This window comes from Flavobacterium piscis (genome assembly GCF_031457575.1).
Taxonomy (GTDB): Bacteria; Bacteroidota; Bacteroidia; order Flavobacteriales; family Flavobacteriaceae; genus Flavobacterium; species Flavobacterium piscis_A.
Map to the genome: position 1 here is coordinate 346,029 of NZ_JAVDWQ010000001.1, position 230,686 is coordinate 576,714.

Here is a 230,686-nt window from a genome sequence, read left to right on the forward strand (position 1 = left end):
GGCCGCAGGTTTTATTTCGGTTCCGGAAAGTATGTTTTTCGGATTTATTACGGCCCTAGTTTCCAATTCGGTAGTAAATTGCAAATTCTCAAAGAGATTCGACGATACTCTGGATGTTTTTGCCTGTCATGGTGTTGGCGGAATTATGGGAATGATCCTGACTGCTATTTTTGCTCATGGCGAAGATGCAAGTTTATTGCACGGTGGCTGGAACGTTTTTGCACATCACATGATGGCATTGGTTCTGGTTTCTGTCTTTACTTTCTTCGGAGCTTACCTTTTATTCAAAGTAACCAACTTTATCATTCCGTTACGCGTTTCGGAAGAGAATGAACACATCGGACTGGATTTATCGCAGCACGATGAAACCATTGATCCAAAATCAAAACCCATAACCGAAGCACATTACGGTTAAAATATATTTGATGGGTTCGCCACGAATTACACTAATTTTCACTATTTTTTTTTCGACAATACCGTTTAAATTAATTTAGGAAAATTCACGTAATTCGTGGCAAAAAACTTTAAATATAATTGCACTATTTTCATTCGTTAATATTCCTTAATTTTGCTGAAAATTTTTGTAAAAGTGGGAAGTAAAAATAAACTAAAAAGATTCAGGGAAAACGAAACATTTCAAAACGTTTTTCAACCAACAAGAGAAGAAGTTACAGGCGATTTATTTCCGCTTAGAGGAAAATGGAATGCCGATTTCTTTAAAAATGACAATCCATTAGTTTTAGAATTAGGCTGCGGAAAAGGAGAATATTCAGTTGGATTAGCAGAAAGATATCCCAATAAAAATTTTATCGGAATAGATATTAAAGGTGCCCGTTTCTGGAGAGGAGCCAAAACTGCTGTTGAAACCGGTTTGCATAATGTTGCTTTTGTCCGAACTCAAATTGAGTTGATCAGCCACATTTTTGCAGAAAATGAAGTAGATGAAATCTGGATTACTTTTCCGGATCCACAAATTAAATACAAGAGAACAAAACACAGAATGACCAATTCGGAGTTTTTAAAATTGTATAAAAAAATCCTCAAAAAAGAGGGTGTTGTCAACCTGAAAACCGATAGTGAATTCATGCACGGTTATACCTTAGGATTGCTTCACGGTGAAGGCCACGAAGTTTTATATGCCAACCATAATGTATATAAAAACGAAGGAAGCCCGGAAGAAGTTACTGCTTTTCAAACCTTTTATGAAAAACAATATTTAGAAATTAATAAGGCAATTACGTATATTCGTTTTAAAATTAAAGATTAATTTAGTTTTAAAACCTCTTTTTTAAATCGAATCACACAACTGAATGGCATTACTTACTCCATTACTTTCAGGTTTTATTGCCGCAATCATTGGGATTATTCCTCCGGGTCTGATCAACATGACCGCAGCCAAAATAAATTTGAAAGAAGGAAAAAAAAATGCAATGTGGTTTGTTATTGGTGCCGTTTTGGTCATTTTTTTTCAGGTTTATGTAGCTGTTTTATTTGCACAGGTTATTAATAAAAGACCGGATGTGGTTACATTGCTGAGAGAAGTGGGTTTTGGCATCTTTTCGGCTTTAACTATTTACTTTTTATTTATAGCTAAAGGACCGAAAGCTAAAAAGTCGAAAATTAAAAAGAAGAGCAAAAAAAGCCGTTTTTTTTTAGGCATGTTGTTATCGGGATTAAACTTTTTTCCCATTCCATATTATGTAGTGGTAAGTGTTACATTAGCTTCCTATCATCTTTTTGTATTTGAAAGTAACATCATTTTTACTTTTGTACTGGGTTCCGTTTTAGGCTCTTTTGCCGTTTTATACAGCTACATAGCCTTTTTTGGAAGCATCGAAAAGAAAACTGATTATATGATGCGTAATATGAATACTATCATTGGAAGCATTACAGGATTAGTTGCCCTGGTTACTCTTTTTAATATTTTAAATTATTATTTCGGGTAAAACATATATACAGGTTTAAAGGATTAAAAGATTTCTTAACATTGAGTTGGAAAAAAGATTTTAAAGTAATCTTTTTTGTGGATGAAATAATATAATTTTCACGCAGATTGACTGATTAAGCAGATGAAAAATCACTTTAATCCTTTAATATGTGTCAAAAAACTAATCTATGGCTGAAGATAATTTTTTTGAAAGAGTCTACATAATCGCAAGACAAATTCCATACGGGAAAGTAACTTCTTATGGCGCAATTGCAAAAGCTTTGGGTACTGCAAGATCGGCCAGAATGGTGGGCTGGGCTATGAATGCTTCTCACAATATGGAAGACATACCGGCACACAGAGTCGTTAACAGAAAAGGTCTTCTGACCGGAAAACTTCATTTTGACGGAACCAACCTAATGCAGCAACTTTTAGAAAGTGAAGGTGTGAAAGTTGTCAATAATCAAATTATAGATTTTGAAAAGCACTTTTGGCAACCTGAAATTTACACTCATTAAAAATTCTAAATTGTGAATTCTTCTATCGGTTAAACAATAACTTATACCGATTTACAAATCAATAAATACAATTTAAAAACGTTAAAGTCCGAACATAATCTGTTATCTTTGCAGTCTGAAATCGATTTAAATAAATTATAATTTAAACAGAGTTCTTTTATACAGATAATAGCACATTAAAATGAAATTAGACAGAAAAGAAATTCTTAAGGCATTAGAAACAATAACTATAGCCGGAGAAGGAAAAAATATGGTTGAAAGTGGCGCAGTCGCTAATGTAATTACTTTTGGGGATGAAGTAGTGGTAGATTTAGTACTTCATACTCCTGCTATGCATATCAAAAAAAGAGCTGAAGATGATATCAAAAAAACAATTCATGAATTGGTATCCCCTGATGCAAAAATAAAAGTAAATATAAAAGTAGAAACTCCTGAGAAAAACGAAATTAAAGGTCGTGCTATCCCGGGAATTAAAAACATTATTGCTGTTGCTTCAGGTAAAGGAGGTGTTGGAAAATCAACCGTAACAGCAAATTTGGCTGTAACTTTGGCAAAAATGGGATTCGCCGTTGGTGTTTTGGATGCTGATATCTACGGTCCGTCAATGCCAATTATGTTTGACGTTGAAAATGAAAAGCCAATATCAATCACAGTTGACGGAAAGTCAAAGATGAGACCTGTTGAAAGTTATGAAATCAAAATACTTTCTATAGGATTCTTTACCGCGCCAAGCCAGGCTGTAATCTGGAGAGGGCCAATGGCAGCAAAAGCTTTAAATCAAATGATTTTTGATGCAGATTGGGGAGAACTGGATTTCATGCTAATTGATTTACCTCCCGGAACGGGAGATATTCATCTTTCTATCATGCAATCATTGCCTATTACAGGAGCAGTTGTGGTAAGTACACCACAGGCAGTAGCTTTGGCTGACGCCAAAAAAGGAGTAGCAATGTTTATGCAGGACAATATTAATGTTCCTGTTTTAGGTATTATAGAAAACATGGCGTATTTTACACCTGAAGAATTGCCTGAAAACAAATATTATATTTTTGGACAGGAAGGAGCTAAAAATCTGGCAGAAGATTTAAATGTTCCATTTTTAGGAGAAGTACCAATTGTACAATCTATTCGTGAAGCAGGAGATTATGGTCGCCCGGCGGCTCTGCAAACCGCTTCAACAATTGAAAAAGTTTTTGAGGAAATTACACGAAATGTCGTTCAGGAAGTAGTGAACAGAAATGATAGTTTACCCGCTACAGAAGCTATTAAAATAACAACTATGGCAGGTTGCTCAGCAGTTAAAAAAAATTAGATAATTGAGATGAAAATTAGATAGTTGAGATAATTAGATAATGAGCAAAAATTTATCTAATTGACACATTCTCTAATTGTCTAATTCTATAATTAACACAATTAATTATTATGACAACAGAAGAAATAAAAACCAACGTATTATTGGCACTTGAAGAAATCAGACCTTTTTTGAATTCTGATGGCGGCGATATTACATTGATTTCAATAGAAGATGACAAACATGTTAAAGTGCGTCTTGAGGGAGCATGCATTAGTTGCAGCGTAAATCAGATGACTTTAAAAGCAGGTGTTGAAACAACTATAAAGAAATTTGCTCCGCAAATTGAAACTGTGGTAAATATCCTGTAACCTGAATATCTTGGTATTAATAAGAATAATAGTCCTTAAAGCGATTATTTTTAATAAAACGGGAAAATAGCCAAATAATAACCTTCTTTTTTACGATTATGACAAAAAAAAGATTAAATATTTAAGAGTCTGAGTGACTTAATTAACATAGATTTAACTTAAATTTACGGTCAAACCCTAAATCTTAAATTTATGAATCATTTTTACAAATTATTATTTTTATTGCTTTTCACTATTGTAAGCTATGGCCAGAAAGCCAGTGAAACTTATTCAGTTGATAAAGCCTGGCTAAATGAATCTGAAGAGTGGTCTGATTTTACTTATCAGGGTAAAATTATTGTCTCAAAAACCGTGGAAGAAGGAGGGTTAAGGATTGCGAATTATGATTTTTTATACGATTTTTGTGAAGGTCGTGCAAAATTTGTAAATAAGGCAACATATAGTACAGCTGAATTTTCCCATCCCAGAAAAATTTCTTCGACTACTGACAAACAAGGTATTGCGAATGTAACATATGAAGGAATGCTTATTTTTCAATCTGATAAAGATTATTACTCAGTAATTGCCGTAATAACCATCTTAGAGAAAAATGATAAACTTCTTGGATTAAAAATGCATTTAAAAGACAAAAAAAGAGAATACGCATTTAGCTTTAAACCAAATAGTTAATTCAAAATGAATTTGATCACGTTTATCAGATTCTAAAAAAATTCCAATAAACTTAAAATGGATGTATTAATAAAAATTAAAGATCGAGAGGGAGTTATACACGAATTACAAGCTCCGACTGATATGGCAATGAATATAATGGAGTTGTGCAAAGCATACGAACTTCCTGTTGAAGGTACTTGTGGCGGAATGGCCATGTGTGCTTCTTGTCAGTGTTACGTTCTGAATGATGTTGCTTTGCCTGAAATGGGAGATGATGAAGAAGCCATGCTTTCTGAAGCATTTTATGTTAAATCTAACAGCCGCTTAGGTTGTCAGATACCAATTACTACAGAATTAGAAGGGCTGGAATTAGAACTGGCTCCTGAATATTAAAATAAAAAAAAAAGCGTAAATCAAAAATTCACGCTTTTTTTATGACCCTAAATTAAGAAGCCTGTTTAAAATTTAAACAGGCTCTGAAAAATATTAATTCCTGATCCAATCATCAGGATCAAAAGGCTCAAATTCTCTTTCAGAAAAGGCCTCAGTCAAAACTCCTGATGAACACAGCCAGGTTATAGTTTCTGCTAGCGTGCTTCCGATTTTGTAAATACTTTCGCTGTGTCCTGACAGAATAAAATACTCCTTTTTAAAAAGAATAATTTCATCACCATCATAAGTATCACCAATTCTAACAGCATCCAAAACCTCTTCTTTGGTTAAAATATCTTTTCCTTCATCCCAAAACCAATATTCAGATATTCTCCTCTTCCACTCTGCTATTGTTACTATGATTGTTTCAGGAAGATATATCCTCACATAGGTTCCGCCCAGAATACCACTCCCATATGTTAAGACATACTCTTTATAATCTTCATCAAATACAATATTCAACGTTTTCTCACACGCCAGGATTTCCTCCTTTTCCGCAAGGAATAAATCTGTTTTATTTGTATTATAATTTGGGATTATTTTATAATTATCGAAATTCATTTACTTTTTTAGTTCTAAATTACATCCATTTTTCAATAAAAAAAAACCGTAATCACGATTCGCAATTACGGTTTTCATTATAACAATTTTTCTTTAACCTCAGGTTACACCAAACCAGCTGCAATCAAATATTCAGCAATCTGAATCGTATTGGTCGCTGCTCCTTTTCTTAAGTTATCAGCAACAATCCACATGTTTAAAGTATTTGGCTGACTTTCATCACGACGGATTCTTCCAACAAAAACATCATTTTTACCTTCTGCATAAAGTGGCATTGGATACGTAAAAGTATCTAAATTATCCTGAACCACTACTCCATCAGTATTATGCAAAATTTCCCGAACTTCATTCACATCAAAATCATTTGTAAACTCAACATTTACCGCTTCACTGTGACCACCTACAACAGGTACACGAACTGCTGTTGCTGTTACTCTTATAGTATTATCTCCGAGAATTTTTTGAGTTTCGCGAACTAATTTCATTTCTTCTTTCGTGTATCCGTTCTCTTCAAAACTATCACAATGTGGAATTGCGTTTCTGTGAATTGGATATTTATAAGCCATTTCTCCCTGAATTCCAGCGTATTCATTTTCTAATTGCCTAACCGCTTTTACACCTGTTCCCGTAATAGACTGGTAAGTAGAAACAATAATTCTTTTGATATTGTATTTTTTGTGCAAAGGAGCCAGTGTTAATACCATTTGAATAGTAGAACAGTTTGGATTTGCAATAATTTTATCTTCTCTGGTTAAGGTATCAGCGTTTATTTCCGGTACAATCAATTTTTTGGAAGGATCCATTCTCCATGCAGAAGAATTATCAATAACTGTTGTTCCGGCAGCAGCAAATTTTGGGGCCCACTCTAATGAAGTATCACCACCTGCTGAAAAAACAGCAATATCAGCTTTCATATCTACAGCTGTCTGCAAACCAACCACTTTATATTTTTGACCTTTATATTCTATTTCTTTTCCCACTGATTTCTCAGATGCAACCGGGATTAATTCTGTAACCGGAAAATTTCTTTCTGCTAAAACTTTTAACATTATTTCGCCAACCATACCGGTGGCGCCTACAACCGCTATTCTCATTTTTATATTTTTTGTTATGAATATTTTATTTTATGGTACAAAAGTAACTATAATAAAAAGTAAAACAATTCGATTCACAAAAAATAACAAAATGTTACAAATTAAACAAATTAGAAAAACCGTTCTATTTGAACGGTTTAATTAGACAATAGTGTAGCGGAATTATTTTTTTAATAAATCTCTTATCTGTATAAGTAATTCTTCCTGGGTTGGTCCTGCGGGTGGTGGTGGTGGTGGTGGTGGTGGAACGTCTTTCTTTTTAAGGTTGTTAATTCCTTTAATGATCAGGAATAAAACAAAAGCCACAATTATAAAGTTAATTACTGCCGAAAGAAACAGTCCGTATTTTACTCCGCCAAAAGCCGTGAGGTCTTCGATGGTAGACAATTGCGCTGCATCTAATGCTGGTTTTAGTAACAATGGTGTAATTACATTTTCAATTAACGAGCTTACAATTTTACCAAAAGCAGCTCCAATTATAACTCCGACAGCCAAATCGACCACGTTGCCTTTCATTGCAAATTCCTTAAATTCTGAAAGCATCCCCATAATTTTGTTTCTTTAAGTTACTAATAATTGATATCTAAAATACATAATTTTGTCGAAAGTTATTTATTCCTATCTAAAAAACACACGTTTTACCCGTTGCGAAATACTGGTCAGAATTTCATAGGGAATGGTTTTTAATGCTTTGGCCATTTCCATAACTGTTGGGCTTTCGCCGAAAACAATGACAGAATCTCCTTCTTTACAATCGATTTCCGTCACATTTACCATCAACATATCCATACAAACGCTTCCTACAATGGGTGCTTTTTGATTTTTAATCACAACATACCCAACTTCGTTCCCCCATAATCTTGAAATTCCATCAGCATACCCTATTGGAATCGTGGCTATTTTGGTTGGTTTATCAGCCATAAAACGGCGTCCGTAACCTACGCTGTCACCGGCAGGTATAGTTCTAACTTGGGAAATGATGGATTTTAGTGTACCAACGTTTTCCAAATATTTTTGTTCTGAAGGGTCGTTAGAAACACCATATAAACCAATACCTAATCGCACCATATTATATTGTGCGTTTGGGAAATTGCTAATTCCGGAAGTATTCAGAATATGACGAATAGGATTGATATTTAATTCTTCCATTAATTTAGAGGATAACTTTTCAAATAACTCAATCTGCGAAAGAGCAAAATCATAATGTTGCATATCATCACTTGTAGCCATATGCGACAAAATACTTTGAATACGAACGGATGCATTATCTTTTAAGGCTAAAATCAATTCATCAATTGTATTTTCTTCAAAACCTAAACGATGCATTCCGGTATCCAGTTTAATATGAATTGGAAAGTTTTTCAGGTTTTTTTCCCTGGCAATTTTTAAAAATGCATTTAATCCTTTTATACTATAAATTTCAGGTTCTAACTGATGTTGAATAATGGATGGAAAACTTGTCGATTCAGGATTTAAAACCATTATAGGTAATTTAATCCCTCCATTTTTAAGTGAAATCCCTTCATCGGCAAAAGCTACGCCCAGATAATCCACCTTATGATGCTCCAGTAGTTTGGCTATTTCCAAACCACCGTTTCCATAACCAAAAGCCTTTACCATCACCATTATTTTAATATCCGGAGCTAGCTTTGATTTAAAGAAACTCAAATTATGACTAATAGAATTGAGGTTAATTTCTAAAATCGTTTCATGCGTTTTCTCTTCAAGCAGTGATACAATTTCTTCAAATCTAAAAGATCGGGCACCTTTTATTAAAATAGTTTCATTAGCAAAATCAAGGCTTTCAAAATTAGAAATAAATTCAGCTGTGTTTTGAAAAGTGATACAGTTAGAAAATTTAGCTGCAAAAGAGGATATTGTTGTACCAATACCTATTACACGATTGACTTTATTGTCTAAAATTAACTGCGCTACCTTAGAATACAACTCCTCATTGGAAAATCCACTCTGAAAAATATCCGATAAAATAACCGTTTTAGCAGCATTCTTTTTTTGACTTTCCAAAAAATCCAATGCAATTTTTAAAGACTGAAAATCAGAGCTGTAACTATCGTCAATAATACTGCAATTGTTGATTCCGTTTTTAACCTCCAATCGCATCTCCACAGGATACAATAATTGCATTCTGTTTTGAATCGTTTCTGTGTCATATTCAAGATAGAGCAAAACCAATAAACAGGAAATAGCATTTTCTATGGAAGCATTATCCCTAAACGGAATTTCCAAATCAAGAATTTCGTTTTTGTATTGAAATTGAATGCTAGTTGTTTCTTCTTGATTTTCTTTTTTCAGGATAAAGACATCAGCCGTCTCATCTGTAAAACTCCACGAAAAAAGGATTCTGGAATGTAATAAATATTCTGCAGAAAATTGAGACAAACAAGAATCTACAAGGGGAGCTTTTTGATAGATTATTACCTTGCTTTCTTTGAATAACAGTAGTTTTTCATCTATCTTCTGAATTAAATTTAAAAAACCTTCATCATGGGCTGACCCAATATTCGTTAAAACTCCAATGTCAGGCTGGATGATTTTTTCGAGTTTGTCCATCTCGTTAACCGTCGAAATTCCGGCTTCAAAAATGCCTAAATTATGTTTTTCATTAATTCCAATTACAGAAAGGGGAACACCAACCTGAGAGTTATAACTTTTTGGGCTTCTGATAATATTATAATCCGGACTAAGCAAAAAATTCAGCCATTCTTTTACTATCGTCTTACCATTACTTCCCGTTAAACCGATAACCGGAAAATGAAAAAGACTACGGTAATAAGCAGCAAAATCCTGCAGTGCATGTAATGTACTTTTTACGATTAAGAAATTGGCTTTCCCACTGCAACTCTCAGGAATATATTCGACAGCAAAATTTCGAACCCCTTTCTCTATAAGTTCCAAAATAAATAAATGAGCATCATTGTTAACACCCGACAAAGCAAAAAACAAGGTTTGTGAACCGTTTTGCAATGAACGGCTGTCAATTGAAATATGATCAATTAAAACATCAGCATCTAAGCCATTCCATTCTGCGTCAAGAACTGTAATAAGTTTTTTTAGGTTTATGCTCATTGAAAAAGTTTCTTTTGTCAAATTTAAAACATTAAAGATAGAAAAGAGTTGTGATTTTCTTAAAAAATAAATCGGTTAGAACATCGTATTTATATTTCATTTATATTTGTTGAACACCTCAAATTTTACTGTTTTGAAAAGAATTCTCCCTTTATTTTCTTATATATTGCATCCTATTTTTATATCGATGTATGCGACTTTATTTTATCTTTTTTACAAACAAGACATGTTTACCAATCAGGAAAAATATTATGTATTATTTCAAATCCTGATTATTACTGTTATTGTCCCAATATTGTTTTTCTTATTGCTTCGTTCTACTGGAAATGTAAAATCAGTCATGGTACATGAAACTTCTCAACGAATTATACCTTTAATTTTACAATGTTTTTTATTTATTCTATTAGTAAAAAGAAGCATTGTCATCACCCGTTACCCTGAACTTCATTTCTTTTTTCTGGGAGGTTTGTTCAGTACTATTATAGCCTTGATCTATTCACTTTTTAAGATAAAAGCCAGTTTGCATATGATGGCCATTAGTGGTTTTGTCGTTTTTGTCATTGGCCTGAACATGCACTTACAACTGCATAATCCGTATTGGCCGGCCTTTTTGGTTTTACTTACCGGAATTGTAGCTTCTTCGCGCTTAGAAATGAATGCACACACCAATAAAGAATTACTAATAGGATTAGTAATAGGGACACTTCCGCAAGTTTTGTTTCTGTTTTTGTGGCTATAAGATGTAAAAAATGAGGCCTATATTCATACTTCTCATATCAATACTTTCGCCTTGCTGGGTTTTGGCAGACTTAAACAATGGACTTAAACCGTAATAAGCATAAATGTTCCAGGTATTGAAGCCACTGGAAAGATAAAGTCCGTACTGAAAATTATTGAAATCCTGATTATTCTTTATTATATAGGTATCTTCCCTATCTTTCAAAACTGATTTGTCTGAGAATACATAACTGAATTTTACTCCTCCATATATCCTCCAAAACTTATGGCTTTCATAAGTCGAATTTCGCCATCTGAACTCTATGGGAAGATCTACCAAATATTGCCTGAATTTATTCGATGCGAATTCATTGTATGAGTTAACGCCATAGGTATGTGTACCATCCTGTTGATTAATAATAGTCAGGTTCTGATAATAATTTTTATAACTTAAACCAAGACCAGTAGCAATAGCAACTGTTCTTTCCTTATTAACAGGCATATCACGCAAAAAACCAAAAGACAATCCCGCGGAAAATCTATCTTGTTTTAAACCGTCAGGGCTTTGAACCAAAAGATTATAGGTAACTGCAATATAAAACTGATCTTCTCGATACAAAGAGTCAATTTTAACCACAGGTTTTATTTCAGGTTTTGCTTCAGGTTTCGTTTCATCCTGCGAAAAAACACTAAAAAATGATACTAAAAATAAACAACTAAAAATAAATCGCATATCAGGTTTTGGTTTTAAAGGGATTTCAAATAAACGTTTTTTTTAAGATTGTTTATTACACTTACAAATATAATATAATGATACTTTAAGAATCGATTATTATACAATTATTCTGAATTTCGCTAATAACAAAAACTTTTATTGATTTTTTTCTAATAAAAAGGATTAGAATCTTACTTTTTTTATTTACTCTTTTATACCTTTGTCTTGTATGAAAAAAAGAAAACTTATAACAAGTATTTCTCTGGCGCTGATGGTATTGTTCTCCATACTGTTTCAGTCAGTTCACAGTTATGAGCATATCATAAAACAACTTTCAGAAAAACAGTGTTATCACGATTATAGTGATGTAAATAGTGAAATTACGCATCAGCATAATGATTACGATTCTTGTTTTGTATGCCTTTTCGCATTTGGAAGTTATATTGCTCCTGAAAAATTCTGTTTTGAAATTTATTCCTCAAATCAGCAAGTACCTTATTTCTTTCATTATTCTGAAAATACTGTTTCGTTTTCAGGAAGTTTATATTCATTACGAGGCCCTCCTCCAGCTGTAATTTCATAAATTCGATATATTCGAATAATCTTAGAATTGAATTCAAAATCCGAAATCTTCTATCTTCTATCTGACTCTTCAGAACCAAACTTATTTTCGTTTTGATTTCAAACATAACTGGAAAATCAAATTAATTATAGCATCATTTTCAATGAAAAATATTATCACAGCCCTTATTTTAGGGTTTTCGGGCTTTCTTTCTGCTCAAAATTCTGTTTCAGGAACCATAATTAATTCTGAGAACCAGCCTTTACCAGGTGTCTCTGTTTATGCACCTGAATTACACAAAGGCACAACAACAGACGAAAACGGAAAATACGAATTGACTAATCTTCCAAGCGGAAGTTTACGTATTGCTTTTACTTTTATTGGATATACAACACAAAATAAAACTATCCCTAAATTAGTAAAGGAAAACACTTTAGATATTACTCTTTCGGAATCTGTTTTTGAAATGGATGAAGTAATCGTAGCAACTGCTTTCAATAAATTACAATCACAAAACGTAATGAAGGTGGAGCATGAAAGTATCAAAACATTACAACAAAAAGGAACTTCAACCTTAATAGAAGGCTTGGCTACTATTCCCGGAGTTTCGCAGATTTCAACCGGAACTTCTATCGGAAAACCTGTTATTAGAGGATTGAGTGGCAATCGTGTTTTGGTATATTCACAAGGTGTCCGAATCGAAAATCAGCAATTTGGGGACGAGCATGGTTTAGGCTTAAATGATGCCGGAATAGAAAGCGTAGAAATCATCAAAGGTCCCGCTTCTTTATTATATGGCTCTGATGCTTTGGGTGGCGTTTTGTATTTTAATCCTGAAAAATTTGCTGATGCGAATGCGTTTAAGGCCAACTTCAGTCAAAAATATTTTACGAATACCCAAGGAAGCAACTCATCAATTGGGTTAAAAACGTCTACAGATAATTGGAAGTTTTTAGCACGTGGAAGTTTTAACACACATTCAGATTATAAAATTGCCGATGGTGATCGTGTAACAAATTCCCGCTATAACGAAACCGATTTTAAAACCGGAATTGGATACAGCAACGCTACTTTTTCAAGTGTGTTCAGATACAATTATAATAAATTGGATATCGGAATTCCGGAAGATGGAATTGCAGCACAATCTTCAAGCAAAGACACACAATTTCCGAGACAAGGCATTTTCAACCATTTATTGAGTTTAAACAATGTGATCTTTTTTGAAAATTCAAAATTAGATGTTGATTTGGGCTACATTGCCAATGATCGTAGCGAATTTGAAGACAGCAACGATGCTGCTCTTAGAATGAAATTGAAAACTTTTAATTATAATACAAAATATCATTTTCCGAAATTTGGTAAAATTGAAACCATCATTGGAATTCAGGGGATGCATCAAACGAATAAAAATTCTGGCGAAGAGTACTTGATTCCGAATGCCACTACCAACGATTTTGGAGTTTTTGGAACTGCCAATTACGAATGGAACTCTAACGTTTTACAAGCAGGATTACGTTTTGATAACCGAAACGTTACCTCTGAAGCGCACGGAATTCAAGGTGAAGAAGGTTATTTTCAGGCTTTAGACAAATCATTCGACAGCTTTAATGCTTCTTTGGGATATAAAACTAAATTGGCTGAACCTCTGACACTCCGACTAAATATAGCGACAGGTTTTAGAGCTCCAAATTTAGCCGAATTAACTTCAAACGGTGTTCATGAAGGAACGAATCGCTATGAAATTGGAAACAGCGATTTAAAAACTGAGCAAAATGTTCAGACCGATTTGAATTTAGAATACAAAAACTCGCACTTTGAGTTTTTCATAAACGGATTTTACAATCATATAAATAATTACATCTATACTTCACCAACTGGAGAAACTTTAGACGACAATGATGTTTTTGCTTATGTTCAGGATAATGCTCAATTATACGGTGGGGAAGCTGGGTTGCATTTTCATCCGCACCCATTGGACTGGCTACATTTTGAAACGAGTTTTGAAACTGTTACAGGTAAAAAAGATAACAAAGATTATTTACCCCTGATTCCTGCCAACAATTGGAATAATACCATTAGAACCGAATTCAAAATTAAAAACTGGCTGGAAGAAGGTTTTGTAACTTTAAATGTTTCTTCCACTTTTGACCAGAAAAATATTAGTGGGTTCGAAACGGCTTCAAAAGGTTATACTTTGGTCAATTTAGGTTTTGGAGGAACTGTAAAATTAGGAAAAACTGCTTTTGATGTCAACCTGAACGGAAACAATCTATTTGATAAAGAATACATCGCGCACCTTTCAAGATTAAAAACAGACGGGATTCCGAATATTGGTCGTAATATCGTTCTGGGAGTGAATTTTAATCTGTAATATTTTCTAACCATATAAGCCATATAAGTAAATTTAAGCTAAGCCTAAACTAAAATGGACTTAATTGCCTATATGGTTTAAACAATTTTTTACAACAATTTTTTATGTTTTTGTTATAAACGCAAAAATAAACTATGAAAAAATCAATTCTTATAATGGCTATAATTACTGCAGGAATTTCATTTGGTCAAAGCAAAATTCAGTACCCGAAAACTACAAAAGGAGAAACTGTTGATGTATATTTCGACACCAAAATAAATGATCCGTATCGCTGGCTCGAAGACGACAAATCAGCTGAAACCGAGGCTTGGGTAAAAGCTCAAAATGAAGTTACTTATGGTTATTTAAATCAAATTCCGTTTCGTGATGCATTGAAACAACGAATGGAAAAATTATGGAATTACGAAAAAATAAGTGCCCCTTTTACCGAAGGAAAATTTACCTATTATACTAAAAATAACGGACTTCAGAACCAATCTGTAATTTACCGAAAAGGTAAAAACGGAAATGATGAAGTTTTTTTAGATCCTAATACTTTTTCTAAAGACGGAACTACTTCACTTGGAGGCATGGATTTTTCTAAAAACGGATCTAAAGCAGCTTATGCAATCTCTGAAGGCGGAAGCGACTGGAGAAAAGTCATTATAATTGATGTATTGTCTAAAAAAGTTTTAGAAGATACTTTAATTGATGTGAAATTCAGTGGTGTTTCATGGCATGGTAATGAAGGATTTTATTATTCCAGCTATGATAAGCCAAAAGGAAGCGAGCTGTCAGCTAAAACAGATCAGCACAAATTGTATTTCCATAAATTAGGAACTTCTCAAAAAGAAGACAAGGTTATTTTTGGATTAGATCAAAAACGCAGATATGTTGGTGGATATGTTACTGAAGACAACCATTATTTAGTGATTACAGCTGCCAATTCCACTTATGGAAACGAGTTGTATATTAAGGACCTGACAAAGCCAAACAGCCCTATAATTACTATTGTCGACAATTTTAACAGCGACAACTCTATTATCGAAAACGAAGGAAGCAAATTGTTTATTGAAACTGATTTGAATGCACCAAACAAACGCGTAGTAACTGTTGATGTAAGCAATCCGAAACCAGAAAACTGGGAAGACTTTATTCCGGAAACACAAAATATTTTATCACCATCAACTGGTGGGGGATACTTTTTTGCCAACTACACAAAAGATGCCGTCTCATTAGTAGAGCAATATGATTATAACGGAAAATTAATTCGTGAAATAAAACTTCCTGCAGTAGGTACAGCCGCAGGTTTTGGCGGTAAAAAGGAAGAAAAGATTTTGTACTACAGCTTTACCAATTACACAACTCCCGGGTCTATATTTTCATTTGAACCGAAATCCGGAAAATCAGATATTTATCAAAAACCAAAAGTAGATTTCAAAAGTGACGATTACGAATCGAAACAAGTTTTTTATACTTCAAAAGACGGAACCAAAATTCCGATGATTATTACCTATAAAAAAGGGACAAAATTAGACGGGAAAAATCCAACAATTCTTTACGGTTACGGAGGATTCAATGTTAGTCTGACACCTGGTTTTAGTATTGCAAATGCAGTTTGGATGGAAAACGGCGGAGTTTATGCTGTTGCCAATTTAAGAGGAGGTGGCGAGTACGGAAAAAAATGGCATGATGCAGGAACTAAATTGCAAAAACAAAATGTATTCGATGATTTCATCGCTGCAGCAGAATATCTGATTGCTCAAAAATATACTTCATCAGATTTTTTAGCCATCCGCGGAGGTTCTAATGGAGGTTTATTAGTGGGCGCCACTATGACACAGCGCCCTGATCTGATGAAAGTAGCATTGCCAGCCGTTGGCGTTATGGATATGCTGCGTTACCATACTTTTACAGCCGGTGCAGGCTGGGCTTACGATTACGGAACAGCTCAGGATAATAAAGAAATGTTCGAATATCTTAAAGGATATTCTCCGGTACAAAATGTAAAAAAAGGAGTTCAATACCCTGCAACGATGGTAACTACAGGAGATCATGATGATCGTGTTGTACCAGCACACAGTTTTAAATTTGCATCAGAATTACAGGAAAAACAAACAGGAGATAATCCGGTTTTGATTCGGATTGATGTAAAAGCAGGACACGGAGCAGGAAAATCAGTTGCGGCAACGATTCAGGAAAACGTAGATATTCAGGCGTTCACGCTTTACAATATGGGATTTAAAGCTTTGCCTAAAAAGTAGTACTTTAAACACTTCATTTTTTTCAAACCACGAATTCACGAATTACCTTCAACTAATTTGTGAGTTCGTGGTTTTGTTTTTAAAAACAGCCAAATAATTTGTTTCACGCAGATTCCGCAGATTTAGGCAGATTTTTTTTATCTAAATCTGCTAAAATCTTTTTTAAATCTGCGTGAAAAATAATTCGTGAATTAGCTACTGACTTTTTTTCAATAAACCTTAAATTTGAATATCTAAAAGAATAAACAATGAAAATCATCAAATGGGGAATCATAGGCTGTGGAAATGTAACTGAAGTTAAAAGCGGACCAGCGTTTCAAAAAGCGCCTAACTCTGCTTTAGTGGCCGTCATGCGAAGGAATGCAGCACTTGCTGAAGATTACGCCAAACGCCATAATGTTCCTAAATGGTATTCAAATGCAATTGACCTGATTAATGACCCTGAAGTTGATGCCGTTTATATTGCAACACCTCCATCATCACACAAGGAATATACAATTTTATGCGCCAAAGCAGGAAAACCGGTTTATGTTGAAAAACCAATGGCATTGACATTTGAAGAATGCAATGAAATGATCAGTGTTTGCAAAGAGCATAATGTTCCGTTATTTGTTGCTTATTACAGAAGAAGTTTACCCCGTTTTCTAAAAATAAAGGAGGTAATTGATGAGAATAAAATTGGAGCTATAAGACATGTAAACTGCGTTTTATACCATCCTTTTGAAGAACGCTACGATGACGAAATCAATCTTCCCTGGACGGTTTTGCCGCACATTTCAGGAGGTGGGATTTTTGTCGATTTAGCCTGCCACACTTTAGATTTCCTTGATTTTGCTTTAGGACCAATTCAATCTGTCCGCGGGCATGCAACTTCTCAATTAAAAGCGTATCCCGCCGAAGATTCAGTTTCAATGTCCTTTTTATTCGAAAACGGAATTCACGGTACTGGCTTATGGAATTTTGCCAGTTTTGAGCGTTACGATAATACGGAAATTGTAGGTGATAAAGGCAAAATCTCCTTTTCAACCTTCGGCAACGATCCAATTAAAATTGAATACGCAAATGGAGATAAGGAAACCATCACCATCGAAAATCCGCTACACATTCAGCAGCCTTTTATTGAAACCGTTATGGAAGAGCTTTTAGGCAAAGAAGGATTTTCACCTTCAAAAGGAACTTCGGCAGCAAGAACAACGTGGGTTATTGATGAAGTTTTAAAGGAATTTAGAAATTCAAAATAAGCATAATTAAAATAAGGAGCTGTTCCTGCTGTCCGCTGTATCTTTTATGCCGAACCCCGGCATAAAAGGATATCGTTCCCATCAGGGCTATGGCTTCAGTTTTCATAAGAACAAAAAAAGAGGATACTCGTTATAGAATATCCTCTTTCGTTTTTTAAGACTAAACTTCTTTAGAATTATAGACTGTATCGTAATCCAAAAGTCAAACCTACACCGCTAATTCCAACATAGGAACTAATATCGTCAGTAGCTTTTGTATCATCAAAACCATCTGGATTAGTTACTTTACTATTAGAACTTGTAGTTAATTTATCTACATAATTAGTATGATTCGCAGAATATGAAGCCGCTCTGAAGTTTGTTGTAGTATTCAATTTATCTTCACCATTTTCAGTATAAACTTCAGTTTCTTTACTTTTTCCGTGAACTGTAAAATTACGGTATTCTAATTCCGCATAAACTGAAATACGTGTTCCTAATTTATAAGATGTGCCTAAAGCGGCCATAAAACCAATAGTTGGGTTAGGTTTTACAACATCTTCAGAATACGTTTTTGCCATTACGCCTGCTGCAGTAGAATACTCGCGATTAGTCTCAATAGTCAAATCTCCATGAATAGGAACAATAACTCCTACTTTTGTATAAGGTTCAAAACCTTTATTTTCTCCCAAAAACAACACTAATGAAGGTGATAAATCCCAAGCCCTAATTTTTCCTACAGCATCTCCAGTCACAAAAATATTTGCTGGCGAAGTAGCAACTAAACGATTGGTAGTTTCAACCATTAATTTATCAGCACTAGAATAATAGTTAATCCCCATTTCAACTCCTAAACGAGTTGAAAAACGATAACCTGCAGTTAATCCGGTCCGAAAACCTTCTCCAAATGAACCATGATTTGTTTCTCTCGAAATTAAAGTAGTTCCATCAGCTGCGTAAACATCCGTATTAGGCAACTGACCATTTACAATTGGAAATTCTGTTGCAGCTGTCTGAATAAAGTATGATCCTCCTAATTTAAAATACCAGCTTTCAGGCTTATCTGCACTATCTGTTTGCGCTATTGTCACCATAGAGCAAATCATAAATCCGATTAAAAATAAATGCTTTTTCATAATTTTCTTTATTAATTGAGTACAAACTTATAATAATTAAACTTTCTTTTATTACAACATTTCCACCCTGTCAATCATTATTATTGATTTGAAAAACAATAATATCAGAAATTACTATGCACGCATATTTTTAACTGAAAAAACAAATTATCAATTAAATTTTAACTGTTAATTTTTAGTTGAGTTTGAAGTTAATCTGCATCTTTTCCAATTCCTGCAGCAATTCATTAGATATCTTTACTTTTAGCCTTCGGCTTGGCATAGTCAGTTTTGTAACTACCTTTATTTCTTCAACCTCTGTTACTTCTTTTATTTTGGTATCTTCAAGGGCTATTTCTGCATCATCATTTTCATCTGTAAAAACAGCATCTTCGGTTTCCTCAAATTCATTTGTCGTTTCAACCTCTACCAATCGTTTTATTTTCTCTAGCTCCATTATTTCAAAAGTCACGGAATTTTCTCCTTTATTGTCATTAAATAAATGACTCAGCTTATGAATAAACTCGGTTTGCAGATCTTTAATATTCAATAAAAGAACCAGCTTTTTAGCAAAGGTTTCCAAAACATCCTGCAATTGTTTTACCTCAACAAACTGCATTCTTGGTTCTGATTTTTTGCCAGTATCATGATTCACCCAACCATCTTTTATTAAGACTTTCAGGAAAGCAAAATTATTTTGAATTAAGAAATGACGAAACTTTAGATATTCTTCGCCAAAAATCCTGAACTCATAACTCTCATCATAACCTTCTAAATTAAACATTGCCCAGCCCTTTCCATTTTTAGCTACACGATGCTGAACATTATTAATGATTCCGGCAAAAGTCAGGTTTTTACCCACATATAATTCCATACTTTTTAAAGCTTCCAATCTGGCATTGCAGAAATATTTCATCTCAAATCTAAAATCATCCAAAGGATGTCCCGAAATATAAATACCCACAACTTCTTTTTCCTTGGCAAGCTTTTCCATCGTACTCCAGTCTTCACATGGAGGAACTATAGGCTCTGCAATTTGTACTTCACTGGTTTCTCCAAACAAACTTACCTGTGATGAATTTTCATTTTCCTGGAATTTAGACCCGTAACGTATTGCTTTTTCGTAAAACGTAATTCCGTCACCATCATCATGAAAATATTGTGCCCTTGTAGTTCCTTCAAAGGAGTCAAAACCACCAGCCAAAGCTAAGTTTTCAATTGCCTTTTTATTGGCTGCACGCAAATCGATACGTTTCGCCAAATCAAAGATCGATTTGTATCTTGCCTCTTTTCTGCACTCCACAATAGTCGCTACAGCTCCTGAACCTACTCCTTTGATGGCTCCCATTCCAAAACGAACAGCATAATCATCATTTACGGTAAACTTATAAAAGGATTCATTGACACAAGGTCCTAAAACCTGTAAACCCATTCGTTTACACTCTTCCATAAAAAAGGAAACCTGTTTGATGTCATTCATATTATTCGAAAGAACCGCCGCCATATATTCTGCCGGATAATGTGCTTTTAAATAAGCCGTCTGATACGCAATCCAGGCATAACAAGTCGAGTGTGATTTGTTGAAGGCGTAACTCGCAAAAGCTTCCCAGTCTTTCCAGATTTTCTCCAAAATTTTTGCATCATGTCCTTTTTCTGCAGCTTGCTCGACAAATTTAGGCTTCATTTTATCCAGAACGTCTTTTTGCTTTTTACCCATCGCTTTACGCAAAACGTCTGCCTCACCTTTTGTAAAACCAGCCAATGACTGTGACAAAAGCATTACCTGCTCCTGGTAAACTGTAATTCCGTAGGTTTCTCCCAAATATTCTTCACAGGCATCTAAATCGTATTTGATTTCCTCTTCGCCATTTTTTCTTCGAACGAAAGACGGGATATATTCTAATGGTCCCGGACGATACAAGGCATTCATCGCAATTAAATCCCCAAAAACTGTCGGTTTCAGATCCTTCATGTATTTCTGCATTCCGGGTGACTCATATTGGAAAATCCCCACCGTTTCTCCTCTTTGAAAAAGTGCATAAGTTTCAGGATCATCAATTGGAAAAGTATCCGGATCCAGCTCAATTCCGGTTCTGTATTTTACCAGTTTAACGGTATCTTTTATCAACGTAAGGGTCTTCAGACCCAGAAAGTCCATTTTTAGCAATCCTGCACTTTCTGCAACCGAGTTATCAAACTGTGTTACATATAAATCAGAATCTTTTGCGGTGGTAACAGGAACGAAATTCGTAATATCTGATGGCGTAATAATTACCCCACAGGCGTGAATTCCGGTATTTCGCATCGATCCCTCCAGGATTTTCGCCTGTTGAATGGTTTCGCCGGCCAAATCATCTTCATTGGCAATCGCGATTAATTCTTTTACATTATCAAATTCATCAGAACGAAGTGCTTTTTTAATATCCTCTTCGCTTTCAGAAATAAACCGAGCCAAGTTCCATTTAGACGGCATCATTCCCGGAATCAGTTTTGCAATTCTATCCGCTTCAAATAACGGTAAATCCAGTACACGAGCAGTATCACGAATCGCTGATTTGGTTGCCATTTTACCATACGTAATAATTTGCGCAACCTGATTTTTACCGTATTTATTGATTACGTAATCCATTACACGACCACGGCCTTCATCATCAAAATCGATATCAATATCGGGCATCGACACACGGTCCGGATTTAGGAAACGCTCAAAAAGCAAATCGTATTTAATCGGGTCGATATTGGTAATTCCTAAGCAATAGGCTACCGCAGATCCTGCTGCAGATCCACGTCCAGGCCCTACTGAAACGTCCATATTCCTGGCTTCGGCAATGAAATCCTGTACAATCAAAAAGTAACCGGGATATCCGGAATTCGAAATCGTCAACAACTCAAAATCCAGACGTTCCTGAATTGACTCTGTAATCTCGCCATATCTTTTTTTCGCTCCAACCATTGTTAGGTGGCGCAGGTATTTATTTTCTCCTCTTACACCGCCATCCGCTTCATCTTCAGGAACTATAAACTCCTCTGGAATATCAAATTTAGGAAGCAATACATCTCGGTAAAGTGAGTAAATCTCAACTTTATCGACAATTTCCTGAATATTGATTATCGCTTCAGGCAAATCAGAAAAGAGTTTTTTCATCTCTTCCTCCGACTTGAAATAATATTCCTGATTCGGTAATCCGTAACGATATCCGCGGCCACGGCCAATTGGTGTTGCCTGTTTTTCACCATCCTTTACACACAGCAAAATGTCGTGTGCATTGGCATCTTCTTTATTTAAATAATAGGTGTTATTGGTCGCAATTAATTTGACATTGTGCTTTTGCGAAAACTCAATCAGGGTTTTGTTAACACGATTTTCATCTTCTTGATTGTGACGCATGACTTCCAGATAAAAGTCATCACCAAATTGTTCTTTCCACCAAATTAAAGCTTCTTCGGCCTGGTTTTCACCAACGTTCAGGATTTTACTCTGGATTTCTCCGTATAAATTCCCAGACAAAACCATAATGTCTCCCTTGTATTGCTCGATAATTTTTCGATCAATTCTCGGAACATAATAAAACCCGTCTGTAAAGGCGATCGACGACATTTTGGCAAGATTGTGATAACCTTTTTTGTTCTTGGCCAATAATACAATCTGATTTCCATTGTCTTTTTTACTTTTATCCAAATGATTGTCACAAACATTAAATTCGCAACCAACAATTGGTTTCATTTCAGTTTCGGTTGGTTCTTCACCACTTTCTGCCAAAGCTTTATTTTTTGCTGAAGCTGCCTTGTTGTGGTTCATCACCGCACTCACAAAGTGAAAAGCACCCATCATATTTCCAGTATCAGTCATAGCTACGGCAGGCATTCCATTTTTGGCTGTAGCTGTGACAATATTACCAATTCCTATAGTCGATTGTAAAACTGAAAATTGCGTATGATTATGTAAATGTGCATATTTCGCCGCTTTAAAATCTTCTCTGTCAGAGTCCGAAACCGTAGTTTGTTTGTCGTCAGATTGTAAAGCTTTGATTTGCTCTCTGATTTTGTCAGAAGCTGCTTTTAAGTTGATGTGTTTTAAACCAATTAACGGAAATTCCTGCGGATTTCTATTTTGAAATTCTTTAAAATAATCCTTCGGAACATCCAGTTCTTCTTTGGTAAAAACCTCTCTTCTAATTAATTCTAAAAAACAACGCGTAGTTGCCTCAACGTCGGCAGTAGCGTTGTGCGCTTCCGCGAAAGGTTTATTAAAAAGATAACTGTGTAATTCGGTTAAGGTTGGCAATTTGTATCTTCCCCCACGACCTCCCGGAAGTTGTAATAATGAAGCGGTAACTTCTGTACAGGTATCCAGAACCGGCATTGAACTCATAGGTGAGTCTACTCCCATTCTATGGAATTCAGCTCCCATAATATTAACGTCGAAACCTAAATTCTGACCCACAATAAATTTGGTTTTGCTTAACGCAATATTGAATTTCTCCAAAACTTCAGCCAGCGAAATTCCATCGGCTTCAGCCAGTTCAGTCGAAATTCCGTGAATACGTTCGGCGTCATACGGAATATTAAATCCGTCCGGTTTCACCAAATAATCCTGATGCTCGATAAGCTGTCCCATTTCGTCATGCAGCTGCCATGCGATCTGAATACAGCGAGGCCAGTTATCAGAATCGGTAATTGGAGCGTCCCAGCGTTTTGGTAATCCGGTTGTTTCGGTATCGAATATTAAGTACATAGCTATAAATGAGGTGATTGCAGTTTTATAAAAATACAAAAATAGAACTTCAAAATTAGTTTATTTTTAAGCGAAATGGAAAGGGAAGTTATTAACATTCATTTGCAGGAATCAAATAATACAAAATGATAAAAACTTAATTCTATTTTAATTAACTTCGTTAAAACAAAGTACTGAAAATGAGACTAACACAACTCTTATTAGCTATCATTATGATAACAGCAAGCCATACCGCTACAGCACAAGCAATATCAAGAGAACAAATAAAAGCAGAAAAAACATTTATCAGTCATGCTGATGAAGCTTTGGAGATTATGAAACAGGAAGCGCTGCGTATGAATATAAAAGGTGTTGGACTGGTTTCTTATATTCCCGGTAATGAAACCCAATCCTGGACATCAAAAATGATTGTGGCAGGAGCCACGGGCAATGAAGGTTATAATTTTATTGCCATTGCCTATTCTAAAGCAAGTGAAATGGCTGAAACATTGCAAAATAGTGGAAGTAAAGTCAGACCTGTAAAAGTTGGGGAATTTGACTACATCGGTGGAATCATAAAAAAAATTGATTCCGGATATCTTATATCCACATTTTCAGGAGCTTCCGGCGAAGATGATTTAGCAGTTGCTAACAAAGCAATGGATTGGTTTATAACCAAATTTAAACAGGATTAATGCTTCACTTTGTCAACAAATAATCATGAAAATTTATGTAATAATTTAATCCTGGGGCAGCAATTTTATTTACTAAATTGGTTATTTTCAATATCCACAAGTAACTATTCCTGCATCAGACAACACTAAATTTTATTCTAAATCTGAATTTTTGAATTTTGAATATGGAATATTAAACTAAACAATTAACACAAATAGCGAAGTATTTAGTAAAATAATTGCATCTAACCAAACCACTATGGAAAAAAATATCCCAGATAATTCAAGACGTAAATTTATATCTACTGTTAGTATTACCACACTAGGTTTACCCCTACTTTCATCATTTGTAGACTTTGATGAATTATTAATTGGTAAAAAGAAAAAACTTGGCGTAGCACTAGTAGGTTTGGGCAAATATGCTACAGAGCAATTAGCACCTGCATTGTTGCAAACCAAGGATTGCTATTTGGCAGCAGTTGTTACAGGAACTCCATCAAAAATTCCTTACTGGAAAGAAAAATATAATATTGCAGACAAAAATATTTACAATTACGACAATTTTGATGGCATAAAAAATAATCCTGATATTGACATTGTATACATTGTATTACCAAATTCAATGCATGCCGAATATACCATAAGAGCAGCCCAGGCTGGCAAGCATGTTATTTGCGAAAAGCCAATGGCAGTATCTGTTGCAGAATGTGATGAGATGATTGCAGCGTGTAAAAAAGCGGGTAAATCACTATCCATAGGCTATCGTTTGCATTTTGATCCTTATCATCTGGAAATGGTAAAAATGGGAACACAAAAAAAATATGGCGAAATAAAAAAAATGAATGCTGCCTTTGCGTTTGAAGCCCCTAAGAAAAACTGGTGGCGACTGGATAAAAAATATGCTGGCGGAGGTCCATTGATGGATTTAGGCATCTATTGTTTACAAGGCATAATTTACACTACCGGAATGCTTCCAGTTGCAGTAACCGCTCAAAGCCCTCCTGTAAGTGACAAAGAAGTTTTTATAGACGTCGAGGAAACATTAACCTGGCAAATGGAAATGCCAAACGGAGCAATTGCGGAATGCAGAACAAGTTATTCAGGCGAATATCAAAACATATTAAGGGCCGAAGCCGAAAAAGGCTGGTTTGAGTTAAGTCCGGCCTTTAGCTATGATGGTATTAAAGGCACAACTTCTGATGGCAAAACACTAAATTTTTCAAAGTTTTCACAACAGGCAAAACAAATGGACGGCATTGCAATATCAATTAAAAACAACCAGGAAAGTATTGTGCCGGGAGAAATGGGACGTAGGGATATGAAAATAATTGAAGCAATTTACAAGGCAATGAATACAGGAAAAAGAGTAACAATTGAATGGTAATTAAATAGATAAATTGTCCTGATCAAAATGGAATACTTTTGGCTAAAACATTCCAAATTCATTTTAAAGTTTTGCCGTAAAAGTGAAATTCCCGAAAAGCTTTTTCTTTCTTATTCTCTATAGAAAAAACCTAAACTTCCAAAAATAACTCTTCAGAATTAATTACAACCTACGGGGTTCATCCCGGATATTAAATTAAAAAAATCAAAATATTTGCTTTTTGGATGTCGTAGTATTTCCTAAAAAAATATCTTTTGACCAGCATTTTTTTATTTCAAATAAACCAAAATTACTTTTCAAAAATGAAATAAGAAATTCAAAATAAACTTCATATTTGTTACTTTTTCAATTAAAAATGTTATATTTTTTACAGCAAAACCTGTTATTTTATAGCACAATAGCAATAAATTTGCAAATTATTAAAAACATCAGTAAAATAATAATTGCTGTTTGATTGAAAAAAAATTATTGTCTTTTGTAACTATTGTTCCTTGTATAAATAAAGTTGCAATAGTTTACTAACCCAAAACACAAATGTTTGGGTATCGTATAAAACGAAATATAGCAATTGACAACAATATAACTTTTTTTACTTTTGAACTTCGATTAAAATTACAAGCAAGTTTCTTTAGTTATACAATTACAATTAAAAAAATAAAAAATGAGTAAGACATTATTTGACAAAGTATGGGATTCACATGTAGTGCGTAAAATTGAAGATGGACCAGATGTGTTTTTTATTGACCGCCATTTCATTCACGAAGTTACGAGTCCTGTTGCTTTTTTAGGATTAAAAGCCAGAGGCGTTTCGGTTTTATACCCAGAACGTACTTTTGCAACTGCAGATCACAATACACCAACCATAAACCAACATTTACCAGTTGAAGATGCTTTATCTGCAAACCAGCTTAAAGCGCTAGAAGATAATGCTGCCGAATACGGAATTTCGCACTGGGGATTAGGTCATATTAAAAACGGAATTGTACACGTAGTTGGTCCTGAAAACGGAATTACTTTGCCAGGCGCTACTATTGTTTGTGGAGACTCTCACACGTCTACTCATGGTGCTTTTGGAGCTATAGCTTTTGGTATCGGAACTTCTGAGGTGGAGATGGTTTTATCTACACAGTGTATCATGCAGCCGAAACCAAAGAAAATGCGTATCAACGTAAATGGTGAATTAAGCAAAGGTGTTGGTCCTAAAGATGTTGCCCTTTACATTATTGCTCAATTGACAACTTCCGGAGGAACTGGTTATTTTGTTGAATACGCCGGAGATGTTTTTGAAAACATGACCATGGAAGGTCGTATGACGGTTTGTAACCTAAGTATCGAAATGGGTGCCCGTGGTGGAATGATTGCTCCTGATCAAAAAACTTTTGATTTCCTTGAAGGAAGATTATTTGCTCCAAAAGGTGAAGCCTGGACCAAAGCAGTTGAATACTGGAAAACTTTAAAAACCGATGCTGATGCTGTTTTTGATGCTGAATTAAACATCAAGGCTTCAGATATTGAACCAATGATTACTTATGGTACAAATCCTGGAATGGGAATTGGTATCACAAAACATATTCCAAACGCCAATCAGGTTGAAGGTGGTGAGGAAACGTATAAAAAATCTTTAGCTTACATGGGCTTCCATGAAGATGATGTAATGATTGGAAAACCAATTGATTATGTCTTCTTAGGAAGTTGTACAAACGGACGTATCGAAGATTTTAGGGCTTTTACTGAAATTGTTAAGGGAAGAAAAAAAGCAGATAATGTTACCGCTTGGTTAGTTCCGGGATCTCACGTTGTTGAAGCTCAGATTAAAGAAGAAGGTTTATTGGATATTTTAACCGAAGCTGGTTTCGTATTACGTCAGCCGGGTTGTTCTGCTTGTTTAGCAATGAACGATGATAAAGTTCCAGCCGGAAAATATGCCGTAAGTACGTCAAACAGAAATTTCGAAGGTCGTCAGGGCCCGGGTTCAAGAACGCTTTTAGCAAGTCCGATTATGGCTGCTGCAGCTGCTGTTACCGGAAAATTGACAGATCCAAGGGAATTATTTTAGATTGGAGATTTTAGATTTTAGATTCTTGCTGCAAGTAATCTTCATCTAAACTTCTTCAAATAAAATTAATCAACATTATTTAATACAAAACATTTTTAGATTCTAAGTTTAAGTTTTCAAAAGAAAATCTAAAATCTAAAATCTAAAATCTAAAATTTCAAAAATGGCATACGATAAATTTAATATACTTACGAGCAGTGCAGTGCCGCTGCCAATTGAGAACGTAGATACAGATCAAATCATACCGGCACGTTTCTTAAAAGCTACAAAACGTGAAGGTTTTGGAGATAATCTTTTCAGAGACTGGAGATACAACGGAGATGACACTCCAAAAGCTGATTTCGTTTTAAACGATGTAACTTACAGCGGAAAAATTTTAGTTGGAGGAAAAAATTTCGGCTCAGGATCTTCAAGAGAGCACGCTGCATGGGCGGTGTACGATTACGGCTTCAGAGCTGTAGTTTCAAGTTTTTTTGCAGATATATTTAAAGGAAACTGTTTGAATATTGGTGTTTTGCCAGTTCAAATCAGCCCTGAATTTGCTGAAACTATTTTTAAGGCAATCGAAGCTGATCCTAAAACTGAATTGGAAATCAACCTTCCAAACCAAACAATTACTTTATTGGCAACTGGTCAGCAAGAATCTTTTGCTATTAACGGATACAAAAAGAACAATATGATTAATGGCTTTGATGACATTGATTATTTGCAAAATATTAAGGAAGATATTGTGACTTTCGCCGATAAACTTCCTTACTAAAAGAAATCTTGTTCAATCTATTAGACCCGACAGCTTTCAAGAACCTGTCGGGTCTTTCTAAATTAAATGACGGGGTAATATAAAAACCAACTATAATTTCACTTTTAAAGAAATATAGAAAATCAATATGGAAAAAAGAAAAATTGAAATAATGGATACGACCCTCCGTGATGGTGAACAAACCTCCGGAGTATCTTTTTCTGCTGCAGAAAAACTGACCATTGCACAATTATTGTTGGAAGAATTAAATATTGACAGAATCGAAATTGCTTCGGCTCGGGTAAGTGAAGGAGAATTTCAGGCTGTAAAAGGCATCACATCCTGGGCAACCGAAAAAGGATATATTAATCGTATTGAAGTACTTTCGTTTGTAGACGGTGGTGTTTCAATAGAATGGATGAAAAACGCAGGCGCCAAAGTACAGAATTTGTTGACCAAAGGCTCAATGAATCACTTAACGCATCAATTAAAAAAGACACCCGAACAACACTTTTCTGAAATTGCACAAATCATCGCTTTAGCAAAAGATAACGATATTGAAACCAATGTTTACCTGGAAGACTGGAGCAACGGAATGCGAAATTCACCAGAGTATGTTTTCCAATTTTTAGATTTTTTAGCCACTCAGCCTGTAAAAAGAATTTTGCTTCCTGATACACTAGGGGTTTTAATTCCGACAAAAACTTTCGAGTTTATTTCGAAAATTACTGCAAAATATCCACAAATTCATTTCGATTTCCATGCCCATAACGATTACGATTTGAGTGTTGCCAATGTAATGGAAGCTGTCAAGGCCGGCATCAAGGGGCTTCATGTAACGGTAAACGGAATGGGAGAACGTGCCGGAAATGCTCCACTTGAAAGTACCGTAGCCGTGATAAATGATTATCTGCCAGAGGTAAGCATCAACATAAAAGAAACCTCTTTATATTCAGTAAGTAAATTAGTTGAGACTTTTACAGGATACAGAATCCCCGCCAACAAACCAATTGTAGGCGATAATGTTTTCACTCAAACTGCCGGAATCCACGCTGACGGAGACAATAAAAACAATTTATATTTTAATGATTTACTCCCGGAACGCTTTGGAAGAAAACGAAAATATGCCTTAGGTAAAACCTCAGGAAAAGCGAATATCGAAAAAAATCTTCAGGAATTAGGTTTAAAATTAAATCAGGAAGATTTGAAATTGGTTACCCAAAGAATCATCGAATTAGGCGATAAAAAAGAAACAGTTACCAAGGAAGATTTGCCATACATTATTTCAGATGTTTTGGACAGTCATACTTACGAAGATAAAATCACCATTGAATCTTATATATTAGTGCACTCAAAAGGAATGCGTCCGTCAACAACTTTGCTATTAAAAATTGATGGAGAAATCATCGAAGAAAATGCTCAGGGCGACGGTCAGTTTGATGCTTTTATGAATGCTTTATCTAAAATATATAAAAGCAAAAAATTAACGCTCCCAAAATTAATTGATTACGCAGTTCGAATTCCTCCGGGAAGCAGCTCGGATGCATTGTGCGAAACTATTATCACCTGGGTAAACAACGGAAAAGAATTCAAAACAAGAGGATTGGATTCAGATCAAACAGTTGCGGCGATTATCGCCACTCAAAAAATGCTGAATGTAATTACTCAATAAAGGGACAAAGGTTCAGAGCGACAAAGGCACAAAGGTTTTTAATCTTTGTCATTGTTTAACCTTTGCAACTCTGAACCTTTGTTGCTTTGAACCTAAAAAATAAATAATTAACATAAAATCAAACAAATGAAATTTAACATAGCCCTTTTAGCCGGAGACGGAATCGGACCAGAAGTAATTAATGAAGCCGTAAAAGTATCTGATGCTATTGCAAAAAAATTCAATCACGAAATAACCTGGACACCAGCTCTAACCGGAGCTTGCGCTATTGATGCAGTTGGAGTTCCTTATCCTGATGAAACGCACGAAGTTTGCATGAAAGCTGATGCTGTATTATTTGGTGCAATTGGTCATCCAAAATACGATAATGATCCAAGTGCGCCAGTTCGTCCTGAGCAGGGATTATTATTGATGCGTAAAAAATTAGGATTGTTCGCTAACGTACGCCCAACTTTTACTTTCCCTTCATTAATTGACAACTCTCCTTTAAAAAGAGAAAGAATCGAAGGAACCGATTTGGTTTTCTTAAGAGAATTAACAGGTGGAATCTATTTTGGAGAAAAAGGAAGAAGAGATAATGGAGAAACTGCTTTTGACAATTGCGTTTACACAAGAGCAGAGGTACAGCGTTTAGCTAAAAAAGGCTTTGAATTAGCCATGACACGTTCTAAAAAATTGTGTTGCGTTGATAAAGCAAACGTTTTGGAAACTTCTCGTTTATGGAGAGAAACAGTTCAGGCAATGGAAAAAGACTATCCTGAAGTTACCGTTTCTTATGAATTTGTTGATGCTGTTGCTATGCGTTTGGTGCAATGGCCAAACTCTTACGATGTCTTAATTACAGAAAACTTATTTGGAGATATCTTAACTGATGAGGCTTCTGTAATTTCAGGTTCAATGGGATTGATGCCATCGGCTTCTGTTGGAGAACATACTTCTTTATACGAACCAATCCACGGATCATATCCTCAGGCAACCGGGTTAAATATTGCCAATCCGTTAGCAACTATTTTATCTGCAGCCATGATGTTCGAAGATGCTTTTGGTTTAAAAGACGAAGCCGAAGCGATTAGAGCAGTTGTAAACAAATCATTAGAACAAGGAATTGTTACTGAAGATTTAGCAGCAAAAGGATCTAAAGCCTACAAAACCAGCGAAGTTGGTGACTGGCTTGTTGCGAATCTATAATTAGTTAATTTTGTTTCAAGTTTCAGGGCATTCAAAAACTTCAAACTTGAAACAAATAAAACCTGAAACAAAATTTACCGCATAAAAAAAGGGATCAACTTTCGTTGATCCCTTTTATATATTTAGAAAAAAATATTAATATCCTCCTCTGTTACCACCACGGTCATTACCACCACGGCTGTTTCCTCCACCATAACCACCGCGTGAATCTCCACCACGACTGTTATTGTTGAAGCTTCTTCTTTCGCCTTCTGGTTTCGGTTCAGATTTATTAACCACAATTGCACGTCCTTGAACAGTAGCTCCGTTCAATTCATCAATCGCTTTTTGAGCTTCATCATCGTTTGTCATTTCAACAAAACCAAATCCTTTACTTCTTCCAGTAAATTTATCAGTAATGATCTTAACTGAATCTACTGCTCCGTAAGCCTCGAAAGACTCTCTTAAATCTGCTTCCTCAATACTGAATGGAAGGCTTCCAACAAAAATGTTCATATGTACTTATTTATAATAATGTAGCAAATGTAGTCTTATTTTTCTGTAATCTACTATATATTAGTTTATTTATGTTTTTATTTTGATTTAAAAAGATAAAAATCAATAAAATCAAACTATTGTTAATTAAAAACTTAACATTAATACTCTAAGTTAGGAGAAACCGGAATTTTATAAAAAACACCTTCCGCAAAATTCATTCCGGGTTTCTCAATATTTTCCTCATCTGCATTTAATGCATTGAACTTAAATGTTCCGGAAATAGTCTGAGCTTCAATATTATAGTCGGTAATTATAATTTGCCCATTTCCTCTCTTTACTCCTGTTGTAAATTCTGCTAATTGTGCAGGGAAAGTATTAGAATATGATGCAGTTGCCAGATTATCAACACCTAGAATATAAGTTTTTTGAGACGGTGAAGGTATTTTAAAAGTCACTTTTTCATAACCTAACGAACCTTCAATAATAAAATTTCCATTTGTTTCTATACGGGCTTTATAATTTTGAGCTCTCCAAAAAACATTATCTTTCAAGGTTTGAAATGCAGGATTATTAAATTTCACGTCTTCTGTGCATGACATAAGCAGACAAGTAGCAATTAATAAGAATAAGTGTTTTTTCATAAAGTAATGAATTTGAATCAAAAGTACCGCATTTGAGCTAAAAATTAATATTGAGAAGGAAAAACAGTTAAAAACGGTAAAAATGCATATCGATGATTTTTAATATCATTTGGAACGCATAATTCATAAAAAAATTATATCTTTGCGCCCTTAATTAACAGAGGTCGAGTACCTCAAAATTTAATCATAAGATTATGTCAGTAAAAATTAGATTACAAAGACACGGTAAAAAACAAAAACCTTTTTACTGGGTTGTAGCTGCAGATGCACGCTCAAAAAGAGATGGTAAATACTTAGAGAAAATCGGTACTTACAATCCAAACACAAACCCTGCAACTATCGAATTAAACATTGATAGTGCTGTAAAATGGTTGCACAATGGTGCTCAGCCAACAGATACTGCAAGAGCAATCCTTTCATACAAAGGGGCTTTATTGAAACACCATCTTGATGGAGGTATTCGTAAAGGAGCTTTAACTCAAGAACAAGCTGATGCTAAATTAGCTGCCTGGTTAGATGCTAAAGCTGGAAAAGTTGACGCTAAAAAAGACGGTTTAACAAAAGCGCAAGCTGATGCTAGAGCAAAATCTTTTAAAGCAGAACAAGAAGTTAATGCTAAACGTTTAGCTGCTGCAGCTCAGGCTGAAGCTGATGCTATCGCTGCTGCAACTCCTGCAGTTGAAGAAGAAGTTGCTGAAGTTGAAGCGGAAGCTCCTACTGAAGAGGCTCCTGCTGCTGAAGAAAATAACGAAACAACTGAGGCATAATTTTAGTTAGCGATAATGCGTAAAGAAGAATGTTTTTATTTAGGTAAAATCGCTAAAAAATTTAGTTTCAAAGGTGAGGTCCTGGCTTATTTAGACACAGACGAACCTGAGTTATACGAAAATCTGGAATCAGTGTTTATTGAATGCAATAAACACCTGGTTCCTTTTTTTATTGAAAAAAGTTCATTGCACAAAAACGACTTTCTAAGAATCCGTTTTGAAGACATGAATAGTGAAGAAGATGCAGATGCCATTATGGGAAACGCTATTTATCTTCCTTTAAGTATGTTGCCAAAACTTTCCGGCAACAAATTTTATTTCCACGAAGTTATTGGTTTCGAAATTGAAGACCAGCGTTTAGGCGTATTTGGAAAAATTGCTGCTGTTAATGACACTACTGCACAACCTCTTTTTGAAGTTTTAAATGGCGAAGTCGAAATGTTGATTCCAATGATCGACCATTTTCTGGTAAAAATTGATCGTGAAAACAAAAAAGTTATCATGAACCTGCCTGAAGGATTGGTAGAAATGTATTTGTAGAAAGTATTCAGCCTTTCAGTCACAGTTTTCAGTTGCCCACTTTTCTTAAATCTTTATTTTAAATCTTTTAGCAATGTCTAAATTCACTTTCAAGCAATTCTCTGTTCAACAAGACAAAACCGCTATGAAAGTAGGAACTGATGGTGTTTTATTAGGTGCCTGGGCACCAATACATCATAATCCTTTTAGCGTATTGGACATGGGTGCGGGAACCGGAATTATTGCTTTGATGCTTGCCCAAAGAACGAATGCGGAACAAATCGATGCTTTAGAAATTGATGAAGAAGCTTATGAACAAGCGGTTGAAAATTTTGAAAATTCTCCCTGGGGAGATCGTTTATTTTGTTTTCATGCCGGTTTAGACGAATTTATTGATGAACCGGAAGACGAATACGATTTAATTGTTTCCAACCCTCCTTTTTATTCCGAAGATTATAAAACCGAAAACGGACAACGCGATTTAGCACGATTTCAGGATGCCATGCCTTTTGATAAATTGATTGAAGCTGCTGATTTATTACTTTCAGAAAATGGAATATTTGCTGTTATTATTCCTTTTAAAGAAGAAGAAAACTTCATTGCTTTAGCTAAAGAATCTGAATTATACCCTTTAAAAATCACTCGTGTAAAAGGAAATTTGACTTCTCCTGTTAAACGTAGTTTATTGGCTTTAAGCCGAAATCAAATTCAGAAAATTGAAACTGATGAATTAACTATCGAAATCGACAGACATATTTATACTTCTGAATATATAGAATTAACAAAGGATTTTTATTTGAAGATGTAAAAAACATCTTTGTCAAAGTTGAGTAACTTTGACAAAGATTTATTATTTTCCGTTTTTAGCAAAAAGAATCGCTCTTTCAAGCACCTCATCTTTACCTTGCTGAATACCTAAAATAGTTGGCTTTACTTCAATGTCTGGAACAATGCCAATGCGTTGGGTTTCTTTTTTATTGGGGTAAAAAACACCAAAACCTGTAAATATTGTATTATATCCTTTTATAATTTCATACTTGCAGACTCCCCCATCAGCACCAGCTGTCTGACTGCCAACAATTGTAGCATTTGGTGCAGCTTGTAAACACATTACCAAATGTTCTCCGTGACTTTGAGTAAACTCATTTTCTAAAATAATCACTTTTCCTTTATAGTATTCTGGATTTGTTTTTCCGGTTTTTTGATCTTCTCTCCAAATATATCTCCCTGGATACATTAAATCTGCATCAATAAATTTGGCATACGCTTTATTTTCCGGATATAGATATTCTGCAAGAGCCTCCTCAATATTTGGTTCTTGAGGATAATGTCTGGCATCATAAATAATGGCTGTTGTGTTTTTAAATTGTTCCATTACAGCAGGAAGTTCTTTTTCATTAATGGATTCAACGTCGATATATCCAATGTTGTTTTCTAGAAGTTTCCAATTCTCTTTATCAGGAAATTGAATTTTCAAATTCTGATATTTATATCTCTTAATTGTTTTGTTGGAAACCTTATTTTCACGACTAAATTCAATCTCCATTGATTCTGCTTTTCCATTAAAAACGGTCCAATAAATATTTTTTAAAATTGCAGGTTTGTTTGATCCTTCTACATATTTCAGCTTTTCATTCATTAAATCTTCAACCGTTTTCCCATCCACTTTTGAAATCACATCTCCAATTCTAATATCATCACTTTTAGACAGCGAATCATTTTTAAACTTGACAACAACAGCTTTATTATCAATAAATGCAACATCAAAAGAGACAAATTTATCGCCAAAATAATCATATAACTTAAATGATGAAGTAGAAGAATGGGTGTCATCTAATTTTATTGAAATTTCACGCATTGCTAAAACAAAATCCATCTCAGATTCAGCAGTTATAAATTTTGGCAGCATTTGTATTAAAACAGCATCCCAGTTTTCATCCATTTTATATTTATATGGAAAAAAATATTCTATTTGATTCCAATAACGAAAAAGAGCCAAAAGACGCAAATTCTTATCCGTCCATTTAAAATCAGGATATTTAATTTCATTCTGAACTTTTATATAAGGATCTGAGGTATAGTAAAATTGTTTTCCCTGAATTCGGTTTTCTTCAATAAACTTTAATTTTTTTGAAAGTGATTTAGAAAACAATTCATTTTTGGAAAACCATGACAAATCGAAGTTTTTATCAAAATATTGCTTTTTCTCTGCTTCTTTTATAGCTTCATATTTTTTAATTTCTCCCAAAGAAGCTATCCAGTTTTCAATAATTAAAGAAAATTCTTCTGCTGATTGCGCCTGTTCTACTTTTGGTAAAATCTCAAACAATTGTTCGTCCCAATTTTTACTTCCGTCAGCAACATTTGGATGATAATATTTAAGGAATCCCCAAACTTTGGCAGTAGCAGCCAATTTTTGAGTTTCGGTTATTGGTTTTGAATATGAGTATTGAAATAATAAAACAAAAATAATTAATAAAGTTTTTTTCATTACAGTTGATAATTTTTAGTTATTGGAAGTTAAATGTAATAAAAAAATTAACAAACAACTCCTTACATGACTGAATTGGTTTTTTATCTTAATTAAATATCGTTGTCTTGATATGAATTCTGTAAGTTGGAAGCAATAGGCAACCTTATTAAATAATATAACAATTATGTTTTGTTTTGTTATATTTTTATTGCGTAAATTTGTTTTGTAAAACTACTAAAAATGAAACCAGACCTATTTCAAGCTCCCGATTATTATAACCTTGACGATTTATTGACCGAAGAACACAAGTTAGTTCGCGAGTCGGCTCGTGCATGGGTTAAAAGAGAAGTTTCTCCTATTATTGAAGAATATGCCCAAAAGGCAGAATTTCCAAAGCAAATTATAAAAGGGCTCGGAGAAATTGGCGGTTTTGGCCCCTATATTCCTGTAGAATATGGAGGTGCGGGATTAGATCAAATTTCGTATGGATTAATTATGCAGGAAATTGAAAGAGGTGATTCCGGTGTTCGTTCCACCTCATCAGTTCAATCTTCTCTGGTAATGTATCCTATTTGGAAATACGGAAACGAAGAACAACGAATGAAATATTTACCAAAACTGGCTACAGGAGAATTCATAGGCTGTTTTGGTTTAACAGAACCCGATCACGGATCAGATCCAGGAAGTATGATTACCAATTTTAAAGATATGGGCGATCATTATCTTTTAAATGGTGCCAAAATGTGGATTTCTAACGCACCGTTTGCCGATATTGCAGTGGTTTGGGCAAAAAATGAAGAAGGAAGAATTCATGGACTAATTATAGAACGCGGAATGAAAGGTTTTACAACTCCTGAAACTCATAATAAATGGTCCCTTCGTGCGTCATCTACCGGTGAATTGATTTTTGATAATGTAAAGGTTCCTAAAGAAAATTTATTACCCAATAAATCCGGATTGGGAGCGCCGCTTGGTTGTCTCGATTCCGCCCGATACGGAATTGCCTGGGGAGCCATTGGTGCTGCTATGGACTGTTACGATACGGCTTTGCGATATGCAAAAGAAAGAATCCAGTTTGGAAAACCAATTGGAGGAACTCAGCTGCAGCAGAAAAAATTAGCAGAAATGATTACCGAAATCACAAAGGCACAATTGCTAACCTGGCGTTTAGGCGTTTTGCGAAATGAAGGAAAAGCTACAACCTCCCAGATTTCTATGGCAAAAAGAAACAATGTAGACATGGCCATTCATATTGCCCGTGAAGCCAGACAAATGTTAGGCGGAATGGGAATTACCGGTGAATATTCGATTATGCGCCACATGATGAACCTGGAAAGCGTTATTACATATGAAGGCACACACGACATTCATTTATTGATAACCGGTATGGATGTAACCGGTATTTCAGCATTCAAATAAAAACATTCTATTAAAATATATTGAAAATCAATACTAAAAGCTTCTTCTAACCGGGAAGCTTTTTTATATTTACAAAAAAATACCACATTATGAATATTGAAACTATCAACAATAGCATTCAACCTCAAAAAAACAAGCTTTTAAGCCATTCCTTGTATAACAAGATCCAAAGTATTGATGATTTACAGAGCTTTTTAGAAATTCATGTTTTTGCTGTTTGGGACTTTATGTCTTTACTAAAAGCTTTACAAGCGAAATTAACCTGTACCACAACACCTTGGTTTGCTACCAAAAATCCTGAAACGCGATATTTGATAAACGAAATTGTTTTAGCTGAAGAAACAGATTTAACTATTGACGGAAGAAGACAAAGCCATTACGAAATGTACCTTGAAGCGATGGAAGATTGTGGTGCCGATATTAGTTACATCAATAAATTTTTATCCGAAGTGAATTCGCTTCACAACATTTTTGTCGCTATCAAACAAAGTTCATTACATCCTAATATCAAAGCTTTTTTAGACTTTACTTTCAGAGTTATCGAAGAAGGAAAACCGCACGAAATTGCTGCTGCATTTACATTTGGAAGAGAAGATTTAATTCCAGCCATGTTTACCGAAATCCTTACAAACTTTCAAAAGAACCTGCCTGAAACCAATTTAAGTAAATTGCTTTATTATTTTGAAAGACATATTGAATTGGATGCTGACGAACACGGTCCTATGGCAATGCAAATGATTACAGAATTATGTGAAGGCGATGCACAAAAATGGTCGGATGTTGAAGAAATTTCAATTCTGGCCCTGGAAAAACGTATTGCCCTTTGGGATGCAATTGAAGAAGAAATTCTGATGAAAACAGAAATGGTGTAAAACCAAAAACCAACTCTGCAATAACATCTATTAGAGTTTTTTTACTTTAAGTTAGTTTTTCATATCTTTGATATCACCTGATTGTAAACTACATACAAATGAATATTGTAGATTTCAACCCGACCGAACAGCTAAAACCTTTCGTAAAGACTTACAGGATTATAGAAAGCAAAGACGCAGTGATAAATCGTGTTTTGCCTAATACTTCTATTGCGATTGCCTTTCGTTGTAAGGGTGATGTAAATTATATTCAAGGCAATCATCACGAAAAATTACCTGTTTTTGCAATTTCAGGTATTCGTAAATCAGTGCGTTTAATTAATTATTCGACAGATACGGCAACTATCGTTGTTCTATTTAAAGAAGCCGGAGCTAAAGCCTTTTTTAAAGAACCTCTTTACGAATTATTTGAAGAGAGTGTTTCGCTGGATAATTTTATTCCACAATATAAAATTGCCATTATAGAAGAGCTTTTGGCAGAATCAAAAACCAATAGTCAAAAAATTGCCATTGTAGAACAATTTCTTTTATCGAGATTATACGATTATAAACCCGATAAATTAATCTCGGCTGCTATTGCCATAATCCATTCTAAAAAAGGCCTCATCAAAATAAAAGAACTTGCCAGCAACCTTTTTATAAGTCAGGATGCTTTCGAGAAAAGATTCAGAAAAACAATTGGATCATCACCAAAGCAGTTTTGCTGTCTCGTTAGAATAAAATCGATTATCGATCAAAAAGAGCAAAACCAAAACCTCATCGATCTTGCGTTTGATGCCGGATATTTTGACCAGCCTCATTTTAATAAAGACTTCAAATTGTTTACAGGACAAACTCCGTCCGAATTTTTCAAATCCCCATCCTTTTGGTAATCAATGATTTTTTACAATGATTTCGTTTCTGTAATTCTGAATTTTACATCAACAAAAAACAAGAATTATGAAGGCAAATCTTTTAAGCGGAATCGTCTGTTTAGCATTGTTTAGCTATGAAACATACTCACAAACAGAAACCAAAAAATCAGAAACTATGAAACAAGTTTTTATCGATAAATTTATTGTTCCCGAAAAATCAAAACAAGAATTCTTAGAAAGAGTTAGCATCAACAGAAATTTCATCAAACACTTAAACGGTTTTTTAAAAGATGACGCCTACGAACGTACTGATGACCAGGGAAACTTAATTTATATTACAATTGCCGTTTGGGAAAATGAAGCCCTTTTAAAAAAGGCAAAAGAAACCGTAAATACTCAATATATAAAAGAAGGGTTTGACATTACCGCTATGTTTACCAGATTAAACATTACTTTAGAAAGAAATATCTACAAACAAGTCGAAAGGCCGTAATTGAAAAACATCCGTAATTTTGTCATGGTAAGTTCTTCACGGCTCAAATCCAAAAACACATTAAAACTCTGATGAGAGATATATGGTGTAAAAACCAAAACTCCTTTTTAACGTAACTATTTGTTTGGAATAATTCCAAAACTTCATTGATAAACAAAGTAGTCGCATTAGCCAAAGGAGAAAAAAAAATGTAGTGGTACTTTCAATTCCGGATTATGCCTATACGCCTTATGGGAATAACTTATTTCAAATTAGTTTTACAGGATTAGGAGGCTACTTGTATAAAATTATAATTTAATTGCAGTAAAAAAACCTAGTATAAAAATTACTTTTTACCATTTATGCCTTTAATTACCAGAATAAATTCAGATATTTCTTTTAAAACAAAGCATTAAATCCAGATAGACTATATTTGCCAATTGTCGGAAAATTATGGAACCAGAAAAAGTTATTTCATGTACATTAAGTAAGGTTTCAGAAGAGGAAACAAATCATACTGCAGAATTAATTCTTGTAAACAAAAACCTAACTTTACAAATTCAGGACAACGAAAAACGTACTGCCGAACTGGTAGTTGCTAATACTGAAATTGCTTTACAGAATAAGGAAAAAGAAAAACGCGAAGCCGAATTAGTTATTGCTAATACTGAACTTGATTTTCAGAACCAAGAGAAAGAAAAACGAGCTGCAGAATTGGTTATCGCTAATACTGAACTTGCTTTTCAGAATAAGGAAAAAGAAAAACGCGAAGCCGAATTAATCATCGCTAATACTGAACTTGCTTTTCAGAACCAAGAAAAAGAAAAACGAGCTGCAGAATTGGTTATCGCCAATAAAGAACTTGAATTTCAGAATAAGGAAAAAGAAAAACGGGCAGCAGAACTTCTTATTGCCAATAACGAACTGATTTTTCAAAATAATGAAAAAGAAAAACGGGCAAATGAATTAGTTCTTGCTTATAAAGAATTGGAAGCTTTTACATATATATCAAATCATCATCTGCAAGAACCTCTTCGAAAAATTCACTTTTTTTCAGATCGAATTCTCACAGATGAACATCAAAATTTATCCGAAAAAGGGCAATATTATTTCGAACGAATTGGCGTTTCGGCCTCTCATATGCAAACCCTGATAAATGATTTATTAACCTATTCGCGGACAAATGTAGCCGAAAGAAAATTTGAAAATACAAATCTTAATAGCATCATTATTAAAGTATTGGAAGATTTAGAAGATGATATTAAACTAAAAAATGCAGTTATTGAAGTATCCGGACTTTGTAAAGCACATGTAATTCCGTCTCAATTTCACCAGCTAATATGCAATCTGATCAGTAATTCACTTAAATTTTCCAGACCAGAAAAAACACCTCATATCACTATACAAAGCCATTATACGAAGCCCGATACTAATACTCTTTCTTCAACAAATGATTATTGTCATATTATCATTAGCGACAACGGTATTGGATTCGATCCTCAGTTTGAAAATCGGATTTTTGAAATTTTTCAGCAGCTTCACAGCAGAACAGATTATAAAGGAACGGGAATTGGTCTTGCGATTGTAAAAAAAAATCTAGAAAATCACAATGGAATTATTACGGCTTCAGGTAAAGAGAACCAGGGAGCAAAATTTGATATCTATATTCCGGTAGAGAATAATTAAAAAACAAGAAATTCTTTTTATTATTCAATATCATTTTCTTCAGAGAAGCGATCACGACCAAATATACGCAATGTAGTACCACCATAAAAAGGTTTTATATTTTTTTGAAAGTTTCACAGACTCGCTCAGGGATAAGTCACCAGTAAGACATAGCAGGTTCAAGTGATATATAACTTGGCCCCCATAAATGATTTACGATCACGAAAGGTTCGGTATCTGTCAAATCTATTTTTACTTCTGGAATATAAAGGCCCTTCTTTAATACCAGCATTAGCCTTAAAACCCTGAATGCCTAATAACGGCAAGGGCACCCACATTTAAACAATACACAAGATTCAGCCATAGCTTTGCTTTCACTATTAATAACAAAGACAGAAGGTGGCTAGGAGCATTTTTGAAAACAATATAGGTACAGGTATAAAAAAGAAAAACCTGTAAGTTTATAACTTTCAGGTTTTTAACAATTTAAGATAGCTTTAGCAAAACTAATGCTTATTTTAGCAGAGAGGAAGGGACTGGTATCACTACAAAAATACGATTCAGCAAAATAAAAGAGTAGATGTCAAAAATTAAAAAATCCTATATAAATCAAGCTTTACAAAGATTTTTTATATTTATTTAGTTTGACCTAACTTGTTCCAATTTGTCCTTCACCGTACAAATACCATACAGATTCTATATATTTGTATTGCACAATTACCCACATTATGGCAACAGTCAACTTTTTATATCGTTCCACAAAAGACAAAAGCGCCTTAACAATCCGATTATTATTTAGACATAACAACATGGACTTTGTTATTGGATCAAAAACAAAACTTATTGTAACAAATGAGTATTGGAATAAGCTTCACAATAAGAATACTAAAGATGCTGAACTGAAAACACAACAGGTTAAAACAAATAATGAACTCAACAAAATAGAGAATTACATTCTTCAACATTTTGATAAAACAAAAACTGATTCAGTAAATAAAAGTTGGCTTGAAAACCTTTTAAACAACTATTACAATCCACCAAAAAAAGGAGATGGTTTGCCTATCGAGCTGATACAATATATTGATTTCTATATTAATTATAGAGAGCATGAGATGAAACAAACTTCTATACAAAAATTCAAAGTAATTAAACACAAATTAGAAGAGCTTGAAACATTAAGAAGAAAACCTATCTTAATTAAAGACGTAGACGACAGTTTCAAAAAAGAGTTCGTCAATTTCTATAAATCACATAATTACGCACAAAATACAATCCAAAGAGAATTAACGTTTGTAAAAACAGTGTGCAGACATGCAAGATTTTTAGGACTTGAGACAAGCCCTCAATTAGATAGCCTAAGGTTAGACAAAGCGAAAGTTGAAAAATTATACTTAAATTTTGACGAATTACATAGTATCGAAAATATAAATGAAGAACTATCAGCTAGCCTGCAAAATGCACGAGATTGGTTAATTATAAGCTGTTACACAGGACAAAGAGTTTCAGATTTTATGAAATTTAATGAAAATCAAATTCGCATTGAAAATGGTAAAAGCTTAATAGAATTTACTCAAAAGAAAACAGGTAAAATAATGACCGTTCCTCTACACAAAAAAGTATTAGATATACTTGCAAAAAGAGGAGGCAAATTCCCCTATTCCATTTCAGACCAAAGATATAATGAGTTCATAAAAACAGTCTGCGAAAAAGCCAAAATCAACCAATTAGTACATGGTGGTAAGCAAACAGAAACCGCACCTAAAAGTAAGATTTTCAGGAAAGAAATAAAAATGTATAAGAAATATGAACTTGTAACATCTCACATTGGAAGAAGATCATTTGCTACTAACTTTTACGGAATTATACCAACTTCCCTTTTAATTTCAGCAACAGGACATTCCACAGAAGTAATGTTCCTAAACTACATAGGAAAGACTGACACACAAAAAGCAAAACAACTTGCGGATTATTTTTAGAAATGAAAAACAACATTTTAAAAGAGGAATATTTCAAATTAATAGATCATTATTATGATGTGTTACTATACACTGAAAGCCCTCAAGCGGAACAATTAGACCTTATTATTGAATTAGTTAAATCGAAGTCAATTTCACTATACTCTCTTAGTAAGTCGGAGAACTTACATTGGAATTTTTGCAGTTTTCGAACCTATAGTAATACCTATATTGATAGATTAAATAAGTATTTAGATGTTAATGATGATACAGGTAAAAATGAAGAAGATTTTGCAAAAGATGAGTTACGATTTCTTCACTTTCTTTTAAACAGTGAGTATACCATGTTTATTGATGACTCAATTTCGCAAAAAGTAAAAGAACAAACAGATAAAAAAATACAGTTTTTAACATCTAAGATAAGTACAGAGAAAATAACACCAAAGAAAAAAGCAATTGACATTTTCACTAGTAATGAAGCTGAAGAACTTTTTAATCATTATGTAAAAGAAACCGAAAACACTCCGCATATTCTTGCCGAAATGAGCTTTATTTACAGAAGGATGTATAAAGACGGCTACATTAATGAATATGTGCGACCAGAAATGTTTAAAAAAGAAATTAACAAACCACCCTTTAATATTTTTATTGAGCATCCATTAAAAAGTTTGGAAAAAGTAGATCAAATAAGCAGATCAAACATCTATAAAAATTTAAAAACCCAGACGGTAAATAAAATTTAGACTCCGTTGAGTAAACTCAACAAACTTGTTGAGTTCAAAAAATATCGATTCATAGAATTTTGCTTAAAATACTTAAAGTAAAAAGATATGAATACTAATTCTATTATAGTACACAACATTGATGTACTGCAATTCGAAGAATTGCTTAAGTCAACTGTTAAAGAACAGTTTGACAATTTCAAAAAGAGTTCTCCACAAAACAATGAAGAAGAACTACTAACAAGAGAAGAAACTTATAAACTTCTCAAAATTGACAGCTCCACCTTATGGGCATGGACTAAAAAAGGCAAAATCAAAGCCTATGGAATTGCTAACAGAAGGTACTACAAAAGAAGTGAAATTTTGGAGTGTTTGATTTTGTTAAAGAATTAGAAATTTTTTCAAATCAACAACATTTAAGTTTTTGTTTTTTTCATACTTCACATTAAAAGTATGAAATCATTCAGATTAATTTGTATTCAGGTTAATCTGAATGATTATTAAGTTTTTATTTATAAACAATTAAATTAAGCATTATGTTAGAAAAATTAGGGTACGGATGGATTGACCCAGAAACATGTATTGAAAGAGATAATACTCATACCGAAGAAGAAAATGAAAGAGATGATGAAGAGTTGTATGACTACGAGGACGACAATGATGATAGAATTGTAGAAGTGAAGTTATATGATTTATCATTAACTCATGATGAAAATTTTGAAGATGAAGAAACAATGAAACATATATTATTACCTATTAATAGAGATGGTTTTATGGGAAATTCATTTACACCACTTACCAATGCAGGTTCCAAAATAGTAATGGATTCCAAGAAATTTGTAGCGAACTCAGAAAATATTATGGATTTTATGGTGCTGGATTATGATACTATGTTTGGATTAAGACTCCTAACTTTTCAAAGATATAACAGTACTTTTTTTAGTTGTGATGAACGAATTTTTTTTGAAACTTTATTAATTAAGTTTCATAGTTATGGTTTTAAATCCTTTTATATTTCTTATCCAACTGTGCAAAAAGAATTAGGAATTAAAAAAGATAGACTTATAACAATATCAAAGAAATTTCACAATCTAGGAATAGCTACGACAGAAATAAAGAAAAGCTTCATAAATGGAAGAGCATCTCAAATTACATATTATAATATTGATGCTTATAGGATTATAGAGCTTCTTCCTAACATTTATAACAATAAATATTTACCACAAATCACAAATGAAATGGAGGAATATTTAAGACCTGTATTAAGCAGAAAAATTAATACCGGAGTAGATGAGATAGTGAGAAGCACATGGTGAAAACGCAGGAGTAATACCAAATAAAATCCATTGACGGGAATCCTTCAATAAGAATATTACTTAATTGGATAATTAAAAATAAACAAACATATTATGAAAAGACTATAATAATAAAACTGTTATCTTTTATTGGAGGAATTCCGCTAATGGAAATCAAAAAACTTCTTCTCAAGCTAATCTCAAAAAAGAGGTTAGCTTTTTTTATGCTCAAAAAAATTTACTAATAATTTAAAACAACTTAATTATGGAATTAAAGAAAAGTCAAAGAAGTAAGGCTAAAATTAAAATGGCTTTACAAGCTCCGTCAGGAAGTGGAAAATCTATGAGTGCTTTACTTATAGCACAAGGGCTAACCAAAGGAGATTTTAGCAAGGTTGCTGTAATAGATACTGAGGCAGGTTCAAGCAATCTTTATGCTCATTTGGGAAGTTATAATGTTCTGAACTTAGAAACACCACATTCACCTGAACGATATATTGAGGCAATAGATGTGTGCATTAAATCAGGAATGGAAGTGATAATCGTAGACAGCATAAGCCATTGCTGGGACTTTCTACTTGATTATCATGGTTCACTTACCGGGAATAGCTTCACTAATTGGAATAAGATTACTCCAAGACAAAAAGCATTTGTCGATAAAATACTCCAAAGTGATGTTCATATCATTTGTACTATGAGGGTTAAACAAGACTATGTATTGAGTGAAAAAAACGGTAAAATGGTTCCTGAAAAGGTAGGCTTAAAAGCTATACAACGCGATGAGATAAGCTATGAATTTACGATTGTTTTTGATATTGATTATAAACATTTTGCAACTGCATCAAAAGATAGAACAAACCTGTTTGAAGGGAAACCGCAGTTTATAATAAACTCTTCTACAGGTAAAAAGATTCTTGATTGGTGCAATAGCACAATGACAAAAGGAGAACTTCAGATTAAAGTTACTGAATGCAACAACATTAAAGAGCTTACGGAATTGTATAATAAGAATTTTGACTTAGCTAAGACTATTGAGCAAGATTTTGTCAACAAACAAAAACTACTGAATGAATTAACTTCTAATGTAAATAAAAACGGAAATGGAACTACAAACAATTAACCAAAATCTCGCAGTACCAGCAAGGGAAGATATAGTTACTATTAATCCCAATAGATTGTATTCTGCAAATGGTTTAACAAACCAAGCACGAGAAATTCTAAATACTGAATTAACGCCAAATCCTCCTTCTGCTGGTTTAGCGAGAATATCTGAAACCCCTAAAAACATCACTCCCTTTATTACAGCTAATAGTGAAGATGTTAGCTTGTCATATTTAAAAGAAAAATGCGTTATTCCTGTATTTACAAAGGATAATGAAATCACAATTTCACACACTGACTTTATTGAAACTGCATTTAAGGCAATTCACAAGATGTTTCCTAATGAAACTTTTGATGAACCGGAAATTAGAGTTAGTCATCAGATTAAAGGCAGAGTTCCAGAAGCGATTCATAAGAATGTAAATGATTTACAAGATCATGAAAAGACACAGTATTATGAAAGAATGGGGTTTGTTATTAGGATTCCGAGTATTACTGAAAACATCAATGGTCATAAGTTGGCATTAACAATTGGCGGAGTAAGAAGCTATAATTTAGAAAATCTTTATAACAAGAAAACTTATGAGAAATTTAAATTTTTCATCGGCTTTCAGAATATGGTCTGCTGTAACCTTTGTATTTCTACAGATGGCTTTCAAAGTGAAATGAGGGTGATGAGCTATTTGGACTTAGAAGAAAAGATGATGCAAATAATTCAAAGTTACAATGCTAATCAGCACTTGAATGAATTGAAAAACTTGTTGGACTATACTTTGACTGAAAGAGATTTTGCTCAAATTATAGGTAAAGGAAGATTGTATAATTATTTGCCTAAAAAAGAAAAATCGTTTTTACCAGAACTACTTCTTAATGATGGTCATTTATCTACAGTAGCTAAAGATTACTATCAAGACGAAAGTTTTTGTAGAAATTCTGATGGCGATATAAGTATGTGGGAGTTTTACAATTTACTTACAGGAAGTAACAAAGCTTCCTATCTGGATACATTCCTTGATAGAGGAGTTAATGCCTTTCAATTTTCGGAAGGCATCTCAAAAGCAATCAATGGTGATGATTCTTACCGCTGGTTTTTGAGTTGAGATGAACCCAACTCCTATTAGGAGTTGGGTTTTATTTTTACAATTAATGAATCTAATTTTAAATCAATTTCTTTCATCCTTATTTTGTCTTTATAAACTTCGTGAGCTTCTTTTGATAAATTTGATAATTCTAAGTGTGTTTTATTTAATTTATCATACTTGGGAATGAACAATTGAGGCCTTATTTTAAAAGACCTAGAATCAGAAGAATTTAGAATAAATTTCTTAGATATAGGTGCGTTAAGTATCGCACAAATAAAATGGGCTTCATCTAAAGTTATGAAGTTTCCTTTTTCATCTTGGCTTATAGAAACGGCATGTTTTTGAAATTTGGGTGTTTTGATTTCATTCCATGGTGTTTTGATTGAACTGATCACTACAGCTTGCCATTTGGTATTGTCCCTAAATGCAACATAGTTTTCAGCAAAAGTATAATCTCCAGTTCTAGCTAGAGCATAAAACTCATTATTATTTTTTTCTCCAATTATTTTATCATTATAATTTGTTTGTTGAAGTATAACTTGTTTAAATTTATTAAAATATTCAGCAAGAAGTTTTGATTTTTTACTTAATTCCTTAATTGGAATTGGACTACGCGTATTTGAAGGTTCATAAGGAAATGGAACAATTAATTTCGACTCTTTTAGATGAAATCGTTCAATATCCACTCCTTTTATTAATGGATGTAAATATTTTTTTTCAAGAATGAAAGTTTCTCTTGGAATTTTATATTTTGACTTTTTGATTTGTGAGTTTTTTACAAAAACTTTATCAGTGAAAGTTGGCATATCTGTATCAACCTTTAACAAATATAATTCTTGTGGATAAAACTCAATCCCTTGTCTCCCTGTGTAAGAGGACATTCCAGATATTGCACTAAATTTTTCTAGTTCAAAAAGATCTTGAGCATACGAGAAAATTGTATGTTTTGGATTCGGTTGACCAGCAATGATGTTTTTTATAGTAAACGCATTTTTAACTTTTTCAAAATCATTAATATTAGAGTAACTATCTAAATTTTCATTACTCTTTTTGATATAATATTTCAAAGGAATACCTGAAGAATAATTAGTTGGTTTTTGTGATAAAAAGTATGTAAGGAACTTATGTTGCACAGGCTTAAATGGATGCCCAGACATAGTCCAATCAAAAAATTCTTGAAAATACATTCGAGTATTATCATCAAGATAAAAATCTCTGAATCCTTCATATGTTTGTTGGAAAATCAAAGATTGAGGCATTAAAAAAGCAAGAATACCATTGTTTTTTAACCAATTCTTGGCTGCAACATTTGAGATAAGAGCGCAAACATTTAAATTAATTCCACCAGTCATTCCATCCCCAGAGAAAAGATGTCTTTCTACACATATTGTTTTGATTCTTTCCCTATATCCTTCAGGTAAACTTCTCCAGTCTATCCACGGAGGATTACCCACAATGAGATCAAACTTTCCTAAATTTGCAGTTGTTAAGAAATTTGTAACAATTCTAGCCCAAATTCCGTTCCAGTCATTTTTTTCCAGCTCTACAAATTGCTCAGCTAAATAATTAATTTTTGAGATAATTGTTGCTGTTTTTTCTTTATCAGATACTAGAGCAAGAATCTTATTTGTTATTGATTCTACATCAAGATTGTGAATATCATTCTCAATGCTTGTCATCGTTTGAGAGAAGGCTATAGAATCGCTAACAGCGCTAATTGGCAAATCTATTTCAATATACCCTTTTATTGTTTGTATTTTATAGCTAACACATTCAATACTTTCAATTAAAGTATTTGCAGGAACATATGATGAATCTCCTAAATAAACTGGGATTTCAAAATTATCTGTATCATCAATTAATGGGGAAATATTGATAAAATAATTAATCCTTGCTGTTAAAACGGCTAATGGGTTTAAATCAATTCCTTTAACACGATTTAATACAGCGTATAATTTTTCTTTTTTCGAAAGTTCAGAAGATTCTTCAAGAACTTTTTTGATAAGAACAGTTAAAAAAGTTCCAGAACCTGCACATGGGTCAATTGCTGTCCAATCTTTTGTGGTATCAAGTTTTTTTATAGCTTCTATAATCAAATTATCAGCTAACCAAGGAGGAGTGTAGAATTCACCTAAACTATGTCTGACTTTATCAGGAATAATTTTCATAAATAAATCTTTGAAAAGGTCACTAACATTCTCACCATTTTCAAATAAAGCTTTATCTTCATAATTTGTAAGTATTATGAAGATTTCTTGAATTAATTTACCTAATTCGTTATTCCATTGTTCATTAGTACTATACCATGCAAAAAAATCACCTTCCAATAAATTTCCTATTCCAAGTCCTCTGAAAATTGCTCCATCTTCAAGCGAGTTCATTTGTAATCTTAAAACGTCAAAATTCGCTGAAGATAATTCATTGAAATCTATAAGACTTTTATTGAACCTGATCTTAGATATTACTTTATATGCTATTATTTTCACTATAATTGCATATGATGTTTGAAGAGCATAAAGTGCAAGATATTCTTCTTCATTGTTTTCAAGACGTGCTGAAACAACTTTTGCCAAAGAATCTCTTCTTTCTTCAATAGCTACTTGCTTTGATTTATCATTATGAGCAAGCCGAAATAATTCTTTCCACTCATTGAAAAGCATTAAAGATCTTCCAGTTGGCTTATTTTTTAATGTGGAGTAAAGGCAAAGCACAAGTCTCTTGGATAAACTATCTTTGTCATCACAAAAGTCTTTTATTAAATTTTCTGGTGTTAACGCGGTTTTCTCAAGTAATACTATACTTTTAATAATTTTATCTAAGTGTTGCCCATTAATATTCTCATATGCACTTTCTATGAAATGACCGGACTCGATATTAACAAATTTGCATTGCGTTCCATCTGTAATAAAACCCCAATAATCATTTGAATGTTTTGTACTTAATCCTAATAGATAATCTTTTAATTGATTTGAAGCTTTCTCCTTGTCTTTAATTAATTTTAATTTGGATGTATGTTTAAATTCGATTACAAGTGCTCCAATTTTACTATCAATACGACCTTTTGAAATATGTCTTTCTGTATTAATCGATTTTTCTTTTTCCGGGTAATATTTTAAGCCTAATACGTCTTTTATAAAAGAAAAAAGCTCTAACTCAAATATTGTAACAATACTAGCTTCATTTTCCGCTTTTTTTGACGCATTAGAAATTTCATTACTTAAATCAGATAGTTCTGCTTTATAATCATCAGTTTTTATGATGAATTCAAATTGTTGTAGTCTAAGTTTATCTCTATTTTTTTTTGTCATTCTCGTATTTTCAATAAAAACCCAAATATACAATTATCGACGTGTGTGTCTGCAAGAAAACAGCTCTTTTGCAAACTAAAACTTCGGCTTGAATGTTGGGGTTTGCAAATGTACTGTTTAGTGCGTTGGCTGTTCATTATTCTGCTCTACTTTTCAGTCTTTATTCGAAAATTGTTTACTTTACCGTAGTATAATTGGTGATAATTTTGCTATTGACTTGTAGCGGATTAATATTCACTATTTTGGTAGAGATTAAATCGACAATTTAAACGATACTGTTTGTTGATAATGATGCTAACTTGTTATAAGTGTGATAAAATAACAAAGCCCCCAAATCAGGGCAGATCTGTGGAACTAATACCACACTAAGTTATATTCAAATATATTAATTTCTACCAACGCTTCTTTAATTTGAATGTTACATAATTTTTTTAATTAGGAGTTGGTATTTTTTAAATGAAATACCTGTAATCATATTCAACCTTATCCCTATTTTCGATTAATTTGCCGATTTTCGCAATTTTATTAGAAGAATCAATAGTTGCGGGCATTTGTGAATACATATTTAAGGAGTTCCAATTCATTTTGGTAAGTCCTAATATTTCATTAGCGATCTGTTCCAAACTTCCTACTCCATAATGCTTTATTATTCTTAATGGTTTAGGGATGTATCTTCCTCCAGGATAAAAATTGTAGCTAGAATTTTTTACAGATGGAATTACTCCGTGTGCATAAAGTAATGCTTCTTTTTCATTTAAAAGAATACATGTCCCTCTTGAGACAGAATAGCCATCTATTTTCGTTTCACGATTGTATATTTTACTTGAAACATATCTAATATTATCTTCAAAATTAATTTCAATTAAATCGACATTTTCAATTTTTTTATTATCGTGTAAACTATCTAAAATGCCTTGTTTTTCGTCTTCTGTATAAAAAGTTCTTTTATGAATTACAACTCTTTTTGGCACTTCATTCATTGATTCATAAAATAAATTAATTACATTTTTTCCGAACTCATAAGCATCATCATAGCTTAAGTGTGGTTTCTTTTTAATCCATTCTATTTTGTCGTTAACTTTTGATAATTTATACTTTAAGCCTTCTCCATTTGAACTATAAATGTGGCTACAGCCTAATATAATATGCCCTTTGTCTTCTTTTTTACTTTCTACACTATAACCTATACCGGCAAAAGCAGTTTTGTTGTCAGTATTATCAATTACCCAAGGAGTTCTAAATGACTTAACGAAATAGGACAGAGAAAGCCACCAATTTATTTGGCACTCTAAATTTTTATCAAGCATTGTTTTTTCTCTGATAAGTTGAGAGGTTACCTTCTTTTCTGTACAAAAAGCTTTAATGTAATCATGTAAGTCAAATGATTCAACATCATCATTGTAGTGAACAAAATTGTCCCATCTTTTGGGAATAAAAATCACTATGGTTTTTTGACCTCCTATAGAACATAACCTGTTGATTTTGTCGCATATATTATTTTTTATTTCATGAATTATTTCTTTAGAATCTCTACTGATTGGTTCATTTGTCATCTCCCAGTTGGATGATGATGTAGTTGGTATATTAAGACTAAGTCCATAAGTATTATGAAATCCTTTGTAATCAATAACATATTGATCTTTAAGATTTACATTTTTAATTTCTTGATTCTGTTTATTTAAAAATGTATAAAAATTCTCTGAGTCTTGTTTTGGACAAACAATACTCAAATTAATAGTTGTATTTTTTAGACTGCTTAAACCTTTATCAAAAGGACTATGATTGACAAGTCCTCTCATTGGATGAGTCTCTTTTACAACTTTATCGCCATTTTGACTAGAAAATAACAAGTTAGTTTCCTTAAATTGAATACCCTTTAATTTTATCAAATTTATAGGGACATTGTGTTCATTAGTATAATTGTTATTTAAGTCATTAATATTAGTGAAAATAGGGTTTTTAGAAATTTTGAATACAAATCCAGTACCCGAGTTCAGGGGGAGTTCGTAAGATGTAGTTTCGAATAATTTTTTTCTCCAAATATTAATGTAATCATTAAACTTGTCATTGTAAATTCTGTGAAAGAATTCCATTCCAACTTGCTGTTTAATATCATTGGAAACATTGTCGTCTGTCAATTGAAAATCAGGATTTAGAGATAAGTAAGATTGTTCTTGAATTTTTACAAGATCAATCTTTATTGCATTATATATTTTTTGATTATGAACTGTTTTATAACTTGAGTCATCCCAGATTTTGCTTTTGAAATCGGTTTTTAAATTGTATGTTTTTGAAAACAGCTTACATAAGGATGAAAGCAGTAAAAATTTTATATTGTGATTATATAATCTAATATCCGTAAGAGGTTTTCTCTGTATATCTCCTTTAATTATATCTGCGAACTTTTCATATACGCCATTAGCAGTACCAAAAGCCCAAATATCCTTTTCAAAAGGAATTGCTGATGTTTCATAGTCATTTAACGTCCTTTCTTTTATTAACTCCCATGGGTTTTTGTCAAAAGTGGCGTTGAAAACAAATATTTCTTTTGGAAATGTGATAGGAAATAGGTTGCTTTTTAATAGTTTGTTTATTCTTTCTGGGTTAAGTGTAAATGGAGTCGTTGGATTCTTATTGACGATGCTCTTTTTTAAATCTCTAAATTCTTCTTTTAGATTATCATCATCTTCAATAACGTGCTTGGTTAGATTCAACATTGTATTATCAAATCCCTCTGTAGAAACATAGAAAGCATTTCTGCCTTTATTTTTTACAAATGATAAAAGTTCTTTAACTTGTTCAGAAGGATTATTGCCATAACCACACCAAAATAAAATTCCGGCACCAGGTTTTGAGTAGGCTTCTTTTAAAGACTGCATTAAAGAATTATCTCTACCACTATATCCAATGACAATAAGATTTTTATCTGTCAAATATTCTAGTAATTTATTTCTTAAAGTTTCATCCTGACTTTGCAATTCTTCGGATGTGTTTTTTAGGTCTCCATATTTGAAATCTCCATGAAGTTTAATTATAAGTAATTCGTTTTTTGATTGATTTCTTTGGTTGATTCTATTTACAGTTTGTAAAGAAATATCAATTCCTTGTACACTTCCCCCAATACAAGCTACATTTAGTAAATCATCAAAATTGGTAGTCCAAACAGAATCTAACATACCTTGTTTTACCAGTAAAGGGATTGCTCTATATCCAATAGAAGGTTTTTTATTAGCACATATTTTTTGAAAATATTGACGCCTATTTTCATCAATGGGAAAACATTTCCTAGCATAATATGAATATTCTTCTATGTTATCCTTTTCTGGATTATTACCCTGATTATCTAACCATTTTTGGATTACATCCTGTGTCTTTGGATTTCTATAGTTTTCAATCCAATCTTGTGTATTTGGATTGTTGCTTTTATAAATAATTTTTTTCCACTCCCAAATACAATCATAAGCAGATTGAATATCTGAAGTGATTGAACAACCAGCACCTACAAGCATAGAATATGTGTTGTCCTTACTAATAGATACTGATCTTAGAAATTCATCAAATTTTAGATGGTTTATCATTCTTTTTTGGTTTTTAGGGATAGTTTGCTTTTTGGATTTGAGAGACAATATAAGATAATTTTTATAATATTTTTTATAAAAAAAATGAATGACTCTTCAAGTTCAAGAACCTAATCCTTGTTAAAACTCATTTCGCCACTTTTTCAAGCTCAAAAATAATAATGATGGTTCGAATTGTAAACTAGCGAAAAAGATAAGCACAGAATTAAAAGCATCTAGTATTACGGAAAAAAAAATTATTTTTTTTATTCGACATATAATGACATTCTTAATTTTTCATTGCTTGTTTTTGAGAGCGTAATCCTCTGTATTCTGCATCGCCACCTTAAAAAACCAATTCGAAACCCCCACCCATAGTTGATACGGAACAAATTTTACCGGCAGAATATGATAAACACAAGTTGATAGCTGTGTTTCTAAAAGTGGTAAAAGTCTTTGTCAAAAAAATGTTTAACTCAAAAAAACAAAAGAAAAATGGTAAGAATTATTGGTTACAAAAAAAGAGAAACAGAGGAAGGAAAAGAATTCTTTGTATTAGAAATTCAAGGTGGTGTATCAATGGAAAAAAGCAAAACAACAGGCAAATTCTATGTGACAGCCAACAAGGCGACAATATCTTCTACATTCGACGAAGCCACTTGCAATGCATTAATTGGCACAGAATTAGAAGGTCGAGTAGAGAAAGTGGCAAGCGACCCTTATGAATACACAATAAGAGAAACTGGCGAAGTAATTACTTTATCCCACAGATTTGAATATGTGGAGGAAGAAAACGCAGTAGCTTCAAAAGTTGAAATGAGTAAAACCTCATTCAGAGATGTTATGAAAAACGGCTATGATGAAGAGAATACCTTCTCTAAAAATGGCGAATTAATACATTAACCAAACAAGTGTTTAAAGTTTACGTCATTCTATGTGAATTACTATAGCTTTAAACACTTATTATTTTTTTTACATTATGGAAAATATAATAGCGGAAATAAATGTTTCCTACTCGACAAATAGCAGAGTAAAACAAAAGATAACATCGTCACTAACAGCTTTTGAAGTCTTACAGTCTTCTTGGAATAGTGAAATTTTAGAATTGCAAGAGGAATTCAAGGTATTATTATTAAATAGAGCTAATGAAGTTCTTGGATTATATAATATGTCCAAAGGTGGTTTATCTTCGACAATTGTAGATTTAAGATTGTTATTCGGAGTTGCTTTAAAAGCTAATGCTTCGAGTATCATAATTTGTCATAATCATCCAAGTGGTAAGTTGGTTCCAAGTGAAGCTGATAAAGAGATTACAAGAAGGATAAAAGAATCCTGTAAGCTACTTGATATCCACTTTTTTGACCACATTATTATCTCTCATTTGGGATACTTTAGCTTTGCGGAAAACAATGTCAATTAAAAAGATAAGAGAGTATGATAGTCTTAATTTACGCTTATTACGACTCTTCAGAAAATGTAAAAGATTCAACCAATATAATTAATAGCCATTTCTTATTTTGTTAATGTTTAAATCTTTGAGAATATAGTATTTTTGAAGCTTAAGGCTTTTATGATGATTAATAGTAGTAGTAATTCTTTTAGTTTAAATGTTGAACAATTTGATTATTTCAAGTTAGATAGTCAATTTTCTATTTTTAATATTAGTCAAAATATGGTTGTCTTCTTTAACTCAGAAAATAACCATATTATTGACGATTACATACAACTTCATTCTGATAATTTAATTCAAAGATTTAAAGAAATAGGTTTAAGCTTTGTTTATAAATTAAATACTGAAGATTCTTTAGATTTAGAGAACGTCATTAAATATTATACTCCATTTATTTCTGAAATTGAGAGACAACAATTCAAATTCTCAAATGATTGTGTTTTACCAGCAAGTGAAATAATTATTGATTATCTGGGTTATAGTGGAAACATAAAAAGAGGTTTTTTGTTTTTCGATAATAATTCCGCTTATATTGTTGAATTTGATGAAACCACTATTAAAGGCAATTCCGAAGAATTTTTCAATGGTTTATTTCAATTCATAGAAGAGAAGAGTAAAGAAGAGTATGATGATTTCCCTTGCAATCCATTCAACCCTTATGAAGACCTTGATGATGAAGCAAAACAGAATATTAAGGAAATACAAAGTAAATTAACAGCTTTAAAACAAAGTGGTCAGTTACTCTATGTTTTACCAATACTAAAACAAATACTGAATAGCGAAGCAAATAGTTTAACTAAAAGCAACCTAATAGTTGATGAAGATTACAGAATACTTTTGCCTAAGTTTAATAATCTTGAAATTCAATTAAGCCATTTAACCAAAGCTGTTTATGTTTTGTTTTATAATAATCCTCACGGTATTAATATAAAGGAACTTCATATTTACAGAAAAGCGTTGCTGAATTTATACTCTAACATTTCTTATCAGTTAGATTATAATAAAATTCAGCAAAGTATAGATGATTTAATAGAACCGGAAAGCAAAGCAATATATACTCATATTTCAAGGATTAAATCTGCCTTTTGTAAACAGATGGATTATGAGTTTGCTAAAAACTATATAGTGGCTGGAAGTGTCTTTGGTACTGATTTTAAGTATATCTCAATTCTCAAAGAATCGCATTTTCAAGATTTACACTATGACAATTCTTTGTCTGCTGGTGTTACGAGACCATTTACAGATGTTGATTCTTCAGGAATATTTGATCCAAATGAGTTTGAAGATTAGGTTTGCAAATTTGCAACACTTATAGGTTAACTTAATATGCTTTTACATTTGCTTGAAGTTAATCAATGCTAAAATGATACAGTTTTTATTTAATGGAATTCAGAACCTAAAGAGTTCAATAACTTCAATACCTAATGCTTTTGCCACAATCTCTAATGTAGAAAGTCTTGCATTTGCCCCGCCAGCTTCCAATCTTGACATATTACTTTTTTCAAAGTTGCATTTAGCAGCTAAATCTTGTTGAGATAAATTCTTCTCAATCCGGATTTGCTGAATTCGTTTGCCAACTTTTTTTTGTAATAAATCTTCCAAATTTAGATTATCTTATATGATAACAAAATTTGCCCTATTTTTGGCTTAGTTGGTTATCGTATAGGATAACTTGCCGTTTGTTCAATTTTTAAATTTTTTACATATGACTAATGTACTTGTCTTCATTATACAACTAATTGGCGTAGCTTTCTTCATGATTTTGTTATCATCTCCTTTACTGTTTATAGTTATAAGATTTAAAAAAAAGAAATATGGAAACAATTATAAAGAAAAGGGCGAAGACTATTTTATAACTTATTTAATTATATCTTTTTGTTTCATTATATGGGGATACGGAAAAACAATTATGATTCCTATATTACTGACATTGGTTCCTATATTTTTATTTTTTGTGCACACCTATTTTAAGAAAAAGCAACAAATAATTAATGCAGGCTTATTTAACCTCAATTACTATATTTTAAGAGGTAGAAAAGACCCACATCACGCTAGTGAGATGCCTCAATTCACTATTGCAGACTATGATAAGGAAATGAGGGCTAAAAATAGAATAAAGTCCGTTTCAGAATGTCACTATAATAGTTTTATTAAAAAGTTTTCTGTCCTAAAAGGAGATTTGATTTATGAATCAAAAAAATATTATGACAGCAATGGAGAATGTACTGAAGAGTATTTCGCGGGGAATTTTGGACAACATTCACATTATGTTTATGAGAATGATGATCTTGGATTATTTAAAAGAGTACTATCATATACAAAAGAAAAATCACTTAAGAGTACAACTTCTTATTCTTACAGTGGATCAGGAAACCTAATCGAATTAAGTGAATTTGATAAAGTTTCAAATCTTAAACGTAAAGAAATTTATAAGTATTCCGGCAAGGATGAACTGCTTGAAGAGATTGTTTTTGATGAAAATTTAGATGTGATCAACCAAATAATAAATCAATATAATCATAAAGGTCAGAAAATTAAAACTGAGGAAATTAGGAATGAAGAGGTGTCTTATAGCATTACTTATAGTTATGATTCAAATTCTAATTTGATAGAAAAAAATCAAAATTCTTATTATAGTCATTCAATTCAAAATTATAAATACAATTCCAATTCCAAATTAGTAGAGGAAGTAGAACGTTATTTTAATGAAGAATACATAAGTGAAACACTCGTGAATTATGATAATGATGGTAATAAAATAAAATATTATGAATGTTATAATAACTACTCCGGCGATAAAATAACTGCTAAAATGGAAACGTATTTATATGACAAAAACAAAAATATTAGAGAAATAACCTATACTCAGTGGCTTCAAAACTATTCCTTTTTCATAAATCATGCTGAAGAAATGAAGTCTATTAATTCCGGAAATATACTACGTGATTTAAAAGGAAATATCAGGAAATGTATAGTTCCAAAATCAAACTTCACTAAAACAATTCAATACTTTGATGAAGATGGGTTTGAAACTGAAATTAAGCGATACGACTCAAATAATGTTTTTTTAAATAGTGAAAAATTTGACAAAGTAGAAAAAAAAGAAATTCATTATGATTCAATAAAAACGTATGATGAAAAGAGAAATTTAATTAAAGAAGTTGGATATGGAGTGTCAAACAATGAAAGACTTATTGTTGAGAGAATAATAGAGTATCATGATGCTATCGAAACAAAAAACTAATTTTCTGAAATTTTTAATAAAAATAAAATCATTTAATGGTAAATAAAATACCGCTAATTATAAAAGCCTTTTCAGAGATGAATATCTCAATGTTAGAAATTCTATTAGATGACACTAAAACATATCAAGATGCTACAAAGGAAACTTTCCTTGAAAAATTAAATGAAACTTTTGAGAAATTTAAAAAATCGAAAGACATCCAATTATCTCCTTTTGCTGGTATCTGTAAGTCTAAGACCTGTAAAAACAAAGGTTGTGCAGGAATGTCATTTGTTGGGAATATTTCAAATATATCACTTGATTTAATTTTTGATGAGTCAGAAAATGACTTCAAGGATATTTATCAATGTAGTAATTTCAAAATACACGATAAAAGTGTAAAGCCAAGCAAGGAATTTAGAGTTGACATTAAGGAAGATGAAAAGGTGCGCTTCAATCCCCAACCAGAAAGACAAGAGATTTTTCAAAAATGTACAATAGCGTTTGATGAAATTATTAAGTCAAATACTGATGTACTAACAAAAGAGAAGCTTCTTAAATGGATAGATGATTATTACTGGTTAAGAGAAGAGTTAAAAAACAACACTTATTTTTTACCATTTATTTATAGGTCAATAGACAATTTTAGAGATTTATACAACGACCTTAATAATGTTGGAAAACACGTTCCTTTTGAAATTAAATCTTTTGATGCCCTAATTGATTTTCAAAAGGTTGATTTTACCCATGACTCAGAACTATTGAATTGGTTGGTTAACTATGAAAACCTAAGAAATGATTTATCTACACTTCATCCTTTTGATGAAGGTGATATTGTGAAAATGAATTATTTGAGAATTCATAATCAACCCAAGATAAGAATTGACTTAAGTGAATTCAATAATATCATTCAATTTAAAACTATTTATGATAGTTATAGAAAACATTCCTAATTAATAATTTCAATCCTTAAACCAAAAACATAATGAAAACAATTAAACAATTTTTAGTTGCAATGATTGCAACAATTGCATTAACTGCAAGCTCTTGCTCAAATGATAATTCAGATGAAAAATCACCTGATTCAATAGGTGAAACAGAATGGATATTTGACCTTGCGGGATCTGAATTTATCTTGTACTTTTCAAAAGAAACTAACCAATGCCATATTAGTCAAGAAGGCGGCAATTTAATTGGGGCATATAGTTACTCGAAGTCAAGTGGATTAATGTCATTTCCCAAATCAGCTCAGAATACAACAACAGGACTTTTTAAAACTAATACAAATTATAGTATAACTGTAAGTGGTAATAAATTGACTGTTCCTGTTAATGGTAAAAATATGATTTTTACAAAAATTGTGGACTAACAAATTCCTTTGTAATATTTTATAATAAATATACTTTAACCAGCAATACAGAAATCGTACAAATTACAAAACAAGAAAACCGTAATCACTTATTTATAAGCTGATTACGGTTTTTATTTGCAGAGAGGAAGGGATTCGAACCCTCGATATGTTGCCATATACACGCTTTCCAAGCGTGCGCCTTCAGCCACTCGGCCACCTCTCTATTTTGGTTTGCAAATAACATGAAAAAAAATGAGTTAGAAAAACTATTTTAAAGAATCCTTTCTCATAATCTGTTATTTTATAGAAATAAACCTTAATTAGAGTGAAATTTCACCCCTAAGTGCCGTTTCAAAAATAGTTTTAAATTCTGTTTGCGGGATATTGTGTCCCAGCAAATACATCAATTTTGTTATTGCCGCTTCGGTGGTAATATCTTTTCCTGAAATAACGCCTAAAGATTTTAAAACAGTACTGGTTTCATACTGCCCCATATTAACACTCCCGCCTGAGCATTGTGTTACATTCACAATATGTAATCCCGAATCAATTGCTTTTTTAATTAAATTTAAAAACCAATCTTCTGTTGGTGCATTTCCGGCACCGTAGGTTTCCAAAACAATTCCTTTTAAATCTTTGATTCCCAATATAGATCCTAAAACCGTTTCACTCATCCCCGGAAACATTTTAATAATGGCTACGTTATGATCCAGTTTTTTATGAACAATCAATTTTGCATCTGTTTTGACAGGAAGGAATAAATGCCTGTTTAATTTTAGATGTACACCTGATTCTACCAGTTCCGGATAATTGGGTGCTGTAAAAGCCTTAAAGTGTTCTGCATTTACCTTTGAAGTCCGGTTTCCGCGGTATAGTTTATATTCGAAATACAGGCAAACTTCGTTGATGACCGGCTTTCCATTTTCCTGAAGGGAGGCAATCTGAATTGCTGTTATCAGGTTTTCTTTGGCATCAGTACGCAAATCACCAATGGGCAATTGAGAACCTGTAAACACAACCGGTTTGGTTAAATTCTCCAGCATAAAACTCAATGCCGAGGCAGAATATGACATCGTATCTGAACCGTGAAGTACAACAAATCCGTCAAAAAAACTATAATTATCCTCGATAATAGCGGCTATTTTAGCCCACTTTTCAGGATTCATGTTCGAAGAATCTATCGGATTCTCAAAAGAAACCGTTTCGATTTCACAATCCAATTGTTTTATTTCCGGGATATTTTTCAGCAATTTGCCAAAATCAAAAGCCTTGAGTGCTCCTGTTTCAAAATCTTTACTCATTCCGATGGTTCCACCAGTATAAATTAAGAGTATTTTAGCTTTAGATGACATTTTGGTATCTTAATTTACTTACTACAGGGTTTGCATACATGGCCAAAAACCCTTGTCTGGCAACACCATTATCGGTTCCGATTCGCATTTCTAAACGACGCTCAAAAAGTAATTTCTCATTTTCTTTATATAAATGAGCATATTGAGTAGTTTCATTTAGGATGTCATAGGCAATAAAATTAGTTGGCCATAACTGGTAATTCTGCAAAATAGAATCATCAATTGCTTGTGCCAAAGCCTGAATCTGCTTGTTTGAATTATCGTTTTCAGCCACAATCTGGTCAATTTCAGTATCTAAAACGTCTCCTACCGAAATGTGTATTCTTTTTTTAGTTCCCATGATTCCACTCAAAATGGTCATGAAATCTTCGTTTTTATCCTTCACATAGACTTCATTATTTGCTTCCGCCATTAATTGTGGCATTTTCAAAACATCCGTAGGATCATATTCATATGAAATAGAAACTGGAACTATTTTTATTTTTTTGAAATAATCCATCAAATTGGCTTCGTCAGAACCCATTCCAATCATTTTTAAAACGCCCGGATTAGTTTCGTCATTTCCGTCTTTTGTGCGGCCTTCTCTTTGTGCAATCCAAACCGAACGGTTTTCCCGAAGCAGTAATTGCCCCATATATTCAGCCAGTAATTTAGAACTTTGCAGCATTTCTCTTGGCGTAAGGCCTCTTAAAACCAAAAAGTTTCGGTTGAGTTTTGCCAGTGTGCTCAGGAATGCTTTTTTAACTAAATTATCTCCAATTGCAGATGCTGTCATGACCAAGCTATGTTCGAACAAGCAAACATTTAGCAAAGTCGTATCCAAAAGAATATCCCTGTGATTGGAAATAAATAAATAGGAAGTGTTTTTGTTTAATTTTTCAAAACCTGAAGTGGTAAGACCTTCCGAACTTTTTTCGAGTACTTTTTGAATTGTCTGATAGATAAAATTGCATTGAAAATCACGAATAGAGTGTGTTTTCTTCAATTGTTCTTTCCAAACATGATCTTCTAATTCCGGAAAAGTAAAATTCATCATGGTTTTCATCATCGGATGATTGACAACACCATGAAGTGCTTCATTTACTTCGGAATCATAAAATGGTCGAATAGCGTCAAATTTCTGCATTAAATATCAATTTAGGTGGGCAAAAGAACAAAAAAAAAATCAAAATATGGTTATTCGAGAGTTAAATCCCAAAAACTGTTTTTGAATTTTGTGTTGTTACTTCACCAATTTCAGCTTCTGAAAGGTCGTAAATTTCAGCCAGTTTTGCAATTACATTTACTAAATAACTGCTCTCATTTCGTTTTCCCCTGTATGGAATTGGTGCCAGATAAGGCGAATCTGTCTCCAGAACAATGTTTTTCAAATCGATTTGACTTAAAAATTGGTCGATTTTCCCGTTTTTAAAAGTCACTACACCTCCAATTCCGAGCTTCATATTATATGATATTGCCTGAAGCGCCTGTTCATAAGATCCGGTAAAACAGTGAAAAATCCCAAATAAATCAGCTGATTTTTCTTCTTCCAGGATTTCAAAAATTTCATCAAAAGCTTCCCGGCAGTGAATTACGATTGGGAGTTTATATTGTTTTGCTAATTGAATTTGTCTTCTAAAAGCAATTTGCTGCTCTTCCAGATGTGTCTTATCCCAGTATAGGTCGATCCCAATTTCTCCAATAGCATAAAACTTTCGTTTTGACAGTTCGGTTTCTACATGCTGCAGCTCGTCCAGATAATTCTCTTTCACGTAAGTGGGATGCAGCCCCATCATTAGAAATACATTGTCAGGATAATTTTGCTCCAAATCGTACATAGATTGTGTCGCGGCGGCATCAATTGCTGGAATAAAAAAACGTTTTACTCCTGCATTTATGGCTCTTTGTATCATTTCATCACGATCCTGATCAAATTCTTCAGAATATAAATGCGTGTGCGTATCGGTGATAATGTATGTTGAATTCAATTGTTTATTTTTTAAAGTTGTCAAAATTACGACAATATTAAAAGAATACCAATTGCGTATAATGGTACGCAGATTTAACGGATTCACTTTCGTGAAAACGCTGATAAAAACGGATTTTTAACAAAAGTTTCGCGCAATTTTGTCATCCTGACGAAGGAAGGATCCCCGCAAGAAGCTCGACAAAGATTGGCGATTATGCATGTGTAGAATGGATTAAAATCCATCCCTACAATATCTTTTGTTCCTACGGAACGTTATCGGAAAACTTTGCCGTAATAATATTAAGCACTGCTATTTGCCTGTTTCAATAAACACCAAAGCACGATCTAAAACCTCGTCTTTCCCCTCCTGAATACCTTTTATGGTTGGCTTCACTTCAATATCGGGAACAATGCCTATTCTTTGGGTTTCTTTTCTATCAGGATAATAAACTCCTATTCCTGTATATCTTGTGTGGAATCCTTTAAAATCGATGTCTATTGCATTTCCATCTGTTCCTGCTGTCTGACTACCAATAATTGTGGTGTTGCCTGCTGTTTGAAAACACATTGCCGTCCATTCTGCCTGACTCATTGACTTTTCATTTAGCAATACTATCACTTTTCCTTTATAATGATCTTTGTTTTCAAATCCAGCTTTTCTTCCTTCTGTCGTCCAAAAATATCTACCTGGATAATTTAGATAAGGCATCGTGTAAGTACAAAATTCTTTTGCATTCGGATTTAAAAAATTTGAGATTGCCTCAAAAGTTTGATTTGGATAATTTCTCAAATCAAAAACAATTGCTTTTGTTGATTTTAAAGCTTCAACCATATCCGGAATGTGTTTTTCTTTTATTACACCCATGTCGACATAACCAACATTATTCTCTAAAAGTTTAAATTTTTCCTTTTTTTTAATAGCTCCCTTTTTAAACTCATTTCTGTGTGAATCATGATAATCGTGCCAAAACATTGATTTTACGTCGTACTTCCCGTCTTTTAGAAATTCTACAGGAACATTTTCACAATCACTTATCAAAATTCGTTTTACAGCCTTATCTAAATAGGCAGCCTCATTTGAAGCACTGATTACGCCTCGATTTTCTGATATTAATTCTTTTATTGTTTTGTCTTTTATTTTAGTAATGACATCTCCCAGTTTAATATTATCTGCTTCAGCGAGACTATCGGCCAAAATCTCTGTAACAATTAATTTATCATCAATTATTTTACCGGTAGCAGGAAAATAAGTAAATACATTTGCTTCAGCTTCAGCGAGAGAAGGATATATTGCAAATTCAACATGACTGTCGTTGAGTTTTGTTGACAATTTTCGCATGACTTTGTAAAAATCCCTTTCACTTTTAGCATCAAGAACAAGCGGTAATATTTCTTCTAAACTCAAATCCCATTTTTGATCCATTATATATTTGTATGGAAAATAATACTCAATGGCATTCCAATAAGCAAACAACATTACTATTCTTGAACTTTTATTAGTATAATCAAGATTGAAGTAATTTTTCAATTTTTTAAAAGCATCAAAATCCATCCCAAATTCTTCATTGCTCAGAAATCTGTTGCCTTCTATAAATTTCAATTTCTTCGAAAGCTTTTTCGAAAACAGTTTTGTATTATTAAACCAACTTAAATCGAAATTCTCATCAAAGAGTTCAACATCTTTTGGAATTACAATTGGCGCAATTTCTTTTACCGGCCCAAGTTCATCAATCCAATTTTCTAAGATCAAAGAAAACTCTTCTTTGGTTTGCGCTTTTTCAATTTTTGGTAAAACATCAATAAGCTGCTGATCCCAATTAAATTCGCCATTAGCTACTTTGGGATGATAATATTTTAGAAATCCCCATACTTTACAGGTGACGGTTAGTTTTTCAGTTTCGGTAATTTTGGTATTTCCTAATACAGTTTGCGAAAGTACAAGAAGTAGTAACAGGGTAATTTTTTTCATGCAAGATAATTTTCGATTGGAAGGTTAGACAATTCGAATATAAATATTAAAATTAAATCCAGATTATTTTTTTATAAAAAAAAAGAGACAATTGTTAAATTGTCCCTTTTTGGTAATTTTATAATTCTATATACTAAAAGCACTTTAATCTAACTCTTTTAATAGTTTCTTAACCTTATCATAGTTCTCAAAATCCGAAGGAATTGTCAATAAAATTTCTTTACAGGCTCTGTACTCTTTTTGCTTTAACTTGGATAAGGCAAGATTCCAGATTGCTTTATTTTTATAAACAGAAGTTCCTGATTTTAGTTCACTAAATACGGTTTCAGCTTTTACAAACTGATTTTCTTCCAATAAAGCGATTCCATAAAAATATTGAATTTCTGGTGTTTTATTTTCTTTCAAAATGGTTTCAAAAAGCGGAATTGCCGTTTTGTAATTTTTGCTGTTAAAAGCAATTTCAGCTTTCTTTAATTCTTCTTCAATATTCCCTCTTTCCATAAAATAAACTTGTTCGGGCTGATTGTAATCTGCAAAATCCGGATTTGAATTTTGATTAAAAAAGAACAATCCAAATAATAATGCTATCGAAGCCGCTGCAGCATAGTACCATGGTTTGAGTGAAATTACCTTCGTGTTTTCTTTTTTATTGAAATGGGCATTTGAAATACGTATCAGGTTTTCCCTGAATGCTTCACGCTCTTTTTCTATCCCAAATTTATTCTCTAATTGAAAATGTATTTCTTTGAAAGTTCTGAATTCTGAAGCTAATATTTCATCATTCAATAACTGGCTTTCAAAAACAGTACGTTCCTCAACTGTCATTTCGTTCTGAAGATATTGATCAAATTGTATGTATTTTTCCTCGTTCATGACTAGTTAGTTTTTTAGCGATTTAAAGTTTTTCGATTCCTGAATCCACTGTGTTAATTGCCCAATGCACAACGATTTCTTTTTACGGACATAGCCATACGTAACATTTAGTTTTTCGGCTACTTCTTCCATCGATTTAATTACAAAACTCAACTTTAACAACTCTTGGCATTTATCACCTAATTTTTTAAACATGGCATCAAAAAGCTGCTGTTTTTCATCAAATATTTGGGCTTGTTCAGCCAATTCGTGAGCAGATTCATTTATAGATGCTGCATCTTCATTAATTGTTACCCCTTTATTGGATGTTTTTTTCAATTCATTGAGCCATTTTCTTTTGCACAACAAAAAAAAGTAAGCATCAAACGGGCAAGTGAGCTTCAGAGTATTCGCTTTAGCCTGATTAAAAAGCAACATCATAACTTCCTGAATTACGTCCTGTGCCTGTTCCTTATCGCCGGAATTATTCATTATAAAAAAAACTATCCTGGGAACAAACTTTTTATAAATAGTCTGAATAACTGCAGAATCATTATTCGCAAGTCCTTCGATATATATTTGGTCGGGGTGAATTGTACTATTTGCCATATTAAAAATTATATACGAATGTAAAAAAAAGAATCTATAATAAATTCCGTCAGAAAGGGTAACAATTATAAAACCAAATTGATATAAGGAAACAATAATCTTTTTAAGAATTTAAAATTACAATAAAATGGAAAGTTATCAATTTACCACCGAAAAAGATTTTGCCAAATTTCAAAAAACACTTTCTGCCAAAATTCGTAACGGATTTGTAATTATAGAGCAAAATGACAAATTGCCTTACGTAGTTTTATCCCGAAAGAAAAAACAAATAGATCCTTCCTTTCATCTTGCCATGGTTTTTGCAACACTCGGCCTTTGGTCAATCATCTGGTTCTATCAGTTTATTACTTCGCATCATAAAAAAGATATCCTGATGGCGGTAGATGAAGACGGAAATGTTTTTGAAGAAAAATGTCTGTCCAGATAAATAAAAAAACAGGGAAACAATTTCTCCACATTCTACATCTGTTACTATAATCTTTAAAACCAGGAAATCATGAAAACTATTAAAACTTTTATATTTTGTTTTGCGGCAGCTTCAATATGTAGTTGCGACAATGATAACGACCCTGCCAATAATGTATGTGACACTACGTATGTTTCTACATTAATTACAAATGCATATTCAACAGCAAATGGATATGACGACCTTACAACAATGGATTTGGAGACACATGAATACACACTTCAAATTAATGCTGATGGGGAAATTTGCAGTATTGGTTACCAAAATCCGGGCACCTACACAGGAGGTTATACGATGACAGTAACCAACATAACCACAAATACAAGTTATACAGGAGTGCATACTTTTTCGCAAACTGTACTGGATTATCAATCCATTACACCCGTTATAGTAAGCACGGGAGATATTATTAATGTAAAAAGAACCATCCTTCCCGGCTATACCTTGCTAAACCAAACTATTGGGCGTATACTTCGAAAATCAGACTACACAAATGTACCTTATCCTGTTACTCAGGGAAATGTAGTCTTTTTAAGTTCGGACTTTCATGGTGCCGGAGGACCTGTTCCAGATTTCGCTCAACCTTATATTGCCTTGGGTTTTAAAGTAAATTAAAATTGATGGGTAACAAATCATTCAAACAATTGATATAAGAATATAAAAAAGATTAAAAAATAAAATTTTAAAAATAAGGGTAACAATATCAAACCCGAATTGATATAAGAATATAAAAATTAAAATTAACAACCGGAATCTGAAAACCAACTGATAACAATCAGCTCAGATTTATAAAAATTTAGAAATCATGAATACAAATTTTAAAAAAATCGGATTATTATTTTTAGCATTAGCTACATTTGCAAGTTGTGATGATGACAATGACGGAGACAACAAAATTATGCCGCCATCGGCATCAGAGTTTACAGCGATAAGAGACAATGCCTTAGCTGGAAAAACACAACATTTTACAGCAACAGCAGGAGATGGAATGATTACGTTAACATCTGCAAAAGGAGTAAAAATCAACATCAACGGAAACTGTCTTACTAAAGCAGGAAATGCCGTAACAGGAGCTATTGATGTTGAATATGTAGAACTTTTTGACAAAGGCGATATGTTGGTTACCAACAAACCAACCATGGGTTTAATGCCTGACGGAAAGAAAAATTTATTAATTTCCGGAGGTGAATTTTTCATCAAAGCAACACAGGGCGGACAGGAATTAGCCACTACATGTACGATAAATTTAGTGGTTCCTACTAATTTAACCGGAGGTTTAGACAATGAAATGACTTTATGGATTGGAAACATTGACGAGGATGATAACTTAGTTTGGAGAGAAGCCAAAGGTGATGGAGACGGAGCAGGTGGAAAAGGCGGCGTTCAGGGTGAAGCAAACAATTATTATGTAACTTTTGGAAACTTCGGATGGACAAATGTTGATAAATTTTACAGTGATCCAAGACCCAGAACCACAATTTTGGTTGATGCTCCTGAAGGTTACGATAATAATAACTGTGCCATTTACCTGTCTTATGATGGCGAAGGACAAAACGCACTTGCAAAATTAGACACTTATACGACTGAAGGATTATTTAGTGAGCATTACGGACAAATTCCAATTGGTCTGGCCTGTCACATCATTTTCGCCACAGAAGATAACGGCAATTGGCGTTACGCAATAAAAGGAGTAACTATAACAGCCAACGCAGTCTACACCTTTACACTTGCCGAAACAACAGTCGGCACTGAAGCTCAACTGGTAGCCGCAATCAATGCTATTCAGTAACTTACAAAATAAATTTTAAGAAAAAGTGATGATTTGCTCATCGCTTTTTTTTACATTTAATCTGTTTTAAATTATTTCTGATAATTTTTATACCATTTAAACTTAAAATTCACAGTAAAGAAGATTTAATTTTTTTCTTTCTTCAAAAAAGAAAAATACAGCATAGTTGGCTACGGTTTCTTTTTATTTTGAAGAAGAAAGGAAAAAAGGTTGTTTTATTGCAGTAAATTCTAAGTTTAAATGGTATTATAAGCTAATCCTGCTGTCTGCTGTATCTTTTTCCGGCTAAAGAAGCCAGAAAAAGGATGCCGCTCCCATCAGGGCTAAAAAACCTCTCTAGTTATGAAACCACCACTACTATCTGTTTTATTTGCTCTGTTTTCAATTGTCTCCTTCTCGCAAACAAAAGTAAAAGACACCATAACCCGAAGAGCCAATATCAGTTATAACCAAAAAGGAAATACGGTAATTTTTAAACCTGAAACCCCGCCTCTAATTCCGATTGCCGGTGCCCCAAAACCAAGCTATTCCTACTTATGGGAAATGGGAGACGGTCATTACAGTAAACAGGCAGAACCAAAACACGTTTACAAAAACAAAGGCAATTATACCACCCGATTAGCCGTTACCAACAATTATGACAACGGAAAACCACCTGCTACCCGACCAAAAAAAGTAGCCATAAACGAAATCGCAGATGATCCATATCAGGATATTGCCTCTATTGCAGACCAAAACGGATTCGCAATTCAAAAAAACTGTGACCCCATTCCGGAACAGGAGATGGTAGTTGTGGTGAGTTATCAAAATCTGGAAAATTATGTTACCAACGGAAAATTGTATCTTTTTTACAACGAAAAACAGTTCAAAAACAATAATTTCGAACTGGTCGATTTTAGAACATATGCAGGTGAGCGCGAAGTAAAAGAAAATACAATTGCTTCTGTAAATGATTTGGATGATTCAAAATCGTATGTAGCTTCCTCTGAAAACACTTTTAAAACCAGAAAATACAAGAACACGACTACCGAAGAAGATCTGGAAGCAAGCTTGCTTGACGCTAACAAAACCTACCATAATGTTTCTATCCTTGAATTTGACGACGCCAATCCAACAGAAACGCGAAATGTTTTTTACACCTTCAAAACAACACCTGAAATGATCAAAGATACCAGCGCAACTGTTACAATGCGAGGTATTTTTGTTCCGAACCGAAGTTTTAAAAACCATAAAATAAAAAACCTCGAAATGGAAATCGTAACCTCTCACGACCCAAACAAAATGGGGTCTAACGGAAGCCTTATTAATTACAGACTGGTTCGGTTTAAAAGGGTGAAATTCAAAACCCGTTTTCAAAACAACGGTGAAGGCCCTGCGAGAAAAATTCGTTTAGAAACGGATATCCCCGATATGTTTGACAAAAAAACATTCCAGATTGAAGGCATGTATCCTGAATGTCCAATTTGTCCAAAAGACGAAGAACCAACTGTCAGCTGTCTGGATACCATTATCAAACAAAAACAGATTATTTTTACCTTTAAGAATATATATCTGCCGGGTACTGAACAAAAAAATGTACAGGAAAAAGACAGCACAAAAGGTTTTGTACGCTATTCGATGAAATTCAGCGAAGACTTCCATAAAGTAAAAACCAAAAGCAGAACTGCTATTATCTTTGATAAAAACGAACCCATAATTACCAATTACGCCACTACCCGATTTTTACCTGGAATTTCGATTGGTGCCAAAGCGGGCTATAACATTTATCCGGATTTAGATAATTCGACCAGTTATTTTGTCGGCGCTACTATTTCACCTTTCAAGTCCTATCGTTTTTACTGGCAGGCAGAATGGGTAAATGCTTTGAATAAATATGACAGCAATGTTACTGTTGTCGATGAAATAAACACCAATGCAAACGGAACGAGGCAATTGACACGTACAACGACAGCAACTGAGAACAAAAATGTAAATTGGGAAGTTCCGCTTTTGATTCGGTATAATATTAACAATTATATTGGAATCGGAGCCGGAATTCAGGCCAACATCAATGTTTTATCAGAGCAGACTCAGGATATAAAAACAGAAACTTTTGAAGGCGAAAAAGAAAATTTCTTAATCGACACAAAAACAACAAATAATACAGTTCGAAACTCTTTTGCAGATTTTAAAGCAGGGCTTTTATTTGATTTAACAGCTGGTTTTGCGAGAATAGGCCCCAGTTTGGGAGCTCGCTATGTTATGAATTTTGAGCACAATTTTAATTATATCCAGCTTTATGGAATCTGGAAGTTTTAGTTTATGGCACAGAGATTCACAGAGGCAGCACAGAGATTCGCAAAGTTATTTTTAATTCTTTGTGTGTCTTTGCGAAAACTTAGTGAATCTCTGTGAAATAAAAATACGAAACAATAATATGAACTTACATTACTTATATGGTTTAATCTTTCTTTTTATAAACCTGAATGTTCTTGGGCAGAATCAGGAAGATCAAATATATAATGCCATTGATGTTTTTGTCGCTCGTCCTTCCGCGAAAGCACTACAGAAACTTTCCAAAACAGAAACTGATTTCTGGAAAAATCCACAATCGAAAACCAAAGACGAATTACTCGCCATTGTGGTTTTAAACTGCAATAAGGCCTATTATGAAAATCAATTAGGGCAATCTCAAAAAGCGCTTTCGAGTTATGAAAAAGCCTGGCAAATCTATCAAAAACACAAACTTAAAGATTATGATATTATCGAATATTGCCTGAAACCCTTAGGGAATTTATATACCGTTTTAGGCGATTATGATAGTGCCGAAAATACGATAAAGCAGTATTTTTTTATAGTCAACACAACCAAAAATTATCCCGAAGACCAGAAACAAAAATTTGCAGCAATTCTTAATTTATCAAATGTTTATCAGAGTTCCGGTAAAATATCCATGGCTACGCAGTTATTAGAAAACACTTTAAAAACAGAGAAATTATCGAATTCACAGAAAGGAACTTTATGGAACAATCTTGGGAATAGTTATCTGCTAAGTTCCACAGGAAATTTAATGAGACCAGAGCTTTATCAAAAAACCGAAAATGCTTTTCAATTAGCTGTAAAATATCTGAAAAACGAAAAAGGACAATCTGAAACTTTATCTAATTCTTATAGAAATTTAGCAACTCTTAACCGTCAGCGAGAAAAATTTGAAATTGCAAATTCGTATTTAGAAAAAGCGGAAAAACTATTTCTGGAAAATCAAAATCAACAGCCCAGAAAAGTTGCAAAATTGTATTATGAAAAAGCCTTATTGCTTTTTGATGAACAAAAATATGATGAAAGTGAGAAGCAGATTACAGCTGTTTTTAAAATTTTAATTCCGAATTATAACTCAAAAAATAATTTTCCGAATCAAAATCAATTGTATGGAGAAACGGTTTTAATAGATGCACTCGATTTACAGGCAGAAATTTTACTATACAAACAGCCCAAAAAAGCTTTAAAAACTTTTGAACTTTCCTTTTACATCGAAGATTTATTAATGAATGCTTTGGTGTATGAAAATTCCAAAATTATTACCCAAATTCGAACTCGTAACAGAACTGAAAAATGCCTTTCGATTTATAATCGTTTGTACAAAAAAGAAAATAAAATTCAATATTTAGAAAAAGCTTTTCAATTGTCAGAAAGAACGAAATCAGGTATTTTAAAAAGTTATCGTTCGAATATTAAAACAGCTTCCGCGGAAGAAAAATCACTTTTACAGCAACTTCAAAATTTAAATAACACGATTTTAAAAGAACAGCAAAAAGGGAATCAGGCTAACATTTCAAACATTAATTCAGCAATCAAAAAACAAAATGAACTTACGATTTCTCTGAAGCAAATACAATTGAAAAATGCTGATTATATTCCTGAAAGCTGTGATTTAAAAGTTTTATTTTCTAAATTAGAAAAAGACAAAGCGATCATGGTTCATTATTTTATGGGCTCTGAAAATTTGTTTTATTTCACTCTACAAAATAACCGAATTAGTTTAAATCATATCGATACAGATCATAGAGCAATGATTGAAGTTGTTCGTTTTGTAGATTATTTTAATACTGCAGCTGCGATTACTAATGATATTTCCGGATATAATCACTCCGGGAAAAAAGTGCATGATTTATTAAAATTGCCTCAAAATACTATATATAAAAACCTCATCATCATTCCTGATGGTATTTTGAACTTCTTACCTTTTGAAGCTTTGATTACACAAGAATCTTCTACAACAAATTTTGCAAAAATGCATTATTTATTGAATAACTTTAAAATTGGGTATAACACTTCAGCCAGTTTTTACCTGAATTCAAAACCAATTTCAAATATTGATAAAACCGTTTTGGGACTTTTTCCGGTTTTCGAAAAAACAAGTTATGAATTGAGTTATTCGAAAAAAGAACTGGAATCAATTCGAAATAATTTTAAGGGAAAATATTTAGAAAATTCAGAAGCCAGCTTTTCCAATTTCAAAAATAATATTTCAAATTATTCGATTTTACATCTGAGCACACACGCCTCTTCCGGAGATATTGAAACTCCTGCGAGTATCAAATTTTATGATCAGGAAATATTGTATTCTGAATTGTATACTCTCAATATAAATCCGGATTTAGTGGTTTTAAGTGCCTGTGAAACCGGAATTGGCAAGCTCTACAAAGCCGAAGGTGCCATGAGCATTGCAAGAGGTTTTCAGTTTGCAGGAGCACAAAATTTATTATTCTCTTTATGGAAAGTAAACGATTATACGACTTCGGTTTTTATGTCTGACTTCTATAAAAATGTCAAAAACAACCAAACCTATTTTGAAGCCAATGCCAATGCTAAAATTTCTTTCTTGAATAACCCTGAAATTTCAAACGATAAAAAATCACCTTATTATTGGAGTTCTTTTGTGTATTATGGTTCTATTTCCCCTGAAGAAAACACAACAAATTATATCCTTTATATCATTAGCTTTTTGGGTGCAATTGGTTTATTTTTGATTTTCAATCGCAATCAAAAATGGAAAATCTTCACTTGGTCCTCAAAAAAGAAAAGTATAAAAAGATAAAATTTAAAATCATCAAAACCCAGCATTTATTGATAAAGGCAAAAATCAATGGTGTTTCCGGAAATTTCATTCTGGATACTGGCGCATCAAATTCCTGCGTAGGTTTTGAAAGCATTGAGCGATTTGAATTAACATCCAAAAATTCCAAAACCAAAGCTGCCGGTGCAGGCGGAACCGGAATGAAAACACAAATTTCGAAACACAATTCCCTGCAAATTGGTTCCTGGAAAAACAATGATTTTGGTTTAGTTATTTTTGACCTTTCGCATGTCAATGAAGCTTTATTACAATACAAGGCAAAATCTGTTCACGGTATTATTGGTGCGGATGTTTTGATGGAAGGAAAAGGAATTATTGATTATTATAATCATTATTTGTATTTATTGTAATCACAACGCGAACCCTAAAAAACAACAAACCTTCTTTATAACTGAAAGAAGGCTTTATTGTTTGCTTATTTTCTTAATTTTTTCTTAGAATGAGACTCTTTAGCATCCTTTCCCAATGCCCACAAAATCCCACCTGTAAGATGCTCAAGATATAAAGGATCGACATAATCTTTACTATCATGTCCTAAAGCGGTATAAAACACTCTGGCACCTTCAAATTCATGACACCATGCCAAAGGGAGGTAATCACCAAAAACACGCCCTGGATAAACTTCCTTTTCGGTATCATTTACGGTTCGTAAATCGGCGGCTAAAAGTACCTGAATATTTGGATTGAATTCATTCATATAGTAGCATTCGTCCTCTTTTCTCCATATTTCAGGCAGCATCGATGTAGAAGGGTGGTTTTTATTAATTACTTTTATTTCGAAAGACTGAAAAGCAGGATGGCTTTTAAATTTTCCTCCTATCATTGTTGCATACCAAGGCCAGGATTTTGCAGAATCAGAGGCACTATGAATTCCTACGAAAGATCCGCCGGCATGAATATAATCCACAAGTGCTTGTTTTTGTTGTTCCGTATCAAAAATCTCATTACAGGTATTTGAGAAAATAAGACAGCTGTACTTTGCTAAATTGTCGGTAGTCATTACTGCCGGATCATCTGAAACATCAACAATCAGGTTGTTTATTTCACCTATTTTCTTTATGGCTTCTACACTGACAGCAATATTTTGATGAACATAACCTTTACCATTTTTAGTGTAAACCAAAATTCGTTTTTTGGCTGGCGGATTTGCAAAAACAGCACCTAAGCCAAAAATAACAGCGAGCAATATTAATTTTATTTTCATTATTCTTTTATTCATTATTCGAATATAAAAAGAAAATCCCAAACTCCTTGAATTTAGGATTTGGGATTTTAAATTGAAATATTTTTAAAACTATAGCTCCAAGGCTCTTTTAGCATCTCCGTTCATCAATAATTCTACAGGATTTTCCAAAGCTTCTTTAACCGCTACTAAGAAACCAACTGACTCACGACCATCGATAATTCTGTGATCGTACGAAAGTGCTACGTACATCATTGGGTGAATTTCAACTTTACCGTTTACAGCAATTGGACGCTCAATAATATTGTGCATTCCTAAGATTCCAGACTGAGGAGGGTTGATAATTGGTGTAGATAACATAGATCCGAAAACACCACCATTTGTAATTGTGAATGTTCCACCAGTCATATCGTCAACTGTAATTTGTCCGTCACGTGCTCTTAAAGCCAATCTTTTAATCTCAGCTTCTACTCCACGGAAAGTTAAGTTTTCAGCATTACGAACTACAGGAACCATCAATCCTTTTGGTCCTGAAACCGCGATTGAAATATCTGCGAAATCGTAAGCTATTTTGTAATCACCGTCCATCATGGAGTTCACATCCGGATATAATTCTAAAGCTCTTGTAACTGCTTTTGTGAAGAAAGACATATATCCTAAACCAAGACCACCGTGTTTCGCTTTAAATGCATCTTTGTACTCATTACGAATCTGGTTGATTGGCGTCATGTTTACTTCATTGAAAGTAGTCAACATCGCAGTTTCATTTTTAGCAGCTACTAATCTTTCAGCTACTTTACGACGTAACATCGATAATTTTGTACGCTCAGAACCACGGTTTCCTCCAGTTGGTGTTCCCATTGAAGGTACTGCATTTACAGCATCATCTTTTGTAATTCTTCCACCTTTTCCAGTTCCTGAAACTGTTGCTGGTGCTATGTTTTTTTCGTCTAATATCTTTCTTGCTGCCGGAGAAGGAGTTCCGGAAGCATAACTTGTTGCTGCAGCTGGTGCCACTTTTGGAGCTTCTGCTTTAACTTCAGCCTTTGGAGTCTCTGCTTTCGGTGCTTCTTTAACTTCAGCTTTTGGAGCCTCAGCTGCCGGAGCGTCTCCTGCAGGTTTTGCTGCGCCTGTATCAATTAAACAAACTACTGCTCCTACTGCTACTGCGTCACCTTCTTCTGCTTTTAGTGTAATAGTTCCACTTGCTTCTGCAGGTAATTCAAGAGTTGCTTTGTCTGAATCAACCTCAGCAATTGCCTGGTCTTTTTCTACATAATCTCCGTCTTTTACTAACCAAGTTGCAATTTCTACTTCTTTTATTGATTCCCCTGGTGATGGGACTTTCATTTCTAAAATCATGTTCTGTTATTTTAAATTATGAATTTTATATTTTAAATTGTTCCGTAAAGAACTTTCTTATTCTTGTTTTTCTAGCCCTGATGGAAGCGATATCCTTTTTCTGGCTTCTTTAGGCCGGGAAAAGATTTAGCGGACAGCAGGAATCAGCTCCTTATTATCTGAATAAATCTTTATCAAAAACCATTCTGATTGCATCTGCGTGACGACGTTTTGCACGGGTGTAACTTCCTGATGCCGGAGCTGCATACGCTTTTAATGAAGCTAATCTCCATTTTACAAGGTCAAAGTTCATTAACATAAAGCTGTATGCCCCCATGTTTTTAGGCTCTTCCTGTGCCCAGACATAATCATCAGCGTTTGGATATTGTGCGATAATCTCTTTTAATTGCTCAACAGGCAAAGGGAACAATTGCTCGATACGAACAACCGCAACGTCTTTTCGACCATTGTTTTCTCTTTCTGCGGTAATATCGTAGTAGAATTTACCTGTAACGAAAACTAATGTTTTTACTCCTTTTTTATCAACTGTATTGTCATCGATCGTTTCCTGGAAACTTCCATTTACTAAGTCTTCAACCGGAGACACACATCTTGGGTCACGCAATAAACTCTTTGGGGAGAATACCACTAATGGTTTACGGAAATCTGTTTTCATTTGTCTTCTCAACAAGTGAAAGAAGTTGGCTGGCGTTGTACAATCGGCTACATACATATTGTGTCTTGCGCAAAGTTGTAAATAACGCTCCATTCTTGCAGATGAGTGTTCAGCTCCCTGACCTTCGTATCCGTGTGGCAGTAATAAAACAATACCGTTTTGGTTGTTCCATTTGTCTTCTCCACAAGAAATATACTGGTCGATCATAATTTGGGCTCCGTTTGAAAAATCTCCAAATTGCGCTTCCCAAATAGTTAAGGCTTTTGGATTTGCCAAAGCATAACCGTAATCAAATCCTAAAACTCCATATTCTGATAAAAGGGAATTGAAAACTCCAAATTTTCCCTTTTTGTTTTCTATAGCGTCAAGTAAAATGACTTCTTCTTCAGAATCTTCGACTTTAACTACAGCATGACGATGTGAGAATGTACCACGCTCAACATCCTGGCCTGAAATCCTAATATCAAATCCTTCCGTTAAAAGAGAACCATAAGCTAATGCTTCTGCTGTCCCCCAGTCTAATGTATTATTATCATATCCTGCTTTTCTGTCGGATACAATTTTGGTAATTTTATTGATGAACTTTTTATCTGATGGTAAAGTTGAGATTGTTTTTATAATAGAATCCAGCTCTTCTTTTGGGAAAGAAGTATCTACTTTTTTCAACATCGCATCATCAGAAACCTGCTGGAAACCACTCCACTCATTCTGCATGAACGGTGTTATGATAGTCAAATCTTTTTTCCGTGAAGCTTCTAAATTCTCCTCCATGTCTGATTTGTACTCTTTCTCTAAAGCATTTACATAAGTTGCATCAATTACACCATCAGACAATAATTTCTCTGCATAAATATCTCTTGGATTCTTATGTTTTGCAATGATTTTATATAAAACAGGTTGTGTAAAACGAGGCTCATCACCTTCATTATGACCATACTTTCTGTATCCTAATAAATCAATAAACACGTCACGCCCGAACTGCATTCTGTAGTCTAATGCAAAAGATACTGCATGTACAACAGCCTCAGCATCATCAGCATTTACGTGCAATACTGGTGAAAGCGTTACTTTGGCAACATCTGTACAATACGTAGATGAACGTGCATCTAAATAATTTGTGGTGAAACCAACCTGATTGTTGATTACAATATGAATAGTACCTCCGGTTTTATAACCGTCTAATTGTGCCATTTGGATGATCTCGTACAAAATACCCTGACCTGCAATTGCAGCATCGCCATGAACGGCGATTGGTAATACTTTTGAGAAATCATTAGGATAATATTTATCTTGTTTTGCTCTTGTAATTCCTTCAATAACAGCTCCAACTGTCTCTAAGTGCGAAGGATTTGGCGCTAAATTGATATTGATATTTTTTCCTGTTCTTGTTTTTTTATCAGCAGTAAGACCTAAGTGATATTTTACGTCACCATCAAAATATTCCTGATCGTAATCTTTACCGTCAAATTCTCCAAAAATATCCTGAGTCGATTTTCCGAAAATGTTGGCCAGAACGTTCAAACGTCCACGGTGGGCCATTCCCATTACAAATTGCTCCACTCCTTGTTCGGCAGCTTTTTCAATCAAAGCATCCAAAGCCGGAATAATAGTTTCTCCACCTTCTAATGAAAAACGTTTTTGACCTACATATTTGGTATGCAAAAAGTTCTCGAAAGAAACGGCCTGGTTTAATTTATTAAGAATCGTTTGTTTTTCTTCTGTAGAAAAATTAGGCTGATTAACATTTACTGCTAATTTATCCTGAATCCATTTTACAACACCAGGGTTTCTGATGTACATATACTCAATACCAATATGCTGACAATAAATTGCTTTAAGACGTGTAATGATATCCTGCAAGGTACAAGGCGGAACACCAATAACCTGTGCAGCATCAAAAACTGTCGAAAGATCAGCTGTTGTTAAGCCGAAGTTTTCAATATCAAGAGTTGGTGATGACGTTCTGCGATCACGCACCGGATTGGTTTTAGTAAACAAATGACCACGCGAACGGTAGCCATCAATTAATTTCAATACGTTAAATTCTTTTTGTAATTTTTCAGAAACCTTAGTGTAATCTGTATTGTCGCTAGTTACGTATTCAACGATTTGCTGAACTGGATTTTCGTCATTATAAGTTGTCATTCCAAAGTCGAAACCCTGAAAAAAACTTCTCCAGCTTGGCTCAACGCTATCCGGATTTACTAAATATTGATCATATAACTGTGCGAAAAACTCTGTATGCGCTGCATTTAAAAATGAAAACCTATCCATAATATGTGTGAATATACTTTTTGTTAAATAGAATGGCAAAAGTACAACAATCGATATTATTTAAATGGTTTTTTTACGTACTTTTACGTAAAAATTTGTTAAAAATAGCCTAAACTATGAAGAAAATTCATTTTTCAATCGTTTTCAAATCATTTTTTGTGATTTTGATCTGCCTGTTTTCAAATGTTATGAATGCACAGGATGAAAATAATGTAATCGATAACAATACTCAATTTTGGGACAAAGTGCAATTTGGAGGCGGATTGGGTCTTGGATTTGGCTCAGGATATACTGATATTTCTGTAATGCCTAGTGCCATTTATAATGTGAATGAAATTGTAGCTGTTGGTTTGGGATTACAATTTGGATATTTATCCTCAAAAAACTATTATAACTCGTATGTTTACGGAGGGAGTATTTTGGGATTAGTAAATCCAATTCCGGAAATTCAATTATCTGCCGAACTGGAACAGGTAAGAGTTAACACCGATTATAAAGCAAATAATAGCAGACCTTCTTTTTCAGATGATTATTGGAATACCGCATTGTTTCTGGGAGCCGGATACAGAACCGGAAATGTAACGATTGGTGGTCGTTATGATATTTTATTTAATGATAAAAGAAGCCTTTACGGATCTGCGTTTATGCCTTTTGTGAGGGTTTATTTTTGATTTTTAGCTGTTAAGGTTCTGAGATACTGAGCACCTGAGTTATTAATTAATAGAAAAAACGTTCCTCAATGAAAAAATATTTTGCCATCCTTGGATTTCTATTTGGATTTTCTTCATGTCAGCAGAAAGAAACAAATGATTTTGAAAATAAAAAACAAGCAGAAATTGATGCAAATCTAAAAGTAATTAACTCCTTACGATCTGAAGGTGATAAACTTACTGTTTCCAGAGAAGTTTATCATTGGATATATTTTAAAAATGTAAGCGAAAAAAACAATTATCTTAAAGAAGTTCTTAAACAAGGATTTGTACTGGTAAGTTCAAATAAAATTGAAGACAAACTACCATACCAATTACAGATTAAAAGAATTGATAAAGTTGATGAAAGTAGTGTCAATAAATATGTTATTTATTTATGGGAAAAGGCAATTGAATATAATGGAGATTATGATGGCTGGGAAACAAGTATCGAAAAATCTTAGAACCTCAGAACCTTAGCAACTCAGAACTTTTACTTGTAGTAATTTCGAAACCAAACCTTCTGCCATTCTCTTTTTAGGATTAAAAAAGAAACTTCTTCTGCCAGAACTACCAAATCAGAACCGTCCAGTTTTTTGATTTCCTTTTCAGACACATCTATTATATAAAGGAGATTCAAATATTCAGCAAATTTGTACTGAATCATTCGGTAGACTTTTTCGTGCAACTGAATTTTCAATTCATCAGGCGAAATACTCAATGGAAAATCAATTCCTTCGTTTGCCAAATTAAAATCCTTGTTGATTTGTTCGATTAATTTAAGGTACAAAGATTCCTTTTGGACTTCTTCAAATAACAAATCACTATTTAATGGAGTAACATACATATTTTTATTAATTTCAATGGCAATTGCAAAAATTAAATTCAAATTTCAAAAATTAACTCAACTGAAATTGAGGTTGATTTTTGAGATTGAAATTGATATTGATTTTTTTAAACTTTTCTTCCCATCAAATTCTCTCCGAATTTTTTAAGAATATTTTTCTTTTCGGTATTAATGTCCATTTTTTCCAAAGTTTCAAAAGCTTTAAAAGTATACATTTCTATTGCTTCCTGCGTTGCTTTTGAAGCTCCTGATTCATTAAAAATAGTTTTGGCTGTTTCTATTTTAACTGTGTTGTCTTCTAATTGCGAACCAAATAATTTCTGCAATTCAGTTCTTTTTTCATTCGTAGAAAATTCAAGGGCTTTTAAATATAAATAGGTTCTCTTATTTTCGATAATATCGCCCCCAACCTGTTTTCCGAAAGTTTCCGGATTTCCAAAAGCATCTAAATAATCATCTTGTAATTGAAAAGCAAGACCCAAATTCAATCCGAAATCATAAATTAAATTCGCTTCATTTTCAGAAGCTTTAGCTACAATGGCACCCATTTTCATGGCAGCAGCAACCAGAACAGCTGTTTTGTATTCGATCATTTTGAGATACTCCGGAATTGTAACGTCATTTCTTTCTTCAAAATCAACATCCCATTGCTGCCCTTCGCAAACCTCAAGAGCTGTTTTGCTAAACAGTTTCGCCAAGTCCCTAAAAACACCAGGCTCATATTGTTCAAAATACTGATAAGCCAGAATCAGCATGGCATCTCCGGAAAGAATTCCGGTATTGATATTCCATTTTTCATGAACTGTTACTTTCCCTCTTCGCAAAGGCGCATCGTCCATGATATCATCGTGTACCAGAGAAAAATTATGAAAAACCTCGACCGCCATGGCTGCAGGAAGTGCCATTTTATAATCGGTATCAAAAACCTCTGACGCCATCAAAGTCAATACAGGACGCATTCGTTTTCCGCCAAGACCTAAAATATACTCAATGGGTTCGTAAAGAGTAACTGGTTCTTTATTTATTGTCTGGTTTTTTAAATAACTGATAAAAAATTCCTGGTATTGGCTAATATGGTGCATAAAATAAAATCTGATTAACGTGCTTCAAAGATACAATTCAAATATGAATTATCCTTTTCTAATTTAAATTGCAATAACCTGTATAAAAAGATCCTTCAAGATTCTGCAAAATCAACGAAATGAAAAATTATTGAAAAAACATGGAAACTTTTTTGGTGTTTCGAGTTTCCTGTTTATATTTGCATCGCTAAACGGAAACTTAAAACACCAAAAAAGTTTCCGAAAGTAATTCGAGTAATTTAATAAACTCAACAAAACCAAATATTTATGAAAACTACATGGACCTTAGATTCTAGCCAATCAGATGTTTTAATTAAAATGAGACATTCGATAATCGCATATTTAGGAGGAACTGCACATAAATTTGGTGGTTTTGTAAATATCGAAAACAATGAAATTGCAGATGCATCTGTTGAATTTTCTTTAGACATCAATAATAAAAATGACAGTTTTCAACAAATTGATACCTATTTACAACTTCAGGATTTATTTGATGTAAACGAGCATCCAATTATTAGTTTCAAATCGACTTCGTTTCAAAAAGTAAATAATAATATCAACTTTTTTAAAGGTGATTTAACCATTAAAGATGTAACTAAAGTCGTAGAACTTGAGGCAGAATTTATTGGGGTGAATACCTATAATGGAGACAGAAAAGTGGCTTTTGAAATTAAGGGAGATATAAAACGCCAGGATTTTGGATTGGATTATCATTCTTATAATCAAAATGGAGGATTGGCGCTTGGAAAAAATATTAAGCTTATTGCCAATCTTGAATTCAGCATATAAGTCATATTATGAATAAATTAATGTAAAATTATTACAAAAACAAAGGAAACTATTTTTTAAATACAGTTTCCGATTTATCTTTGTAAGGGCAATTTAAATTAAAAATGAAAGAGAAAATCATAGCAAAAGCAAGCGATTTATTTTTAAAACTCGGTTTTAAAAGTGTTACGATGGATGATATTGCAGGTGAAATGTGTATTTCAAAAAAAACGATTTATAAATATTTCTGTAACAAGGAGGTGCTAATCGAGGAAAGCACTTCGATGGTTCATAGACAAGTGCATGAAGTAATTGACACTATCGTTGCTAAAAATTATAATGCTATTCATGAAAATTTTGAAATTAGGGAAATGTTTCGCAATATGTTTAAAAATGCAACAGATACTTCGCCTCTTTACCAGTTAAAAAAGCATTATCCGGAAATCTATAAAAACATGATGACTCATGAAATAGAGCAGTGCACTCATTATTTTAGGGATAATATTTTAAAAGGAATTCGCGAAAATTTATATAGATCTGATTTGAATATAGCTGTCTATGTAAAATTTTACTACACCTTGATTTTTCACATTAATGAAACTACTATCTCAGAGAAAGAAGCACAGGAGATAGAATTAGAAGCTTTAGAATATCACACCCGGGCAATGGCTACAGCAGAAGGTATAAAAGAATTAGAAAAACAGCTAAAAAATTTACACACTAATCATCAATCCATTAAATCAACATGATCCTAAATCATAATTAAAAAAAGAAGAAAGGCAATATTTTTCAATTAATAAAACAAATATTAACTCTATATGAAAAGAATAATTCTTATATTTTTGTGTACAATTGGCATCTCAGTCAACGCACAAGTGACAACTTTAACGCTAAAAGATGCTGTTACATATGCGCTTCAAAATAAAGCGGAAGCAAAGAAAGCTAAATTAGAAGTTGAAAATAGTGAATATCAAATTCAGGAAGTTCGCTCCCGTGCATTACCTCAAATTTCAGCTAATGGAAATTTGACCCACAATCCAATCATCCAAACTACGGTAATTGATGGAGCAGGATTTGGTCAGCCAGGAACAACAATTCAGGCCGCTTTTGGTCAAAAATGGACTTCTGGAGCTGGAATTTCTTTAAGTCAGGCTTTATTTGACCAATCTGTATTTACAGGTTTAAAAGCTGCAAAATCAACCCGTCAGTTTTATCAAATCAACGATCAGTTAACTGAAGAACAGGTAATAGAAAGAGTCGCAAATAACTACTATCAGGTATATGTTCAGCGCCAGAAATTAATTTTACTGGACAGTAATTATGTTAATACTACTAAAGTTCGTGATATTATTAAAGGGCAATTTGATAACGGATTGGCTAAAAAAATTGATTTGGACAGAGTAAGTGTTAAAATGTCAAACATTAGTACTCAACGTCAACAAATCTTAAATGCTGTTCAGTTACAGGAAAATGCTTTGAAGTTTTACATTGGAATGCCTATGGAAACTCAAATCGAGATTCCACAATCAGAATTTGAAGTTACTCCGGCTGCCTTAAGCGAAACTCCTAATGTTACAAACAGAACTGAGTATTTGCTTTTGAAAAAACAGGAAGAACTATTAGTCTTTCAGAAAAAATCGGTTGAAGCAGAATACTATCCTACCCTGTCATTGTCCGCAGGATACAATTATATAGGCCAGGGTCCTGAAATGCCACTTTTTGCAAAACCTTCAGATGGTGTATATTGGTCGGATTATTCATCAATTGCATTGAATTTAAGAGTCCCAATTTTTACAGGATTCGGGACCCGTGCCCGGGTAAGGCAAACTGATGTAAAAATCAGAACCCTTCAGGAAGACATCAAAGATACCCAGCTTTCACTTGATTTGGAGTATAAAAATGCAACAACTCAAATTCAGAATAGTTTAATTACAATTGAGAATCAAAAAGAGAATATGACCTTGGCAGGAGAAATTCTGAATAATACCAAAAATAATTATTTACAAGGACTTGCTTCTTTAACTGATTTATTGGATGCCGAAAATGCATCTATCGAAGCACAGAACAATTACACATCAGCAATACTGGATTACAAATTAGCAGAAGTAGCATTAATCAAATCAAAAGGCGAACTTAAATCACTTATTAAATAACTAACAAAATGAAAAAAATTATTATAACCATTCTAGTCATAGTTGGCGCATTAGCCCTAATTGGGTACGTTTTAACCAATAATAAAAAAGAAAACGAAGCTAAAACTGATATTGTTGCTGAAAAAAATGCAGCGGTTTCTGTAAAAATAACCCCAGTAAAAACAGAAGAAGTTTCATTGGATTTTGTAGCTAACGGAAATTTCCAGCCTATTCAGGAATTAACTTTCTCTGCTGAAAAATCAGGAAAAGTAATCAGCGTTTTAGTGAAAGAAGGAGACTACGTAAGAGTGGGTCAAACTTTATTGACAATGAGAGGTGACGCAATTAATGTAAGTGCACAACAAGCACAAGCTGCTTACCAAAATGCGAAATCTGATTATAGCCGATACGAAAATGCATTTAAAACTGGCGGTGTTACAAAACAACAATTAGATCAGGCAAAATTAGCCTTAACTAATGCCGAATCCAGCCTTACACAAGCAAATATTAATGTTGGGGATACTAAAGTAAAAGCACCTATCAATGGTTTTATTAATAAAAAATATGTTGAACCGGGATCTATTTTAGCCGGAATGCCAGCAACTGCATTGTTTGATATTGTAAATGTTTCTAAATTAAAATTAGCGGTAACGGTAAACGAAACACAGGTCGCCAGTTTAAAAAAAGGAAATAATGTAAATATAACAGCCAGTGTGTATCCTGATAAAACTTTTTCTGGAAAAATAACTTTTATAGCTTCAAAAGCTGATGAATCTTTAAACTTCCCTGTTGAAATTGAAATCGCAAATAACCTGAATAATGATTTGAAAGCAGGTATGTATGGAACTGCAAATTTTGCATCCAACCAACAAAAACAAACCCTGATGGTTGTACCTAGAAATGCATTCGTAGGAAGTGTGAGCAGCAACGAAATTTTTGTAGCTGAAAATGGTATTGCTAAATTAAGAAAAGTAACAGCTGGAAGAATTTTAGGTGATAAAGTTGAAATTATCAATGGGTTATCTGACGGTGAAACTGTAATTGTTACAGGTCAAATCAACTTACAGGACGGTAACGCAGTAGAAATTATTAAATAAAAAGTAATTAGTAAAGAGTACTTAGTCCTTAGAATTAGTCAGACTAAATATCTACTAAGGACTAAAAACTAAGGACTTAATAAAATTTAAAGAATATATGAAATTAGCCGAAATATCCATAAAACGTCCGTCGTTAGTAATTGTATTGTTTACAATCCTGACACTTGGCGGACTGTTCAGCTACAGCCAGTTGGGCTACGAACTGATCCCAAAATTTGAAACTAATGTTATTACGGTTTCAACTGTTTATCCAGGAGCTTCTCCAAGTGAGATAGAAAATACCGTAACAAAGAAAATAGAAGATGCAATCGCATCTTTGGAGAATATCAAAAAAATTGACTCTAAATCGTATGAGAGTCTTTCTATCGTATCGATTACTTTGACATCAACTGCCAATGTAGATATTTCGATGAACGATGCACAGCGTAAAATTAATGCTATTTTAAGTGATCTTCCAGATGATGCAGATCCACCGTCATTGACCAAATTCTCTTTGAGTGATTTACCAATCATGACACTTGGTGCTAATGGTAAAATGGACGAAGCAGCATTTTACGATTTGATAGATAAAAAAATCGCTCCAGTTTTATCTCGTGTACAAGGTGTAGCACAGGTAAATATTATTGGTGGTGAAGAGCGTGAAATTCAGGTAAATCTTGACGCTGTAAAAATGCAGGGTTACGGGCTTTCTGTTCCGCAGGTACAGCAAACTATCCTAACTTCAAATTTGGATTTTCCAACAGGAAACATACAAACCCGCGATCAAAAAATACTAATTCGTTTAGCAGGTAAATATAAAAATGTTGAAGAATTAAGAAATTTAGTAGTTTCCTCACAAAATGGAATTCAGGTTCGCTTGGGAGATATTGCAGACGTTCAGGATACTCAAAAAATAGCTGAGAAAATTGCTCGTGTAGATCAAAAAAGTGCTATTGTACTTCAAATTGTAAAACAATCTGATGCCAATGCGGTTGCAGTAAGTGAGCAGCTATTAAAAGCAATTGAAACTTTAGAAACGGATTATAAATCGTCTCAATTAAAATTAGAAGTTGCAAAAGATAGTACAGTTTTTACCTTAGAAGCTGCAGATTCTGTAGTTCACGATTTATTAATTGCAGTAATTCTGGTAGCTCTTGTAATGTTATTTTTCTTGCACAGTATTAGAAACTCATTGATCGTAATGGTATCGATTCCTGCATCTTTGATTGCCACTTTTATCGGAATTTATTTAATGGGATATACCCTGAATTTGATGAGTTTACTGGGATTATCACTTGTTGTGGGTATTCTGGTGGATGATGCGATTGTGGTACTTGAGAATATTTACCGACATATGGAAATGGGTAAGAGCCGTATTCGTGCGTCTTATGATGGTACGGCTGAGATTGGAGGAACCGTAACTTCTATTACTTTAGTAATTGTAGTTGTATTCCTTCCGATTGCAATGAGTACCGGACTAGTATCAAACATTATTACACAATTCTGTGTTACGGTAATTATATCAACATTGTTCTCTTTATTGGCTTCGTTTACTATTATTCCATGGTTGTCATCACGTTTTGGAAAATTAGAGCATATTGAAGGTAAAAACATTTTTGGAAGAGTTATTCTTGGTTTTGAAAGTTATTTAACTCGTTTTACTGACTGGGTTTCTAATTTATTAAACTGGTGTCTGGATCATTATATTAAAACTATTCTTATTGTATTAGTGCTTTTTTTTGGATCTATTTTCTCTTTACTTGGAGGAGGTTTTATTGGAGGTGAATTCTTTGCAGCGTCTGATAGTGGTGAATTCCTAGTGCAGATTGAAATGCCAAAAGATGCTTCATTAGAACAAACCAACTTTATGACTCAAAAAGCCGAAGCATTTTTAAAAGGCGAGGAATATGTGTTTAGTCAAATTACAACTGTAGGACAAACAAGTGAAGGTCTTGGAGCTTCTCAGGCAACAGCTTACAAAGCAGAGATTGACGTTAAAATGATTGAGCAAAAAGATCGTACGGACGATGCATCTGTTTATGCTGCAAAAACCAAACGTAAACTAGAGAAAATTCTGGTTGGTGCTAAGGTTAAAACAGTCCCGGTTGGTCTTTTAGGAACAGCAGAAGATGCTACTTTAGGATTAATTGTAACAGGTCCAAATGTAGAAAGTGCTATGAAATTTGCAAAATTAGCTGAAGCTGAATTACGCAAGATTCCTGGAACTACAGAGATCAAATTAACGGTTGAAGACGGAAATCCGGAGATTAATGTTCAGGTTGACAGAGATAAAATGGCGGCTTTAGGTCTGTCTTTACAAACTGTGGGTTTAACCATGCAGACAGCTTATAGTGGAAACACCGATGGTAAATTTAGAGCAGGAGAATACGAATATGATATTAACATTAAATACAATGCTTTTGATAGAAAAAACATTACTGATGTTAGTAATTTAATCTTTATCAATAGTGCAGGACAGCAAATTAAATTAAACCAGTTTGCAACAATAGCTGAAGGTTCAGGACCAAGTAAACTGGAGCGTAGGGATAAAACAGCTTCTGTTACTGTACAAGGTCAAAACGTTGGGGTTCCGGCGGGAACGATTGTTACGCAATGGCAGGAAAAACTGGACAAATTAGAAAAACCAACTGGTGTAAATTATATCTGGGGTGGCGATCAGGAAAACCAAAGTGAAGGTTTTGGTACTTTAGGAATTGCTTTATTAGCTGCGATTATTTTAGTTTACCTTGTAATGGTTGGACTTTATGATAGCTTTGTTCACCCGTTTGTAGTATTGTTTGCGATTCCGCTTTCATTTATTGGGGTGTTATTAGCATTGGCATTAACGAACAACACGTTAAATATCTTTACCATTTTAGGGGTAATCATGTTGATTGGTCTGGTGTGTAAGAATGCGATCATGCTTGTCGATTATACCAATCAAAGAAGAGCCGCAGGAGAATCTATCAGAAAAGCACTGATTCAGGCGAATCACGCACGTTTACGTCCTATTTTGATGACTACTATTGCGATGGTATTTGGTATGTTCCCAATTGCATTGGCATCCGGAGCGGGAGCAGAATGGAAAAATGGATTGGCATGGGTAATTATTGGAGGATTAATTTCTTCATTATTCCTTACTTTAATTGTAGTTCCGGTTATTTATGATATTATGGAGAAAATCATTCGTAAATTCTCTAAAGGAGAAAAAATCGACTATGAAGCTGAAATGGTTGCTGATTATGAGCATGCCGAATTAAGTGAAGACGGTTTTAATCCAAAACATACCCATTAATTGTTGATTTAATTTTAGATTGAAAAAACCTGTTCATTAATTTGAGCAGGTTTTTTTTATTAAAATGCTATTCTGGTAAAATCTTTTTATTTTTTATTTAGAATAAATAAGAATAATTTGTTTTGTGTTATTTCAACACCTAAATTTACGCAATCAAAAACAATTCTAAATAAGATGAAAATAAGATTTACAATACCACTAGGTTTATTCTTTATTTTGCTAGCAAGTACAAATGTCTGGGCTCAGGAGAAAGCCACTATTAAAGGACAGATAACCTTGAACGATAACGAATCTCCAGATGGAATTTCAATCGCTTTAAAAGGAACCAGATGGGGAACAATAACAGACGCTAACGGAAACTATAAAATAAAAAATGTTAAACCTGGTACTTACACTATTAAGGTATCTGCTGTAGGTTACATAAGTTCAGAGAAAAAAACAACAGTTACTGAAGGTCAGGAAATAACACAAAACTTCAACTTAATTTCAAATTCAGAAGAGCTAACAGAAGTTGTAATCAATAGCGGCAGAACAAATCATTTCGCCCGTAAAGAAACAAGACAAGTATCGAGATTACCTCTTAAAAATCTTGAAAATCCACAATCCTACACTACTATTACAGGAGAATTATTAAAAGAACAAGTTGTGACTAATTTTGATGATGCTTTGAAAAATGCATCTGGTATCACACCTCTTTGGGCTGCTACAGGGCGTGCTGGAGATGGAGCAGCTTATTATTCTCTCAGAGGATTTCCTGTTCAACCTACTATGGTTAATGGTTTACCTGGATTAACAAATGGAAGTTTAGATCCTGCCAATATTGATAAAATAGAAATCATTAGAGGTCCATCCGGAACTTTATTTGGAAGCAGCTTAATCTCTTATGGAGGTTTAATAAATACGACTACAAAAAAACCTTATAAAACTTTTGGAGGAGATATTAATTATACTGTAGGAAGCTACGGTTTAAACCGTGTAACTGTAGACTTGAATACACCTTTGAATGATAAAAAAAGTTTAAATTTCAGAGTTAACTCAGCATACAACAAACAAGAAAGTTTTCAGGACGCAGGCTTTAAGGAATCCTTTTTTATTGCCCCTTCTTTATCTTACGAAGTAAATGAGAAATTATCCTTTTTAGTTAATACTGAATTTATGAGCAGCGAATCTACAAACCCAACTATGCTGTTTTTAGACAGAGGTGCTCCTTTAAGAGTTCATAATATTGATGAATTAAATTATGACAACAAACGTTCTTACACTAGTAACGAACTGACTATGAAAACGCCTTCTTATAACATTCAGACACAAATGAATTATAAACTTTCTGATCAATGGAGTTCTCAGACCATTTTCTCTACAAGTTCTGCAAGATCTAAAGGAAACTATGCCTATTTATATGAAGGCACTAGTAATAAGGCTTTTGCCTCAATTACAGAGGGAATTGTCCTGGCTCGTTTTTTTACTGATCAGGACAATCAAAATATAACAACAGACATTCAACAAAATTTTAACGGTGATTTTAATATTGGAAGTATAAGAAACAGAATTGTTGTTGGTTTTGATTATTTCAAAAGGACTGCTACTGATCGTAGTACTGGATATTTTGGAAATGGTTATATCTATATTGGAAATGATTTAGCCTCTTTTAATGCACTTTTCGGACCTACGAATGGCGATACCGGAGATTTAACAAAAGCTGGATCTGATGCAATCATTGGAAATAGTCCAAGAAACGATAATAGAACAAAACAAGAAACATACAGTGCTTATGCATCGAATGTAATCAACTTTACACCTGCATTATCCGCCATGTTAAGTTTGCGTGTTGACCGCTTTATGAATGCTAAAAATGATGGTTACAACCAAACAGCTTTTTCTCCAAAATTTGGGCTAGTGTATCAGCCAATCTTGGATAAAGTTTCTTTTTTTGCAAATTACATGAATGGATTTGTTAACGTTGCACCAGGTCAAAACCGTCAGGCTACAATTGTAACTCCTTTGGTACTTAATCCTGAACATGCAGATCAGTTTGAAGTAGGTACTAAATTGAATCTTTTTAAAGATAAACTTTATGCTACTTTTAGCTACTATGATATTAAAGTTACTGATCAGGTATATGTTGTAGAAACCCCTTACATAGATCCAGCAGATCCAGATGCCGAACTACCAAATAACCAGACTACCTATCAGGATGGAGGTCAGAAAAACAAAGGTTTTGAAGCAGAATTTGTTGCAAACCCAATAAATGGTTTAAACATTGTTTTGGGTTACAGTTATAATGATGCAGTTTTAACAAAAGGAGATCCTGACTTTGTAAACCGCAGATCGGAAAATGCAGGACCTAGAAACCTGGCAAACCTTTGGGCCAGTTATAAATTTACAAACGGTTTCTTAAGAGGCTTTGGTTTAGGGTTTGGAGGAAATTATGTTGGCGATAACATGATCATGAACAGAAATGTTGCAGGGACGTTTACAATTCCTGAATACACTGTAATAAACTCCTCTGTTTTTTATAGTGCCGCGAAATTCACTATTACTCTTAAACTAAATAATATTGCGAATAAAGAAATTTACGATGGCTGGTCTACTATACATCCTAAAGATCCAAGAGCAATAGCAGCAAGTTTTACTTATAAATTTTAGATAATAATAATCAATGACACCCTTTCTGGATTACCGGAAGGGTGTTTATAATTCTAAAACCATGATAACTATAGCAACCATTATCGTTTTTTTAGCTTTTTACACTTTATACTACACATCAAAAAGAGCTGTATTATCCTATGATTCAGGTTTTGAAAAATGGATGCGGAAAAATCCAAAACAAACCAAAATTACAGGATTAATTTTACTTTTATCTGCCTATTTATTTTGGCTTTTTACACAATCCTTGTGTTGTGGCACCCTTATGTTTTTTATTCAGCTCATGACAATTGGAAGTCTGATTATCATTTTAATGCCACTAAAAAAAGTTAGCCGTAAAGTTATTTTATTACTTTTTATAATTGTGGCTCTCTTAGAATTTTATTACAACTAATTATCCTAAACTATGCCGGCAAATCCAAAATACTTAACTCAATCCAAATGGCATCGCTTTGCCAAAATAACAGCGGCCATTCTAGGGGGTTATTTTGTTTCAATCACTTTCCATTTGGCTTTAGCTTCCTGGTTTAATCGGGCAAATATTCTTATCACAATGGCTTTTAGTGGATTCATCCTTTGGGTAGCGCTTATGATCATTGCATTTTTGGCAAAAAGCGGATTAAAAATATGGGGAATATATTTATTCCTTACTTTACTTTTTTCTCTTTTAATATATTTGGGGCAAACCTATAATCCAATTGCACAATAAAACTATGAGTAATCGCAATTATAATATTTATTTTCATACTCATACTGTTAGCGGAATTGTCATCAGTGTAGTTCTTTTTGTGATTTTTTTCGCAGGGTCTTTTTCGTTTTTCAGAGATGAAATTATCAATTGGGAAAGAAATGAATCAACCAATGTTACTAAGGAAATACAGCTGGATTACAATACCGCTTTAAACACACTTGATAAGCAATATATTTTGCATGGAAGAAATATTACTATTTCTAAACCAGGCAATGAAAGAAGAGTTTCTATTTATTTAGAAGGTACGAAAGATACTCTGGCTCCAGCCAAACAAAAGGAAGGTCAGTTTTTTTATCTGGATACTAAAAACTTCCAATCTTTCACTTATGAAGAATCTTATTCTCTAGGAGAGTTTTTATACAGGTTGCATTTTTTAGCGCAAATTCCATATCCGGTAGGCTATTATCTTTCGGGATTTATAGCTTTATTTTTTTTGTTTGCAATTATAACAGGCGTTCTGTTACATTGGAAAAAAATTGTTTCAAATTTTTATGTTTTTCGTCCAAGGGAAAAACTCAAAACATTATGGACTGATGCACATACGTCATTAGGAATGATTGGCTTACCTTTTCAATTTGTTTATGCTGTAACTGGTGCCTTTTTTATGATTAAACTGTTAATTGTGGCCCCGGCAGTAATGACACTTTACAAAGGTGATCAAAGCAAAATGTACAACGAATTAGAATATACTGATCCTGACTATAAATTTGAAAACAAGTTATTAACTGCTAATTACAGCATTAATAAAATAGTTGCTAAAGCAAAAAGTAACTGGACCGATTTTAAAATTAACCGTGTTTTCATTCAAAATTATGGCGATGCCAATATGCATGTCTTAGTTGAAGGAGAATTATTAAGTCAAAAGAAATTTACTGGTATAGGCAAAGTAGTGTATCGCATTTCTGACGGAAAAGAGATTGCAAAGAAAAATCCTATTACACAAAACAATTATTTAGATATTGTAAAAAATGTTTTATATCGTGTACATTTTGGCGATTATGGAGGATATGCCTTAAAAATAGTAAGTTTTGTTCTGGGAATTATAACTTGTTTTGTGATTATCTCCGGTGTAATGATTTGGTTAATTGCCAGGGATAAGAAAAACATAGCTCAAAAGAAACGCCGTTTTAATGAAGCAGTAGTTCGTATTTATTTGGCAATCTGCTTAAGTATGTATCCAATTACAGCACTTGCTTTTATAGGAGCTAAACTTTTTTACCCGTTAAGTAAGTCTAATCTATTTATCCTATACTTTGGGGGATGGCTATTATTGACAATCTTTTTTGTTATTAGAAAAAATAACGCTTATACCAATAAATGGTGTTTAATTTCCGGAAGTATTTTAGGCTTTTTAATCCCTATTGTAAACGGGATTGTTAGTGGAAATTGGTTCTGGAATTCATTTATGCAAAATCAAATTCAGATTTTCTTTATAGATGTTTTTTGGATTGTTTTAGCTTCTATTTCACTTTATGTCGCCTTTTCTTTAAAACCAAAAGAGAGCTAAACAAAAAAAGGAGAAAATTTTAATAAAATTTTCTCCTTTTTAATTAACTAGGTAATCATCTTAATTTCTATTTGCCACAATTTTTTCTTCTAAATTCTTAACAGAATTAATTCTGCTTTTAGAATAATCTACCTGACAAATATTATTTTCATTAAAGAAAATCCATTTTCCGGTTTTTAGCCCGTCTGAATATTCTGCAATAGCTTTTTTATTTCCACTTTCATCATACGATACCCAAACACCATCCAATTTACCTTCTTTAAAAAAACCTTCTTGTTGTACTTTGCCATTTTCATAATAGTAAGTTGCTCTTACTTTATTGCCAACCGCTTCTAATTGAGGTTTTGTCTCTTGTGCAACTAAAATTCCAGAGAACAATATTGCAACTAAAATTACACACTTTTTCATATCTTTAGGTATTAATGTTATCAAATCTTTATCAAATATAAATAATTGTTTACATTAAAAAAACTTTTACTTAACAATTTGGTAACATTGAATAAAAACTTAACATTGGAAATCAGACTATAACAAAAAAACCAATGCTCAGGCATTGGTTTTACTGGTATTTTTAAAAATATCTTAAATTACGATAACGTTGTAAATTTGAAAGAATTATTTCAATAAGGCATCTAATTGTGCCTGAAGTTCCGGAGAAGATGGTCTTGATGCATCGGACTCTAAAATATTTCCGTTTGGATCAATCAATATAAATCTCGGGATTCCGGTAACACCATAACTCGTTACAAATTCAGATTCCCAATCCTTATCCGCAAATAACTGGATTCCACCTAAACTTTTATCGGCAACAAATTTTTGCCATTTTTCATGATCTTTTTCCTTGTCTATCGAAATACTTACAAATTCGATATTTTTACCGTGATATTTCTCTTCAATTTTTTGTAAAAATGGGATTTCAGCTCTGCAGGGTCCGCACCAGGTTGCCCAAAGATCAATATAAACATGTTTCCCTTTTAAATCAGAAAGTTTTGTTTTCCCTCCTTTATAATTTTCATAATTAAAATCCGGGGAAGGTTTTCCTTTAAGCTTGTTTGCTTTTGCAGAACTTTCATACATCTGAAATGCATATTGATTAAACTGTTCAAATGAATTTTTCAAAGCCATTTTGAATTCCGGATCATAATCCCCTTTATCAATACTTTCAATATCTGATTTTTTCTTTGCTTCTAATAAAGCAGCAAATTCTGCAGCTTCTTTAGAAAAAGCCTCGTTTTGAAATTTTTCATCTCTTAAAGCGTGCTGAGCCAAAAAGTTGCTTTCATTAACACCTTTACCTTTATAAACTATAGTTTCATCAAATTCTTTGGCATTCATTGTTAAATTAATTTCAGAGTTTGGTTTTAAATACAAACCAGAAACTTCAATTCCGTCTGAAAATTGATAAAATCCTTTTGGTGCTTCAAAAGTAGCAATAAAAATTTCCTTTTTATTTATTGGAATAACTTGCATAAAATTATTTGCTCCACGGATAACTAACGTATCGCTGTTTCTATTTGCAATTTTAGCAGTAAATTTTATTTGATTCTTTGTTTGAGCATGAATGCTAAAAACACTAAGGACAATTAAAGCTAAAAGAAAAACTTTTTTCATAATCAACATTATTTTATTTTGAGTAGATCAAATCTAAAGAAATTCTATGTGAGAAATTTACCTGTTAACAAAATATTTTATTTTAATACTCATCAACTTATACACTTTACTATATTAATTTGAATTTTGTGTTTACTTTTGCAGTCTAAAATTTTGATCAATGTATAGAAGTCATAATTGTGGCGAATTAAATGCCTCAAATATTAATACCGAAGTTACACTAGCAGGTTGGGTCCAGAAATCTCGCGATAAAGGGTTTATGAATTGGGTTGATTTGCGCGACCGTTACGGAATTACGCAGCTTATTTTCGACGAAAGCCGTACCGATAAAACTGTTTTTGAATTAGCCAAAACTCTTGGAAGAGAATTTGTAATTCAGGTAAAAGGAACTGTAATTGAGCGTGAAGCCAAAAACAAAAACATTCCAACCGGTGAAATCGAAATTTTAGTTTCTGAATTAACGATTTTAAATGCAGCTTTAACACCTCCATTTACAATTGAAGATGAAACTGACGGTGGTGAAGATATCAGAATGAAATACCGTTATTTAGATATCAGAAGAAATCCTGTAAAAAACAGTTTGCTGTTCCGTCATAAAGTAGCCATGGAAGTTCGTAAATATCTGTCTGATTTGGATTTCTGCGAAGTTGAAACGCCATACTTAATCAAATCGACTCCGGAAGGAGCGAGAGATTTTGTCGTACCAAGCCGAATGAACGAAGGGCAATTTTATGCTTTGCCACAATCTCCACAAACTTTCAAACAATTATTGATGGTAGGCGGAATGGATAAATATTTTCAAATTGTAAAATGTTTCCGTGACGAAGATTTACGTGCAGACCGTCAGCCTGAATTTACACAAATCGACTGTGAAATGGCATTTGTAGAACAGGAAGATATTCTGAATGTTTTTGAAGGACTGACAAGACATTTATTAAAAGAAATTAAAGGTATTGAAGTAGATAAATTCCCTAGAATTACCTACGATTATGCCATGAAAACATACGGAAATGACAAACCGGACATTCGTTTTGGAATGAAATTTGGCGAGTTAAATGAATTTGCAAAACACAAAGATTTTCCGGTTTTCAATACTGCAGAATTAGTTGTCGGAATTGCTGTTCCCGGCGCAGGAAATTATACCCGTAAAGAAATCGACGGATTGATTGACTGGGTAAAACGCCCTCAGGTTGGCGCATCAGGAATGGTGTATGCAAAATGCAATGAAGACGGAACTTTCAAATCATCTGTAGATAAATTTTACGATCAGGACGATTTAGGTCAATGGGCAAAAATTACAGGCGCAAAACCCGGCGATATGATTTTTGTACTTTCCGGTCCTGCAAATAAAACACGCGCGCAGCTTTCTGCACTTCGTATGGAATTAGCAACTCGTTTAGGATTACGTAATCCCGAAGTATTTGCTCCATTATGGGTTGTAGATTTTCCTTTGTTGGAATTAGACGAAGAAAGCGGCCGTTATCATGCCATGCATCATCCTTTTACGTCTCCAAAACCGGAAGATATGGCTTTGTTAGAAACAGAACCAGGAAAAGTGCGTGCAAATGCCTATGATATGGTTTTAAACGGAAATGAAATTGGTGGAGGATCTATTCGTATTCATGATAAAGCAACACAGCAATTAATGTTTAAATATTTAGGCTTTACTGAAGAAGAAGCAAAAGCACAATTTGGATTCTTAATGGACGCTTTTCAGTTTGGGGCACCACCTCACGGTGGATTGGCTTTTGGCTTGGATAGATTAGTAGCTATTTTAGGCGGTCAGGAAACCATCAGGGATTTTATTGCTTTCCCTAAAAACAATTCAGGACGCGACGTTATGATTGATGCACCGGCAGCAATAGATGATTCGCAACTGAAAGAATTATCCATTATGTTGGATTTGAAATAAAAATTTTAAAATTAAAACACTAAGCAGCAGCAATTAATTTAGTTGCTGTTTTTTTTATCAAATCCTAAAATTAAAAATCAGCCCCTAAATAAGTAGTCTGTTTATTACAACAAAATCACCAAAATAAATACTTTAGGCACAATAAATGATTCTCAATTAAAGAACTTACAGACTAAATTTGATGCAATTAAAATAGCGAAAACACTGTAAATCAATAATTTTTGCAAAAAATTAAGAGCTTATTGTTTTTTGTATGAATTTATATATTACATTTGCTTCATTATAAATTATTATTACAATTACAATGCGTACAGGTACAGTAAAATTTTTCAATGAGTCTAAAGGTTATGGATTCATTACAGACGAAGAAACAGGAAAAGATATCTTCGTTCACGCTTCAGGAATTAACGCGGAAGAATTACGCGAAGGTGACCGAGTAAGCTACGAAGAAGAAGAAGGAAGAAAAGGGAAAGTTGCTGCTAAAGTAGCAGTTATCTAAGAAAAATATAGCAATTTATTTTTTTTGCCTCTGAATGGTTTTAAAAACGTTTCGATTTATTTCGAAGCGTTTTTTTTTTGTTTTCTTGTTAAAAAAATGTAAAACTCTGAGCTTTTATTTATAATCAATAAAAATTACACTTAAACATCATTCCACACTATACTTAAATCATTTTTTAGCTTGTGATTTACAGAGTTGAAAGCTATCTTTGTGGCTTATTTTTTAAGTAAAAACCCCAAGTTTATGCAATCTGATCAATACAGTTATCTTCCTATTTTAATGCAGCTGATTTTGGCCGTTGGTTTTGTGGTAGGAACTATCATTATTTCCGGAAAATTAGGTCCGAAAAGAACCTCGGAGACAAAAGATAAAAACTTCGAATGCGGTATCGAATCTGTTGGTAATGCCCGTATTCCATTTTCAGTAAAATATTTCCTTGTAGCTATTTTATTTGTATTGTTCGATGTAGAGGTGATTTTCCTTTATCCATGGGCGGTAAACTTTAAAGAATTAGGTGTCGAAGGAATGTTGAAAATGATTATTTTCATGTCTCTTCTTTTGGTTGGTTTTTTCTACATCATCAAAAAGAAAGCATTAGACTGGGAATAAAGAAATTTAGATTTCAGATTATAGATTTTAGATTGATTTAATTTAAAATTTTAGATTTGAAAAATAAATTTCTCAATATAATATTGATTTTTAAAATATTGATTTCGATTTTCAGGATTTGCAAAATCTAAAATCAGAAATCTAAAATCTAAAATAAAATGAGCGATTCAAATGTAAATATGGTTGCCCCTCCTGAAGGTGTTGTTGGTGAAGGTTTTTTCGCCACAAAACTAAATGATGTAGTAGGTATGGCACGCGCGAATTCTCTTTGGCCATTGCCTTTCGCAACATCTTGTTGTGGAATCGAATTTATGGCAACAATGGCTTCACATTACGATTTAGCACGATTTGGTTCTGAACGTGTGAGTTTTTCACCCCGTCAGGCGGATATGTTAATGGTAATGGGAACTATTTCTAAAAAAATGGCCCCTATCTTACGTCAGGTTTATGAGCAGATGGCTGAACCTCGTTGGGTAATTGCAGTTGGAGCCTGTGCTTCATCTGGTGGAATCTTTGATACTTACTCTGTTTTGCAGGGAATAGACAAAGTAATTCCGGTTGACGTTTATGTACCGGGATGCCCTCCAAGACCAGAACAAATTGTTGATGGCGTAATGAAATTACAAGAATTGGTGAGAAGTGAGTCTGTGAGAAGAAGAAGCTCTCCGGAATACCAAGAATTATTAGCTTCCTATAATATTTCATAAGATGGCTTTAGAAAACACACTTATTCAGGATAAACTTGTAGAAACATTTAATGAAAGCGTTTTTAACTTTCAACAGGAAAGAGATATTTTTTCATTAGAAACTTCTGCTGACAAAATCACGGCATTAATTCTTTTTCTGAAAAATGACACCGATTTACGTTTTCACTTTTTAACAGATTTATGCGCAATTCATTATCCGGATAATGAGTCAGAGCGTCAGTTTGCAATAGTCTATCATTTGCACAACTGGTATGATAACAAACGTATCAAAATCAAAGTATTTCTTAATGGCGAAAAACCGGAGATAAAAACAATTTCAAACATATTCTTAAGCTCCAACTGGATGGAAAGAGAAACATACGATTTCTTTGGTGTGAACTTTATTGGTCACCCGCAATTGAAACGTATTTTGAATATGGACGAGATGATTTCTTTTCCTATGCGAAAAGAATTTCCAATGGAAGACAGCGGAAGAACAGATAAAGACGACAGATTCTTTGGAAGAACAACAATTAATGCATAATTAACAATTTTTAATTGATAATTATTACGTAATATAAAAACAAAAATTAATAGTTAATTGGAAAATATCAATTATCAATTATCAATTTTTAATTAAAGATGTCAGAACTATTATTATCACCAGAGCATCGTTATGCTAAAATAATTAAGGAGAAACTAAACGAAGACGGAAGTGAACTTTCTGTACTGAATTTAGGCCCTACACACCCGGCGACTCACGGTATTTTTCAAAATATCCTGTTGATGGATGGAGAAAGAATTTTGGAAGCTGAACCGACTATCGGTTACATCCACAGAGCTTTCGAAAAAATTGCCGAAAATCGTCCTTTTTACCAAATTACACCTCTTACAGACCGTATGAACTATTGCTCCTCTCCTATCAACAACATGGGATGGTGGATGACTTTAGAGAAATTATTAGGAGTTGAAGTTCCAAAAAGAGCGCAATATTTAAGAGTTATTGTAATGGAATTGGCCCGTATTACAGATCACTTGATTTGTAATTCCATTTTAGGTGTTGATACTGGTGCTTATACCGGTTTCTTGTACGTTTTTCAATTTAGGGAAAAAATTTACGAAATCTACGAAGAAATTTGTGGTGCCCGTTTGACAACCAATATGGGAAGAATTGGTGGTTTTGAAAGAGACTGGTCCCTGGAAGCTTTCAAAAAACTAGATAAATTCCTTGAAGAATTTCCAGTTGCCTGGAAAGAATTCGAAAGCCTGTTCGAAAGAAACAGGATTTTTATTGACAGAACGGTAAATGTTGGGGCTATTACTGCTGAACAGGCTATGGCATACGGATTTACAGGTCCAAATTTACGTGCTGCCGGGGTCGATTATGATGTTCGTGTGGCACAGCCATATTCCTCTTACGAAGATTTTGATTTTATTGTTCCTGTTGGAAAATCAGGTGACACTTACGATCGTTTCTGCGTTCGTAATGCCGAAGTTTGGGAAAGTTTAAGTATTATACGTCAGGCATTGGATAAAATGCCGGCAGGAAACGAATATCATGCAGAAGTCCCGGATTATTACCTTCCTCCAAAAGAAGATGTGTACACTTCAATGGAATCATTGATTTATCACTTTAAGATTGTAATGGGAGAAGTTCCTGTACCTGTTGCAGAAATTTATCACCCTGTTGAAGGAGGAAATGGAGAATTAGGATTTTATTTAGTCACTGACGGAAGCAGAACACCATACAGATTACATTTCAGAAGACCTTGTTTTATTTATTACCAGGCTTATCCTGAAATGATCAAAGGCGCATTATTATCTGATGCAATTGTTATTCTATCAAGTTTAAATGTAATTGCCGGAGAATTAGACGCATAAAAAAGATTGCAGAGTTTAGATTTTAGAATTCAGATTAAAAAAACTAAAACTCATATTAAGAATTGTAGAATTCAGATTGAAAATCTAAAAACTAAAAAAAGATTGCAGAATGTAGGTTTCAGAATACAGATTGAAAAATCTAAAGTCAGAAATCTAAAATCTAAAATAAAAATGGAACATAAACATTACAAACAAGAAATAAACATGACTGAAGCATTGATGAACCGCATCAATGAATTGATTAGTCATTATCCTGAAGACAAAAGAAAATCAGCATTATTACCTGTTTTGCATGAGGTGCAGGATGCGCATGATAACTGGTTGAGTATTGAATTACAGGATAAAGTTGCTGAAATTTTGCACATCAAACCAATTGAGGTGTACGAAGTGGTTACATTTTATACCATGTACAACCAAAAACCAATTGGAAAATACATGTTCGAATTTTGCCAGACTTCTTGTTGTTGTTTAAATGGTGCCGAAAATTTAATGGATTACACTTCTGAAAAATTGGGCATTAAAATGGGCGAAACAACTCCGGACGGAATGTTTACCATTGCCGGTGTAGAATGTTTAGGTGCCTGCGGATACGCTCCGATGATGCAGTTGGGTGATTTCTACAAAGAAAAATTGACAGAAGACAAAATCGATCAGTTAATCGCTGATTGCAGAGAGGATAAAATAATATTACACGATAAATAAGATGTCCAAAAAAATATTATTAGATAAAATCAATATTCCAGGTATTAAAACCTATGAAGTATATCGCCAAAACGGGGGTTATGCATCTGTGGAAAAAGCTTTAAAAACCTTAACACCTGACGAAGTTGTTGAAGAAGTAAAAAAATCAGGTATTCGTGGCCGTGGTGGAGCTGGTTTCCCGGCAGGAATGAAATGGAGTTTTATTGATAAAAAATCAGGAAAACCAAGACATTTAGTTTGCAACGCTGACGAATCTGAGCCAGGAACATTTAAAGATCGTTATTTGATGGAATTTATTCCTCATTTATTGATTGAAGGAATGATTACATCCAGTTTTGCCTTGGGTGCTAACCTATCCTATATCTACATTCGTGGAGAATATATGTGGGTTTTCAAAATTTTAGAAAGAGCCATCGCCGAAGCTAAAGCTGCTGGTTGGTTAGGAAAAAATATATTAGGTAGCGGTTACGATTTGGATTTATATGTTCACTGTGGAGCTGGCGCCTACATTTGTGGAGAAGAAACTGCTCTTATTGAATCACTGGAAGGTAAAAGAGGAAATCCTCGTATAAAACCACCTTTCCCCGCTGTTTCAGGACTTTGGGCAAATCCTACTGTGGTAAACAATGTGGAGACCATCGCTGCTGTGCCATGGATTATCAATAATTCCGGTGATGAGTATGCTAAAATTGGAATTGGTCGTTCTACGGGAACTAAATTAATTTCGGCTTCAGGACATATTAAAAATCCAGGAGTTTATGAAATTGAATTAGGTTTAAGTGTTGACGAATTCATGAATTCTGATGAATATTTAGGTGGAATGTCTTCAAGCAGACCTTTAAAAGCTTTAGTACCGGGAGGATCTTCAGTGCCTATTTTACCAGCTGAATTAATTTTTAAAACCGCAAATGGTGAAGACCGATTAATGTCTTACGAATCTTTAAGTGATGGTGGTTTTGCTACCGGATCTATGTTAGGTTCAGGAGGATTTATAGTTTACAACGACACATCGTGTATCGTAAGAAATACATGGAATTTTGCTCGTTTTTATCACCACGAATCTTGCGGACAATGTACACCTTGCCGCGAAGGAACAGGCTGGTTAGAAAAAATATTATATCGTATTGAAAACGGCCAGGGCCGTGAAGAGGATATCGAATTATTATGGAGTATTCAAAGTAAAATCGAAGGAAACACGATTTGTCCGCTTGGCGATGCGGCTTCGTGGCCGGTCGCAGCAGCTATCCGTCATTTCAGAGATGAGTTTGAATACCACGTTCGTTTCCCTGAAAAAATAAAACACAGGGATCATTTTGTTGCTGAACCATTTTCACAAGTGAAACATTTGGTAGGCGGCAAGATAATCGTATAAATAAAATTATAAAAAGAAGTTACAAAGTAAATAGTATTAAAAGGACAGCAAATCTTTTGAATATCTAAACTTTCGACATTCAAATCATTAAGAGAGATGAAAGTAACCATAGACGGTCAAAGTATTGACGTAGAACCAGGAACTACCATCCTGCAGGCTGCACGTATGATTGGAGGAGATTTAGTTCCGCCAGCCATGTGTTATTACTCAAAATTAAAAGGGAGCGGCGGAAAATGTCGTTGTTGTTTAGTTGAAGTTGCTAAAGGAAGTGAAGCTGACCCAAGACCAATGCCAAAACTAATGGCATCTTGTGTAACAGGCTGTATGGATGGAATGGAAGTAAACAGCAAGTCTTCTGACAGGGTTACCGAAGCCCGTAAATCTGTAACGGAATTTTTATTGATCAATCACCCATTGGACTGTCCGGTTTGTGACCAGGCCGGAGAATGTGATCTACAAAATTTAAGTTTCGAACACGGAAATCCAAAATCACGTTTTATCGAAGAAAAAAGAACATTTGAACCAGAAGATATTGGTCCGAATATTCAACTGCATATGAACCGTTGTATTTTATGCCAAAGATGTGTACAAGTTGCAGATCAATTGACAGACAACAGGGTTCACGGAGTATTAGATCGTGGTGACCATGCTAATATTTCAACAGGAATCTCAAAAGCTATCGACAATGAGTTTTCAGGAAACATGATTGATGTTTGCCCTGTTGGAGCGTTAACTGACAAAACTTTCCGTTTCAAATCGAGAGTTTGGTTCAATAAACCTTACAATGCACACAGAGAATGTACAACTCCCGGATGTTGCGGTAAAACAACTGTTTGGATGTTTGGTGGAGAAATCCAACGTGTGACCGGTCGTAAAGATGAGTACCATGAAGTAGAGGAATTCATCTGTAACTCTTGTCGTTTTGATCACAAAAATGTGAATGACTGGGTTATTGAAGGACCAAGAGAATTTGAAAAAGATTCTGTTATCAACCAAAATAACTACACTCAAAAATTAGAGAAAGTAGAAATCGCTACAGAAAAGAACATCCTTTTAGGGAGAGATGAAGACCGTAAAAAAATCAGTATGGCTGAAATTCCATTAAACACTAACAGCCAAAATTCTTAAATATGGACAGTACCTTTATTATAGAAAAAAGTGTTGTGATTGTTGTGGTTTTTGCCGTAACAATGATAATGGCGATGTATTCTACCTGGGCTGAACGTAAAGTTGCGGCATTTCTTCAGGATCGTGTGGGACCAAACCGTGCGGGTTGGGGTGGTTTATTACAGCCTCTTGCCGATGGATTGAAATTATTTTCGAAAGAAGAATTTTTTCCGAATACACCTAACAAATTCTTATTTGTCGTTGGTCCTGCAATTGCCATGAGTACGGCTTTAATGACCAGTGCTGTGATTCCTTGGGGAGACAGATTGCATTTATTTGGAAGGGATATTTTGTTGCAGGCTACAGATATCAACATCGGATTATTGTATTTCTTCGGAGTTGTTTCTGTTGGTATTTACGGAATCATGATTGGCGGATGGGCTTCGAACAACAAGTTCTCGTTGATGGGAGCGGTTCGTGCAGCATCTCAGATGGTTTCTTACGAAATCGCTATGGGATTATCTATAATTGCCTTATTGATGATGACCGGAACTTTGAGCTTGAAAGAAATCTCTGTACAACAAGCAGGAATGAACTGGAATGTTTTTTACCAGCCGTTATCGTTCCTGATTTTCCTGATTTGTGCTTTTGCAGAAACGAACAGAACACCTTTTGACTTGGCAGAATGTGAGTCGGAGTTGATTGGTGGATATCATACTGAATATTCCTCCATGAAAATGGGATTCTATTTATTTGCTGAATACGCGAATATGTTTATCTCGGCGACTATCATTTCTGTCTTGTTTTTTGGAGGATATAATTATCCGGGAATGGAGTGGATGGTGGAGAATGTTGGTGTAAATACGGCTAATATATTAGGAATTGTAGTTCTATTTATAAAAATATGTTTTTTCATATTCTTTTATATGTGGGTTCGCTGGACAATTCCGAGATTTAGATATGACCAATTGATGCATTTGGGATGGAAAATTTTGATTCCGCTTTCGATTCTTAATATCATCGTTACCGGTATTGTTATTTTGAGACACGATATCGCGATATATTTTGGATTTTAAAGTGTTGTTTTACAGTATATTAAATACATCTACTTAAATAAAAAATAAAGGTATCACAAAATGTGATACCTCTAATTCAAAAACATGATAAACAGAGTTGCAATTGTCCCTGATGAAATTATCACTAATAAAATTTATTTTATTAGAAATCAAAAAGTAATGTTAGATAAAGATTTAGCAGAACTTTTTGAAGTTATTCCATTAAGACTAAGACAACAAGTTAAAAGAAATATTAATAAATTTCCTGAGCATTTTATGTTCAGGCTTTCAGAAATTGAAGTTGAAATGATGATTGCTGAAAAGGCTATTCCATCAATACAAAGCCTGGGAGGTTCATTGCCTTATGTTTTTACAGAACATGGCGTTTTACAATTAGCAAATGTTTTGAAAAGCGAAAGAGCTACTCAAATGAGTATCAAAATTATTGAAGTATTTGTAAATCTAAGAAACTTTCTAACTGATAATCTAAATTTAAAATTAGAAGTTGATATGATTAAGAAAAAATTAATCAATCACGATAAAAATATTGAATTGGTCTTTACTTATCTTGATGAGTTGATGGACAAGCAAGAGAATAAAATTGAAAGAACAAAAATTGGTTATAAAAAATAAATTCATTAATACCAAAATGCCCTAGCCCTGATAGAAGCGGTATCCTTTTTTGGCTATTTTTGCCAAAAAAGATACAAGCGGATAGCAGGATTAAGCTTCAAAATAAAAATTAAAAGAATGTCAATAGAAACTATATCATTATCGGGTAGAAAAAAGTTGGTCTCAAACAAAGAGATGACTTTTTTGGAGCGATTGTATCTTGTGGCGATTGTAAAAGGTTTATTCATTACCATCAAACACTTTTTCAGAAAAAAAGCTACTATTCATTATCCGGAACAAGTGCGTGAAATGAGTCCGGTGTATCGTGGTCAACACCAGTTGAAACGTGATGAGCAGGGCCGTGAGAACTGTACTGCCTGTGGATTGTGTGCTTTATCATGCCCTGCAGAAGCAATCACGATGAAGGCAGCTGAGCGTAAAGCGGATGAAAAACATTTGTACAGAGAAGAAAAATACGCTTCGATTTATGAAATCAATATGTTGCGTTGTATTTTCTGTGGTCTTTGTGAAGAAGCCTGTCCGAAAGACGCCATTTATTTGACAACTTCAAAAGTGTTGGTTCCTTCAAGTTATGAAAGAGAAGATTTCATTTTTGGAAAAGACAGATTAGTGATGCCTCTTGACGTGGCGATCAAAAATGCTCAACTTAACAACGCTAACTAAATGATACATATTCCTGATTTTGCACAAGCAACTACAGTACAAATTATTTTTTGTTTCCTGGCGTTTATTACGGTTGCGACCGCTTTTTTAACCATTTTTAGCAGAAATCCAATTCACAGTGCCATTTATTTGGTGATTTGTTTCTTTTCGATTGCAGGTCATTATTTATTACTGAATGCTCAGTTTTTGGCTATCGTACATATTATCGTCTACTCGGGAGCGATTATGATTCTGTTCCTGTTTACGATTATGTTAATGAATCTTAACGAACGCCATCAGGTACACAGACCGAGAATTACACGTTTGGGTGCGATTGTTTCTTTCTGTTTGATTTGTATTGTATTGATTACTATTTTCATCAACTCCAAACCAATTGTTGGAGAATACGATTCTACCGGAGAAGATTTCCAATCGATTCAGGTTTTGGGTAAAATATTATTGAACGAATATATGGTTCCGTTTGAATTTGCATCAATCCTGCTTTTGGTAGCAATGATTGGAACTGTATTATTGTCTAAAAAAGAAAAATTAAATAAATAATGGGTAATATATTAAATCAAATAGGTATTGAAAATTACATCTTTTTAAGTGTTGTACTTTTCTGTATTGGTGTTTTTGGTGTATTGTACAGACGAAATGCAATTATTGTTTTTATGTCTATCGAAATCATGCTGAATGCAGTAAACCTTTTATTTGTTGCTTTTTCGACTTATCATCAGGATGCACAGGGACAGGTTTTTGTGTTCTTCTCGATGGCAGTTGCTGCGGCTGAAGTTGCAGTTGGATTGGCTATCTTAGTTTCGATCTTTAGAAATTTAGGTTCGATTAGTATCGATAATTTAAAAAATTTAAAAGGATAAATGGAAATGGATACCAATTTAGCTTTAGTTTTAGTATTAGCTCCTTTTTTAGGGTTTTTAATCAATGTTTTCTTTGGGAAAAGCTTAGGAAAAACAGTTTCCGGAATTATCGGGACTGCTTCTGTAGTAGTTTCTTTTATTGTTACGCTTTTCTTTTTCAATCAGATTACCCAAACTGAAAAAACCATTCAAATTACCTTATTTGACTGGATTCAGATTAGTAATCTAAAAATCAATCTTGGATTTTTATTAGATCAATTATCATTGCTTTGGTTGCTTTTTGTAACCGGTATTGGTTCTTTGATTCATATATATTCTATCAGTTATATGCATGATGACGAAAATATGCACAAGTTCTTTTCGTACCTGAACTTATTCGTTTTCTTTATGATTACCCTTGTAATTGGAAGTAACTTATTAGTATTGTTTATTGGTTGGGAAGGTGTTGGACTTTGTTCGTACTTATTAATTGGATTCTGGTATAAAAACCAGGATTACAATGATGCAGCGAAAAAAGCGTTCATCATGAACAGAATAGGGGATTTAGGTCTTTTAATCGGAATGTTTATTTTGGGTTCGATGTTCTCGACTTTAGATTATGCAACTTTACAAACGGCTATTGCCGGAGCAACTGACTTAAATATTCCGTTGCTTTCATTAGCTGCATTATGTTTATTTATTGGTGCTTGTGGAAAATCAGCACAGATTCCATTATACACCTGGTTACCAGATGCGATGGCCGGACCAACTCCTGTTTCTGCATTGATTCACGCGGCAACAATGGTTACTGCAGGTATTTTTATGGTAACAAGATTGAACTTTGTTTTTGATTTAGCTCCGGATGTTCAGACTATCATTGCGATTGTTGGAGGTGTAACTTCACTAGTTGCTGCAACAATTGGTTTGGTTCAGACGGATATTAAAAAAGTTTTGGCCTACTCTACCGTTTCTCAGTTAGGTTTAATGTTTTTAGCCTTAGGGTTCGGAGCTTATGAAGTAGCTGTTTTTCACGTAATTACTCATGCTTTCTTCAAAGCTTGTTTATTCTTAGGATCAGGATCTGTAATTCACGGATTGCATGGCGAGCAGGATATGCGTAAAATGGGTGGTTTGCGCAAAGCAATGCCCATCACTTTCTGGACGATGCTGGTTTCATCATTAGCCATTTCAGGAGTTCCGTTTTTCTCAGGTTTCTTTTCTAAAGATGAAATTTTATTGACGGCTTTTCACCACAGTATACCATTATACGTTGTGGGTTCGATTGCTTCTGTTATGACAGCATTTTATATGTTCAGATTGATGTTCCTGACTTTCTTTAAAGACTTTAGAGGAACTGACGAACAAAAACATCATTTACATGAAAGTGACGGTTTGATTACTTTTCCATTAATGATTTTAGCTCTTTTAGCTACTTTTGGAGGATTAATTAGCTTACCTGGAAATAGCTGGTTAAACGAATATTTGGCTCCTCTTTTCACGAAAGTGGCAGGAGAAGAACACCATTTAGGCACAACTGAATATATTCTGATGGGAGTTGCGGTTGTTGGAGGATTATTAGGAATCCTAATCGCTTACTTTAAATATTTCAAACAGGATAATGTTCCTGAAGCTGATGAAAACATAACAGGCTTAACCAAAGTTTTATATAACAAATATTATGTAGATGAAGCTTATGATGCACTATTTGTAGCTCCAGTAAACTTCTTATCAAAATTCTTTAGGGACTATATTGAAACAGGTTTATCAGCACTTGTTTTCGGATTAGGAAAAGTAACCAATGAAATAGGTTTTCAGGGTAAAAAATTACAGAACGGAAGTGTTGGAGTATATCTTTTTGCTTTTGTTTTGGGTCTTTGCGCCATTGTTTCCTATATATTTTTAGCTCAATAATTTTATAACTATGAACGTTTCCCTTATATTAATTATTCTTTTAATTGGTGCATTTGTCACTTATTTTGCTGGCGATAAACTGGCATCAAAAGTAGCTTTGTTCTTTAGTTTGGCAGCTTTGGGCTGTTCGGTTGTACTGTTAAACCATTTTAATGCCGGCGAAAATATCAGTTTAATCAACGCGTGGATTACGCAGCCTAAAATTTCATTGGTGCTAAATGCTGATGGTTTGGCAATGGCTATGCTTTTATTAACGGTAGCGCTTACGCCAATTATTATATTTTCTTCTTTCGGAAATGAATATAAAAATGCTAAAGGTTTTTATGCTTTGATTTTATTTATGGCTTTTGCAATGACAGGAACTTTCCTGGCAGCAGATGGTCTTTTATATTATATTTTTTGGGAATTGGCATTAATTCCAATTTACTTCATTGCCCTTATTTGGGGTAATGGCGATGCTGAAGAACGCAGAAAAGCAGTTGTTAAATTTTTTATCTACACACTTGCAGGATCGTTATTCATGTTAGTGGCTTTTATTTATTTGTATCAAAAAGCCGGAAGCTTCCTGATTGAAGATTTATACAAATTAAATTTATCACAAACGGAGCAGATCTGGATATTCCTGGCTTTCTTTTTAGCGTATGCCATTAAAATTCCGATTATTCCTTTCCACACGTGGCAAGCCAATGTATACCAAAAAGCACCAACTGTTGGAACCATGCTTTTATCCGGAATCATGCTAAAAATGGGGTTGTACAGCGTTATTCGTTGGCAGTTACCGATTGCACCTCTTGCTGCTAAAGAATTAATGAATATTATCATCGCTTTAGGAATTGCCGGAGTAATTTATGGTTCGATTGTAGCCTTAAGACAAAAAGATGTAAAGAAATTATTAGCGTATTCTTCACTAGCACATGTTGGATTAATTGCTGCAGGAACTTATACCTTGACTCTGGACGGATTACGCGGGGCAGTTTTACAAATGATTGCACACGGTTTTGTCGTAGTTGGATTGTTCCTTGCTGCCGAAATCATTTTCAGAAGATTTGCTACAAGAGATATTATTGAGTTGGGCGGTATTCGTATTCAGTCACCTAAATTCACTTCGATGTTTTTAATTCTGGTTTTAGCTTCTGTTGCGTTGCCGGGTACTTTTAACTTCGTAGGTGAGTTTACAGTTTTGTATAGCCTTTCCCAAATTAATGTCTGGTTTGCTGTTTTAGGTGGAACCACTATTATTTTAGGGGCATATTATATGCTTAAAATGTTTCAGAATGTAATGTTGGGTGAAGCTAATGCTAAAACTTTTGCTGATGTTACTCTTAACGAAGGAATTTCATTGGTTGCAATAATTGCGGTTTTACTCTTTTTCGGATTTTACCCAAAACCTATTACAGATTTAATTACACCAAGTTTAGAAACTATTTTAAATATTATTGAAAAGAAGTACGGTGCATGTTAAAAACGATTTTTAACTTTAGTTCTGCCAGATTTTAAACGTTAAGTTCATTACAAAAGAAGAATAAAAAAATATTTTAAATAAAATAAATTAGGGCATCATTAGTTTTGGATTTCCTAAATCAAAAAAACAAAAATGAATACATTAATAGCTATAACAGGATTGGGTATTTTCTGCCTATTGTTTGAAATTCTTAATTTAAGAAAAGCCATTGTTCCAATTACCATTATTGGTTTATTGGGTGTTTTGGCGCTTAATTATTACGAATTTGGATCAACAGAAAGTTATTACAATAATATGATTACAGTAAGTAAATTCTCTACTACGTTTTCATCATTATTCATTGTATTGACCATTTTTCTGGTAGCCCTAAGCCATAATTTTTATGAAAATCACCAAAACAAAATTTCAGATTTTGTTGCTATAAAAATATTTTTATTAGCCGGAGCAGTTGCTATGGTTTCTTTTGGAAACCTCGCCATGTTTTTCTTAGGTATCGAAATACTATCTATTTCCTTATATATTCTGGCAGCCAGTGAGCGTTTGAATTTAAAAAGTAACGAAGCAGGTATGAAATATTTTTTGATGGGTTCATTCGCATCTGGAATTATCCTATTTGGAATTTGTTTGATTTACGGAGCAATGGGAAGTTTTGATGTAGTTGAAATCAGCGAATATTCCTTATCTGCCGAATTGCCAATCTGGTTTCCAATCGGAATGATCTTAGTAATTATAGGAATGTTGTTCAAAGTAGCAGCAGTCCCTTTTCACTTTTGGGCTCCGGATGTTTACGAAGGTTCCCCAGCTCTGACAACTGCTTTAATGAGTACTTTGGCAAAAGTGGTGGCAATTGCAACTCTTTTCAAATTAATTTCGGGTTTAAACTTAATTTCATCTTTAGAAAATCAGGATCATTTACATACTTTCGAGAACATTATTGTGATTATTTCAATTGCTTCTATGACCGTTGGAAACATCATGGCACTACGTCAGGTAAATGTAAAACGTATGTTAGCTTTCTCAGGAATCTCTCATGCAGGATTTATGTTGATGACTCTATTAACTGTAGCAACTTCAGCAGGAGTACTACTCTATTATACAGCCGCTTATGCTTTGGCAGGAATTGCTGCTTTTAGTGTTATTTTATATGTATGTAAAAATAATCAGAATGATGAAGATATTACCAACTTTCACGGTTTAGGAAAAACAAATCCGTTATTGGCAGTCATCCTTACTGCTTCGCTTCTATCAATGGCAGGTATCCCGATTTTCTCAGGCTTTTTTGCAAAATTATTTCTGTTTAATCAAACGATTCAGGCTGGTCATATTGCTTTAGTAATTGTAGCCGTTATTAATTCCATTATTAGTGTTGGATATTATTTCAAACTGATATTGGCAATGTATTCCAAAGAACCAAATCAGGAGCGTACCGGAAAACCTTTTCTTATTTACACTGTTGCCATCATTTCAATTGCTTTAAATATTACTTTAGGTTTATTCCCATCATTAGTTTTAGATTTATTGAATTAAAATTTCAATCTTCATAAATACAAATCCATCAAGAGTTTCTTTTGATGGATTTTTTATTTTATCTCAATCATTTCCAGATGAAAAAATGATGTTAAAAAATTTACTCAAACCAGTACACTTCAAAAAAACTACCTATATTTGAGTACAATTAAATGTATTAAAAATATGAACTTCAATTCGAAAAATCCATTTTTAAGCAACAAGCGTTTTTCATCAAATGCTGTTTCAAAAGCTCAAGAAGTGCATCAGGCACAAATTATTGATTACAATCAGGAAATGACTATATCCGGGACTATTAATAAAACAGCTATTTTATTTTTAATCCTATGCGGATCTGCAATGATAACATGGTGGATGGCATTTAACGCAATGAATGTTATGCTGCCAACAATTGGAGGCGCCATTGTGGGACTTATATTAGTTGTAATCTCTGCTTTCAAACCTCAGGCTTCTCCATATTTAGCACCTGGTTATGCCTTATTTGAAGGTCTTTTTATTGGTGGAATTTCTGCCATTTTTGAGGCCATGTATCCTGGAATTGTAATAAATGCAGTTGGGGCGACTTTGGTTACTTTTTTAGTTTGCCTTGGTTTATATAAATTTAAAATTGTAAAAGTTACAGAGCAATTTAGATCAGTAGTTATTGCAGCTACATTAGCGATTGCAACATATTATTTAATTTCGTGGGTAGTTTCTATGTTTACAAGCTTTACCCCTGTACATCACGGAAATTCAATGATGAGTATTGGTATTAGTGTTTTTGTAATTATTATTGCAGCATTAAACTTATTTTTAGATTTCGACCAAATTGAAAAAGGTGCCCAGCAAAGAATGCCAAAATTCATGGAATGGTATGGTGCAATGGGATTAATGGTAACATTAGTTTGGTTATACATCGAATTCCTGAGATTGTTATCAAAATTGTATAGCAAGGATTAATTTCTTTCACAATACTAAAAGCCTTTTTGAAATTTCAAAAAGGCTTTTTTTATGTTGCTTTTTCAAAAGCTATAAAATGCGACAATTCCCCTTTTAAGTTAAAAACAGGGAAACCATGAATCGTGCAATCATAGGTTTCACCATTTTTTTTATAATTTAGAACTGTCTTTTCAAAAGGAATTTGTTTCTCAATTGCTGTTCTGATTTCTTTCAAAACTACAGTGGAAGTTCCCGGTCCCTGAAATATTTTTGGGAATTTTCCAATAACTTCTTTTTCTGTATAACCTGTCATTTTCGAAATTCCTCCAGAAGCAAAAATTATTTTTTGTTCCAAATTTGTAATTAAAATAACTTCATTCTTCAAACGTTCATTAATATTCAAATCAATTTCATTCCACTTGAACTGACCTGAAATACGTTTGATTTTTTTTACATCCGAAGAAAATGTTTTTAATTCATTTATCGATTCATAATAAAAATCCCAACAAAGGATTGGAACAGAATTACAACTCAAATTTGAATCAAATTCAGCAAAAGATTCGCCATAATAATTTATAGGATTCATAAGAATTATTTTGTTCAAAGTTAGTAAGAAATTAATAAACAAAATTTAGAATTTCAGGATTTAACGCTTGTACAATCTTATCAAAAGGCAAATTTTAACTGAACAACAACCGCTTTTTTCTCTTCTGTATTCAAATTATTTAAAGAAATCCCTAATAATCGAACAGAATCTTTCATACGTTCCTGATATAATAACTCTTCAACGGTTTCAAGAATCAAACTCTTATCGGAAATAAAATATGGCAGTGTTTTACTTCTGGTCTGCTGCGTAAAATCACTGTATTTGATTTTTAGCGTGACCGTTTTTCCTGAAATTTTATATTTTTTCAAACGCCTTTCTAATGAAACGGCGATTTTTTCAAGTTGTTCCAGCATAAAAATTTCCGAAGTAAGATTAACATCAAAAGTGTGCTCTGATGCTACTGATTTAGTATTTCGGGAAGGCTTTACTTCACTGTTATGAATCGCCCTGACTACATGAAAATAAAATTTTCCAGATTTACCAAAATGTTTTTCCAGAAACTCGATCGATTTGGTTTTTAAATCAGCTCCGGTAAAAATTCCTAACTGATACATTTTTTCGGTAGTAACTTTTCCAACACCATAAAACTTTCGAATTGGTAATTCTTCCAGAAAAGGAATTACCTCATCAGGATTAACCGTTTTTTGACCGTTTGGTTTGTTGTAATCACTGGCAATTTTAGCCACAAATTTATTGACAGAAATTCCGGCTGAGGCAGTAATACCCACTTCATTCAAAATTCGTAACCTGATTTCCTGTGCCAGCAATGAAGCACTTGGATTTCCTTTTTTATTTTGAGTAACATCAAGATAAGCTTCATCAAGCGAGAGAGGCTCTACCATATCCGTATATTCATAAAATATTTTATGAATTTTCGAGGAAATCTCTTTATAGCGATCAAAACGAGGACGAACAAAAATAATTTCGGGACAATATTTTTTAGCCAAAACGCCGCTTATGGCACTTCGAACCCCAAATTTACGGGCTTCATAACTTGCCGCCGAAACAACACCACGATTTTCTGATCCACCAACTGCAATAGGTTTTCCTCGCAAGGCAGGATTATCCATCTGCTCAACCGAAGCATAAAAAGCATCCATGTCTATATGGATTATTTTTCGATAAGTTGGTGAATCTGACATGTTACAAATTTAAATCTAAAAAAATATATCGGTATAAAAAAAGGACTTAGTTTTTTTGATTAAACCAAGTCCTTTTTACTTTTATTTATTTTAAAATTACTCCTCAAACAACTCCATCAACTCCAACGCCCGTTTGATAGATTTTACATTATCAAAAGTCAATAACAAACGTAATCCGTTTACGGTTTGCTTTTCTTTCATTTTACAAAGACTACTTTGTTTTTGAACAAATTGTAAAACATTTCTAAATTTAGAAGATTGATAATAATCAGATTGTTGATCAGATACAAAATAGCCAATCATTTTTCCTTGTTTCATGACCAGTTTTTCGATTCCAACCCGGGTTGCAATCCATTTGATTCGGATACTGTTGAGTAATGAAGTTGCTTGTTTAGGCAAAGGCCCAAAACGGTCGATCAGTTTTCTTTCGTATTCCTGTAAACCTGCTTCATCTTTTATAGTGCCTAATTCATTATATAAAACCAAACGTTCCGAAACATTATTGATGTACTCATCCGGGAATAACAATTCAAAATCAGCATCGATTTGAATGTCTTTTACGTATTCTTTAGTATCGATATTATTCTCTTCCGGATACAAATCTTTGAATTCATTTTCTTTTAATTCTTCGATGGCTTCATTCATGATTTTTTGGTAGGTATCAAACCCAATTTCATTGATAAAACCGCTTTGTTCTCCTCCTAATAAATCTCCCGCACCACGAATTTCAAGATCTTTCATAGCAATGTTGAAACCGCTTCCGAGTTCGCTGAATTGTTCCAGTGCCTGAATACGTTTTCTGGCGTCTTCGGTCATGGATGAATACGGCGGACAGATGAAGTAACAGAATGCTTTTTTATTGCTACGCCCAACACGGCCCCGCATTTGATGCAGATCTGACAATCCAAAATTATTGGCATTGTTGATGAAAATGGTGTTCGCATTAGGTACATCTAATCCGCTTTCGATGATTGTCGTTGCTACCAAAACATCAAAATCCCCGTTCATGAAACCTAACATCAATTCTTCGAGTTTGGCGCCTTCCATTTGTCCATGACCTATTCCAACTCTGGCATTGGGCACCAAACGCTGAATCATTCCGGCCACTTCTTTTATATTTTCTATTCGGTTATTGATAAAGAAAACTTGTCCGTTACGCTGAATTTCATATGAAATGGCATCACGAATAATCTCTTCATTAAAACTAACCACGTTTGTTTCTATTGGATATCTGTTTGGCGGAGGCGTCGTAATTACAGACAAATCGCGTGCAGCCATTAACGAAAACTGAAGCGTTCTCGGAATTGGCGTTGCCGTTAAGGTCAGTGTATCAACATTGGCGGCAATCGTTTTTAATTTATCTTTTACGTTTACACCAAACTTTTGTTCCTCATCAACAATCAATAAACCAAGGTCTTTAAAAACTACATTTTTGTTTACTAATTGATGCGTTCCGATGACAATGTCAAGTTTTCCTTCGGCTAAATCTTTTAAGGTTTGTGTTTTTTGTTTGGCTGTTCTAAATCGGTTTAAATACCCGACAGAAACCGGCATATCTTTTAATCTTTCGGTAAAAGTTCTGTAATGCTGGTACGCCAAAATTGTTGTCGGAACTAAAATCGCTACTTGTTTGCTATTGTCTACGGCTTTAAAAGCAGCACGAATGGCAACTTCCGTTTTTCCGAAACCAACGTCACCACAAACCAAACGATCCATTGGGCGATCGCTTTCCATATCAGCTTTTACTTCCTGTGTCGATTTAGTTTGATCCGGCGTATCTTCATAAATAAACGAGCTTTCTAATTCGTTTTGGAGATAACTGTCCGGAGCAAATTGAAATCCTTTTTCTAAACGGCGTTTTGCATACAACTGAATTAAATTGAACGCAATATGCTTGACACGCGCTTTGGTTTTTTGTTTTAAAATTTTCCAGGCGTTCGATCCTAATTTATAAATTTTCGGAGGTGTTCCGTCTTTTCCGTTGTATTTGGAGATTTTATGAAGCGAATGAATGCTTACATAAACGATATCATTATCGGCATAAACCAGTTTTATAGCTTCCTGTGTTTTGCCTTCGACCTGAATTTTCTGCAATCCGCCAAACTTTCCAATTCCGTGATCGATATGCGTAACATAATCACCCACAGAAAGTGCCGTTAATTCCTTAAGCGTAATATTTTGCTTTTTAGAATAGCCATTTTTGATGTTGAATTTATGATATCGCTCAAAAATCTGATGATCGGTATAAGCCGTTATTTGATTTTCTTCATCAATAAAACCTTGATACAAAGGCAATACAATTGTATGATATTGTTTTCGGATATTTTCTGAATTGGCTTCGTCTAAACTTTCAAAAATATCATGAAACCGTTTTGCCTGCGCTTCATTCGAACAGAACAAATAATTCTTGTATCCGTTAAAATGATTGTCGCTCAAATTATTCAGCAGCAAATCGAATTGTTTATTGAAAGAGGGTTGAGGCTGAATATGAAAATCGAACTTTTTGGTCGTTTTAAATATTGGTTTTGAAGTCCATTCGACAATTGAAAAATCTAAAGCACGTTTGATAAATGAACTCTGATTTAAAAATAATTGTTCAGGCGTGGCATGTTTTATTTCTCCTGAAAGTTTATCAAAAGCTTCTTCGGCTCTTGCGAATTGTTTATCTAACTGACTAAAAAGCCCATCTGTATTTTGAATAAAAAGAACGGTTTTCTCTGATATATAATCTAAGAAACTTTCGCGGTTTTCCTGAAAAATCTTGTTTTCGACATTCGGGATGATCGTGATTTTTTTATGAGTCTCGACAGATAACTGAGTTTCTACATCAAAACTTCTAATGCTGTCTACCTCATTGCCGAAAAACTCAATTCGGTACGGATGATCGTTTGAAAATGAAAACACATCGACAATTCCTCCACGAACAGAAAATTCACCGGGTTCTGTAATAAAATCAACTCTTTTAAATTCGTATTCAAATAAAACTTCATTGATAAAATCAATTGAAATTTTGTCATTTAAAGAGACCTTCAAAGTGTTTTTATCTAATTGCTGGCGTGTCACAACTTTTTCAAAAAGTGCTTCCGGATATGTAACAATTATAGCTGGTTTTTTTCTGGAATTTATTCTATTTAAAACCTCCGCGCGAAGCAAAACATTAGCGTTATCGGTTTCATCAACTTGATACGGACGACGAAACGAAGCCGGATAAAACAAAACATCCTGCTCGCCTATCATCTGTTCCAAATCGTTCAAATAATAAGCTGCTTCTTCTTTATTGTCTAAGACAACTAAAAAAGGTAATTCGGTTTTCCTGAAAACAGCACGCAGCACAAATGAAACTGCAGAACCCAGCAAGCCACTGAAATGCATCTTTATTTCGTTCTGCTCTAGTAATTGTGTAGCAATTTGCTGCGTTTTAGGCAAATTGTCATAGGTAGTATATAAGGCGTTTTTACTCAATTTTTGGTAAATTTTGATCTGTATTTCGTGCCGGCATTGGAGCCAAATTTGTATTTGGAATCGCACGCGTAGTATCTAACATTCTTAGGAAATCAGCTTCTCCTTCTTCTTTTGGAATTTTGCTTTTCTCAACAAGTATATCCATTTGTCTTTCTAATGAAACTAATTCTTTGTTAATCTCACCAATTAAAAAAGTCACTTTTTCATCAGGAATTTTATGCAAGTGAATAAACAAATCCATCATTTTTACTTTGGTAATCAAAATAGAAATTCTGCTTTTTATCTGAGGCTGATTGAATTGTGCCGGAATATTATTATTCAGAGCCGTTGCTTTTTTGGCAATTGCAGAAGATTTTTTTTGGAATGCTCCAATAGTTTTTCTGGGTTTTTGATCTAATTCTTTTAAAAAATCGCGCCACTCTTTCCAGGTACTTACATTTTGCTCAGAAACTTCATTGATCGGTTCATCAATAAACGACCATCCTTTATTTATATTATTAAAAATGATTTCTTTCTTTTTGGCTTCTTTTTCGTTTTCAGCCCGGCGTTTTTCATTTTCATCCTGACATGAATTCAGCACAAAAACTAAAAGTAGAAAAAGAGATATTTTATATTTCATCTGGTACAACATTAGGCGACAAAGTTACAAGTAAATTTACAATTATGAATTTTGATTTACAACCATTTTGATTAAGTTTAAGAAAGCTTTTTGAAAACGAATTAGGCAAGAAATAATATTATATTTTATTAAATCCATAATTTAACATTCTGAAAAACATCTTTATTTACGAATATATTATATTTGTTCTTTAAATACAATTCTAATGAATCCAAAAATACTAATCATTGGGGCTTGCGGTCAAATTGGAACGGAACTGACTCAAAAACTGCGTAAGCTATACGGAACAGAAAATGTTATTGCTTCTGATATTAGAAAATTAAATACTGATGTGGTCAATTCAGGTCCATTTGAAGTGGTTAATGCATTGGATTTTAACCAAATTGAACATCTTGTTGAAATACATCAAATTACAGATGTTTATTTAATGGCGGCACTTTTATCGGCTACTGCAGAAAAGAATCCTGCCTTCGCCTGGGATTTGAATATGAACTCCTTATTCCACGTTTTAAATCTGGCAAAAGCAAAAAAAATAAAAAAGATTTTCTGGCCGTCGAGTATTGCTGTTTTTGGACCTACTACGCCAAAAGAAAACACCCCTCAATATACCATTATGGAGCCTTCTACGGTTTATGGAATCAGTAAGCAAGCGGGCGAAAGATGGTGCGAATATTACCATAATATTTACGGAGTTGATGTTCGAAGTATCCGTTATCCTGGTTTAATCAGCTGGTCGACTCCTCCGGGGGGCGGAACCACAGATTATGCTGTTGATATTTTCTATAAGGCTATTGCAAATAAAAAATACGAATGCTTTTTATCATCAGAAACTAAAATGCCAATGATGTATATGGATGATGCGATTGAAGCCACCATCAATATAATGAAAGCCCCTGTTGAACAAATCAAAATCCATTCTTCGTATAATTTGGCTGCAATTAGTTTTACACCAACTGAAATTGCTGCTGAAATTAAAAAGCATATTCCTGATTTTGAAATTACTTACAATCCTGATTTCCGTCAGAAAATTGCAGACAGCTGGCCCGCAAGTATCGATGATGCTGACGCCAGAAAAGACTGGGGATGGAAACATACTTTTGATTTAGAAACGATGACAAAGGATATGCTGGAGCATTTGGGGTAAATCAGAAATAAATAAAAAAAACTCGTTTAAGATTCATTCCTGAAAATAAAACGAGTTTTTTTATCCTAATGTGAAAGTTATTTCACTTCAAAAACATTATTGGCAGCTTTTACATCCGCCATTAATCCGCTTGGATCTATGGTGATTTTTTTGATTGCCGTTTTATTTTTATCCAGTGTGAAACTGTAATTTGACTGCGCCCATGCCCAATCTTCCAAAACAGTTCTTTTTACATTTGGATTTGGATTTGGCTTGATGAAATTCATCATTCGTAACGGAATATAAAAGTTTTCAGAAGTTCCGTCCGTATAGTCTACTTTTAAATCGATTGGCATTGGCATTCTGCCGATTCTTTCTAAAGTTACCGTTGTTTTTTGTGAATTATCCGTCACATCCCTGATTCCGTAATCAATTGTATTGGTGGTTTGTGCCCAGTCTGTCAAATACCAATCCAGTTCAGCACCCGAAACCCTTTCTGCTGATCGTTTGATATCATTTGGCGTTGGATGTTTGAATTTAAAATCGTTAAAATATCTTTTTAAAGCGGCATCAACATTTTCTTTACCAATTACATATTCTAATTGCGACAAAAAGATGCTCCCTTTTACATAAGAAGAAATGCTGTACGGCCTGTTTTCATCATAACGATCTCCGTGTGTTGTTTGTGCCTGTTCTTTTCCTGATTGAACTAATTGATAATAGGCCGCATAATTTCCTTTAAAAGGATTGGCAACTTTCTTATCTCCAGCCAGTTCATTCAATGCTATATCTTCAATGTAAGTAGTAAAACCCTCGTCCATCCATGGATGTTTTGATTCATTTGAAGCCAGAATATGCTGAAACCAGGAATGGCCTAACTCATGTGTAGCTGTTCCTAAAATACCTTCGAGTGTTCCATTTCCTAACATCAAAGTACACATGGCATATTCCATCCCTCCATCTCCACCTTGAATAAATGAGTATTGTTTATATGGATATTGACCCACTTTCTGGTTATAAAAATCCATAACCTTGACCATCAAAGGCTGTAATTGTTTCCAATTCTCAGTCGTTTTGGGATTGTTTTTGTAAAAGAAATGCAAATCAACATCATTTGGCCCTTTTATAATATCATGAGTATATTCTTTGTCCGCAGCCCAGGTAAAATCGTGTACATTTGGCGCTATAAAATGCCATGTCAAAGTTTTGGTTTTCTTTGGATAAGCTACTGTTACGCCTGCATCCTGATACCCGTGTCCAATTTGGTTTTTATCCTGCAAATACCCGGAACCACCAATCGTATAGTCTTTGTCTATGGTAATTTTTACATCAAAATTTCCCCAAACTCCGTGAAATTCCCTTGCAATGTATGGATCTGCGTGCCATCCTTCAAAATCAAATTCGGCTAATTTCGGATACCATTGCGACATTGATAATTCTACACCTTCTGAATTATTTCTTCCAGCCCTGCGAATCTGAACCGGAACCTGACCATCAAAATCCATGGTAAAAGTTGATTTAGAATTCGGCAAAATTGGTTTGGCCAAAGTTACTTCTAAAATAGTTCCGGAAGTTCTGGTTTGTGCCGTTGCACCATCTTGCTGGAAATTAGTTATTTTTAAAAACCCTGTTTCATTTGGTTTTAAAGTTTCAATACGGCTTTGTTTAAATTCTTTACCATCAGTACCTTTTACTTTAGTAACCATTCTTCCGTCTGGATCTTTTATAAAATGAAGACGGGCGTCCATTTCGCTTCCCGGCTGGAAAGCATTAAAAAACAAATGATAATATACTTTTTTTAAAGTGTCAGAAGAGTTATTGGAGTAAACCAGTTCTTGTTTTCCTTTATATTGGTAGTTTTTTACATCCATCCACACTTCCATTTTATAATCGGCATGTTGTTGCCAATAAGAAGTATTTTGTGCAAAAGCAGTATGTAAACCAAAACTCAAAAAAGAAAGTAGTATAATTTTTTTCATTTGAATTAACTGTGGTATTTAAAAATTACAAGTTTACAAAAGTGACTCTTGTGAACTTGTAATTACATTATTTAGGTTTACTTTTATTTTTTAGACATTTTTTCTGCCATCAATAAAGCATTGTACGCATTCACCATTTTGGCCGTTCTTGATGATTCAGCAGACGAAACCGCTACAGGCTCCTGACCCGGACCTGGATTTTCGCCCAACACCAACATAGAAGGAAGTAACACACCCGAATCCATTAAAATACGTTTTACTTGTTTTGCCTTTAATTTTGGATAATAAGAACGAATCAATGTAGCAACTCCTGCAGCATTTGGCGATGCCATTGAAGTTCCCTGCAGATATTTATATTTATTATTGGGAACCGTTGCGTAAATTTCTTCACCGGGAGCAAAAACATCTACATTTATTTTTCCGAAGTTTGAAAATTCAGCCACAACATTTTCCCCGTAAACTTTATTGATAGCTCCGATCGTAATTAGATTATCCGCAAATTCTTTGATATTGTCTTCAGAATCGTTTGGATAATTAATGTTATTTGTTTCATCAATATTGTAACCATCATTTCCTGCAGCATGTACGATTAAAACATCTTTTTTGCCAGCATATTTTATAGCTTCATATACCCATTTTTTTTGTGGAGAAAAACTTTTTCCGAAACTTCCATTAATAACTTTAGCACCATTGTCAACTGCATAACGAATTGCCAAAGCGATATCCTTATCATATTCATCACCATCAGGAACCGCCCTAACCGTTAAAATCTCAACATTGTTGGCAACACCGTCTCCTCCTAAATTATTATTGCGAATTTGTGCAATAATTCCGGCTACGTGGGTTCCGTGTAATGCTTTCTCTTTATCAGGCCCAAAAACTATATTGTTACCATATTTAGTATCCTTAATATCTTCCGGGTTATCACCAACTATTTTCCTTCCGTCAAAATCCTTATTTAAATTATAATTGAACTGGTCGTAAACATAATCCCTGTATTCATTAAGTCCTTCTTCATAATCAGAGCCTGCGTTCGTTAAAACCTGAGTCATAACCTTTTTACTTGAAAGTATAAACTGGTCTGGTGAATTAATCGCTTTAAGATCCTCTAAAGTATATTTATCTTTCTTTAATAAATCTTTTATTGTCTTATTTGCATTCAAATAAAAATCTACATTTGCTTTATCTTCCAGCAATTTTTTATATTTCTCATCATATTGCAATAATGCACGTTTATATTCAGGAGAACCATCATCGCCCTTTTTAACGATACGGGTCATTTCAAGGTTTTCGTGAACGGCATCACCAAGAAAATTCCAACCATGAATGTCATCAATAAAACCATTTTTATCATCATCGATTCCGTTGCCAGGAATTTCTTTTGGATTGGTCCAGATCATTCCTTTTAAATCTTCGTGCTCGATATCAACACCAGAATCTACAATTCCGACAATTACTTTTTTACCTGTTTTTCCTTGTAGTAATTCGGCGTATGCCTTATCCACACTCATTCCGGGAATAGAATCTTTGACTAAGTCAAGATGGCTCCATCTTTTTAATTCAGTATCTGTAAGCGGTACTTTTTTGACTACTGATAAAGGAGCAGCTATAAATTCTTTTTGAGTTGAAACTTGCGCCTGCATAGTGGCACCAAAGCCTGCTAAAACAAGTAATGCAATAGCAGATAAATTGAGAGGTTTTATATGACTCATGTATAGTTTAATAAATGTTGAAAATAATTCGACTAAATTATGATTTTTTGTTATAAAAAACTAACTGTTAACAATGTGTTATGAATTGTATACCTCAAAGTTGTATCACCTAACAGTATTATCTACTGGAAATATATCATTATTAATGACGTATAATTTGTATCATTGCAGACTCAAACACTTATTGAATTTATGAAAACAAAACTACTTTTGATGCTGTTACTGGCAAATTTTTCTATTTATGCGCAATACACAAATATCCCGGATGTTAATTTTGAAAAAAAATTAATTTCTTTAGGGATCGATACGGGAACTCCAGATGGACAAGTATTAACTTCAAACATCTCAAGCATATCTATATTGAATATTAATAATAGCTCAATTGCTGATTTGACAGGAATAGAAAATTTTACTGCTCTTGAAAATTTATACGCTACAAAAAATCAATTATCAATTGCTGATTTTTCATCAAATCTTCTACTAAACTATGTAGATTGTAGTAGAAATCTATTAACAAGTCTAAATGTTTCAAAAAACACCAAATTAACAGATCTAAATGTTGGTTTTAATAGCTTAACAGAAATAGATCTTAAATCAAATGTTCTTTTGAAAGGGATTGATTTTCAGAGAAACAAATTAACAAACATAGATCTTACAAAAAACACAAAAATGACTAATATAAATGCGTTAGTCAATCAGTTAACAGACTTAGAATTATCTGCAAATACACTTTTATCCAGTTTATCAGTTAGTTCAAATAAATTAACCTCTTTAGATATTAACAATAATATCGAATTGACATATTTAAATTGTGGCAATAATTTATTAACAGGTATAAATGTTTCAAAAAACGTAAATTTGATTGATTTTTATTGTCATTACAATCAAATCACAAATTTGGACATTAAAAAAAATATTCTTATAAAAGGTTTTATGTGCCATGGTAATAAACTTTCGAGTATTGATGTCTCAAATAACCCAGAACTAGAAATGTTAGATTGTTTAGAAAACCAACTAACTAGTCTTGATATCTCTAAAAATCCAAAAATAACAGAATTGGCTTGTGAAGAAAATCAGTTAATCTACCTAAATTTAAAAAATGGAAACAACGTAAATTTAGATCTCACTTATTCAAACTTTTCAAAAAACCCAAATTTAACTTGTATTGAAGTTGATGATGTAGCTTATTCTAATGCAAACTGGAATAACTTAAAAGACGCTACAGCAACTTACGCGTCAACATGCTCTAAATTAGACATAGAAGATTCTGTTTTTGATAAAGTAGTACTCTACCCAAACCCTACAAAATACGAAGTTACTATTAGCAATATTGCATTAGAAAAAGCAACAGTCTATAATGCATTAGGACAATTGGTGAAATCTTTTACATTAAACTCAGGCAATATGAATAACACCATCAGCTTATCCGGTTTGCCAAAAGGAGTATATTATGTATCTTTAATCAATCAGGAAGCCGCTTCTGTTAAAAAAGTTATAGTGGAATAACTATAATTCTATTGGAATTAAAAATCCCATTTTCAAAATAATGAAAATGGGATTTTTTTTTATGCTTTAAATTTTGTCTAAAGAATCTCTTCGCAACTAAAAACTTCTTTCAACCGAACCCCTTTTTCTGTATTTTCAACCGTTATAATTTGATTGTGGGCATCATGTTCCAAAAACAAATAGTAATTATTAGTAGCTGCAGCATTTAAGAATTTCTCTTTTTCATCTAATGTTAAAAGCGGTCTTGTGTCATAACCCATAATGTAAGGCAATGGAATATGACCGGCAGTCGCCAGCAAATCGGCACAAAAAACTATCGTTTTACCTTTATACTGTATGTGCGGAATCATCTGTTTTTCGGTATGGCCATCGGCAAAGAAAATCCCGAAACCTAGTTCCGACTGTGATAAAAAATCGCTTCCGGGTCTTTTTATAAAATTTAGCTGTCCGCTTTCCTGCATGGGCAAAATATTCTCAGTCAAAAAAGAAGCTTTTTCGCGCTTATTAGGCTTCGTTGCCCATTCCCAATGGTTATCATTTGTCCAGAATCTAGCATTTTTAAATGCCGGTTCATAACCTGTTTTATCTAAGTTCCATTGTACACTTCCGCCACAATGATCAAAATGCAGATGCGTCATGAAAACATCAGTAATATCATCCCGATGAAAACCAAATTTTGCAAGAGAACCGTCTAAAGAATGCGAACCCCAAAGAGAATAATAACCAAAAAACTTTTCTGATTGTTTATTACCCATACCGGTATCGATCAAAATCAGGCGATTTCCATCTTCAATAAGTAAACAACGTGCAGCTATATCAATTAAATTATTAGCATCGGCCGGGTTAGTTTTATTCCAAATAGTTTTGGGAACCACACCAAACATGGCGCCACCATCAAGTTTAAAATTACCAGATTCTATAGAGTAAAGTTTCATAAGTTTAATTTGAATATTAAACAAAGCTAGGGAATCCAACTCTATTGCCAAAAATTCAATATAAAAATCGAAAAATAATTATTTCAATATAATATATGTGCTCCCAACCAGTTCTTGTTTATCGAAGAAATTGACAAAATAGATTCCTTTTTGGAATTCATTCCCATCAGAATTTAAAATTCCATAAACATTTACGGCATTTCCCTGAAAATCAATTGCAACAATAAAACTATAAACCAAGGCTTTATTATTACCAAATTCAATCAGTTTATCTTCACCTAAAACTGTATTTTTTTGATCTAAAACCTGAACATAAAAAACTTTTTTTCCTGTTTTGGCTACAGAATTTCCTGAAATAGTAAAACTCACTTTAAGTTTATCTGTATTTTTAGCTTTATCTGTTTCCAATTCTTCTCCTGATTTCTTTTCCCGAAGCGCTATGACCTTAAAATTATTCAACTCTAATTTCGAAGCCGATTTTAAAGTTGACTCAAGCTTCTTTTGATGTGAAACTAAAGTATCATTTTTAACTTTTTGCTGATACATAACCTCATTTTGATTTTCAATTTTGGTTAGTAAACTTTTATTTTGAGACCTTAATTTATTAATTTCCTGAATTTTTGTATCTAAGGAAAGTTTTAAATCTGAAAGCTGCTTTCTATAAACGTTAATTTCTGAAGAAGTAGGTGTTTTTGATGCATTAATAATATCAATCAGTCTTTCAACATTTTTCTTTTCAAGTTCCAATTCCTGAGACAGATATGTTTTTTCAAGAAGAACTGTATCGTAAGCCGACTTCAATACATTTAAAGAATCCAAAATATTTTTTTTTGAAAGTGATTCTAAATTATCTGAATTATTGAAAGTAGTTTTTTGTAATGGACCAGAATTCCCTCTTAAATCATTTGATTCCGAACTAAAAATATAAACAGAGGTTCCTATTCCAGAAATAAACAGAACTGCTAAAAGAGCTCCAAGCCATTTATTTTGAGATTGTTTTTTCATAATTATTCCCAATTTTGCGCAAAAATACTAATAATTTGTTATATTATATTAGGTACAAATACGTATTTTTAACTTATTTATTAAGTTTTACACTACGAACAACAATATTAGATAGTTAGTAATTGAAATTTTGGATTTAATTAAAAATAACAACCCCGGCACAGAGCCACCAAGATATTGTAGGGCTATTTTTCTATTCCGAAGCAGGACACTTAGGGGGGAACTAAAATCCTAAGAGATTAAAAAATCTGATTACACATATTAAAAATAACTTTTATCTATTTTAACATTTGTTATAATAATGTGAAGCGTTATGGAAAAAGGTTTTTAAGTCGTATCTTTGCAGATAATTTAGACATAATCTATACAATAATGATAAAGGTTTCTGATACAGCAAAAAAGAAAATCATTGACTTAATGAAGGATGATGGTTTTGACGCCGCTCATGACTACGTACGCGTAGGTGTAAAAAGTGGCGGATGCTCTGGTTTGTCATATGATTTAAAATTTGATAAAACCAAAGGCGACGATGATAAGATATTTATAGACAACGACATAACAATTGCAGTAGAAAAAAAATCATTTCTATATTTAGCCGGAACAATTCTGGAGTTTTCAGGAGGATTAAACGGAAAAGGATTTGTTTTTAATAACCCAAATGCAAGCAGAACCTGTGGTTGTGGAGAATCATTCTCTCTTTGAAATAATTAAATGATTGCAAAATTTAAAGATTTAAAAATTACAGAATTGATTTTATTTAAATCCTTCAATTTTTAAATCTTTCAATAAAAAAAATAATGAGCAAATACACAGAAGACGATTTAAAAATCGAACTCGAAACTAAAGAATACGAATACGGATTTTATACTGATATAGAATCGGAGACGTTTCCTATTGGCTTAAACGAAGATATCGTGAGAGCTATCTCCCTTAAAAAAGATGAGCCTCAATGGATGACCGACTGGCGTATTGAAGCTTTTCGTGCATGGAAAGAAATGATTGAACCGGAATGGGCAAATGTGCATTACACAAAACCCGATTTTCAGGCAATTTCTTATTATTCAGCTCCAAAACAAGTAGACCCAAACAAAACTTTAGACGATGTAGATCCGGAACTTTTAGAAATGTACAAAAAGTTAGGCATCTCTGTTGATGAGCAAAAAATGATGAACAATGTCGCTATGGATATTGTAGTCGATTCTGTTTCTGTAGCTACAACTTTCAAAAAAACATTGGGAGAAAAAGGGATTATTTTCTGTCCGATTTCAGAAGCTATCAAAGAGCATCCGGAATTGGTCCGTAAGTATTTAGGAACTGTTGTCCCTCAAAAAGACAACTTCTATGCAGCATTAAACTCAGCAGTTTTCTCAGACGGAAGTTTCTGTTATATTCCAAAAGGCGTTCGATGCCCAATGGAACTTTCAACTTATTTCAGAATTAATCAAGCAGGAACAGGGCAATTCGAGAGAACTCTTGTGATTGCTGATGCAGGAAGTTATGTTTCTTATCTTGAAGGCTGTACGGCTCCAAGCCGTGATGAAAACCAATTACACGCCGCTGTAGTTGAACTAATCGCTTTGGATGATGCTGAAATTAAATATTCAACCGTTCAAAACTGGTTTCCCGGAAACAAAGAAGGAAAAGGCGGGGTTTATAATTTTGTAACCAAAAGAGGTTTATGCGAAACAAACGCTAAAATTTCATGGACACAGGTTGAAACGGGTTCAGCTGTAACCTGGAAATATCCTTCTTGTATATTAAAAGGAGACAATTCGGTTGGAGAATTTTATTCTATTGCCGTTACCAATAATTACCAACAAGCAGATACGGGAACTAAAATGATTCATTTAGGAAAAAACACTAAATCGACTATTATTTCTAAAGGTATTTCGGCTGGTAAATCACAAAACAGTTACCGTGGATTAGTGCAAATTAGCCCAAGAGCGGAAAATGCAAGAAACTTTTCGCAATGTGATTCTCTTTTAATGGGAAATAATTGCGGGGCACATACTTTCCCTTATATCGAAAGTAAAAATCCATCGGCTAAAATAGAACACGAAGCAACTACAAGTAAAATTGGAGAAGATCAGGTCTTTTATTGCAACCAGAGGGGTATTCCAACAGAAAAAGCGATTGCCTTAATTGTAAACGGTTTCAGTAAAGATGTATTGAATAAACTTCCAATGGAATTTGCCGTGGAAGCTCAAAAATTATTGGAGATTTCTTTAGAAGGGTCTGTAGGTTAATAAAACGAAGTATTATGGATCTCATCTTAAAAAATGTAAAGAAAAAAGATTTTCCGGTTTTTCAATCACTGGCTAAATCTCTTGGTTTTGAAATTATTGAAGAAAATGAAAAACCATATAATCCTGAATTCGTAAAAGAGATTTTAAATGCTGAACAAAGCATAAAAGACGGAAAAGGAGTTAAAATAAAAACAGAAGATTTGTGGAAGTAATTTATTCTGAAAAGCTCAAAAAGACAGAGAGTTTTGGAAAAAATCTGGCAATAAAGCAATTATGAATAAAATTACTGCTTTGATTGAAGATATACAACTTCATCCTTTTGAAGGAATCGGAAAACCTGAGCCTTTAAAATATGAATTGTCCGGAAAATGGTCCAGAAGAATAAATCAAGAACATCGCATAATCTATAAAGTTACTGAAGAAGACACAATCGAGATATTAGATATTCTTTCATTAAAAGGACATTACGAATAAGCATTAATGGAAAATAAAAAAGTAATCATTTTAGGTTCTTCCAGAAAAAATGGAAACACAACAAAGATTGTGAACGAAATTTCTAAAGAACACGAAATAGACGTAATTAATCTGAGTGATTATACTATTTCCTATTATGATTACGAAAGCAAAAACAAAGAAGACGATTTTTTGCCTTTAATAAGAGGAATTCTCGAAAAGTACGACACTTTAATTTTTGCAACTCCTATTTATTGGTATAATATGAGTGGAATTATGAAGGTTTTCTTTGATCGTTTTTCGGATTTGATCCGAATTGAAAAAGAAACCGGACGAAAACTCAGAGGAAAGAAAATTGGTGTGATATCAAATTCACACGACAATGAAATTGAAGAAAGTTTTTACATTCCCTTCAAAAAATCAGCCGATTATTTAGGCATGGAGTATTTAGGACATGTGCATTTTAATGCCGACATCTTAAACCAAACAACAAAAATAGAACTGACATTTATATAAAATAAAAAAACAATGTTATCAATAAAAAACCTTCACGCCTCAATTGGTGATAAAGAAATCCTTAAAGGAATAAATATAGAAGTTAAAGCTGGTGAAGTACACGCCATTATGGGACCAAACGGCTCTGGAAAAAGTACCCTTTCGGCTGTAATTGCCGGAAACGAAAACTACGAAGTTACCGACGGAGGTGTTTTTCTTGAGGGAGAAGATCTTGCTGATCTGGCTCCGGAAGAAAGAGCACACAAAGGAGTTTTCCTCTCTTTTCAATACCCTGTAGAAATTCCCGGAGTTAGTGTAACCAACTTCATGAAAACTGCCATCAACGAGACTCGTAAAGCAAACGGTCAGGCCGAAATGCCAGCGAACGAAATGTTAAAAGTAATTCGTGAGAAATCTGAATTATTAGAAATTGATCGTAAATTTTTATCCCGTTCTTTAAACGAAGGTTTTTCCGGTGGTGAGAAAAAAAGAAACGAAATTTTTCAAATGGCAATGTTAGAGCCAAAATTAGCCATTCTTGACGAAACCGATTCTGGTCTTGATATTGATGCGCTAAGAATCGTGGCTAACGGCGTCAACAAATTGAAAAGCGAAAAAAACGCAATTATCGTAATTACACACTATCAACGTTTGCTGGATTACATCGTTCCGGATTTCGTTCATGTCCTTTACAACGGAAGAATCGTAAAATCAGGCGGAAAAGAATTGGCTTACGAATTAGAAGAAAAAGGATACGACTGGATTAAAGCAGAAAACTAGTTTACAGTTACAGTTTACAGTTTACAAAACTTATAACTTATAACTCATAACTTATAACTACAGAAATGGATTTAAAAGAAAAATTAGTATCGTCTTTTATGGCTTTTGAAGAGCGTGTCGATGTACATTCAGATTTACATGACATTCGCACAAATGCCTTAAAAAACTTCGAAAATAAAGGTTTCCCTACCAAAAAAGAAGAAGCCTGGAAATATACATCGCTAAATGCTATATTAAAAAATGACTTTACGGTATTTCCAAAAAAGGAAAATGCAATTGAATTTAGCCACGTAAAAAAATACTTTTTACACGAAATCGACACTTATAAATTAGTGTTTATTGATGGTGTTTTCAGTTCACATCTCTCTTCTACAACACACGATGGAATAGATGTTTGCTTAATGTCATCGGCATTGACCAAACCAAAATATAAAATGGTTATTGATACATATTTCAATCAAATTGCCAGTAAAGACGAAAGTTTGACTTCGTTGAATACCGCTTTTGCAAGTGAAGGAGCTTTTATCAATATCCCAAAAAGCAAGGTAGCTGATAAACCTATTGAGATCATGTATTTCTCTACAGGAAACGAAGCTGCACTAATGGTTCAGCCTAGAAACCTGATTATTGTGGGCGAAAATTCACATGTTCAAATTATCGAACGTCACCAAAGTTTGAACGAAAATCCAGTTTTGACCAATTCGGTTACGGAGATTTTTGCTCAAAAACGTGCTATTGTAGATCATTATAAGATTCAAAATGACAATAACGAAGCCAACTTAATTGATAACACTTATGTTTCGCAACAACAAGAAAGTCATGTTTATGTTCATACTTTTTCGTTTGGAGGAAACCTAACGCGTAACAATTTGAACTTTTACCACTTCGGTGAAAGATTGACAAGTACACTAAACGGAATCACGATTATTGGTGAAAAACAACACGTTGACCATTATACCCTGGTAAACCATGCAACACCAAATTGTGAAAGTTTTCAGGATTATAAAGGAATTTTCGCTGATCGTTCAACGGGGGTTTTCAACGGAAAAGTTTTGGTAGAAAAAGAAGCTCAAAAAACAAATGCTTTCCAAAAAAGCAACAATATTTTATTGAGTGATAAAGCAACTATCAATGCAAAACCACAATTGGAAATTTTTGCCGATGATGTAAAATGTTCACACGGATGTACAGTTGGACAATTAGATGAAACAGCAATGTTTTACATGCAATCCCGTGGAATTCCTAAAAAAGAAGCAAAAGCTTTATTGATGTATGCCTTTTCGAATGCTGTTATCGAAAGCATTAAAATACCGGAATTAAAACAACGTATTACTAAAATCATCGCTATGAAATTAGGTGTGAATTTAGGATTTGATTTGTAAAATTCTACTTCTTGGAAAACATAAAACCGACATGCTTTTGAAGTTTGTCGGTTTTTTTATGATACTCCATTTAATCTTTTCCTTTTCAATCAAAAAATTCATTTTATTACAATTCAAAACGTTTTCCTTGTTCAGGAAAAATAAATTTCACTCCCAAATCGTTTTGTTTTTTTAGCTGTTCCTTTATTTTTAAAATATTTTTTGTTGGCGGTTTCAAATGTGTAACTACAATTTTAAAGTTATTTAAAGATCCTTTTCCTGATAATTCTTCCAATACATGAAGTTCTTTCATCAAATAATTTGGGGTCAGATGTCCGAATAAAAATTGATCCGGCTGCTCATTTGGAAATGAAACTTCTATAAAGATTCCTTTTAATTGTTTGCTTTCTATCAATGGAGAAATTGCTGTCCATAAATCATGCAAATTATTACTTTTTTCTACAACATCTGGGCCAGTATCACCAAGATACAAGACGTAATCATCATTATTTTTAATCAAAAAAGCAGTACTCTCATATGGATTCACATGACTTAACGGAAAAGCTTTCAAAGTCATTGTAGTATTTGCAATTGGTATTTCTTCAGTAAGATTTAGGGTTTGAAAATGATATTTTTTTAACGGAAAACCAACACCCTGATCTCCAAAATTAGCCCAGGTCTGGTCATTAAAATAGTGGTTTTGCATCATCTCCATGCACTTTTCAATTGCATAAACTGTTTTTGAAGAATCGGCTGGTGAATTTATTATTAAACCTGAAACATGGTCTAAATGGGCGTGCGAAATCAAATATCCTTTAATGTATTTTCGCAATACTTCACTGGCTGGAATTTTGAATACTTTGTTTTCAATAGCTTTTTCAATTCCGGCATTAATAGTTCCGGCATCCAGACAAATAAAATCTTTTGTACCTGTTGGTCCCAACAAATAAGCCGAAAGATTTTTTTCATCAATACCTCCTTTTACACCCAAAGGGACAACCTGAAAAACTGATTTTTGTTGTTTTTGCGCCAATGTATTGATTGAAATCAAAAACAAACAAATCACAAACCTTTTTACAGTTAACATCTTTTTAGATTTTTATAACTACAAATTTCATTAATTAAGATGGATTAATTGTCCTTTATCTATGAAAATCCTATTTAATAATCTTAAATTTACTTTGGATTCCTTTAATGAAATTCATTTTGAAACAATATCTTTACATTAAAATATCACAATTTCAACTAAAAAAGTTAAAATGACAACAATAGCATCTCAGTTTGGAATAAATGAAGCTCTGGAAAAATTGGGCATTAAATTTATAAATGAAGGAACCTCAACAGGTTTAAAAAACTTTTCATCAGGAGAAATTTTAGACAGCTACTCCCCAGTTGACGGAAAATTAATTGCCTCTGTAAAAACATCAACACTTGAAGACTATGAAAAAGTGATGCAGGCAGCAACTGAGGCTTTTAAAAAATTTCGCCTGATACCAGCGCCACAACGTGGAGAAATCGTACGTCAGTTTGGAGAAAAGTTGCGTCTAAATAAAGAAGCTCTCGGAAAACTGGTTTCTTATGAAATGGGGAAATCTTTGCAGGAAGGCTACGGAGAAGTACAGGAAATGATTGACATTTGTGATTTTGCTGTTGGTTTATCACGTCAACTGCATGGGTTAACCATGCACTCAGAAAGGCCGGGTCACCGTATGTATGAGCAATATCATTCTTTAGGAGTGGTAGGAATTATTTCTGCATTTAATTTCCCTGTTGCTGTTTGGTCATGGAATACTGCTTTAGCATGGATTGCAGGAGATGTTTGTGTTTGGAAACCTTCAGAAAAAACACCTCTGTGCGGAATTGCCTGTCAAAACATAATTGCTCAGGTTATTAAAGAAAATAATTTACCGGAAGGAATTTCATGCCTGATAAACGGTGATTATACTATTGGTGAGTTAATGACTGCTGATACCCGAATCCCATTGATCTCAGCAACCGGTTCAACCCGAATGGGTAAAATAGTAGCCCAGGCTGTTGCAGGCCGTTTAGGAAAATCATTATTAGAGTTAGGAGGAAACAATGCTATTATTGTTACTCCGGATGCTGATATAAAAATGACCGTAATAGGAGCTGTTTTTGGTGCCGTGGGAACTGCCGGACAACGTTGTACATCAACCAGAAGATTGATTATTCACGAAAGTATTTATGATAAGGTAAAAGAGGCTTTGGCTACAGCTTACAAACAATTACGAATCGGAAATCCGCTTGATGAAAATAATCATGTTGGTCCGCTAATTGATATTCATGCTGTGGAAATGTATGCGAAAGCCTTGAATAATGTAGTGACAGAAGGCGGTAAAATTGTAGTGGAAGGCGGTGTATTATCCGGGGAAGGCTATGAAAGTGGCTGCTATGTGAAACCTGCTATTGCTGAAGCACAAAATTCATTTGAAATTGTACAACATGAAACCTTTGCGCCAGTTTTATATCTAATTAAATATTCTGGTGAAGTAGACAACGCAATTGAAATTCAAAATGGTGTAGCACAAGGGTTATCATCAGCCATTATGACAAATAATTTACGCGAAGCAGAAAGATTTTTATCTGTAACAGGTTCTGATTGTGGAATTGCGAATGTAAATATTGGAACTTCCGGAGCAGAAATTGGAGGTGCTTTTGGTGGAGAAAAAGAAACAGGAGGTGGAAGGGAATCCGGTTCTGATGCCTGGAAAATTTATATGAGACGCCAGACCAATACAATTAATTATACTACAAGTCTGCCATTAGCCCAAGGCATAAAATTTGATTTATAAGACAATTCAATATATCCTAAATACAAAAGGCTTCCAAAATTGGAAGCCTCTTTACTTTTGATTGAATGTTAGGCAGTAAAGATTATTTTTTAATGATAATTTTAGTAGTAACACCTTTCTCGGTATAAACTTTTACCAGATAATTGCCATTGGCAAGATTACTCATGTCTGCAACATTATTATCTCCTTGTTGAGTGTGTATTAATGAACCTGTCAAATTATATACTTCAACTTTTTGAATTGTTTGGTCTGAGTCAATATTCAATTCACTTAAAACCGGGTTTGGATATAGTGTCATTTGTGCCGTCTTAACTGGCTCCTCTACTTCCATGTTTGCAGACTTGCGTGCAGTAGAGTTAAATGATGTACTTATGTAATACAGATTTGCAACAGAATCTTTTGTTATCGTATTTACTCCTGCCGGAAGTGATACGGTAACAATTCCTGCTGATGCAGTATAGGAAGTATTATTAACTTTTATAGCTCCTGTAAAATTAGAATCAAATACTAAAGTTAAAGTCGAAGCGCTCGCTGTTGTATACTTAATTGATGTACTTGACTCAATTTTCAAACGGGCTGTTAATGTTAAGCCTGCATATGTAACTGAACCGGCAGAAGAATTCATATTTCCTGTAATGGCGTAAAATGAACTAGTTTTTCCGGAAAGGGTAAAATTATGAATTTGATTGCCCGTTGATGTCCCTGTTGTAACCGTTATTGTTCCTGATCCAGTTGCAACTGTACCTGTTCCTGTTGTAGTAATTGAATAAGATAAAGTAGCTGTTGGTAAACCCGTGATAGTGATAGTTTTAGCGGTACTATTTTTTACAAAACTAATTCCTGAAGCAGGTAATCCCGTTACTGTAGCATCTGTTGCAGATCCTCCCCAAGTGAAAACTATCGAACTAATTGCAGTACCGCTTGTTACTGTTTGGTTATTATTAGTTGTTGAAGTAAGAGTTTGAGGACTTAATGGTGTAACTGTTATTGTTCCAGACCCTGTCGCTGCTGTTCCAGTTCCGACAGTAGCAATGGAATAAGATAAAGTAGCTGTTGGAGTTCCGCTGATGGTAATTGTTTTAGCCGTAGAATTTTTTACAAAAGTAATTCCAGATGCCGGCAGTCCCGTTACTGTAGCATCTGTTGCATTCCCTCCCCAAGTGAAAACTATCGAGCTAATTGCAGTACCAGCGACAATTGTTTGATTATTGTTAGTAGTAGATATAAGTGTTTGATTGCTTACAGGTGGATTTGTTTCACCTTGTACAGAAACTAATGTGGTATTATAATTGGTAAGAGCAGATTTTAATGCTGTAATCACCAGAGATGACTTATCGTCAACTGCATTATTAAAAGTCCATTGTAAATCGCCTCCCGAAACACGTCCCGCATATTGTGTCACTTTTGCTTTTGCAGCAGCTGGCTGATCTATTACTAAATTTTTAACGTATAATGCCGCATTGGTATCAAAATTATTATACATATTTCCACCTGACTTAGATTTAACATTGCTACTAACAGTTTCTCCTCTTGTAGTGGCTACATACGCATCAAAATCGGTTGTTGAACTAATTTTTCCTGAAATATTATATAAGGGATTAGTATCTCCATAAGCCACAAAACGCATAGAATTTGTACCGTTTGAAGCTTCAAAAGTATTATTAAAAGCTTTAATTGAGCCTCCGGCTTCACCAGAAAAAGTGCCCATTGTACCTGCATTATTTACCTGATTCGTTTCATCCCAGATGTCTGTTCCCTGTAATGATGTTACCATTGGATTTTTACTGTTTCGGTAATAATTTCCTTCAATAAATAAAGAAGATCCTAAAGTAGAACCTGATCCATATTTTGAAACACCATCAAAATAGTTATTATAAATGTGAGCCGAATAATAACGAACACGTGGATGTCGAGAGTCAGAATGATCAAACCAGTTATGATGATAGGTAATATATAAACCCGTTGTTGTTCCTTCACTTAAGCCTAAAAGGCTTGCTTTTCCGCTATCCCAAAAGTGATTATACGAAAAAGTCACATATGTAGATCCTTTATTATCCATTGCACCATCGCCTTTTATCTGATCAGCATCACTACCGACATTGCCATAGAATAAATCACAATTATGAACCCACACGTGATCATTTTTATCTTGCAGTCCAACATTATCACCAGCAGTGCTGTTACAATTCATTAATCCGAGATTATTTATTTCAATATTAGATGCGGATTTAAGACGTATGCCCATTCCGTTTACAACTGCATCCGTACCAACACCTTCTAATGTTATATAACTGGAAGCATTATTAGAATTTTCAATAACAATATCACCTCCCTCCATCACAGTCATATCCGTAATATTTCCAATCAAACGAATAATAAACGGGCGTGTATCCTTTCCTTTTTTGATACCATATAAAATATTTTGTAAACCTACACAAGGATTTGCGCTGGCACCTGTAATATTCATCGAAATTGTATTCTTTGTGTTTTGTGTAATGTAAAGAATTACAGCATTGTCTTTGGGAGTTCCATCGGCTTTATATCCCCCAGGTACACGACCGCCATCGAATGCAAAACCGTTCCGATCCTGAGCTAAAACGGTTAAAGTATTTGTTACTGATCCAGTTCCTTCAGTCCCGGAAATTACCGGCTTTATTTTAACTGTGTAAGTTCCTGCCTTTAATCCCGGAATATCAGCACGATAGTAAGAACCATAACTACGAATTAATTGTGTGTCGATTTTTTGATCTGTATAACCGTTTCCGGTATAATACACATTATAGGTTTGAGCATTGCTAAGAGGCTGCCATTTTACAAATGCAGATTCCAGCCAGCCGGCAGCTTCATTAATTTGGATTTGCTGTGACCATGTTTGCATAGAAACAAACAAAATAGCCCAATAAAGTAGGTTTTTTTTCATTGTGTGGTTTGGTTAATTAATAGTTATTTAAAGTGGTTTTTGTTTTTACGAACACAAATATAAAAATGTAATCGATTACTCAAAAATATATAAAATTTTGATATTCATAATATTTTTAGAATAAAAAAACATATTATATAAAAATTTATAATTTAAATGGGTAAAATGTAACAAATTGCATTTTGTGTAATAAATTACATACATTCAAATAAATTCTTATTTTCCGCTACTTAACGTAAATTTATATGAAATCATTTCTTAAATCTTTTATACATTTTCCCTCTTTTTTAGTCTTATAAAATTTATTTTAAAGAAAATGCATTTATAAGAAAATAGATACTAAATATTTTAAACTAGTATGAATCACTGTCAAATAATTAATTTTTGTTTTATTTTGATCTGAACACAATATATACTTGGCCATTTAAAAAAACTATCTGTTTGTCAATTTCTATAAGTCCTTTTAGCATATATTAAAGTTTTGAATACTCCCCGACAATCCAAAAAAGCATTAAAAAAGGCCTCCATTTGGAGACCTTTTTTAAAATTAAGTATAAACTAAACCATTTTGGACTGAAAATCCATAGATTCGATTGGCAGACTGAAACCCTGAAAGGTAATAACACTATATTATTAGAAGCTAAAGAAAGGCACTAAAATACATAGTTTTAACTATCTTCTGAGACCAATAAATACTTAAGCATCTACTTTTTGATGATTTTTTTAGTAGTTGTACCCTGATCAGTAGTTACTCTTACCAGATAATTACCCGTAGCCAAATCACTTACATCTATAGATTCAACTTCATTTGAAATGTTTTTTACTACACTTCCTGATAAATTGTAAATCGTAACACTTTTAACTTTTTGATTGTCAGATGATATATACAATTGTTCTGAAACTGGATTTGGATATACCGTTAAGTTTGAAACTTCGATATTTTCTCCTAATCCTAATGTTGGGTATACTGTTTTAATGTAATATAAACTTGTTGTGCCACTTTCTCTTCCAAGCGTATGATTACCTGCCGCAAGAGTCATTGTAATTATTCCAGAAGATGCTGTTTTGGCTACGCCATCAATTTTAATCTTTGCAGCTGCTTCAACAAACACTAAAGTTAAAGTACTTTCTTGCGTTGTTGTATAATTCACAACTCCAGCACTAGACTCGATTTTTAAACTCTGAGTCAACGTCAAACCATCATAATTAACAGTTCCTTTAGACGTTGAAAGGTTCCCTGTAATAGTATAGAATGAATTCGTTAAACCAGATGTGGTGAAATTATGAATTTGATCACCAATAGGAGCTACAGGATCATCACTAATAGCCACACTTCCCGTTACAGTTACCGGAGTACCAGAAGTACCAATTGTTGTAACTGAAAAAGAAACATCAGCCGTTGGAGTACCAGTCACAGTAAGGGTTTTATTAGTAGGATTTTTTACAAAATCAATACCTGAATCCGGCAATCCATCTACAACAACATCAGTAACATCACCTCCCCAGGTGTAAACTATTGAGGAAATGGCCGCACCTGTTGATACAGTTTGATCATTGTTTGAAGTCGAAGTTAAAGTTTGGGTGTTTACAACCGGGGCAACCTCTCCCTGTATTACAACTAATTTTGTCGTATAAGATGTAAGCGCAGTCATTAAAGCCGTATTCACGTTAGACGAAGTGTCATCTGTCGCATTATTAAAAGTATATTTAAAATCACCTCCTTCAATACGTCCAGAATACAGCATTACATTAACTTTAGCATCATCCGGACTATCCGGCGTATAAGTGTACATAATTGCTGGATTAATATCAAAATTGTTATAAGTATTTGCTCCTAATTTTGATGTAATACTATTACTTATGGCCTCATTTCTAGTCGCAACTTCAATGGCATCAAATTCAATTGGATTAGTAGCAGTATTATAAGGAACATAACGCGTTTGACCTGACATTATATTATTAAAGGCTTTTATTGTTCCCCCTGCTTCACCTGAAAAAGTTCCTTTTGTGTCATAAAAAATATCTGTTCCCTGCTTAGAAGTAAGCATAGGATATTTACAATTACGGAAAAAATTTGCTTCCATAAATAATGACGAGCCTAAAGTCGATCCTGCTCCATATTTAGAATTTCCATCGTAATAATTATTGTATATATGTGCTGAATAATAACGTACACGAGGATGACGGGAATCAGAATGATCATACCAATTATGATGATACGTTATATACAACCCGGTAGTAGTTCCTTCACTCAAACCTAAAAGATTACATTTTCCAGAATCCCAAAAGTGGTTATATGAAAACGTAATATAAGTGGATTTTTTGGCATCCAGTGCCCCATCCCCTTTTGCCTGGTCTGCATCTCCCCCGGCAGCGCCATAAAACAAGTCACAATTATGCACCCAGATATAATCATTGTCTTGTTGTAAACCAATATTATCACCTTCACCAGCATCCGTTAACATAAATCCTAAATTACGAATTTCTATATTTGTTGCAGACTTAATACGAATACCCCATCCATTTACAACAGCATCATTCCCTATACCCTCCATAGTAATTGAACTTAAGGGATTTTTTTTATTCTCAATAACAACGTCCCCATTATACAAAGTTGCCGGATCTGTAATATTTCCTATTAAACGGATTGCAAGAGGTCGATTATCAAGCCCTTTTTTAAACCCGTCAAGAATATTCTGCAGTCCCACATAATTAGTTTTTGTGGTACCGTTAGCATTTGTTACTACACTAAGTTCAATTATATCTTTTGTATTCTGTGTAATATATAAAACTACAGCATCGTTTTTTAAAGTTCCATTTAAGTTATATGCACCCGGTACACGACCATTTGAAAAAGCAAATCCGGAACGATCATGAGCAGAAACTATTATAGAAGATGTTGTAGTTCCAGTACCTTCAACAGTTGCCGTTACAGGTTTTACTGTAAGGGTATAAGATCCCGAAGCAAGACCTGGCACATCTGCACGAAAATAGGAACCATAGCTGCGAATAAGCGGTTCGTCAATTTTTTTATTAGTTTCTCCCCCACCCGTATAATAAACATTATAACTATCGGCTCCGGCAACAGGCGACCATTCTACAAATGCAGATTCAAGCCATCCTGATGATTTCGTAATGGTAACTGATTGTGCCCATACTTGCACAGACAGGAACAGTAAAATGATGTAAAGTAATTTTTTTTTCATAATTGTGGTTTAAAGTAAATGAGTTTAGTTTAATGCTTATCAATTCATCTACATAAATGTAATCGATTACACGAAAGTAAATATTTTTTTTTAATCACAAAAAAATTTAGAAAAAAAATACACATAGTAAAAAAAAATACCACTTTATATTACAATATAATAACTATAACGTTATAGCTGCAAAGTGGGTTAACTCCAGTAAATATTTACTTTTAACATAACAAACAGATCTTAAAATCAAAATTCCGTCTTAGATAATTAAAAAAAATAAACAACAGAATATTCTTATTTTAAAAAAAGAATATTTATAGAAATCCGACAAACTCTGAACTAAAGGTTTAAAATTTAAAGTTTAAATCTGAACAAAATTAATTCGTAAACAAAAAAAAGCGTCAATTTGAAAAGTTCAAATTGACGCTTTATGGCTTAATTACCATCAAAAATTTTATAAATTAAAGGAAGCTCCTAAACTAAAAGTAACCTGATTATTCAAATGGTCAAAAATATCATTATCATTACTATATTTTGCAATTGGAAATCCAAGTTCCGTAAAAACGCCAAATCCTTCAGTAAAGAAATAACGCCCTCCTAAGTGTCCTCCAAAGTTTTTCAATCCTAAACTTAATCCAGGATAAATATCTAATTTTTCATCAATGTTAAAAACAGTTCCTAAATTGGCATTGATTCTAAATTTTGCATCAAAACGATCTTTAAAATCCGGTTTTTCGTTTGTATATTCTCTTTCATTATAAAAACCTGAAAATTCATTTACCCCTAATAGATAATTAGCAACAAATCCGTAAGAGAAGTTTTCTGCCAAACCAAAATCAATAGAACCCTGAATTCCGGAACCTCCATCTTGCAAGTTGGCACCAATATTAATTTTCGTGTCTCCTTTTCCTTTAAAAGCTTCCTGCGCTTGTGTAATTCCAAATACCGTTAAAAGCAATAATGTAAAAATTTTTCTCATAAAACTTAAATTTAATTTTTTAAGTGCAAAAATAGAGTTTTATGAATTAATTCCTACCTCTTTCATTAAAATACAATTCGTTTAATGGATCACTTTGCCAAAATTCCTTGGTTTCAACATTCATTATAGTTAAAGGCCCTCTAAATGCAGCTCCGGTATCAATATTCCAAACACATGCTTTTTGTACAGGAACCGTTTTCGAAATCCGGGTAACAGGAGTGTGTCCAATAAAAATTTCTTTATATAACGTAAATCTTTTTGGATAAAACAAATCATCTTCTTTCATATTGGGATCTAAAGAAAGTGCTGTTTCCCACAAAGTCCTGTCCCAATAAAAAGATTTCGTAAAATATTCATAACCAACACCATTGAGATTAGTAAAACCTGCATGTACAAATAATCGGTTTTCTGAATCAATATAATAATCCTTAAGTGACTCTAAAAATTTTATATGGATTTGTTTTTGCTCATCGTTGAGTTTCTCATAAGCTAAAACTGTAGCTTCGCCCCCATGTTGATACCAAAGTTCATTATTTTTTGCATTTTTAAGCCACTCTACTAACAACTCATCGTGATTGCCCCTGATACAAACACAATTTTGTCTGCTTTGAAGATCGATCAAATAATCAATTACTTGTGGCGACTGACTCCAGCCATCAACATAATCGCCCAGGAAGATTAAGGTATCTTTTTCAGTAACTTCGGCTTTTTTCATTACTTGTTCAAGTGCGAGCAAACCACCATGAATATCGCCTATAACAAATTTTCTCATTTTAAATTGTTTGATCTGGAATTGTAAAAATATAGAAAAGGATTTGCTTTAAAATACTTAATCGTAAATCTTAAATAAATATATATTTTAAAAAATTTATTTATTAAAAAAAGAAATCATATTTTAAATTTAATGAATAAATCCCAAAGGTATTTAAAAGTATTTTTTTGACCTTTGGGATTTATTCTATTTTATTTCTAATAAAGTATTTTAAAATCAATAGACTAAACGCCTAACTTTTTGGCAATTTCTGTCGGAATTCCACCTTTATTTACCATTAAGGCAGTTGTTTTATATTTCACGAAGTTTTTAGTCACAAACAAAAATCCTTTATAATCATTTGTTTCTCCCCAAGAGTTTTTTACAATGTAATATTCTTTTCCTGACTGATCTTTCGCCAAACCAACAATATGCATTCCGTGATCATCTGTAGTTGTGTAATTATCAAACGCTGCCTGACGCATTTCCGGAGTAATTTCTGGTTCCGGTTTTGGTCCGTTAAACATGTCTGCTTTTTCTTCAGCTGTCATATCATCGTATTTTTTAGCAGGAACATAAGCAACACCATTTTTCCAGCTAAAACTTTTTTCACTTACGTCTGTAGCCCATGCAACTGTATATCCTTTCTTCAAAGCATTATCAATAATATCTGTCATATCGTTTACTTTTACATTGTAAATCTGATCAAATGACCAGTTGTCCGGTACAGCCATCATTGTTTTTTGGTAATATGGTGCTGTTGTAAACGATGACATTTCGATATAATCATCAGGATTAATTCCAACTATTTCTTTAGCAAAAGTTTGAGGTGTATAATTTTTTCCTTTGTAGGTAAAGCTTTCCGGCACTTTTCCTAAATAAGAATCAATAACCGCTGCATATGCTTTTTGCCAGTTTGGAGTCAATTCCCCATTTGGATTTTTAACTACTGCAGATAAAACACCTTCAATAAGTGCTGCCATTTCTCCAAATTTATTTTTATCAGTTCCGTAATTTAAACCTGTGTAAACTTCTCTCGGTACAGTTCCGTATTTTTTATACATATTAATTACGTCATGCAGGGCACCACCATCACCCAAAGTAACCGCACCATGCATCCGTACATAATTAATTCCTTTTTCTACATAAACGTTTCTTGCCGAATAAATCTGAGATAACTCTACCGGCTGTTTCCCTAAACGAATCATTTCTGACTCTAAAAAGGAGTTTGAAGCATAGCTCCAGCATGTTCCTGAAGAACCTTGCGTTTTTACAGAAGTGGTTCCTAAGTTAATCTGCTCCGTGAATTTAAAGTTCTCTTTGCTTTTATCACTTGCATTCAGCTTTAACGAATTCACTAAAATGTCTTGTGCAAAGCAGCTTGTTGAACCAATAAAAAACACTGATGCCACAAACACTGATTTAATTGAAAATCTATTCATAATGTTTATTTAATAATTTGATAAATTAGTAGGTACAATTAAAATTTTGTTACAAAACAATCAAATAATAAACAAATTGTTAGTAACAAATAAGTTAAATTTTTGCATGAATTACATAAATAACTAAAAATGAACACTTTAAATACTCAAATATCCCAATAAAAAAAGACGTTTTATACAGAAAAGCCACCAAAAACTTGGTGGCTTTACTTTCAGCTTTTAATAAAATATTATTCTATTTCAGAAACTCTCATGGCATTTACCATTCCTTTCTCCTTAATTGGCATAGCAGCAAGGTTAATTAAATAATCTCCTTTAACTACAAAACCTTTTTCTTTTGCAATATTATTTACATCTGTAACCGTATCATCAGTGCTTTCATCCTTATCATAAAAATATGATTTAACACCCCATAATAAATTCAGCTGTGTTAAGATTCTCTTATTTGATGTAAACACTAAAATATGAGCAGATGGTCTCCATGCTGAAATTTGAAAAGCAGTATATCCACTATTTGTTAGTGTACAAATTGCTTTTGCATGAATTGTATTAGCCATTACAGCTGCTTGTTGACAAATTGTTTTAGTAATAAAACGTTTTGTTTTAATTTGTGGTGTATTTTGAGGTACATGAATTAGTGGAGAGTCTTCAACAGCCTCACAAATCTGAGTCATTCTTTGAATAACCTGTACTGGGTAATTACCCGCAGCAGTTTCTCCGGATAACATTACTGCATCGGCTCCATCCATAACTGAATTGGCTACGTCATTTACTTCTGCACGTGTTGGAGTTAAGCTGGTAATCATTGTTTCCATCATTTGTGTTGCAACAATTACTGGAATCCTGGCCGTTTTAGCTCTGCGGATCAAATCTTTCTGTACCAACGGTACTTCATGTGCAGGAAGTTCAACCCCTAAATCTCCACGAGCTACCATCAAACCATCACAATTAGCAATAATTTTGTCTATATTCACAAGTGCTTCCGGCATTTCAATTTTTGCAACAATCGGAATTTTATATTCAGAATGCTTATCGATTAATTCTTTAAGATCTTGCAAATCGCGAGGTGTTTTTACGAACGAAAGTGCAATCCAGTCTACCTTTTGTCCAATAGCAAAAATAGCATCGGCTATATCTTTTTCTGTTAAAGCAGGCAACGAAATTTTCGTGTTTGGTAAATTAACTCCTTTTTTAGATTTTAATTCCCCTCCCTGAATTACTTTAGCAACAACTTCTGTTTTTTTATCTGTAGAAATAATTTCAAAAATCAATTTACCATCATCTAGCAAAATACGCTCTCCCGGATTAACATCATTTGGAAAGTTTTGGTATTTCATGAACACTTTCTTAGCTGTACCTAAAATATCTTCTGCAGTTGTAAAAGTAATGATATCACCATCATTAACTGTGGTTCCTTCTTCCATTACACCAACCCTGAGTTTTGGACCTTGTAAATCTCCAAGAATTGCTGTTGTGTAGCCAAATTCAGCATTTAAACCCCTAATAATATCGATTTTTTCTTTTACCCCTTCATAATCAGCATGCGAGAAATTGATTCTGAACACATTAACCCCTGCATCAATCATATCTTTGATAATCTCTCTGGTACCACATGCAGGCCCAAGTGTAGCTACAATTTTGGTTTTTTTGTTTGTTGACATTTTTATTAAAAAATTAAATTGTTTTTTGATTTTAGTTTATTGGTATCGACAGCATACACTGCTGCGATACTTTCTATTGCGTTTAATTTTTGTTGAATTTCTGAAAAATCAATTGCCTCTTCGCTATTGTCAATTTTCAGGAAAAAATCTACTTTTTTAAATTCAGGAAGTAAATGAATTGTTGTTGAAACCTCACTTGTTTCATTGGAAAACAAATCCTGGAAATCATTTGTACTCACTGAAATGATTTCGTTTTTATTCTGAATCAAATTCCACGATAATGCCTTATCAGTATCATAATAATAGAACCTTGAAAAATTTGCCTCTCCTTCCTTAGTTTGAGCATGGATCTCGTTTTTGCTCTTACTTAAGTTTACAGGAAGAATTTTATTGATAAAATAGGCCAGTCGATAATCTTCTAAAGAAGTATGGATTGCCATTAAATAGTAATCAATTTCGTCAAATTCGTCTAAATCCAATCTATGAATAGCCATATCATGAAAAATCAAGGTGTAAATATACTATTTCTATTGAACCATCAATAGTACTAATGAACATGTTTTTGTTAATTTATAAACGAAAACGATATAGTTTTAAGAAAGTTAGGGTAAATATACCGTTATTTCTTATCTATTTTTTCCTGAAATGCAAAATAGGCACGTTGTGACGCTTTTTCCTCAGCCTTCTTTTTAGAAGTTGCCCTCGCTCTTGCGATTACCTTGTCATCTATACTTAATTTAACACCAAATAATCTTTGGCCGTCAATTCCGTTATCTTCAAAAATATCATAATGAAAGATTCTCTTTTCTTTCTGACACCATTCAATAACCAAACTTTTATAACTAATTACTTTACCTTCCAGTCGGGCAATATCTACATAAGGTATAATAACTCTTTTTTGAATAAATTTTTCGCAAAAGGGATATCCGCGATCTAAATAAATCGCCCCTATCAGTGATTCAAAAATATTTCCATGAATATTTTCACCAAAATGCTGTACCGGGACTTTACTTTCAACAAACCGAACCAGGTTTAAATCTTTCCCCAATTCATTCAAATGTTCCCTGCTCACAATTTTAGATCGCATTTTAGTCAAATACCCTTCATCTCCATTAGGCACTTTGCTAAATAAATGTGCTGCAATTACCGCGCTTAACATGGCATCACCTAAAAACTCTAACCGCTCATAATTTATTGGCATCCCTCCTTCATCCAGTTTATTAGACGAACGATGCGTAAAAGCTTTCTTATAATACTGAATTGAAATTGGCCGGAAACCAAGTATTTTCTGAATAGTGTCAAAAAAAATCCCGTCTTCTTGTGAACGGGATTTTGAAAGTATTTTTTTGAAAATATTCATACGCAAAATTAATCTACGATTTTTTTAAACAATACACATGCATTATGTCCGCCAAAACCGAAAGTATTGCTCATGGCAACATTTACTTCTCTTTTTTGAGGCTTGTTTAAAGTAAGATTTAATGACGGATCGATATTTTCATCAACAACTGTATGATTGATTGTTGGAGGAACAATACTGTGCTGCATGGCCAAAATAGAAGCAATCGCTTCAATCGCACCGGCAGCTCCAAGTAAATGCCCGGTCATTGATTTTGTTGAATTAATATTGATTGTTTTAGCATGATCACCAAATACAGCGCTGATCGCTTTTAATTCAGCTACATCTCCTAAAGGTGTAGAAGTTCCGTGAGTGTTGATATGATCAACATCTTCAGGGTTCATTCCGGCATCTCTTAATGTATTTTTCATTACTGCAATAACCCCAATTCCTTCCGGATGTGGTGCCGTTAAGTGGTAGGCATCAGATGACATTCCGCCTCCGCCAACTTCACAGTAGATTTTTGCGCCTCTGGCTTTTGCATGTTCGTACTCTTCAAGAACCAAAGCTCCTGATCCTTCACCTAAAACAAAACCATCTCTGGTTGCATCAAAAGGCCTTGAAGCCGTTTCCGGGCTTTCGTTTCTCGTAGACAAAGCATGCATAGAGCTAAAACCTCCCATACCAGCAATGGTAACGGCAGCTTCTGAACCACCTGAAATAATAACATCACACATCCCTAAACGAATGTAGTTAAAAGCGTCAATTAAGGCATTGGCAGAAGAAGCACATGCTGAAACTGTAGTATAATTTGGCCCCATATACCCATTACGCATCGAAATGTGTGCTGGTGCAATATCGGCAATCATTTTAGGAATAAAGAAAGGATTGAATTTTGGAGTCCCGTCTCCTTTAGCGTAGTACATTACTTCATCCTGAAAAGTCTCTAACCCTCCTATTCCGGCTCCCCAGATAACACCTACTCTTTGTTTGTCGATATTATCGTCTGTGAGTCCTGCATCTTTTATAGCCTCATCACTCGCAGCAATTGCATACTGAGCAAATTTATCTAATCTGCGGGATTCCTTGCGATCCATATAATCTTCAATATTGAAGTTTTTTACTTCGCAGGCAAATTTCGTTTTATGTTTTTCTGTATCGTAATACGTTATTGGGGCAGCACCGCTAACTCCATTAATAAGCGCATTCCAATACTCCTGGATATTATTACCAATAGGAGTAAGTGCGCCTAATCCTGTTACAACAACTCGCTTTAATGCCATAAATATGTATTTTATCTTTAACAAATAAAACCCACGCTTTCTTAACTGTATTGTTTACTTAAGAGCCATGGGCATTACAATATAAATATATTTTTTTGATTGAAATTCAATCGAAATTTAAATTTAAAAAAAATAATAACACCCGACCTATATAATATAAAATCGGGTGTGTATTTATTATTTTTTAGCTTCCTCGATGTAAGAAATAGCTTGACCAACAGTAGCAATGTTTTCTGCTTGATCGTCTGGAATTTGAATATCAAATTCTTTTTCGAATTCCATAATAAGCTCAACAGTGTCTAATGAGTCAGCTCCTAAATCATTAGTGAAGCTTGCTTCTGTTACAACTTCGTTTTCGTCAACACCTAATTTGTCTACGATAATCGCTTTTACTCTTGATGCAATGTCTGACATAATCTTTAATTTTAGAATTTAATTTGTTGGCAAAAATAAAAAACTTTATTTTAAAACAACTATTTAGTTAATAAATGTGTTACTAATTTATAAAATTAATTTCAAGAAAGGTCTTTTAATACTATTTATTTTGGTTTTTTATTCCGTTTTTTGCATTCTCAAAATAAACCCTCTTATGAAAAAAATTATTGTTTTTGCCTCAGGTTCAGGAACTAATGCAGAAAACATTATACAATATTTTACTAATAAAAAAATTGCAAAGGTCGTTTCGGTCTTCACTAACAATCCTTCTGCTAAAGTCATTGACAGAGCAAAAAAACATCAGGTTCCGACTGAAATTTTCTCAAAAGAAGAACTTTTAGACAGAAAAGTATTAAAAAAAATACAGAAAATCGACCCGGATTTGATTGTCCTGGCTGGTTTTTTATTGAAGTTCCCGGAGAATATAATTGAGCAATATCCACATAAAATAATCAATATTCATCCCGCTTTATTACCTAATTATGGTGGAAAAGGAATGTACGGCATTCACATACACAGGGCAATAGTAAATAACAAGGAGAAAGAAACCGGAATTTCGATTCACTATGTTAATGAGCATTATGATGAAGGTGGTATCATTTTTCAGAAAATTGTAGCGCTTACAGATGATGACACTCCAGAAACAGTTGCAGAAAAGATTCATGAATTAGAGCAACGGTATTTCCCGGAAATTATTTCCCGATTATTAGAAGAATAGAACATTAAATTGTCAGACTTCATAACTGTTAGATCATGATCTAACAGTTATGAAGTCTAAAAAAAGTCTAAAATCCGATAATCAAAGAAGTCTAAAATGGAACACGAAGTACACATATATACTGATGGCGCTGCAAAAGGAAACCCCGGAAACGGTGGTTATGGGGTGGTTATGGAATTGGTTGGAACACCACATAAAAAAGAATTCTACGAAGGTTTTCGCCTTACGACAAATAACAGGATGGAGCTTTTAGCTGTAATTGTAGGTCTCGAAAAACTAAAAAATCTAAACATGAAGGTTTTAGTAATTTCAGATTCTAAATATGTAGTAGATTCCGTTTTAAAAAAATGGGTTTTTGGTTGGGAGAAAAAAGGTTATGCCGGCAAAAAAAATCCGGATTTATGGAAGCGTTTTTTAATTATTTACCGCAAACATCAGGTCGAATTTAAATGGATTAAAGGTCACAACAATCATCCACAAAATGAACGTTGCGATGAATTAGCCGTTATGGCATCTATGCAGAAAAATCTTTCTGTAGATGTTTACTACGAAACTATTGGATCTAAATCATAAAAATAACGCATCAAAAACAATCGTTCCTGACGCGTTATTCCTGCTACTTAAAACCATTTATTCTTTATCTAAATCTTTAGCTCTGTTAAATCCGACAAGTAAACCAACTCCGGACATCGTAATGATTGTTGCCGGATAAACAACATCTGAATTCATTTGTGTGTAAGTTGAGAGAAATAAAGCAATAAAAAAACCAAGTCCAATTCCAATTAAAAGAAAGGCTGTATTCAAAATAAAGATTTTCCAAGCAGGAACACCATTATTTCTTCCTTTTAAAAAGATACTGGCATCGACACCTTTTTCTATCAGTGCTAAACGTTCCCTGTTTCTTGTTGTGTAAATAAGATAAAAAATCCCAAAGATCATTAAGAAAAGACTAATTGGTATTAAAATTTGTGGTCCCATAATTTTTATGTTTTATAATTGATTGATACTCCATAGGACGAGACAAGCTTTATTTAGGTTACAAGTAAATACAAAAATTTTAAAATTTTAAATTGAAAACTCAAAAAACACTGACTATCAATTACTTTTGATTTTATTTTGTCAAAACTCAACACCAAATTCACTTTTTAAATGAAAGCTGGAGTTGTGAATTTATTCTTTTTTCTATTTTTTCTTGTAACCTAAATAAGAGAACTGTCGTCCTATATAATATGAGTGCTTTAAAAGATCAACACTATATCGATAAAATTCTACAAGGTGAGACAAATGCTTTTGCCGTGTTGGTCGATCGTTATAAGGACATGATTTACACTCTGTCACTCAAAATGGTTAAAAACAGAGAAGAAGCAGAAGAATCGGCACAGGATACTTTTATTAAAGCATACAACTCTCTAAGTAAGTTTAAAGGCGACTCAAAATTTTCGACCTGGATTTATAAGATAGCCTATAATACTTGTTTAGATCGTTTGAAGAAAAATAAAAAAGAAGAAAACAATATTTCTATAGATGAATTTTCGGCACATTTAATTAAAACGATGGATAATGCTTTAAGTGCCTTAGAAGAAAAAGAACGAAAGCAAACGATTCAGAATTGTTTGAATTTATTACCGAGTGAAGAAAATTTCTTACTAACTTTATTTTATTTTGAAGATCAGAGTTTAGAGGAAATTGGAAAGATTATGAACATCAATGCTAATAATGTTAAGGTAAAATTATTTAGGAGCCGACAAAAATTATCCGTAATTTTAAAAAAGCAATTAGAACCAGAAATAGTAGGGTATTATGAAATCGGTAAGATTCCAAAAAAACAAAATGGAGGATACCGATAACATATTCCGTTAAAAACAAATATTATCTTCGTATGAAAGAGGCAGATAAAAATATAGAAAATCTTATTAATAAAATGATGGTTGAAAATGCTTTGCAATCACCATCAATTGACTTTACTTCAAAAATAATGTCTCATGTTTTAGAAACAGAAAAAAGTAAAAATAAAATTTACAAACCTTTGATTTCAAAATCAACCTGGATTTTTATTGGCATTTGTTTAATTGCCCTGACTGCTTATTCTTTTTATTCAAACAATGAGATTTCTAATTTTGAAATCATAAAATTATATTCAGAGAAAGCTTCTACTCTGTTTTCAGGGATTCATTTTTCTAAAAATATTTTGTACTCGATTTTAATAGTCCCTTTTATGATTTTGATTCAGGTTGGATTATTGAAGAATTATTTTGATAAGAAGTATGAGATTTAGATCTATTTAAATGAATCTTCTCTTTTTCGAATATAATCTTTTCCGATATAACAATCTGAACTTACATCATATCTGTTTAAATATAAAAAATATTTTACTGTTGAATAATTGTCAGAATTTAAACTTGATTTATTGAGTTCAAGTTCACCTTTTCTAATTGATGCTTTGGAATATTTTTTCAAGAATTTATTAAAGCTTAAGTTTGAATATTCTTTTTCTATTTTGGAATTTAATTTAAAAGTATCAAAATATCTCTTGTTTTTAAATACGTTTTTATCCATAACAAAATCTTTATTTAAAATAGCATTTAAAAAATCTTCAAATGATTTATATTTCATAAAATAATACTCTTTAAAAAAGAAGAATAATTCATGATTATTTGTTTGACAGATTTCATCATTATTTGTTAAAACAAACAAATTTAGCGAAAGGTAATAAGATGGTAAGCCGTCATCAGTAACATATAACTTTTCAATCATTTCTTTAGAAAAATTAGGCTCTTTGTTCTCGCAAGAATTAAAAAAATAAAACAATATTAATAAGGTTATAACTCTTTTCATGAATGAAATTTTATATTTAAACAAATCTAACTAAAAATATTCTTCATTTTTCTCAAAAATAAAACTTGCAATTTAAATCCGAAAATCATATTTTAAGCACTCAAAAGAATTCATTATAATTGATTCATTTACAATAGTTTTAGCATCGCAAACGTTATTGTTTTTTTATGAAAATTTTGAGAACCCAAACCATTGCAATATTGTAACTTATAAAGTATCTTTGCACCCTAATTCGAAATTCATAAAATGAATAAATTATTGATTGTTGGAACGGTTGCTTTCGATGCGATTGAAACCCCTTTCGGAAAAACAGATAAAATTTTAGGTGGTGCTGCAACGTACATTGGTTTATCAGCATCCTTTTTTAACTTGCAATCGGCCATTGTTTCTGTAGTTGGAGACGATTTTCCACAAGAACATTTAGATCTATTAACTTCAAGAAATATTGATATTTCAGGTATTGAGATAGTAAAAGGCGGTAAAACCTTTTTTTGGAGTGGTTTGTACCACAACGATCTAAACTCCAGAGACACTTTAGTAACAGAATTAAATGTTTTGGCTGACTTTCAACCCAAAGTACCTCAAAACTACAAAGATGCTGATATCGTGATGTTAGGAAACTTACATCCATTAGTGCAAAGCAGTGTTTTAGATCAATTAGAGAAAAAACCGAAATTAGTTGTTTTAGACACCATGAACTTTTGGATGGATTGTGCTTTACCTGAATTACTTGATGTAATTAAACGTGTAGACGTTATTACCATCAATGACGAAGAGGCAAGACAACTGTCAGGAGAATATTCATTACTGAAAGCGGCAGCTAAAATCCAGGAAATGGGACCAAAATATGTGGTAATCAAAAAAGGAGAACACGGTGCTCTTTTATTTCATAACAGAGAAGTTTTCTTTGCACCAGCATTACCATTAGAAGATGTGTTTGATCCAACCGGAGCAGGAGATACTTTTGCTGGTGGCTTTTCAGGATTTATTACACAAAGTGAAAACATCTCATTTGGCAATATGAAAAACGCTATAATTTATGGTTCTAATCTGGCTTCTTTTTGCGTGGAGAAATTTGGAACTGAAAGGATGGAAACATTAACAAAAACCGAAGTAGCGATTCGATTACAACAATTTAAGTCGTTAACCCAGTTTGACATAGAAATATAATGCCCTAAAGCCTCGATAACACGGGGCTTTTTTATTACGTTATTACGCACAACTTACAACAACACACAAATACAAATACAAAAAACGATGAGCGACGCTTTAAAACACGAATGTGGTATAGCCTTAGTCAGACTTCTTAAACCGCTTGAATATTACAAAGAAAAATATGGAACTGCTTTTTACGGGATACAAAAAATGTACCTGATGATGGAAAAGCAACACAACCGTGGTCAGGATGGTGCCGGATTTGCCAGCATCAAATTAGATGTTGAGCCCGGACAGCGCTACATCAGCAGAGTTCGTTCGAATCATTCGCAGCCAATACAAGATGTTTTTAAACAAATCAATGACCGCATCAATGAAGAATTGACTGCAAATCCTGAAATTGCAGATGATATAGACAAAATAAAATCAGAAATTCCATATGTTGGTGAATTGTTCTTAGGTCACGTTCGTTATGGAACCTTTGGCAAAAACAGTATTGAAAGCGTACACCCATTTTTACGTCAAAGTAACTGGATGCACCGTAATTTAATTCTGGCAGGCAACTTTAACATGACAAATGTTAAAGAACTTTTTGAAAATTTAGTTGAATTGGGACAACATCCAAAAGAAATGGCGGATACCGTTACTGTAATGGAAAAAATTGGTCACTTTCTTGATAAGGAAGTGATGCAATTATATCAGGACTGCAAAATGGAAGGCTACTCAAAAAGAGAAGCTTCGCCTGTAATTGCAGAACGTTTGGATCTTGCCAAAATATTAACCCGCTCTGCTAAAAACCTAGATGGAGGTTATGCAATGGCTGGATTATTAGGTCATGGCGATGCCTTTGTTTTTAGAGATCCTGCAGGAATTCGTCCAGCCTATTATTATCAGGATGATGAAGTAGTAGTCGTGGCTTCAGAAAGACCCGTTATCCAAACTGTATTTAATGTTCCGTTTGAAAGTGTTCAGGAAATTGAACCTGGAAATGCTTTAATCATCAAGAAAAACGGTAAAGTTTCCATGAATCAGATTCTGGAACCAACTGTTAAAAAAGCCTGCTCATTTGAACGAATCTATTTTTCAAGAGGCAGCGATGCTGAAATTTATCAGGAACGTAAAAATTTAGGAAAATTAATTCTGCCTGCTGTTCTTGAATCTATTGACAGCGATACTGATAATACTGTTTTTTCTTATATACCTAATACAGCCGAAACTTCTTTTTATGGAATGATTGAGGCGGCCCAGGATTTCCTGAATCAAAGAAAAAATAATTATATTTTAGAAAACAGAAACACACTTACTGCAGAAACACTACAGGAATTGCTGGCTGTAAAAATCCGTACGGAAAAAGTAGCGATTAAGGATGCCAAACTGAGAACTTTTATTACAGAAGACAGCAGCCGTGATGATTTAGTAGCCCACGTTTATGATGTAACATACGGGGTTATCAAACCAACCGATAATCTGGTTATTATTGACGATAGTATCGTTCGTGGTACTACTCTGAAAATGAGTATTATTAAAATGATGGATCGTTTAAAACCTAAACGTATTGTCATCGTTTCTTCGGCTCCGCAAATCCGTTACCCTGATTGCTACGGGATCGATATGGCAAAACTGGAAGGCCTCGTAGCTTTTAGAGCAGCATTGGCTTTACTGAAAGAAAGAAACTTATATCATATAGTAGATGAAGTTTATCTAAAATGCAAAGCACAGGAGAATTATGTTGATAAAGATGTTGTTAATTATGTAACAGCAATTTATGATCAGTTTACTCCGGAAGAAATTTCAGCTAAAATTGCCGAAATGCTGAGTTCTCCGGAAATTAATGCGGAAGTAAAAATCATCTTCCAAAAGGTAGAAGATTTACACACAGCCTGCCCTAAAAATCTGGGTGACTGGTATTTTACAGGAAACTATCCTACACCAGGAGGAAATAGGGTTGTAAACAGAGCCTTTATGAACTTTTATGAAGGAAAAAACGCAAGGGCTTATTAAAAAATAGTTAAAAAGTGCATTTCATCGGTTTTATTTGCATTTCACCCTATATGTTTGGGAAAAATATAATGCTGGTATATCTTTGAAGAACCATAACATTAGTAGGTTAAGTTTATGGTAGATTTGGGGCAAAAAAGGCGAAAGAAATTTCGCCTTTTTTATTGGAATAAAGTCAACAATCTATTAAAAATCAGTTACTTAATCGGATTTAATTACCTTTCATCTAAAATATTTGTGTAAAAAAAGGCTTAATAATATATTCGAATTACCATAGCATTAATAGGTTAAGTTTATGGTAAGATTTGGGGCAAAAAAGGCGAAAGAAATTTCGCCTTTTTTATTTTCTAATAAAAACAAACTAAAAAAACCCGATTAATTCATATTGAACTAATCGGGTTTTATATTTTAATTGAGAATATTATTTATCTAAAGCAAATCTTCTTGCTACTTCTGTCCAGTTGATTACATTGAAAAAAGCTTCAATATAATCCGGTCTTCTGTTTTGGTAGTTTAAATAATAAGCGTGTTCCCAAACATCCATTCCTAAAATTGGAGTTCCGCCGCAACCTACTTCCGGCATTAATGGATTGTCCTGATTAGGAGTTCCGCAAACATCTAATTTTCCACCTTTGTGTACACATAACCAAGCCCATCCTGAACCGAATTGCGTTGCACCTGCTTTAGCAAATTTCCCTTTAAACTCTTCAAAAGTTCCAAAAGAAGATTCAATTGCAGATAATAAATCACCTGTTGGCAATCCGCCTCCGTCTGGAGCCATAACTGTCCAGAATAAATTGTGGTTGTAAAAACCTCCACCGTTGTTACGAACTGCAGCGTTTGATTTATCTAGATTGATTAAGATGTTTTCAATTGTTTTTCCCTCTAAATCTGTTCCTGCAATTGCAGCATTTAGATTTGTTGTATAGGCATTATGATGTTTAGAATGGTGAATTTCCATTGTACGTGCATCAATATGTGGTTCTAATGCATCATATGCATAAGGTAATTGTGGTAATTCAAAAGCCATGATATATGATTTTATGATTTATAATAATTTATTCCAAATTTAAACATTTAACTTTGGAATAGAAAATACTATTTCGTTATAATTCAATTTAATTAAGTGATAATTTGCTTTTTTACAACATAAACACCTGCAAATCTTTATTTTCCATTAAAAGTTGTCATAGTATTTTCTAATCCTGCTGTTCCGAATGATTTGATGATTTCAGCGGCAACTTCTAGTCGTTCCGGTAATTTTGCTTTTTCTTCTTCATCCCAATCGCCCAAAACATAATCTACCTGTTGTCCTTTTTTGAATTGGTCGCTGATGCCAAATCTAAAACGGGTGTATTGTTGGGTATTGAGGACAAGATTAATGTTTTTAAGTCCGTTATGACCACCATCACTGCCTTTCGGTTTTATTCGGATCGTTCCGAATGAGAGGTTTAAATCATCTGTAATTACGAGAATATTTTCCAACGGAATATTTTCTTTGTCCATCCAGTATTTAACTGCTTTTCCACTTAAATTCATGTAGGTATTTGGCTTTAAAAGAAAAAAAGTTCTTCCTTTAAATTTATACTCCGCTAAAGTACCCAGTTTTACAGTTTCGAATGATAGGCTTTCTTTTTTGGCAAAAAAATCAAGGATCTTAAAACCTATATTGTGTCTTGTATTTACGTATTCTGCACCTATATTACCCAGGCCTGCGATTAAATATTTCTTCATATAATCTGTGTTCTCTTCTTTTTGTGTTGATGAAAACAGTTTTGTTATCCATTTTATCATGATGCAAAAATAGGGTTAATTTGGTAATTAGAAAATGTGGCAATTAGATAATTGGATTTGCATGTATCATTAACAGCAAAGAGCGCAAGGGTTTCACGCAGATTTTGTAGATTAAGCAGATTTTATCCTCAATATTGTCATCCTGACGAAGGAAGGATATTCGACAATTAATAAGATTGCAATTATTGCCTGCCTTTTTTATTCTCAATTTTTTTCAGAACCTCAGCAGCTTAGTAACTTCGTTTCTCATAAAAAACTAAACCTCTCGTTAGCCCTGACAGAAGCGGCATCCTTTTGCTGGCTCTTTAGCCAGGAAAAGATACAGCGAATGGCAGGAACGTCAGGTCTTGAAAAACCTTGAAGTTTCTGCTCCTAAAAATCAGATAATTAGGAAATGCGTCAATTAGATAATTTGATCTGTATTAACCGCAAGGTGCGCAATTAACAGCACACGGATCACACGGATTTGAACGAATTAACACAGAATTTTATTTCACTTTGTTTGAACCTCTGAGCCTTAGAACCTCAGCAGCTTAGCATCGTAAAATCTTCAAAAAAAAGCACCAACCTTTCGATTGATGCTTTTTTGTATTGATTTGAAAAAAATTATTTTTTCTTTCCTTTTGCAGGAGCTTTTGCAGCTTTTGCAGCTTCCTGAGCAGCTTTCATAGCAGCACGAGAGATTCTTACCTGAGCAACAACTGTGTTTTCCGGGTGCATCACTTTGTATTCCGGAGCACCAACTTTAGTAACGTACAATTTGTTACCCATTTCAAGTGGAGTAATATCAGCTTCAACAAAATCAGGAAGATCTTTAGGTAAAGCTTTTACTTTTAATTTACGAGTGTTCAAACGTAAAACACCACCTGCTAAAACACCTTTTGATACTCCAACAATTTTCACAGGAACTTCCATAGTGATTTCCTTGTCATCAAATAATTGAAAGAAGTCAATGTGTAAAATTTTATCAGATACCGGGTGTACCTGAATGTCCTGCAAAATTGCATTGAATGATTTTCCTTTTCCAAGCTCAATCACAACTGTGTGTGCGTTTGGAGTGTAAACCAAGTTTTTGAATGCCGCAGCCTCCGCTGAGAAATGTACTGCCTGATTTCCTCCGTATAACACGCAAGGAACCGCTCCAGCATTACGTAAGGCTTTAGTTGACACTTTGCCCACGCTTTCTCTTTCTGATCCTTTAATTGTAATCGATTTCATTGTAAAAAAATATAGTTATTAATAAATATTCTTGTTTGCTGTAAGCTTTAAGCAATAGGCTTTAGGCTTTTTGTAATTGGGAAATAGCTTACGGCTTACAGCCTAAAGCATATAGCCTTTTACATTATAAATTTTCCACTGATGGAATTGTTGTGGTGCACCATGTGCATAACTTCGGCAAAAAGAGGTGCACAACTCACGACCCTGATTTTCTTTGATTCTTTCTTTAACGGAATAGAATCGGTAACAATTAACTCGCTTAATTGCGAGTTTTCTATTTTTTCGTAGGCACCACCTGATAAAATAGCGTGTGTACAAATTGCCCTAACGCTTAATGCTCCTTTTTCGATCATTAAATCGGCTGCTTTTGCTAATGTCCCACCAGTATCGATCATGTCGTCTACCAATATTACGTTACGTCCTTTTACTTCACCTATTAGTTCCATAGTATCGATAACGTTGGCTGCTTTTCTCTGTTTGTAACAGATTACTACATCTGATTCCAGAAACTTAGAGTAAGCATATGCTCTTTTTGAACCTCCCATATCCGGAGATGCAATTGTTAAATTTTCTAATTTTAAACTTTCTACGTATGGTAAAAAGATGGTTGATGCAAACAAATGATCTACCGGTTTTTCGAAAAAACCCTGAATTTGGTCTGCATGCAAATCCATTGTCATTACTCTTGTTGCTCCGGCAGCATCTAATAAATTAGCTACTAATTTTGCTCCAATCGGAACTCTTGGCTTGTCTTTTCTATCCTGTCTTGCCCAACCAAAATAAGGCATAACCGCTGTAATGTGTCTTGCTGATGCACGTTTTGCCGCATCAATCATTAGTAACAATTCCATCAAATTATCAGCAGTTGGAAAAGTGGAACACACGATAAAAACACGCAATCCTCTGATTGACTCTTCGTAAGATGGCTGAAATTCTCCATCACTATACGTTGACATCGTTACTTTACCTAACGGAATCCCGTATTGTTCGGCAATTTTTTCTGCAAGATAAACACTTTGTGAACAAGCAAAAATTTTAGCTTCTGGTTCTAGGTGCGACATTTAATTTTGTTGTTTTATTCCTCAACATTCCATACAATTCGGCTACGTTATTTATCTTAGCCAAATGATGTATACGCCTCGGATGTAGTTAGTTGTGTGTGCTTCGTTTTAACGAGGTGCAAATTTAGAAAATTTATTGGACACTGAAAGGAAATATTTAAGTATTTTTAGTAGCACATTTAATTTTATTTTTTACATTTGCACCGTGTTAAAGGAATAAGCACACTTATGACTTCATAATTACTTATTCTATTGCGTTAAAATAACTGATTTATTAGTTGTTTTTTCGTCTGCTAAGCCCGGATGGCGGAATTGGTAGACGCGCTGGTCTCAAACACCTGTGGGAAACCGTGCCGGTTCGACTCCGGCTCCGGGTACATTAACGGAAAAGCTGTCATTTTTGACAGCTTTTTTGTTTTAAGCACTTCCGAACCCTTGCTATTCCTAACCAAAGCATTGAATACTTCATTCACTTGAGTGGTTCGACATTTTCGATTTTGGTAAAATGCTACAATTAACATTTCTCAAAACTATAATTGAATAAGACTACCTTTATGATTATCTCTTATTAGTTTTTTACCATAATCCCTGTATAATTATTTATTTTTATTGTGATTGGATTCTCAATATACTCATCTTTACACCTATTTTCATGAAATTTTATTTCCAATTCAATATTGTTTTGATACTCCTTTATTAAAAGTTTTTTTGATTTTTTATCCAATTTAAAATATTCAAGTTCCCTATCCCAAAGCAAACTGTTTTCATTTCTGTTTTTTAATAATTTCAAGTTGGAGATTATTTCTAATTCTAAAAAATAATTAACTCCAAAACAATCAACATACTTTGTATATGCCTCTTTATTCATTTCCTTATTCTTAAGTTGTAAGAGAGCTTCCCAAGCTAAAAATTCCTTTGAGTTACCTAAATCTAATTTTTTAATCTTTTCTTTTTGAATTTTATTACCTGAAAAAACAGTAGAATCAAGAGTTTCTTCCAGTTTTTTTCTCACATTAATTGATAGGCTGGAGTTGTTTAAATGATTATTTAGTTGGGAAAAAAGTATTCCAATAACGAATAAACTATGGTATTTTTTGATGAAGACTTTTTCAGAATATTCTTTTTCTATAAATGAATTTCTAGTAATACAATCATCAACAATACGGAGAATATTAAAACTAAGTTCAATCTGAGTTATTAATGAAAAATAATTGACACTTAATTCTAATACAACATCTAAATCATTTTCCTTATAGAATTTAACAATCATGCATTCTAACTGAAACTTTAATTTTTTTATATTTAATAAATTATCCGGAGGAGGGCAAAAACCAAAATCAGTTATATAAAACAAACTATGACTGATAGCATATGCAATTTCTCTGTTTACAGAACATACATAAATGTTTTTGGTTAAAATGGAAGGATTACATAATCTGAACTTATTTGATATTCCCATTTTATTTTTAATGAAATTCCACTCCATTTGTCTGTGGGGCGGGACTTCAAAAGAAAACAAATTGTTTTTAAGCATTATTTTTAATGACGACTCTAATAGATGGATTTTTTCGAATTTCCTCAAAAACACATATGGCATTGCAATATGAAAAACCATATACGGGTTTTTAAAAATATCGTCTGCCGGAATTTTTTTAATTTTTTCCAAAAGAAACTTTTTAACACTATCATTGTTATCTTTTCCAAAATTACCTGATGAGCAATAACTAAAAAAAATGCTTAATTCTGCAAATTTTTTATATCGATCCTCCGTAATTCCGTTTTCAAATGAAAAGACATCCAAATTTGATTTTATTCCGTTACTAATGTTTTGTAATACATTCATAATAGTATATAATTAAAAATAGCCCAATTACTTTATTTAATAATTAGGCTATTTTGGTAAATGAATAGTGAATTAAACTTTGCCGCTTCTAATGATAACTTCAGGCGGAGCAATATCATCACTACCGGTATACACGAAATTAGGCCCGATAAAAGTCCATGAAGCCAAATCATCAACACCTAATGTACTAGTTAGCCTATCAGAAACTGATGCCAGATCTTTTAAGGTTATGTCACTACTAATTACTTTGCTTTCATGAAAAGCATCTACAACCGCTTTGAAAGATGGACGGTTTTTTTTAAATTGATTTTCCATTTTTATTTTATTTTAAATTACCTACTCTATACAGTTTTCGGTTACCCTGTTGAACTTTGTTATTTAATGCATTAAAGTAACATTACAAATCTCCAAACTATCTCAGAATCAATCTATGGGCGATAAACTAATATCACTCTGTAGATTTAACTAAAAACAATACCGTCATTTAACGGATGCAGGAATAGTGAAAAAACTGAACTTAAAATAATTTTGATTAGCTTTATTTGCTAAATAATTTCTTACTTTATAAACTAAAACTATTTCATTATGACAACAGACTCAAAACAAAAATTAATCATTACAGTGTTATTTGTTGCACTTGCATTTTCTTTATTCTTTAATTGGCTTGGATCTAAAGAATCAGGGGCCAAAGAAACATCTATCTGCAATGACTTTCACAATGAAAGACCTAGTACATTAAAGACTAATCTAATTAAGGGTATGATTAGTCAATATAGAAACAATCAATATACTGCAATAAATAAAAGCAGGGACATTCATGAGCCAGATGCGCATTCTATTTGGTTTGATCTGGATACTATAAAAAAATTTATATATCATATTGAACGAAACGTAGTGAAAAATAGTTCTGAAAAAAATAATAAGTTAGGATTAAGAATATATTATGCCGCCTATCCGGAACTTTCAGAATTTACAAAACCATATAATGAAGATATTGCATTTATGGCTACAGATCCGATAAAAAAACAATTTGCAACCAGACATACTTTGGTTATGATCCCTACAATATTTAACAAGGATTTAAATGGAGATGTAGACTTTAATCCTCTTGATGCAAGTACATTTAATGGTTTTGTTTCTACCGTAAAAAGAAGCACTCGTGATCAGAAAAATGAAATTGCTCCTTATCAATCCCAAAAGTATCAACCAATGGCATTGTCAACTGCATCATCGAGTGATGCTATGGCCAGAAATCATGGAAACTTGATTCCTCCTGCTGATCCAATGACTGAAGCATTTTAATAGTATGCATAAAAGTTTTCCAATATTAACAACTGTGTTACTCTATCTTGAACTGATGTCAGCCGGAGTGGCTTTATTATATCTTAAAAAGATAAATAAAACTCACTGGAAGTGGTTTGCGGTTTATTTATGTATTATTGCTTTAAGCGATTTTTTCATTTCAGAGGTTGTTTATATATTAGATATTGATAAGCAATACTTTTATGCGTATGTAATAATTCCGATACAATTTATTTATTTTTACTGGCTGTATGCTTTAAAGTCTTTAAAAAAGACAGAAATTTTTTTAATCTCTCTCTGCATTTATATTCTTTCATTCATTCCTATTGAATTGTACTTTCAAAAATTAAGAGTTGTATATTCCTTTAATTATACTATTGGTACATTTTTATTAATGATATTGGTTTTCTTAGAATTCAAAAAACAAATACAAAACGATGATATTTTAGAATATAAAAAAAATAAAATGTTTTATATAAACATTGGAGTAATGATCTTTTATGTAGGTACTTTACCTTTCTTTGGACTCTATAATTTGATAATAAAAGAACCATTTATTTGGAGTATATATTATCTTTACTTTCTGATTTCTAACTGTTTAATGTACTTGCTCTTTATCGCTTCTTTTATATGGGGAAAAGTGAAATTATAATTACAATCATACTCTTTAATCTATTTTTTATTTTATTCATTGCAGGAATTGTCATTTTTATTCGCGAGTATAAATTAAAAAAGAAAGAACATTCTGTCATGCTTTTACACCAAAAATCAGCACATCAAAAAGAGTTGCTTACCACTCAGGTTGAGATTCAGGAACAAACCATGCAACATATTGGCAGAGAAATTCATGATAACATTGGTCAAAAATTAACGCTGGCCAGCTTATATATGCAACAATTAGCTTTCGAAAGTAAATCACCAAAAATAAAAGACAATATTGAAAATATCAGCAGCATCATAAACCAATCATTAGAAGAGTTAAGAAAATTATCCAAATCATTAACTGATAATGTTATCGAAACCAATTCAATATATAAACTATTAAATGCTGAATATTTAAAGATCAATGAGCTTAAAATTTTTAAAATCGATTTCAATTGTCCAAATAAAAAGCTGGCTTTACCTTATCAGCTAAAAACAATTTTGGTAAGAAGTACACAAGAATTTTTTCAAAACAGCATCAAACATTCACAATGCAAATTGATAACTATTGAATTGGCAGAGTTTGAAAACAAAATAAGGCTTAATCTATCAGATGACGGAATTGGTTTTGATATTTCAAAAATGCATGCAAACGGAATTGGAATCTCGAATATGAAAAAAAGAACTGAAATGCTGGGCGGAAATTTTGATTTAAAAAGCACACCAAAAACAGGAACACAACTTTCTATAACTTTCTCTTTATAAATTATGAAAAAGACCATTGTAATAGTAGACGATCATGTTTTAATCGCACAAGCATTAAAAGGAATCATTGAAAATTTTGAAGATTTTCAGGTTTTATACGAATGCGAAAATGGGAAAGATTTACAAGATAAGTTTCAATTAAAAAAGCCAATCCCTGATATTGTTTTACTTGATATTAGCATGCCCGTTATGGATGGTTTTGAAACTGCTAAATGGCTGAAAAAATTGTATCCGGATATTCTAATCATGATATTGAGCATGCAAAATGATGATCAAAGTGTTATTAAAATGATTCAACTTGGCATCAATGGTTATTTACTCAAAAACACAAGTCCGTACGAACTGGAAAAAGCACTAAAACAAGTTGCAAAAGAAGGCTTTTATTATCAGGACTGGGCTTCCCGAATTGTTTTTGCCAGCCTGAATAATAAAAACGGAGAACAACACACTATCAAACTTACTGATAGGGAAAAAGAATTTCTAAAGTATACCATTACCGAAATGAATTATAAAGAAATAGCAGAAAAAATGTTTTGCAGTCCGCGAACTGTCGAAAGTTACCGCGATTCATTGTTTGAAAAATTAGATTTAAAAACCAGAGTGGGACTAGCAGTTTTTGCTTTAAAAAACGGGTTTGAATAAACAACAATAAATTGGCATAATCCCATTTATGATGAAATGTTGTTTTGACTTTAGAATAAAAAAAAGACTATAAATTAAATGATAGTCTTTTAATAAGCTCCCTCTTGGGCTCGAACCAATCCCGAAAGCTTTCGGGGCTCTGATTAACAGTCAGTATATTTTTCGAGTAGTTTATTTATGATTTCGGGATGTCGTAATAGATTTTCTATGTAAATTTTGCTTTTCATTTTTTTTATGTGTCTTTCAATTGCTAAAGCTTGTGTCTTTGATTGACATTCTATTTTCAGAAAAGTATCCAGTCGGATGTATTATATGTGAATTTTCGTTTTTCCTCCGAGTTTAAGTGAAAATCTAACGGATCAGAATGAAGAATATAAACACAATTCATATTTTAAATTTAAAATAAAAAGACCATCATTTTCATGATAGTCTTTTAATAAAGCTCCCTCTCTTGGGCTCGAACCAAGGACCCTCTGATTAACAGTCAGATGCTCTAACCAACTGAGCTAAGAAGGAATCACCTTAAAGGTAAATATGTTCGCTAAAAAAGTTTGCTCCCTCTCTTGGGCTCGAACCAAGGACCCTCTGATTAACAGTCAGATGCTCTAACCAACTGAGCTAAGAAGGAATGTATTGCTCTTTTTCGCGAGTGCAAATATAGTTGATTTTTTAATTTCCCAAAAATATTTTAACTCTTTTTAAAAATTATTTTTATTACTTGACAATTGCCTTATAAATATCGTTTCCGTTAGCGAACAAAAGCAATGCGATAAGTATAAAGAAACCAACCATTTGGGCGTTCTCAAGGAACTTGTCGCTTGGTTTTCTGCCACTGATTATTTCGTATAATAAAAACATCACATGACCTCCGTCAAGGGCAGGAATTGGCAATAAATTCATTACTCCAAGCATAATTGACAATAAAGCGGTGATTGACCAGAATGTTTCCCAACTCCAAGTATTCGGAAAAATATTGAAAATTGCCGCAAATCCTCCTACTTGTTTGTAGGCTTTTGTTTCCGGATTAAAAATCATTTTCAATTGTTTACCATATCCAACCAATTGATCTTTTCCTTTTTGTAATCCAACAGGAATAGACTCGAGGAAACCATATTCTTTAGTGCTTACTTTATAGTAACCTAATTTATCTAAAGATTTAATATCTAAACCTCCAACTGCAATACCAAGTTTTGCTAATTTAGAAATCTTTACAGTAAGCGGAGTTTCTTTGAAATCACGCAACACAACTGCAGGAATTGTTTTTCCTTTATTAGCCTCTAAAATAACTTTTGCCTCATCGTAATATTTTATTTTTTGACCATTCAGGCTCACAATTAAATCTTTTGGCTTTAAAGAAGTATTTACTGATTCATCTGAAACTTTACCCACAACAAAAGGCATTCTAATACTTACAAGTAATCCTTTTTCATGTTTTGATAGTTGGTCGACAAAATCATTCGGAATATTAATCGTTTGCTGCTGCCCGTTTCTTTCAATTAAAACGTGCTTTGCCATGATAACATTCATGTTCATGTCGCTGTCAAAATTTTCTACTTTTTTGCCATCAATCGAAATAATTTTATCTCCTGTTTTGAAACCTGCTTTAAGCATTGCCGGGTTTTCAATATAGACACCATCTTTCAAATCTGCATTAGCTACATAGGTATCTCCATAAACAAATGCCATTCCTATATAAATAATAAATGCCAGTATAAAGTTTACAGTAACACCACCTAACATAATAATTAAACGCTGCCAGGCCGGTTTAGAACGAAATTCCCAAGGTTGCGGTGGCAAGGCCATTTGTTCCTTGTCCATGCTTTCATCAATCATTCCCGAAATTTTCACATAACCTCCCAAAGGCAGCCATCCAATGCCATATTCTGTTTCACCGATTTTCTTTTTAAGTAAAGAATATTTCACATCAAAAAACAAGTAAAATTTTTCGACTCTGGTTTTAAATAATTTTGCAGGAATAAAATGCCCTAATTCGTGAAGAATGATCAGTAATGATAAACTCAATAGAAATTGAGAAAGCTTGATAACTATATCCATTTTGTATTTTTAGTTCGTAATTTTAACGCACAAAAGTAACGTTTCTATTTTAATTTGACAGCGCAATATAATACATAAGGTTTTAAATGTTTGTTAATTAATAAAATTTAGATTTCTACTTTAACAAGATACTTTAACTTTACTTTTTTAAGGTCTGTCACTCCATTGGTAGTCCAAAATTATTAAACGTTACAAATATGGCTTCACTATTATTTTCTCCCCTTACTATAAAAAAAATTACTTTAAAAAACAGGATTGTTATTTCGCCTATGTGCCAATATTCTGCCAATGATGGATTTGCAAACGACTGGCATCTGGTACATTTAGGAAGTCGTGCCAACGGTGGAGCCGGATTGATTATTCAGGAAGCCACAGCGGTTTCTCCTGAAGGCCGAATTTCTCCGGCAGATTTAGGAATCTGGAAAGACGAACACATTGAGAAACTTAAAACAATCAATGAATTTATCGTTTCTCAAAATGCCGTTCCCGGAATTCAGTTGGCTCACGCCGGACGAAAAGCAAGTGTTTCGGAACCCTGGCTAGGCAATAAAAAATTAGACGAATCAAATATTGGATGGACAACTGTTGCACCCAGCGCCATACCATATCATGAAAACGAACCTTATCTTCCTGTAGCTTTAGATGAAATTGGAATTCAAAAAGTAATTTCCGATTTTAAAACTGCAACTAAAAGAGCGGTTGAGGCCGATTATCAGGTGATGGAAATTCATGCCGCACACGGCTATTTACTACATCAGTTTTTATCTCCTTTAACAAATAAAAGAACTGATGAATATGGAGGAAGTTTCGAAAATCGAATTCGGCTTACGTTAGAAATTACAGAAGCTGTACAATCAAAATGGCCTTCAGAGTTGCCTTTGTTTGTTCGAATTTCTGCAACAGACTGGGCAGATGGAGGATGGAATCCTGAAGAATCCATACAACTTTCTACTATCTTAAAAGAAAAAGGAGTAGATTTAATTGATGTTTCATCCGGCGGATTGGTTTCGCACCAACAAATTCCGGTCAGACCAGGTTATCAGATTCCTTTTGCTGAGAAAATAAAAAAAGAAACTCACATTTTAACTGGCGCAGTGGGTTTAATTACAGAAGGGAAACAAGCAGAAGATATTTTAGGCAACGGTCAGGCCGATTTAATTTTCTTTGCCAGGGAATCACTAAGAAATCCTAACTTGCCTTTGGATTTCGCCAGAGAATTAAACGACGATATTCAATGGCCTAAACAATATGAAAGAGCAAAAACACGATAAATCTATTAGCATGAATCTGCTTAATATGCAGGCTAAAAAAATTTCACGCAGATTTTGCAGATTCGGCAGATTTAAAATATAAGTCCTTAATCAACTATTTAATTAAGATGTAGAAGAATTAAAAGGATTATTTTTCGCCACGAATTTCACGAATTATCACAAATCAATACTTTTAAAAACTTTTAAAATTCCAAGAAATTAGTGATAGTAGTAGTGGCAACTTTTTTCTAAATCGGTTGAATAATCAAAATCTGTGGTAAAAAACCTAAATACAATATAAAATGCAAAAAATCAAAACAGCACTATTATCATACGGAATGTCAGGTAAAGTTTTTCATGCTCCTTTTTTAGATCTTCATCCGGGATTTAAATTATTAGGCTCCTGGGAGAGAAGCAAAAAGTTAATTCAGGAGGATTATCCAGCCGTAAAAACTTACCCTTCTATCGATGAATTGTTATCTGATGATGTTGATTTGGTAATTGTTAATACACCAGTTGATACACATTACGAATATGCAAAAAAAGTATTACTGGCAGGAAAACATGCCGTAGTCGAAAAAGCATTTACCTCCACAGTCGCTCAGGCTGAAGAATTGTCGAAAATCGCCAAAGAAAAAGAAGTAAAATTAGTTGTTTTTCAAAACAGACGCTGGGACAGTGATTTTAAAACGATCCAGAAAGTAATTAATGAAGGTGTTTTGGGAGATTTGGTTGAAGCAGAATTCCATTTTGACAGATACAATCCGTTGTTAAGCCCAAAATCACATAAAGAAACAATAAATGAAGGATCTGGAATCCTTAAAGATTTAGGCCCGCATTTAATTGATCAGGCGGTTTGCCTGTTTGGTTCTCCAAAAGGCGTTTTTGCAGATATCCGCATCACCCGGGAAAATTCCCTGGTAGATGACTGGATCGATTTAATATTGCTTTATGAAGATTTCAGAGTACGATTAAAAGCCAGTTTTTTTGTCAGGGAAGCTCATGCCGCTTATACCCTTCACGGCAAAAAAGGTTCATTCCTAAAACCCCGTGGCGATGTACAGGAAGATGAATTGAAGATTGGAAAAAAACCAAACCGGGAAACCTGGGGCACAGAATCAGAAGAATTACAGGGACTTTTACATGCGGAAATCGATGGAAAACCTGTTCGCGAAAAAATCAAAACCCTTCAGGGAAATTATCTCGGTTTTTTTGATGACGTTTACGATTCCATCATCAATAACAAAATTGAGCCTGTTACGGCACAAGACGGGATAAAAGTAATGCAGATTATCGAAGCGGCAATTGCCAGTAGCATTCACAAAAAAATAATTAATTTATAAACAATAACGTTGTATCTGATGTTAGAACATAGTACTAATTAGCCGCTAAAGAGGCTTTTTAGTACTTTTGTTCACTGAACTTTAAATTTACATCTTGTGATAAGTTTCAATCCATTATCGCTGTTCCAGACAAAAGGAAAAATCAAAAAAAAATACAGAGAGGCGAAAGCTTCCTATTTAAACCGAATTCGTTTTGCTGTTGGAATGTTTTATTTTGGAATGGGGTTAAGTTTTGCCTCCTGGGCCAGCAGAATCCCGGATATTAAAACCGCATTACATTTATCAGAAGGGCAATTGGGTTCTATTCTTTTTGCTTTACCAGTGGGACAATTGATTATTATGCCTTTTTCAGGTAAAATGGTAACCCGGTTTGGAAGCCATCGTATTTTAATTTTCTCCTTAATAATGTATGTTTTGAGTTTGACCAATTTAGGTTTGGCAACTACTGCTTTACAACTTTCCCTGGGGCTTTTTGTTTTTGGTATTTTTGGAAACTTGGCCAATATTGCTGTTAATACTCAGGGTGTTTATACCGAAACACTTTTTAAAAGAAATATCATGTCCTCTTTTCACGGCATGTGGAGTTTCGCAGGTTTCACAGGTGCTTTGGCGGGATTAGGTATGCTGTCATTAAAATTAGTTCCCTATCATCATTTCCTTATTATAACTACTGTTGTCTTTATAATGATCGGGTTTAATTTCAGGTTTTTGATTAAAGCCAAAGAAAAAATAAAAGTACAAAAAGAGGGCAAAAAACTATTTAACAAACCCGACAGTGCTTTAATCTGGCTTGGAATAATAGGTTTTTGCAGCATGGCAAGCGAGGGCGTGATGTTTGACTGGAGCGGTATTTATTTTAAGGACATAGTAAAAGCTCCGGGAGCTTTGGTTATTTTGGGATATACTTCATTCATGATTATGATGGCTGGCGGACGATTCATAGGCGATGTGATGAATAATAAATTTGGAAGAAAGCGTGTTATGCAAATTAGCGGTTGCATGATTTCTCTTGGTCTTTTTACATCCGTAATTTTTCCTTATATCATACCTTGCACAATAGCTTTTATGGTCGTTGGATTAGGAGTATCGACCATTGTACCTACCGTTTATAGTGTTGCAGGAAAAAATCTAACAGTTTCTGCAGGCGAGGCTTTAACCATTGTTTCCAGTATCAGTTTCCTTGGCTTTTTAATGGGACCTCCTATAATTGGTCACATTGCCGAAACCTTTGGACTTCAATTTTCATTCGCTTTTATTGGGATATTTGGCGTGTTGATAGCCTTTATGGTTTCTAAAATCAATGCATCTGTATAATTTTTAAATTATTTTCCGTTTGCAATTTCTCTATAACAATCTGTTTTAAAGTACAGTAACCATTATTTTATTACTGCCTTCAATAAAGATGAACCAGACTAATGAGTGCAATAAATTTTTAACAGGAAAAAACAAGTTAATTGTTATTTTTACACTATATTTGTAATACAATTCATACTTAGAAATATCTATTGTTATTGTGTTTGAAAATTTTACAATACCTCTTTTTTTTACTTTTCAAACATTTTTTCCAAACCCGATTTGATTTTCTGATTGAACTTTTGAATTCATGAGTTCGTCAGGAACATATTAATTAATTCCTTTTCTTTTTGAGAAGAGGGTTCCTTTTTTTAACAAATGTGATCTCGTTCATGCGAAAAAAACACCTGAATTTTATAATTTTTTTAATTTCATTAATTGTTTCTGCCCAACAGGAAACTGTTTTTACAGGAACGGTAATCGATGCCAAAACACAGAATCCTTTAAAAAATATTGTAGTCAATATTCAAAACTCAAACATCACACAACTCACAAAAACGGATGGAAATTTTGAACTGTATTCGACAATTAATGGTGAACAATTACTTTTGGTACATGGTCAGGGGTATAAAGATTTGCTATTAAAAATAAATTCTAATTACGGGCAAAAGGTAAATCTTGGAATACTGCAGCTTGATGAAGACTTTTCAGATGAAGGTTCAGCCGCATTAATAACACTTTTGGAAAGTGATTTTTCTGATGATAATAGTTCATCCGAAATTACGTCTGGTCTTTTACAATCTTCAAGAGATGCTTTTTTACAGGCAGCAGCTTTTAATTGGGGTCAGGCACGGTTCAGGGTTCGCGGACTCGATAGCGAAAATGCTACTATGATGCTGAATGGCATCAATATGAACAAAATTTATGATGGCAGGCCACAATGGAATAATTGGGGAGGTTTGAATGAAGTGCTCAGAAATCAGGAATTTACGATTGGTTCTGCTGCTTCAGATTACACTTTTGGAGGTATTTTAGGGACACAGCAAATTCACACCAGAGCATCAATTTACCGAAAAGGGACAAGAATTTCTTTCTCAGGAAGCAATACCAATTACAATTGGCGGTCCATAGCAACGTATGCTTCCGGGATAAACACTTCAGGATGGGCATTTACCGTTTCGGCTGGAAAACGTTGGGCAAACGAAGGTTATTTTGACGGAACCCCTTTTCAGGCAGAATCCTTTTTTATAAGTGTTGAGAAGAAATTAAATCATAAACATGCTCTTAATTTCACAGGCTTTTATACTCCAAATTCCCGCGGAAAAAATTCTCCCAATACAGCAGAAGTTACCAAATTAACCAGCGAAAAATATAATTCGTACTGGGGTTTTCAAAATGGGGAAAAACGAAATGCAAGGGTAAAAAAAGTAGCCGAACCATTATTCATGCTTAGTCATTACTTTAAAATAAATGAACGGACAAATCTCAATTCAGGTGTTCTTTTTCAATTTGGAAAAGTAGGCAACAGCAATATCGATTATCAAAAAGCAGACAGTCCAGATCCAACTTATTATCGAAAATTACCAAGCTACTACACCTCGATGTATGCACCAGATGATGGAGAATTTTCGGGTGAAGCAACTCCGGATTATGAAAATGCCTCAAAAAACAAACTTTTATTTTTGGAAAATCCTCAAATTAATTGGGAACAAATGTATCGTACCAATCAAAAGCCAAGACTGAATGCTGACGGAGAAATTTCAGGTTATGAACCAGCTCAAAGTCGTTATATTTTATACGAAGACAGAACCGATGACAAAACATACTCCGTAAATTCTAACATAAATTCACAGCTTTCAGAAAATATCGTGTTCAATGGGGGTTTTACTTTTAAAAATTTAAAATCGCACAATTTTCAATACCTATTAGATTTGCTTGGCGGTGATTACTTTGAAGATATAGATGCTTTCTACAAAGGCGATCCATCACAATCAGATTTGCGGAATCCAAACCGTCAGGTTAAAAAAGGAGATTCTTACGGATATAATTATAACTTTTTAGCCCGTACTAATGATGCCTTTACACAGTTTAAATTTTCTTACAGAAAAATCGATTTCTATCTGGGGCAATCATTTTCAACTTCAAACTATCAAAGGGAGGGTTTATATCAAAATGGAATATATTCGACAAATTCATTTGGCAAAAGCCAAAAAGTAAATTTTGAAAACTTTGGATTTAAAGGCGGTATAACCTATAAGATTTCAGGAAAACAATGGTTGTTTCTAAACGGAATGTATCTGACAAAAGCACCCTCATTACGAAATATTTTTTCTAATTCCCGATTGAATAATACAATTGTTGACGGAATTGAAAATGAAAACACCAATAGTATGGAAGCAAATTATGTCTTCCATTCCCCTAAACTTAAAATGCGGCTTACGGGCTATTGTACTTTGATTAAAAATACTCCCAAAACTTCCTTTTTTTATGCAGAAGGAATATTTGATAATGGAGCTGGTTACGATAACACCGATGCTTTTGTTAGCCAGACACTGACCCATCTGGACAAGAAAAATATTGGTGCCGAGTTAAGTCTGGAATATCAAATCTCCTCCACTCTTAAAGGTAATTTATCCGGTGCTTATGGAAATTATACGTACTCCAGCAACCCCAACGTTTCCATTACAAACGACGCCAATGTCGCATCCGGCAATACACAAGCAACGTTCGATTTTGGAACCTCCCTACTTAAAAACTATAAACAGCCCGGAATGCCGCAACAAGCTTTTTCATTGGGACTGGAATACAGAGACCCTAAATTTTGGTGGTTATCTGCCAACATTAATTATATCTCGGAAAATTATATTGATGTTTCCCCTATTTCTAGAACTGCAAGATTTTTTATCAATCCTGCAAGTGGTTTTAATTTTCCGGAAGCAACAGAAGAACGGGCTGCGGAATTATTAAAACAAGAGAAACTGGATCCAGTTTCTCTATTAAATATTACCGGCGGGAAATCCTGGCGTATTTACAGAAAAACGGTTGGTGTTTTTGCGAGCATGAACAATATACTCAATACAACTTATAAAACCGGAGGATATGAACAAACCCGGAATGCAAATTTTCGAAAACTCAATCAGGATGTTTCGAGTGGAACACCCTCTTTTGCCCCAAAATATTTTTATGCTTACGGAAGAACTTATTTTGTCAATCTTACCCTCAATTTATGAAACCTGAAAACGTATCTTTTATGAAAAATAAATCTAAAAACCTCCTCACTTTATTGTTTATCCTCCTTTTTTGCAATTGCAATGAAGATGTTACTATTCCAAAATTAGAATGCACACAACCTGATTTAACTGTAAACAGAGCTGTTGAAGATGTTCTAAAAACTGCCACTATAACAGCAACAAAATATGTGTATGATGATATTATCGAAGTTTACGTAGTTTCAAGTGACAAAAACGGAAATTTTTTTAAGACCCTTTACCTTCAGACTTTGGCGACAGAAAACAAACCTGCCGTTGGATTCAGCGTTTCTGTAGATGCAACAAATACCTATGTCGATTATCGTCCTGGAAATAAAGTTTATATTAAATTAAAAGATCAATTTACCGATTTATTTTATGGCGGAATGCGAATTGGAAGCCTGTACGAAATTAATTCGGGGGCTGCATCAGTAGGGAGAATTTCTCAAAATGATTACAAAAAAGTATTAAATGCTTCGTGTACAATGGTAGATGAAAATAAGCTGGCGGAACAAATTTCTATTGAAAATGCATTGAATGAAAGTAAACTAAACACACTGATAGAATTGTCTGATGTTCAATTTTCAGAAGCTGCTATTGGCCGCCATTATTTTGAAGAAGCTAACAATGTTGGAGGCTCAACAAACTGGAGTTTAAGGGATAAATCCGGAAACCAAATCATTTTCAGAACAAGCAGTTTTGCTGATTTTTCAACACATTTAGTTCCTGAGGGAAGCGGAAATGTCCGTGGAATTTTAACCAAATATGGTTCTGATTATCAGTTAATGGTTCGTTCAGAAAAAGATGTTGTAATGAATGGAAAAAGAAATATTCCATTTTTTACCGAAGATTTTCAATCTGTTAAAAACAATGTCAATTTTGCATTACCAGGCTGGAGTAATATCGTAGAAAAGGCATCAAAATTATGGAAAAGTATGGTTTCTGCCGGAAACGGTTATGCAGAGTTTAACACCACAAGTACGACGGCTGCTCAAAATATTGCCTGGCTGATTTCGCCGAAAATTAATGTAACCAACTATCAAAATACTGTGCTGTCTTTTAGAAGTGCACAACATGATTTAAAAGTTGATTCGCCTTTGAATACGTTAGAAATTTATGCGTCAACCGATTTCGATGGATCAAATGTAGCCAAAGCAACATGGATAAAATTAGAGGCTAAAGTACCTTCGCTTTCTACTCCTACCCGTGAATTTATTAGTTCGGGAGGGATCGATTTATCTGCTTATTCAGGAAATATTAATATTGGATTTAGATACGTAGGATCAGGAAAAGATAAGACACTTAATGGAGCATTTATGGTTGATGATGTGAAAGTCTTTGGCGAAAACTAAACCAAATCGATGGACTTTCACTCCATCAATTTGGTTGGCAGACTGAAAGTGTACAAGATTGCAACACTATTTATTAGCCATAAATTACACGAATTAGCACTAATTAAATTTGTTAAAATTCGTGTAATTTGTGGCTAATATTTTTTAGAAGCTAAAGCTAAATACACTAAAGTACATCACTGTAAACTATATCTGAGACCAATGAATTTTAAGATCAATATAACCTGTTGATTTACAGACTAAAAATTCATTCTAAATCTAATTATTACGTTTTTCAATTCTTAAATTGGCGAAATTTGGCAAAATTTTGTATTTTGGCATTCCCAAATCAATACAAATTCTTATGAAAAAAATCTACTTACTTACTGTTATTATAATGTCTGCTTGTCTGTTGCACAGTCAGGAAAATCCTGTCAGATTAAAACAAATTAATATTATAAAAACCAATTATCAGAATTCTAAAGATGGTGAAATTGTAAACAAAACCGTTTTGTTCAAAGATGGAAAAATACAAACCATTACCACTTCAGATGTTGTTCAGCATTTTTTTTACAACAAAAACGGATTATTGGATATGACTGTAAAAGATAAAATAGGGAGTGAATGGAAAGAGGTTATAAACTACACTTATAACCCTGATGACAACATTACAAAATTTGTTAAAAAATATCAGGAAGGTTCTGATTACATTACAAAAGTGGTATCATTTGCCTACGAGGGAGCAAGAATAAAAGTCACGACTAAAAAAAGTACAAATCACCAGAATCTGGTTGACGATATCGAATATATTGTAGAGAATGGTATTATTGTCAGACGTACTTCACGGGATAAAAACAAACAAATTATTGGTAAAATCGAATATGTTTACAACAACGACAATGTAGTAAAACATAAAGGCCTGGTTGGTGATAAAATTTCTAAAACCTATACTTTTGATGATAAGAAATCCGTAGAATCTTTAATTGTACAAAGCTTATTTGGTAATAATTATAAAGTAATTGTTCCTATGATTTCCTATCATGAAGATGAATTTAGTTTTGAAGCAATATCGTATAATAATGAAATGGATTTCAGTCCTTCTTCTACAGCTTTGGTTGCTGTTTCCAGAAAGTATAAGTACAATAAATTAAATTTCCCTATATCTTGTTCTCAAATTGAGGAAAACGGAATTGTAAAAACAGAAAAATCATTTATTTACGAATAGATGAGATTTTAAAAAGATTAGGGACTAAGAATGTTGTTAACATAATATTCTTAGTCCCTAATCTTTTTATTAAGATGAAATTATTTAAAGATGAAATATTAATAATTTAAAAAGAGAATTCTATAAGAATTGTTACTTTTCAAATGATTAAATTTGCAACTTATTCAAAGCTATGTTAGAAAAAGAAGTAATAAATTTTGAAAAAACAGCCATCGTAGGTATTGTAACTCAAAATCAAAGTGAAGAGAAACTAAACGAATATCTGGACGAATTAGAGTTTTTGACTTTTACCGCCGGCGGTGAAGTTATTAAACGCTTTTCGCAAAAAATGGAACGACCTAATCCAAAAACTTTTGTTGGGACAGGAAAAATTGAGGAAATTAATCTTTTTGTAAAGGAAAATGATATTTCAACATTGATTTTTGACGATGAACTCTCGCCTTCGCAACAAAAAAATATCTCTAAAATAATAGAATGTAAAATATTAGACAGAACGCATCTTATACTTGATATTTTTGCACAAAGAGCTGAAAGTTCTTATGCAAGAACCCAGGTAGAATTGGCGCAATGCCAATATTTATTGCCCAGACTCTCAGGAATGTGGACACACCTTGAACGTCAAAAAGGAGGGATTGGAATGCGTGGACCGGGAGAAACCGAAATCGAAACGGATAGACGTATTGTTCGCGACCGTATTGCTTTATTAAAAGATAAAATCAAAACGATTGATAAACAAATGGGCGTTCAACGAAGTAATCGCGGTGCAATGGTGCGTGTTGCCCTTGTTGGTTATACCAATGTTGGAAAATCGACTTTGATGAACGCTGTTGGTAAAAGCGATGTTTTTGTTGAGAATAAATTGTTCGCAACCTTAGATACAACCGTTAGAAAAGTGGTGATTAAAAATTTGCCTTTTTTACTTTCGGACACGGTCGGTTTTATTAGAAAATTGCCAACTCAATTGGTAGATTCATTCAAAAGTACACTGGATGAAGTCCGAGAAGCCGATTTATTGCTGCATATTGTAGATATTTCACATCCTGAATTTGAAGATCATATTGCCTCTGTAAATCAGACTTTACAGGATATTAAGGCACATGAAAAACCGGTTATTATGGTTTTCAATAAAATTGATGCCTACAAACACCTGACGATTGATGAAGATGATTTAATGACAGAAAAGACACCAAGGCACTATACACTTGATGAGTGGAAAACAACCTGGATGCATCGTTTAGGCGAAGATAATGCGCTGTTTATTTCGGCTACCAATAAAGAGAATTTTGAGGAATTTAGAGAAAGGGTTTATGAAGCTGTAAGACAAATTCATATTACCAGATTTCCGTACAATAAATTTTTGTATCCGGATTATAAGGATGCTATTGAGAAAGAAGAGGAACAAGAATAAATAAAAAAACGGCTTTCGATAAACTAATTCGAAAGCCGTTTTTTTATTTATTCTTAATATTTTTGGAACCTACTGTTTTAATTTAGCCCTGAGTGAGGTGATATCCTTTTATGGCGGGGGGTTCGCCATAAAAGATTTAGCCGAAAGCAGGAACGATGTTTTATACAAACCTATTGTGTTGCTCCTCAATATTAGAATCCAAAACTAACTCCTAAACCAAAGACTTGTCTGGTTTGAAATCCACGGAAAGCATTGTCGTCGTAAATTGCCTGAAATGAAAAGTTCGCTGATAGAAATTTATTTACTTTCATGACGATATTTAAAGAGTAATCCATATCAACATTTTGTGGATCTTCTAAATAGTTTGAGTAAACATTCAGGGTATTTTCTGCAGTCACATTCGTCATGATGGCCAATTTATAATAAATTGAAGAATAGAAACCCAATTCGTAACGCATGCTTTTATTAGCATCAACTCCAAAATAATCTCCATCAACATATCCAGTTCCTGATGTGTAAGCACTGTCTACAAAAGTAAACTTTGAGGTTAATGGCGCAAAATTGATTTTTAAATTAACATCTTTTGACCAGTAAATACCCGGACCTGTAGTAAGATATCCCGGAGACATAAACTTGGTGCTTTCGGTTCTGATTTCTTTACCGTTAACATCCTGACCATAAATATAGCCTGTTGTAAACTGTGTCCTGAAATTCAAAAAGTAAGAGTAATACCATTCTCCAAAAGCTTTTTTACCTACAATGGAATTAAATTCCAAACGGTCATCTGTTTTTTTTGCGAAATCGGCTGTTTTGGTCTGCAAAAGTCCATAAGAAGCCAGGATTTTGTTATCCCAGGTTATATCGTCCTTTTTATAATTGAAGTCGTAATTAATTCCCAGCGTTCCTGAAAAACTGTCTTCCCCTCCTGCAATCCAATTGTTGAAACTTGACTGATTTAGTAAAAGGGATACAATTCCTTTAGTTTTCCAGCCTTCGTCTACAATAGTATCATTTATTATGTTTACCGCTTTTTCGGTATTCTGAATCAATTCTTTTTCTGTATTTTGTGCCTGAGCAAAAGTAAAGTTCGCTAAAATGAAGAATAATAACGTTATCTTTCTCATGGTTGTGTCGTTTAAGTGTATAGTAACAAATATACTAAAAACCGTTAAAAGGTCTGGAATTTATTGAGTATAAAGAAAGTTATTTCTTAGATTCTTTGTACAAGGGTACCGCAGAACAGGCTTCTCCGTACATAATACTTCTTGCAAAAGGCTGCAAATATGTTGTTGCTAAAATATAAGCACGCATTGGAACCGGTTTCCTCGAACAGCCTTTTACAATTACGGGCTTGCTTTTGTATACCGAATAATCTATTGCAGGTAAGATTTCTTCGTATAAGCTTCCGTCCAGGTCTTCTATGGTTCCATTAACTACTTTTTTTGCAAAAGGCGCTAATTGTACTGCTACTAAAATTAGAGCCCAAGCGGGTACTATAGCATCAGTACTGCAATTAACGGCCACATATTGATCCTGATATTGCGACCAGTCGTGGTTTTTTAAGTGTTCCCTAAAGTCTTTTTCTTTTAATAAAAAGCCTTCCAAAAGCCATTGCGAAATGTCAATTTGCACACGGATTCCTTTTGGATAATAATCTTCCAAGTCAAAAACTTCTAAAACACTATTGGCAACTTTATTGATAATTTCTTCCATTTCTTTTTAGTCTTCAGTCACAGTTCTCAGTCACAGTAACAAACTGTAAACCGAGACTGTAAACTGTATACTTTTTAAAGCATTCCTAGTTCTAATTTTGCTTCTTCGCTCATTAAATCCTTACTCCATGGCGGATCGAAAGTGATTTCAACTTCCGCATCCTTAATATTTTCTATTTTTTTTACCTTTTCTTCTACTTCTCTTGGCAAACTTTCTGCCACCGGGCAGTTAGGAGATGTTAAAGTCATCAGGATTTTTACTTCGTAATCAGTATTCACCATTACATCGTAAATTAATCCCAATTCGTAAATATCTACAGGAATCTCCGGATCGTAAATCGTTTTTAAAACCTTTACGATTGATTCTCCTAATTCGTTGGTGTCTATAATTGTTTCTTCCATGTCTTATTTATTATACCACAGATTATGTGATTGTTTTATTTGCCACGAATTTCACGAATTATTCACAAATTAGTTTTTCTTAATTAGTGCGAATTAGTGAAATTTGTGGCTATTTTGAATTTAGTTTTTGTTTTTTGAATCAAATGCCAAAGCATACATTTTGATGTTTTTTATCATCGAAACCAAACCGTTGGCACGAGTTGCCGATAGATGTTCTTTTAAACCAATTTCGTCTATAAACTGCGTATCAGCATTTATAATGTCTTCTGCTTTTTGATTGGAGAAAGCCCTGATCAAAATTGCAATAATCCCTTTGGTCAAAATAGCATCACTATCTGCAGTAAACACAATTTTATCCTCTTTTTGTTCGCCCTGCAACCAAACTTTCGACTGACAGCCTTTGATTAAATTTTCGTCGGTTTTGTATTCTTCCTTAATTAACGGAAGACTTTTTCCTAATTCGATGATGTATTCGTAACGCTGCATCCAGTCATCAAACATCGAAAATTCGTCTATTATTTCGTTTTGTATTTCTTTTATTGTCATAATTATTCTTTAACAAAATCAGTCAGTAAATTTACCAATTTTTCTATTTCCTTTGGAGGAAAACCATTGTCAAAACCTTGAGTTTCGTAGGTTTTCTGATTTTGAGTTATTTTTAAATTCCCAATCGCAGCACCATCATAAAAACGTTTTTCGGTTGGTGCTTTTAAAGTTGGGACATTATCTAAATTTATTTTTTCAAATTCAGTTACAATTTTGTCCCAATCCGCTTTTTCAATTTTATTTTCTACCGCTTGGGCATCCCTGCCATTAGTAACTAAAACCAATTGATTTTGTACCACTATCTTTTTATAAAAACCTCTGGAAACTGCCGAATATTCAATAACTGTTGACGTCATGTCAGTTTTTTTTTGGCTGGAACATCCTGTTCCGATAAAAATAACCAAGAACAATAAAGATAGTATTCTCATAAGATGAATTTTAGCTTAACATAGTTTTTGCTTTTTTAATGGCCTCTACCATTAAATCAATTTCTTCTTTAGTATTGTAAAAAGAAAAAGAAGCACGAATGGTTCCCGGAATACAAAAGAAATTCATAATTGGCTGTGCACAATGATGTCCGGTACGAACTGCAATTCCTAATTTATCAATTATCGAACCGATATCATAAGGATGAATTCCATCAATATTAAACGAAACTACCGAAGCTTTATTTTTGGTATTTCCGTAAATTCTCAAACCTTCAATTTCAAGTAAACGTTTTGTTGCATGTTCCAAAAGTTTGTTTTCCTGAAGCTGAATATTTCCAAAACCAATGCCATTCAAATAATCGACAGCGGTTCCTAAAACAATTCCTCCAGCGATATTAGGCGTTCCGGCTTCAAATTTATGAGGCAAATCGGCATAGGTTGTTTTTTCGAAAGTAACTTCCTTAATCATTTCACCACCACCCTGGTAAGGAGGTAATTTGTTTAACCATTCTTCTTTTCCGTACAGAATTCCTGTTCCGGTTGGTCCGCACATTTTATGTCCTGAAAAGGCATAAAAATCGCAATCCAAATCCTGAACATCCGGTTTCAAATGCGGTACCGCCTGTGCACCGTCAATTAAAACGGCAGCGCCAACGGCATGCGCTTTTGCAATCATCTCTTTTACAGGATTGATAACTCCCAAAGCGTTAGAAATGTGGTTTACTGTAACAATCTTAGTTTTATCGGATAATAAAGACTCGTAAGCGCTCATAATAAGTTCGCCTTCTTCATTGATTGGAATCACTCTAAGGACAGCGCCTGTTTTTTCGCACAACATTTGCCAGGGCACAATATTACTATGATGTTCCAAAGCAGAAACCAAAACTTCATCGCCCGGTTTTAAAATAGAGGCAAAACCATTGGCTACTAAGTTAATTCCGTGGGTAGTTCCGGAATTAAAAAGTACTTCATGTGCGAATTTGGCATTAATATGATGTTGCAATTTTACACGTGAAATCTCATAAGCATCAGTCGCTAACTGACTTAATGTATGAACTCCACGGTGAATATTGGCGTTTATTTCCTGATAATATTTCGCAATGGCATCAATCACAATTTGTGGTTTTTGCGAAGTGGCCCCGTTGTCGAAATATATTAATGGTTTTCCGTTGACTTTTTCAGAAAGTATCGGAAAATCAGCTCTTATTTTTTGAATATCCAGCATAATTTATTTAGAAAAATTCTATTTACAAAAGTACTAAAACTAAATTGTTTTATCCGCCAATTCTATAATTTCCTTTTATAGCACTATTAGTTTCATATTTTGAATACCTAATCAATTATTTTTAACACATAGTAACATAGATTTTTTAAACTAAAAAAAGGCATTTCACTTATTTAAAAAACACATAGGTAACTATGTGAAAAAATCTGTATTTTATAATATTGATTTTTCTGTGTTTCCAGAATTGAAAATTCAAATTGAGTAATAAAATCTTGACTTTAAATTATTTATATTGCATAAAAAATAGCTGTATCGAAATATGAAAAAAATCCTCAAATTACTGGCACTTGTTTTAATTCTCATCATTTTTTATTTTGGATTTACCACTTATCCAAAGCTTGATTTGATTTCAGGTTTTTCAGCCAAAAGTATTGCTTCAGGGCATTTTTTAGATAATCGTTCAAAAGAATTAATCGAAAAAACCGACAACGATATTAATTTAATTGATTTGGCAACCAACACAATTGACGATGCGGGGAAATTTGCAACCTCAGCTGTTTATGGATTGAAAGAACGAAAAGCAATTTATCGCGAAGGTTTGGGAGCTACTTTAATTAATGATTATTTTGATGTTTCGAAACCTTATTTAGTTCCAAAACGAAACAAATTAGTTAATGATTTACCTTTTCCTTATGGAAATAACGAACCCAAAGACACTCTTTTTGCAAATGTGGATTACGTAAAATTAAAGAAAGCAGTTGATAATTCTTTTGACAAAACTGGTGGAAAATTAAAACGAACACGTGCTGTAATCGTTCTGTATAAAAATAAACTGATTGCCGAAAAATACGATAGCGGTTTTACCAAAGACAGTAAAATTTTAGGCTGGTCCATGACAAAAAGTATTACCAGTTCAGCCTTTGGAGTATTGGCAAAACAAGGAAAAATAGATATTTATAAACCTGCACCAATTGCTGAATGGCAAAAAGATGAGCGTAAAAACATCACCATAAACGATTTATTGCACATGAATTCGGGTTTGGAGTGGGAAGAAAATTACAATACTATTTGCGATGCGACCAAAATGCTTTTTCTGGCAGAAGATATGGGAAAAGTCCAACTGGATAAACCCGCTCAGTTTAAACCCAACATGAATTGGAATTACTCCTCAGGAACGACAAATTTATTATCCAGAATTTTGAGAAATCAGTTTAAAACACATCAGGAATATCTTGATTTTTGGTACAGTGCCGTAATTGATAAAATCGGAATGAATTCGATGATTGTCGAACAGGATATGACCGGAACTTTTGTAGGTTCGTCTTACGGATGGGCAACACCCCGTGACTGGTCAAAATTTGGCTTGTTGTATCTTAACAAAGGAAATTGGAACGGCGAGCAAATTCTCGATGAAAGCTGGGTAAAATACACCACAACACCTACCAATACTTCTGAAGGAAAATATGGCGCACAATTCTGGCTAAACGCCGGTGGGAAATTCCCGGACGTACCTCGCGACATGTTTTATTGCAGCGGTTATCAGGGACAAATGGTGGCTATTATTCCGTCACTGAATATGGTGATTGTGAGAATGGGATTGAAAGAAGATCCTGCTTTTGATTTTAATGGGTTTTTGAAAGGGATTATTGGGAGTATAGTAATTAATTAAAATCTATCTTTTAGTTAATTTAAAAATGCGTTATTTAAGTTTTTAAGCCTCTAAATTAATTTAAAAATACGCTATTTAAGTTTTAAGTGGTTTTTCTTAAATAAGCGTATCTTTGTTTAAGTTTTTTAATTAAATTAATATGGAATCATTTATTTCTGGTCAATACATAAATCAAGGTTATTATAAAAGTTTTCAACCCAATCTAATAAATAAGAATTGGATTTTAAATAATATGGAAGTTATCCAACTGTTAAGTAAAGCTGACAGGCATCTTGGACGTCTTGATATGTATTCAGAATATGTCAACATTGATTTGTTTATTAGAATGCACATTGCTAAAGAGGCAACACAATCTTCTAAAATTGAGGGTACACAGACAAATATAGAAGAAGCTTTCTTAAAAAAAGAAGAGATTGCTTATGAGAAAAGAGATGATTGGGAAGAAGTTCAAAATTATATAAGCGCTATGAATGAAGCGGTTAAACTTTTGCATAGACTTCCATTTTCATCAAGATTAATAAAACAAACCCATAAAATCCTATTACAAGGAGTAAGAGGAGAACATAAATTACCCGGTGAATATCGAAGTAGTCAAAATTGGATTGGAGGTGCCACTATCAACGATGCAGTTTTTATACCTCCTTTTCATAGCACAATTAATGAGCTAATTTCAGATTTAGAATTTTTTGCAAATGATGAAATTAACCCTTTACCGGATTTGATTAAAATTGCTATTATTCATTATCAATTTGAAACAATTCACCCTTTTTTAGATGGTAACGGAAGAGTAGGACGCTTGTTAATAACAATTTATCTGGTTAGTAAAGGAATTTTAAAACAGCCTATTTTATACTTGTCTGATTTTTTCGAAAAAAACAGAATTTTATATTATGATAATTTAATGAGAGCAAGAACTCATAATGATATAAATCAATGGCTGAAATTTTTCCTGACAGGAGTTATTGAAACAGCCCAAAAAGGAGTCAAAACTTTCGATGGAATTTTGCAACTACAAAAAAATCTGGAAGAAAAATTAAAAACTCTGGGAAATAGAAATACTGATGCTAGAAAAGTAGTTGACTATTTATATACTCAACCCATTATAGAAATCTCAAAAGTAGAAGAACTTATACAAAAATCTTCTGTTACAGGTTATAAACTATTAGCTGATTTAGAAAGATTAAATATTATTAAAGAAATTTCAGGAGCTCAGCGAAATAAGCTCTTTGTTTTTAAAGATTATTTAGATTTGTTTAATAATGATTAATTTAAAAAACCGAGAAACTAATAAAAAGTCTATCGGTTTTTTTTATTTAAATCCTGTCTTGTCCTGAAAAATTATTTTTTAGCCACAAACCTCGGGTCAGATTCCATCACCGTTCCGCAATTATCGCAGGTTCTTAATTCTTCTGAATTGTAGAAATGTTCGAAATGCGGAAGGAAATCTTTTTCGATATTGTGCAATTCAAAAAACACTTCATATAATTTATGGTTGCAGTTGTCGCAATGCCAAAGCAAACCATCGGTATAACCCAATCCGGCACGCTTGCGCTCGATAACCAAACCAATAGAACCCTCGGAACGAACCGGAGAATGCGGAACTTTAGCAGGATGCAGATACATATCGCCTGCATTCAGAATCATTTCTTTACGTTCGCCATCTTCCTGGATAATTACTTTTATATTTCCTTCAAGCTGGTAAAAAAGCTCTTCGGTTTCGTTGTAATGATAGTCTTTTCGCGCGTTTGGGCCTGCTACGATCATGACAATGTAATCGCCTGAATCAACATATAAATTTTTATTCCCAACCGGCGGTTTTAGTAAATGGCGGTTTTCGTCTATCCATTTTGTCAGGTTGAAAGGTTTTGCTATGGCCATTTTTTTGAAGGTACTAAGTTTCTGATTTTCTGAGAGGCTAAGTTAGTAAAAAGTTTGCAGTCTCCGTTTGCAGTCTCAGTGGTTCCTTTGTAAAACTGAAACTGAAAACTGTGACCGTGACTGTTAACTGCTTTTTTACAACATCTCTTTTATCAAATAAATATAAACGGGAAAATGATCACTAAAACCAACTTCGGTTGTGCTGTGCCGTAACGGATATCCTTTATATTGTCCGGAATTCTGAATAAGATAGGGTTTATTGAAAATCCCTGCTTTCCAAAATTTAAAAGACGTAAAATCTGGTTTTATAAGCGATTCTGTAATGATGATCTGGTCAAAAATATCCCAGGAGTCCCTAAAGGCAATTGTTCCCATTCCGCGTTTTGCCATTTCTTCAAACGGGTTGAAAGTGCCAAATTCAGGAACGTCAGCTTTTTTAGCTTTTGCTCCCAAAGCTACTTTTACGCTTTTATTATAAGGCCCGTCATTTAAATCGCCCATCGTAATGACTTTTGCATTTGGATTGATTTGCTGGAGTGAATCGATGATTTTTCTATTTAATTTTCCTGCCTCTTCCCTATATTTACTTGTCACTTTTTCTCCACCGGAACGCGAGGGCCAATGGTTTACAATGATATTGATTTCTTCTCCCTCTAAAAATCCTGTAATCAAAAGCTGGTCACGGGTAAAAACACGGTTATTTCGTATTTTAACTTCTGTCTCTTCGTCTGTTGATTCACTTTTATCTGGTTCTTCCACTTTCTTATTTTTGGATATATATAAAGGTATGTTCGAAAAAGAAGTCGGTTTGAAAAATTTCTTCTGATATAATAAAGCCACATCTATTCCGCGTTTGTCCGGCGAATCAAAATGAATGATTCCGTAATCGAAGCGGAGCAGTTTTGGTTCTTTGATTAATTCTTCCAGAACGCCACGGTTTTCAATTTCTGAGCCGCCAATGAAAGTGGGGGCATTTGGATTTTCGGGTGTTCCGATTTCAGATAAAACTTTAGAAAGATTCAGCAGCTTTTGATTGTACTTTTCTACTGTCCAATTTTGCGCTCCGGTTGGAGTCCATTCATCATCATTGGTGTAGACATCATTATTAGTATCAAAAAGATTTTCGAAATTATAAAAAGCAACTGTGTGGATAACATACTTTTTGGATTGTCCAAAGGATGAAATAGAAAACGAGAAAATCAGACAAATCCAAATTATAATTATTCGCATAAATAATGAGCTATTTTAAAGCTCTGAAATTAATCAAAATTTATTTATTTGTGAGAAATTTACAGTGTTTTTATTTTTTTAAATCTTTATCTTTGTTTCAAATAAACCTTAAGCAAAAGAGAAAAAAATGTATACTAACCAATTCTTACCAATAAATAAACATTTTGCATTTTGTAAATTCGTATTTCTTATTTTTGCTTTATACCCATTTACCTGTCAATCACAACAAAACATGATAACACCCCCTTATTTACAAAAAGGCGATACCGTTGCCATTTTAGCCACAGCCCGAAAAAATATCGATAATAATTTAAAGCCTACTATAGATTTACTGCATAGTTGGGGTTTAGAGGCCGTAATTGGAAGCACTATTGGTTTTGACCTACACCAATTAGCCGGAACTGATGAGCAACGTGCCGCGGATTTCCAAAAGCAATTAGACAACCCTAATATCAAAGCTATCTGGTGCGTTCGTGGTGGATATGGAACTGTTCGAATGATTGATTTATTGGATTTTACGAAGTTTATACAACATCCAAAATGGATTATAGGTTTTAGCGATGTTACTGTTTTGCACAACCATCTTAATACAATGGGCTATAAATCAATTCATGGTACAATGCCCGTGAGTATTCCAAGAGCAACTCTGGAAGCTATCAGTACATTAAAAAAGAGTTTGTTTGGTGAACCGCTTTCTTATTCGGTTGGCCCGGATAAAATGAATCGTTTTGGAAAAGCAACCGGCGAATTGGTTGGTGGAAATTTATCTATTCTCTACAGTTTATTAGGATCACAATCGGCTATTGACTGCAAGGATAAAATTTTATTTATCGAAGATCTGGATGAATATTTATACCATATCGATCGTATGATGATGAACCTCAAACGCAATGGCTGTATCGATAATCTGAAAGGTATTGTGATTGGGGCCATGACAAAAATGAAAGACAACGATATTCCGTGGGGAAAAAATGCCCTTGAAATTGTTGATGACGTGACCAAAAAGTACAATATTCCGGTTATTTTTAATTTCCCGGCAGGGCATATTCAGGACAATAGAGCCCTTATCATGGGAAGTACTATTTCAATTGATGTAAATGCTGCTGGAAGTACTGTTATTTTCCAAAAATAACGTAACCGTTTTTTAAATTAAGAAAAAAATACCACAACATACAAATCTCGCAGAGACGCAAAGTCTCAAAGATTCCTATTTAAAGACACAGATTGAAAAGATTAAAAAAAAATCTGCTCAAATTCTGTAGAACCTGCATGAAACAAAGAACTTAACGACTTAGCGTCTTCGAAATAATCTCATTGTATTATAAAATTTCATGTTCAGACTGAAAACTGAGACTAAAAACTAAAAAAATGGCTGAACATAATGAACTAGGGAAAAAAGGAGAGGAACTTGCAGTTGAATATCTATTGCAAAATGGTTATGAAATTTTAGACCGAAACTGGACTTTTCAGAAAGCCGAAATTGATGTCATTGCCAGAAAAGAAAATACTCTAGCCATTATTGAAGTCAAAACACGTTCCAGTATTGATTTTGGTCTTCCACAGGATTTTGTAAAACCTAAAAAAATTCAATTACTCATAAAAGCAGTAAATGCCTACATAAACTATAGGGGAATGGATTTTGAAATACGATTTGACATTATTGCCATCCATAAAAATGGAGAATCATTTGCAATTGAACATCTTACGGATGCTTTTTATCATTTTTAACATAATTTTTTATTGTTATATTTGTAACAAATTGTTTTTTTATTTATATTTGTCCAGATTTTTAACATCACACAAATTGACCAAACTAACTAACTAAGTACAAAAAAAATTAAAAATTATGAAAACTGTTTCTTCTATTGTAGAAAATTACATTAAGACAAAGCCTTTTTTATTGAATGCATTGTCACTCGGAATTATCAATTTAACTTCTCTGTCGAGAAATATTATGACCGAATTAGAGAGTGAATTTGGTAAAGAAGTAAAACAAGGCGCTGTTGTAATGTCTCTTAAGCGTCTAACGGAAGAATTAGATTTTAAACTGAACCACAAAATCAACAAGGTCATTAAAAACATTGGTGAAATCACGGTTCGTTCTGAATTGACAGATTACACTTTTGCAGCTTCTGACACCGTATTGAACAAACAAGCTGATTTGATTTCTGATATTAATGTTTTGTCTGATATTTTTTATACCTCATCACGTGGCGTAAATGAAACCAATATTGTAGTAAGCAGCAGTATCAACCATTTAGTTGAAAAACACTTTATTCGTGAAAAACTAATTCAGAAATTAGACAATCTGGCTTCTATTACCGTAAAATTACCGAAAGAAAATATCGTTGTACCGGGAATTTACTATTTCATTTTTCAGCGTTTAGCCTGGGAAGGAATTATTATTAATGAAGTAATTTCGACTTCAAACGAATTTACGATCCTGGTAGGTGAAGAACAAGTTGACGTTGCTTTTAAAGTGATTAAAGACTTAAAAAATTAATTTCTTTCGAGAAAACCCCCCAAATCAAAAAAAAGAAAAAAAGACAATATACAAAAGAGGCTGTTTCACGACAGTCTCTTTTTTTTATGCCCCTTCGCAAGTGGGATTGTGCACAACAGGAAAATTACACGAATTGGCTATAAAACACAATTGATTAGCTTTTTTATGCAATTCTAAAGCTTCCTGTATTTGATCCGGATTTGCAATTTTGGATATAAACGAACTTCTGTAAAACGGCCGCTTCCGTCTGGAGTAGCTTCAAGCGTTGCTGCGGCATTATCTGAATACTCCAAAACTTCGATTCCGTTTTGGGAACATACATATAAATACGACATCATATGGCAGGAAACCAAACTGCTTAACAACAAATCTTCCGGATTGTATAAATCCGGATCGCCTTTGAAGGCTTTCGCTGCCGAAACATCCAAAACTGGTTTACCTTCGATTTTTATTTGATGGCTTTTGGCGTAGAATTTTCTTCCTGATTGTTCCTGATTTTGGTTGGAAGTCCAGTTTATTGTTGCTTTGAAGTGATGTTTGGAGGTCATTTTTTAATATGTTTAGCTTTTTTACAATATATCCCCATCCTTTCTAAAAATTAGATCTAAAAAAACTCAACTTTAAATTAAGCTTAAATCCACATCAGGTACTATTGGTCAAACACTGTTTCTATTTAGTCTCTTCATCGAATTGTTTTGTCCATTCTTTTACAAGTAATGGCACACGAGTAACTGCTTCTTTTCCAAAAATAACTTCTGTCACAAGTCCCATATGCAACATATCACATATTCTACATAAATATGATTTTCCCATTCCCCACCAAGTATTATGGTCATCAATCATTAAGCAATGATGAATCTTTCTTCCTAAATGATCACGAACTTCTTTCAGTTCATAACCATCAAGTTGTGTCTCGTAGACTCCATCAGCAACTCGGCTACCAAATGTTGTTGTATAATAATATTCTTTGATTTCCCACAAAGCGATTGGATTTATAACGTTAGGAAATGAACCATCAACTCTCCTAGACAAACTACGAATGGGAAAATTATTGTGAGTAAAAGCAGATAGTTCTTTTGGATCATAGTTACAATCATATCCTTTAGAATTTGCTTCAATTAACATATTTATAATTGAAGTGAAATATGCGGGACCTTGTTTTTCTCCTTTCTGTTTATTCAAAGGTTCAGGACATGTGGGCTTTAAATCTGCTTTTAATTTTGTATACAAATCTCTAGCTTGTTTAAGGTTCTGAAGATTTGGTTCAATATGATAAGTAAGAAAATTAGCTCTAAATTGAAAATATTCAATAAGTAAACGACCAAAGTCAGTTACTTCATTTTTTAAAACAATTTTACTTGAATCCAATCCAAGTTTATCATAAGCAGTTACAATTTCCTCAATAGATGGAATTTTAATAGTTCCTAATCCTCTGTTTGTATAACCAACTTTTTGACTTATGAGTTTTACATTTGCCCAAAACTCTTGTGGTTGTTTTAAAAACTTATTTTCTGCTTGCATCTACTTTATTTTCAAATTCTGTTAGAAATTCCATTATGTTTGTGTTGAAACACTTTAAAATTTCCCGAAGTTCAATAAAATCAATTCTTCTTTCTCCACTTTCAATTTTACTAATGAAAGATTGAGGGACTTTTAGTAAGTCAGCAAGATCAGATTGGCGTAAACTAGACGATACTCGAAGTTGATATAACATTTCGAGTAATATTTTATTTTCCCTACTATTAAGCGATTTTTTCACACTTCAAAATTATATCCTAAAATAGAATATCCCAAAATAGGATAATAGCACAAATGTATTATCTTTGAAAATAAATCTACAGTATATGCAACTCACATTAGAAGAAAAGTATGGAACATATTATCCGCCAAAATCACAGTTATTAAAATGGGTTGGTAACAAACAAAAATTTGCTGCGGAAATTACAAGAAGCTTTCCAACCCAATATGGAAGGTATTTTGAACCATTTTTAGGAAGTGGGGCAATTTTAGCAACTGTAGCACCTCATAATGGATTAGGTTCTGATACATTTGAACCATTAATGCAAATTTGGAAAATGCTAAAAGCAAATTCTAATGAATTAGTTGATTGGTACGCAGAAAGAAGAAACAAAATAGGAGAAGAAACAAAAGAAGAAGTCTATAAAAGAGTTTTAGCATCGTATAATACAAAACCAAACGGCGCAGACTTTCTATTCTTAACTCGTTCTTGTTATGGTGGAATAATTCGTTTTCGTAAGGCTGATGGATATATGTCAACTCCTTGTGGCGTTCATGATCCAATTTCTGTAGAAAGTTTTTCCAAACGTGTAAATGAGTGGAAGAACCGTTTAAGCAAAGTTGATTTTGAACATTGTGATTATAGAGAAGCTTTTTCACAAGCAAAATACGGTGATTTAATTTATTGTGACCCTCCATATTCACATAGTCAAACAATTCTTTATGGAGCGCAAGATTTCAAATTAGAAGATTTATTATTAGAAATCGATAAAGCAAAATCAAAAGGTGTACGTGTAGCACTTAGTATTGACGGGCATAAAAAATCTGGAAACTTACTTTGCGATTTGCCAATTGAGCATGGTCTTTTTGAAAAGGAACTTTATGTGGATTGCGGAAGATCAATGTTGAGAAGATTTCAATTAGAAGGTCAAACATTAGAAAATGAAAACGTTTCTGATCGATTATTATTAAGTTATTAATTCCCGTCTGGAATTTGTTATGCATATCTAAAATTAATAAACACTGAAAAATTTCCAAAACAAAAAAACCTCGAAATCACAACTTTCGAGGTTTTTAGAGAACTAAACTAATAAACTTATTTAAACTATTTTTTTACAGAAAATTTAAAAGTAGTCTTAGTTTTATAATTTTCTCCCGGATTTAAAACTGTCGTTGGAAAGTCTTTCTGGTTAGGAGAATCCGGATAATGCTGTGTTTCTAAACAAAAAGCTGTTCTGTGCGCATAAGTTCCGCCATTACGCATTGGTAAAGTTCCGTCAAGGAAATTACCTGAGTAAAACTGAATTCCAGGTTCATCGGTAGTCATTTCTAACACTCTTCCGCTTGCAGGATGGTAAGCTTTTGCAATGATTGTTTTTCCTTTTTCAGGATTGTTTAAAACCCAGCAATGGTCATATCCTTTTCCTCTTATTAATTGCTCATCTTTAACATTGATATCTTTTCCGATTGATTTTGCTTTTCTGAAATCAAAAGGTGTATTAGCAACATCTTCCAGTTTTCCCGTTGGGATTAGCGTAGCATCTACAGGAACAATTTTATCGGCATTCAAAGTCAATTCATGATCTAAAATTGTTTTAGAGAAATCACCAGATAAGTTAAAATACGTATGCTGTGTTAAATTCACGACTGTCTTTTTATCTGTTGTAGCTTCATAAAGCACCTCTAATTCATTGTTTTTAGTCAATGTGTACGTTACTAAAACCTTTAAATTCCCAGGATAGCCTTCTTCCATATCTTTACTTAAATAAGATAATTTCAAAACAGCTGATTCTCCGGATTTTGCTTCTTCTGCCTTCCAAACTACTCTAAAAAATCCTTCCGGTCCTCCATGCAGTGCATTAGATTCATTATTAATTGCTAATTGGTATTCTTTTCCGTCCAAAGAAAATTTACCTTTTGCAATTCTATTTCCAAATCTTCCAATTAATGCTCCAAAAAACGGATTTGGTTTCATGTATTGTTCCAAAGAATTAAATCCGGTTACCACATTTTCAGAAACACCTTCCTTATTTGGTACTTTTAAATCAGTAATAATTCCGCCAAAAGTGATGATATCCACTTCCATCCCGTTTTGGTTTTTCAGCTTATAGCTGTCAATTTTTTCCCCTTTTGGAGTTGTTCCGTAATCCGATTTTACAATTGTTACAGAATCTTTTACTTCTTGAGTTGTATTCGTCTCCATTTTTTTATCGCTTTTACATTGAACTGAAAGTGTTGCCAAACCGATTATTGTAATTCCGAAAGCACAACGTTTTAATACATTCATAAATACTGGTTTTTTTAAGTTAGTAAAGTCTTAAAGTCGAAAGTCTCAAAGTCAGATTCAAAGTTAATTAAACTTTATGACTTTAAGACTTTCGACTAAATTATAGTCCGTGTTGAAACGTATGATAGTACGCTTCGTTGGCATTAATTTTATCTTTAAAATCTCTAATTGTTGTTTTTTCATCAATAACCAATAATTCAATACCGGCAATATCTGCAAAATCTTCCATAAATTCTGTCGTAACAGACTGGCTATAAACAGTATGGTGCGCTCCTCCGGCCAAAATCCAGGCTGTCGCTGCAATCTCAAGGGTTGGCTTGCAATCCCATAAAACTCTTGCAACCGGAAGTTTAGGTAATTCAGCCATTGGCTTGATCGCTTCGACTTCGTTCACGATTAAACGGAAACGATTCCCCATATCAACCAGTGAAACATTAATGGCATCTCCCGCAGGTGAATTAAACACCAAACGGGCAGGATCTTCTTTTCCGCCAATTCCTAACGGATGTACTTCGCATGAAGGTTTTCCATCAGCAATAGAAGGACAGATTTCCAACATGTGTGATCCTAAAACGTATGATTTTTGAGGTGTGAAATGATAGGTGTAATCTTCCATGAAAGAAGTTCCTCCTTCAAGACCAACATTCATTACTTTTAATGCACGAACCATGGCAGCTGTTTTCCAGTCACCTTCGCCACCAAAACCGTAACCATCGGCCATTAATCTTTGTGTTGCAATTCCGGGTAATTGTTTCCAGGCCCCCAGATTTTCAAACGTATCTGTAAAAGCTCCAAAACCTCCTTCTTCAAGGAAAGCTCTTAAACCTAATTCGATTTTAGCAGCTTCTACTAATGAACTTCTTTGTGCTCCGCCTTCTTTTAAGGAATCAGTTAGAGAATAGGATAATTCGTAAACTGCCAATAAATCATTTAATTCCTTATCAGTAACTTTTTCAATATGTTTGGTAACATCCGAAGAATCAAAACCGTTAACCGACATTCCAAAACGAATTTGAGCCTCCACTTTATCACCTTCAGTAACGGCAACTTCACGCATATTGTCTCCAATACGGGCTACTTTCAGGTTTTGAAGTTCATCCCATCCTAAAGCGACTCTTGTCCAGATCCCTAATTTTTTCTGAACTCTTTCGTCTTCCCAATGACCCACAACTACTTTTCGTTTTTTACGCATTCTTGACATAATGAAACCAAATTCACGATCTCCGTGAGCCGATTGATTCAGGTTCATGAAATCCATATCGATAGTTCCCCACGGAATTTCGGCATTGTATTGCGTGTGTAAGTGGCATAATGGTTTTTTCAAAATGCTCAATCCGCCAATCCACATTTTTGCCGGAGAAAAAGTATGCATCCAGGCCACAATTCCGATACAGTTTTTAGCTGAATTAGCTTCCAAACAAACATCTAAAATTTGCGAAGGAGATTTTACCACATTTTTATAAACGACCTTTACCGGAATTTGAGACGATGCATCTAATCCTTTTGCAATTATTTGCGAATGTTCCGCAACTTTTCTTAGTGTTTCTTCACCGTATAATTCCTGGCTTCCTACTACAAACCAAACTTCTTTTTGAGAGATATCTATCATTTCTTCTTTGTTATTTTGTTTTAAGTTTCAGGTTTCAATTTTAAAACCTCTTAAAATCTTTGTTCTATACTCTTTCTTCTTTTATCTAAATTTACTGTCCGTAATACGAATCTTTTCCGTGTTTACGGTTGTAATGTTTCTTTATTAAGGAATCTTTCAATCTTGGTGCGTTCGGATTTATTTGTAAAGTCAGATAGGCCATTTCGGCTACGACTTCTAAAACCTTGCTGTTGTAAACTGCTTTTGCTGCATTTTTGCCCCAGGCAAACGGACCGTGATTTCCAATCAAAACCATTTCTACCTCTTCGTAAGAGAGATTTTTTTCTTTGAAACAATCCAAAATCTGAATTCCGGTATTGTGTTCGTAGTTTCCTTCGATAAGTAAATCTGCCATCGGTGGCGCGCACGGAATATCAGCCGTTAAATGATCGGCATGTGTGGTTCCGAAAATTGGAATATCCTGCTGTGACTGCGCCCAGGCTACTGAATACGTTGCATGTGTATGTGCAACGCCTCCAATATTTGGCCAGTTTTTGTATAAATAAGCATGCGTTTTCGTGTCTGATGACGGACGCATAGTTCCTTCGATAATATTATTGTCAAAATCAACAATCACAATATCTTCCGGTTTTAAATCTTCATAAGGAACACCGCTTGGCTTAATGGCAAAAACACCATTTTCTCTGTCGACCGCACTTACATTTCCAAAAGTATACACCACCAAATTCAATGCATTTAACTGCATATTGGCTTCGTAACATTCTTGTTTTAAATCTTTATACTGAGAACTCATTTTCTGTAATTTTAATAGATGGATCTGCAAAAGCACTTAACTGATCGTAAGCAATAAGCAGTTTATTGTAAGCTGCAACTTTGTCAAGTTGTGGTGTGTATTCACTTTCAAAAGGACTTCCCATTTTTTGACTGGCTTCAATTACATTTGGATAAATTCCAGAAGCTACAGCGGCATAAATTGCTGCTCCCAAAGCCGGAGCCTGATCTGATAAGGCTACTTTTATTGGTTTGTTTAAAACGTTAGCCAGAGTCTGCATGATAAAAGGAGATTTACGGGCAACACCACCGATACCGATAACGCTGTCAATTTTTACGCCTTCTTCTTCAAAACGATCGACAATTTTTTTAGATCCAAAACAAATTGCGTTTACCAAAGCTTTAAAAATATGAGGCGCTTTTGATCCTAAGGATAAGTTTGAAATGGCGCTTTTTATTTCCTGATTAGCATCCGGAGTTCTGCGTCCGTTGATCCAGTCTAAAGCGGTTGGTATGCTTTCTGACAACGGAATCTTTTCAGCTTCTTTCGTCAATTCAACGATTAATTTATCGCTGAATTCTTCTCTTAATTTTTCTTTTTGTTCTTCATTTAAAATAGAGGAAGAACCTAATAATTGTTCCGTTGGCCACATTAGTAATTCTTTGTACCAGGCCAATAAATCTCCAAAAGCAGATTGTCCTGCCTCAAGACCAATAAATCCGGGAATCACAGATCCGTCAACTTGTCCGCAGATACCGCGAACGGTTTTTGTTCCAACTTCATCATAAGAACCAACCAAAATATCACAGGTTGAAGTTCCCATAACGCGAACCAACGTGTTTTCACCAATTTTAGCCCCAACTGCTCCGGAGTGTGCATCGAAAGTTCCAACAGCAATAACTGTATCGGTAGTAAGTCCTAAACGATCAGCCCATTCTTTGCTTAAGTTTCCGGCAACTAAATCTGATGTATACGTTTCATCATATAAATTTCCGCGAAGCTGTGCTAAATACGGATGCAGTTTTTCTAAAAATTCTACCGGAGGTAAACCATTCCAGTCTTCGTGCCACATAGCTTTGTGACCCGCTGCACAACGGCTTCTTTTGAATGTTTTTAAATCTTTGTCTTCAATTAACAAATATGTCATCAAATCACAGTGCTCCAACCAGGTGTGTGCTGCATTTCGAACCGCTTCATCTTCTCTGGCAATGTGCAGGATTTTTGCCCAAAACCATTCTGATGAATAAATCCCGCCTACATATTTTGTTACATTTTCCCCGCCCCAGCTTACTGCCAGCTCGTTGATTTCGTTTGCTTCATTTATCGAAGTATGATCTTTCCACAACACCATCATCGCATTCGGATTTTCTTCAAAACCTTTTGTCAACGCTAATGGAATTCCTTCTTTTGTAACCGGAACCGGAGACGACCCCGTTGTATCAATACAGATTCCGCGAACGAGTGAAGGATCAACACCGCTTTCTTTTACAACAGTCTGAATCGTAATTTCCAATCCTTCAATATGATCCAGAGGATGCTGACGAAACTGATTTATGGATGCATCACAATATTGCTTGTTTTTCCATCTTTTGTAATGAGAAACATTTGATGCCAATTCCTGCCCATTTTCAGTATCTATTAGCACCGCACGAACAGAATCTGTTCCATAATCTAATCCTATAACGTAATTTTTCATTCGAAATTCATTTTAATGAGACAAATATAAATATAATTAATTTATAAGTGTACAAAAAACACTTAATAAAAAACAAGCTTGTTGTTTTTTACAGATAATGCATCAAACCAATGATTTAAGTTCAAAACAAAAAACAAACGTTCCTTATACATTTATTCTGTTGCGATTATTTCATCTTTATTTTCAAAACAGTAACCGAATATGCCGGGAAATTGTATTGAATCTGACTTCCTTTCAGCTTAAATTCGCTTTCTTTAGGGCTAATTTTGGTAGGCGCTGCAAAAGAATTCTCATCATTTAAGCCGTCTCCTTTCAGAATTATTGCCGTTCCTTTAGCATCTAATTTGACCCCTTTAACATCAATTGAAACATTTTGATCCGCTGCCGATGTATTAACAATTTTTAGAATTACTTCTTTAGAATCAATATCTTTTACTGCCGAAGCAAACAAATCGTTTTGTCCTGTAACTGCTTTTCCGTCTTTTGTAATGTTGATTAAATCTGTTCCTCTGTTATTTGCGAATAATTTCTGAACATAATAATTTGGTGTCCCGTAGGATTCTAAATTATTAAACCAAATCATATCCGGTGTCCATTGCCAAGCATCCACATGTGCCAATAATGGTGCATAGGAAGTTAAATGAACCACTTCTGCATTACGCTCCATCCCGGTCATAAAAGCGGCTTCAGAAAAAGCACATTCCCAGTTATTTTTATTATCCGGACTCACAGTAGCAGCATATTCTCCGGCAAAAACCTTAGGCCCTTTACGGTCATAATTATCGTAACGGGTTGCATTTTTACGGAACCACTCCGAGCTATTATAATAATGCTCATCAACGATTTCTGCATTTAGTTTTTTAAGCTCAGTCATACCATATTCAAAATAATCTCCTGCAGGAAAAGGTCCTGTTCCGGAAACAATTGTAATGTTTGGATATTTTGCTTTGATCGCTTTTTGAAAAACTTTGAAACGTTCGATATAATCTGGTCCCCATTGCTCATTTCCAACTCCGATAAATTTTAAATTGAATGGTTTCGGGTGTCCCATATTGGCTCTTACTTTTCCCCAGGCTGTATTTAAATCGCCATTTGCGAATTCAATCAAATCTAAAGCATCCTGAACATAAGGATCCAACTGATCCATCGGAACCAACTCTCCTGTATTGAACTGACACGCCATTCCACAACTTAAAATTGGTAGTGGAGAAGCTCCAATATCTTCAGAAAGCTGGAAATATTCGAAAAATCCCAACCCAAAACTCTGAAAATAATCCGGTGCCGGTCTGTGGGCAAATTCTATATTCCAACGATTGATCATGGTTTCCCTGTCTTCTACATTTCCAACCGATTTTTTCCATTGATATGATATCGCTCCGCCAATGTTTTTCCTTCTACAATACAACCTCCCGGGAAACGTAAAAAACCTGGTTTCAAATCGTATAACAATTGTACTAAATCTTTGCGTAAACCGTTTTTTCTTCCCTGCCAGGTATCTTCCGGAAATAATGAAATCATATCCAGCTTGATGGTACCGGTTCCTTCAAAGGTGATTTTTATTTTCGCTTTTGCTTCAGTTGCCGTTGCTGTTAATTGTGCGGTATAATTGCCCCAGTCATTTGATGTAGGCGTAATGGAAGTTTCACCCAATACCTTTTTATTTTTATCAATAAACTGAATTTTGATCTTAGAAATATTTCCGGATTCTTTTGCTGCTTTCAGCGACAAATTATAATGAAAATCTTTTTTGATTCCCATTCCCCTGAAACCTTCATTAATTAATTCATAACCATTTGCATCGTTTACTGTAACTCTGCAATAATTGTGATTGGTTCCTTTTTGGGAATACTGAATAATTTTTGCAATTCCGGATTCCTGATTCAATTTATGCCTATCGCTGTTTGGCTCGTCCCATCCCATGAATGGAAGTTCAAATTCGAACGATCTGTTTTTAATCATTTCAGCATATAAACCTCCATCGGCAGCAAAATTGATATCTTCAAAAAACACTCCGTACATGGTGGGCTGAATTTTGGTAACTGTTTTTGCAACGTCAACTTGAAGATTATTTTTTTGTGCCGAACCATAAAAGCCGTTCAGCAATAAACCGAAAAGGGTAATTTTAGTAATTAAATTGGTTTTCATTTTTTTTATTTAAATGTGTTTTTATGGAACGCGGATAACACTGATTCACTAAGTGAAGACGTGGATAAAAACGGATTTTTATTTTTTTTTGTCTATATATTTCTAATACATAGGAACATAGCTTTTGATTTAAAAAAAACTAAGGGCGCAGGATTCATAACCCTGAGATCAATGCAATACTATGTAAGCAAATATTTATTTGTTATTAACCTCTTTTATTCATTTTAAATTCTATGATTCTATGTGTTTAAATATTTTTTCACGCAGATTCGGCAGATTGCTTCGCCAGTTCGCTATCGCCAGGGTGAGCAGATTTTTTTCTAATCTTTTTATGCTTTATCTGTGACTTTTTCTTGATTCTTTGTTCTATATTCTTAATTCTCTTTATAATCCAACCAGACTTTCATTTTTCCAACGCCTCTGTTTGACCAAGTGTAATATGGAATTGCTTTGAATTTTGAATTCTCGATTACATTTATACCTTGCAATAAATTCGCTTCTTTTCTTACTTTGAAAGTATCTCCGGCTTCGACATTTATTTTGTCAAAATTGGTTTTATTGTCAATTTCTTCAACAGCATAAACGATTGGTCCGTATTCCAGGGAAACCTTGTTTTTATTGGATTCTACCTTTGGGCTTGTTTCTACTTCCTGAACTTCCATTGGAAAATTAAGGCTGATTTTGTCCCCTTTTTTCCAATTTCTGGTAACAATGAAATAACCGTCTTCTGGCTGAATTGCCAAAGCTTCTCCATTTAAATTAATAGTTGCTTTTTGGGTTGAAGCTTTTTTATAAGTGTATAAATCACCCGGCAAAACTTCATTTCTTGCCCAGCCCGGAACACGGAATTTAATTGTGAACTTGCTGTCTTTTTTCGGATTAACTGAGATACCTATATTACCATTCCAAGGATAGGCTGTCTGTTGCCAAATCTGTAAATCAGTTTTCCCTAATTTGAAAGAGGCGTCGTTTGATGCATATAAATTCACATACAAAACATCATTTGTTTTTGAATAGATAAGTCCCGGAATCGAAGGAACAAAACGTATTAAATTGGTTGGACAGCAGGAGCAATCAAACCAAGCCTGGCGAGTACAAGATCCTCTGTTCGATTCATAAACACCATCAGCTTCCAAAGCATTCGGGTAGAAAAATTGCTTTCCGTCAAGGGAAATTCCGGAGATTAAACCATTATACATCGTTCTTTCGATCACATCAAAATATTTAGAATTTCCGGACAAATTATGCAATCTGTGATTCCAGTAAACATCGCCAATTACAGCGCAGGTTTCGTTGTAAGCAGTAAGGTTAGGCAATTCGTAATTTGCTCCAAAAGCTTCTCCTTCATGTTTGGAACCTAATTCCTCCGGTGATATACATTTTCTTGTTTACCATATTATCCCATAAATTATTTACGGCATCAGTATATCCTTTGTCTTTGGTCATTGCTGCAATGTCTGTCATCCCTGCATACATATAAACTCCTCTTACGGCGTGACCTACAACTTCATTTTGCTGTACTACCGGAATATGGTCTTGTGCATATTCTCCATATAATTTATGATTATTTGGATTACCACGATTGTCTAAATAATACTTAGCTAATTTTAGATAGCTTTCATTATGTGTTACCTGGTACAATTTGATCAAACCTGTTTCTACAATCTGATGCCCCGGAACACCTTTTACCTGTCCTGGCTTATCGCCAAAAGTACGCACAAGCATATCGGCATTTTTGATGGCAATGTCGAGAAAATTTCTTTTTCCTGTTGCTTCATAATGTACAACTGCGGCTTCTATCAAATGTCCTGAATTATACAATTCGTGACTAATCTCAAGCGATTCCCAACGTTTGCCTTCAATAACCGGAACCCAGGTACAAGGCGGTTTTGCCGGATTTATAGTTCTCCACGTTGTTAAGTAACCGTCTTTTTCCTGACCAATTTTTACAATGGCAATCAGCGAATCTAAAACTCGTTCTAATTTTGGATTTGGAGCAGAAATCAAAGTATTCGAAGCGCCTTCAATTATTTTGTAAACATCAGTATCGTCAAAAGGCATTTCTCTTACTGTTCCGGTTTTTTGTTTTCCTGCAATCATGAGCGTTCCCATAAGAAGCATCGGTTTGATACATTAATAGTATTCGCCGAATTTTTAGACTGTTGGATCATGAACGTTGGCTAAATTCCATTGTACCCCGCTGTTCCACGAAGAAATTGAAATATAATTATCCGCATAAACCAATCTGGGAAAAGGAGGTGTAACCACAGGTGACACAACTACAACCGGAGGATCCGTATCTTCATTTGCAGGATCATCTTTTAAGCAGCTTTCCACAGCAAATAAAAAGAACCCTCTATACGAAGCAACTTTTAAAATAGAATTTGTTTTTTCATTTTTATAGCCTATTATTTTCCTTCTAAAACAACTACTGAGAAAGGAGGAATAGTGATTTCAAGTTTTCCTTTTTTATTTTCGAAACCTTTAAAAACGGTTGGAATAATTTTATTTGGTGTATCGAATGAATTGTAATCTTGTAATTTAGCTGATGTTATTACTGTAGCCGTAAAGTTTTTAACTCCAAGGTCCTTAACATCAATTTCTATTTTGTTTTTATTTTTTGCGTCTACATTTACCAATGAAATATGAATTGCACCATTTTTATCTTTTGAAGCCGAAGCCGATACAGCCGGAAGTGTTTCTCCGTTAACTGTATACAAAGGCGATTGAAAACTTATCGGTAATAATTTTGCATCCTGATGAACACTGTACATTTTCATTACATGATAGGTTGGCGTTGTTATCATTTTTGCTTTATCGGTCAAAATAACAGCCTGTAAAACGTTAACACATTGTGCTAAGTTTGCCATTTGAACTCTATCTGCGTGATTGTTGAATATGTTTAATGTTGCTCCGGCCAAAACAGCATCTCTCATTGTGTTTTGTTGGTATAAAAAACCGGGATTTGTTCCTTTTTCTACTTCATACCAGCCTCCCCATTCATCAACCATCATGGCTATTTTTTTCTCAGGATCGTATTTATCCATTATGGCCGAGTGTTTTGTAACAAGCTCTTCCATTTTTAAAGCTGATTTCATTGTTTGAAAATATTGTCCTTCACTAAAATCAACTCCATCACCTTTTTTATTCCAATCAATTACAGCATAATGATGAACTCCAACTCCCCCTAACATATTTAATGGAATATTTTTCATTAAAACTTCAGTCCAGTTATAATCATCACTACTTGATCCGGAAGCAATACGGGTAATTCCGCCTGTGTTTTCCCAATCCGACATGAAAGTAGCGAACTTGCGGTATTCTCCAGCGTAATATTCGGCTGTCATGTTTCCTCCACAACCCCACGCTTCATTGCCAATTCCCCAGTATTTAACTTTCCATGGTTCGGTTCTTCCGTTCTTTTTACGCAAATCACTCATCGGACTTTTTCCGCTAAAGTTGGTATACTGAACCCAGTCAGCTAATTCCTGAACGGTTCCGCTTCCCACATTTCCTGACAAATAAGGCTCTGTTCCAAGAAGTTCACACATATTCAAAAAATCATGTGTCCCAAAGCTATTATCTTCTGTTACGCCGCCCCACCATTTGTTTACGATAGTTGGTCTTTGTTCCTGAGGGCCAATACCATCTTTCCAGTGATACGTATCCGCAAAACAACCGCCTGGCCATCTTAAATTTGGAATTTTTAAATCTTTCAAGGCAGCAATAATATCATTTCTAACTCCCTTAGTATTTGGAATTTTTGAAGTATCACCAACGAAAAAACCTCCATAGATACAGCGTCCTAAATGTTCTGCAAAATGTCCGTAGATATTTTTGTTGATAACCGGAGCCTTGTCATCATTTTTTAATGTGACAACTGTGGTTTCTTTTTGAGCGAAAGTAATTTGATTACAAAGTGTAAAAACAAATAGAATTAAAAACGTTTTTTTCATGATAATAGATAAAGTTATAAAGTGGAAAGTTAATAAAACTTCCCTCTGAATTTTAATTTTAGTATGTAAGTGTTAGCTTCCTTCTTTAATTAAACAAGGAGCTTCCCATGAAGCATGGTTTCCACCAGCTACAACCGTTCTTGTTCCTGTAGGTTTTCCTGTCGAAGGATTAATTTGAACTACTCCAATTCCGGCATGCCAGAAACCATAAGCCATATACTGGTTTTTTTAAGTTAGTTAGTAAATAATTATAAGTGTTAATTTTACATTTGTAAATTTAATTAAAATAAAACCTTATAAACAAATTAATATCATAAAAAAAGTAAATAAAAAAAGTGTATATCATAATTTAAGTGTTGATTTTACATTTAAAAAAATGAGTTTTTTTCAAAAAAATGAGTTTTCCATCATGTTAATTGTGTAAAATTTACACTTTTGATTAAAAAGTAACTTTTAAATCAAAAAAAATGGAGATTAAAAAAAGATAAAATAAGCTGATAAATAACAATTTGAGTATAATAAAATATTGCTTTTTTTATACAAAAAAACCTACTTTAAATTTAACCCTCCTGATATTTGAAGTCTATTTTTAAAAAAGTATCCTGTAACTATCCTGTTTTCTTCTTAAAAGATTCATAAAAACTACAAATTCATGTTATTTTTTTGTAAATAAGTGCTTTTTTTTAATCTGTCTTCAATAGTTATTACTGTAAGTGTTAAAAACACATTAATAAAATTATGAAAGCTATTAGGAAGTTTATATATTTACCGATAAAAATTGGATATGTTAAACAGTTATAGCTCTGCCGATAAGGTTTTATTAGCAGTAGATTGTATCATTTTTGGGTTTGATCACGATGGATTGAAGATACTTTTAATCAAAAGGGACTTTGAGCCTGAGAAAGGAAAATGGTCATTAATTGGAGGCTTTTTGAAACGTGATGAAGTACTGGATAATGCCGCCATAAGGATTTTGAATACTTATACCGGCTTACACGATATTTATATGGAGCAGCTCCATGCTTATAGCGAAATTGATCGTGATCCTGTGGACAGAACTATTTCAGTTTCTTATTATGCCCTGATTAATATTGAAAACCACAATGCCGAATTGATTAAAAATTATCATGCACAGTGGTTTAGTATTGCAGATGCCCCAAATCTTATTTTTGACCACAACGAAATGTTGCAACATGCCATCAGAAGATTGCGTTACAGAACATCTATAAAACCAATTGGGTTTGAATTATTACCTGAAAAATTTACCATGCGCCAATTATTAGAATTATATGAAGCAATTTTGAGTAAAGAATTAGACAAACGTAACTTTATCAGTAAAATTAACTCTCTTGAAATTTTAAATAAACTGGACGAAAAAGACATGCAATCTTCAAGAAAAGGATCTTATCTGTATACTTTTAACAAAGAAAAATATGAAGAAAAATTACTAAACGATTTTGTATTGAACTTGTAGATTACGTTTTAGTATAATACTTTAAATCTGCGTGCAAAAAAACAAGCTTTTTTATAAAAACAAAAACCCTGAAATCTACAAGCTTTCAGGGTTTTTTCTCCAATAAAACTACTATTAAAATTAAACTAATTATTCCCTTTATTTTTAGCTGTTCCCTTTTTGATAATCTGCCAAAAAGGTGGCTAGTCCAATATCTGTTAACGGATGTTTCAATAAACCTTCTATTGCACTCAAAGGCCCGGTAATAACGTCTGATCCTGTTTTAGCACAATTGATAATATGCATCACATTTCTAACCGAAGCTGCCAATATCTGAGTTTCAAAACCATAATTATCATAAATCAGTCTGATTTCTTCAATCAGACCCATTCCATCAGTCGAAATATCATCTAAACGTCCAATAAAAGGAGACACATAAGTTGCACCTGCTTTCGCCGCCAGCAATGCTTGTCCTGATGAGAACACCAAAGTACAATTGGTCCTGATTCCTTTATTCGAAAAATATTTAATGGCTTTAACTCCATCCTTTATCATCGGGATTTTTACCACAATTTGTGGATGCAAAGCAGCTAACTTTTCACCCTCGGCAATCATTCCTTCAAAATCTGTTGAAATAACTTCGGCACTTACATCACCATCAACCAATTCGCAAATTTTTATATAATGGTCCAGAATGTTTTGTGCACCCGAAATTCCTTCTTTTGCCATTAGTGTTGGATTAGTGGTAACGCCATCTAAAACCCCTAAATCATTTGCTTCTTTAATGTCTTTTAAGTTCGCTGTATCTATAAAAAATTTCATAGTCTTTTCTTTATTTTGATGTTTTAAAATTGTTTTCTTTTAAATATTTACTAATTTCTTCGGAAGCATTTTTACTAGTAAATCCGAATTTCTGATCCAAAACAGAAGCCGGAGCAGAATATCCGAAATGATCAAGGCCAAATACTCTTCCGTTGCTTCCGGCCAAACTCTCCAGATTAACAGGAAGTCCTGCTGTAAGTCCGAAAACCAATCCGTCTTTTGGAATTATACTTTCCTGATATTCATTTGATTGCGACCTGAAAAGTCCTTCTGAAATTATCGATGCTACATTTATATTGATCTGCATCGCGTTTTCAAGTTCCCCTGCAGCTTCTATTAAAGTGGCAACCTCGGAGCCATTGGCGATTAAGGTAATATCAGGATTTTGAGTAGATTTTACCAGATAACCTCCTTTTTTAGCCTGAATGGCATCCTCAAATCTTGAAGTTCCATTTGTTGGAAGATCCTTTATGTCTTGTCTTGACAAAATTAAACCTGTTGGTGTTTTCTTATTTTCAAGTGCCATTTGCCAGGCAACAGAAGTTTCAACTGCATCTGCCGGACGCAAGGCCAGTAAACTTTGATCTCCCGAATGGTTTTTTATTTTTTCCAATAGTCGGATTTGTGCTTCCTGCTCAATTGGCTGGTGCGTTGGACCGTCTTCACCTACGCGGAAAGAATCGTGTGTCCAGACATATTTTACCGGTAATTCCTGAATGGCTGCCAGACGAATGGCTGGTTTCATATAATCTGAAAACACAAAAAATGTAGCCACAACCGGAATTACTCCTCCGTGAAGCGCAATTCCGTTGGCAATGGCCGCCATGGTAAGTTCAGCAACACCGGCTTGCAGAAAGCCTCCGCTGAAATCATTCTTCTGCAATACAGATGACTTTTTCAGAAATCCGTCTGTCTTATCACTGTTGGATAAATCGGCAGAGGAAACGATCATGTTCTCAACATTTTCAGCCAGGTAACCCAAAACCGCTGCGGAAGCATCCCGGGTCGCAGCATTTGCTTTTTGGACAATACTGCTAAAATCCAAATCTGGCAAATCGCCTGAAAAAAACTGTTTTATTTTTTGGGCTAATTCAGGATTTTGAGTTTCCCAAGCCTGTATTAGTGATTTTCTGTCAGTTGCTTCTTTTGTCTTATTATTTAAAATCGTTTTGTAGTGTGCTGCAACTTCTTCATAGATTGCAAATGAATCTTCTGTGCTGGCACCTAAATTCAATAAGGTCCTGTTAAAATCGGCTTTGGTTCCTCCAATTGGTTTACCGTGTAATTCACATTGTCCTTCGTATATTGTTCCATCGGCTGTAACACAACCTTTGCCCATTATGGTTCGTCCGATAATCAACGTTGGCTTTTCAAGTTCTGCATGAGCAGCATTTAATGCTGAGCGAATGTGGGCATGGCTGTGACCATTAATCGTAATGACTTTCCATCCCCATGATTCATATTTCATTGCGGTGTTTTCAGTCGTTACTTCCTCTGTCATAGAGGAAAGTTGTACATCATTAGAATCGTAAAACATAATGAAATTGTTCAGTCCCAAATGCCCGGCAATACGTCCTGCTCCCTGCGAAATTTCTTCCTGGACACCACCATCGGTAATAAAGCCATAAATTTTATGATCGAATAAATTATCAAATCTTGCTGATAAAAACTTCGCTGCAATTGCGGCTCCGACCCCCATTGCATGACCCTGCCCTAAAGGCCCTGAGGTATTTTCAATTCCTCTTTTTACATCTATCTCCGGATGACCTGGTGTTACTGAACCCCATTGTCTAAAGTTTTGCAGATCAGTTTTTTCATAATTTCCAAGTAAATAATACTGTGCATACATCAAAGCCGAAAGATGGCCTGCATCCATAAAAAATCGGTCCCTGAAGATCCAGTTCATATCCGTTGGATCGTATTTTAAATACTCTGTATATAAAATATGCATAAAATCGGCCCCGCCCATGGAACCTCCCGGGTGTCCGGAATTTGCTCTTTCGACCATCGAAATGGCTAAGGCACGTATGTTATCTGCTGATAATTGGTCTGTTTTATTATTCATTTTAGTTATAATTTGAAAGTGGTTTTTAGTTTAAATTACTTGAAATTTCAATTTTGTAAATGCTGAATTTCAAATAGAATAATCCTAAAAACGATAAGCAAAAACAAAACAAATAAATAAGTGTGAAATTTACATTTACAAATGTATGGAAAATAATTCCATAAAAACAAAAAATAGTTTGTTTATTTTTTTTACTAAAAAATTGAATATTCAGTAATAATCCGGAAAATTAAATGCAGTTTAAGTAATATTACCACAAACCCTTAAAGTGAATGACGCATAATTAAGGAGGATTTATTTTCGATTTGTTCTTTTTTTCCCTTGATTACCATCTCTGCCAAAATTTTGCCCATGGCTTCAAAATGTGTAGAAATAGTAGTAATTCCATTTGCTACGACTTTTTTCAGAGGGGTTTCATTATACGATATAATGCCAAAATCGGTTCCTAATTTCAGATTGTGGTTTCTGGCATCCTCAATTACGCCAACCAAATCTCTGTCATTTGGAATAACATATAAATCCCCAACTGCAATTTCATGCTCATTAAATTCAGTAATTATTTCATAATCGAAATTATGTTCAGTACAAAAATTTTCAAATCCAATTTTCATCCCGAGTGGCTCTCTGAATCCGGGAAAAATCAAGATAAGTTTTTTGTATTTCCCCAATCTGATTTTCCCTTTAGTCAAGCCTTCATAAATATCTTTTTGATGATTTTGATAAATAGCAGGAAATAATTTTAAGTCCGAATTTGTCTGATCTAAGATGAGTACATCATTTACTGGTAGGGTTTTTATAGAATCAACGACATCGATTAAATTAGTTGGCATTATGATATATTTGGTATAGTTACCATTGCTGTCATTTATCAGTCTTTTAAATACCTGAACATTAAAATTGTGAAAGAAGATATCAACCTGAACATTTTTTCCTATATTTTTTAAAAACGAATTATATATATCTTCCTTGAAAATATTTAATTCATCAAAAAGTAAAAAAATTTTATGTTTTATAGTAATTTCAATGCTTTTAACATAATAGCCCTTCCCCGGAATAGCGTAGATAATCCCTCTTTTTTTGAGTTCATCATATCCCTGTAAAACTGTATCGCGGGATAATGAAAAAGCCAGACACACCTTATTTACAGACGGAAGCCTGTCTCCTCTTACTAACTTTTCCTCCTCTATTGCTTTTTCAATTGAAAGAATTATCTGCTTATACTTTGGTAAACCAAGATTATTTTGAATTGAGATGATGTTCATAAAAATGATTTTGGGGTGCAATATACAAAAACTGGTAGGTACTGGTATGCAAAAATAAAAAATGTTACTATTTTTGAATTTCATTTTTTGCAAAAAAAGTATAGAAATAAAACACATGTCTCATTTTCAGGATAAATCAACATCTAAATTATTCGGTTTAATGCCAGATAACGAAGAAATTCATTCTTTTCAATTATCAAATAAAAAAGGAATGAAAGTACAAATCATTAATTATGGTGCAACTGTAACTTCAATCCAAATTCCAGTCTCAAAAGGCAACCTTATTGATGTTGTCCTGGGTTTTGATTCATTAGAGCCATATTTAAAATCTTATGAACTGCCAAGTGCTCCTTATTTTGGAACAACTGTTGGCCGTTATGCCGGAAGAATCAATAATGGTTTTTTTAAATTAAATGATAAAACATTTCAACTCAATACCAATAATGGTGTGAATGCGTTACATGGTGGAAATATTGGTTTTGGAAAAAAAGTATGGACTGTTACCAATGTTACTTCAGGTGATAATCCATCGCTAACTTTAAGTCTTCTGAGTGAAAATTTAGACGAAAAGTATCCGGGTGAACTACACGTGGTTTTAACATACACCCTAAAGGAGGACAACGAATTACAACTGGAATACAAGGCAACTTCTACTGAAGATACCATAATCAATCTGACTCATCACAGTTATTTTAATCTTGATGGTCATAATTCGACTGTTCTGAATCAAAACATGTGTATTGAATCTGATAAAATTTTGGAAAAGAACACAGACAATATTCCAACTGGAAATTTTACTGATCTTTCTAATCATGATTTCGATTTTAGAACATCTAAAAAATGTCCGGCATCAATTGATGATTCATTTGTGCTGGAGCCAACAAATAATGCTGTGGCTCAGTTATTTAGTTCAAAATATAATTTGCAGATGAGCGTTTACACAAACCAGCCAAGTTTACATATATATGTAGGGGGAAATTGTTTTGATATGGTAAAAGGAAAAGAAGATGCTGTTTATCACCCGTCAAGCGGAATTTGTTTTGAGACCCAAAATTTTCCCGATGCCCCAAATCACACACATTTTCCAAATTCTATTTTAAAAAAAGGTGCAGAATATCATCAAAAAACAGTTTATAAATTTGAACACTTAATTTCCTAAATTTAAAGATAACACTATTACAATTACAAAATAATGAACGAGATTTTAATACAAAATACCACTGCCTTTTTCGAGAAGTCTTTTGGAACAACGCCTCAAAAAATTGTGCTTTCTCCAGGAAGAATTAATATCATTGGAGAACATATCGATTATAACGATGGCTATGTTTTACCAGCTGCTATTGATAAAATAATTTGTTTTGCGTTTGAGAAAAGCAATTCGAAAACTTCAAAAATCATCGCCATCGATTTAGATGAGGAATTTGAAATTGATCTGAATAAAAAAATTGAGCTAAGCGATGTTGTATGGACCAATTATATTCTGGGTGTCATTAAACAATTGCAGGATAATGGTTTTACTTTTGAAGGCTTCAATTGTGTTTTCAGCAGTAATATTCCGGTTGGTTCAGGGTTGTCATCATCTGCAGCTTTAGAATGTGGAATGATTTTCGGTATCAAAGAACTTTTCGATTTAAAGATTGAAAAAGTGGATATTGCTTTATTAGGTCAAAAAGCCGAGCATTGGGTAGGTATTAATTGTGGTATTATGGATCAGTTTTCAAGCGTTCACGGACTTGAAAATAAGGTAATCAAATTAGATTGCAACACGTTGGAATTTGAATATCATAATGCTGATTTTAAAGATTTCTCACTGGTTTTATTTGATAGCAATGTCAAACATTCGCTTTTTACATCAGAATACAACAACAGAAGATTAGAGTGTGAAGAAGGGCTTTCGATCATCAAAAATCATTTTCCTGAAATCAAAACGTTCAGGGATTGTACCGAAGAACAGCTTTTGAGCATTCAGGATAAAATGAATGAAACTGTTTTTAAAAGAGTGCATTTTGTAGTTAAGGAAATTCGCCGCGTTACTCAGGCTTGTGAGGCTTTGGATAACGGAAATATTGAAGTTTTAGGACAATTGCTTTTTGACACCCATGACGGATTATCAAAAGAATACGAAGTAAGTTGTGCCGAATTAGACTTTATAGTTGAACTGGCCAAAAAAGAAGAAACTGTAATTGGTTCCCGATTAATGGGTGGCGGTTTTGGTGGTTGTGCCATTACCTTAATCAAAAAAGGTGATGAAAACAGGGTAAAAGAAATGTTTACTAGCCTTTATTTTGATACATTTGGAATTGATTTAAAAATTTATGATGTAAAAATCTCGAACGGAACATCACTTTATACTACAAATTAAGAATGAGAAATTTTGATATTAACGAAGATCCGCACAGACGTTATAATCCATTAATAAATGAATGGGTTTTGGTTTCACCACATCGTGCGAAACGCCCCTGGCAAGGTCAGAATGAAACCATTTCGACTGAAAAATTACCGGAATACGACCCAACCTGTTATTTATGTCCCGGAAATGTCCGCGCCAATGGCATGAATAATCCTGATTATGAAAGTTCGTTTGTTTTTGAAAATGATTTCGCTGCCATGAAGCAGGATGAAATAATTTACGAAGATGACATCAGACAAACTTTTTTTAAAGCACAACCTGAAAGAGGAATCTCAAGAGTAGTTTGTTTTTCGCCGAGACATGATCTTACTTTACCGGAAATGGAAATTGACGGTATCGAAAACATCATTCGTACCTGGCAAAATGAGTATACTGATTTAGGTAATATAGAATACATCAACCATGTTCAGATTTTCGAAAATAAAGGAAGTGTTATGGGATGCAGTAACCCGCATCCACACGGACAAATTTGGGCACAATCTTCATTGCCAACCCAGGTTGAAAAGACACAAAATAACTTAAAAACTTATTTCAATAAAAACAACAGCAACCTTTTACTGGATTATCTTAAAGCCGAATTAATCAAGGAAGACCGTATTGTAATCGAAAACGAACATTTTGTAGCATTAGTGCCCTTTTGGGCAATTTGGCCTTATGAAACAATGATTATCAGCAAAAGGCATGTTAACAAAATTACCGGTTTTACAGCAGAGGAAGTTACCTCTTATGCTGTTATCTTGAAACAACTGACTACGAAATACGATAATCTATTCAGTACTTCATTCCCCTATTCATCTGGTATTCATCAGGCTCCAACGGATGGGGAAGCACATGAAGAATGGCAATTTCACATGCACTTTTATCCACCATTATTACGTTCTGCTACTGTGAAAAAATTTATGGTAGGTTACGAAATGTTAGGTGAATCACAGCGCGATATCACTCCTGAAAAAAGTGCTGCAGTTTTAAGGGAACAATCTGATATACATTATAAAAATAAATAAAGACAGATGAAAATAGTTGTTACAGGCGGATTGGGTTTTATAGGCTCACACACCGTTGTAGAATTACAGAACGAAAATTTTGAAGTAATCGTGATTGATAATCTTTCTAATTCTTCAATTGAAGTTTTAGACGGTATCGAACGAATTACAGGCAAAAAACCGCTTTTTGAGCAAATAGATTTAAGAGATAAAACTGCTGTTCAGGATTTCTTTAAAAAATATTCTGATGTTTCCGGGGTAATTCACTTTGCGGCTTCAAAAGCTGTGGGCGAAAGTGTTCAGGACCCTTTGTTGTATTACGAAAACAACATAAACTCATTAGTATATATTCTTCAGGAATTGCAACAAAAACCAGACGCAAACTTTATATTCAGTTCTTCGTGTACGGTTTACGGTCAGGCCGAAAAAATGCCAATTGCAGAAGCTACGCCTATTCAGCCAGCCATGTCACCTTATGGAAACACCAAACAAATTGGCGAGGAAATTATTACTGATGTTACTAAAATCAGTAATCTGAATGCTATTTTATTGCGTTATTTTAATCCGATTGGGGCACATCCGTCAAATGAAATTGGTGAATTACCTCTTGGGGTTCCACAAAACTTAGTACCATTCATCACTCAGACTGGTATGGGATTGCGAAAAGAATTGTCGGTTTACGGAAATGATTACCCTACTCCTGACGGAACGTGTGTTCGTGATTATATTCATGTAGTTGATTTAGCAAAAGCACATGTAATTGCAATGCAAAGGTTAGTGAACAAAAAGAATGCTGACAAATTGGAGATTTTTAATTTGGGAACAGGGACCGGAAGTTCTGTTTTGGAGGTAATCAACGCCTTTGAAAAAGCAAGCGGCCAAAAATTGCCTTATAAAATTGTTGACAGAAGAGAAGGTGATATCACCGAAGCCTATGCTAATACTGATAAGGCTAATAATGTTCTGGGCTGGAAAACCCAATTGACACTTGAGGATGCTATTGCAAGTGCCTGGAAATGGGAACAAAAAATCAGACCATAAAAAAGTTTAAATAATTATTAAAAACATATCTTTTTGTTATAAATGTAAAAAATACATTTGTTTATATTGTCCGTAACTATTTTTACTTTACTTTTGGTTTTCATTTTATTAAAAAAAACAATGAAATTAAATACATATCGTATTTTTTTCAGATTAAAAAAACATATTAATTAGTTTCGCAACCAGAATAACCATTTCGTTATTTAAGACAAATTTTAAAAACCACTAATCACTTATATTAATTTCAAATATTACTAACAAATGAGCTCGAAACTTGCTTTTGCAGATTATGCAGTATTTATTATCTATTTTCTTGTAGTATCCATTTACGGATATACAATTTATCGCAAACGCGAAAAAAACGAACACGATGCTAAGGCCTATTTCCTTGCAGAAGGAACACTTACATGGTGGGCTATTGGAGCTTCGTTGATTGCCTCAAACATTTCGGCAGAACAATTTATCGGAATGAGCGGGGAAGGTTTCTTTTTAGGAATCGCTGTTGCTGCCTATGAATGGCTGGCTGCTGTTGCCTTAATTATTGTTGCAGTTTGGTTTATTCCGGTATATCTTAAAAATAAGATTTACACAATGCCACAATTCTTAAAAACACGTTATAATGAATCTACTGCCTTAATTATGGCGGTTTTCTGGTTGTTTTTATATGTTTTTGTAAACCTGACTTCTATCCTGTATTTAGGGGCTGTTGCGATCAACGGATTAGCCGGAGGTGAATATCTTCATGCTATCATGATAGGTTTAGCTGTTTTTGCTTTAATCATCTCTTTAGGAGGAATGAAAGTGGTGGCTTATACGGATGTAATTCAGGTAGCTGTTTTAATTATCGGAGGTTTGGTTACTACCTATATTGCTTTAACAACTGTTTCACACTATTTTGGTTTTGGAGAGGATGCCATAGCCGGTTTTAATGTATTAATGGATAAAGCACCGGAGCATTTCAGAATGATAATTGACAGACCTACTGCTAATTCTTCACAACTTGAAATTGACAAATATTTAACTTTCCCTGGATTGATGTCGTATTTAGCGGGTATCTGGATTATCAATCTTAACTATTGGGGCTGTAACCAGTACATTACACAAAGAGCTTTGGGTGCTGATTTGCAAACTGCCCGTAATGGTATTTTGTTCGCAGGATTCTTAAAATTATTAATGCCGCTTATCGTAATGCTGCCAGGTATTGCAGCTTATGTTTTATATGAAAATGGTCATTTACCACAATTGATTGGTGGAAAAGACGGAGCTTATTCAGCCATGTTAACGTTCCTTCCAACAGGTTTAAAAGGATTATCTGTAGCGGCATTAACAGCTGCTATCGTAGCATCATTAGCGGGTAAAGTAAACAGTATCTCAACTATTTATACATTAGACGTTCACAAAAAATACATCCAAAAAAGTGCGAGCGACAGACATCAGGTAAACATCGGAAGATATGCTGTTTTTGCAGCGATGCTTTTGGCAGTTTTGTTTACATGGAATGACGTTCTTGGTATTGGTGGTGTTGGTGGATTTACATACATTCAAAAATATACAGGATTCATTAGCCCTGGTGTATTTGCCATGTTCTTCCTTGGTATGTTCTGGAAAAGAACAACGGGTACAGCTGCTATTGTAGGTGTAATTGCAGGTTTCTTATTATCTGTTTTATTTAATGAATTTGCTCCTGCATTATTCGGAAATGAAACTTTATTATATACTGCATGGCCAAATGGAAAAGGTGGTTTCGAAATCCCTTTCCATATCTGTATGGGATTGTCATTTGTATTTACTATGCTTCTTATGATTGCCATAAGTTTTGCAGGACCAAAAGTAAATCCAAAAGCATTCGAATTAGACAAATCTATGTTCAAATTAAAACCACAAACTACCGTATTAATTGTAATCACATTATTGATTATAGCTGCATTGTACGCTAAGTTCTGGTAAAATATTTTTCCAATTAATTTAAAAAGTCTGAAACTAAACAAATTTAGTTTCAGACTTTTTTCATATATTTTAAATCATAAATGTTCAAAAAAGTAACCTCGTACTTCGCTTTTGCAATTTCCTATTTAATAGCTGCAAATCTCAACCAAAATTAATTAGCTGTGTAAATCCTTAGAGATTGTATCCCAGACATTAAAAATTCATTTTTTTTAATTATACCGTTTAGAAATATGTAAAAAGACATTTTGGTACCAAGTTAAAAGTAGCGCGTAAAAGTCATTCAAAAAAAGATGAAAATGCTGTAGAAGTTTTTAAAAAAACTTTAAAATAATTCTGGAAGATGCCTTAAGATATTCTCAAGACATATATACTTCTTTTAATATTTATGCACAAGATGAAAGCCGTTTCGGATTATTTACCCGTAACGGAAAAGCATTAACAACAAGAGGTGTAAAACCTATTTGTACTTATCAAAACATATTCAGGTCCACTTATATTTTTGGTGCGTTCTCCTCAATAAATGGGGATAGTCTGGTTATGGAATTGCCACAATGCAATGGAGAGAATTTCCAAATATTTTTAAGCGAACTCTCCAGCAAGAATCCCAACGAGTTTAAGGTTATCGTTTTAGATAATGTGCTTTCCATAAGGGCAAATCTCTTGAAATACCAAAAAATATTGCATTGGTTTTTCTTCCGCCATACTCTCCAGAGCTTAATCCAGCAGAACTTGTCTGGCTTAACATGAAAAGAAAATTGACCAATAAAATCTTCAAAACAATGGATGACTTTAAATTGGAATTAAACCAGATTGTAAAAACAATGATTACAGAAACTTTTATAAAAAACCTATGCGGCTTTAGCTATTTCTATACTTGAATTAGACTAAATTATATGTCTAAATGGTATAACACAAATAGTAGCTTTTTTTTTCATAGAGTAAGATTTGTTTTTGTAAAGTTTTATAATTTGGTGCAAAATCAAACAAAAATCACTTACAAAACAATACCAACATTTAGTGATATTTTTTATTTTATAATGTTCCTGAAATCAATATTTTTGATACAAAAGAATATCAGGCAACGCAGGCTATCAAGAGTAGTTATAACAACTACTAAGAAAATGATTCTGTCTTTTGTAATGTAAATGGTTTATTTGCAAGAGTCGTATTGCCAACTAACCAGATCAAATAAATCATCACAACTTCTAAAATCAGCAACATTAAAATTCCTGTTTTTCTTTTTTTAGATTAATGGATTTGTTTTTAAATAAATCAAATTCTAAACTGAATATATCAAGCATAATCTGGTGATTTAAATCCGGATGGCATAAGTACAAACCTTCTTCTAACAATCTTGCCGGAAAAGCCTCAGAAAATGGGCCACAAATGCTGAGATTATCGATAACAACAAATCTTGAATTATCATTGGTCACTTTTATTCTGAAATATCCATACAAATTATCATTGTATTCTACTGATAAAATTTCGAAAATAAAATTCGTTAATGTGCCATGTTTGTCTGAGAAGTAACCCATATTTCCTAAACTTTCATTTTTTATTATTGCCATAATTACTGGATGATTTTTGGTTTATAACTTTGGTAATTAATCCTTAATTTAGATTCCGTACCTACCTTTTCTAAAACATTTGTCTGTGACTATTTGTGCTTTTTCAGATATTATAAGTTAGGCAGCAATTTGCTGTTCTGCAAGATCTGAGGTTATAAATATAAAATAATCCTGTTTTTAACTCCCTATCCTTTGCTTCGCCAGTTCGCTTTCGCTCGTGTGGAGAGGGCTGGGGTGAGGATATTTCTAAATGGTATTATATGATTTGGATTTCTTTTTTCATTAATTAAAATATTCAGATCCTGTCCGAAGTTCTTCCTCCATATTTTTTTCACTAAAAATCACTTTCCGTCGCAATGTAATCTTTGTTAGCTCATGTAATCTTTTTTGATACAATTCAATTATTGTTTCTTCGATATCATTATTACAGTTTCTACCATTAAAAACATGGGTAATGTAAGATTTACTGAACGGCAGCCCCTTTTTATTCCATATCCCTTTTTCTTCCAAAAGCTGTTGAACTTCTTTCGAATAGCCTGTTTTAAAGACTTTCTTCATTTTATTTCTTTGCCCGGCTGTAATCATAGATAAGTACTATTTGAAATCATATAATTATTGTATTTTTACTACGTTCTTACTACGAAGTAACTACGACAAATATATATTATTTATTAATACATTATATCATTTTTAATATAAAAATTAAAAAAAATGCAAACAGAAGGTGAAAGATTACGTTACTATATTGAAAATAAAGAAGTTAACCTCAGACAGTTTTGTATAGAAAATGATATATTATACACTTCTTTACATCCAATTTTAATGAATTCAAGGTCTTTAGGCATGAATATTTTAAAAAAAATCATGCAGGTTTACCCTAATCTGAATATAAATTGGGTTTTAACCGGCATGGGTGATATGGAAATTACAGAGGATAAAAATTACGTTTTGCGCGATCCGGGTTCCGTTTATCAAAATTTAGATCCGGGATATGAAGCTTTTCTAAAATACTTTGACAAAGAAGCCACTACCGATAAAATTATTGCCTTAATCGAAAAGAAATTAGAGGATAAGAAAAAGAAATAATACATACAACCTTCTTACAAAACCCGTACACCTTTTATTTACAATACATTACATTTTTTTTATCACATAAGTAACCATTCCCCAAATAATCAATTGATTTTCTTCGGTAACTTTTAAGGGTTTGTAGTTTGGATTTTCAGGCATAAGATACAAGCACTCTTTTTCGACCTTAATCCGTTTTACGGTAAATTCACCATCGATAAAACAAATCGCAATTTTATTGTTTTGCGGTTCCAGGCTTCGGTCAACTACCAAAACATCCTTGTCATTGATACCCGCGTCAATCATCGAATTTCCCTTAACCCTGATGTAAAAAGTAGCCAGAGGATTTTCGCTTAGTTCCTTATTCAAATCAATACTGCTTTCCATAAAATCAGCAGCCGGCGATGGAAAACCAGCAGAGACCCCTTCCTTTATATAAGGAACCCTAATTTCGCTTTCGAAATCAGGCTGAAAAAACGTAAGCTTTTGTTCTTTTTTTACAGACATCGTATTTCAAGTATTTTTTTGAAATCAGTTGTATATTTCGGGGATAAATAATTTTGGTTCATGTTCCAGGTCAGCTCCAGGTTTTGAGAAGCCAGTTTTACTTTTCTGTTCCCAATTTTTTGATTCAGCTGATCCATCACTTTCATTAAGGCCAGATGTTTTGGATTTTCTTCTTCAAATAACTGAAATTGCTTTTTATCCTCATCTATTAATTCGGTTACCACAACACCTGCCTTTTTAAATCTGATGCCTTCATTTCCTTTGTGCAATTTCTTCAGCAATTCAATAGCGGCATTCGAAATTGTTAAGGTAGAATTGCTTGCATATGGCAACGTTACTGCCATATTAAAATAATATTTGGATGATTTAATCGTATGCCTGTCAATAACCAGCATTACAATTATGGTATGGCAACAGGAATTTTGCATCCGTAATTTTTCTGCACAAACAGCAGCAAAAGTAGCGATACGTTCACGAAGTAAATCAAAATCGGAAATTTGTTTTGGGAAACTTCTGGTGGTCGCAATACTCTTTTTTTGTTCCGGCAAAGGCTCTAAATCCAAAACCGGTTTTCCTTCTAATTCATATTTTAAACGAAGCCCTGTAATCCCCATTTCTTTTTTAATCCATGCCTCATGTTGAGGCTGAATAAAATCAAGGGCAGTATGGATATTACGAAGTTTTACCTTCTTTTTTGTACGATATCCAATGCCCCAGACATCTTCAATTTTAGTCCATTTTAAAGCTTTGATTCTTTTTTCTTCGCTGTCAATTACATAAACCCCTTTAGTTCTTCCCTGAAATTCCTTGGCAATTTTATTGGCTACTTTTGATAATGCCTTGGTTTCGGCAAAGCCAATGCAAACCGGAATACCTACCCATTTTTGAACACGGGATTTCATTTGAAGTCCGTAATCATGATAATCTGAAATATTCAGGCCATCAAAATTCAGAAAAGCTTCATCTATACTGTAAATTTCTACATTAGGAGTAAACTGTCCTAAAATTGCCATAACCCGATTGCTCAAATCGCCATACAGCGGATAATTAGAGGAAAACAATTTAACATTCTTTTCTTTTACCAACTCCTTAATCTTAAATGCCGGAGCCCCCATAGGAACCCCGGCTTCTTTAGCTTCATTGCTTCTGGAAATAACACAGCCGTCATTATTCGACAATATCGCAACAGGCTTTCCGTTGAATTTCGGCTGAAAAACACGTTCGCATGAAGTATAAAAATTATTACAATCGACTAAGGCATACATCCTGCAAAATTACGAAAAGTGCTGGTATGCCCTGAATAATGAAAGTTAATTTTTTCTTTGCGTCCACTAATTCCCTATACCATTTCGCCTCTCATAAAAACCAGAAAAATCCAGGATATAATTATGGGAAAGGGTTGATTTTATAACATTTATTTTTATCTTTGCGTTATTTTTATTTATTCTAAATAATCTAACAACATACAACTTGAGTTCTCCATTATAAAAACCTAATATAAAATTATGAAAAAAAATATTTTTCTTTCATTTGCTTTGGTTACCGCTTTATTTATTAATGCCCAGCAAAAAAATACACTTTTGGATCAGTCGTTTTGGAAAACTGCACCGGATGTAACTACAGTAAAAGCTGAAATCGCAAAAGGAAACAGTCCATCAGAACTTAATTCAATGTCTTTTGATCCTGCTGTTATGGCAATAAATAATGATGCTCCTGCTGCTACTATAAAATTTTTATTGGAACAAAACGGTAATGACGTCAACAAATCTACCCACGACAATCGTATCTATCTTCACTGGGCGGCTTATAAAGGTAATCTGGAAATTGTAGAATACCTGATTAATAAAGGATCAGATATTAATTTAGAAGACAGCCATGGAGCTACCCCAATCGTAATGGCAGCTAATTCCGGTCAAAAAAACACAGCGGTTTATGATGCTTTTTTTAAGGCAGGCATCGCCCCAAAGAAAAAATACAAAGACGGAATCAATCTTTTGCTGATGGCAATCCCATCTGATAAAGACCTTACGCTCACCAACTATTTTATTTCTAAAGGATTATCTCTTAAAGATGTTGATAATAACGGAAATACGTCATTTAACTATGTAGCCAAAACAGGTAATATCCCCTTATTAAAATCATTATTGGAAAAAGGCGTAAAGTATACGGACAACGCACTAATTTTTGCCGCACAAGGTTCACGCAGGGAATCGAACACCCTTGAAACTTATAAATATCTGGTAGAAGATTTAAAACTAAAACCGACAACTACAAGTAAATCCGGCGAAACTGTATTGCATTTTCTGGCAAATAAACCAAACCAGATAGAAAATATCAACTATTTTTTAGCTAAAGGAACAGATCCCAACAAAGCCGATATTGAAGGAAATACTGCTTTAATTAACGCTGCATCAGCAAAAGATCTTGCAGTGGTTGAATTGTTGCTGCCAATTTCAAAAAACATAAATGCACAAAACAATAAAGGAGAATCTGCATTAACAGCAGCTGTTAAAAACGGAACTCCGGAGACTGCAGCGCTTCTTTTAAATAAAGGTGCAGATGTAAAAATACTGGATAAAGAAGGAAATAACCTTGGCTATTACCTGGTGCAATCGTACAGACCTGCCGGTCGCGGTCCGGAAGCTGCAAACGCTCCAAAACAAGACCCTTTTACAGCAAAAACAAAATTGCTTCAGGAGAAAGGATTGGATTTAGCCGCACCACAAAAAGATGGCAATACACTATACCACGTTGCGGTCGTTAAAAACAATTTAGAATTATTGAAAAAAATTGCTGATTTAAAAATAGATGTAAACACTAAAAACAAAGATGGTTTAACCGCTTTACACAAAGCGGCAATGATTTCTAAAGATGATGCCCTGCTGAAATACTTAGTGTCTATTGATGCCAAAAAAGACATTAGTACCGAGTTTGACGAAAGTGCTTATGCATTGGCTAAAGAAAATGAGTCACTTACCAAAAATAATGTATCTGTTGAATTTTTAAAATAATCCTGTATTACCATCCAAATTTTAAATCAGACTGGAAGAATCCCTCAATTACAATAAATATAATAGTATCAAATGAAGTCAATAATTAAAATAAGTTTAGCAAGTATATTAATGTGTCTTTTGTCATTTCAGGCAAATGCGCAAAACAGCAAATATAAATGTATGCTGCAAATGTCCAATTATATAGGAGAAGGCGCTTATGTAGTAGTATCGCTGATCAACTCTGACGGAGAGTATGAAAAAACACTTTACGTAATGGGCGACGATAAAAAATGGTACAACACACTTAAAGAATGGCATAAATTTCATTCTAAAAAACCAACCAATATCAGTGCAAAAACAGGTGCTTCCGTAACCGGAGGAGACCGCAGCATTACTACAATAGAAATAGAAGATTCTAAAATCAACAAAGGATATAAACTGCGCTTTGAAACAGCTGTTGAAGACCAGAAATATTATGTAAATGACATTGAAATTCCGCTAACTACAGATGGTCTTGCTGCCAAAACAGAAGGTAAAGGATACATTCGGTACGTAAGATTAAATAAAATTTGAATTTTGAACTTTTTATCTGCGGGAATCTGAAAATCTGTGCGTTACTATTTTACACAGGTTTTCAAATTTTTGCAGATTTCTTTTTTAAGCAGATTTAATAAAAAACACAAACTAATACCATTTAGATATAAAATAATCCGATTTTTTAACTCCCTCTCCTTTGGAGAGGGCTGGGGTGAGGAAAACAAAAAACTGTTTTATATTTCTAAATAGTATAAACCACTCCTATGGACTGAAAACCCATAGATTTGGCCGGCTGACTGAAAATGTACAGGATTGTAACACTATTTATTAGCCACAAATTGCACGAATTAGTTTTAATATTTTTTTGAAGCTATAGCAAAATGCACTAAAAGTACATAGTTGTAAACTATATCTGAGACCAATAAAACAATTTCCTCAATGACTCTTTCTTTCTGGCGTTATTCGCATCTGGCTTTGGCTGTTTTTTCTTCTTTATTTTTGATATTGGCATCCGTAACCGGAGTCATCCTTTCAGTAGATGCAATTCAGGAAAAAACACCACCATATAAAGTTGAAAATTTTGGGGAGATAAAGCTCGGGGAAACCCTGCCTGCCTTAAAGAAAGTTTATCCTGAAATAACGGAATTAAGTGTTGATCACAATCAATTTGTAACATTGCGGGGTATTGATGAAGAAGGCAATGATATCAACGCCTATATTGATCCAAGAAACGGAAAAATAATAGGCTCTCCCATAAAAAAAAGTGAATTTATCCAATGGGTTACCGCACTTCACCGTTCTCTATTCCTTAAAGAGACCGGACGGTTTTTTGTTGGGTTTATTTCTTTTATTCTGATACTGATTTCCATTTCAGGTTTCGCCCTGGTTATTAACAGGCAAAGAGGCTTACGCAATTTCTTTTCTAAAGTTATTAAAGAATATGTTGTTCAGTATTATCATGTTGTATTGGGAAGGCTGGCCTTGATTCCAATCCTGATTATTGCTGTCTCCGGCACCTATTTATCATTGGAAAGGTTTAATTTTTTTACGGAGACAAAACCAAATCCGGAAGTTAAAAGCGAAATCACAGCAGAAACACTTGCTTTAAATAATAACGACAAAACTTCTGTGTTTAAAAGCACACTTCTGGCTGATGTTCAAAAAATAGAATTTCCTTTTTCAGACGATCCGGAGGAATATTACATCATCAAATTAAAAGACAGGGAAATTGAAGCTGACCAGGTTTCCGGTGCTGTAGTAAGCGAAGTCCTTTTTCCAATGACTACGCTTTTATCCAGTCTGAGTCTTGATTTGCATACAGGCCGATCCAATATTTTTTGGGCTTTTATACTGGGACTAGCCTCTTTGAATATTCTCTATTTTTTATATTCAGGTTTCGCGATGACCCTGAAACGAAGGTCAAGCCGTATCAAAAACAAATACAAAGCCGAAGAAAGCAAATTTATCTTATTGGTTGGTTCAGAAAACGGAAGTTCGCTGCGATTTGCCAATATCATACACAAACAATTGCTTACCGAAGGCCATAAGGTTTTTATCACACAGCTTAATAATTATACTGTTTTTCCTAAAGCAGAACATATTATCATTTTTACCTCAACACACGGATTAGGCGACCCGCCTTCAAATGCCGGGAAATTCATATCCCAGTTAAGTAAAAATCAGCAAAAACAAAACGTAAAATTTTCTGTTGTTGGTTTTGGTTCTTATGCCTATCCGGATTTTTGTGCCTATGCCCGTGAAATCGATATCTTATTGGAAACACAAAACTGGACAGAACGTTTTTTAGATTTACAAACCGTAAATGATAAGTCTGCCGATGATTTTGTGAATTGGGTAAAATTATGGGGCGAGAAAACAGCAATTTCACTTTCTACCACTCCATCGATTTACAATCACGTTCCAAAAGGTTTGAAAAAAATGATGGTTCTTGACAAAACTGTAATTTCCGAGACCGATCAAACTTTTTTATTGACACTTCGTACCAGTATGAGAACGCCATTTACTTCCGGAGATCTCTTGGCTGTTTATCCGGCGAATGATACAAAAGAGCGTCTTTATTCTATAGGAAAAAACAAAGAAAACATACAATTAGTAGTAAAACTGCACCCATCCGGTTTAGGTTCCGGCTATTTGTATAATGTTGAACCCGGCTCGGTTATAAAAGCCCGGATCATTACTAATAGCGCATTTCATTTTCCAAAAAAAGCACCTGTTGTAGCCATGATTTCAAACGGCACCGGTATTGCCCCTTTTCTGGGAATGATTGAACAAAACAAGAAAAAAACAGACATTCATTTATATTGTGGTTTTCGTAAGGAAACCGAAACGACTTTAGCGTACAAAAAATTCGCCACAGAAATGGCTGAAAAAAAACAGTTGAAAAATTTCCAGCTGGCTTTTTCGCGTGAAGAGAATCATTATTATGTAATGGACCTTATAAAAAGAGATGCTGCTTTTTTTGTTAATTTGCTGATACAAGGCGGCATCATCATGATCTGTGGCTCACTTGCCATGCAGCAGGATGTAGAATCGGTACTTGATACCCTTTGCCTCGAAAAAACAAACAATAGCATTTCCGATTATAAAGCCAAAGGACAAGTCCTGACCGACTGCTATTAAAATATCGCTTAAAACAAAATACATGACTGCAAAACAAGCATTCCTGCCAAAATTAATTATATTTCTTTTTTTACTGACAGCCAGTTTTACAAGCAACGGGCAAACCTTGCGAAAAAGGACAACCCTGCTTATGGGTGGTCGTTTTGATATTACGATCGTAGCAAAAGATTCATTATCTGCAGAAAAAAATATTGAGATCATTATTGCAGAGATTACAAGAATAGAAAATTTGATTTCTGACTGGAAATCCGATTCGCAGGTATCAGAGGTGAATCAAAATGCCGGTATCCAACCCGTAAAAGTAGACAGGGAAGTTTTTGAATTAACCCAAAACGCCCTTTATTTTTCTGAAATAACGAACGGGGCTTTCGATATCAGCTTTGCTGCAATGGATCGAATCTGGAAATTTGACGGATCAATGACCACCATGCCTTCCGATGAAGCCATCAAAAAATCGGTAGAAAAAGTAGGATATAAAAACATTATTCTGGATAGTGTACAATCTACCATTTTTCTGAAATTAAAAGGTATGAAAATTGGATTTGGCGCTTTAGGAGAAGGATATGCTGCGGACAAATCACGTGATTTAATGCTCTCAAAAGGAATAACTGCAGGAATTGTAAATGCCTCCGGGGATATGATCGCCTGGGGTAAACAGCCTGACGGAACGCCATGGAACATTGGTATTACCAATCCTTTTGATACTGAAAAACTGGTTAGTGTGATTCCGATAAATGATGGCGCCGTAACCACTTCCGGCAGTTATGAAAAGTTTGTTGTTTTTAATGGCAAACGCTATTCACATATTATCAATCCCGCTACCGGATATCCCTCAACGGGTTTGTGCAGCGTTACCGTTTTTGGTCCAAGTGCAGAAATGGCAAACGGTTTTAGTACTTCGCTAATGGTTTTAGGTAAAAAAGAAGGACTAAAATTACTAAACAAATATCCTGAATACAGCTGTTTGATGATTACGGATACTCAAAAAGTAATCAAATCGAAAAATTTCAAAAAGAAAAAACTTCATACAGGTTTTTAATTTGTTAATAAAACTGAAAATATTTTTAGGATAATTCATCACAAAGAATAAAATTTTAAACTTACATTTGAGCCCTAACCTAAAACTTTTTTTATGAAAAAAATAGTATTTGCTTTGCTGCTTTTTACAGGAATTACTTTTGCTCAGGACATGAATGTTTTTAAGGGCAATTTCGATTTTATCAAAAATCAGAAAGAAATTAATATTGAATTTGATTATAGTGATTTCACTATGATGAAAGAGAATAAAACGGAGAAGCAATATGTGGAAGAAAGGACTGCCGAGTTAAACGAAAAATACAAAGGAAACGGCAATATCTGGCAAAAGAAATGGCATTCTGCCAGGGAATTAATCTGGACTCCCAAATTTTTGGAATTAATAAATATTGTGCTGCAAAAAGAAAAAAAAGACCTGAATTTTCAGGAAGGGTTAAGTACTCCTTATACATTGATTGTAAAAACTACCTGGCTATATCCAGGTTGGGATGCCGGAATTATGAAACAGCCTGCTAAAGTTTCTACCAATTTAAAATTTGTTGAAACAGCCAATAAATCGAATGTATTATTGGAAATTACAAGTGAAGAAGCACCCGGAGACCAATGGGGAAGCAATTTTAGTAATGAATCCAGAATTGGAGAAGGTTATGCTAAAACAGCAAAATCCCTTGCTAAACTGATTGCGAAAAAAGCGTACAAATAATATTAAAGAACAAAGCCCTGATTATTCAGGGCTTTGTTCTTTTTGCATATTGAGTAAATAGGCCATATTCTTGATTACATGGTCGTGTTTTTTTACAAAAGGATTGTCTTCATTCCAGACATATCCCGCTAAAACAGCACATATTTTCTCTTTTACTTCTGGGTTTTCCGGTTGATGAAAAAACAACGTTTGCAAATTTCCGGTGTACCATTCTTTTACATAAGTAGTAAAAACGGCGATTCCGCGTTTCATGTAACCTGTAAATTCAGTTTCCCAATCAACTTCAATTCCTTTCGATTCTTTAAGGTATAATTTTGCGGCAAGCATTCCGGACTCGGTTGCAAAGGCAACTCCTGATGAAAAAACAGGATCTAAAAATTCAGAGCTGTTTCCGGTTAGGGCAAAACCCTCACCATACATTCTTTTTACGGCTCTTGAATAATTTTCGAGTTTAACCGGTTCAAATAAAAACTCCGTTCCCTGAAATCTTTTGATATAATAATCCGAAAGCTGAATTGCATTTTTCAAAGCCTCGGCATTGTCTTTGTTTTCTGAAAGCGAATTGATAAAATCTGTCGGGCCCACAACTCCTAAACTCGTATTTCCATTTGAAAACGGAATTACCCATAACCACACTTCGGTTTCGAGAATATCAAATGAAATCTGAGTCCCTTCCTCTCCTTCAGGCCTGTTAATATCTTTTACGTGGGTAAATATCGAGGAATGCGGATCAAGTTGTGAGGGTGTGTCCAAATCTAAAAGTCTTGGCAAAACACGTCCGTATCCACTGGAATCAATAATGAATTTCGCATGGATTTCTTTTAAATTTCCATCCTTATCTTTTACAATCGTTTTAGAATTTTTTCCTTCAAAAGAAACTTCCAATACCTCCGATTCAAATTCCAGATCAATCCCTTTTCTAATAACTTCCTGCGCCATCGTATTATCAAAATCAGCTCTTGGCACCTGCCAGGTCCAGTCCCAGCCTTCTCCGAATTTTTTACTAAAGTCAAAAACACAAATTTCTTCGCCTCTTATAAATCGCGCACCTAATTTTTTCTCAAAATTCATGGCATCGAGACTATCAAAAAGTTCCGCTTCTGCAAAATGATCCATTACTCTCGGAATAAGGCTTTCGCCAACAACAAGTCTTGGAAAGTTTGTTTTTTCAACCACTTTTACCTTAATATTGTTCTTATGCAGATACGAGGCTGAAACGCATCCTGAAGGTCCCGCACCAATCACTAAAACATCCACAAACTCCTTTGTCATAATAGAAATGTTATGATTTATTTAACTTACATTTGCCATCATCAAAATAACCACATTTATTTTGATAAATAAAATTAAATTAGCACAATCAAAACCAGTTTAATGAATACAATTAATGAATATTTAAGTTTAGCAGAATTTGAGTCTATTATCTTTGGAAACAATAAGGTTGTCATAAGCGATTTAGTGCTTAATCGGGTAAATGAAAGCTTTAATTTTCTAAAAGAATTTTCAGGAAACAAAATAATATATGGTGTAAATACTGGTTTTGGACCTATGGCACAATATAGGATTAAAGAATCTGACCAAATTCAGTTGCAATATAATTTAATCAGAAGCCACTCATCAGGAACAGGAAAACCACTGAGTCCGGTTTGTGCAAAAGCAGCAATTTTAGCTCGCTTAAATACACTTTCATTAGGAAATTCAGGAGTTCATCCATCAGTAATCCATTTGATGGCAGAATTGATCAACAGAGATATCACGCCTTTAATTTTTGAACACGGCGGCGTTGGTGCCAGCGGCGATTTAGTACAATTATCACATTTAGCCTTAGTATTAATTGGCGAAGGCGAAGTTTTTTATAAAGGAGACAGAAGACCAACTCCGGAAGTTTTTGAAATTGAAGGTCTGCAACCCATTCAGGTAGAAATCAGGGAAGGTCTGGCTTTAATCAACGGAACGTCGGTTATGACCGGAATTGGAGTGGTAAATGTTCACCACGCTAACAAATTATTAGACTGGTCATTAAAATGTTCTTGCGCCATCAACGAATTGGTTCAGGCATACGATGATCATTTTTCGCAGGAATTAAACCAAACCAAACGCCATAAAGGACAACAGGAAGTCGCTGCAAGAATGAGACAAAATCTTTCTGACAGTACTTTGATCCGTAAAAGGGAAGACCATTTATATTCTGGAGATAACACTGAAGAAATCTTTAAAGAAAAAGTT

Annotated in this window: 204 protein-coding genes, 4 tRNA genes and 1 pseudogene (2 of these 209 only partly in view); 122 read left to right on the forward strand and 87 right to left on the reverse strand. The window is 33.7% G+C overall.

Annotated elements, in window-relative coordinates:
- From J2W48_RS01440 to J2W48_RS01475, 8 genes are all read left to right on the forward strand, one after another.
- Positions 1-415, forward strand: the 3' portion of a protein-coding gene (locus J2W48_RS01440; protein ID WP_310276956.1) for an ammonium transporter. 968 nt of this gene lie to the left of the window's left edge; only the last 415 of its 1,383 coding nucleotides appear in the window; its start codon lies off the left edge, out of view; the stop codon is at positions 413-415.
- Positions 416-589: 174 nt separating this feature from the next.
- A complete protein-coding gene (gene trmB / locus J2W48_RS01445) occupies positions 590-1,267 on the forward strand; it encodes a tRNA (guanosine(46)-N7)-methyltransferase TrmB (protein WP_310277905.1) in 678 nt (225 codons plus the stop codon).
- Between the two features lie 43 nt (positions 1,268-1,310).
- Positions 1,311-1,946 (forward strand): LysE family transporter, encoded by a 636-nt coding sequence (locus tag J2W48_RS01450; RefSeq protein ID WP_310276959.1) that lies wholly within the window; start codon positions 1,311-1,313, stop codon positions 1,944-1,946.
- Positions 1,947-2,115: 169 nt separating this feature from the next.
- Positions 2,116-2,445 carry an MGMT family protein gene (locus tag J2W48_RS01455; protein WP_310276962.1) on the forward strand — a complete coding sequence of 110 codons (330 nt, stop codon included), beginning with the start codon at positions 2,116-2,118 and terminating at the stop codon, positions 2,443-2,445.
- Between the two features lie 181 nt (positions 2,446-2,626).
- Positions 2,627-3,757: an Mrp/NBP35 family ATP-binding protein gene (locus J2W48_RS01460; RefSeq protein WP_310276965.1), complete on the forward strand. Its 1,131-nt coding sequence runs from the start codon at positions 2,627-2,629 to the stop codon at positions 3,755-3,757.
- Between the two features lie 110 nt (positions 3,758-3,867).
- Positions 3,868-4,107 carry a NifU family protein gene (locus tag J2W48_RS01465; protein ID WP_310276968.1) on the forward strand — a complete coding sequence of 80 codons (240 nt, stop codon included), beginning with the start codon at positions 3,868-3,870 and terminating at the stop codon, positions 4,105-4,107.
- Between the two features lie 192 nt (positions 4,108-4,299).
- Positions 4,300-4,776: a hypothetical protein gene (locus J2W48_RS01470; RefSeq protein WP_310276971.1), complete on the forward strand. Its 477-nt coding sequence runs from the start codon at positions 4,300-4,302 to the stop codon at positions 4,774-4,776.
- 57 nt (positions 4,777-4,833) lie between these two features.
- Complete coding sequence (locus tag J2W48_RS01475; RefSeq protein WP_007805184.1) at positions 4,834-5,151, forward strand: 2Fe-2S iron-sulfur cluster-binding family protein; 318 nt, start codon at positions 4,834-4,836, stop codon at positions 5,149-5,151.
- Positions 5,152-5,244: 93 nt separating this feature from the next.
- Here the strand turns inward: J2W48_RS01475 and J2W48_RS01480 are convergent, their stop codons facing one another.
- The 4 genes from J2W48_RS01480 to J2W48_RS01495 form a co-directional block, all read right to left on the reverse strand.
- Positions 5,245-5,751, reverse strand: a complete 507-nt coding sequence (locus tag J2W48_RS01480) for an SMI1/KNR4 family protein (protein ID WP_310276977.1) — start codon at positions 5,749-5,751, stop codon at positions 5,245-5,247.
- A gap of 104 nt (positions 5,752-5,855) precedes the next feature.
- On the reverse strand, positions 5,856-6,845 hold the full coding sequence (locus J2W48_RS01485) for an aspartate-semialdehyde dehydrogenase (protein WP_310276980.1): 990 nt from the start codon (positions 6,843-6,845) through the stop codon (positions 5,856-5,858).
- 162 nt (positions 6,846-7,007) lie between these two features.
- Positions 7,008-7,394: a large conductance mechanosensitive channel protein MscL gene (gene mscL, locus J2W48_RS01490; protein ID WP_310276981.1), complete on the reverse strand. Its 387-nt coding sequence runs from the start codon at positions 7,392-7,394 to the stop codon at positions 7,008-7,010.
- A gap of 69 nt (positions 7,395-7,463) precedes the next feature.
- Positions 7,464-9,932, reverse strand: coding sequence for a bifunctional UDP-N-acetylmuramoyl-tripeptide:D-alanyl-D-alanine ligase/alanine racemase (locus tag J2W48_RS01495; protein WP_310276985.1), 2,469 nt, complete (start codon positions 9,930-9,932; stop codon positions 7,464-7,466).
- 133 nt (positions 9,933-10,065) lie between these two features.
- Between J2W48_RS01495 and J2W48_RS01500 the strand changes: the two genes are divergently transcribed.
- Entirely contained in the window at positions 10,066-10,671 is a 606-nt protein-coding gene (locus tag J2W48_RS01500) for a hypothetical protein (RefSeq protein ID WP_310276989.1), read from the forward strand.
- Here the strand turns inward: J2W48_RS01500 and J2W48_RS01505 are convergent.
- On the reverse strand, positions 10,666-11,382 hold the full coding sequence (locus J2W48_RS01505; protein ID WP_310276992.1) for a porin family protein: 717 nt from the start codon (positions 11,380-11,382) through the stop codon (positions 10,666-10,668). The genes J2W48_RS01500 and J2W48_RS01505 overlap by 6 nt on opposite strands.
- 211 nt (positions 11,383-11,593) lie before the next feature.
- Between J2W48_RS01505 and J2W48_RS01510 the strand changes: the two genes are divergently transcribed.
- The 4 genes from J2W48_RS01510 (at position 11,594) to J2W48_RS01525 (ending at position 17,781) form a co-directional block, all read left to right on the forward strand.
- Positions 11,594-11,947 carry a hypothetical protein gene (locus J2W48_RS01510; protein WP_310276995.1) on the forward strand — a complete coding sequence of 118 codons (354 nt, stop codon included), beginning with the start codon at positions 11,594-11,596 and terminating at the stop codon, positions 11,945-11,947.
- 142 nt (positions 11,948-12,089) lie between these two features.
- Positions 12,090-14,297, forward strand: a complete 2,208-nt coding sequence (locus J2W48_RS01515) for a TonB-dependent receptor (RefSeq protein ID WP_310276997.1) — start codon at positions 12,090-12,092, stop codon at positions 14,295-14,297.
- 134 nt (positions 14,298-14,431) lie between these two features.
- Positions 14,432-16,540 (forward strand): prolyl oligopeptidase family serine peptidase, encoded by a 2,109-nt coding sequence (locus J2W48_RS01520; protein ID WP_310277000.1) that lies wholly within the window; start codon positions 14,432-14,434, stop codon positions 16,538-16,540.
- 248 nt (positions 16,541-16,788) lie between these two features.
- Positions 16,789-17,781, forward strand: a complete 993-nt coding sequence (locus J2W48_RS01525) for a Gfo/Idh/MocA family protein (protein WP_310277003.1) — start codon at positions 16,789-16,791, stop codon at positions 17,779-17,781.
- A 176-nt stretch (positions 17,782-17,957) separates the two neighbouring features.
- On the opposite strand, the gene J2W48_RS01530 is transcribed toward J2W48_RS01525, so the two are convergent.
- Both J2W48_RS01530 and dnaE read right to left on the reverse strand, forming a co-directional pair.
- Positions 17,958-18,896 (reverse strand): outer membrane beta-barrel protein, encoded by a 939-nt coding sequence (locus J2W48_RS01530; RefSeq protein WP_310277006.1) that lies wholly within the window; start codon positions 18,894-18,896, stop codon positions 17,958-17,960.
- 175 nt (positions 18,897-19,071) lie between these two features.
- The gene (gene dnaE / locus J2W48_RS01535) at positions 19,072-23,610 is read right to left on the reverse strand and encodes a DNA polymerase III subunit alpha (RefSeq protein ID WP_310277009.1); all 4,539 of its coding nucleotides are present in this window, start codon (positions 23,608-23,610) and stop codon (positions 19,072-19,074) included.
- Positions 23,611-23,789: 179 nt separating this feature from the next.
- Here dnaE and J2W48_RS01540 point away from each other — a divergent pair, with 179 nt between their 5' ends.
- From J2W48_RS01540 to leuB, 6 genes are all read left to right on the forward strand, one after another.
- Positions 23,790-24,284, forward strand: coding sequence for a hypothetical protein (locus J2W48_RS01540; protein WP_310277012.1), 495 nt, complete (start codon positions 23,790-23,792; stop codon positions 24,282-24,284).
- A gap of 238 nt (positions 24,285-24,522) precedes the next feature.
- On the forward strand, positions 24,523-25,647 hold the full coding sequence (locus tag J2W48_RS01545) for a Gfo/Idh/MocA family protein (protein ID WP_310277015.1): 1,125 nt from the start codon (positions 24,523-24,525) through the stop codon (positions 25,645-25,647).
- 661 nt (positions 25,648-26,308) lie between these two features.
- The gene (leuC, locus tag J2W48_RS01550; RefSeq protein ID WP_310277018.1) at positions 26,309-27,703 is read left to right on the forward strand and encodes a 3-isopropylmalate dehydratase large subunit; all 1,395 of its coding nucleotides are present in this window, start codon (positions 26,309-26,311) and stop codon (positions 27,701-27,703) included.
- Positions 27,704-27,866: 163 nt separating this feature from the next.
- Positions 27,867-28,463: a 3-isopropylmalate dehydratase small subunit gene (gene leuD, locus J2W48_RS01555; protein ID WP_310277022.1), complete on the forward strand. Its 597-nt coding sequence runs from the start codon at positions 27,867-27,869 to the stop codon at positions 28,461-28,463.
- Positions 28,464-28,590: 127 nt separating this feature from the next.
- On the forward strand, positions 28,591-30,114 hold the full coding sequence (locus J2W48_RS01560; RefSeq protein ID WP_310277025.1) for an alpha-isopropylmalate synthase regulatory domain-containing protein: 1,524 nt from the start codon (positions 28,591-28,593) through the stop codon (positions 30,112-30,114).
- A gap of 126 nt (positions 30,115-30,240) precedes the next feature.
- Complete coding sequence (gene leuB, locus J2W48_RS01565; protein WP_310277027.1) at positions 30,241-31,302, forward strand: 3-isopropylmalate dehydrogenase; 1,062 nt, start codon at positions 30,241-30,243, stop codon at positions 31,300-31,302.
- A 135-nt stretch (positions 31,303-31,437) separates the two neighbouring features.
- Here leuB and J2W48_RS01570 read toward each other — a convergent pair whose 3' ends face one another.
- Together J2W48_RS01570 and J2W48_RS01575 are read right to left on the reverse strand one after the other, a co-directional pair.
- Positions 31,438-31,797 (reverse strand): RNA recognition motif domain-containing protein, encoded by a 360-nt coding sequence (locus J2W48_RS01570; RefSeq protein WP_007809704.1) that lies wholly within the window; start codon positions 31,795-31,797, stop codon positions 31,438-31,440.
- A 140-nt stretch (positions 31,798-31,937) separates the two neighbouring features.
- Positions 31,938-32,420 (reverse strand): DUF6252 domain-containing protein, encoded by a 483-nt coding sequence (locus J2W48_RS01575; RefSeq protein ID WP_310277031.1) that lies wholly within the window; start codon positions 32,418-32,420, stop codon positions 31,938-31,940.
- 194 nt (positions 32,421-32,614) lie between these two features.
- Between J2W48_RS01575 and J2W48_RS01580 the strand changes: the two genes are divergently transcribed.
- The 3 genes from J2W48_RS01580 (at position 32,615) to J2W48_RS01590 (ending at position 34,514) form a co-directional block, all read left to right on the forward strand.
- Entirely contained in the window at positions 32,615-33,187 is a 573-nt protein-coding gene (locus J2W48_RS01580) for a 30S ribosomal protein S16 (RefSeq protein ID WP_310277037.1), read from the forward strand.
- 15 nt (positions 33,188-33,202) lie between these two features.
- Positions 33,203-33,727: a ribosome maturation factor RimM gene (gene rimM / locus J2W48_RS01585; RefSeq protein WP_310277040.1), complete on the forward strand. Its 525-nt coding sequence runs from the start codon at positions 33,203-33,205 to the stop codon at positions 33,725-33,727.
- Between the two features lie 73 nt (positions 33,728-33,800).
- A complete protein-coding gene (locus J2W48_RS01590) occupies positions 33,801-34,514 on the forward strand; it encodes a tRNA1(Val) (adenine(37)-N6)-methyltransferase (RefSeq protein WP_310277052.1) in 714 nt (237 codons plus the stop codon).
- A 42-nt stretch (positions 34,515-34,556) separates the two neighbouring features.
- Here J2W48_RS01590 and J2W48_RS01595 read toward each other — a convergent pair whose 3' ends face one another.
- Complete coding sequence (locus tag J2W48_RS01595) at positions 34,557-36,197, reverse strand: S41 family peptidase (RefSeq protein ID WP_310277055.1); 1,641 nt, start codon at positions 36,195-36,197, stop codon at positions 34,557-34,559.
- A 222-nt stretch (positions 36,198-36,419) separates the two neighbouring features.
- On the opposite strand from J2W48_RS01595, the gene J2W48_RS01600 reads away from it, so the two are divergent.
- The 11 genes from J2W48_RS01600 to J2W48_RS01650 all read left to right on the forward strand — a co-directional run bounded on the left by J2W48_RS01600 (position 36,420) and on the right by J2W48_RS01650 (position 47,634).
- On the forward strand, positions 36,420-37,598 hold the full coding sequence (locus J2W48_RS01600) for an acyl-CoA dehydrogenase family protein (protein WP_310277058.1): 1,179 nt from the start codon (positions 36,420-36,422) through the stop codon (positions 37,596-37,598).
- An 89-nt stretch (positions 37,599-37,687) separates the two neighbouring features.
- Positions 37,688-38,470, forward strand: a complete 783-nt coding sequence (locus J2W48_RS01605; RefSeq protein WP_310277063.1) for a DUF3050 domain-containing protein — start codon at positions 37,688-37,690, stop codon at positions 38,468-38,470.
- A gap of 98 nt (positions 38,471-38,568) precedes the next feature.
- The gene (locus J2W48_RS01610) at positions 38,569-39,342 is read left to right on the forward strand and encodes a helix-turn-helix domain-containing protein (RefSeq protein WP_310277066.1); all 774 of its coding nucleotides are present in this window, start codon (positions 38,569-38,571) and stop codon (positions 39,340-39,342) included.
- A 67-nt stretch (positions 39,343-39,409) separates the two neighbouring features.
- Complete coding sequence (locus tag J2W48_RS01615; protein WP_310277069.1) at positions 39,410-39,817, forward strand: hypothetical protein; 408 nt, start codon at positions 39,410-39,412, stop codon at positions 39,815-39,817.
- Positions 39,818-40,249: 432 nt separating this feature from the next.
- Complete coding sequence (locus J2W48_RS01620; protein ID WP_310277072.1) at positions 40,250-41,482, forward strand: sensor histidine kinase; 1,233 nt, start codon at positions 40,250-40,252, stop codon at positions 41,480-41,482.
- Between the two features lie 707 nt (positions 41,483-42,189).
- A complete protein-coding gene (locus tag J2W48_RS01625; protein WP_310277074.1) occupies positions 42,190-43,437 on the forward strand; it encodes a tyrosine-type recombinase/integrase in 1,248 nt (415 codons plus the stop codon).
- A gap of 2 nt (positions 43,438-43,439) precedes the next feature.
- Positions 43,440-44,159 (forward strand): hypothetical protein, encoded by a 720-nt coding sequence (locus tag J2W48_RS01630; RefSeq protein ID WP_310277077.1) that lies wholly within the window; start codon positions 43,440-43,442, stop codon positions 44,157-44,159.
- Positions 44,160-44,246: 87 nt separating this feature from the next.
- The gene (locus J2W48_RS01635) at positions 44,247-44,531 is read left to right on the forward strand and encodes a helix-turn-helix domain-containing protein (RefSeq protein ID WP_310277080.1); all 285 of its coding nucleotides are present in this window, start codon (positions 44,247-44,249) and stop codon (positions 44,529-44,531) included.
- A gap of 143 nt (positions 44,532-44,674) precedes the next feature.
- Positions 44,675-45,454, forward strand: coding sequence for a hypothetical protein (locus J2W48_RS01640; RefSeq protein ID WP_310277083.1), 780 nt, complete (start codon positions 44,675-44,677; stop codon positions 45,452-45,454).
- 286 nt (positions 45,455-45,740) lie between these two features.
- Positions 45,741-46,553 (forward strand): AAA family ATPase, encoded by an 813-nt coding sequence (locus tag J2W48_RS01645; RefSeq protein ID WP_310277086.1) that lies wholly within the window; start codon positions 45,741-45,743, stop codon positions 46,551-46,553.
- Entirely contained in the window at positions 46,534-47,634 is a 1,101-nt protein-coding gene (locus J2W48_RS01650) for a DUF3871 family protein (protein ID WP_310277089.1), read from the forward strand. Before J2W48_RS01645 ends, J2W48_RS01650 begins: the two co-directional genes overlap by 20 nt.
- A gap of 17 nt (positions 47,635-47,651) precedes the next feature.
- Here the strand turns inward: J2W48_RS01650 and J2W48_RS01655 are convergent, their stop codons facing one another.
- Positions 47,652-50,924 (reverse strand): Eco57I restriction-modification methylase domain-containing protein, encoded by a 3,273-nt coding sequence (locus tag J2W48_RS01655; RefSeq protein WP_310277092.1) that lies wholly within the window; start codon positions 50,922-50,924, stop codon positions 47,652-47,654.
- A gap of 452 nt (positions 50,925-51,376) precedes the next feature.
- On the reverse strand, positions 51,377-54,502 hold the full coding sequence (locus J2W48_RS01660; RefSeq protein WP_310277097.1) for an SIR2 family protein: 3,126 nt from the start codon (positions 54,500-54,502) through the stop codon (positions 51,377-51,379).
- A 435-nt stretch (positions 54,503-54,937) separates the two neighbouring features.
- Here J2W48_RS01660 and J2W48_RS01665 point away from each other — a divergent pair, with 435 nt between their 5' ends.
- The 3 genes from J2W48_RS01665 to J2W48_RS01675 all read left to right on the forward strand — a co-directional run bounded on the left by J2W48_RS01665 (position 54,938) and on the right by J2W48_RS01675 (position 57,221).
- Positions 54,938-55,384 carry a hypothetical protein gene (locus J2W48_RS01665; protein WP_310277101.1) on the forward strand — a complete coding sequence of 149 codons (447 nt, stop codon included), beginning with the start codon at positions 54,938-54,940 and terminating at the stop codon, positions 55,382-55,384.
- A 76-nt stretch (positions 55,385-55,460) separates the two neighbouring features.
- Entirely contained in the window at positions 55,461-55,901 is a 441-nt protein-coding gene (locus J2W48_RS01670) for a JAB domain-containing protein (protein WP_310277104.1), read from the forward strand.
- Positions 55,902-56,033: 132 nt separating this feature from the next.
- Complete coding sequence (locus J2W48_RS01675; protein ID WP_310277107.1) at positions 56,034-57,221, forward strand: hypothetical protein; 1,188 nt, start codon at positions 56,034-56,036, stop codon at positions 57,219-57,221.
- A gap of 99 nt (positions 57,222-57,320) precedes the next feature.
- On the opposite strand, the gene J2W48_RS01680 is transcribed toward J2W48_RS01675, so the two are convergent.
- A complete protein-coding gene (locus J2W48_RS01680; RefSeq protein WP_310277110.1) occupies positions 57,321-57,533 on the reverse strand; it encodes a helix-turn-helix domain-containing protein in 213 nt (70 codons plus the stop codon).
- A gap of 103 nt (positions 57,534-57,636) precedes the next feature.
- Here J2W48_RS01680 and J2W48_RS01685 point away from each other — a divergent pair, with 103 nt between their 5' ends.
- The 3 genes from J2W48_RS01685 to J2W48_RS01695 are packed head-to-tail and all read left to right on the forward strand — an operon-like array spanning position 57,637 to position 60,523.
- The gene (locus J2W48_RS01685; RefSeq protein WP_310277113.1) at positions 57,637-59,175 is read left to right on the forward strand and encodes a hypothetical protein; all 1,539 of its coding nucleotides are present in this window, start codon (positions 57,637-57,639) and stop codon (positions 59,173-59,175) included.
- A gap of 35 nt (positions 59,176-59,210) precedes the next feature.
- On the forward strand, positions 59,211-60,107 hold the full coding sequence (locus tag J2W48_RS01690) for a hypothetical protein (protein WP_310277116.1): 897 nt from the start codon (positions 59,211-59,213) through the stop codon (positions 60,105-60,107).
- A 32-nt stretch (positions 60,108-60,139) separates the two neighbouring features.
- Complete coding sequence (locus J2W48_RS01695) at positions 60,140-60,523, forward strand: hypothetical protein (RefSeq protein ID WP_310277119.1); 384 nt, start codon at positions 60,140-60,142, stop codon at positions 60,521-60,523.
- Between the two features lie 120 nt (positions 60,524-60,643).
- On the opposite strand, the gene J2W48_RS01700 is transcribed toward J2W48_RS01695, so the two are convergent.
- From J2W48_RS01700 to J2W48_RS01730, 7 genes are all read right to left on the reverse strand, one after another.
- Positions 60,644-60,728 (reverse strand) — tRNA-Ser (locus J2W48_RS01700).
- A gap of 97 nt (positions 60,729-60,825) precedes the next feature.
- The gene (locus J2W48_RS01705) at positions 60,826-61,857 is read right to left on the reverse strand and encodes an asparaginase (RefSeq protein WP_310277122.1); all 1,032 of its coding nucleotides are present in this window, start codon (positions 61,855-61,857) and stop codon (positions 60,826-60,828) included.
- Complete coding sequence (locus tag J2W48_RS01710; protein ID WP_310277125.1) at positions 61,847-62,983, reverse strand: 1-acyl-sn-glycerol-3-phosphate acyltransferase; 1,137 nt, start codon at positions 62,981-62,983, stop codon at positions 61,847-61,849. Before J2W48_RS01710 ends, J2W48_RS01705 begins: the two co-directional genes overlap by 11 nt.
- Before the next feature lie 61 nt (positions 62,984-63,044).
- Positions 63,045-63,824: a TatD family hydrolase gene (locus J2W48_RS01715; protein ID WP_310277127.1), complete on the reverse strand. Its 780-nt coding sequence runs from the start codon at positions 63,822-63,824 to the stop codon at positions 63,045-63,047.
- A gap of 291 nt (positions 63,825-64,115) precedes the next feature.
- Entirely contained in the window at positions 64,116-65,774 is a 1,659-nt protein-coding gene (locus tag J2W48_RS01720; protein WP_310277130.1) for a S41 family peptidase, read from the reverse strand.
- Positions 65,775-65,918: 144 nt separating this feature from the next.
- Positions 65,919-66,647: a tetratricopeptide repeat protein gene (locus J2W48_RS01725; RefSeq protein WP_310277133.1), complete on the reverse strand. Its 729-nt coding sequence runs from the start codon at positions 66,645-66,647 to the stop codon at positions 65,919-65,921.
- 6 nt (positions 66,648-66,653) lie between these two features.
- Entirely contained in the window at positions 66,654-67,235 is a 582-nt protein-coding gene (locus J2W48_RS01730; RefSeq protein WP_310277135.1) for an RNA polymerase sigma factor, read from the reverse strand.
- Positions 67,236-67,362: 127 nt separating this feature from the next.
- Here J2W48_RS01730 and J2W48_RS01735 point away from each other — a divergent pair, with 127 nt between their 5' ends.
- From J2W48_RS01735 to J2W48_RS01760, 6 genes are all read left to right on the forward strand, one after another.
- The gene (locus tag J2W48_RS01735; RefSeq protein ID WP_310277137.1) at positions 67,363-67,662 is read left to right on the forward strand and encodes a hypothetical protein; all 300 of its coding nucleotides are present in this window, start codon (positions 67,363-67,365) and stop codon (positions 67,660-67,662) included.
- Between the two features lie 69 nt (positions 67,663-67,731).
- Positions 67,732-68,316 carry a hypothetical protein gene (locus J2W48_RS01740; RefSeq protein WP_310277140.1) on the forward strand — a complete coding sequence of 195 codons (585 nt, stop codon included), beginning with the start codon at positions 67,732-67,734 and terminating at the stop codon, positions 68,314-68,316.
- 190 nt (positions 68,317-68,506) lie between these two features.
- Complete coding sequence (locus J2W48_RS01745; protein ID WP_310277142.1) at positions 68,507-69,490, forward strand: hypothetical protein; 984 nt, start codon at positions 68,507-68,509, stop codon at positions 69,488-69,490.
- A gap of 342 nt (positions 69,491-69,832) precedes the next feature.
- The gene (locus tag J2W48_RS01750; protein ID WP_310277145.1) at positions 69,833-71,788 is read left to right on the forward strand and encodes a DUF7849 domain-containing protein; all 1,956 of its coding nucleotides are present in this window, start codon (positions 69,833-69,835) and stop codon (positions 71,786-71,788) included.
- A 118-nt stretch (positions 71,789-71,906) separates the two neighbouring features.
- A complete protein-coding gene (locus J2W48_RS01755) occupies positions 71,907-74,567 on the forward strand; it encodes a CHAT domain-containing protein (RefSeq protein WP_310277148.1) in 2,661 nt (886 codons plus the stop codon).
- Positions 74,519-74,956, forward strand: a complete 438-nt coding sequence (locus J2W48_RS01760; protein ID WP_310277151.1) for a retropepsin-like aspartic protease — start codon at positions 74,519-74,521, stop codon at positions 74,954-74,956. Before J2W48_RS01755 ends, J2W48_RS01760 begins: the two co-directional genes overlap by 49 nt.
- A gap of 65 nt (positions 74,957-75,021) precedes the next feature.
- Here the strand turns inward: J2W48_RS01760 and J2W48_RS01765 are convergent, their stop codons facing one another.
- The 3 genes from J2W48_RS01765 to J2W48_RS01775 form a co-directional block, all read right to left on the reverse strand.
- Positions 75,022-75,810 carry a ThuA domain-containing protein gene (locus tag J2W48_RS01765; RefSeq protein ID WP_310277154.1) on the reverse strand — a complete coding sequence of 263 codons (789 nt, stop codon included), beginning with the start codon at positions 75,808-75,810 and terminating at the stop codon, positions 75,022-75,024.
- A 90-nt stretch (positions 75,811-75,900) separates the two neighbouring features.
- Positions 75,901-77,151, reverse strand: coding sequence for a 2-oxoglutarate dehydrogenase complex dihydrolipoyllysine-residue succinyltransferase (odhB, locus tag J2W48_RS01770; RefSeq protein WP_310277156.1), 1,251 nt, complete (start codon positions 77,149-77,151; stop codon positions 75,901-75,903).
- Positions 77,152-77,305: 154 nt separating this feature from the next.
- The gene (locus J2W48_RS01775; protein WP_310277159.1) at positions 77,306-80,080 is read right to left on the reverse strand and encodes a 2-oxoglutarate dehydrogenase E1 component; all 2,775 of its coding nucleotides are present in this window, start codon (positions 80,078-80,080) and stop codon (positions 77,306-77,308) included.
- A 116-nt stretch (positions 80,081-80,196) separates the two neighbouring features.
- On the opposite strand from J2W48_RS01775, the gene J2W48_RS01780 reads away from it, so the two are divergent.
- Together J2W48_RS01780 and J2W48_RS01785 are read left to right on the forward strand one after the other, a co-directional pair.
- Entirely contained in the window at positions 80,197-80,751 is a 555-nt protein-coding gene (locus J2W48_RS01780) for a hypothetical protein (RefSeq protein WP_310277162.1), read from the forward strand.
- Between the two features lie 68 nt (positions 80,752-80,819).
- On the forward strand, positions 80,820-81,233 hold the full coding sequence (locus J2W48_RS01785) for a ribonuclease E inhibitor RraB (protein WP_310277164.1): 414 nt from the start codon (positions 80,820-80,822) through the stop codon (positions 81,231-81,233).
- 29 nt (positions 81,234-81,262) lie between these two features.
- On the opposite strand, the gene J2W48_RS01790 is transcribed toward J2W48_RS01785, so the two are convergent.
- Together J2W48_RS01790 and J2W48_RS01795 are read right to left on the reverse strand one after the other, a co-directional pair.
- Positions 81,263-81,616, reverse strand: a complete 354-nt coding sequence (locus J2W48_RS01790; protein WP_310277908.1) for a hypothetical protein — start codon at positions 81,614-81,616, stop codon at positions 81,263-81,265.
- A gap of 107 nt (positions 81,617-81,723) precedes the next feature.
- Entirely contained in the window at positions 81,724-82,698 is a 975-nt protein-coding gene (locus tag J2W48_RS01795) for a polyprenyl synthetase family protein (protein ID WP_310277167.1), read from the reverse strand.
- 267 nt (positions 82,699-82,965) lie between these two features.
- On the opposite strand from J2W48_RS01795, the gene J2W48_RS01800 reads away from it, so the two are divergent.
- From J2W48_RS01800 to J2W48_RS01840, 9 genes are all read left to right on the forward strand, one after another.
- Positions 82,966-83,487 carry a YceI family protein gene (locus tag J2W48_RS01800; RefSeq protein ID WP_310277170.1) on the forward strand — a complete coding sequence of 174 codons (522 nt, stop codon included), beginning with the start codon at positions 82,966-82,968 and terminating at the stop codon, positions 83,485-83,487.
- Positions 83,488-83,591: 104 nt separating this feature from the next.
- Positions 83,592-84,215, forward strand: a complete 624-nt coding sequence (locus J2W48_RS01805; RefSeq protein ID WP_310277173.1) for a TetR/AcrR family transcriptional regulator — start codon at positions 83,592-83,594, stop codon at positions 84,213-84,215.
- A 69-nt stretch (positions 84,216-84,284) separates the two neighbouring features.
- A complete protein-coding gene (locus J2W48_RS01810; RefSeq protein WP_310277175.1) occupies positions 84,285-85,619 on the forward strand; it encodes a TolC family protein in 1,335 nt (444 codons plus the stop codon).
- A gap of 8 nt (positions 85,620-85,627) precedes the next feature.
- Positions 85,628-86,695 carry an efflux RND transporter periplasmic adaptor subunit gene (locus tag J2W48_RS01815; protein WP_310277178.1) on the forward strand — a complete coding sequence of 356 codons (1,068 nt, stop codon included), beginning with the start codon at positions 85,628-85,630 and terminating at the stop codon, positions 86,693-86,695.
- A 97-nt stretch (positions 86,696-86,792) separates the two neighbouring features.
- Positions 86,793-89,969: an efflux RND transporter permease subunit gene (locus J2W48_RS01820; protein WP_310277180.1), complete on the forward strand. Its 3,177-nt coding sequence runs from the start codon at positions 86,793-86,795 to the stop codon at positions 89,967-89,969.
- A 174-nt stretch (positions 89,970-90,143) separates the two neighbouring features.
- Positions 90,144-92,615: a TonB-dependent siderophore receptor gene (locus tag J2W48_RS01825; protein ID WP_310277183.1), complete on the forward strand. Its 2,472-nt coding sequence runs from the start codon at positions 90,144-90,146 to the stop codon at positions 92,613-92,615.
- Positions 92,616-92,676: 61 nt separating this feature from the next.
- Positions 92,677-93,009, forward strand: coding sequence for a hypothetical protein (locus J2W48_RS01830; RefSeq protein WP_310277185.1), 333 nt, complete (start codon positions 92,677-92,679; stop codon positions 93,007-93,009).
- A 12-nt stretch (positions 93,010-93,021) separates the two neighbouring features.
- On the forward strand, positions 93,022-93,324 hold the full coding sequence (locus J2W48_RS01835; RefSeq protein ID WP_310277188.1) for a hypothetical protein: 303 nt from the start codon (positions 93,022-93,024) through the stop codon (positions 93,322-93,324).
- Between the two features lie 4 nt (positions 93,325-93,328).
- A complete protein-coding gene (locus tag J2W48_RS01840) occupies positions 93,329-94,873 on the forward strand; it encodes a PepSY-associated TM helix domain-containing protein (RefSeq protein ID WP_310277191.1) in 1,545 nt (514 codons plus the stop codon).
- 60 nt (positions 94,874-94,933) lie between these two features.
- Here J2W48_RS01840 and J2W48_RS01845 read toward each other — a convergent pair whose 3' ends face one another.
- Together J2W48_RS01845 and J2W48_RS01850 are read right to left on the reverse strand one after the other, a co-directional pair.
- Complete coding sequence (locus J2W48_RS01845; protein WP_310277194.1) at positions 94,934-95,281, reverse strand: toxin-antitoxin system YwqK family antitoxin; 348 nt, start codon at positions 95,279-95,281, stop codon at positions 94,934-94,936.
- Between the two features lie 207 nt (positions 95,282-95,488).
- Positions 95,489-96,484: a TlpA family protein disulfide reductase gene (locus tag J2W48_RS01850; RefSeq protein ID WP_310277196.1), complete on the reverse strand. Its 996-nt coding sequence runs from the start codon at positions 96,482-96,484 to the stop codon at positions 95,489-95,491.
- Positions 96,485-96,644: 160 nt separating this feature from the next.
- Here J2W48_RS01850 and aspS point away from each other — a divergent pair, with 160 nt between their 5' ends.
- The 18 genes from aspS to J2W48_RS01940 all read left to right on the forward strand — a co-directional run bounded on the left by aspS (position 96,645) and on the right by J2W48_RS01940 (position 114,281).
- Complete coding sequence (gene aspS / locus J2W48_RS01855) at positions 96,645-98,396, forward strand: aspartate--tRNA ligase (RefSeq protein ID WP_310277199.1); 1,752 nt, start codon at positions 96,645-96,647, stop codon at positions 98,394-98,396.
- Positions 98,397-98,700: 304 nt separating this feature from the next.
- On the forward strand, positions 98,701-98,895 hold the full coding sequence (locus J2W48_RS01860; protein ID WP_007137066.1) for a cold-shock protein: 195 nt from the start codon (positions 98,701-98,703) through the stop codon (positions 98,893-98,895).
- Positions 98,896-99,138: 243 nt separating this feature from the next.
- Positions 99,139-99,504, forward strand: coding sequence for an NADH-quinone oxidoreductase subunit A (locus J2W48_RS01865; RefSeq protein WP_310277202.1), 366 nt, complete (start codon positions 99,139-99,141; stop codon positions 99,502-99,504).
- Positions 99,505-99,662: 158 nt separating this feature from the next.
- A complete protein-coding gene (locus J2W48_RS01870; RefSeq protein ID WP_160375809.1) occupies positions 99,663-100,211 on the forward strand; it encodes an NADH-quinone oxidoreductase subunit B in 549 nt (182 codons plus the stop codon).
- A gap of 1 nt (position 100,212) precedes the next feature.
- On the forward strand, positions 100,213-100,734 hold the full coding sequence (locus tag J2W48_RS01875; RefSeq protein WP_310277205.1) for an NADH-quinone oxidoreductase subunit C: 522 nt from the start codon (positions 100,213-100,215) through the stop codon (positions 100,732-100,734).
- 98 nt (positions 100,735-100,832) lie between these two features.
- Positions 100,833-102,071: an NADH-quinone oxidoreductase subunit D gene (locus J2W48_RS01880; protein ID WP_310277208.1), complete on the forward strand. Its 1,239-nt coding sequence runs from the start codon at positions 100,833-100,835 to the stop codon at positions 102,069-102,071.
- Positions 102,072-102,242: 171 nt separating this feature from the next.
- On the forward strand, positions 102,243-102,773 hold the full coding sequence (locus tag J2W48_RS01885; RefSeq protein ID WP_310277211.1) for a complex I 24 kDa subunit family protein: 531 nt from the start codon (positions 102,243-102,245) through the stop codon (positions 102,771-102,773).
- Position 102,774: 1 nt separating this feature from the next.
- Positions 102,775-104,145, forward strand: a complete 1,371-nt coding sequence (gene nuoF / locus J2W48_RS01890; protein WP_310277214.1) for an NADH-quinone oxidoreductase subunit NuoF — start codon at positions 102,775-102,777, stop codon at positions 104,143-104,145.
- A 96-nt stretch (positions 104,146-104,241) separates the two neighbouring features.
- Entirely contained in the window at positions 104,242-105,273 is a 1,032-nt protein-coding gene (locus J2W48_RS01895) for an NADH-quinone oxidoreductase subunit G (protein ID WP_310277217.1), read from the forward strand.
- Between the two features lie 2 nt (positions 105,274-105,275).
- The gene (nuoH, locus tag J2W48_RS01900; protein ID WP_310277220.1) at positions 105,276-106,328 is read left to right on the forward strand and encodes an NADH-quinone oxidoreductase subunit NuoH; all 1,053 of its coding nucleotides are present in this window, start codon (positions 105,276-105,278) and stop codon (positions 106,326-106,328) included.
- 84 nt (positions 106,329-106,412) lie between these two features.
- On the forward strand, positions 106,413-106,940 hold the full coding sequence (locus J2W48_RS01905) for an ORF6N domain-containing protein (RefSeq protein ID WP_310277223.1): 528 nt from the start codon (positions 106,413-106,415) through the stop codon (positions 106,938-106,940).
- 117 nt (positions 106,941-107,057) lie between these two features.
- The gene (locus J2W48_RS01910; RefSeq protein ID WP_310277226.1) at positions 107,058-107,603 is read left to right on the forward strand and encodes a NuoI/complex I 23 kDa subunit family protein; all 546 of its coding nucleotides are present in this window, start codon (positions 107,058-107,060) and stop codon (positions 107,601-107,603) included.
- Positions 107,604-108,143, forward strand: a complete 540-nt coding sequence (locus J2W48_RS01915; RefSeq protein ID WP_310277229.1) for an NADH-quinone oxidoreductase subunit J family protein — start codon at positions 107,604-107,606, stop codon at positions 108,141-108,143.
- A complete protein-coding gene (gene nuoK / locus J2W48_RS01920; protein WP_026982591.1) occupies positions 108,143-108,463 on the forward strand; it encodes an NADH-quinone oxidoreductase subunit NuoK in 321 nt (106 codons plus the stop codon). Before J2W48_RS01915 ends, nuoK begins: the two co-directional genes overlap by 1 nt.
- 6 nt (positions 108,464-108,469) lie before the next feature.
- Positions 108,470-110,353, forward strand: a complete 1,884-nt coding sequence (gene nuoL / locus J2W48_RS01925) for an NADH-quinone oxidoreductase subunit L (protein ID WP_310277233.1) — start codon at positions 108,470-108,472, stop codon at positions 110,351-110,353.
- Positions 110,354-110,363: 10 nt separating this feature from the next.
- Entirely contained in the window at positions 110,364-111,815 is a 1,452-nt protein-coding gene (locus J2W48_RS01930) for a complex I subunit 4 family protein (RefSeq protein ID WP_310277236.1), read from the forward strand.
- Between the two features lie 132 nt (positions 111,816-111,947).
- The gene (locus J2W48_RS01935) at positions 111,948-113,342 is read left to right on the forward strand and encodes an NADH-quinone oxidoreductase subunit N (protein ID WP_310277238.1); all 1,395 of its coding nucleotides are present in this window, start codon (positions 111,948-111,950) and stop codon (positions 113,340-113,342) included.
- Positions 113,343-113,507: 165 nt separating this feature from the next.
- A complete protein-coding gene (locus J2W48_RS01940; RefSeq protein ID WP_310277242.1) occupies positions 113,508-114,281 on the forward strand; it encodes a Bax inhibitor-1/YccA family protein in 774 nt (257 codons plus the stop codon).
- 49 nt (positions 114,282-114,330) lie between these two features.
- Here J2W48_RS01940 and J2W48_RS01945 read toward each other — a convergent pair whose 3' ends face one another.
- From J2W48_RS01945 to J2W48_RS01960, 4 genes are all read right to left on the reverse strand, one after another.
- Positions 114,331-114,846 carry a PAS domain-containing protein gene (locus J2W48_RS01945; RefSeq protein WP_310277245.1) on the reverse strand — a complete coding sequence of 172 codons (516 nt, stop codon included), beginning with the start codon at positions 114,844-114,846 and terminating at the stop codon, positions 114,331-114,333.
- An 80-nt stretch (positions 114,847-114,926) separates the two neighbouring features.
- Positions 114,927-116,009 carry a DNA polymerase IV gene (gene dinB / locus J2W48_RS01950; protein WP_310277247.1) on the reverse strand — a complete coding sequence of 361 codons (1,083 nt, stop codon included), beginning with the start codon at positions 116,007-116,009 and terminating at the stop codon, positions 114,927-114,929.
- Between the two features lie 96 nt (positions 116,010-116,105).
- Positions 116,106-119,471 (reverse strand): transcription-repair coupling factor, encoded by a 3,366-nt coding sequence (gene mfd / locus J2W48_RS01955; RefSeq protein ID WP_310277251.1) that lies wholly within the window; start codon positions 119,469-119,471, stop codon positions 116,106-116,108.
- Entirely contained in the window at positions 119,464-120,090 is a 627-nt protein-coding gene (locus J2W48_RS01960) for a hypothetical protein (RefSeq protein WP_310277254.1), read from the reverse strand. The genes mfd and J2W48_RS01960 overlap by 8 nt, the downstream gene beginning before the upstream one ends.
- Positions 120,091-120,295: 205 nt before the next feature.
- On the opposite strand from J2W48_RS01960, the gene J2W48_RS01965 reads away from it, so the two are divergent.
- Positions 120,296-121,234, forward strand: coding sequence for an L-threonine 3-dehydrogenase (locus J2W48_RS01965; RefSeq protein WP_310277257.1), 939 nt, complete (start codon positions 120,296-120,298; stop codon positions 121,232-121,234).
- A 77-nt stretch (positions 121,235-121,311) separates the two neighbouring features.
- Here J2W48_RS01965 and J2W48_RS01970 read toward each other — a convergent pair whose 3' ends face one another.
- Together J2W48_RS01970 and J2W48_RS01975 are read right to left on the reverse strand one after the other, a co-directional pair.
- Positions 121,312-123,192, reverse strand: coding sequence for a M1 family metallopeptidase (locus J2W48_RS01970; protein WP_310277260.1), 1,881 nt, complete (start codon positions 123,190-123,192; stop codon positions 121,312-121,314).
- 83 nt (positions 123,193-123,275) lie between these two features.
- Positions 123,276-124,904 carry a S8 family peptidase gene (locus tag J2W48_RS01975; RefSeq protein WP_310277263.1) on the reverse strand — a complete coding sequence of 543 codons (1,629 nt, stop codon included), beginning with the start codon at positions 124,902-124,904 and terminating at the stop codon, positions 123,276-123,278.
- Positions 124,905-125,096: 192 nt separating this feature from the next.
- On the opposite strand from J2W48_RS01975, the gene J2W48_RS01980 reads away from it, so the two are divergent.
- On the forward strand, positions 125,097-126,410 hold the full coding sequence (locus J2W48_RS01980; protein ID WP_310277265.1) for a T9SS type A sorting domain-containing protein: 1,314 nt from the start codon (positions 125,097-125,099) through the stop codon (positions 126,408-126,410).
- A 77-nt stretch (positions 126,411-126,487) separates the two neighbouring features.
- Here J2W48_RS01980 and J2W48_RS01985 read toward each other — a convergent pair whose 3' ends face one another.
- Positions 126,488-127,345, reverse strand: a complete 858-nt coding sequence (locus J2W48_RS01985) for an MBL fold metallo-hydrolase (RefSeq protein ID WP_310277268.1) — start codon at positions 127,343-127,345, stop codon at positions 126,488-126,490.
- A gap of 78 nt (positions 127,346-127,423) precedes the next feature.
- Entirely contained in the window at positions 127,424-128,350 is a 927-nt protein-coding gene (locus J2W48_RS01990) for a hypothetical protein (RefSeq protein ID WP_310277270.1), read from the reverse strand.
- Positions 128,351-128,722: 372 nt separating this feature from the next.
- Here J2W48_RS01990 and J2W48_RS01995 point away from each other — a divergent pair, with 372 nt between their 5' ends.
- The 7 genes from J2W48_RS01995 (at position 128,723) to sufD (ending at position 133,706) form a co-directional block, all read left to right on the forward strand.
- A complete protein-coding gene (locus J2W48_RS01995) occupies positions 128,723-129,052 on the forward strand; it encodes a HesB/IscA family protein (RefSeq protein WP_140503625.1) in 330 nt (109 codons plus the stop codon).
- Between the two features lie 95 nt (positions 129,053-129,147).
- The gene (gene sufB / locus J2W48_RS02000; RefSeq protein ID WP_310277274.1) at positions 129,148-130,596 is read left to right on the forward strand and encodes a Fe-S cluster assembly protein SufB; all 1,449 of its coding nucleotides are present in this window, start codon (positions 129,148-129,150) and stop codon (positions 130,594-130,596) included.
- 14 nt (positions 130,597-130,610) lie between these two features.
- Complete coding sequence (locus J2W48_RS02005; protein ID WP_310277278.1) at positions 130,611-130,808, forward strand: DUF2683 family protein; 198 nt, start codon at positions 130,611-130,613, stop codon at positions 130,806-130,808.
- A 61-nt stretch (positions 130,809-130,869) separates the two neighbouring features.
- Positions 130,870-131,070 (forward strand): Txe/YoeB family addiction module toxin, encoded by a 201-nt coding sequence (locus J2W48_RS02010; RefSeq protein ID WP_310277280.1) that lies wholly within the window; start codon positions 130,870-130,872, stop codon positions 131,068-131,070.
- A gap of 6 nt (positions 131,071-131,076) precedes the next feature.
- A complete protein-coding gene (locus J2W48_RS02015) occupies positions 131,077-131,565 on the forward strand; it encodes a flavodoxin family protein (RefSeq protein WP_310277283.1) in 489 nt (162 codons plus the stop codon).
- 12 nt (positions 131,566-131,577) lie between these two features.
- Positions 131,578-132,324 carry a Fe-S cluster assembly ATPase SufC gene (sufC, locus tag J2W48_RS02020; RefSeq protein ID WP_310277286.1) on the forward strand — a complete coding sequence of 249 codons (747 nt, stop codon included), beginning with the start codon at positions 131,578-131,580 and terminating at the stop codon, positions 132,322-132,324.
- Positions 132,325-132,389: 65 nt separating this feature from the next.
- Entirely contained in the window at positions 132,390-133,706 is a 1,317-nt protein-coding gene (gene sufD / locus J2W48_RS02025; protein ID WP_310277289.1) for a Fe-S cluster assembly protein SufD, read from the forward strand.
- Between the two features lie 106 nt (positions 133,707-133,812).
- On the opposite strand, the gene J2W48_RS02030 is transcribed toward sufD, so the two are convergent.
- Entirely contained in the window at positions 133,813-134,772 is a 960-nt protein-coding gene (locus J2W48_RS02030) for a 3',5'-cyclic-nucleotide phosphodiesterase (RefSeq protein WP_310277291.1), read from the reverse strand.
- A 172-nt stretch (positions 134,773-134,944) separates the two neighbouring features.
- Here J2W48_RS02030 and amaB point away from each other — a divergent pair, with 172 nt between their 5' ends.
- Entirely contained in the window at positions 134,945-136,498 is a 1,554-nt protein-coding gene (gene amaB / locus J2W48_RS02035) for an L-piperidine-6-carboxylate dehydrogenase (RefSeq protein ID WP_310277294.1), read from the forward strand.
- An 82-nt stretch (positions 136,499-136,580) separates the two neighbouring features.
- Here the strand turns inward: amaB and J2W48_RS02040 are convergent, their stop codons facing one another.
- From J2W48_RS02040 to J2W48_RS02085, 10 genes are all read right to left on the reverse strand, one after another.
- The gene (locus J2W48_RS02040) at positions 136,581-139,418 is read right to left on the reverse strand and encodes a pectate lyase family protein (protein ID WP_310277297.1); all 2,838 of its coding nucleotides are present in this window, start codon (positions 139,416-139,418) and stop codon (positions 136,581-136,583) included.
- 704 nt (positions 139,419-140,122) lie between these two features.
- Entirely contained in the window at positions 140,123-142,624 is a 2,502-nt protein-coding gene (locus tag J2W48_RS02045) for a pectate lyase family protein (protein ID WP_310277300.1), read from the reverse strand.
- A gap of 445 nt (positions 142,625-143,069) precedes the next feature.
- Positions 143,070-143,594: a DUF6646 family protein gene (locus J2W48_RS02050; protein ID WP_310277303.1), complete on the reverse strand. Its 525-nt coding sequence runs from the start codon at positions 143,592-143,594 to the stop codon at positions 143,070-143,072.
- Between the two features lie 46 nt (positions 143,595-143,640).
- Positions 143,641-144,366 (reverse strand): metallophosphoesterase family protein, encoded by a 726-nt coding sequence (locus J2W48_RS02055; protein ID WP_310277304.1) that lies wholly within the window; start codon positions 144,364-144,366, stop codon positions 143,641-143,643.
- A 224-nt stretch (positions 144,367-144,590) separates the two neighbouring features.
- Positions 144,591-145,787, reverse strand: a complete 1,197-nt coding sequence (locus tag J2W48_RS02060; RefSeq protein WP_310277307.1) for a C1 family peptidase — start codon at positions 145,785-145,787, stop codon at positions 144,591-144,593.
- 230 nt (positions 145,788-146,017) lie between these two features.
- A complete protein-coding gene (gene pyk / locus J2W48_RS02065; RefSeq protein WP_310277310.1) occupies positions 146,018-147,448 on the reverse strand; it encodes a pyruvate kinase in 1,431 nt (476 codons plus the stop codon).
- Positions 147,449-147,453: 5 nt separating this feature from the next.
- Positions 147,454-147,942, reverse strand: a complete 489-nt coding sequence (locus tag J2W48_RS02070) for an IPExxxVDY family protein (RefSeq protein WP_310277314.1) — start codon at positions 147,940-147,942, stop codon at positions 147,454-147,456.
- Positions 147,943-148,067: 125 nt separating this feature from the next.
- A complete protein-coding gene (rnc, locus tag J2W48_RS02075) occupies positions 148,068-148,808 on the reverse strand; it encodes a ribonuclease III (protein WP_310277317.1) in 741 nt (246 codons plus the stop codon).
- Positions 148,809-148,816: 8 nt separating this feature from the next.
- Positions 148,817-150,070: a beta-ketoacyl-ACP synthase II gene (fabF, locus tag J2W48_RS02080; protein WP_310277320.1), complete on the reverse strand. Its 1,254-nt coding sequence runs from the start codon at positions 150,068-150,070 to the stop codon at positions 148,817-148,819.
- Between the two features lie 177 nt (positions 150,071-150,247).
- The gene (locus J2W48_RS02085) at positions 150,248-150,484 is read right to left on the reverse strand and encodes an acyl carrier protein (RefSeq protein WP_007137004.1); all 237 of its coding nucleotides are present in this window, start codon (positions 150,482-150,484) and stop codon (positions 150,248-150,250) included.
- 175 nt (positions 150,485-150,659) lie between these two features.
- Between J2W48_RS02085 and purN the strand changes: the two genes are divergently transcribed.
- Both purN and rnhA read left to right on the forward strand, forming a co-directional pair.
- Positions 150,660-151,223, forward strand: a complete 564-nt coding sequence (gene purN, locus J2W48_RS02090; protein ID WP_310277323.1) for a phosphoribosylglycinamide formyltransferase — start codon at positions 150,660-150,662, stop codon at positions 151,221-151,223.
- A 96-nt stretch (positions 151,224-151,319) separates the two neighbouring features.
- Positions 151,320-151,796: a ribonuclease HI gene (gene rnhA / locus J2W48_RS02095; protein ID WP_310277325.1), complete on the forward strand. Its 477-nt coding sequence runs from the start codon at positions 151,320-151,322 to the stop codon at positions 151,794-151,796.
- Positions 151,797-151,853: 57 nt separating this feature from the next.
- Here the strand turns inward: rnhA and J2W48_RS02100 are convergent, their stop codons facing one another.
- On the reverse strand, positions 151,854-152,201 hold the full coding sequence (locus tag J2W48_RS02100) for a DUF6249 domain-containing protein (protein ID WP_310277328.1): 348 nt from the start codon (positions 152,199-152,201) through the stop codon (positions 151,854-151,856).
- Positions 152,202-152,452: 251 nt separating this feature from the next.
- Here J2W48_RS02100 and J2W48_RS02105 point away from each other — a divergent pair, with 251 nt between their 5' ends.
- On the forward strand, positions 152,453-153,070 hold the full coding sequence (locus J2W48_RS02105; RefSeq protein ID WP_310277332.1) for an RNA polymerase sigma factor: 618 nt from the start codon (positions 152,453-152,455) through the stop codon (positions 153,068-153,070).
- 32 nt (positions 153,071-153,102) lie between these two features.
- Positions 153,103-153,498, forward strand: coding sequence for a hypothetical protein (locus tag J2W48_RS02110; protein ID WP_310277335.1), 396 nt, complete (start codon positions 153,103-153,105; stop codon positions 153,496-153,498).
- Between the two features lie 2 nt (positions 153,499-153,500).
- Here J2W48_RS02110 and J2W48_RS02115 read toward each other — a convergent pair whose 3' ends face one another.
- Complete coding sequence (locus J2W48_RS02115; protein ID WP_310277338.1) at positions 153,501-154,058, reverse strand: hypothetical protein; 558 nt, start codon at positions 154,056-154,058, stop codon at positions 153,501-153,503.
- Positions 154,059-154,304: 246 nt separating this feature from the next.
- Here J2W48_RS02115 and J2W48_RS02120 point away from each other — a divergent pair, with 246 nt between their 5' ends.
- Together J2W48_RS02120 and J2W48_RS02125 are read left to right on the forward strand one after the other, a co-directional pair.
- On the forward strand, positions 154,305-155,228 hold the full coding sequence (locus J2W48_RS02120) for a PfkB family carbohydrate kinase (protein ID WP_310277341.1): 924 nt from the start codon (positions 154,305-154,307) through the stop codon (positions 155,226-155,228).
- A gap of 87 nt (positions 155,229-155,315) precedes the next feature.
- Complete coding sequence (locus tag J2W48_RS02125; RefSeq protein WP_310277345.1) at positions 155,316-157,214, forward strand: amidophosphoribosyltransferase; 1,899 nt, start codon at positions 155,316-155,318, stop codon at positions 157,212-157,214.
- 418 nt (positions 157,215-157,632) lie between these two features.
- Here the strand turns inward: J2W48_RS02125 and J2W48_RS02130 are convergent, their stop codons facing one another.
- The 4 genes from J2W48_RS02130 to J2W48_RS02145 form a co-directional block, all read right to left on the reverse strand.
- Positions 157,633-158,241, reverse strand: coding sequence for a superoxide dismutase (locus J2W48_RS02130; protein ID WP_310277347.1), 609 nt, complete (start codon positions 158,239-158,241; stop codon positions 157,633-157,635).
- Positions 158,242-158,378: 137 nt separating this feature from the next.
- Positions 158,379-159,005, reverse strand: a complete 627-nt coding sequence (gene pth / locus J2W48_RS02135) for an aminoacyl-tRNA hydrolase (RefSeq protein ID WP_310277350.1) — start codon at positions 159,003-159,005, stop codon at positions 158,379-158,381.
- Positions 159,006-159,611: 606 nt separating this feature from the next.
- Complete coding sequence (locus tag J2W48_RS02140) at positions 159,612-160,223, reverse strand: 50S ribosomal protein L25/general stress protein Ctc (RefSeq protein ID WP_310277353.1); 612 nt, start codon at positions 160,221-160,223, stop codon at positions 159,612-159,614.
- Between the two features lie 119 nt (positions 160,224-160,342).
- Entirely contained in the window at positions 160,343-161,284 is a 942-nt protein-coding gene (locus J2W48_RS02145) for a ribose-phosphate pyrophosphokinase (protein ID WP_310277356.1), read from the reverse strand.
- Positions 161,285-161,581: 297 nt separating this feature from the next.
- Between J2W48_RS02145 and J2W48_RS02150 the strand changes: the two genes are divergently transcribed.
- Positions 161,582-161,661: transfer RNA gene (locus J2W48_RS02150), tRNA-Leu, on the forward strand.
- 191 nt (positions 161,662-161,852) lie between these two features.
- Here J2W48_RS02150 and J2W48_RS02155 read toward each other — a convergent pair.
- Entirely contained in the window at positions 161,853-163,127 is a 1,275-nt protein-coding gene (locus tag J2W48_RS02155; protein ID WP_409025157.1) for a DUF6895 family protein, read from the reverse strand.
- 72 nt (positions 163,128-163,199) lie between these two features.
- Positions 163,200-163,442 carry a hypothetical protein gene (locus J2W48_RS02160; protein ID WP_310277362.1) on the reverse strand — a complete coding sequence of 81 codons (243 nt, stop codon included), beginning with the start codon at positions 163,440-163,442 and terminating at the stop codon, positions 163,200-163,202.
- A gap of 270 nt (positions 163,443-163,712) precedes the next feature.
- Between J2W48_RS02160 and J2W48_RS02165 the strand changes: the two genes are divergently transcribed.
- Genes J2W48_RS02165 through J2W48_RS02180 form a run of 4 tightly spaced genes read left to right on the forward strand, consistent with a single transcriptional unit; the run spans position 163,713 to position 166,478 of the window.
- Positions 163,713-164,429 (forward strand): hypothetical protein, encoded by a 717-nt coding sequence (locus J2W48_RS02165; protein ID WP_310277364.1) that lies wholly within the window; start codon positions 163,713-163,715, stop codon positions 164,427-164,429.
- Positions 164,430-164,433: 4 nt separating this feature from the next.
- On the forward strand, positions 164,434-165,081 hold the full coding sequence (locus J2W48_RS02170) for a hypothetical protein (RefSeq protein WP_310277366.1): 648 nt from the start codon (positions 164,434-164,436) through the stop codon (positions 165,079-165,081).
- Positions 165,060-165,836 carry a sensor histidine kinase gene (locus tag J2W48_RS02175; RefSeq protein ID WP_310277369.1) on the forward strand — a complete coding sequence of 259 codons (777 nt, stop codon included), beginning with the start codon at positions 165,060-165,062 and terminating at the stop codon, positions 165,834-165,836. The genes J2W48_RS02170 and J2W48_RS02175 overlap by 22 nt, the downstream gene beginning before the upstream one ends.
- Positions 165,837-165,839: 3 nt before the next feature.
- A complete protein-coding gene (locus J2W48_RS02180) occupies positions 165,840-166,478 on the forward strand; it encodes a response regulator transcription factor (protein WP_310277371.1) in 639 nt (212 codons plus the stop codon).
- Between the two features lie 442 nt (positions 166,479-166,920).
- Here the strand turns inward: J2W48_RS02180 and J2W48_RS02185 are convergent.
- The 3 genes from J2W48_RS02185 to rseP form a co-directional block, all read right to left on the reverse strand.
- Positions 166,921-166,994, reverse strand: a tRNA-Asn gene (locus J2W48_RS02185).
- A gap of 38 nt (positions 166,995-167,032) precedes the next feature.
- Positions 167,033-167,106 (reverse strand) — tRNA-Asn (locus J2W48_RS02190).
- 86 nt (positions 167,107-167,192) lie between these two features.
- Entirely contained in the window at positions 167,193-168,533 is a 1,341-nt protein-coding gene (gene rseP / locus J2W48_RS02195) for an RIP metalloprotease RseP (protein WP_310277374.1), read from the reverse strand.
- 197 nt (positions 168,534-168,730) lie between these two features.
- On the opposite strand from rseP, the gene J2W48_RS02200 reads away from it, so the two are divergent.
- The 7 genes from J2W48_RS02200 (at position 168,731) to hflX (ending at position 179,631) form a co-directional block, all read left to right on the forward strand.
- Positions 168,731-169,804, forward strand: a complete 1,074-nt coding sequence (locus J2W48_RS02200) for an NADH:flavin oxidoreductase/NADH oxidase (protein WP_310277378.1) — start codon at positions 168,731-168,733, stop codon at positions 169,802-169,804.
- A gap of 281 nt (positions 169,805-170,085) precedes the next feature.
- Positions 170,086-171,126: a Gfo/Idh/MocA family oxidoreductase gene (locus J2W48_RS02205; RefSeq protein ID WP_310277381.1), complete on the forward strand. Its 1,041-nt coding sequence runs from the start codon at positions 170,086-170,088 to the stop codon at positions 171,124-171,126.
- Between the two features lie 96 nt (positions 171,127-171,222).
- Positions 171,223-172,440 (forward strand): MFS transporter, encoded by a 1,218-nt coding sequence (locus J2W48_RS02210; protein ID WP_310277384.1) that lies wholly within the window; start codon positions 171,223-171,225, stop codon positions 172,438-172,440.
- 371 nt (positions 172,441-172,811) lie between these two features.
- Positions 172,812-175,649 carry a carboxypeptidase-like regulatory domain-containing protein gene (locus J2W48_RS02215; RefSeq protein WP_310277386.1) on the forward strand — a complete coding sequence of 946 codons (2,838 nt, stop codon included), beginning with the start codon at positions 172,812-172,814 and terminating at the stop codon, positions 175,647-175,649.
- A 20-nt stretch (positions 175,650-175,669) separates the two neighbouring features.
- A complete protein-coding gene (locus tag J2W48_RS02220; protein WP_310277389.1) occupies positions 175,670-177,019 on the forward strand; it encodes a DUF5689 domain-containing protein in 1,350 nt (449 codons plus the stop codon).
- A gap of 343 nt (positions 177,020-177,362) precedes the next feature.
- Positions 177,363-178,223 (forward strand): hypothetical protein, encoded by an 861-nt coding sequence (locus J2W48_RS02225; RefSeq protein ID WP_310277392.1) that lies wholly within the window; start codon positions 177,363-177,365, stop codon positions 178,221-178,223.
- Between the two features lie 172 nt (positions 178,224-178,395).
- The gene (gene hflX / locus J2W48_RS02230; protein ID WP_310277395.1) at positions 178,396-179,631 is read left to right on the forward strand and encodes a GTPase HflX; all 1,236 of its coding nucleotides are present in this window, start codon (positions 178,396-178,398) and stop codon (positions 179,629-179,631) included.
- A 191-nt stretch (positions 179,632-179,822) separates the two neighbouring features.
- Here the strand turns inward: hflX and J2W48_RS02235 are convergent, their stop codons facing one another.
- The 6 genes from J2W48_RS02235 to J2W48_RS02260 form a co-directional block, all read right to left on the reverse strand.
- Positions 179,823-180,755, reverse strand: a complete 933-nt coding sequence (locus J2W48_RS02235; protein WP_310277398.1) for a DUF3078 domain-containing protein — start codon at positions 180,753-180,755, stop codon at positions 179,823-179,825.
- Positions 180,756-180,834: 79 nt separating this feature from the next.
- Entirely contained in the window at positions 180,835-181,344 is a 510-nt protein-coding gene (locus tag J2W48_RS02240; RefSeq protein ID WP_310277401.1) for a DUF2480 family protein, read from the reverse strand.
- A gap of 74 nt (positions 181,345-181,418) precedes the next feature.
- Positions 181,419-181,745 (reverse strand): SUF system Fe-S cluster assembly protein, encoded by a 327-nt coding sequence (locus tag J2W48_RS02245; protein WP_310277403.1) that lies wholly within the window; start codon positions 181,743-181,745, stop codon positions 181,419-181,421.
- A 120-nt stretch (positions 181,746-181,865) separates the two neighbouring features.
- Positions 181,866-182,291, reverse strand: a complete 426-nt coding sequence (locus J2W48_RS02250) for a SufE family protein (RefSeq protein ID WP_310277405.1) — start codon at positions 182,289-182,291, stop codon at positions 181,866-181,868.
- 2 nt (positions 182,292-182,293) lie between these two features.
- Positions 182,294-182,719 carry a hypothetical protein gene (locus J2W48_RS02255; protein WP_310277408.1) on the reverse strand — a complete coding sequence of 142 codons (426 nt, stop codon included), beginning with the start codon at positions 182,717-182,719 and terminating at the stop codon, positions 182,294-182,296.
- Between the two features lie 10 nt (positions 182,720-182,729).
- Positions 182,730-183,944: an aminotransferase class V-fold PLP-dependent enzyme gene (locus tag J2W48_RS02260; RefSeq protein ID WP_310277411.1), complete on the reverse strand. Its 1,215-nt coding sequence runs from the start codon at positions 183,942-183,944 to the stop codon at positions 182,730-182,732.
- Positions 183,945-184,263: 319 nt separating this feature from the next.
- Between J2W48_RS02260 and J2W48_RS02265 the strand changes: the two genes are divergently transcribed.
- Together J2W48_RS02265 and J2W48_RS02270 are read left to right on the forward strand one after the other, a co-directional pair.
- The gene (locus J2W48_RS02265; RefSeq protein WP_310277414.1) at positions 184,264-185,613 is read left to right on the forward strand and encodes a serine hydrolase domain-containing protein; all 1,350 of its coding nucleotides are present in this window, start codon (positions 184,264-184,266) and stop codon (positions 185,611-185,613) included.
- A 139-nt stretch (positions 185,614-185,752) separates the two neighbouring features.
- Complete coding sequence (locus tag J2W48_RS02270) at positions 185,753-186,880, forward strand: Fic family protein (protein ID WP_310277417.1); 1,128 nt, start codon at positions 185,753-185,755, stop codon at positions 186,878-186,880.
- 71 nt (positions 186,881-186,951) lie between these two features.
- Here J2W48_RS02270 and J2W48_RS02275 read toward each other — a convergent pair whose 3' ends face one another.
- Positions 186,952-187,491 (reverse strand): 3-hydroxyanthranilate 3,4-dioxygenase, encoded by a 540-nt coding sequence (locus J2W48_RS02275; RefSeq protein ID WP_310277420.1) that lies wholly within the window; start codon positions 187,489-187,491, stop codon positions 186,952-186,954.
- A gap of 135 nt (positions 187,492-187,626) precedes the next feature.
- Complete coding sequence (locus J2W48_RS02280) at positions 187,627-188,721, reverse strand: endonuclease/exonuclease/phosphatase family protein (RefSeq protein WP_310277423.1); 1,095 nt, start codon at positions 188,719-188,721, stop codon at positions 187,627-187,629.
- Positions 188,722-188,953: 232 nt separating this feature from the next.
- On the opposite strand from J2W48_RS02280, the gene J2W48_RS02285 reads away from it, so the two are divergent.
- From J2W48_RS02285 to J2W48_RS02295, 3 genes are all read left to right on the forward strand, one after another.
- A complete protein-coding gene (locus tag J2W48_RS02285) occupies positions 188,954-189,853 on the forward strand; it encodes a S66 peptidase family protein (protein WP_310277425.1) in 900 nt (299 codons plus the stop codon).
- 236 nt (positions 189,854-190,089) lie between these two features.
- Complete coding sequence (locus J2W48_RS02290; RefSeq protein ID WP_310277428.1) at positions 190,090-190,449, forward strand: YraN family protein; 360 nt, start codon at positions 190,090-190,092, stop codon at positions 190,447-190,449.
- 118 nt (positions 190,450-190,567) lie between these two features.
- Entirely contained in the window at positions 190,568-191,224 is a 657-nt protein-coding gene (locus J2W48_RS02295; RefSeq protein ID WP_025570960.1) for an aspartate kinase, read from the forward strand.
- A gap of 84 nt (positions 191,225-191,308) precedes the next feature.
- Here the strand turns inward: J2W48_RS02295 and J2W48_RS02300 are convergent.
- The 3 genes and pseudogenes from J2W48_RS02300 to J2W48_RS23030 form a co-directional block, all read right to left on the reverse strand.
- Positions 191,309-191,772, reverse strand: a pseudogene (locus J2W48_RS02300) (OsmC family protein).
- A gap of 121 nt (positions 191,773-191,893) precedes the next feature.
- Positions 191,894-192,745, reverse strand: coding sequence for a DUF7687 domain-containing protein (locus J2W48_RS02305; RefSeq protein ID WP_310277435.1), 852 nt, complete (start codon positions 192,743-192,745; stop codon positions 191,894-191,896).
- Positions 192,729-192,938, reverse strand: a complete 210-nt coding sequence (locus J2W48_RS23030; protein WP_409025161.1) for a helix-turn-helix domain-containing protein — start codon at positions 192,936-192,938, stop codon at positions 192,729-192,731. The genes J2W48_RS02305 and J2W48_RS23030 overlap by 17 nt, the downstream gene beginning before the upstream one ends.
- Positions 192,939-193,068: 130 nt before the next feature.
- Between J2W48_RS23030 and J2W48_RS02310 the strand changes: the two genes are divergently transcribed.
- Positions 193,069-193,941 carry a Dam family site-specific DNA-(adenine-N6)-methyltransferase gene (locus J2W48_RS02310; RefSeq protein WP_310277438.1) on the forward strand — a complete coding sequence of 291 codons (873 nt, stop codon included), beginning with the start codon at positions 193,069-193,071 and terminating at the stop codon, positions 193,939-193,941.
- Positions 193,942-194,066: 125 nt separating this feature from the next.
- On the opposite strand, the gene J2W48_RS02315 is transcribed toward J2W48_RS02310, so the two are convergent.
- From J2W48_RS02315 to J2W48_RS02360, 11 genes are all read right to left on the reverse strand, one after another.
- Positions 194,067-195,248, reverse strand: coding sequence for an aldose epimerase family protein (locus J2W48_RS02315; RefSeq protein WP_310277443.1), 1,182 nt, complete (start codon positions 195,246-195,248; stop codon positions 194,067-194,069).
- A gap of 100 nt (positions 195,249-195,348) precedes the next feature.
- A complete protein-coding gene (gene araA / locus J2W48_RS02320; protein WP_310277446.1) occupies positions 195,349-196,857 on the reverse strand; it encodes an L-arabinose isomerase in 1,509 nt (502 codons plus the stop codon).
- Between the two features lie 91 nt (positions 196,858-196,948).
- On the reverse strand, positions 196,949-197,650 hold the full coding sequence (locus J2W48_RS02325; protein WP_310277449.1) for an L-ribulose-5-phosphate 4-epimerase: 702 nt from the start codon (positions 197,648-197,650) through the stop codon (positions 196,949-196,951).
- Entirely contained in the window at positions 197,634-199,325 is a 1,692-nt protein-coding gene (locus J2W48_RS02330; protein WP_310277452.1) for a ribulokinase, read from the reverse strand. The genes J2W48_RS02325 and J2W48_RS02330 overlap by 17 nt, the downstream gene beginning before the upstream one ends.
- Positions 199,326-199,491: 166 nt before the next feature.
- Entirely contained in the window at positions 199,492-200,730 is a 1,239-nt protein-coding gene (locus J2W48_RS23035) for an alpha-L-arabinofuranosidase C-terminal domain-containing protein (RefSeq protein WP_409025158.1), read from the reverse strand.
- Positions 200,661-201,470: a hypothetical protein gene (locus J2W48_RS23040; RefSeq protein ID WP_409025159.1), complete on the reverse strand. Its 810-nt coding sequence runs from the start codon at positions 201,468-201,470 to the stop codon at positions 200,661-200,663. The genes J2W48_RS23035 and J2W48_RS23040 overlap by 70 nt, the downstream gene beginning before the upstream one ends.
- A 374-nt stretch (positions 201,471-201,844) precedes the next feature.
- On the reverse strand, positions 201,845-202,786 hold the full coding sequence (locus tag J2W48_RS02340) for a glycoside hydrolase family 127 protein (protein ID WP_310277455.1): 942 nt from the start codon (positions 202,784-202,786) through the stop codon (positions 201,845-201,847).
- Between the two features lie 28 nt (positions 202,787-202,814).
- Complete coding sequence (locus J2W48_RS02345) at positions 202,815-203,582, reverse strand: beta-L-arabinofuranosidase domain-containing protein (RefSeq protein WP_310277458.1); 768 nt, start codon at positions 203,580-203,582, stop codon at positions 202,815-202,817.
- 42 nt (positions 203,583-203,624) lie between these two features.
- On the reverse strand, positions 203,625-203,807 hold the full coding sequence (locus J2W48_RS02350; RefSeq protein ID WP_310277461.1) for a hypothetical protein: 183 nt from the start codon (positions 203,805-203,807) through the stop codon (positions 203,625-203,627).
- Between the two features lie 71 nt (positions 203,808-203,878).
- The gene (locus J2W48_RS02355) at positions 203,879-205,426 is read right to left on the reverse strand and encodes an alpha-N-arabinofuranosidase (RefSeq protein ID WP_310277464.1); all 1,548 of its coding nucleotides are present in this window, start codon (positions 205,424-205,426) and stop codon (positions 203,879-203,881) included.
- A gap of 72 nt (positions 205,427-205,498) precedes the next feature.
- Positions 205,499-205,642, reverse strand: coding sequence for a hypothetical protein (locus tag J2W48_RS02360; RefSeq protein ID WP_310277466.1), 144 nt, complete (start codon positions 205,640-205,642; stop codon positions 205,499-205,501).
- Between the two features lie 568 nt (positions 205,643-206,210).
- Between J2W48_RS02360 and J2W48_RS02365 the strand changes: the two genes are divergently transcribed.
- Positions 206,211-206,900 carry an NUDIX hydrolase gene (locus tag J2W48_RS02365; protein ID WP_310277469.1) on the forward strand — a complete coding sequence of 230 codons (690 nt, stop codon included), beginning with the start codon at positions 206,211-206,213 and terminating at the stop codon, positions 206,898-206,900.
- Positions 206,901-207,044: 144 nt separating this feature from the next.
- On the opposite strand, the gene fsa is transcribed toward J2W48_RS02365, so the two are convergent.
- The 3 genes from fsa to J2W48_RS02380 form a co-directional block, all read right to left on the reverse strand.
- On the reverse strand, positions 207,045-207,701 hold the full coding sequence (gene fsa, locus J2W48_RS02370) for a fructose-6-phosphate aldolase (protein ID WP_310277472.1): 657 nt from the start codon (positions 207,699-207,701) through the stop codon (positions 207,045-207,047).
- A gap of 10 nt (positions 207,702-207,711) precedes the next feature.
- The gene (locus J2W48_RS02375; RefSeq protein WP_310277475.1) at positions 207,712-209,766 is read right to left on the reverse strand and encodes a transketolase family protein; all 2,055 of its coding nucleotides are present in this window, start codon (positions 209,764-209,766) and stop codon (positions 207,712-207,714) included.
- A gap of 263 nt (positions 209,767-210,029) precedes the next feature.
- Positions 210,030-211,028 (reverse strand): GntR family transcriptional regulator, encoded by a 999-nt coding sequence (locus J2W48_RS02380; RefSeq protein ID WP_310277477.1) that lies wholly within the window; start codon positions 211,026-211,028, stop codon positions 210,030-210,032.
- A 160-nt stretch (positions 211,029-211,188) separates the two neighbouring features.
- Here J2W48_RS02380 and J2W48_RS02385 point away from each other — a divergent pair, with 160 nt between their 5' ends.
- From J2W48_RS02385 to J2W48_RS23045, 6 genes are all read left to right on the forward strand, one after another.
- Entirely contained in the window at positions 211,189-212,187 is a 999-nt protein-coding gene (locus tag J2W48_RS02385) for an aldose epimerase family protein (RefSeq protein WP_310277481.1), read from the forward strand.
- Between the two features lie 33 nt (positions 212,188-212,220).
- The gene (galK, locus tag J2W48_RS02390; protein ID WP_310277484.1) at positions 212,221-213,390 is read left to right on the forward strand and encodes a galactokinase; all 1,170 of its coding nucleotides are present in this window, start codon (positions 212,221-212,223) and stop codon (positions 213,388-213,390) included.
- 2 nt (positions 213,391-213,392) lie between these two features.
- Entirely contained in the window at positions 213,393-214,442 is a 1,050-nt protein-coding gene (locus J2W48_RS02395) for a UDP-glucose--hexose-1-phosphate uridylyltransferase (RefSeq protein ID WP_310277487.1), read from the forward strand.
- Positions 214,443-214,448: 6 nt separating this feature from the next.
- Positions 214,449-215,462, forward strand: coding sequence for a UDP-glucose 4-epimerase GalE (galE, locus tag J2W48_RS02400; protein ID WP_310277490.1), 1,014 nt, complete (start codon positions 214,449-214,451; stop codon positions 215,460-215,462).
- Positions 215,463-215,723: 261 nt separating this feature from the next.
- Entirely contained in the window at positions 215,724-217,409 is a 1,686-nt protein-coding gene (locus tag J2W48_RS02405; protein ID WP_310277493.1) for a sodium/sugar symporter, read from the forward strand.
- A gap of 683 nt (positions 217,410-218,092) precedes the next feature.
- Positions 218,093-218,287, forward strand: coding sequence for a transposase (locus tag J2W48_RS23045; RefSeq protein WP_409025160.1), 195 nt, complete (start codon positions 218,093-218,095; stop codon positions 218,285-218,287).
- A 342-nt stretch (positions 218,288-218,629) separates the two neighbouring features.
- On the opposite strand, the gene J2W48_RS02410 is transcribed toward J2W48_RS23045, so the two are convergent.
- Together J2W48_RS02410 and J2W48_RS02415 are read right to left on the reverse strand one after the other, a co-directional pair.
- A complete protein-coding gene (locus J2W48_RS02410; protein WP_310277496.1) occupies positions 218,630-218,977 on the reverse strand; it encodes a hypothetical protein in 348 nt (115 codons plus the stop codon).
- Positions 218,978-219,259: 282 nt separating this feature from the next.
- Positions 219,260-219,535, reverse strand: coding sequence for a hypothetical protein (locus tag J2W48_RS02415; RefSeq protein WP_310277499.1), 276 nt, complete (start codon positions 219,533-219,535; stop codon positions 219,260-219,262).
- 153 nt (positions 219,536-219,688) lie between these two features.
- On the opposite strand from J2W48_RS02415, the gene J2W48_RS02420 reads away from it, so the two are divergent.
- Positions 219,689-220,063: a hypothetical protein gene (locus tag J2W48_RS02420; protein ID WP_310277502.1), complete on the forward strand. Its 375-nt coding sequence runs from the start codon at positions 219,689-219,691 to the stop codon at positions 220,061-220,063.
- Between the two features lie 48 nt (positions 220,064-220,111).
- Here J2W48_RS02420 and J2W48_RS02425 read toward each other — a convergent pair whose 3' ends face one another.
- Both J2W48_RS02425 and J2W48_RS02430 read right to left on the reverse strand, forming a co-directional pair.
- Positions 220,112-220,552 (reverse strand): LexA family protein, encoded by a 441-nt coding sequence (locus tag J2W48_RS02425; protein WP_310277505.1) that lies wholly within the window; start codon positions 220,550-220,552, stop codon positions 220,112-220,114.
- The gene (locus J2W48_RS02430) at positions 220,543-221,817 is read right to left on the reverse strand and encodes a Y-family DNA polymerase (RefSeq protein ID WP_310277508.1); all 1,275 of its coding nucleotides are present in this window, start codon (positions 221,815-221,817) and stop codon (positions 220,543-220,545) included. The genes J2W48_RS02425 and J2W48_RS02430 overlap by 10 nt, the downstream gene beginning before the upstream one ends.
- 240 nt (positions 221,818-222,057) lie before the next feature.
- Here J2W48_RS02430 and J2W48_RS02435 point away from each other — a divergent pair, with 240 nt between their 5' ends.
- The 5 genes from J2W48_RS02435 to J2W48_RS02455 all read left to right on the forward strand — a co-directional run bounded on the left by J2W48_RS02435 (position 222,058) and on the right by J2W48_RS02455 (position 228,460).
- A complete protein-coding gene (locus J2W48_RS02435; RefSeq protein ID WP_310277512.1) occupies positions 222,058-223,563 on the forward strand; it encodes an ankyrin repeat domain-containing protein in 1,506 nt (501 codons plus the stop codon).
- A 72-nt stretch (positions 223,564-223,635) separates the two neighbouring features.
- Positions 223,636-224,118, forward strand: a complete 483-nt coding sequence (locus tag J2W48_RS02440; RefSeq protein ID WP_310277515.1) for a DUF2271 domain-containing protein — start codon at positions 223,636-223,638, stop codon at positions 224,116-224,118.
- Positions 224,119-224,520: 402 nt separating this feature from the next.
- Positions 224,521-226,722: a PepSY domain-containing protein gene (locus J2W48_RS02445; protein ID WP_310277518.1), complete on the forward strand. Its 2,202-nt coding sequence runs from the start codon at positions 224,521-224,523 to the stop codon at positions 226,720-226,722.
- A gap of 22 nt (positions 226,723-226,744) precedes the next feature.
- Positions 226,745-227,761: an FAD:protein FMN transferase gene (locus J2W48_RS02450; RefSeq protein WP_310277519.1), complete on the forward strand. Its 1,017-nt coding sequence runs from the start codon at positions 226,745-226,747 to the stop codon at positions 227,759-227,761.
- Between the two features lie 93 nt (positions 227,762-227,854).
- On the forward strand, positions 227,855-228,460 hold the full coding sequence (locus J2W48_RS02455) for a hypothetical protein (protein WP_310277522.1): 606 nt from the start codon (positions 227,855-227,857) through the stop codon (positions 228,458-228,460).
- Positions 228,461-228,481: 21 nt separating this feature from the next.
- Here the strand turns inward: J2W48_RS02455 and J2W48_RS02460 are convergent, their stop codons facing one another.
- Complete coding sequence (locus tag J2W48_RS02460) at positions 228,482-229,732, reverse strand: NAD(P)/FAD-dependent oxidoreductase (protein ID WP_310277525.1); 1,251 nt, start codon at positions 229,730-229,732, stop codon at positions 228,482-228,484.
- A 102-nt stretch (positions 229,733-229,834) separates the two neighbouring features.
- Between J2W48_RS02460 and flxA the strand changes: the two genes are divergently transcribed.
- On the forward strand, positions 229,835-230,686 hold the 5' portion of the coding sequence (flxA, locus tag J2W48_RS02465; protein WP_310277528.1) for a flexirubin biosynthesis tyrosine ammonia-lyase FlxA. The gene runs 669 nt beyond the window's last position; 852 of the gene's 1,521 nt are visible here — the first part of the coding sequence; it begins with the start codon at positions 229,835-229,837; its stop codon lies beyond the right edge, outside the window.

Excerpts from the sequence above, each read along its gene's own strand:
- J2W48_RS01450 (WP_310276959.1), top strand. The coding sequence starts at position 1,311 with ATGGCATTACTTACTCCATTACTTTCAGGTTTTATTGCCGCAATCATT.
- J2W48_RS01455 (WP_310276962.1), top strand. The coding sequence starts at position 2,116 with ATGGCTGAAGATAATTTTTTTGAAAGAGTCTACATAATCGCAAGACAA.
- J2W48_RS01460 (WP_310276965.1), top strand. The coding sequence starts at position 2,627 with ATGAAATTAGACAGAAAAGAAATTCTTAAGGCATTAGAAACAATAACT.
- J2W48_RS01465 (WP_310276968.1), top strand. The coding sequence starts at position 3,868 with ATGACAACAGAAGAAATAAAAACCAACGTATTATTGGCACTTGAAGAA.
- J2W48_RS01470 (WP_310276971.1), top strand. The coding sequence starts at position 4,300 with ATGAATCATTTTTACAAATTATTATTTTTATTGCTTTTCACTATTGTA.
- J2W48_RS01475 (WP_007805184.1), top strand. The coding sequence starts at position 4,834 with ATGGATGTATTAATAAAAATTAAAGATCGAGAGGGAGTTATACACGAA.
- J2W48_RS01480 (WP_310276977.1), bottom strand. The coding sequence starts at position 5,751 with ATGAATTTCGATAATTATAAAATAATCCCAAATTATAATACAAATAAA.
- J2W48_RS01485 (WP_310276980.1), bottom strand. The coding sequence starts at position 6,845 with ATGAGAATAGCGGTTGTAGGCGCCACCGGTATGGTTGGCGAAATAATG.
- mscL (WP_310276981.1), bottom strand. The coding sequence starts at position 7,394 with ATGGGGATGCTTTCAGAATTTAAGGAATTTGCAATGAAAGGCAACGTG.
- J2W48_RS01495 (WP_310276985.1), bottom strand. The coding sequence starts at position 9,932 with ATGAGCATAAACCTAAAAAAACTTATTACAGTTCTTGACGCAGAATGG.
- J2W48_RS01505 (WP_310276992.1), bottom strand. The coding sequence starts at position 11,382 with ATGCGATTTATTTTTAGTTGTTTATTTTTAGTATCATTTTTTAGTGTT.
- J2W48_RS01510 (WP_310276995.1), top strand. The coding sequence starts at position 11,594 with ATGAAAAAAAGAAAACTTATAACAAGTATTTCTCTGGCGCTGATGGTA.
- J2W48_RS01515 (WP_310276997.1), top strand. The coding sequence starts at position 12,090 with ATGAAAAATATTATCACAGCCCTTATTTTAGGGTTTTCGGGCTTTCTT.
- J2W48_RS01520 (WP_310277000.1), top strand. The coding sequence starts at position 14,432 with ATGAAAAAATCAATTCTTATAATGGCTATAATTACTGCAGGAATTTCA.
- J2W48_RS01525 (WP_310277003.1), top strand. The coding sequence starts at position 16,789 with ATGAAAATCATCAAATGGGGAATCATAGGCTGTGGAAATGTAACTGAA.
- J2W48_RS01530 (WP_310277006.1), bottom strand. The coding sequence starts at position 18,896 with ATGAAAAAGCATTTATTTTTAATCGGATTTATGATTTGCTCTATGGTG.
- dnaE (WP_310277009.1), bottom strand. The coding sequence starts at position 23,610 with ATGTACTTAATATTCGATACCGAAACAACCGGATTACCAAAACGCTGG.
- J2W48_RS01540 (WP_310277012.1), top strand. The coding sequence starts at position 23,790 with ATGAGACTAACACAACTCTTATTAGCTATCATTATGATAACAGCAAGC.
- J2W48_RS01545 (WP_310277015.1), top strand. The coding sequence starts at position 24,523 with ATGGAAAAAAATATCCCAGATAATTCAAGACGTAAATTTATATCTACT.
- leuC (WP_310277018.1), top strand. The coding sequence starts at position 26,309 with ATGAGTAAGACATTATTTGACAAAGTATGGGATTCACATGTAGTGCGT.
- leuD (WP_310277022.1), top strand. The coding sequence starts at position 27,867 with ATGGCATACGATAAATTTAATATACTTACGAGCAGTGCAGTGCCGCTG.
- J2W48_RS01560 (WP_310277025.1), top strand. The coding sequence starts at position 28,591 with ATGGAAAAAAGAAAAATTGAAATAATGGATACGACCCTCCGTGATGGT.
- leuB (WP_310277027.1), top strand. The coding sequence starts at position 30,241 with ATGAAATTTAACATAGCCCTTTTAGCCGGAGACGGAATCGGACCAGAA.
- J2W48_RS01570 (WP_007809704.1), bottom strand. The coding sequence starts at position 31,797 with ATGAACATTTTTGTTGGAAGCCTTCCATTCAGTATTGAGGAAGCAGAT.
- J2W48_RS01575 (WP_310277031.1), bottom strand. The coding sequence starts at position 32,420 with ATGAAAAAACACTTATTCTTATTAATTGCTACTTGTCTGCTTATGTCA.
- J2W48_RS01580 (WP_310277037.1), top strand. The coding sequence starts at position 32,615 with ATGTCAGTAAAAATTAGATTACAAAGACACGGTAAAAAACAAAAACCT.
- rimM (WP_310277040.1), top strand. The coding sequence starts at position 33,203 with ATGCGTAAAGAAGAATGTTTTTATTTAGGTAAAATCGCTAAAAAATTT.
- J2W48_RS01590 (WP_310277052.1), top strand. The coding sequence starts at position 33,801 with ATGTCTAAATTCACTTTCAAGCAATTCTCTGTTCAACAAGACAAAACC.
- J2W48_RS01595 (WP_310277055.1), bottom strand. The coding sequence starts at position 36,197 with ATGAAAAAAACTTTATTAATTATTTTTGTTTTATTATTTCAATACTCA.
- J2W48_RS01600 (WP_310277058.1), top strand. The coding sequence starts at position 36,420 with ATGAAACCAGACCTATTTCAAGCTCCCGATTATTATAACCTTGACGAT.
- J2W48_RS01605 (WP_310277063.1), top strand. The coding sequence starts at position 37,688 with ATGAATATTGAAACTATCAACAATAGCATTCAACCTCAAAAAAACAAG.
- J2W48_RS01610 (WP_310277066.1), top strand. The coding sequence starts at position 38,569 with ATGAATATTGTAGATTTCAACCCGACCGAACAGCTAAAACCTTTCGTA.
- J2W48_RS01615 (WP_310277069.1), top strand. The coding sequence starts at position 39,410 with ATGAAGGCAAATCTTTTAAGCGGAATCGTCTGTTTAGCATTGTTTAGC.
- J2W48_RS01620 (WP_310277072.1), top strand. The coding sequence starts at position 40,250 with ATGGAACCAGAAAAAGTTATTTCATGTACATTAAGTAAGGTTTCAGAA.
- J2W48_RS01625 (WP_310277074.1), top strand. The coding sequence starts at position 42,190 with ATGGCAACAGTCAACTTTTTATATCGTTCCACAAAAGACAAAAGCGCC.
- J2W48_RS01630 (WP_310277077.1), top strand. The coding sequence starts at position 43,440 with ATGAAAAACAACATTTTAAAAGAGGAATATTTCAAATTAATAGATCAT.
- J2W48_RS01635 (WP_310277080.1), top strand. The coding sequence starts at position 44,247 with ATGAATACTAATTCTATTATAGTACACAACATTGATGTACTGCAATTC.
- J2W48_RS01640 (WP_310277083.1), top strand. The coding sequence starts at position 44,675 with ATGTTAGAAAAATTAGGGTACGGATGGATTGACCCAGAAACATGTATT.
- J2W48_RS01645 (WP_310277086.1), top strand. The coding sequence starts at position 45,741 with ATGGCTTTACAAGCTCCGTCAGGAAGTGGAAAATCTATGAGTGCTTTA.
- J2W48_RS01650 (WP_310277089.1), top strand. The coding sequence starts at position 46,534 with ATGGAACTACAAACAATTAACCAAAATCTCGCAGTACCAGCAAGGGAA.
- J2W48_RS01655 (WP_310277092.1), bottom strand. The coding sequence starts at position 50,924 with ATGACAAAAAAAAATAGAGATAAACTTAGACTACAACAATTTGAATTC.
- J2W48_RS01660 (WP_310277097.1), bottom strand. The coding sequence starts at position 54,502 with ATGATAAACCATCTAAAATTTGATGAATTTCTAAGATCAGTATCTATT.
- J2W48_RS01670 (WP_310277104.1), top strand. The coding sequence starts at position 55,461 with ATGGAAAATATAATAGCGGAAATAAATGTTTCCTACTCGACAAATAGC.
- J2W48_RS01685 (WP_310277113.1), top strand. The coding sequence starts at position 57,637 with ATGACTAATGTACTTGTCTTCATTATACAACTAATTGGCGTAGCTTTC.
- J2W48_RS01690 (WP_310277116.1), top strand. The coding sequence starts at position 59,211 with ATGGTAAATAAAATACCGCTAATTATAAAAGCCTTTTCAGAGATGAAT.
- J2W48_RS01695 (WP_310277119.1), top strand. The coding sequence starts at position 60,140 with ATGAAAACAATTAAACAATTTTTAGTTGCAATGATTGCAACAATTGCA.
- J2W48_RS01705 (WP_310277122.1), bottom strand. The coding sequence starts at position 61,857 with ATGTCATCTAAAGCTAAAATACTCTTAATTTATACTGGTGGAACCATC.
- J2W48_RS01710 (WP_310277125.1), bottom strand. The coding sequence starts at position 62,983 with ATGCAGAAATTTGACGCTATTCGACCATTTTATGATTCCGAAGTAAAT.
- J2W48_RS01720 (WP_310277130.1), bottom strand. The coding sequence starts at position 65,774 with ATGAAAAAAATTACCCTGTTACTACTTCTTGTACTTTCGCAAACTGTA.
- J2W48_RS01725 (WP_310277133.1), bottom strand. The coding sequence starts at position 66,647 with ATGAACGAGGAAAAATACATACAATTTGATCAATATCTTCAGAACGAA.
- J2W48_RS01730 (WP_310277135.1), bottom strand. The coding sequence starts at position 67,235 with ATGGCAAATAGTACAATTCACCCCGACCAAATATATATCGAAGGACTT.
- J2W48_RS01735 (WP_310277137.1), top strand. The coding sequence starts at position 67,363 with ATGGAAAGTTATCAATTTACCACCGAAAAAGATTTTGCCAAATTTCAA.
- J2W48_RS01740 (WP_310277140.1), top strand. The coding sequence starts at position 67,732 with ATGAAAACTATTAAAACTTTTATATTTTGTTTTGCGGCAGCTTCAATA.
- J2W48_RS01745 (WP_310277142.1), top strand. The coding sequence starts at position 68,507 with ATGAATACAAATTTTAAAAAAATCGGATTATTATTTTTAGCATTAGCT.
- J2W48_RS01750 (WP_310277145.1), top strand. The coding sequence starts at position 69,833 with ATGAAACCACCACTACTATCTGTTTTATTTGCTCTGTTTTCAATTGTC.
- J2W48_RS01755 (WP_310277148.1), top strand. The coding sequence starts at position 71,907 with ATGAACTTACATTACTTATATGGTTTAATCTTTCTTTTTATAAACCTG.
- J2W48_RS01760 (WP_310277151.1), top strand. The coding sequence starts at position 74,519 with ATGGAAAATCTTCACTTGGTCCTCAAAAAAGAAAAGTATAAAAAGATA.
- J2W48_RS01765 (WP_310277154.1), bottom strand. The coding sequence starts at position 75,810 with ATGAAAATAAAATTAATATTGCTCGCTGTTATTTTTGGCTTAGGTGCT.
- odhB (WP_310277156.1), bottom strand. The coding sequence starts at position 77,151 with ATGATTTTAGAAATGAAAGTCCCATCACCAGGGGAATCAATAAAAGAA.
- J2W48_RS01775 (WP_310277159.1), bottom strand. The coding sequence starts at position 80,080 with ATGGATAGGTTTTCATTTTTAAATGCAGCGCATACAGAGTTTTTCGCA.
- J2W48_RS01780 (WP_310277162.1), top strand. The coding sequence starts at position 80,197 with ATGAAGAAAATTCATTTTTCAATCGTTTTCAAATCATTTTTTGTGATT.
- J2W48_RS01785 (WP_310277164.1), top strand. The coding sequence starts at position 80,820 with ATGAAAAAATATTTTGCCATCCTTGGATTTCTATTTGGATTTTCTTCA.
- J2W48_RS01790 (WP_310277908.1), bottom strand. The coding sequence starts at position 81,616 with ATGTATGTTACTCCATTAAATAGTGATTTGTTATTTGAAGAAGTCCAA.
- J2W48_RS01795 (WP_310277167.1), bottom strand. The coding sequence starts at position 82,698 with ATGCACCATATTAGCCAATACCAGGAATTTTTTATCAGTTATTTAAAA.
- J2W48_RS01800 (WP_310277170.1), top strand. The coding sequence starts at position 82,966 with ATGAAAACTACATGGACCTTAGATTCTAGCCAATCAGATGTTTTAATT.
- J2W48_RS01805 (WP_310277173.1), top strand. The coding sequence starts at position 83,592 with ATGAAAGAGAAAATCATAGCAAAAGCAAGCGATTTATTTTTAAAACTC.
- J2W48_RS01810 (WP_310277175.1), top strand. The coding sequence starts at position 84,285 with ATGAAAAGAATAATTCTTATATTTTTGTGTACAATTGGCATCTCAGTC.
- J2W48_RS01815 (WP_310277178.1), top strand. The coding sequence starts at position 85,628 with ATGAAAAAAATTATTATAACCATTCTAGTCATAGTTGGCGCATTAGCC.
- J2W48_RS01820 (WP_310277180.1), top strand. The coding sequence starts at position 86,793 with ATGAAATTAGCCGAAATATCCATAAAACGTCCGTCGTTAGTAATTGTA.
- J2W48_RS01825 (WP_310277183.1), top strand. The coding sequence starts at position 90,144 with ATGAAAATAAGATTTACAATACCACTAGGTTTATTCTTTATTTTGCTA.
- J2W48_RS01830 (WP_310277185.1), top strand. The coding sequence starts at position 92,677 with ATGATAACTATAGCAACCATTATCGTTTTTTTAGCTTTTTACACTTTA.
- J2W48_RS01835 (WP_310277188.1), top strand. The coding sequence starts at position 93,022 with ATGCCGGCAAATCCAAAATACTTAACTCAATCCAAATGGCATCGCTTT.
- J2W48_RS01840 (WP_310277191.1), top strand. The coding sequence starts at position 93,329 with ATGAGTAATCGCAATTATAATATTTATTTTCATACTCATACTGTTAGC.
- J2W48_RS01845 (WP_310277194.1), bottom strand. The coding sequence starts at position 95,281 with ATGAAAAAGTGTGTAATTTTAGTTGCAATATTGTTCTCTGGAATTTTA.
- J2W48_RS01850 (WP_310277196.1), bottom strand. The coding sequence starts at position 96,484 with ATGAAAAAAGTTTTTCTTTTAGCTTTAATTGTCCTTAGTGTTTTTAGC.
- aspS (WP_310277199.1), top strand. The coding sequence starts at position 96,645 with ATGTATAGAAGTCATAATTGTGGCGAATTAAATGCCTCAAATATTAAT.
- J2W48_RS01860 (WP_007137066.1), top strand. The coding sequence starts at position 98,701 with ATGCGTACAGGTACAGTAAAATTTTTCAATGAGTCTAAAGGTTATGGA.
- J2W48_RS01865 (WP_310277202.1), top strand. The coding sequence starts at position 99,139 with ATGCAATCTGATCAATACAGTTATCTTCCTATTTTAATGCAGCTGATT.
- J2W48_RS01870 (WP_160375809.1), top strand. The coding sequence starts at position 99,663 with ATGAGCGATTCAAATGTAAATATGGTTGCCCCTCCTGAAGGTGTTGTT.
- J2W48_RS01875 (WP_310277205.1), top strand. The coding sequence starts at position 100,213 with ATGGCTTTAGAAAACACACTTATTCAGGATAAACTTGTAGAAACATTT.
- J2W48_RS01880 (WP_310277208.1), top strand. The coding sequence starts at position 100,833 with ATGTCAGAACTATTATTATCACCAGAGCATCGTTATGCTAAAATAATT.
- J2W48_RS01885 (WP_310277211.1), top strand. The coding sequence starts at position 102,243 with ATGGAACATAAACATTACAAACAAGAAATAAACATGACTGAAGCATTG.
- nuoF (WP_310277214.1), top strand. The coding sequence starts at position 102,775 with ATGTCCAAAAAAATATTATTAGATAAAATCAATATTCCAGGTATTAAA.
- J2W48_RS01895 (WP_310277217.1), top strand. The coding sequence starts at position 104,242 with ATGAAAGTAACCATAGACGGTCAAAGTATTGACGTAGAACCAGGAACT.
- nuoH (WP_310277220.1), top strand. The coding sequence starts at position 105,276 with ATGGACAGTACCTTTATTATAGAAAAAAGTGTTGTGATTGTTGTGGTT.
- J2W48_RS01905 (WP_310277223.1), top strand. The coding sequence starts at position 106,413 with ATGATAAACAGAGTTGCAATTGTCCCTGATGAAATTATCACTAATAAA.
- J2W48_RS01910 (WP_310277226.1), top strand. The coding sequence starts at position 107,058 with ATGTCAATAGAAACTATATCATTATCGGGTAGAAAAAAGTTGGTCTCA.
- J2W48_RS01915 (WP_310277229.1), top strand. The coding sequence starts at position 107,604 with ATGATACATATTCCTGATTTTGCACAAGCAACTACAGTACAAATTATT.
- nuoK (WP_026982591.1), top strand. The coding sequence starts at position 108,143 with ATGGGTAATATATTAAATCAAATAGGTATTGAAAATTACATCTTTTTA.
- nuoL (WP_310277233.1), top strand. The coding sequence starts at position 108,470 with ATGGATACCAATTTAGCTTTAGTTTTAGTATTAGCTCCTTTTTTAGGG.
- J2W48_RS01930 (WP_310277236.1), top strand. The coding sequence starts at position 110,364 with ATGAACGTTTCCCTTATATTAATTATTCTTTTAATTGGTGCATTTGTC.
- J2W48_RS01935 (WP_310277238.1), top strand. The coding sequence starts at position 111,948 with ATGAATACATTAATAGCTATAACAGGATTGGGTATTTTCTGCCTATTG.
- J2W48_RS01940 (WP_310277242.1), top strand. The coding sequence starts at position 113,508 with ATGAACTTCAATTCGAAAAATCCATTTTTAAGCAACAAGCGTTTTTCA.
- J2W48_RS01945 (WP_310277245.1), bottom strand. The coding sequence starts at position 114,846 with ATGAATCCTATAAATTATTATGGCGAATCTTTTGCTGAATTTGATTCA.
- dinB (WP_310277247.1), bottom strand. The coding sequence starts at position 116,009 with ATGTCAGATTCACCAACTTATCGAAAAATAATCCATATAGACATGGAT.
- J2W48_RS01960 (WP_310277254.1), bottom strand. The coding sequence starts at position 120,090 with ATGAAATATAAAATATCTCTTTTTCTACTTTTAGTTTTTGTGCTGAAT.
- J2W48_RS01965 (WP_310277257.1), top strand. The coding sequence starts at position 120,296 with ATGAATCCAAAAATACTAATCATTGGGGCTTGCGGTCAAATTGGAACG.
- J2W48_RS01970 (WP_310277260.1), bottom strand. The coding sequence starts at position 123,192 with ATGAAAAAAATTATACTACTTTCTTTTTTGAGTTTTGGTTTACATACT.
- J2W48_RS01975 (WP_310277263.1), bottom strand. The coding sequence starts at position 124,904 with ATGAGTCATATAAAACCTCTCAATTTATCTGCTATTGCATTACTTGTT.
- J2W48_RS01980 (WP_310277265.1), top strand. The coding sequence starts at position 125,097 with ATGAAAACAAAACTACTTTTGATGCTGTTACTGGCAAATTTTTCTATT.
- J2W48_RS01985 (WP_310277268.1), bottom strand. The coding sequence starts at position 127,345 with ATGAAACTTTACTCTATAGAATCTGGTAATTTTAAACTTGATGGTGGC.
- J2W48_RS01990 (WP_310277270.1), bottom strand. The coding sequence starts at position 128,350 with ATGAAAAAACAATCTCAAAATAAATGGCTTGGAGCTCTTTTAGCAGTT.
- J2W48_RS01995 (WP_140503625.1), top strand. The coding sequence starts at position 128,723 with ATGATAAAGGTTTCTGATACAGCAAAAAAGAAAATCATTGACTTAATG.
- sufB (WP_310277274.1), top strand. The coding sequence starts at position 129,148 with ATGAGCAAATACACAGAAGACGATTTAAAAATCGAACTCGAAACTAAA.
- J2W48_RS02005 (WP_310277278.1), top strand. The coding sequence starts at position 130,611 with ATGGATCTCATCTTAAAAAATGTAAAGAAAAAAGATTTTCCGGTTTTT.
- J2W48_RS02010 (WP_310277280.1), top strand. The coding sequence starts at position 130,870 with ATGAATAAAATTACTGCTTTGATTGAAGATATACAACTTCATCCTTTT.
- J2W48_RS02015 (WP_310277283.1), top strand. The coding sequence starts at position 131,077 with ATGGAAAATAAAAAAGTAATCATTTTAGGTTCTTCCAGAAAAAATGGA.
- sufC (WP_310277286.1), top strand. The coding sequence starts at position 131,578 with ATGTTATCAATAAAAAACCTTCACGCCTCAATTGGTGATAAAGAAATC.
- sufD (WP_310277289.1), top strand. The coding sequence starts at position 132,390 with ATGGATTTAAAAGAAAAATTAGTATCGTCTTTTATGGCTTTTGAAGAG.
- J2W48_RS02030 (WP_310277291.1), bottom strand. The coding sequence starts at position 134,772 with ATGTTAACTGTAAAAAGGTTTGTGATTTGTTTGTTTTTGATTTCAATC.
- amaB (WP_310277294.1), top strand. The coding sequence starts at position 134,945 with ATGACAACAATAGCATCTCAGTTTGGAATAAATGAAGCTCTGGAAAAA.
- J2W48_RS02040 (WP_310277297.1), bottom strand. The coding sequence starts at position 139,418 with ATGAAAAAAAACCTACTTTATTGGGCTATTTTGTTTGTTTCTATGCAA.
- J2W48_RS02045 (WP_310277300.1), bottom strand. The coding sequence starts at position 142,624 with ATGAAAAAAAAATTACTTTACATCATTTTACTGTTCCTGTCTGTGCAA.
- J2W48_RS02050 (WP_310277303.1), bottom strand. The coding sequence starts at position 143,594 with ATGAGAAAAATTTTTACATTATTGCTTTTAACGGTATTTGGAATTACA.
- J2W48_RS02055 (WP_310277304.1), bottom strand. The coding sequence starts at position 144,366 with ATGAGAAAATTTGTTATAGGCGATATTCATGGTGGTTTGCTCGCACTT.
- J2W48_RS02060 (WP_310277307.1), bottom strand. The coding sequence starts at position 145,787 with ATGAATAGATTTTCAATTAAATCAGTGTTTGTGGCATCAGTGTTTTTT.
- pyk (WP_310277310.1), bottom strand. The coding sequence starts at position 147,448 with ATGTCAACAAACAAAAAAACCAAAATTGTAGCTACACTTGGGCCTGCA.
- J2W48_RS02070 (WP_310277314.1), bottom strand. The coding sequence starts at position 147,942 with ATGGCTATTCATAGATTGGATTTAGACGAATTTGACGAAATTGATTAC.
- rnc (WP_310277317.1), bottom strand. The coding sequence starts at position 148,808 with ATGAATATTTTCAAAAAAATACTTTCAAAATCCCGTTCACAAGAAGAC.
- fabF (WP_310277320.1), bottom strand. The coding sequence starts at position 150,070 with ATGGCATTAAAGCGAGTTGTTGTAACAGGATTAGGCGCACTTACTCCT.
- J2W48_RS02085 (WP_007137004.1), bottom strand. The coding sequence starts at position 150,484 with ATGTCAGACATTGCATCAAGAGTAAAAGCGATTATCGTAGACAAATTA.
- purN (WP_310277323.1), top strand. The coding sequence starts at position 150,660 with ATGAAAAAAATTATTGTTTTTGCCTCAGGTTCAGGAACTAATGCAGAA.
- rnhA (WP_310277325.1), top strand. The coding sequence starts at position 151,320 with ATGGAACACGAAGTACACATATATACTGATGGCGCTGCAAAAGGAAAC.
- J2W48_RS02100 (WP_310277328.1), bottom strand. The coding sequence starts at position 152,201 with ATGGGACCACAAATTTTAATACCAATTAGTCTTTTCTTAATGATCTTT.
- J2W48_RS02105 (WP_310277332.1), top strand. The coding sequence starts at position 152,453 with ATGAGTGCTTTAAAAGATCAACACTATATCGATAAAATTCTACAAGGT.
- J2W48_RS02110 (WP_310277335.1), top strand. The coding sequence starts at position 153,103 with ATGAAAGAGGCAGATAAAAATATAGAAAATCTTATTAATAAAATGATG.
- J2W48_RS02115 (WP_310277338.1), bottom strand. The coding sequence starts at position 154,058 with ATGAAAAGAGTTATAACCTTATTAATATTGTTTTATTTTTTTAATTCT.
- J2W48_RS02120 (WP_310277341.1), top strand. The coding sequence starts at position 154,305 with ATGAATAAATTATTGATTGTTGGAACGGTTGCTTTCGATGCGATTGAA.
- J2W48_RS02125 (WP_310277345.1), top strand. The coding sequence starts at position 155,316 with ATGAGCGACGCTTTAAAACACGAATGTGGTATAGCCTTAGTCAGACTT.
- J2W48_RS02130 (WP_310277347.1), bottom strand. The coding sequence starts at position 158,241 with ATGGCTTTTGAATTACCACAATTACCTTATGCATATGATGCATTAGAA.
- pth (WP_310277350.1), bottom strand. The coding sequence starts at position 159,005 with ATGATAAAATGGATAACAAAACTGTTTTCATCAACACAAAAAGAAGAG.
- J2W48_RS02140 (WP_310277353.1), bottom strand. The coding sequence starts at position 160,223 with ATGAAATCGATTACAATTAAAGGATCAGAAAGAGAAAGCGTGGGCAAA.
- J2W48_RS02145 (WP_310277356.1), bottom strand. The coding sequence starts at position 161,284 with ATGTCGCACCTAGAACCAGAAGCTAAAATTTTTGCTTGTTCACAAAGT.
- J2W48_RS02155 (WP_409025157.1), bottom strand. The coding sequence starts at position 163,127 with ATGAATGTATTACAAAACATTAGTAACGGAATAAAATCAAATTTGGAT.
- J2W48_RS02160 (WP_310277362.1), bottom strand. The coding sequence starts at position 163,442 with ATGGAAAATCAATTTAAAAAAAACCGTCCATCTTTCAAAGCGGTTGTA.
- J2W48_RS02165 (WP_310277364.1), top strand. The coding sequence starts at position 163,713 with ATGACAACAGACTCAAAACAAAAATTAATCATTACAGTGTTATTTGTT.
- J2W48_RS02170 (WP_310277366.1), top strand. The coding sequence starts at position 164,434 with ATGCATAAAAGTTTTCCAATATTAACAACTGTGTTACTCTATCTTGAA.
- J2W48_RS02175 (WP_310277369.1), top strand. The coding sequence starts at position 165,060 with ATGGGGAAAAGTGAAATTATAATTACAATCATACTCTTTAATCTATTT.
- J2W48_RS02180 (WP_310277371.1), top strand. The coding sequence starts at position 165,840 with ATGAAAAAGACCATTGTAATAGTAGACGATCATGTTTTAATCGCACAA.
- rseP (WP_310277374.1), bottom strand. The coding sequence starts at position 168,533 with ATGGATATAGTTATCAAGCTTTCTCAATTTCTATTGAGTTTATCATTA.
- J2W48_RS02200 (WP_310277378.1), top strand. The coding sequence starts at position 168,731 with ATGGCTTCACTATTATTTTCTCCCCTTACTATAAAAAAAATTACTTTA.
- J2W48_RS02205 (WP_310277381.1), top strand. The coding sequence starts at position 170,086 with ATGCAAAAAATCAAAACAGCACTATTATCATACGGAATGTCAGGTAAA.
- J2W48_RS02215 (WP_310277386.1), top strand. The coding sequence starts at position 172,812 with ATGCGAAAAAAACACCTGAATTTTATAATTTTTTTAATTTCATTAATT.
- J2W48_RS02220 (WP_310277389.1), top strand. The coding sequence starts at position 175,670 with ATGAAAAATAAATCTAAAAACCTCCTCACTTTATTGTTTATCCTCCTT.
- J2W48_RS02225 (WP_310277392.1), top strand. The coding sequence starts at position 177,363 with ATGAAAAAAATCTACTTACTTACTGTTATTATAATGTCTGCTTGTCTG.
- hflX (WP_310277395.1), top strand. The coding sequence starts at position 178,396 with ATGTTAGAAAAAGAAGTAATAAATTTTGAAAAAACAGCCATCGTAGGT.
- J2W48_RS02235 (WP_310277398.1), bottom strand. The coding sequence starts at position 180,755 with ATGAGAAAGATAACGTTATTATTCTTCATTTTAGCGAACTTTACTTTT.
- J2W48_RS02240 (WP_310277401.1), bottom strand. The coding sequence starts at position 181,344 with ATGGAAGAAATTATCAATAAAGTTGCCAATAGTGTTTTAGAAGTTTTT.
- J2W48_RS02245 (WP_310277403.1), bottom strand. The coding sequence starts at position 181,745 with ATGGAAGAAACAATTATAGACACCAACGAATTAGGAGAATCAATCGTA.
- J2W48_RS02250 (WP_310277405.1), bottom strand. The coding sequence starts at position 182,291 with ATGACAATAAAAGAAATACAAAACGAAATAATAGACGAATTTTCGATG.
- J2W48_RS02255 (WP_310277408.1), bottom strand. The coding sequence starts at position 182,719 with ATGAGAATACTATCTTTATTGTTCTTGGTTATTTTTATCGGAACAGGA.
- J2W48_RS02260 (WP_310277411.1), bottom strand. The coding sequence starts at position 183,944 with ATGCTGGATATTCAAAAAATAAGAGCTGATTTTCCGATACTTTCTGAA.
- J2W48_RS02265 (WP_310277414.1), top strand. The coding sequence starts at position 184,264 with ATGAAAAAAATCCTCAAATTACTGGCACTTGTTTTAATTCTCATCATT.
- J2W48_RS02270 (WP_310277417.1), top strand. The coding sequence starts at position 185,753 with ATGGAATCATTTATTTCTGGTCAATACATAAATCAAGGTTATTATAAA.
- J2W48_RS02275 (WP_310277420.1), bottom strand. The coding sequence starts at position 187,491 with ATGGCCATAGCAAAACCTTTCAACCTGACAAAATGGATAGACGAAAAC.
- J2W48_RS02280 (WP_310277423.1), bottom strand. The coding sequence starts at position 188,721 with ATGCGAATAATTATAATTTGGATTTGTCTGATTTTCTCGTTTTCTATT.
- J2W48_RS02285 (WP_310277425.1), top strand. The coding sequence starts at position 188,954 with ATGATAACACCCCCTTATTTACAAAAAGGCGATACCGTTGCCATTTTA.
- J2W48_RS02290 (WP_310277428.1), top strand. The coding sequence starts at position 190,090 with ATGGCTGAACATAATGAACTAGGGAAAAAAGGAGAGGAACTTGCAGTT.
- J2W48_RS02295 (WP_025570960.1), top strand. The coding sequence starts at position 190,568 with ATGAAAACTGTTTCTTCTATTGTAGAAAATTACATTAAGACAAAGCCT.
- J2W48_RS02305 (WP_310277435.1), bottom strand. The coding sequence starts at position 192,745 with ATGCAAGCAGAAAATAAGTTTTTAAAACAACCACAAGAGTTTTGGGCA.
- J2W48_RS23030 (WP_409025161.1), bottom strand. The coding sequence starts at position 192,938 with ATGTTATATCAACTTCGAGTATCGTCTAGTTTACGCCAATCTGATCTT.
- J2W48_RS02310 (WP_310277438.1), top strand. The coding sequence starts at position 193,069 with ATGCAACTCACATTAGAAGAAAAGTATGGAACATATTATCCGCCAAAA.
- J2W48_RS02315 (WP_310277443.1), bottom strand. The coding sequence starts at position 195,248 with ATGAATGTATTAAAACGTTGTGCTTTCGGAATTACAATAATCGGTTTG.
- araA (WP_310277446.1), bottom strand. The coding sequence starts at position 196,857 with ATGATAGATATCTCTCAAAAAGAAGTTTGGTTTGTAGTAGGAAGCCAG.
- J2W48_RS02325 (WP_310277449.1), bottom strand. The coding sequence starts at position 197,650 with ATGAGTTCTCAGTATAAAGATTTAAAACAAGAATGTTACGAAGCCAAT.
- J2W48_RS02330 (WP_310277452.1), bottom strand. The coding sequence starts at position 199,325 with ATGAAAAATTACGTTATAGGATTAGATTATGGAACAGATTCTGTTCGT.
- J2W48_RS23040 (WP_409025159.1), bottom strand. The coding sequence starts at position 201,470 with ATGAAAACCAATTTAATTACTAAAATTACCCTTTTCGGTTTATTGCTG.
- J2W48_RS02345 (WP_310277458.1), bottom strand. The coding sequence starts at position 203,582 with ATGGGAACGCTCATGATTGCAGGAAAACAAAAAACCGGAACAGTAAGA.
- J2W48_RS02355 (WP_310277464.1), bottom strand. The coding sequence starts at position 205,426 with ATGAAAAAAACGTTTTTAATTCTATTTGTTTTTACACTTTGTAATCAA.
- J2W48_RS02360 (WP_310277466.1), bottom strand. The coding sequence starts at position 205,642 with ATGGCTTATGGTTTCTGGCATGCCGGAATTGGAGTAGTTCAAATTAAT.
- J2W48_RS02365 (WP_310277469.1), top strand. The coding sequence starts at position 206,211 with ATGTTAAACAGTTATAGCTCTGCCGATAAGGTTTTATTAGCAGTAGAT.
- fsa (WP_310277472.1), bottom strand. The coding sequence starts at position 207,701 with ATGAAATTTTTTATAGATACAGCGAACTTAAAAGACATTAAAGAAGCA.
- J2W48_RS02375 (WP_310277475.1), bottom strand. The coding sequence starts at position 209,766 with ATGAATAATAAAACAGACCAATTATCAGCAGATAACATACGTGCCTTA.
- J2W48_RS02380 (WP_310277477.1), bottom strand. The coding sequence starts at position 211,028 with ATGAACATCATCTCAATTCAAAATAATCTTGGTTTACCAAAGTATAAG.
- J2W48_RS02385 (WP_310277481.1), top strand. The coding sequence starts at position 211,189 with ATGCCAGATAACGAAGAAATTCATTCTTTTCAATTATCAAATAAAAAA.
- galK (WP_310277484.1), top strand. The coding sequence starts at position 212,221 with ATGAACGAGATTTTAATACAAAATACCACTGCCTTTTTCGAGAAGTCT.
- J2W48_RS02395 (WP_310277487.1), top strand. The coding sequence starts at position 213,393 with ATGAGAAATTTTGATATTAACGAAGATCCGCACAGACGTTATAATCCA.
- galE (WP_310277490.1), top strand. The coding sequence starts at position 214,449 with ATGAAAATAGTTGTTACAGGCGGATTGGGTTTTATAGGCTCACACACC.
- J2W48_RS02405 (WP_310277493.1), top strand. The coding sequence starts at position 215,724 with ATGAGCTCGAAACTTGCTTTTGCAGATTATGCAGTATTTATTATCTAT.
- J2W48_RS02410 (WP_310277496.1), bottom strand. The coding sequence starts at position 218,977 with ATGGCAATAATAAAAAATGAAAGTTTAGGAAATATGGGTTACTTCTCA.
- J2W48_RS02415 (WP_310277499.1), bottom strand. The coding sequence starts at position 219,535 with ATGAAGAAAGTCTTTAAAACAGGCTATTCGAAAGAAGTTCAACAGCTT.
- J2W48_RS02420 (WP_310277502.1), top strand. The coding sequence starts at position 219,689 with ATGCAAACAGAAGGTGAAAGATTACGTTACTATATTGAAAATAAAGAA.
- J2W48_RS02425 (WP_310277505.1), bottom strand. The coding sequence starts at position 220,552 with ATGTCTGTAAAAAAAGAACAAAAGCTTACGTTTTTTCAGCCTGATTTC.
- J2W48_RS02430 (WP_310277508.1), bottom strand. The coding sequence starts at position 221,817 with ATGTATGCCTTAGTCGATTGTAATAATTTTTATACTTCATGCGAACGT.
- J2W48_RS02435 (WP_310277512.1), top strand. The coding sequence starts at position 222,058 with ATGAAAAAAAATATTTTTCTTTCATTTGCTTTGGTTACCGCTTTATTT.
- J2W48_RS02440 (WP_310277515.1), top strand. The coding sequence starts at position 223,636 with ATGAAGTCAATAATTAAAATAAGTTTAGCAAGTATATTAATGTGTCTT.
- J2W48_RS02445 (WP_310277518.1), top strand. The coding sequence starts at position 224,521 with ATGACTCTTTCTTTCTGGCGTTATTCGCATCTGGCTTTGGCTGTTTTT.
- J2W48_RS02450 (WP_310277519.1), top strand. The coding sequence starts at position 226,745 with ATGACTGCAAAACAAGCATTCCTGCCAAAATTAATTATATTTCTTTTT.
- J2W48_RS02455 (WP_310277522.1), top strand. The coding sequence starts at position 227,855 with ATGAAAAAAATAGTATTTGCTTTGCTGCTTTTTACAGGAATTACTTTT.
- J2W48_RS02460 (WP_310277525.1), bottom strand. The coding sequence starts at position 229,732 with ATGACAAAGGAGTTTGTGGATGTTTTAGTGATTGGTGCGGGACCTTCA.